At 46.4% G+C, this 230,686-nt stretch carries 208 protein-coding genes, 14 tRNA genes, 7 rRNA genes, 1 pseudogene and 1 other annotated feature (1 of these 231 running past the window's edge); of the genes and pseudogenes, 35 read left to right on the top strand and 195 right to left on the bottom strand.

Annotation, left to right across the window (positions count from 1 at the left end; genetic code table 11):
* Both xylB and xylA read right to left on the bottom strand, forming a co-directional pair.
* Positions 1-1,105, bottom strand: the 5' portion of a protein-coding gene (gene xylB, locus MHB84_RS17500) for a xylulokinase (RefSeq protein WP_076291241.1). It extends 389 nt beyond the left edge of the window; 1,105 of the gene's 1,494 nt are visible here — the first part of the coding sequence; its start codon is at positions 1,103-1,105; its stop codon lies beyond the left edge, outside the window.
* A 477-nt stretch (positions 1,106-1,582) separates the two neighbouring features.
* Positions 1,583-2,899 (bottom strand): xylose isomerase, encoded by a 1,317-nt coding sequence (gene xylA, locus MHB84_RS17495; RefSeq protein WP_063566575.1) that lies wholly within the window; start codon positions 2,897-2,899, stop codon positions 1,583-1,585.
* A gap of 200 nt (positions 2,900-3,099) precedes the next feature.
* Here xylA and MHB84_RS17490 point away from each other — a divergent pair, with 200 nt between their 5' ends.
* Positions 3,100-4,266: an ROK family transcriptional regulator gene (locus tag MHB84_RS17490; protein ID WP_076291294.1), complete on the top strand. Its 1,167-nt coding sequence runs from the start codon at positions 3,100-3,102 to the stop codon at positions 4,264-4,266.
* Positions 4,267-4,411: 145 nt separating this feature from the next.
* Entirely contained in the window at positions 4,412-4,609 is a 198-nt protein-coding gene (locus MHB84_RS17485; RefSeq protein ID WP_053779005.1) for a hypothetical protein, read from the top strand.
* A gap of 132 nt (positions 4,610-4,741) precedes the next feature.
* Here the strand turns inward: MHB84_RS17485 and MHB84_RS17480 are convergent, their stop codons facing one another.
* The 3 genes from MHB84_RS17480 to trxB form a co-directional block, all read right to left on the bottom strand.
* Positions 4,742-6,727, bottom strand: a complete 1,986-nt coding sequence (locus tag MHB84_RS17480) for an AraC family transcriptional regulator (RefSeq protein ID WP_076291240.1) — start codon at positions 6,725-6,727, stop codon at positions 4,742-4,744.
* 208 nt (positions 6,728-6,935) lie between these two features.
* Complete coding sequence (locus tag MHB84_RS17475; RefSeq protein ID WP_076291239.1) at positions 6,936-7,166, bottom strand: glutaredoxin family protein; 231 nt, start codon at positions 7,164-7,166, stop codon at positions 6,936-6,938.
* Between the two features lie 58 nt (positions 7,167-7,224).
* Complete coding sequence (gene trxB / locus MHB84_RS17470) at positions 7,225-8,166, bottom strand: thioredoxin-disulfide reductase (RefSeq protein WP_076291238.1); 942 nt, start codon at positions 8,164-8,166, stop codon at positions 7,225-7,227.
* Positions 8,167-8,419: 253 nt separating this feature from the next.
* Between trxB and MHB84_RS17465 the strand changes: the two genes are divergently transcribed.
* Positions 8,420-9,151, top strand: a complete 732-nt coding sequence (locus MHB84_RS17465; RefSeq protein ID WP_053779008.1) for a ZIP family metal transporter — start codon at positions 8,420-8,422, stop codon at positions 9,149-9,151.
* 155 nt (positions 9,152-9,306) lie between these two features.
* Here MHB84_RS17465 and MHB84_RS17460 read toward each other — a convergent pair whose 3' ends face one another.
* The 34 genes from MHB84_RS17460 to MHB84_RS17295 form a co-directional block, all read right to left on the bottom strand.
* A complete protein-coding gene (locus MHB84_RS17460) occupies positions 9,307-10,122 on the bottom strand; it encodes an alpha/beta fold hydrolase (protein ID WP_076291237.1) in 816 nt (271 codons plus the stop codon).
* Between the two features lie 180 nt (positions 10,123-10,302).
* On the bottom strand, positions 10,303-12,315 hold the full coding sequence (locus tag MHB84_RS17455; protein ID WP_076291236.1) for a heavy metal translocating P-type ATPase: 2,013 nt from the start codon (positions 12,313-12,315) through the stop codon (positions 10,303-10,305).
* A gap of 360 nt (positions 12,316-12,675) precedes the next feature.
* Positions 12,676-13,983, bottom strand: coding sequence for a homocysteine synthase (locus tag MHB84_RS17450; protein ID WP_076291235.1), 1,308 nt, complete (start codon positions 13,981-13,983; stop codon positions 12,676-12,678).
* A gap of 246 nt (positions 13,984-14,229) precedes the next feature.
* On the bottom strand, positions 14,230-15,075 hold the full coding sequence (locus MHB84_RS17445; RefSeq protein WP_076291234.1) for a sugar phosphate isomerase/epimerase family protein: 846 nt from the start codon (positions 15,073-15,075) through the stop codon (positions 14,230-14,232).
* A 34-nt stretch (positions 15,076-15,109) separates the two neighbouring features.
* Positions 15,110-15,862 carry a 2-dehydro-3-deoxy-D-gluconate 5-dehydrogenase KduD gene (kduD, locus tag MHB84_RS17440; RefSeq protein ID WP_053779016.1) on the bottom strand — a complete coding sequence of 251 codons (753 nt, stop codon included), beginning with the start codon at positions 15,860-15,862 and terminating at the stop codon, positions 15,110-15,112.
* Between the two features lie 82 nt (positions 15,863-15,944).
* Positions 15,945-16,703, bottom strand: a complete 759-nt coding sequence (locus MHB84_RS17435) for a DeoR/GlpR family DNA-binding transcription regulator (RefSeq protein ID WP_076291233.1) — start codon at positions 16,701-16,703, stop codon at positions 15,945-15,947.
* A 37-nt stretch (positions 16,704-16,740) separates the two neighbouring features.
* The gene (gene kduI / locus MHB84_RS17430) at positions 16,741-17,580 is read right to left on the bottom strand and encodes a 5-dehydro-4-deoxy-D-glucuronate isomerase (RefSeq protein ID WP_076291293.1); all 840 of its coding nucleotides are present in this window, start codon (positions 17,578-17,580) and stop codon (positions 16,741-16,743) included.
* A gap of 141 nt (positions 17,581-17,721) precedes the next feature.
* Positions 17,722-19,365: a glycoside hydrolase family 13 protein gene (locus MHB84_RS17425; RefSeq protein WP_076291232.1), complete on the bottom strand. Its 1,644-nt coding sequence runs from the start codon at positions 19,363-19,365 to the stop codon at positions 17,722-17,724.
* A 21-nt stretch (positions 19,366-19,386) separates the two neighbouring features.
* Positions 19,387-20,076, bottom strand: a complete 690-nt coding sequence (gene pgmB, locus MHB84_RS17420; protein WP_076291231.1) for a beta-phosphoglucomutase — start codon at positions 20,074-20,076, stop codon at positions 19,387-19,389.
* 18 nt (positions 20,077-20,094) lie between these two features.
* Positions 20,095-22,296, bottom strand: coding sequence for an alpha-L-rhamnosidase-related protein (locus MHB84_RS17415; protein ID WP_076291230.1), 2,202 nt, complete (start codon positions 22,294-22,296; stop codon positions 20,095-20,097).
* 56 nt (positions 22,297-22,352) lie between these two features.
* The gene (locus tag MHB84_RS17410; RefSeq protein ID WP_076291229.1) at positions 22,353-23,195 is read right to left on the bottom strand and encodes a carbohydrate ABC transporter permease; all 843 of its coding nucleotides are present in this window, start codon (positions 23,193-23,195) and stop codon (positions 22,353-22,355) included.
* Positions 23,196-23,209: 14 nt separating this feature from the next.
* Positions 23,210-24,106, bottom strand: coding sequence for a carbohydrate ABC transporter permease (locus MHB84_RS17405; RefSeq protein ID WP_053780124.1), 897 nt, complete (start codon positions 24,104-24,106; stop codon positions 23,210-23,212).
* Between the two features lie 59 nt (positions 24,107-24,165).
* A complete protein-coding gene (locus tag MHB84_RS17400; protein ID WP_076291228.1) occupies positions 24,166-25,452 on the bottom strand; it encodes an ABC transporter substrate-binding protein in 1,287 nt (428 codons plus the stop codon).
* A gap of 27 nt (positions 25,453-25,479) precedes the next feature.
* The gene (locus MHB84_RS17395) at positions 25,480-27,810 is read right to left on the bottom strand and encodes a glycoside hydrolase family 65 protein (protein WP_076291227.1); all 2,331 of its coding nucleotides are present in this window, start codon (positions 27,808-27,810) and stop codon (positions 25,480-25,482) included.
* Between the two features lie 157 nt (positions 27,811-27,967).
* Positions 27,968-28,984, bottom strand: coding sequence for a LacI family DNA-binding transcriptional regulator (locus MHB84_RS17390; RefSeq protein WP_076291226.1), 1,017 nt, complete (start codon positions 28,982-28,984; stop codon positions 27,968-27,970).
* A 216-nt stretch (positions 28,985-29,200) separates the two neighbouring features.
* Positions 29,201-29,530, bottom strand: a complete 330-nt coding sequence (gene cyoD / locus MHB84_RS17385) for a cytochrome o ubiquinol oxidase subunit IV (RefSeq protein ID WP_076291225.1) — start codon at positions 29,528-29,530, stop codon at positions 29,201-29,203.
* A complete protein-coding gene (gene cyoC, locus MHB84_RS17380; protein ID WP_064640614.1) occupies positions 29,531-30,151 on the bottom strand; it encodes a cytochrome o ubiquinol oxidase subunit III in 621 nt (206 codons plus the stop codon).
* Positions 30,152-32,122, bottom strand: a complete 1,971-nt coding sequence (locus MHB84_RS17375; RefSeq protein ID WP_076291224.1) for a cbb3-type cytochrome c oxidase subunit I — start codon at positions 32,120-32,122, stop codon at positions 30,152-30,154.
* Between the two features lie 21 nt (positions 32,123-32,143).
* Entirely contained in the window at positions 32,144-33,097 is a 954-nt protein-coding gene (cyoA, locus tag MHB84_RS17370) for a ubiquinol oxidase subunit II (protein WP_076291223.1), read from the bottom strand.
* A gap of 317 nt (positions 33,098-33,414) precedes the next feature.
* Positions 33,415-33,678, bottom strand: coding sequence for a hypothetical protein (locus MHB84_RS17365; RefSeq protein WP_076291222.1), 264 nt, complete (start codon positions 33,676-33,678; stop codon positions 33,415-33,417).
* 400 nt (positions 33,679-34,078) lie between these two features.
* Complete coding sequence (locus tag MHB84_RS17360; RefSeq protein WP_076291221.1) at positions 34,079-35,425, bottom strand: GH1 family beta-glucosidase; 1,347 nt, start codon at positions 35,423-35,425, stop codon at positions 34,079-34,081.
* 3 nt (positions 35,426-35,428) lie between these two features.
* Positions 35,429-37,822 carry a glycoside hydrolase family 95 protein gene (locus MHB84_RS17355; protein ID WP_076291220.1) on the bottom strand — a complete coding sequence of 798 codons (2,394 nt, stop codon included), beginning with the start codon at positions 37,820-37,822 and terminating at the stop codon, positions 35,429-35,431.
* 265 nt (positions 37,823-38,087) lie between these two features.
* Positions 38,088-39,785 carry an ABC transporter substrate-binding protein gene (locus MHB84_RS17350; protein WP_445322110.1) on the bottom strand — a complete coding sequence of 566 codons (1,698 nt, stop codon included), beginning with the start codon at positions 39,783-39,785 and terminating at the stop codon, positions 38,088-38,090.
* Positions 39,786-40,104: 319 nt separating this feature from the next.
* Positions 40,105-41,808, bottom strand: a complete 1,704-nt coding sequence (locus MHB84_RS17345; RefSeq protein ID WP_076291219.1) for an ABC transporter substrate-binding protein — start codon at positions 41,806-41,808, stop codon at positions 40,105-40,107.
* Positions 41,809-42,189: 381 nt separating this feature from the next.
* Positions 42,190-43,878: an ABC transporter substrate-binding protein gene (locus tag MHB84_RS17340; protein ID WP_076291218.1), complete on the bottom strand. Its 1,689-nt coding sequence runs from the start codon at positions 43,876-43,878 to the stop codon at positions 42,190-42,192.
* 186 nt (positions 43,879-44,064) lie between these two features.
* Positions 44,065-44,967, bottom strand: a complete 903-nt coding sequence (locus MHB84_RS17335) for a carbohydrate ABC transporter permease (RefSeq protein ID WP_076291217.1) — start codon at positions 44,965-44,967, stop codon at positions 44,065-44,067.
* A 15-nt stretch (positions 44,968-44,982) separates the two neighbouring features.
* The gene (locus MHB84_RS17330; RefSeq protein ID WP_076291216.1) at positions 44,983-45,966 is read right to left on the bottom strand and encodes an ABC transporter permease; all 984 of its coding nucleotides are present in this window, start codon (positions 45,964-45,966) and stop codon (positions 44,983-44,985) included.
* Between the two features lie 358 nt (positions 45,967-46,324).
* On the bottom strand, positions 46,325-47,929 hold the full coding sequence (locus tag MHB84_RS17325; protein ID WP_076291215.1) for a response regulator transcription factor: 1,605 nt from the start codon (positions 47,927-47,929) through the stop codon (positions 46,325-46,327).
* The gene (locus MHB84_RS17320; RefSeq protein ID WP_076291214.1) at positions 47,922-49,712 is read right to left on the bottom strand and encodes a sensor histidine kinase; all 1,791 of its coding nucleotides are present in this window, start codon (positions 49,710-49,712) and stop codon (positions 47,922-47,924) included. Before MHB84_RS17320 ends, MHB84_RS17325 begins: the two co-directional genes overlap by 8 nt.
* Before the next feature lie 193 nt (positions 49,713-49,905).
* Positions 49,906-50,328 (bottom strand): OsmC family protein, encoded by a 423-nt coding sequence (locus MHB84_RS17315; protein ID WP_053780142.1) that lies wholly within the window; start codon positions 50,326-50,328, stop codon positions 49,906-49,908.
* A gap of 17 nt (positions 50,329-50,345) precedes the next feature.
* Positions 50,346-51,092 (bottom strand): amino acid ABC transporter ATP-binding protein, encoded by a 747-nt coding sequence (locus tag MHB84_RS17310; protein WP_076291213.1) that lies wholly within the window; start codon positions 51,090-51,092, stop codon positions 50,346-50,348.
* Between the two features lie 16 nt (positions 51,093-51,108).
* Entirely contained in the window at positions 51,109-51,753 is a 645-nt protein-coding gene (locus MHB84_RS17305; protein ID WP_076291212.1) for an amino acid ABC transporter permease, read from the bottom strand.
* A gap of 31 nt (positions 51,754-51,784) precedes the next feature.
* Positions 51,785-52,618, bottom strand: coding sequence for a substrate-binding periplasmic protein (locus MHB84_RS17300; protein WP_076291291.1), 834 nt, complete (start codon positions 52,616-52,618; stop codon positions 51,785-51,787).
* Between the two features lie 176 nt (positions 52,619-52,794).
* Entirely contained in the window at positions 52,795-53,427 is a 633-nt protein-coding gene (locus tag MHB84_RS17295) for a TetR/AcrR family transcriptional regulator (protein WP_083679068.1), read from the bottom strand.
* Positions 53,428-53,666: 239 nt separating this feature from the next.
* On the opposite strand from MHB84_RS17295, the gene MHB84_RS17290 reads away from it, so the two are divergent.
* Complete coding sequence (locus MHB84_RS17290; RefSeq protein ID WP_064641143.1) at positions 53,667-54,455, top strand: undecaprenyl-diphosphate phosphatase; 789 nt, start codon at positions 53,667-53,669, stop codon at positions 54,453-54,455.
* A gap of 207 nt (positions 54,456-54,662) precedes the next feature.
* On the opposite strand, the gene MHB84_RS17285 is transcribed toward MHB84_RS17290, so the two are convergent.
* The 5 genes from MHB84_RS17285 to MHB84_RS17265 form a co-directional block, all read right to left on the bottom strand.
* Positions 54,663-54,989 carry a thioredoxin family protein gene (locus MHB84_RS17285; protein WP_024631432.1) on the bottom strand — a complete coding sequence of 109 codons (327 nt, stop codon included), beginning with the start codon at positions 54,987-54,989 and terminating at the stop codon, positions 54,663-54,665.
* Positions 54,990-55,073: 84 nt separating this feature from the next.
* Positions 55,074-55,982: an aldo/keto reductase gene (locus tag MHB84_RS17280; protein WP_076291209.1), complete on the bottom strand. Its 909-nt coding sequence runs from the start codon at positions 55,980-55,982 to the stop codon at positions 55,074-55,076.
* A 154-nt stretch (positions 55,983-56,136) separates the two neighbouring features.
* Positions 56,137-56,310 carry a hypothetical protein gene (locus MHB84_RS17275; RefSeq protein WP_175381661.1) on the bottom strand — a complete coding sequence of 58 codons (174 nt, stop codon included), beginning with the start codon at positions 56,308-56,310 and terminating at the stop codon, positions 56,137-56,139.
* A 226-nt stretch (positions 56,311-56,536) separates the two neighbouring features.
* On the bottom strand, positions 56,537-57,280 hold the full coding sequence (gpmA, locus tag MHB84_RS17270; RefSeq protein ID WP_076291208.1) for a 2,3-diphosphoglycerate-dependent phosphoglycerate mutase: 744 nt from the start codon (positions 57,278-57,280) through the stop codon (positions 56,537-56,539).
* A gap of 72 nt (positions 57,281-57,352) precedes the next feature.
* Positions 57,353-57,937, bottom strand: a complete 585-nt coding sequence (locus tag MHB84_RS17265; protein WP_170867957.1) for a DUF420 domain-containing protein — start codon at positions 57,935-57,937, stop codon at positions 57,353-57,355.
* Between the two features lie 375 nt (positions 57,938-58,312).
* On the opposite strand from MHB84_RS17265, the gene MHB84_RS17260 reads away from it, so the two are divergent.
* On the top strand, positions 58,313-59,503 hold the full coding sequence (locus MHB84_RS17260) for a cation:proton antiporter (protein WP_076291207.1): 1,191 nt from the start codon (positions 58,313-58,315) through the stop codon (positions 59,501-59,503).
* Positions 59,504-59,891: 388 nt separating this feature from the next.
* On the top strand, positions 59,892-60,545 hold the full coding sequence (locus MHB84_RS17255; RefSeq protein WP_076291206.1) for a transcriptional regulator: 654 nt from the start codon (positions 59,892-59,894) through the stop codon (positions 60,543-60,545).
* A gap of 423 nt (positions 60,546-60,968) precedes the next feature.
* Here the strand turns inward: MHB84_RS17255 and MHB84_RS17250 are convergent, their stop codons facing one another.
* The 10 genes from MHB84_RS17250 to MHB84_RS17205 form a co-directional block, all read right to left on the bottom strand.
* Positions 60,969-61,454 carry a DedA family protein gene (locus MHB84_RS17250; RefSeq protein ID WP_053780148.1) on the bottom strand — a complete coding sequence of 162 codons (486 nt, stop codon included), beginning with the start codon at positions 61,452-61,454 and terminating at the stop codon, positions 60,969-60,971.
* A gap of 13 nt (positions 61,455-61,467) precedes the next feature.
* On the bottom strand, positions 61,468-62,013 hold the full coding sequence (gene pssA, locus MHB84_RS17245; protein WP_063566539.1) for a CDP-diacylglycerol--serine O-phosphatidyltransferase: 546 nt from the start codon (positions 62,011-62,013) through the stop codon (positions 61,468-61,470).
* Positions 62,014-62,033: 20 nt separating this feature from the next.
* Positions 62,034-63,839, bottom strand: coding sequence for a sensor histidine kinase (locus MHB84_RS17240; protein ID WP_125477328.1), 1,806 nt, complete (start codon positions 63,837-63,839; stop codon positions 62,034-62,036).
* A complete protein-coding gene (locus MHB84_RS17235) occupies positions 63,788-64,468 on the bottom strand; it encodes a response regulator transcription factor (RefSeq protein WP_076291204.1) in 681 nt (226 codons plus the stop codon). Before MHB84_RS17235 ends, MHB84_RS17240 begins: the two co-directional genes overlap by 52 nt.
* 242 nt (positions 64,469-64,710) lie before the next feature.
* Entirely contained in the window at positions 64,711-65,523 is an 813-nt protein-coding gene (gene thiD, locus MHB84_RS17230) for a bifunctional hydroxymethylpyrimidine kinase/phosphomethylpyrimidine kinase (RefSeq protein ID WP_063567104.1), read from the bottom strand.
* Between the two features lie 104 nt (positions 65,524-65,627).
* A complete protein-coding gene (locus MHB84_RS17225; protein WP_076291203.1) occupies positions 65,628-66,326 on the bottom strand; it encodes an ABC transporter permease in 699 nt (232 codons plus the stop codon).
* The gene (locus MHB84_RS17220) at positions 66,319-67,242 is read right to left on the bottom strand and encodes an ABC transporter ATP-binding protein (RefSeq protein WP_076291202.1); all 924 of its coding nucleotides are present in this window, start codon (positions 67,240-67,242) and stop codon (positions 66,319-66,321) included. The genes MHB84_RS17225 and MHB84_RS17220 overlap by 8 nt, the downstream gene beginning before the upstream one ends.
* 128 nt (positions 67,243-67,370) lie before the next feature.
* Positions 67,371-68,303 (bottom strand): sensor histidine kinase, encoded by a 933-nt coding sequence (locus MHB84_RS17215; protein ID WP_375165358.1) that lies wholly within the window; start codon positions 68,301-68,303, stop codon positions 67,371-67,373.
* A complete protein-coding gene (locus tag MHB84_RS17210; RefSeq protein ID WP_076291289.1) occupies positions 68,300-69,019 on the bottom strand; it encodes a response regulator transcription factor in 720 nt (239 codons plus the stop codon). The genes MHB84_RS17215 and MHB84_RS17210 overlap by 4 nt, the downstream gene beginning before the upstream one ends.
* A 135-nt stretch (positions 69,020-69,154) precedes the next feature.
* On the bottom strand, positions 69,155-69,997 hold the full coding sequence (locus MHB84_RS17205) for a DegV family protein (protein WP_076291201.1): 843 nt from the start codon (positions 69,995-69,997) through the stop codon (positions 69,155-69,157).
* A 305-nt stretch (positions 69,998-70,302) separates the two neighbouring features.
* On the opposite strand from MHB84_RS17205, the gene MHB84_RS17200 reads away from it, so the two are divergent.
* From MHB84_RS17200 to MHB84_RS17185, 4 genes are all read left to right on the top strand, one after another.
* Entirely contained in the window at positions 70,303-71,079 is a 777-nt protein-coding gene (locus MHB84_RS17200; protein WP_024631448.1) for an ABC transporter permease, read from the top strand.
* Positions 71,076-71,876, top strand: a complete 801-nt coding sequence (locus MHB84_RS17195; protein ID WP_076291200.1) for an ABC transporter permease — start codon at positions 71,076-71,078, stop codon at positions 71,874-71,876. The genes MHB84_RS17200 and MHB84_RS17195 overlap by 4 nt, the downstream gene beginning before the upstream one ends.
* Before the next feature lie 22 nt (positions 71,877-71,898).
* Positions 71,899-72,867: an ABC transporter ATP-binding protein gene (locus MHB84_RS17190; RefSeq protein WP_076291288.1), complete on the top strand. Its 969-nt coding sequence runs from the start codon at positions 71,899-71,901 to the stop codon at positions 72,865-72,867.
* A 99-nt stretch (positions 72,868-72,966) separates the two neighbouring features.
* Positions 72,967-73,644, top strand: coding sequence for a succinylglutamate desuccinylase/aspartoacylase domain-containing protein (locus MHB84_RS17185; protein ID WP_076291199.1), 678 nt, complete (start codon positions 72,967-72,969; stop codon positions 73,642-73,644).
* A 113-nt stretch (positions 73,645-73,757) separates the two neighbouring features.
* Here MHB84_RS17185 and MHB84_RS17180 read toward each other — a convergent pair whose 3' ends face one another.
* The 5 genes from MHB84_RS17180 to MHB84_RS17160 form a co-directional block, all read right to left on the bottom strand.
* Positions 73,758-74,165: a MerR family transcriptional regulator gene (locus MHB84_RS17180; protein ID WP_076291198.1), complete on the bottom strand. Its 408-nt coding sequence runs from the start codon at positions 74,163-74,165 to the stop codon at positions 73,758-73,760.
* Positions 74,166-74,189: 24 nt separating this feature from the next.
* Positions 74,190-75,671 (bottom strand): alpha/beta hydrolase family protein, encoded by a 1,482-nt coding sequence (locus MHB84_RS17175; protein ID WP_076291197.1) that lies wholly within the window; start codon positions 75,669-75,671, stop codon positions 74,190-74,192.
* 172 nt (positions 75,672-75,843) lie between these two features.
* Positions 75,844-76,290, bottom strand: a complete 447-nt coding sequence (locus tag MHB84_RS17170; protein ID WP_076291196.1) for a FixH family protein — start codon at positions 76,288-76,290, stop codon at positions 75,844-75,846.
* A 17-nt stretch (positions 76,291-76,307) separates the two neighbouring features.
* Positions 76,308-76,760, bottom strand: a complete 453-nt coding sequence (locus MHB84_RS17165; protein ID WP_076291195.1) for a disulfide oxidoreductase — start codon at positions 76,758-76,760, stop codon at positions 76,308-76,310.
* A 308-nt stretch (positions 76,761-77,068) separates the two neighbouring features.
* Positions 77,069-78,697: a copper amine oxidase N-terminal domain-containing protein gene (locus MHB84_RS17160; protein ID WP_076291287.1), complete on the bottom strand. Its 1,629-nt coding sequence runs from the start codon at positions 78,695-78,697 to the stop codon at positions 77,069-77,071.
* A gap of 335 nt (positions 78,698-79,032) precedes the next feature.
* Here MHB84_RS17160 and MHB84_RS17155 point away from each other — a divergent pair, with 335 nt between their 5' ends.
* Positions 79,033-79,239: a hypothetical protein gene (locus MHB84_RS17155; RefSeq protein ID WP_076291194.1), complete on the top strand. Its 207-nt coding sequence runs from the start codon at positions 79,033-79,035 to the stop codon at positions 79,237-79,239.
* Between the two features lie 415 nt (positions 79,240-79,654).
* On the top strand, positions 79,655-80,758 hold the full coding sequence (locus MHB84_RS17150; RefSeq protein ID WP_076291193.1) for a stalk domain-containing protein: 1,104 nt from the start codon (positions 79,655-79,657) through the stop codon (positions 80,756-80,758).
* A gap of 107 nt (positions 80,759-80,865) precedes the next feature.
* Here the strand turns inward: MHB84_RS17150 and MHB84_RS17145 are convergent, their stop codons facing one another.
* The 6 genes and pseudogenes from MHB84_RS17145 to MHB84_RS17120 form a co-directional block, all read right to left on the bottom strand.
* Positions 80,866-81,567, bottom strand: coding sequence for a hypothetical protein (locus tag MHB84_RS17145; protein WP_076291192.1), 702 nt, complete (start codon positions 81,565-81,567; stop codon positions 80,866-80,868).
* Between the two features lie 105 nt (positions 81,568-81,672).
* The gene (locus tag MHB84_RS17140) at positions 81,673-82,710 is read right to left on the bottom strand and encodes a hypothetical protein (protein ID WP_076291191.1); all 1,038 of its coding nucleotides are present in this window, start codon (positions 82,708-82,710) and stop codon (positions 81,673-81,675) included.
* Between the two features lie 68 nt (positions 82,711-82,778).
* Positions 82,779-84,467, bottom strand: a pseudogene (locus MHB84_RS17135) (DUF6138 family protein).
* Between the two features lie 303 nt (positions 84,468-84,770).
* Positions 84,771-86,423 carry an extracellular solute-binding protein gene (locus tag MHB84_RS17130; protein WP_076291190.1) on the bottom strand — a complete coding sequence of 551 codons (1,653 nt, stop codon included), beginning with the start codon at positions 86,421-86,423 and terminating at the stop codon, positions 84,771-84,773.
* Between the two features lie 99 nt (positions 86,424-86,522).
* Positions 86,523-88,115: a response regulator transcription factor gene (locus MHB84_RS17125; RefSeq protein ID WP_076291189.1), complete on the bottom strand. Its 1,593-nt coding sequence runs from the start codon at positions 88,113-88,115 to the stop codon at positions 86,523-86,525.
* Positions 88,090-89,850, bottom strand: a complete 1,761-nt coding sequence (locus MHB84_RS17120; protein ID WP_076291188.1) for a sensor histidine kinase — start codon at positions 89,848-89,850, stop codon at positions 88,090-88,092. Before MHB84_RS17120 ends, MHB84_RS17125 begins: the two co-directional genes overlap by 26 nt.
* A gap of 265 nt (positions 89,851-90,115) precedes the next feature.
* On the opposite strand from MHB84_RS17120, the gene MHB84_RS17115 reads away from it, so the two are divergent.
* A complete protein-coding gene (locus MHB84_RS17115; RefSeq protein WP_024631474.1) occupies positions 90,116-91,075 on the top strand; it encodes an ABC transporter permease in 960 nt (319 codons plus the stop codon).
* Between the two features lie 12 nt (positions 91,076-91,087).
* Positions 91,088-91,966, top strand: coding sequence for a carbohydrate ABC transporter permease (locus tag MHB84_RS17110; protein WP_076291187.1), 879 nt, complete (start codon positions 91,088-91,090; stop codon positions 91,964-91,966).
* A 61-nt stretch (positions 91,967-92,027) separates the two neighbouring features.
* On the opposite strand, the gene MHB84_RS17105 is transcribed toward MHB84_RS17110, so the two are convergent.
* The 6 genes from MHB84_RS17105 to MHB84_RS17080 all read right to left on the bottom strand — a co-directional run bounded on the left by MHB84_RS17105 (position 92,028) and on the right by MHB84_RS17080 (position 96,158).
* Positions 92,028-92,210 carry an aspartyl-phosphate phosphatase Spo0E family protein gene (locus MHB84_RS17105; RefSeq protein WP_076291186.1) on the bottom strand — a complete coding sequence of 61 codons (183 nt, stop codon included), beginning with the start codon at positions 92,208-92,210 and terminating at the stop codon, positions 92,028-92,030.
* 230 nt (positions 92,211-92,440) lie between these two features.
* Positions 92,441-93,457, bottom strand: coding sequence for a hypothetical protein (locus tag MHB84_RS17100; protein WP_076291185.1), 1,017 nt, complete (start codon positions 93,455-93,457; stop codon positions 92,441-92,443).
* Positions 93,458-93,476: 19 nt separating this feature from the next.
* Positions 93,477-94,475, bottom strand: a complete 999-nt coding sequence (locus tag MHB84_RS17095; protein ID WP_256716901.1) for a C39 family peptidase — start codon at positions 94,473-94,475, stop codon at positions 93,477-93,479.
* 30 nt (positions 94,476-94,505) lie between these two features.
* Positions 94,506-95,420, bottom strand: coding sequence for a helix-turn-helix transcriptional regulator (locus MHB84_RS17090; RefSeq protein WP_076291184.1), 915 nt, complete (start codon positions 95,418-95,420; stop codon positions 94,506-94,508).
* An 84-nt stretch (positions 95,421-95,504) separates the two neighbouring features.
* Positions 95,505-95,693 carry a hypothetical protein gene (locus MHB84_RS17085; protein ID WP_076291183.1) on the bottom strand — a complete coding sequence of 63 codons (189 nt, stop codon included), beginning with the start codon at positions 95,691-95,693 and terminating at the stop codon, positions 95,505-95,507.
* Positions 95,694-95,834: 141 nt separating this feature from the next.
* Complete coding sequence (locus MHB84_RS17080; RefSeq protein WP_053780179.1) at positions 95,835-96,158, bottom strand: ArsR/SmtB family transcription factor; 324 nt, start codon at positions 96,156-96,158, stop codon at positions 95,835-95,837.
* 211 nt (positions 96,159-96,369) lie between these two features.
* Here MHB84_RS17080 and MHB84_RS17075 point away from each other — a divergent pair, with 211 nt between their 5' ends.
* Positions 96,370-97,746 (top strand): MFS transporter, encoded by a 1,377-nt coding sequence (locus tag MHB84_RS17075; protein ID WP_076291182.1) that lies wholly within the window; start codon positions 96,370-96,372, stop codon positions 97,744-97,746.
* 268 nt (positions 97,747-98,014) lie between these two features.
* Positions 98,015-99,166 carry a sugar efflux transporter gene (locus MHB84_RS17070; RefSeq protein ID WP_341143055.1) on the top strand — a complete coding sequence of 384 codons (1,152 nt, stop codon included), beginning with the start codon at positions 98,015-98,017 and terminating at the stop codon, positions 99,164-99,166.
* Between the two features lie 128 nt (positions 99,167-99,294).
* On the opposite strand, the gene MHB84_RS17065 is transcribed toward MHB84_RS17070, so the two are convergent.
* From MHB84_RS17065 to MHB84_RS17055, 3 genes are all read right to left on the bottom strand, one after another.
* Positions 99,295-99,744 carry a nuclear transport factor 2 family protein gene (locus tag MHB84_RS17065; RefSeq protein ID WP_076291180.1) on the bottom strand — a complete coding sequence of 150 codons (450 nt, stop codon included), beginning with the start codon at positions 99,742-99,744 and terminating at the stop codon, positions 99,295-99,297.
* 327 nt (positions 99,745-100,071) lie between these two features.
* Positions 100,072-100,479 carry an Rrf2 family transcriptional regulator gene (locus tag MHB84_RS17060; RefSeq protein ID WP_076291179.1) on the bottom strand — a complete coding sequence of 136 codons (408 nt, stop codon included), beginning with the start codon at positions 100,477-100,479 and terminating at the stop codon, positions 100,072-100,074.
* A 107-nt stretch (positions 100,480-100,586) separates the two neighbouring features.
* Complete coding sequence (locus tag MHB84_RS17055) at positions 100,587-101,423, bottom strand: AraC family transcriptional regulator (RefSeq protein ID WP_072735596.1); 837 nt, start codon at positions 101,421-101,423, stop codon at positions 100,587-100,589.
* A 118-nt stretch (positions 101,424-101,541) separates the two neighbouring features.
* Between MHB84_RS17055 and MHB84_RS17050 the strand changes: the two genes are divergently transcribed.
* Positions 101,542-102,546, top strand: coding sequence for a Gfo/Idh/MocA family protein (locus MHB84_RS17050; protein ID WP_076291178.1), 1,005 nt, complete (start codon positions 101,542-101,544; stop codon positions 102,544-102,546).
* Between the two features lie 21 nt (positions 102,547-102,567).
* Positions 102,568-103,515, top strand: a complete 948-nt coding sequence (locus tag MHB84_RS17045) for an aldo/keto reductase (RefSeq protein ID WP_076291177.1) — start codon at positions 102,568-102,570, stop codon at positions 103,513-103,515.
* Positions 103,516-103,833: 318 nt separating this feature from the next.
* Here the strand turns inward: MHB84_RS17045 and MHB84_RS17040 are convergent, their stop codons facing one another.
* Both MHB84_RS17040 and MHB84_RS17035 read right to left on the bottom strand, forming a co-directional pair.
* On the bottom strand, positions 103,834-104,853 hold the full coding sequence (locus MHB84_RS17040; RefSeq protein WP_063567071.1) for a Gfo/Idh/MocA family protein: 1,020 nt from the start codon (positions 104,851-104,853) through the stop codon (positions 103,834-103,836).
* A 27-nt stretch (positions 104,854-104,880) separates the two neighbouring features.
* On the bottom strand, positions 104,881-105,657 hold the full coding sequence (locus tag MHB84_RS17035) for a sugar phosphate isomerase/epimerase family protein (protein WP_063567070.1): 777 nt from the start codon (positions 105,655-105,657) through the stop codon (positions 104,881-104,883).
* 144 nt (positions 105,658-105,801) lie between these two features.
* Between MHB84_RS17035 and MHB84_RS17030 the strand changes: the two genes are divergently transcribed.
* From MHB84_RS17030 to MHB84_RS17010, 5 genes are all read left to right on the top strand, one after another.
* Positions 105,802-106,620, top strand: a complete 819-nt coding sequence (locus tag MHB84_RS17030; RefSeq protein ID WP_076291176.1) for a helix-turn-helix domain-containing protein — start codon at positions 105,802-105,804, stop codon at positions 106,618-106,620.
* A 198-nt stretch (positions 106,621-106,818) separates the two neighbouring features.
* Positions 106,819-107,523, top strand: coding sequence for a response regulator transcription factor (locus MHB84_RS17025; protein WP_076291175.1), 705 nt, complete (start codon positions 106,819-106,821; stop codon positions 107,521-107,523).
* A 21-nt stretch (positions 107,524-107,544) separates the two neighbouring features.
* Positions 107,545-108,987 carry a sensor histidine kinase gene (locus MHB84_RS17020; protein ID WP_076291174.1) on the top strand — a complete coding sequence of 481 codons (1,443 nt, stop codon included), beginning with the start codon at positions 107,545-107,547 and terminating at the stop codon, positions 108,985-108,987.
* Between the two features lie 121 nt (positions 108,988-109,108).
* A complete protein-coding gene (locus MHB84_RS17015; RefSeq protein ID WP_076291173.1) occupies positions 109,109-109,867 on the top strand; it encodes an ABC transporter ATP-binding protein in 759 nt (252 codons plus the stop codon).
* Positions 109,868-109,870: 3 nt separating this feature from the next.
* Positions 109,871-112,273, top strand: a complete 2,403-nt coding sequence (locus MHB84_RS17010; protein ID WP_076291172.1) for an ABC transporter permease — start codon at positions 109,871-109,873, stop codon at positions 112,271-112,273.
* Between the two features lie 56 nt (positions 112,274-112,329).
* On the opposite strand, the gene MHB84_RS17005 is transcribed toward MHB84_RS17010, so the two are convergent.
* From MHB84_RS17005 to MHB84_RS16985, 5 genes are all read right to left on the bottom strand, one after another.
* Positions 112,330-113,532 (bottom strand): Ger(x)C family spore germination protein, encoded by a 1,203-nt coding sequence (locus tag MHB84_RS17005; protein WP_076291171.1) that lies wholly within the window; start codon positions 113,530-113,532, stop codon positions 112,330-112,332.
* The gene (locus tag MHB84_RS17000) at positions 113,529-114,626 is read right to left on the bottom strand and encodes a spore germination protein (protein ID WP_076291170.1); all 1,098 of its coding nucleotides are present in this window, start codon (positions 114,624-114,626) and stop codon (positions 113,529-113,531) included. The genes MHB84_RS17005 and MHB84_RS17000 overlap by 4 nt, the downstream gene beginning before the upstream one ends.
* A 27-nt stretch (positions 114,627-114,653) precedes the next feature.
* Complete coding sequence (locus MHB84_RS16995) at positions 114,654-116,348, bottom strand: spore germination protein (protein WP_076291169.1); 1,695 nt, start codon at positions 116,346-116,348, stop codon at positions 114,654-114,656.
* Between the two features lie 146 nt (positions 116,349-116,494).
* Complete coding sequence (locus MHB84_RS16990; RefSeq protein WP_246318030.1) at positions 116,495-117,415, bottom strand: methyl-accepting chemotaxis protein; 921 nt, start codon at positions 117,413-117,415, stop codon at positions 116,495-116,497.
* Between the two features lie 334 nt (positions 117,416-117,749).
* On the bottom strand, positions 117,750-118,583 hold the full coding sequence (locus MHB84_RS16985) for a MurR/RpiR family transcriptional regulator (RefSeq protein ID WP_076291168.1): 834 nt from the start codon (positions 118,581-118,583) through the stop codon (positions 117,750-117,752).
* A 204-nt stretch (positions 118,584-118,787) separates the two neighbouring features.
* On the opposite strand from MHB84_RS16985, the gene MHB84_RS16980 reads away from it, so the two are divergent.
* The 4 genes from MHB84_RS16980 (at position 118,788) to MHB84_RS16965 (ending at position 123,200) form a co-directional block, all read left to right on the top strand.
* On the top strand, positions 118,788-119,675 hold the full coding sequence (locus MHB84_RS16980) for a cell division protein FtsQ (protein WP_076291167.1): 888 nt from the start codon (positions 118,788-118,790) through the stop codon (positions 119,673-119,675).
* Positions 119,668-121,554, top strand: a complete 1,887-nt coding sequence (locus MHB84_RS16975) for an ABC transporter ATP-binding protein (RefSeq protein ID WP_083679064.1) — start codon at positions 119,668-119,670, stop codon at positions 121,552-121,554. The genes MHB84_RS16980 and MHB84_RS16975 overlap by 8 nt, the downstream gene beginning before the upstream one ends.
* The gene (locus MHB84_RS16970) at positions 121,529-122,356 is read left to right on the top strand and encodes an energy-coupling factor transporter transmembrane component T family protein (protein ID WP_076291166.1); all 828 of its coding nucleotides are present in this window, start codon (positions 121,529-121,531) and stop codon (positions 122,354-122,356) included. The genes MHB84_RS16975 and MHB84_RS16970 overlap by 26 nt, the downstream gene beginning before the upstream one ends.
* 64 nt (positions 122,357-122,420) lie before the next feature.
* Entirely contained in the window at positions 122,421-123,200 is a 780-nt protein-coding gene (locus tag MHB84_RS16965; protein ID WP_076291283.1) for a PHP domain-containing protein, read from the top strand.
* An 89-nt stretch (positions 123,201-123,289) separates the two neighbouring features.
* Here the strand turns inward: MHB84_RS16965 and MHB84_RS16960 are convergent, their stop codons facing one another.
* Positions 123,290-123,733, bottom strand: coding sequence for a VOC family protein (locus MHB84_RS16960; RefSeq protein ID WP_076291165.1), 444 nt, complete (start codon positions 123,731-123,733; stop codon positions 123,290-123,292).
* 88 nt (positions 123,734-123,821) lie between these two features.
* On the opposite strand from MHB84_RS16960, the gene MHB84_RS16955 reads away from it, so the two are divergent.
* Complete coding sequence (locus MHB84_RS16955; protein ID WP_076291164.1) at positions 123,822-124,826, top strand: helix-turn-helix transcriptional regulator; 1,005 nt, start codon at positions 123,822-123,824, stop codon at positions 124,824-124,826.
* Between the two features lie 105 nt (positions 124,827-124,931).
* Here the strand turns inward: MHB84_RS16955 and MHB84_RS16950 are convergent, their stop codons facing one another.
* Positions 124,932-126,125: an MFS transporter gene (locus MHB84_RS16950; RefSeq protein WP_076291163.1), complete on the bottom strand. Its 1,194-nt coding sequence runs from the start codon at positions 126,123-126,125 to the stop codon at positions 124,932-124,934.
* 161 nt (positions 126,126-126,286) lie between these two features.
* Between MHB84_RS16950 and MHB84_RS16945 the strand changes: the two genes are divergently transcribed.
* Both MHB84_RS16945 and MHB84_RS16940 read left to right on the top strand, forming a co-directional pair.
* The gene (locus MHB84_RS16945; protein ID WP_076291162.1) at positions 126,287-127,168 is read left to right on the top strand and encodes a LysR family transcriptional regulator; all 882 of its coding nucleotides are present in this window, start codon (positions 126,287-126,289) and stop codon (positions 127,166-127,168) included.
* Positions 127,169-127,188: 20 nt separating this feature from the next.
* Positions 127,189-127,863: a VOC family protein gene (locus tag MHB84_RS16940; RefSeq protein ID WP_076291161.1), complete on the top strand. Its 675-nt coding sequence runs from the start codon at positions 127,189-127,191 to the stop codon at positions 127,861-127,863.
* 43 nt (positions 127,864-127,906) lie between these two features.
* Here the strand turns inward: MHB84_RS16940 and MHB84_RS16935 are convergent, their stop codons facing one another.
* The gene (locus MHB84_RS16935) at positions 127,907-128,272 is read right to left on the bottom strand and encodes a MerR family transcriptional regulator (RefSeq protein ID WP_076291160.1); all 366 of its coding nucleotides are present in this window, start codon (positions 128,270-128,272) and stop codon (positions 127,907-127,909) included.
* 129 nt (positions 128,273-128,401) lie between these two features.
* On the opposite strand from MHB84_RS16935, the gene MHB84_RS16930 reads away from it, so the two are divergent.
* Positions 128,402-129,052 (top strand): nitroreductase family protein, encoded by a 651-nt coding sequence (locus tag MHB84_RS16930; protein ID WP_076291159.1) that lies wholly within the window; start codon positions 128,402-128,404, stop codon positions 129,050-129,052.
* Positions 129,053-129,479: 427 nt separating this feature from the next.
* On the opposite strand, the gene glmS is transcribed toward MHB84_RS16930, so the two are convergent.
* The 26 genes from glmS to MHB84_RS16800 form a co-directional block, all read right to left on the bottom strand.
* A complete protein-coding gene (gene glmS / locus MHB84_RS16925) occupies positions 129,480-131,312 on the bottom strand; it encodes a glutamine--fructose-6-phosphate transaminase (isomerizing) (protein ID WP_076291158.1) in 1,833 nt (610 codons plus the stop codon).
* A 742-nt stretch (positions 131,313-132,054) separates the two neighbouring features.
* A complete protein-coding gene (glmM, locus tag MHB84_RS16920; RefSeq protein ID WP_076291156.1) occupies positions 132,055-133,395 on the bottom strand; it encodes a phosphoglucosamine mutase in 1,341 nt (446 codons plus the stop codon).
* Between the two features lie 73 nt (positions 133,396-133,468).
* Positions 133,469-134,950 carry a CdaR family protein gene (locus tag MHB84_RS16915; protein ID WP_076291155.1) on the bottom strand — a complete coding sequence of 494 codons (1,482 nt, stop codon included), beginning with the start codon at positions 134,948-134,950 and terminating at the stop codon, positions 133,469-133,471.
* Entirely contained in the window at positions 134,943-135,782 is an 840-nt protein-coding gene (cdaA, locus tag MHB84_RS16910) for a diadenylate cyclase CdaA (protein ID WP_063567044.1), read from the bottom strand. Before cdaA ends, MHB84_RS16915 begins: the two co-directional genes overlap by 8 nt.
* 424 nt (positions 135,783-136,206) lie before the next feature.
* The gene (locus MHB84_RS16905) at positions 136,207-136,821 is read right to left on the bottom strand and encodes a zf-HC2 domain-containing protein (RefSeq protein ID WP_062329949.1); all 615 of its coding nucleotides are present in this window, start codon (positions 136,819-136,821) and stop codon (positions 136,207-136,209) included.
* A gap of 135 nt (positions 136,822-136,956) precedes the next feature.
* Positions 136,957-137,523 (bottom strand): RNA polymerase sigma factor SigW, encoded by a 567-nt coding sequence (gene sigW / locus MHB84_RS16900; protein ID WP_017692117.1) that lies wholly within the window; start codon positions 137,521-137,523, stop codon positions 136,957-136,959.
* A 255-nt stretch (positions 137,524-137,778) separates the two neighbouring features.
* The gene (gene ppc, locus MHB84_RS16895; protein ID WP_076291154.1) at positions 137,779-140,571 is read right to left on the bottom strand and encodes a phosphoenolpyruvate carboxylase; all 2,793 of its coding nucleotides are present in this window, start codon (positions 140,569-140,571) and stop codon (positions 137,779-137,781) included.
* Positions 140,572-141,146: 575 nt separating this feature from the next.
* Positions 141,147-141,217, bottom strand: a tRNA-Gly gene (locus tag MHB84_RS16890).
* A gap of 9 nt (positions 141,218-141,226) precedes the next feature.
* Positions 141,227-141,300, bottom strand: a tRNA-Pro gene (locus tag MHB84_RS16885).
* A gap of 16 nt (positions 141,301-141,316) precedes the next feature.
* A tRNA-Arg gene (locus MHB84_RS16880) sits at positions 141,317-141,393 on the bottom strand.
* 6 nt (positions 141,394-141,399) lie between these two features.
* A tRNA-Gly gene (locus tag MHB84_RS16875) sits at positions 141,400-141,474 on the bottom strand.
* 8 nt (positions 141,475-141,482) lie between these two features.
* Positions 141,483-141,564, bottom strand: a tRNA-Leu gene (locus MHB84_RS16870).
* A gap of 6 nt (positions 141,565-141,570) precedes the next feature.
* Positions 141,571-141,646: transfer RNA gene (locus MHB84_RS16865), tRNA-Lys, on the bottom strand.
* Between the two features lie 16 nt (positions 141,647-141,662).
* Positions 141,663-141,737, bottom strand: a tRNA-Gln gene (locus tag MHB84_RS16860).
* Between the two features lie 10 nt (positions 141,738-141,747).
* Positions 141,748-141,823, bottom strand: a tRNA-Val gene (locus MHB84_RS16855).
* A 123-nt stretch (positions 141,824-141,946) separates the two neighbouring features.
* Positions 141,947-142,018 (bottom strand) — tRNA-Glu (locus tag MHB84_RS16850).
* 10 nt (positions 142,019-142,028) lie between these two features.
* Positions 142,029-142,101, bottom strand: a tRNA-Thr gene (locus MHB84_RS16845).
* A 3-nt stretch (positions 142,102-142,104) separates the two neighbouring features.
* Positions 142,105-142,180, bottom strand: a tRNA-Asn gene (locus MHB84_RS16840).
* Between the two features lie 84 nt (positions 142,181-142,264).
* Positions 142,265-142,381: ribosomal RNA gene (gene rrf / locus MHB84_RS16835) — 5S ribosomal RNA — on the bottom strand.
* Positions 142,382-142,461: 80 nt separating this feature from the next.
* Positions 142,462-145,387: ribosomal RNA gene (locus MHB84_RS16830) — 23S ribosomal RNA — on the bottom strand.
* A gap of 137 nt (positions 145,388-145,524) precedes the next feature.
* Positions 145,525-145,600: transfer RNA gene (locus MHB84_RS16825), tRNA-Ala, on the bottom strand.
* A gap of 22 nt (positions 145,601-145,622) precedes the next feature.
* Positions 145,623-145,699 (bottom strand) — tRNA-Ile (locus MHB84_RS16820).
* A 36-nt stretch (positions 145,700-145,735) separates the two neighbouring features.
* A 5S ribosomal RNA gene (gene rrf / locus MHB84_RS16815) occupies positions 145,736-145,852 on the bottom strand.
* A 106-nt stretch (positions 145,853-145,958) separates the two neighbouring features.
* Positions 145,959-147,510 (bottom strand): 16S ribosomal RNA (locus tag MHB84_RS16810).
* Together the 16S, 23S and 5S rRNA genes with 13 tRNA genes alongside form the textbook arrangement of a ribosomal RNA operon.
* Before the next feature lie 495 nt (positions 147,511-148,005).
* Positions 148,006-148,236 carry a hypothetical protein gene (locus MHB84_RS16805; RefSeq protein ID WP_017692114.1) on the bottom strand — a complete coding sequence of 77 codons (231 nt, stop codon included), beginning with the start codon at positions 148,234-148,236 and terminating at the stop codon, positions 148,006-148,008.
* Between the two features lie 209 nt (positions 148,237-148,445).
* Positions 148,446-149,063, bottom strand: coding sequence for a stage II sporulation protein M (locus tag MHB84_RS16800; RefSeq protein ID WP_076292180.1), 618 nt, complete (start codon positions 149,061-149,063; stop codon positions 148,446-148,448).
* 121 nt (positions 149,064-149,184) lie between these two features.
* Here MHB84_RS16800 and pdaB point away from each other — a divergent pair, with 121 nt between their 5' ends.
* A complete protein-coding gene (pdaB, locus tag MHB84_RS16795; RefSeq protein WP_076292179.1) occupies positions 149,185-149,961 on the top strand; it encodes a polysaccharide deacetylase family sporulation protein PdaB in 777 nt (258 codons plus the stop codon).
* Positions 149,962-150,103: 142 nt separating this feature from the next.
* Here the strand turns inward: pdaB and MHB84_RS16790 are convergent, their stop codons facing one another.
* A complete protein-coding gene (locus MHB84_RS16790) occupies positions 150,104-150,733 on the bottom strand; it encodes a KinB-signaling pathway activation protein (RefSeq protein WP_076292178.1) in 630 nt (209 codons plus the stop codon).
* A gap of 125 nt (positions 150,734-150,858) precedes the next feature.
* Here MHB84_RS16790 and gerD point away from each other — a divergent pair, with 125 nt between their 5' ends.
* A complete protein-coding gene (gene gerD, locus MHB84_RS16785) occupies positions 150,859-151,620 on the top strand; it encodes a spore germination lipoprotein GerD (protein ID WP_076292177.1) in 762 nt (253 codons plus the stop codon).
* A gap of 95 nt (positions 151,621-151,715) precedes the next feature.
* Here the strand turns inward: gerD and MHB84_RS16780 are convergent, their stop codons facing one another.
* The 63 genes from MHB84_RS16780 to MHB84_RS16470 all read right to left on the bottom strand — a co-directional run bounded on the left by MHB84_RS16780 (position 151,716) and on the right by MHB84_RS16470 (position 200,390).
* Positions 151,716-152,816: an Mrp/NBP35 family ATP-binding protein gene (locus MHB84_RS16780; RefSeq protein ID WP_076292176.1), complete on the bottom strand. Its 1,101-nt coding sequence runs from the start codon at positions 152,814-152,816 to the stop codon at positions 151,716-151,718.
* Between the two features lie 79 nt (positions 152,817-152,895).
* The gene (cwlD, locus tag MHB84_RS16775; RefSeq protein WP_076292175.1) at positions 152,896-153,651 is read right to left on the bottom strand and encodes an N-acetylmuramoyl-L-alanine amidase CwlD; all 756 of its coding nucleotides are present in this window, start codon (positions 153,649-153,651) and stop codon (positions 152,896-152,898) included.
* Between the two features lie 68 nt (positions 153,652-153,719).
* On the bottom strand, positions 153,720-154,889 hold the full coding sequence (sat, locus tag MHB84_RS16770) for a sulfate adenylyltransferase (protein ID WP_076292174.1): 1,170 nt from the start codon (positions 154,887-154,889) through the stop codon (positions 153,720-153,722).
* An 85-nt stretch (positions 154,890-154,974) separates the two neighbouring features.
* A complete protein-coding gene (locus MHB84_RS16765; RefSeq protein ID WP_076292173.1) occupies positions 154,975-155,667 on the bottom strand; it encodes a phosphoadenylyl-sulfate reductase in 693 nt (230 codons plus the stop codon).
* A gap of 671 nt (positions 155,668-156,338) precedes the next feature.
* Positions 156,339-156,731 carry a 30S ribosomal protein S9 gene (gene rpsI, locus MHB84_RS16760; RefSeq protein ID WP_024633563.1) on the bottom strand — a complete coding sequence of 131 codons (393 nt, stop codon included), beginning with the start codon at positions 156,729-156,731 and terminating at the stop codon, positions 156,339-156,341.
* Between the two features lie 19 nt (positions 156,732-156,750).
* Positions 156,751-157,188, bottom strand: a complete 438-nt coding sequence (gene rplM, locus MHB84_RS16755; RefSeq protein WP_024633564.1) for a 50S ribosomal protein L13 — start codon at positions 157,186-157,188, stop codon at positions 156,751-156,753.
* A gap of 205 nt (positions 157,189-157,393) precedes the next feature.
* Positions 157,394-158,167, bottom strand: coding sequence for a tRNA pseudouridine(38-40) synthase TruA (gene truA / locus MHB84_RS16750; RefSeq protein WP_076292172.1), 774 nt, complete (start codon positions 158,165-158,167; stop codon positions 157,394-157,396).
* A 159-nt stretch (positions 158,168-158,326) separates the two neighbouring features.
* A complete protein-coding gene (rplQ, locus tag MHB84_RS16745; protein ID WP_017692102.1) occupies positions 158,327-158,692 on the bottom strand; it encodes a 50S ribosomal protein L17 in 366 nt (121 codons plus the stop codon).
* Between the two features lie 34 nt (positions 158,693-158,726).
* Positions 158,727-159,671 (bottom strand): DNA-directed RNA polymerase subunit alpha, encoded by a 945-nt coding sequence (locus tag MHB84_RS16740; RefSeq protein WP_017692101.1) that lies wholly within the window; start codon positions 159,669-159,671, stop codon positions 158,727-158,729.
* A gap of 136 nt (positions 159,672-159,807) precedes the next feature.
* Positions 159,808-160,203, bottom strand: coding sequence for a 30S ribosomal protein S11 (gene rpsK, locus MHB84_RS16735; protein WP_017692100.1), 396 nt, complete (start codon positions 160,201-160,203; stop codon positions 159,808-159,810).
* 19 nt (positions 160,204-160,222) lie between these two features.
* Positions 160,223-160,591 carry a 30S ribosomal protein S13 gene (gene rpsM / locus MHB84_RS16730; protein WP_062329455.1) on the bottom strand — a complete coding sequence of 123 codons (369 nt, stop codon included), beginning with the start codon at positions 160,589-160,591 and terminating at the stop codon, positions 160,223-160,225.
* A 20-nt stretch (positions 160,592-160,611) separates the two neighbouring features.
* Complete coding sequence (gene rpmJ / locus MHB84_RS16725; RefSeq protein ID WP_003333770.1) at positions 160,612-160,725, bottom strand: 50S ribosomal protein L36; 114 nt, start codon at positions 160,723-160,725, stop codon at positions 160,612-160,614.
* A 152-nt stretch (positions 160,726-160,877) separates the two neighbouring features.
* The gene (infA, locus tag MHB84_RS16720; protein WP_017692098.1) at positions 160,878-161,093 is read right to left on the bottom strand and encodes a translation initiation factor IF-1; all 216 of its coding nucleotides are present in this window, start codon (positions 161,091-161,093) and stop codon (positions 160,878-160,880) included.
* A 3-nt stretch (positions 161,094-161,096) separates the two neighbouring features.
* Positions 161,097-161,405 (bottom strand): KOW domain-containing RNA-binding protein, encoded by a 309-nt coding sequence (locus MHB84_RS16715; protein WP_076292171.1) that lies wholly within the window; start codon positions 161,403-161,405, stop codon positions 161,097-161,099.
* A gap of 10 nt (positions 161,406-161,415) precedes the next feature.
* Positions 161,416-162,168: a type I methionyl aminopeptidase gene (map, locus tag MHB84_RS16710; RefSeq protein ID WP_024633569.1), complete on the bottom strand. Its 753-nt coding sequence runs from the start codon at positions 162,166-162,168 to the stop codon at positions 161,416-161,418.
* 4 nt (positions 162,169-162,172) lie between these two features.
* A complete protein-coding gene (locus MHB84_RS16705; RefSeq protein WP_024633570.1) occupies positions 162,173-162,817 on the bottom strand; it encodes an adenylate kinase in 645 nt (214 codons plus the stop codon).
* 90 nt (positions 162,818-162,907) lie between these two features.
* On the bottom strand, positions 162,908-164,206 hold the full coding sequence (gene secY / locus MHB84_RS16700; RefSeq protein WP_062329461.1) for a preprotein translocase subunit SecY: 1,299 nt from the start codon (positions 164,204-164,206) through the stop codon (positions 162,908-162,910).
* Positions 164,206-164,646: a 50S ribosomal protein L15 gene (gene rplO, locus MHB84_RS16695; RefSeq protein WP_062836188.1), complete on the bottom strand. Its 441-nt coding sequence runs from the start codon at positions 164,644-164,646 to the stop codon at positions 164,206-164,208. Before rplO ends, secY begins: the two co-directional genes overlap by 1 nt.
* A 43-nt stretch (positions 164,647-164,689) precedes the next feature.
* Positions 164,690-164,875, bottom strand: coding sequence for a 50S ribosomal protein L30 (gene rpmD, locus MHB84_RS16690; RefSeq protein WP_017692092.1), 186 nt, complete (start codon positions 164,873-164,875; stop codon positions 164,690-164,692).
* A 12-nt stretch (positions 164,876-164,887) separates the two neighbouring features.
* Positions 164,888-165,385, bottom strand: a complete 498-nt coding sequence (gene rpsE / locus MHB84_RS16685; protein ID WP_017692091.1) for a 30S ribosomal protein S5 — start codon at positions 165,383-165,385, stop codon at positions 164,888-164,890.
* Positions 165,386-165,412: 27 nt separating this feature from the next.
* Positions 165,413-165,781 (bottom strand): 50S ribosomal protein L18, encoded by a 369-nt coding sequence (gene rplR, locus MHB84_RS16680; RefSeq protein ID WP_062329465.1) that lies wholly within the window; start codon positions 165,779-165,781, stop codon positions 165,413-165,415.
* Positions 165,782-165,898: 117 nt separating this feature from the next.
* Positions 165,899-166,441 carry a 50S ribosomal protein L6 gene (gene rplF, locus MHB84_RS16675; RefSeq protein ID WP_024633576.1) on the bottom strand — a complete coding sequence of 181 codons (543 nt, stop codon included), beginning with the start codon at positions 166,439-166,441 and terminating at the stop codon, positions 165,899-165,901.
* 30 nt (positions 166,442-166,471) lie between these two features.
* Complete coding sequence (gene rpsH, locus MHB84_RS16670) at positions 166,472-166,870, bottom strand: 30S ribosomal protein S8 (RefSeq protein ID WP_017692088.1); 399 nt, start codon at positions 166,868-166,870, stop codon at positions 166,472-166,474.
* Positions 166,871-166,902: 32 nt separating this feature from the next.
* Positions 166,903-167,088, bottom strand: a complete 186-nt coding sequence (locus MHB84_RS16665; protein WP_013312154.1) for a type Z 30S ribosomal protein S14 — start codon at positions 167,086-167,088, stop codon at positions 166,903-166,905.
* 73 nt (positions 167,089-167,161) lie between these two features.
* Positions 167,162-167,704: a 50S ribosomal protein L5 gene (gene rplE / locus MHB84_RS16660; RefSeq protein WP_062329467.1), complete on the bottom strand. Its 543-nt coding sequence runs from the start codon at positions 167,702-167,704 to the stop codon at positions 167,162-167,164.
* 32 nt (positions 167,705-167,736) lie between these two features.
* Entirely contained in the window at positions 167,737-168,090 is a 354-nt protein-coding gene (gene rplX / locus MHB84_RS16655) for a 50S ribosomal protein L24 (protein ID WP_024633578.1), read from the bottom strand.
* Between the two features lie 39 nt (positions 168,091-168,129).
* Positions 168,130-168,498, bottom strand: coding sequence for a 50S ribosomal protein L14 (gene rplN, locus MHB84_RS16650; protein ID WP_024633579.1), 369 nt, complete (start codon positions 168,496-168,498; stop codon positions 168,130-168,132).
* 35 nt (positions 168,499-168,533) lie between these two features.
* Positions 168,534-168,800: a 30S ribosomal protein S17 gene (rpsQ, locus tag MHB84_RS16645; protein ID WP_024633580.1), complete on the bottom strand. Its 267-nt coding sequence runs from the start codon at positions 168,798-168,800 to the stop codon at positions 168,534-168,536.
* A gap of 48 nt (positions 168,801-168,848) precedes the next feature.
* Positions 168,849-169,046 (bottom strand): 50S ribosomal protein L29, encoded by a 198-nt coding sequence (gene rpmC, locus MHB84_RS16640; protein WP_017692083.1) that lies wholly within the window; start codon positions 169,044-169,046, stop codon positions 168,849-168,851.
* A complete protein-coding gene (rplP, locus tag MHB84_RS16635) occupies positions 169,036-169,470 on the bottom strand; it encodes a 50S ribosomal protein L16 (protein ID WP_076292170.1) in 435 nt (144 codons plus the stop codon). Before rplP ends, rpmC begins: the two co-directional genes overlap by 11 nt.
* A gap of 2 nt (positions 169,471-169,472) precedes the next feature.
* Positions 169,473-170,138 carry a 30S ribosomal protein S3 gene (rpsC, locus tag MHB84_RS16630; protein WP_024633582.1) on the bottom strand — a complete coding sequence of 222 codons (666 nt, stop codon included), beginning with the start codon at positions 170,136-170,138 and terminating at the stop codon, positions 169,473-169,475.
* A 15-nt stretch (positions 170,139-170,153) separates the two neighbouring features.
* The gene (rplV, locus tag MHB84_RS16625) at positions 170,154-170,486 is read right to left on the bottom strand and encodes a 50S ribosomal protein L22 (protein ID WP_024633583.1); all 333 of its coding nucleotides are present in this window, start codon (positions 170,484-170,486) and stop codon (positions 170,154-170,156) included.
* Between the two features lie 35 nt (positions 170,487-170,521).
* Positions 170,522-170,800: a 30S ribosomal protein S19 gene (gene rpsS, locus MHB84_RS16620; RefSeq protein WP_024633584.1), complete on the bottom strand. Its 279-nt coding sequence runs from the start codon at positions 170,798-170,800 to the stop codon at positions 170,522-170,524.
* Between the two features lie 71 nt (positions 170,801-170,871).
* On the bottom strand, positions 170,872-171,702 hold the full coding sequence (gene rplB, locus MHB84_RS16615) for a 50S ribosomal protein L2 (RefSeq protein WP_076292169.1): 831 nt from the start codon (positions 171,700-171,702) through the stop codon (positions 170,872-170,874).
* Between the two features lie 31 nt (positions 171,703-171,733).
* Complete coding sequence (rplW, locus tag MHB84_RS16610) at positions 171,734-172,024, bottom strand: 50S ribosomal protein L23 (protein WP_024633586.1); 291 nt, start codon at positions 172,022-172,024, stop codon at positions 171,734-171,736.
* Positions 172,024-172,647 (bottom strand): 50S ribosomal protein L4, encoded by a 624-nt coding sequence (rplD, locus tag MHB84_RS16605; RefSeq protein ID WP_062329471.1) that lies wholly within the window; start codon positions 172,645-172,647, stop codon positions 172,024-172,026. Before rplD ends, rplW begins: the two co-directional genes overlap by 1 nt.
* A gap of 25 nt (positions 172,648-172,672) precedes the next feature.
* The gene (gene rplC, locus MHB84_RS16600; protein ID WP_053779208.1) at positions 172,673-173,296 is read right to left on the bottom strand and encodes a 50S ribosomal protein L3; all 624 of its coding nucleotides are present in this window, start codon (positions 173,294-173,296) and stop codon (positions 172,673-172,675) included.
* Positions 173,297-173,342: 46 nt separating this feature from the next.
* Positions 173,343-173,651: a 30S ribosomal protein S10 gene (rpsJ, locus tag MHB84_RS16595; protein WP_017692074.1), complete on the bottom strand. Its 309-nt coding sequence runs from the start codon at positions 173,649-173,651 to the stop codon at positions 173,343-173,345.
* Between the two features lie 434 nt (positions 173,652-174,085).
* A complete protein-coding gene (gene tuf / locus MHB84_RS16590) occupies positions 174,086-175,276 on the bottom strand; it encodes an elongation factor Tu (RefSeq protein ID WP_076292167.1) in 1,191 nt (396 codons plus the stop codon).
* Positions 175,277-175,374: 98 nt separating this feature from the next.
* On the bottom strand, positions 175,375-177,453 hold the full coding sequence (fusA, locus tag MHB84_RS16585; protein ID WP_076292166.1) for an elongation factor G: 2,079 nt from the start codon (positions 177,451-177,453) through the stop codon (positions 175,375-175,377).
* A 47-nt stretch (positions 177,454-177,500) separates the two neighbouring features.
* Complete coding sequence (gene rpsG / locus MHB84_RS16580) at positions 177,501-177,971, bottom strand: 30S ribosomal protein S7 (RefSeq protein WP_007432586.1); 471 nt, start codon at positions 177,969-177,971, stop codon at positions 177,501-177,503.
* Between the two features lie 87 nt (positions 177,972-178,058).
* Complete coding sequence (rpsL, locus tag MHB84_RS16575) at positions 178,059-178,481, bottom strand: 30S ribosomal protein S12 (protein ID WP_056697677.1); 423 nt, start codon at positions 178,479-178,481, stop codon at positions 178,059-178,061.
* A gap of 153 nt (positions 178,482-178,634) precedes the next feature.
* Positions 178,635-178,883 carry a ribosomal L7Ae/L30e/S12e/Gadd45 family protein gene (locus MHB84_RS16570; RefSeq protein ID WP_076292165.1) on the bottom strand — a complete coding sequence of 83 codons (249 nt, stop codon included), beginning with the start codon at positions 178,881-178,883 and terminating at the stop codon, positions 178,635-178,637.
* Positions 178,884-179,099: 216 nt separating this feature from the next.
* On the bottom strand, positions 179,100-182,714 hold the full coding sequence (gene rpoC, locus MHB84_RS16565; RefSeq protein WP_076292164.1) for a DNA-directed RNA polymerase subunit beta': 3,615 nt from the start codon (positions 182,712-182,714) through the stop codon (positions 179,100-179,102).
* Between the two features lie 112 nt (positions 182,715-182,826).
* Positions 182,827-186,372, bottom strand: coding sequence for a DNA-directed RNA polymerase subunit beta (gene rpoB, locus MHB84_RS16560; RefSeq protein WP_076292163.1), 3,546 nt, complete (start codon positions 186,370-186,372; stop codon positions 182,827-182,829).
* A gap of 392 nt (positions 186,373-186,764) precedes the next feature.
* Complete coding sequence (locus MHB84_RS16555; RefSeq protein ID WP_076292162.1) at positions 186,765-187,382, bottom strand: class I SAM-dependent methyltransferase; 618 nt, start codon at positions 187,380-187,382, stop codon at positions 186,765-186,767.
* Between the two features lie 96 nt (positions 187,383-187,478).
* A complete protein-coding gene (gene rplL, locus MHB84_RS16550) occupies positions 187,479-187,841 on the bottom strand; it encodes a 50S ribosomal protein L7/L12 (protein WP_076292161.1) in 363 nt (120 codons plus the stop codon).
* A 72-nt stretch (positions 187,842-187,913) separates the two neighbouring features.
* Complete coding sequence (rplJ, locus tag MHB84_RS16545) at positions 187,914-188,417, bottom strand: 50S ribosomal protein L10 (protein ID WP_076292160.1); 504 nt, start codon at positions 188,415-188,417, stop codon at positions 187,914-187,916.
* Between the two features lie 23 nt (positions 188,418-188,440).
* Positions 188,441-188,589, bottom strand: a sequence feature (ribosomal protein L10 leader region).
* A gap of 67 nt (positions 188,590-188,656) precedes the next feature.
* Entirely contained in the window at positions 188,657-189,349 is a 693-nt protein-coding gene (rplA, locus tag MHB84_RS16540) for a 50S ribosomal protein L1 (RefSeq protein WP_024633597.1), read from the bottom strand.
* A 95-nt stretch (positions 189,350-189,444) separates the two neighbouring features.
* Positions 189,445-189,870, bottom strand: a complete 426-nt coding sequence (gene rplK / locus MHB84_RS16535; RefSeq protein WP_076292159.1) for a 50S ribosomal protein L11 — start codon at positions 189,868-189,870, stop codon at positions 189,445-189,447.
* Between the two features lie 68 nt (positions 189,871-189,938).
* Positions 189,939-190,472, bottom strand: a complete 534-nt coding sequence (gene nusG / locus MHB84_RS16530) for a transcription termination/antitermination protein NusG (protein WP_024633599.1) — start codon at positions 190,470-190,472, stop codon at positions 189,939-189,941.
* 22 nt (positions 190,473-190,494) lie between these two features.
* On the bottom strand, positions 190,495-190,686 hold the full coding sequence (secE, locus tag MHB84_RS16525) for a preprotein translocase subunit SecE (protein ID WP_024633600.1): 192 nt from the start codon (positions 190,684-190,686) through the stop codon (positions 190,495-190,497).
* Between the two features lie 21 nt (positions 190,687-190,707).
* Positions 190,708-190,857, bottom strand: a complete 150-nt coding sequence (rpmG, locus tag MHB84_RS16520) for a 50S ribosomal protein L33 (RefSeq protein WP_072735843.1) — start codon at positions 190,855-190,857, stop codon at positions 190,708-190,710.
* A 304-nt stretch (positions 190,858-191,161) separates the two neighbouring features.
* Positions 191,162-191,806 carry an RNA polymerase sporulation sigma factor SigH gene (gene sigH, locus MHB84_RS16515; RefSeq protein ID WP_024633601.1) on the bottom strand — a complete coding sequence of 215 codons (645 nt, stop codon included), beginning with the start codon at positions 191,804-191,806 and terminating at the stop codon, positions 191,162-191,164.
* A 171-nt stretch (positions 191,807-191,977) separates the two neighbouring features.
* Complete coding sequence (locus MHB84_RS16510) at positions 191,978-192,499, bottom strand: NYN domain-containing protein (protein WP_076292158.1); 522 nt, start codon at positions 192,497-192,499, stop codon at positions 191,978-191,980.
* 5 nt (positions 192,500-192,504) lie between these two features.
* Positions 192,505-193,251, bottom strand: a complete 747-nt coding sequence (gene rlmB / locus MHB84_RS16505) for a 23S rRNA (guanosine(2251)-2'-O)-methyltransferase RlmB (protein WP_062329492.1) — start codon at positions 193,249-193,251, stop codon at positions 192,505-192,507.
* A gap of 86 nt (positions 193,252-193,337) precedes the next feature.
* A complete protein-coding gene (locus tag MHB84_RS16500) occupies positions 193,338-193,874 on the bottom strand; it encodes a Mini-ribonuclease 3 (RefSeq protein ID WP_433956410.1) in 537 nt (178 codons plus the stop codon).
* Positions 193,859-195,259 (bottom strand): cysteine--tRNA ligase, encoded by a 1,401-nt coding sequence (gene cysS / locus MHB84_RS16495; RefSeq protein ID WP_076292157.1) that lies wholly within the window; start codon positions 195,257-195,259, stop codon positions 193,859-193,861. The genes MHB84_RS16500 and cysS overlap by 16 nt, the downstream gene beginning before the upstream one ends.
* 29 nt (positions 195,260-195,288) lie before the next feature.
* The gene (gene cysE, locus MHB84_RS16490; protein ID WP_076292156.1) at positions 195,289-195,954 is read right to left on the bottom strand and encodes a serine O-acetyltransferase; all 666 of its coding nucleotides are present in this window, start codon (positions 195,952-195,954) and stop codon (positions 195,289-195,291) included.
* Positions 195,955-196,548: 594 nt separating this feature from the next.
* On the bottom strand, positions 196,549-198,012 hold the full coding sequence (gltX, locus tag MHB84_RS16485; protein WP_076292154.1) for a glutamate--tRNA ligase: 1,464 nt from the start codon (positions 198,010-198,012) through the stop codon (positions 196,549-196,551).
* Positions 198,013-198,045: 33 nt separating this feature from the next.
* Positions 198,046-198,522: a 2-C-methyl-D-erythritol 2,4-cyclodiphosphate synthase gene (gene ispF, locus MHB84_RS16480; protein ID WP_053779226.1), complete on the bottom strand. Its 477-nt coding sequence runs from the start codon at positions 198,520-198,522 to the stop codon at positions 198,046-198,048.
* Positions 198,519-199,211: a 2-C-methyl-D-erythritol 4-phosphate cytidylyltransferase gene (gene ispD, locus MHB84_RS16475; protein ID WP_076292153.1), complete on the bottom strand. Its 693-nt coding sequence runs from the start codon at positions 199,209-199,211 to the stop codon at positions 198,519-198,521. Before ispD ends, ispF begins: the two co-directional genes overlap by 4 nt.
* Positions 199,212-199,304: 93 nt before the next feature.
* Positions 199,305-200,390, bottom strand: a complete 1,086-nt coding sequence (locus MHB84_RS16470; protein WP_076292152.1) for a PIN/TRAM domain-containing protein — start codon at positions 200,388-200,390, stop codon at positions 199,305-199,307.
* Positions 200,391-200,564: 174 nt separating this feature from the next.
* Between MHB84_RS16470 and MHB84_RS16465 the strand changes: the two genes are divergently transcribed.
* Positions 200,565-200,960, top strand: a complete 396-nt coding sequence (locus MHB84_RS16465; RefSeq protein WP_024633611.1) for a hypothetical protein — start codon at positions 200,565-200,567, stop codon at positions 200,958-200,960.
* A 122-nt stretch (positions 200,961-201,082) separates the two neighbouring features.
* Here MHB84_RS16465 and pssA (MHB84_RS16460) read toward each other — a convergent pair whose 3' ends face one another.
* The 12 genes from pssA (MHB84_RS16460) to MHB84_RS16405 all read right to left on the bottom strand — a co-directional run bounded on the left by pssA (MHB84_RS16460) (position 201,083) and on the right by MHB84_RS16405 (position 216,294).
* Positions 201,083-201,814: a CDP-diacylglycerol--serine O-phosphatidyltransferase gene (pssA, locus tag MHB84_RS16460; protein WP_076292151.1), complete on the bottom strand. Its 732-nt coding sequence runs from the start codon at positions 201,812-201,814 to the stop codon at positions 201,083-201,085.
* Between the two features lie 43 nt (positions 201,815-201,857).
* Positions 201,858-202,934: a DNA integrity scanning diadenylate cyclase DisA gene (gene disA / locus MHB84_RS16455; protein WP_076292150.1), complete on the bottom strand. Its 1,077-nt coding sequence runs from the start codon at positions 202,932-202,934 to the stop codon at positions 201,858-201,860.
* Between the two features lie 13 nt (positions 202,935-202,947).
* Positions 202,948-204,315: a DNA repair protein RadA gene (gene radA / locus MHB84_RS16450; RefSeq protein ID WP_063567409.1), complete on the bottom strand. Its 1,368-nt coding sequence runs from the start codon at positions 204,313-204,315 to the stop codon at positions 202,948-202,950.
* 293 nt (positions 204,316-204,608) lie between these two features.
* Positions 204,609-207,071, bottom strand: a complete 2,463-nt coding sequence (locus MHB84_RS16445) for an ATP-dependent Clp protease ATP-binding subunit (RefSeq protein WP_076292149.1) — start codon at positions 207,069-207,071, stop codon at positions 204,609-204,611.
* Between the two features lie 187 nt (positions 207,072-207,258).
* Positions 207,259-208,329, bottom strand: a complete 1,071-nt coding sequence (locus tag MHB84_RS16440) for a protein arginine kinase (RefSeq protein WP_053779232.1) — start codon at positions 208,327-208,329, stop codon at positions 207,259-207,261.
* Positions 208,330-208,357: 28 nt separating this feature from the next.
* On the bottom strand, positions 208,358-208,882 hold the full coding sequence (locus tag MHB84_RS16435) for a UvrB/UvrC motif-containing protein (RefSeq protein ID WP_076292148.1): 525 nt from the start codon (positions 208,880-208,882) through the stop codon (positions 208,358-208,360).
* A gap of 30 nt (positions 208,883-208,912) precedes the next feature.
* Positions 208,913-209,374: a CtsR family transcriptional regulator gene (locus MHB84_RS16430; protein WP_024633618.1), complete on the bottom strand. Its 462-nt coding sequence runs from the start codon at positions 209,372-209,374 to the stop codon at positions 208,913-208,915.
* 472 nt (positions 209,375-209,846) lie between these two features.
* Positions 209,847-211,022: a GNAT family N-acetyltransferase gene (locus MHB84_RS16425; RefSeq protein WP_076292147.1), complete on the bottom strand. Its 1,176-nt coding sequence runs from the start codon at positions 211,020-211,022 to the stop codon at positions 209,847-209,849.
* 229 nt (positions 211,023-211,251) lie between these two features.
* A 5S ribosomal RNA gene (gene rrf, locus MHB84_RS16420) occupies positions 211,252-211,368 on the bottom strand.
* Positions 211,369-211,448: 80 nt separating this feature from the next.
* Positions 211,449-214,374, bottom strand: a 23S ribosomal RNA gene (locus tag MHB84_RS16415).
* Positions 214,375-214,563: 189 nt separating this feature from the next.
* A tRNA-Ala gene (locus MHB84_RS16410) sits at positions 214,564-214,639 on the bottom strand.
* Positions 214,640-214,742: 103 nt separating this feature from the next.
* A 16S ribosomal RNA gene (locus MHB84_RS16405) occupies positions 214,743-216,294 on the bottom strand.
* Positions 216,295-216,992: 698 nt separating this feature from the next.
* Between MHB84_RS16405 and MHB84_RS16400 the strand changes: the two genes are divergently transcribed.
* A complete protein-coding gene (locus MHB84_RS16400) occupies positions 216,993-218,345 on the top strand; it encodes a molybdopterin-dependent oxidoreductase (protein WP_076287676.1) in 1,353 nt (450 codons plus the stop codon).
* Positions 218,346-218,494: 149 nt separating this feature from the next.
* Here the strand turns inward: MHB84_RS16400 and ligA are convergent, their stop codons facing one another.
* The 9 genes from ligA to rfbB all read right to left on the bottom strand — a co-directional run bounded on the left by ligA (position 218,495) and on the right by rfbB (position 230,681).
* Complete coding sequence (gene ligA, locus MHB84_RS16395) at positions 218,495-220,513, bottom strand: NAD-dependent DNA ligase LigA (protein WP_076287675.1); 2,019 nt, start codon at positions 220,511-220,513, stop codon at positions 218,495-218,497.
* A gap of 81 nt (positions 220,514-220,594) precedes the next feature.
* Complete coding sequence (pcrA, locus tag MHB84_RS16390) at positions 220,595-222,955, bottom strand: DNA helicase PcrA (RefSeq protein ID WP_076287674.1); 2,361 nt, start codon at positions 222,953-222,955, stop codon at positions 220,595-220,597.
* Positions 222,956-223,249: 294 nt separating this feature from the next.
* Positions 223,250-223,936 carry a heptaprenylglyceryl phosphate synthase gene (locus MHB84_RS16385; RefSeq protein ID WP_445322130.1) on the bottom strand — a complete coding sequence of 229 codons (687 nt, stop codon included), beginning with the start codon at positions 223,934-223,936 and terminating at the stop codon, positions 223,250-223,252.
* A 289-nt stretch (positions 223,937-224,225) separates the two neighbouring features.
* The gene (locus tag MHB84_RS16380) at positions 224,226-225,101 is read right to left on the bottom strand and encodes a phosphatidylinositol-specific phospholipase C/glycerophosphodiester phosphodiesterase family protein (RefSeq protein ID WP_076287672.1); all 876 of its coding nucleotides are present in this window, start codon (positions 225,099-225,101) and stop codon (positions 224,226-224,228) included.
* A gap of 180 nt (positions 225,102-225,281) precedes the next feature.
* Entirely contained in the window at positions 225,282-226,682 is a 1,401-nt protein-coding gene (locus MHB84_RS16375; protein WP_076287671.1) for an undecaprenyl-phosphate glucose phosphotransferase, read from the bottom strand.
* Positions 226,679-227,668: a glycosyltransferase gene (locus MHB84_RS16370; RefSeq protein ID WP_083678754.1), complete on the bottom strand. Its 990-nt coding sequence runs from the start codon at positions 227,666-227,668 to the stop codon at positions 226,679-226,681. The genes MHB84_RS16375 and MHB84_RS16370 overlap by 4 nt, the downstream gene beginning before the upstream one ends.
* A gap of 94 nt (positions 227,669-227,762) precedes the next feature.
* Positions 227,763-228,701, bottom strand: coding sequence for a glycosyltransferase family 2 protein (locus MHB84_RS16365; RefSeq protein ID WP_341143054.1), 939 nt, complete (start codon positions 228,699-228,701; stop codon positions 227,763-227,765).
* A 93-nt stretch (positions 228,702-228,794) separates the two neighbouring features.
* Positions 228,795-229,658 carry a dTDP-4-dehydrorhamnose reductase gene (gene rfbD / locus MHB84_RS16360; RefSeq protein WP_076287670.1) on the bottom strand — a complete coding sequence of 288 codons (864 nt, stop codon included), beginning with the start codon at positions 229,656-229,658 and terminating at the stop codon, positions 228,795-228,797.
* A complete protein-coding gene (rfbB, locus tag MHB84_RS16355) occupies positions 229,659-230,681 on the bottom strand; it encodes a dTDP-glucose 4,6-dehydratase (RefSeq protein ID WP_076287669.1) in 1,023 nt (340 codons plus the stop codon).
* Between the last annotated feature and the right edge of the window lie 5 nt (positions 230,682-230,686).

Below are 230,686 nucleotides of genomic sequence, written 5' to 3'. Positions count from 1 at the left end.
CAAAATGCTCCAGCTTATGACTCGCATCCATGCCGATAAAGCTGCCACGAATGTTCGCATCCGGGTGCGGTGTACGCTCGCCAACGATATAAGGCGTGAACAACAACCCGTTGCTTCCCGCTGGAATCGCATCAATGCCCTGCAAGAGCACATCAAATGATTTGTCAGCTGCAAAAGTATCCTTAAACCAGGACAGGCTGTATCCTGCCGCAAGCGTTACCCCCATAATATAGAAGGCATCTTTCTCGCCATGGTTAAAAAAGTGAACTTTGCCTTCGAAATCGAGATCTTTACGCTCTTCATAAGAAAGCACTACCCCGGACGTTCCGATGCTGCACATCGTCTGTCCTTCACTCAGAATGCCTGCGCCAATGGCTCCGCAAGCATTGTCCGCACCGCCTGCATAGACTTTCGTTGCGGCTGCAAGTCCGGTTTGATCCGCAATCTCAGGCAGCAATGTGCCTACTTCTTCAAATGACTCCACAAGACGTGGGCACAAGGATACTGGCAGTTCAAAAGCTTCCGCGATTTCCTTGCTCCACTGCTTGCCTGCAACGTCCAGCAGCAATGTGCCCGCTGCATCCGAATAATCCATGGCATAATCACCTGTCAGGCGATACCGCACATAGTCCTTCGGCAACAGGAACAGCGCTGCCTGTTGCAGCAATTGCGGCTCGTTCTCCTGTACCCACAGGATTTTGGGCAGGGTAAAACCTTCGAGCGCACGGTTGCGGGCAATACTTAACAATTTCCCGTCCAGTACTTTCTCAATGCGGCGGCACTGAGCCGTTGTCCGTGTATCGTTCCATAGAATGGCATTGCGCAGCGGTTTACCTTCGGCATTCACCAGCACCAAGCCATGCATCTGTCCGGAGAAGCTCAGTCCTTCGATCTCCGAAGGATGTACGCCGGACACCTCCAGCAATTTGCGCAGCGAAACAATTGTCTGCTCTACCCAATCTTCCGGATTCTGCTCACTGTATCCAGCTTTGGGTTGGTACAGCGGATAAGCCTCGGAAGCTTCAAACGCCACTTTCCCTTCACGGTTAACCAGCACAGTTTTAACTGCACTTGTTCCCAGATCGACACCAATTACGTAACTCATGGGTTAACTCCTCTCATTTATCTCTGGTTATATCCACGAAGAGTCCAAGTTTACATGAGAGTCACTCCGTGATCAGAAAACCCTTGGATCGCCGTTACCCCCGGATTTCCTTCATCCCTTTAACAAGGGAGAAATCCGGGGATAAATGCGACCGCTTCGCTTCCTCCGGGTCCTTTCTGCTCACTCCGTTCTGCATGCTTAATCATGAACACACATGGATATGAAACGAGTAAAACGTACTCGTCTCTGTAGCTGAAAATCGTGCCAACGACATATATCTGTCATTAGTAATGGACATGCAAACCTTGATACTCATGAAATTCAATCCATTTCGGTATCAAAAAACCGTCCCCGCCTTCCCAGGGGAAAGTCGGGAACGGTCCGAATGTCATGCTTGTTCAGGCGTTCCGTGGTACAAGCTTGTACAGGGCAGGCATGGTCGTCACATGCCATGCCTTGCACAGATGAGACCCGGTATTAGTCAGCCAGGATGTATTGGTTGAGTTTTGCTCTCAGCAATTCCTGACGTCCGGATTGGTTTTTGCGTGGGCTTTCGTTGTTCAGCGCGTACTCTGCAAGGGAAGCCAGTGTTGCTTTACCTGCAACCACATCTGCACCGATACCTTCGCTGAAGCTGCTGTAACGTTTTTCGATGAAGTCATCGAATACACGATCTTCAATCAATTTCGCTGCTACTTTCAGACCTTTAGCATACGTATCCATACCCGCGATGTGTGCCAGGAACAGATCGTCTGCTTCGAAGGAACCACGACGTACTTTGGCGTCAAAGTTCACACCACCACGGCCAATACCGCCGTTTTTCAATACTTCGTACATTGTCAATGTAGCATCGTACATATCAACCGGGAACTCATCCGTATCCCAACCGATCAGCATGTCGCCTTGGTTTGCATCGAGGGAACCAAGCATGCCGTTTGTGCGGGCAACGCGGATCTCGTGATCGAATGTGTGACCAGCCAGTGTAGCATGGTTAGCTTCCAGGTTCAGTTTGAAGTGTTTGTCCAAACCGTATTTTTGCAGGAAGGCAATGGAAGTTGCTGCATCATAGTCGTATTGGTGTTTGGTTGGCTCTTTCGGTTTAGGCTCGATCAGGAATTGTGCATCAAAGCCAATTTCCTTCGCGTAGTCTACTGCCATGTGGAACATACGGGCAATGTTGTCTTGCTCCAGTTGCATGTCTGTGTTGAGCAATGTGTCATACCCTTCACGACCGCCCCAGAACACATAGTTTTCTGCGCCCAGACGTTTACCCACTTCCAGACCTTTCTTGATTTGCGCTGCAGCATGAGCGTACACATCTGCGTTGCAAGTGGAAGCTGCACCAAACATAAAGCGTGGGTTGGAGAACATGTTCGCTGTATTCCAAAGCAATTTTTTGCCGCTGGATTTCATGTGGCCTTCAATCAGGTCAACGATCGTATCGATGTTGCTGTAGAACTCACGCAGGCTGTTGCCTTCTGGTGCGATGTCCACATCGTGGAAACAGAAGAACGGAAGATTCATTTTTTCCAAAAATTCAAATGCTGCTTCCACGCGTACTTTCGCGAGGTCCAGACCGGAGTATTTATCCCAAGAACGAACAGCAGTCTCCGCACCAAACGGGTCACTACCACCCGCTGTTAATGTATGCCAGTAAGCCATGCCGAAACGGAAGTGCTCTTCCATCGATTTGCCGGCTACAACTTCTTCCGGATTATAATGTTTAAAAGCAAATGGATTCGTGGAATCTTTACCTTCGAACGAAATTTTATTAACGGATTCAAAATAGGCCATGTAAAATGCCTCCTCAATAGTTTTGAAAGTAATCGTTTACAACGTTATCCTAACACATCGGTTATACTTTGTCTATTGGTTAAACAAAGTAAAAATAAAAATGTTTTTTGCACGTTTGTTTACGCTATAATAGTCGAATAGCTTGTTTACGGATTGCGGGTCTGAACCCTTTTATAGAAGAATAGGAGTGCCTTATGGATATGAAAATTACCGGAGACCAGATGCTGGTCAAAAAAATAAACAAGTCGATCGTCCTGGATACGATTCGGCGTCATGCCCCCCTCTCTCGTGCGCGGGTATCCGAGATTACAGGGCTGAACAAAGCAACGGTATCCAATCTAGTTGCCGATCTGATCAATGATGAACTCTTGCAGGAAATTGGCCCTGGGGAATCCAGCGGTGGACGTAAACCTCTGATGTTGCTGTTTCGCGGTACATCGGGATATGCCGTAGGTTTGGAACTCAGCGTGACCCACTTAAAAGGTGTGCTCACCGATCTGGAAGGTCATATTATCACAGAGTACGCTGTGAAACTGGAACATCATGATGTGTCCTCTGTATTTGAACAGTTGAAACTTGCGGCAGAAGATCTGATTCATGCAGCCCCTCCCTCCCCTCACGGGGTAATTGGAATCGGAATCGGGGTTCCGGGCATGGTGGACGAGGAAGGAACGGTGCTTTTTGCACCCAACTTGGGGTGGGAGAAGGTTCCCCTGCGTGCCATGCTGGAAGAAGTATTCGAGTTACCTGTCACGATCGACAATGAAGCGAATGCAGGTGCGCATGGAGAATTGAATTTTGGTGCAGGTATCGGTGTACGTCATCTGATTTACATTAGTGCAGGCATCGGGATCGGTTCAGGTATTATGGTGGATGGCGAGCTGTACAAAGGAGCCTGGGGATATGCCGGAGAAACCGGCCATATGTCCATTGAAGCAGAAGGCAGACCATGCTCCTGTGGTAATCGTGGATGCTGGGAGTTATATGCTTCAGAGAAAGCTTATGAGCACCCGGATCATCAGTTGCTTTTGCCGGCACATACGACACGGGAATTGATTGATTATGCACAGCAAGGCCATGAAGATGTATTGAAGTTATACCAAGAAATCGGCCGCAAACTGGGGGTTGGCATCACTAATATCGTCAACAGTTTCAATCCTGAACGCATCATTATCGGCGGCCCTCTCTCTGAAGCAGGACCATGGATTGAAACGGCGCTGAAACAAGTGGTGGAGGAGCGTACATTGCCCTATCACCGTCGCAGTTTGCAGATTGAATGGGCTGCTCTAGGCAGTCGGTCCACACGTGTTGGTGCCGCTTATTCAGCAATCTCCCAATTTCTAGGTAAAATAAGAGTGTCCGTCTAATAACTGATGAAAATTGACATCATTTTGCCCCATTTCCTCCCTTTTTGTTAAAGAAATCCAGAGGTATAATAGGGTTATGTGATTTTTGTCATGGCGGCATGAATGTCGCCATGTTAATTCCGATGACGAAACGGAGTGAAAATTCGTGACCTACGTGGATACTTCAGATATCTCGGCGCAAATGTTTGTCACCGTACTCCTGTTCCTGATCGTGCTTGCGCCGCTGTTCAGCCTTGGCATACTTCGATTGTTTCAGAGCAAAAAGAAGGCTGGTTTCATGTACATGCTGTCAGGCGTACTGGTGTATGTAGTATTTCAGACCTTTATGAGTATCTTTTTTTAGATAAGATAAAATATGTTTAATTTTAACGTCAAATCCCCTTTTACATCCACAAAAGAGTTCATGAAAACATGTGCTCTGTTGTAGCTGTGAAAGGGGATTTTTCATATTACCTATTTAAATGGATCATACTCACTAGCTTTTGGAGTTCTCTTGATTGCGCTCTTCCATCATTTCCACAATGTCTTGAATTTGTCCCATGACAGAAATCGGATCCGAGAAATAGAATTTGTAACCGTCAATTTCGTATAACTCATTGTTTTTGACCGCATCTAACGTTCCCCACACCGGATCGCTCGCATAGTCGTATGATTCCGCTTTGGCATTCACGGCCATAAATACGTAATCACCAGCATATGAATCGGCGAGCTCATTGGAGATCGTAGCCCAGCCCACTTTCGGATCAATGCTGCGTTCCACGTTCTCGTTCATAGGCAAGTCCAATTCACCATGGATCGTTCTGCCCGTATGCGCATTACCATAAAGCGTGATGTCTTTGCTCAAGCCTCCGTCAAACACAGTAACGGTTTCCCCCTCTTTGATTATACTGCTTAAACGCTCCTTGGCCGAAGTCACCTTTTGTTCAAAATCGGTAAGCCATGCCGATGCTTCAGCCTCTTTTCCCAATATAACGCCAAGCTCTTTAACCTGATCACGAACCGGAGCTGAGTTGTCCAGAAAGACGGTTGGGGCGATTTTGGAATAAGCATCGTAACTTTTGGCATCGCCTGTAACGATCAGGTCAGGGCTCAGTGCAGTTATTGCTTCAAGATTGTCCGAAATATCCTCGATACCGGAAACCTTGCCCTCCAGATAAGGGTTTTGCATGAATACGCCATTACTTCCTACAGGTTTTACATCCAAGGCCAGAATATGACCCAAGAAGAAATCTGTTACGACACGCTGCGGATTAGCAGGCACTTCAACCTCGCCCATGGAACTATTCACTTTACGTGTCGTCGCTTGTGTATTTTCATTTGTATTATTTTCGCTTGTACTGTTCACTTGGGAAGATGGTGCATCCGATTGAGCTGTACTTCCATCTCCAGTTGCAGCCCCTGTATTCCCCGAAGAACCGCCACTACATGCACTTAACAGCAACCCAAAAGCCATTAGCAAAGCTATCGGAACTCTCTTTATATTTCTTAACATATCGTCAGACCCTCCATCTAGGTGTTGATAATAATTATCATTATCACATAAAGGAATATAACATGGGGGTAAAGAGCCAACAATATGATTTCTTCCTGCTAAGGATGTAACATCTTCCTCTACAATCTGCTTACGGTACTTCTGTGGGGAAACTCCCATATACTTTTTAAAGGCGTTGCTGAAGTAATATGCATCTTGATACCCAATAGAAGAGGCAATAATCCGTAAGGGAAGCTTTGTTTCGACTAAGAGCTTGCACGCTTTTTGCATACGCAAACGGATTAGGCAGTCAATCGGTCCACGATTCAGCACTTGTTTGAAACAATTAGAGAGATGACCCGGACTACGTTGCATTACTATAGCCAAAGAATCCAACGTATGAGGCTTCGCATAGTTCTTCAACATGTATTCCAGAGTAAGTGTGACCAATTCAACAGGACTAGCTATTTTTACAATCGGAGACTGCAGATAAAAATCATGCACCATGTGATAAACCCATTGGTAGAATGATGCTTTGAGTTGAAGTGGCACCGAAGGCCCATGCTCCTGCTGCTCCTGAATTTCCAGCATACGATCTGTAATTTCATATATCATCATCGGCTGAGTTGGTGTCACACGGTATGTAACATAGGTTGGATTTCTGTGTTTGTCTAATAACAGCGGTTCATCGCCGTACGTTGGCACCCATTCTGCTTTATACGAAATCACGATATACTCCGCTCCCTCTGAACCTGCGTTAACTTCAAACCTGCTTTTGGGAGGAGCATGAATAATCTCAAAATGATTGATGGAATAGAGCTTTTGATTGAGCAGTACCAGCAAATTACCTCTTCTAATACAGAAAAAACTGCTAGACTGAATCGTGAATAATTTTCTTTGCCCTTTTGCGAGAAGAGCATGTTCAACATGAATATCTCGTATATTCGCCTGTTCCCAGAAGCGAAAATGCTCCTGTTGTTCTATAATCATGCTGACTGTTCACCTCAATGCTTACGACTTAAGAAAAGAATATCGCACTTCTGTTCATTGGACAATTCGAAGATTAATGAAGTAGATCTGAATCAAATAAAGAAGCCTCAGTCCTGATTCGGACTAAGGCTTCTCCAATATATATTCAAACGGCTCGCGCGAACCGGAATAGCTGCATGTGACTTGAACTTACCCTACACAGGGTAAATTAAGCGTCCAGCGCTTTGGCGAATTGAGTTTTGTTCATACCCAGAATACGGTGTTCACCAATGACAGTCAGAGGTACGGCACGTACGCCCATATCCCATACTTGTTGTGCGAACTCATCGCTTGTCTCGATGTTGCGCTCTTCATAAGAGATGCCTTTGTCAGACAAGAAGCTTTTTACTGATTTGCAGTTTGGGCAGTTGGTTGATGTGTATACAATTACGTTTTCCATGTTTATTCACCTCATATTGTTTTTTTATAGCTAATCTATTGATCAAAACAGCTCTTCCTTACAGGACTACAGCGCTGTGCTCCAAGCTCTCAATATATTTCTCTGTATCCATTGCAGCCATACATCCACTACCTGCAGCTGTGATCGCTTGTTTGTAACGAGTATCCTGTACATCACCACAAGCGAATACGCCTGGGATATTGGTTTCGGATGTGCCCGGTGTAGTCAGAATATAACCGTGTTCGTCGGTTGTGATCTGTCCGCCCAGGAATCCAGTGTTTGGTGTGTGACCAATTGCAACGAATACACCGCTAGCAGGGATGATTTCTTCTTCACCTGTTTCGTTGTTCAGTACTTTCAATCCAGTTACGCCGTTGTCGCCAGCCAGCACTTCAAGAGGGGTACGGTTCAATGCCATCTCCACTTTCTCGTTGCTGCGTGCACGATCCTGCATGATTTTGGAACCACGCAGTTCTTCACGACGGTGTACCAAGGTTACTTTGGAACCGAAACGGGACAGGAAGCTCGCCTCCTCCAGCGCGGAGTCTCCACCGCCAATAACGATGATTTCTTTGTTGCGGAAGAAGAATCCGTCACATGTCGCACATGTGCTGACACCACGGCCCACATTCGTTTCTTCTCCAGGAATACCGAGGTATTTAGCAGATGCGCCTGTAGACAGGATCAAGGTTTCGGAAACGAGTTCACCCATGCCTTCAACCTGAATTTTGAATGGACGCTCGCTCATATCGATGTTGTTTACCCAGCCTGTACGGAATTCTGCACCGAAGCGTTCTGCTTGTTTGCGCATATTGTCCATCAGTTCAGGACCCATAATGCCGTCAGGGAAACCTGGGAAGTTCTCCACTTCTGTTGTTGTTGTCAGTTGACCACCAGGTTGCGGTCCTTCAATAACGAGTGGATTCAAGTTGGCACGTGCCAGATAGATTGCTGCTGTCAGCCCTGCAGGGCCTGTTCCAATAATAATTGATTTATACATGTATAGTTCCTCCCCCGGGTTCTACAAAAAGGTCAGGCTCTCCGGCATCAAAAGCAAAGGCTTTTGCATACACTAGAACGAAAGCCTACATCATGTCCACATGAACTGCCCGTTATGACAATTAACCTATGCAGAAACGGAATTCTAATTTATAATCATTCTAATCTGTTGTTCATTATGATCTCTTTTATGTACGGTGTCAATGCTCGGCAGCGATTATGAAGAAGTCTTCATCAGGAGGGAAAATGGAAGCATGAACGATGCACTCATTGGCAGCTTTATCTCAGCCATGTCTACCGGCCTTGGGGCCATACCTATTCTATTTATGCGCAAAGTAACACACCGCCTGCGTGATATTTTGCTTGCTTACGCAGCAGGCATCATGACCTCTGCCTCGGTGTACAATCTCATACCGGAAGCACTCGGGCAATCCAATTTGTTCGTACTTGCCCTTGGTATCATGCTGGGCAGCATGGTTCTGCTTGTGCTAGAGATGAAGATTCCCCATGTGGATCTGGAAAATCCCGAGAAGATGCCTTTCAAAATTGAAGCCAAAGCCTTCATGATCATTGCAGCTATCACCATGCATAACCTGCCCGAAGGGCTATCAGTAGGTGTCAGCTACGCAAGCAGTGACGCAGGACTTGGCAATCTGATTGCCTTTTCCATTGGATTGCAGAATGCGCCGGAAGGATTCCTGGTGGCCCTCTTCCTGGTCAATCAGAACATCGGTCGCTTCAAGGCGCTCGGTATCGCCACGCTGACGGGTGCAGTTGAAATTGTTACAGCTATGATTGGTTACACTCTCAGTAGTCTGGTCTCAGGTCTCGTCCCTTATGGTCTTGCCTTTGCAGCAGGTGCGATGATGTTCATCGTGTACAAGGAATTGATTCCCGAAAGCCACGGCGACGGCAATGCACGGGCGGCAACGGTTTCCTTTCTGCTTGGACTGATCACGATGATTGGTCTAACTGAACTCTTTTAATGGAAAAGAACAAAGAACAGCCCTCACATGAACACAAGAATGGACGGCAAAAAACCTGAAAGGACAGCGGATCGCTGAACTTCCAGGTTCTTTTTTTGTTCACAAATGAAGATTAAATGAAATAATTGGAACGATCTGTAAAGGTCGTTCTACGATCACAATTCGGATTTGATAAATCGAATCAGTTCGGCATTGAATTTTTCCAATTCATCATAAAATGCCCCATGACCACTCTCCTCAAAAGCAATCAATTGAGAACCGGCAATGCCTTTATGCATCTCCTCGGCAAACTCAAACGGACAGATCTCATCCTTCTTCCCGTGTAAAATCGCTGTAGGTACCTGAATTGAACTCAGGTCACCTCGCAGATCCTCATCGCGCAAGGCAATCGCACTGTTAATCGTACTGTAAGACGAAGCTTCCATGCCGAGTGCATGGAACCAATCCATAAACGACTGGCTGTGCTGCTTCGCGAAAAACATGCCGCCAAATGTCTCCAGCAGCTTCGGACGATCTGCGAAGATCGGCTCAATAATCTGCTCGGTGAGCTGCGCTGGAGTCAATCCATACGGATAACCGTCGCGCTGTGTGAACACAGGTGCCGCCGCAGACAATAGCGCCAGCTTGGATACACCATGTCCCGCATGGCGGGCCATATAATGCACGGCAATCGCTCCACCCATGGAGAAGCCTGCAAGCACCACGTCGGTCAACTCCAGATCATCAATCACGGCACGAACATCGTCCGCCATCCGGTCGTAGTCATAACCTGTGGACGGAGCATCCGACTTACCATAACCTCTGAAATCTATTGCAATGGCACGAATGCCATGATTCGGCAGTACATTTAATTGATATTCAAACATTTTATAATTAACTGGCCAGCCGTGCAAAAAGACAACCGGTGTGCCCTGGCCAATATCTTCAACAAATACACTCACATTCGGTTCCACTTGTACGTAACGTCCCATTTTTCACAGCTCCCTTATTGTCATCTCGTTGCAGCGGCAGTTTGCCGCACTGCATGGTAATGTTCCAATAACAACGTTCCCTTAGTCATATTTCATGTAGAATGTTCCTCTGGAATCGTCTCTTCGATTCATTACCCGCTGACCCAAGGTTCAAACGCCGGCTTTTTCAAATGAATTTAGTTATCGCAGCAGTCTTAGTCCATTCAGAATAACCAGGATCGTGCTGCCTTCATGGCCTACCACGCCCAATGGTAACGCAACATCTTGAAGGAAGTTGCCCGCGATTAGAGCCAGAATTACCGTGATGGCAAAAAACATATTCTGCTTCACCGTCCGCTGGGCCCGGCGAGCCTGCCTGATCACCCAGGCGATTTCTTCAATATTGTCATTCATCAGTACAACATCCGCTACTTCCAGTGCCGTGCCGCTGCCCGATACGCCCATGCCCATGCCAACCGTTGCCGCTGCAAGTGCAGGCGCATCATTCACACCATCCCCAACCATCAACACTTGCCCGTACTGTTCGCGAAGCAGATGCACCCGCTTCACTTTATCTTCGGGTAACAAACCTGCGTATACCAGGCTCACACCTGTCTCCCGGGCGATCACTGCGGCCGATTCGGGACGATCACCTGTCAGCATAGCCACTTTCAGACCCATCGCTTCCAGCCTTTTCACCGCTGAGGCCGCTTGTGGGCGCACAGTGTCCCTCATCGCGATCAGTCCGGCCATCTCCCCGTTCGCTGTGATGGCAGACACGGTTTTGCCTTCTCCCTCAAGTTGGGCACGTATGCCAAGCCATACAGCAAGATCATTCATATCAGAAACACCCAATTGCTTCTCTATATCATTTGCATTATTTACCTCACTGATATGATACGTATCCAACTCATCCGTTTTGCCAATTTTCCAGAGAACGCCGTCTACTTTCCCCTCAATCCCCCAGCCTGTCAGAGCTTGAACCTGTTCAGCAATCGGGAGGTTGATGTCCTCCTTGCTTGCCTGCTCCACAATGGCCCGAGCCAGCGGGTGCACCGAAAGGTTCTCAATCGCAGCTACCGCGCCCAACAACTGTGTCCGGTCATATCCGTCTGCCGTTATAACATCGGTCACCTGTGGTGTACCCATCGTCAATGTCCCTGTTTTATCAAAAGCAACCACCCGAGTCTGGGCCATATTCTCCACATGAGCGCCACCCTTGAAGAGAATACCGCGGCGAGCACTGCTGGACATTGCTGATAACATGACCGGCATAATGGAAGAAACCAGGGCACAAGGTGAAGCTACAACCAGAAAGACCATTGCTTTGTAAAACGCCTCGTTCCACGTCCAACCAAGCAATAGCGGTGTTCCGGCAATAACCAGCACCGTTACGGCGACAATAATACGGGCATATATCCCCTCGAATCGCTCAATAAAGCGTTGGGAATCCGGCACTTCCGTCTGAGCTTCTTCCACCAGTTTAATGATTTTGCCAAACAACGATCCTTCAGCGGATTTGGTCACCTCCACATATAGGGCACCTTCGCCGTTCACAGTACCTGCAAATACGTCGTCACCAGCAATTTTGTCTACAGGTAAGGATTCACCTGTAATCGAGGCCTGATTGATAAAAGAGCTGCCTCGGTACACGACACCATCCGCCGGAACCAGTTCGCCCGGTTTCACCAGCAACAGATCCCCAGGCTGCAAATCATCGATGGATACACGATTCATCTTCCCGTCCTCAATACGCAGCGCCGTTTCCGGTTTGAGCGCCAGCAGTGATGAAATATCCTTGTGACTGCGCTCCGTTGCATAGCTTTCCAGTGCACCACTTAACGCAAAAATAAAGATCAGCATGGCGCCTTCATTCCAGTAGCCGATGGCTGCTGCTCCGAGCGATGCTGCAATCATGAGCAGATTCACATCGAGATCACGATCCTTGACCAGTGTCTCAATGCCTTCTTTAGCCTTGGTCCATCCACCTATGGCATAAGCAACAATATATAGTAGTACGGATAACGGGTTAGACCATGAGGCCGTCGCCCAGGCAATAAGCATCAAAAGTCCACTGCCCAGAGCAGCTTGCATTTCTTTGTTGCGCAGCATAGCCCGAAAGTCTGGCTTGCGCCCCCGGCCTGGGCCAGGTGTATTAGCTGAACGCTGTTCAGCTTTGGCCTGGGTTTGAATGGGTTGGTGTATCGCTTGCATATGAATCACAATCCTTTCTGATTGTCGGGTTGTGGATTGCACTTTGCTGCATCCATGTCCCCTGTATTGAAGTCGTATTGAGAATGAGAGCCATTGTTAATACCCTAAAAATGACACATGCTGCTGCGGGAATCCCGCAGCAGCATGGTTATCGAATGATTTTCAAATCATTTTGAATGAGAATGATAATCATTTTTGTACTTATGCAATTATTTTTACCCAATACAACTTTTGCTTTATTATATGTCTGTGCTCTGTATTTGTAAATGGGTTTTTCACCTTAGCCGATGTAAAATAAAAAAAGCCACTCGTCCATAAGGACAAGCGGCTCGTGTGAATTAAATTTATTAACGTTATGAATTAAACACTAACGCTTGATTGCTGGCTAGCTTTAATGGCTTGCTCCAAATCGTAGAGGATATCCTGAATATTCTCTGTACCTACAGATAAACGAATCAGCTCAGGGTTAACGCCTGCTGCGGTTTGCTCATCTTCTGTCAGCTGTTGGTGCGTCGTACTTGCCGGATGAATGATCAGTGACTTGGAGTCACCTACGTTGGCAAGGTGAGAGAACAGCTTCACATTTTCAATCAGTTTGCGTCCTGCATCCACGCCGCCCTTGATACCAAAGGTCAGAATAGCTCCCTGGCCTTTCGGCAAATACTTCTGTGCCAGTTCATAGGAAGGGTGACTCGGCAAACCTGCGTAGCTTACCCATTCCACATCCTCATGTTTCTCCAGATATTGCGCCACAGCCAGTGCGTTGCTGCTATGACGTTCAACACGCAGATGCAGTGTCTCCAGTCCTTGAATGAGCAACCATGAATTGAAAGGTGAGATCGTAGCACCCAAATCGCGCAGCAATTGTACACGAGCTTTGATAATATAAGCAATCGGCCCAACCGCTTCCGTATATACAACACCATGATAGCTGGAATCCGGCTCTGTCAGTCCCGGGAACTTGCCACTTGCTTTCCAGTCGAATTTACCGCTGTCCACAATAACTCCACCAATGGAAGTACCGTGACCGCCAATAAATTTGGTAGCCGAATGAACGACAATATCAGCTCCATGTTCGATTGGACGAAGCAGATATGGACTTGGGAATGTATTGTCTACAATCAAAGGAATGCCATGTTCATGGGCGATCGCTGCCACAGCTTCAATATCCAGTACGTTGCCTTGCGGATTACCAATCGTTTCAGCGTACAATGCTTTTGTTTTGTCCGTAATCGCCGCCCGGAAATTTTCAGGATCACTGGAATCTACAAACTTTACATCTAAGCCAAGTTTCGGTAGTGTGGTTGAGAACAGATTGTACGTTCCTCCATACAGACTCGCTGCGGAAACAATCTCATCTCCCGCACCTGCGATGTTTAAGAGGGAGAACGTAATCGCTGCCTGACCGGAAGCAGTAGCCAGAGCACCAGCGCCTCCCTCAAGTGCAGCAATACGTTGTTCGAACACATCCGTGGTCGGATTCATCAGACGTGTATAGATATTGCCAAACTCTTTCAATCCAAACAGATTGGCTGCATGCTCCGTATCACGGAATCCGTAGGATGTTGTTTGGTACAACGGTACTGCACGTGCATGGGTGGTCGGATCAATCTCCTGGCCGGCATGAATTGCCAATGTTTCAAATGAAAGCTCACGTTCGTTTGACATAAATCTGTTTCCTCCCTTAACTTATACGTTTGGCAAATCCCTAGATGTCATGACATGGTGGCGTATGTTTTCCATATTCTCTCACAAGATGTCGCTTTTGAAAAGAAATATTTCCGATTTTTCCGATGAGAAATATTAAATATGTATGATGAAGACTGCTACACCAAAAAAACCTTTGCGGGAGCAAAGGTTTTAAGGATTTTTTCCAACCATTACCTGCTGAACTTCTGCGCGAATTTGTACCGTTTATACCCGAACGCCACTCCAAATCTCACGTAAATGCTTGGCCGCCGGGACAGCTTCCTCCGCCGTTACCCCTTCTAGTGAAATATCAATATGTGGTTTATAGGTCTTCAATAGTTCAAAGAATAACGGATAATCCAGAATGCCCTCACCCGGCACCGGATTGAATTTCTCACCCTGCGCATTGAAAGCCACATCTTTGGCATGAATGACAATGATCCGCTGATACAGCGTTTCCATCACTTCACGCAGGAATGCAGACTGGTCAGCCACATGCGGCTGTTTGATCAGATTACAAGGATCGAACAGCATGCCCAGATTGGTTGAAGGAATTTCTTCAAACAGGCGGATCATATGTTCACGTGTATGAAGCGTATGAGTAGATACAGGCTCAATCGCCGCATGAACGCCCCACTTTTCCGCCTCTTCCGCCAGTTCCTCTACCGTCTCTCGCAGCACCGTCCATGCCTTTTCTTCATATCCGTCCGGATGAGAGTCTCGATACGTATCCAGGCCCCCGGTCTCCGTTGCCACCATGCTGCAACCGAAATCCCGGGCATAACGCAGATGCTCCTTGAATCGATCAATGTCTGCACGACGGGCCACAGGATCAGGATCAATCGGGTTAATGTAGCAGCCCAGAACCGCAATCTTGACTCCGCGCTGTGCAAATTGATCTCCGATCTCGTTCGCCAGTCCAGGGCTCAGCTTGCCGTTGGCCGAGTCCACATCCGACAAGGCCTTGGCTAATGCCAGCTGGACAGAATTAAATCCGTTATCTGCGATGGTCTGTGCAAGCTGTGCTGTAGGCTGTTTACCAAACGTATGCGCAAGAATACCAAGTTTCATGTCATTGCCTCCTTTGCATCGATCGCTGACAGCGTTAACGAGCCATCCAGCCGCCATCCACATTCAGTACGTGACCATTCAAATAATCCGAAGCCGCCGACGCCAGAAAAACAACCGGACCTTTCAGATCCTCAGGTGTTCCCCAGCGTCCAGCCGGAATCCGTGCCGTGATGTCACGGTACCGATTTTCATCGGCGCGAATCTGAGTCGTATTGTCTGTTTCCATATAGCCTGGTGCAATCCCGTTGATTTGAACACCTTTGCCTGCCCATTCATTTGCGAGTGCTTTCGTTAAACCGGCAACCCCATGTTTACTGGCCGTGTATCCCGGTACGTTAATTCCGCCCTGATAAGACAGCATGGAGGCAATGTTTATGATCTTGCCACTTCCCCGTTCAATCATATGTCTGCCGGCCAACTGGCTCAGGAAAAATACCGTGTTCAGGTTAAGACCTATGACATCATGCCAGTCCTGCTGACCGTGATCGGCTGCAGGTGTACGACGGATAATTCCCGCATTGTTAACAAGAATATCAATTCTCCCTTGAAAAGCTAATGCCTTTTCAAAAACCCCGGTCAATTCGTCCTCACGACTCAAATCAGCTTCAATCACATACGCTTTGCGTCCTAGAGCCTCAATGGCACGCGCTGTTTCCGATGGATTGGAGTAAGACACCAGCACAACATCTGCCCCGGCTTCAGCGAGGCCAATCGCCATTCCTTGCCCCAGACCTCCTGATGTACCAGTGACAAGTGCAACTTGTCCGCTTAAATCAAATGGGTTCATGAATGATTCCTCCGCATGGTTATTGGGTTGCAAGCCGTGTTCTTCAGCCTCGGCAGTCACGTAACCACTGTGGAACTGAAGGTCAGCTCTGATAATCCACTTCGATACCATTTTGCCTGTAAAGGGACGCTGTCTCCTCATCCAGCCGACTGTCGCTGATGATGCAGTCCAACTCCGAACAGTGTGCAAAAGTCCGAAGGGCAAATTGTCCGAATTTATAATGATCCACGACGCCATAAACCTGCTGAGAAGCAGAGATCATCGCTTTTTTTAGTGGCACCAGATCTCCTGTATATATGGAAAGTCCAAATTCCGGATGAAGTGCCGTCGTTGAGATAAACGCTTTGTGAATGTTGAGACCGGAAATAAAGGCAGCCGTATCGTCTCCCACCAGCATATTGCGGACTCTTGCTCCGCCGGGCACAACCAGTCGTACCTGCTCCTTTTTGGTCAACTCAGCAATAATGAACAAATCATTGGTAACCACAGTAATGGACTGATTGTCCATTCGCTTCGCCATCTCCAATGTAGTGCTTCCGCCGTCCAGCGCAACAATATCTCCTGGCCGGATATAAGCAAGGGCTCGCTCGGCAATCTCCGTTTTCTCCGAATGATGCTTTTCCGTAGCCCCGCGACTTGTGAGGATGCCGTACTGATCGTTCTGAGCCAGCATCGCACCCCCGTGGACACGTACGAGCAATCCCATGCCTTCCAGCTTATCGAGATCCTCCCGTACGGTCTTGCCCGTCACTTGCAGCAGTTCACTCAGATCACTCACGGTGACTTCCTGCCGTTCCAGCAGAGCCTCCATAATTTTTTCATGTCTTTTCAATGGATTCATCACAGATCAACTTCCTGTTTCTTTGAAATTTACGCGCCTATTTCAGGTCCTTCATCGCCACGCCGTCCATATCCTCGAACGTCTGGTTTTCACCAGCCATTGCCCAGCAGAACGTGTAGCTGCTCGTACCGACACCACTGTGGATGGACCAGCTAGGAGAGATGATGGCCTGACGGTCACGTACAACCAAATGCCGTGTTTCGTTTGGCTCGCCCATCATATGGAATACGACACCATCTTCCGGCAGGTTGAAATATAAGTATACTTCGGAACGGCGGTTGTGGGTATGTGCAGGCATGGTATTCCACATGTTGCCCTTGTCAAGTTCCGTAATGCCCATCACCAGCTGACAGCTCTGGATTCCGCCTTCTCCCTGGTGGATATAGCGGTAGATTGTCCGTTCGTTCGAGCTTTCGATACTGCCGAGGTGGTTCGGCTGAGCTTGTTCTTGCGTTGCTTTTACTGTTGGATACGTGTGGTGAGCTGGTGTAGATACAAAATAAAACTGAGCCGGCTGATCGTTGCCGTTGCTCTTGAACACAACTTCTTTTACACCTCTGCCGATGTACAGGCATTCCTTCGCACCAATCTCGTATCCTTGGCCGTCAGCTGTCACAGTTCCATGACCTCCAACATTAATGATACCGATTTCACGACGCTCCAGGAAAAAGTTCGTTCCGATATCCTTCAGATTCACTTCAAGTGCAATATCCTTGCTTTGAGGTACAGCCGTTCCTACAATATAACGATCTACATGAGAGTAAACGGTTACCAATTCATCTGTGGCAAACAATTGCTCCATCAGGAATTCCTCGCGCAGACGGGATGTATCGTAGTTTTTCACTTCATTCGGGTGTGCAGCATAACGGTTTTGCATCATTAATCCATTCCTTTCGTTAGTCAGATAATGTTCATATAAGTTCATTTTAGTTCATTTTGTATCTTTTGTGTACCTTTTTTTATAAAAAAAGAACCCGACGGGAAAATCCCCGCCAGGCTCTTGTGATCTCGCTATATATTATAAGGAGTAAATGAGCGCCTCATAAGGACGTAAACGAAGGTGGCCTTCTCTAACCTCATCCGAGGTTGAGCGATCCAGATTGCCAATGATCAAGTGGGCATTCGTGGCTCGATCAGCAATTGAAGCAGGCAGACGATAGGACTGCTCCCAGTCCGAGTGATTGAGAATGACAAGCCATGTCTCTCCATCCAGACTGCGGCTATAGGCATATACATGCTCTTCCCCTGCCGATTGGTCACGATAATCTCCATAGACCATAACCGCGTGTGTTTTACGCAGGGCAATCAGCTGCTGGTAATATGCAAATATGGAGTCCTGCGCAGCCAAATCCCGCTCCACATTAATCTCTTCATAGTTGGGATTGACCTGCATCCACGGCCGCCCTTCGGTAAACCCGGCATGCTTGCTGCTGTCCCACTGCATGGGTGTGCGGGAATTATCCCGGCTCAGCGGCTGAAGACTGTGGAGCACTTCATCTGGCGCACGGCCTTTACCGATTTCTTCCTTATATTTGTTCTTCATTGCAATATCGTGATATTCATCAATGGAAGAGAACCGGACACCCGTCATGCCGATCTCCTCTCCCTGGAATACATACGGTGTTCCCGGAAGGGTATGAATCATGGTCGCCAGTTGTTTGGCGGATTGCACACGGTATTGTCCATCATTCCCGTACCTTGAAACCTGCCTTGTGTGATCGTGATTGTTCAGGAACTGGGAGTTCCAACCTTCATGTCGGAAAGCTTCATACCAGCTCTCCTGAATTTCCTTGTACCGTTTCAGATCCCAAGTAGGCATGTCATCCGCCACCTGGAAATGGAATAACGTATGCAACTCTTTCCGGTTATCCCCCACATACAGAAGGCCATCCTCTGGTGTGACAAACGGAATTTCTCCTACAGTCATGATGTCGTAATGCTGGAGAACCTCCCGGTTCATTTCCTGCAAATATTCATGAATGCCTGGATTATTGCCCAGATAATCAATGTTGTCCGGGTGCTCCGCATCCGGGAAACCTTCCAGCTTGGCGAGCAGATTAATTACATCCATGCGGAAGCCGTCAATGCCCTGATCCAGCCAGAAACGCATCATCCGGTAAATCTCCTCACGCAGCTCGGGGTTTTCCCAATTCAGATCAGGCTGCTCCTTGGCAAAGGAGTGGAAATAATACTGTCCCGTCCGCTCGTCGTAAGTCCACGTTGAAGGTTCAAAATAGGAGCGCCAGTTGTTCGGTGGGCCATCCGGTTTCCCTGGCTTCCATATATACCAGTCGCGTTTCGGATTATCGACAGATGAACGTGATTCTTCAAACCATGCATGCTGCTCTGATGTATGATTGACCACCAGATCCATAATGAGCTTCATGCCCAGTTCATGTACCTTGTCCAGCAATTGCTTGAACTGCTCCATCGTTCCGGCTTTCGCCATGATGCGGTAATAATCCGCTATGTCATATCCGTTATCTTTATCCGGCGATTCATAAATGGGATTAAGCCAGATGACATCAATACCCAAACTTTTAATATAGTCGAGCTTGAGCATCAAGCCCTCCAAATCCCCGATGCCGTCCCCATTCGCATCCAGGAAGCTCCGCCAGTACACCTGATATACCACGGCTTCTTTCCACCATGCCCGGTTCATGCTGCATCTCCCCTTTTCCGCTTAATGGCTGTGCTCCTGCAACGTACGCTCCAGGAAGGACAGCGTGAGCTGTGTAGTATCTTTCAGCACTACGTCCGTTCCAGAACCTTTAAGTACAACTTCTTCACCAATACCCACGGCGATCATGCCTGCGGATTTGATGGCCTCAATACCTGCCTGCGCATCCTCGATGCCGATGCAGGCTTTAACGTCAGCACCCACTTCTTCTGCTCCACGCAGGAACAGATCAGGTGCAGGTTTGCCGTGAGGTACGGAATCCGGATGTACCACATAGCGGAACAGCGAGTCCAACTCCAGCGCCTTCAGAATTTGAGGGGCATTTTTGCTGGCCGATGCGATCACCGCAGGAATGCCGGAGGCTTGCAGCTCAAGCAGCAATTCCCGAATTCCAGGGTAGGTGTGCTCCGGTGTCAGCGAGTCCAGCAACGAGACGTAATGTTTATTTTTACGGCTTGCGAATTCTTCCTTTTCCTCTGCCGAATACGCATCTTCTTTGCTACCCAGACGTAAAATGCGCGCCAGCGACTCTCCGCGGCTAATGCCCTTTAACTGCTCGTTGAACTCCCGATCAAACGGAATATCCAGCGATTCCCCTAGCTTTTTCCATGCTACATAATGGTACTCCGCCGTGTCGGTAATGACACCATCCAAATCAAAAATAACGGCTTGAAGTGCTCCGTTCCCTTTCATTACCCGTTCCTCCCCATGTTATTGCTCTAGTTGCCATTCAATTCGTTTCTCGTTGCTTTCACGTCTCTCGCCTTTCCAGTCCAGAACAACCGTCCAGCCTGATGCATTGGAAATGCTCGCATAACGTTTGCCCTCACTGGATTCAAAATGAATATCAAACTCCGCATCGCCTACCATCAGATGCTCCAGAGTACATGTTTTGTTGCCCCATGCCTGCGGCATATCAGGTGATAAAGTTACACGACGGTGCTGTGCTTCCGGTTGAACGCCGAAGAAGTGTCGTACTACTGGTACAGCCAGTGCATAGATGGTCCACGCCTGCACGACACAGCCGTAGTCCGGGGACATCTCCGAGAATGAACCCGGCACTACACGTGAGAAGCTTTTCCCCATTCGGCGCAGTAAATCCAGTGCATGATCCGGATGCCCGTACGCCGCTTCTGCAACTGCATGTGCTCCGGTAGAGATTGTCATCGTGCCCTGTTGATACATGGCAGCAAGATACGTACCGTATTCACCGATGAAGTCGCGGTTTCGCATCGCTTCCAGCGCACGCTGTCCTTTGTCCTGATCGGCAATTCCTGCTTCCATTGGAGTGACAATGACCCAGTTTTTGTTCAGCAGCCAACCGCGGTCTTTCTGATTCTCACCTGCATCGGCAAGCAATCCTTCCACGTACTCCCGGTAGTCTGTGATCCCTTGCTTTTCAGCGAGAGAAACCATGTAATCCACCTTGGGCAAAATATCGGAAATAGGTGCAACGGCATCCGCATAGAGGCTGTCTTTTTCAGACCAATACACATCATTCACTGCGCGTATCGCTTTTTCGGCCAGTTTTTGATATGTTTCGTGCCGCTTCGTTTCACCCAAATAGAGACTCATATGCTCCAGCGCCTGAAGTGCCTTGGCTGTATATACGGCACTATCAATTAGTTCCATATTCAATCCGGCAATCTCGATGATGCCGTAACCGGAAGGGAAGAGGTCTCCGTCCGGGTCCATCTCACCCAGCAGCCAGTCGATTCCCTGAACACAGTAGTCATAATGCTCGCGCAGAAGTGCATCGTCTCCGGTCCACAAGAACATTTCCCACACAAAGGCGATATAGTGTGCCGTCTCCTGCGTGTTGCCGGGATTAGACACCGCACCTATCGTGGTCACTTCATGCACAAAACGCCCATTGCCGTTCGCTTCCTTGGATTTCTCCAGCAACAGATTCAACGTATCCCGCACCAGTTGATGATCTCCCGTAGCAAGAACACCCTGAAGCGCATACGTACTGTCACAGCCGAACCACCACGGATACGTGGGTCCACCTGCCGTCAAACCACGACCAATTCCGTCCACTTGCTGCACCAGCCACTGATTATTGCGCTTCACCCAGGCAAATTGCTCGTTCAGCTCATCTTCGCCTTCAATGGTCAGCACTGCGCGCTGATCCAACTTGTCGTAGAGCTGCTGCTTCTGCTCTTTCAAGCTGACATGGTTACGTTCGATAACTGCATAAGTCTGCTCACAGGCTTCACGGGATGACTCCGAACCGGCAACAAATAACCGGAAGCGGAACACATCCTTCTCCTCCAGTGCGCATTCGGTTACAAAAGAAATGCCTATTCCCTTGCCTGCCGTCAGTTCTGGTCCGTAAATTTCAGGACCAACTGTCATTTCCACTCCAGGCAGGTCACTTCCAATCATGGCATACCAGTCTTGGGCATGATCTTTGACGATAACCTTGCGCGAAGAAATGGATTCTGCCGTTTCACCCGCTCCTGGAAAAATTCCGATCTCATCGGAATACCACACTGGACGGAGATCGGTACGTGACAGCAGCTCCAGCTTGAGCCGGGTTGTTCCTTTGCCGTATGCACTGATCTCATATTCTGCGACCATGCCTTTTTCATAATCGGGGGCAAACTGACTGCGTTCAATGGATACCGGAATGTGGCTTAATCCGTGATCATAATCGAACCGGCTTCCGCCCCAGGATTCACTTGTGAATCCGTCTGCCCTTGCCCATACCGCAATGTTGCGATCCAGATCGGTTACCTTCAGCCAGAAGCCGTCCAGCAGCTTGATCGGATGCAGCCATATACCGCCCATTTCGTTAGCCATATGATGCCCAAAATCAGGAAAGTATCCGTCCTGGGTACCGCAAATCTTTACATATTCACCTGCGTTATAATACAAATTAAATGGATGTCTGCTTGTTAATGTGGCCATGGTAGTCCTCCTCTGTGGTTTGGCTCACCGCTTATCTCTTCTATTAATACAGACGATTAGCCCTTGATTGCAGAAGAGATAGAAATGCCTTCAATAAAGTATTTTTGTGCAACAAAGAACACAAGGAGTGGCGGAAGCATAATTAGCATCGTTGCAGCCATGAGCATGTTCCATTCCACGTTATACAGCCCTTTGAACATCGACAAACCAAGTGCCAGCGTATACTTCTCACTGGAGTTCAAATAAATGAGTGGTCCCTGGAAGTCATTCCATACGCCCATAAAGGTAAAGATCGATACGGCAATCAGTGGCGGCATGGAAAGTGGCAGCATGATTTTAGTGAAAATCTGCATTTTGTTTGCTCCGTCCACAAAAGCGGACTCATCGAGATCACGTGGAATACCGCGCATGAACTGGCGGATCAGGAAGATGTTAAATGCTCCGCCCCCGAAGAATGCAGGGATAATGAGTGGTAAAAATGTATCAACCCAGCCGATTTCCTTGAACATGATGAACATCGGGATCATCGTTACCTGTGAAGGCAGCATCATCGTCGCCAATAGCACCAGGAAAAGCGTGCGTTTGCCGCGGAAGTTAAACCGGGCGAAACCATACGCACATAGGGCAGACGAGAATACGGTACCGACTAATACCGGAATCAGAATAATCAGCGTATTTTTCAAAAATGTAAAAAACGGGATGGCCAGAACGGCATTTTTATAGTTAGACCACATCCATACAGCCGGGAAAAAATCATCTTTGAACACCTCCGCAGGTGTTTTAAGAGATGTTGCAAACGTCCATAACAGCGGGATCAGCACGACGGCCGCACCAGCAAGAAGCATGAGCATAGAGAATAGTTTCGAGTAGACCGGTTTCCGTGTCGTTGCTTGATTCATCATTTGTCCTCCTCTCAATCCTTTTCGTTATCGCCCTGGTAATAGACCCACATCGAAGAACTGCGGATGACCAGCAGCGTAAACGCCAGAATGATGATGAACAATACCCAGGACAATGCCGAAGCATAACCCATTTCAAAATCGGTAAAAGCTTTATTGTACAGATACAAGTTATAGAACAAGGTCGAGTTCAGCGGTCCCCCGTTGGTCATAACAAATGCTTGTGTGAAATACTGGAATCCGCCGATAATCCCCATAATTACGTTGAAGAACACCGTTGGAGAAATCATAGGCAATGTAATGTTGAAAAACCGTTGAAACGGTCCAGCGCCATCCAGATTGGCAGCTTCATACAGCTCTTCGGGAACTCCCTGCAAGCCCGACAAATAAATGATGATCGTATTGCCGACGCCCCACAAACCCATGACAATCAGTGCGCCCAGCGCATAGCTCGGATCTTGGAGCCAAGCTGGCCCCTGTACGCCGAAAAAGGCAAGCGCCCGGTTCAGAATGCCGTATTCCGGATTAAAAATCATAATCCACATCATTGATGCCGCAACAGCCGGAATAACGGAAGGCATGAAATAGATCAATCGGAAAAATTTCATCCCTCTGTTCCGCATATTCAGCAGTAAAGCGATAAGCAGTGATGCCACCTGATACAGCGGTACGGATACCAGAGCGAAAATAAAGGTAACTTTCAACGATTGATAGAACAGCTCGTCATGAAACATCGTTTTGAAGTTATCCAGACCGACCCATTCGATCGATTGTACGCCGGTAATAATATCCCATTTGCTAAAAGCCAACAGCAGGGAAAACAACATTGGACCAATGGTGAAGAGTAACAAGCCTATAAGCCAGGGTAATATGAACCAATACCCGGCACGCTCGGATTTAGAATTACGCATAGCAGCCTCCTTGATGAAGAGGGTGAATCAGCATGGCAGCCGACTCACCCGCATGGTTTTTACTTGATTTTGCTGTCAACGTTCTTCGCAGCTTCATCCAGAGCGCCTTTGACATCCTGTTTGCCAAGCAGCACTTTTTCCAGCGCCTTGGTGAATTCTTCAACAAACACAGGTCCGTTTGTAGAACGCATAGTTACCGGTTTTTTCGCATAATCCATCATTTCGATGACCGGTTTGTCTGCTACTTCTTTGGCTTTGACTTCGTCCAATTCCTTCACAGTCGCTGGCAGTACTTTACCATTCGCAGAGCGAAGCTTCTGTGCATCTGTACCCGAGAGCCATTTCACCAGTTCGTAAGCCGCTTCTTTATTTTTACCGGCTGCGTTGATCGCCCAACCCGCACTTGCGATGATGCTTGAACGAGTACCATCCGTATTTTGCGGAATAAGTGCAGAACCATATTGAACATCGGATTTGTCGAGGTCACCTTTGATCCAACGACCTGTAATCATCATAGCGAGCTTGTCTGTCATGAACATCGATGAATCTCCGCCAAGCGTCTCGGAATCCAGTGGCGTCGGGGATACACGGCTATCTCCTTGGGACCAAGAGACGTATTTATCCATTGCCGCTATCGTTTTTTCACTATTCATGTAGCCTTCTGCAGCTGTTCCATCGTCATTCGCAATGTCTGTACCGTAATCCCACAGGTACGTATAGATCGGATATTCCCATTTGCCTGCGTTGAATCCGAATTGAGTATATTTATTGCCGTCTTTTTTAGTCAGTTTTTGTGCAGTTGCAATCATGTCATCCCAAGTCCATTCATCTGTTGGATAAGGGATTCCCGCTTCGTCAAACATACGTTTGTTGTACCACAGAGCAAGTGGGTTGAAATCTTTAGGCAAGTAGTATTGTTTGCCTTCGATTTTCATATTTTCAATGAGATCCTTTTGGAAAATATCCAGATTAAACGCGGTGTCTTTGCTCAAATAATCGTCAAGCGGCTCAATTACACCTTTATCCACGTATTTATAGTAGTCACCTTCACCAACCAGGAATACATCTGGTGCCTGACCTGCTGCCAGGGATGTAGTGAGTTTTGTTCCATAACCTTCACTTGGAATAGGCTCAAATTTCACTTCGATATCCGGGTGTGCAGCATTGAACTCTTCCGCAAGCTTCACTTCATCCGCACCGGAGTTGACATCTCCCCATACAGAGAAGGTGAGTTTTACTTTTTCTCCTTTTCCACCTTCTGCACTGTTGCTTCCACCTGAAGAACACGCGGATAACACTAATACCAAAATCAGCATCATGACCAAACTTGCGGACCCTTTTTTCATTTAAATGACCTCCCACATGGATTTATATTAAACCAAGGTTTGAAACCGTTTGCTGAAAGTAACTTTCTGACCGGACAGAAGCAGAGAAATTTCTTCCTCTGCATCACTCTCGATTAGAATACCCTCGGACGTGATTGTGATATGCAACAGCTGGTTTTGCCAGTAGAGCGGGAATTTCAGACTGTTCCAGGACTCAGGCAGCTTTGGATCGAGATGAAGCTGGCCATCCAACATGCGAACTCCGGCAAATCCCATCACCACACATTCCCATATTCCGCCCAGCGAAGCTGAGTGGATACCTGCATCCGAAGAGTGCATATGCGGCCCCAGATCAATCTCTGAAGCCCGGCGGAACAGATCATATGCGAGCGGACGATCACCGAAATCACTGGCAAGGATACTGTGCGTCGATAGGGACAGTGAGGAATCATGCAATGTTTTTTCCTCGTAGTAGTCATAGTTCGCACGTTTGATAGCGGGTTCAAATTTATTTTCAAGCAGGAAGAAAAGCATCATAATGTCAGCCTGCTTCGAAATTTGCATTTCACCAACCTGATCCAGGTTGTAGTCATTGAAGATACTGGCGACTTTCGTCTGATTTTTATAAGGGGTAAGATCAATGACTTTCTTCTGCAAGTACGTATCATCTTGTGGAATAAGTCCTTGTTCATTTGGCCCTGGCAGATACATTTGATCCAGCTTGTTCCACGCTTCCCGAGCGGATGTCAGGTCAAGCTTCATAGACAATGCCTTGAGCAACTCAGGTTTTTCCTGCTCAAGCTTTTCATAATATTGAATGGCAAGTTCCATATTGAAGTGAGCCATATGATTGGTGAATGCATTGTTGTCCACATGTTCCTTATACTCATCCGGTCCAACAACCTCATTGATATGATAACGGCCCTTGGCCTCATCCCACTCCAAACGACTGGCCCAGAACGTTGCTGTATCAAAAATGATTTCGTAGCCACATTGATCCATGAACGCCTCATCACCTGTAGACTGGACGTAATGCCAAACGGCATAAGCGATGTCAGAGGTAATATGCTGTTCAATGAAGCCGGACCAGATCTTCGTCTGTTCTCCGGTTACGATATCTACATCTCCCCATACCGGTGTAACTTCGCCATCTTCGATCCAGGCTGCTTCCCACGGATACATGGCTCCTTCGAATCCGTTCTCCTTGGCTTTACTTCTAGCTCCATCCAACCCCTGATATCGATATTCCAGCAAGGATCTTGCGATCTTGGGGTTGCTGTAGATGAAGAATGGAAGGATGAAGATTTCCGTATCCCAAAAGGAATGTCCCTTGTACCCTTCACCACTTAATCCTTTCGCACCGATGCCCATGCGATTATCATGCGCTGGTGTCATAATGACGAGGTGATAGATGGCAAAACGGATGGCAAGCTGGTCATAACCACTTGTGCTGTCCACTTCAATGTTGTACGTGGACCAAGTATCCGCCCAGGAGTTAGCGCTTTCACGAAATAGCTGATCATACCCTTTTTGCGACTCTTGCTTCAGCTCTGTCAGCGCCGATTCACGCATTTGATCCAGTGAATATCCACCGTTGCTGTACACCAGATCGCGGCTAGTATGCACATTCGAGATTTTTTCCAGTGTTACCGATTGTCCAGCTTCCACGGTCATTGTGCCTTCGATGCCAACCTTGCGACGTCCCATCGTTTGACGCAGTTCCGGCTCAACCTTTTCACCATTCAGCTGCCAGTGGTGCACCGTATTAGTTACAAAATCAATAGCAGATTGTGTCGTCGTTGACGTCATTTGAATATATGTCTTTTCAAATATCCGTTTTTCGCCTTCTGTGAAATGCTGCGCACCCGAGTTCGTCCATTGTCCATTAATACCGGATGCAATGTGAACACGCGCCTGACCATCCAGTGGCTTGATGCTTACGGATGAACCAACCAAATGACGGTTACTCAAGGAAACAAAACGACGGAATTGAAGTTCAAAGCTTTCTCCTGTTGGGCTCTGCCATACCACGTTACGAGTCAGCTCACCATTTTTGAGATTCAGTTGACGACTGTAGCTGATCGTTCTTCCTTTTTCCAAGCTGAAGGTTTCCCCATTCAGGGTGATTGAAAGCTCCGTCACATCTGCTGCATTAGGGAGTTCAGTTACTTCATGTTCGTCAAACTTATTGAAGGTTCCAGCTACGAACCAGTTCCGCACTTGTCCAACATAATTCTCGTCCGTTGCGGAGCGAAGTCCCATGTAGCCGTTTCCAAGTGAGAGTACAGCTTCGCCTTTCCCTTGATGAGCCGGATCAAACCCGGTTTCAGTTACCAGCCAGTTACTCCATTCTCCTTGTCCTGCATCGTATTTCAGCAATGTGTATTCCCCCTATGTCTATCTTATGATGTATCCGAAACGTTTTGGATTTGAGTGAAAATAATACCGAAACGTTTCGGATTTTATAAAACATTTCGGTGCTCTCTTCATTTCGGTAATTTTGCAATCCCTCGCGAACCGTATTTCTCAGCTAAACTCAGCGACCTGGTTTGGCTGTCGAGGATCTCAAAACCAATTCATTTTGCAAAATATTAAATTTGGGGCTGTTTTCCGATCTCAGCATGCCCATCAGCAGGTTTGCAGCTTCATGTCCCAACTGATACATGTTCTGTCCGATGGTGGTGAGTGGTGGTTGAAAATAAGCGGCTGTCGGAATGTCATCAAATCCCACTACAGACAATTCATCCGGTATAGTGATACCTAGTTCATTCGCAGCCTTCATTACACCCAGAGCCATCATGTCGCTTGCACAAAAGATTGCTGTAATTTCCGGATAAGCCTTCAACAACTCTGCTGCTTGCTGCTGTGCTTCCTCTTCCGTGAAATTCCCGTTTACGATCCATTCAGGCTTCAAGCTGAATCCTGCGCTGCTCATTGCATCGGAATATCCTTCATAGCGCTCCTTGGAAACAAAAGCCTCTGGGTAACCATTCACCATGGCAATCTGCCGATGACCCAAACTGATAAGGTGCTCTACAGCAGTCTGTGCACTTTGTTTGTGATTCGTTGATACAAAACCAACATACTCACTGTGAATGGGGATATCAATTAATACACAAGGAATGTCACTATCCAATACTTCCTGCAAATACGGATCATCCGTCTTCACACCCTGAAGAATGACGCCATCCACCTTTCGTTCCCTGCACAGCTGTGTGTACGTTTTCATCTTTTGCTTCGCTGTATTCGTGCTGAACAAAATCAGATCATAATCTGAATTGGCAGCGCTATCATTAATTCCGCAAAGCACTTCGAAAACAAAGTTGTTATCGATGTTTTTGTACGTCATGCCTGATACGAGCAACCCCAGCGTTTTGGTTTCCTTCATGACCAGGCCTCTCGCTAGACCATTCGGACTATAATTCAGGTTTTCGGCGGCTTCTTTAATCCGTTTGCGCGTACTATCGCTGACGTCCGAGTACCCATTCAGAGCTCTGGATACGGTCGTAATCGAAAATCCCGTCATTTGTGATATGTCTTTGATTGTAGCCAATTGCTTTCCTCCAAAACGTTTCGGATTACTTATATTTCTGAGTATACGGATTCGAGAAGAAAAATCAAGAACTTTTTTCGACATTATTTTCGACTTTTTGGAACTCGTCTATCCCTTACCTTATTCTACCTGCATTGCGTGCAATCAGATAGGGTAAAAAAAAATCTCCCGACTTTTAAATAAAGTCGGGAGATCCCTTAAGCTATTGCCTAAAACTTAATGTGCAACTGTATTGTTCAACATGATCCAGATGGAACCAATAACGATGGTCAACATGATCAACAGACCAAAGATCAAAGCCATTACATTCCAGCGTGGCTTCTCCGATTCACGGATATGCATGAAGAAGAAGAGTTGAACCACAAACTGAAGTCCTGCTGTTACCAGAACGACACTCAGCGCTGCTGTTCTGCCCATCATGTCATTCAGAACCACTACCAAAGGGATAATGGTCAGGACAACGGACAGAATGAAGCCGATGACATAGGACTTGAGTGAACCATGCTGTTCGTGGCCATGGGACTCATGTGAGTTATGCTCTGCCATCTACATCACCCCCATCAGATAGACGATCGACAGGAGGAAAATCCAGACGACGTCCAAGAAGTGCCAGTACAAGCTGATTACGTTGATTTTACCGCGAGTTACATCGGTAATTCCACGTTTTTTCAGTTGCAGCATCAATCCGATCATCCAGATCAGACCGAGAGATACGTGAAGTCCGTGAGTACCCACAAGGGTGAAGAATGCACCAGAAGCTGCACTCGTTGTATAACTGAACCCTTCGTGAATCAGCTCAATAAACTCCGTTACTTCCAGGGCGATAAAGCTCGCACCCAGAACAGCTGTAACTGCCAGCCAGCTGATCAATTGCTTCACCTTGCCCTGATTCATGGCAAGAACTGCAAGTCCACTTGTGAATGAACTTGTGAGCAAGATAAATGTTTCGGCAATAACGCCAGGCATTTTGATCAATTCAGACAACACTGGTCCGCCCGCCGTATTGTCACGCAACACAATAAAGGTTGCGAACAATACGGAGAACAGGATAACGTCGGAAATCAGGAAGAACCAGAATCCGAGTATTTTCAATTCTTGCGGGTCATGGTGACCATGGTCATGATCATGTGCATGGTCATGACCGTGCTTCGCGGCTGCTTGAGCCATTTATACCGACCCCCTTAACGACGCTTCGGTACGCTTAATTTCGTCAACCGGAATATAATAATCCGTATCGTATGAGAATGAACGAGCGATCATGCAAATTCCTACGCCAGCGAGTCCAAGAATTGCCATCCACAGCCATCCGAATACAAAGCCGAAACCGGCGATGAACCAGAATATAGACATGATGAACGGAATCGCGGAGTTCTTAGGCATATGAATCGGCTCAAGCGGCTGTTCAGGTGGATAAATTCCTTTGGCACGACGTTCTTTCTCTTCCCACCACTCATCAATATCATCTCCGCGCGGTGTAATGGCGAAGTTATATTCAGGAGCAGGTGAAGGAATCGACCACTCGAGCGTACGACCACCCCAAGGGTCGCCAGAAGCTTTGAGTGTTTTGTATTTCCGAATGCCGTCTGCGATTTGTGCAACCTGGAACAAGAAACCGACACCCATCAGGAATGCCCCGATTGTGGATACAAAGTTCAGTTCCCACCAGCCAGTATCCCAGCCATAGGTGCTCAGACGACGTGTCATACCCATCAAACCGACAGCGTACTGCGGCATGAAGCAGACATAGAAACCGATATTCCAAGTCCAGAAAGCCCATTTACCCAGTTTTTCAGGTAGTTGGAATCCAAACATTTTAGGCCACCAGTAGTACAGACCTGCAAAGTATCCGAATACTACACCACCGATCAATACTTGGTGGAAGTGGGCAATCAGGAAGTAACTGTTGTGGAACTGGAAGTCAGCAGGTGCAACGGACAACATAACCCCCGTCATCCCCCCGACGATAAAGCATGGTATAAATGCTATTGTCCATAGCATCGGGGTATCCATGCGTATCCTTCCTCGGAACATGGTAAACAGCCAGTTAAATATCTTAACCCCTGTTGGTATGGCAATCAACATCGTGGTAACGGCGAAGAATGCATTGACGTCTGCTCCCGAGCCCATCGTGAAGAAGTGATGCGCCCATGTAAAGAAGGACAGGAAGCTAATGATCAGCATCGCAAATACCATTGATTTGTAACCAAACAATTTTTTCTTCGAGAATGTACTTACAACCTCGGAGAACACGCCGAATGCCGGTAAGACAACGATATATACCTCAGGGTGACCCCACATCCAGATCAAGTTGATATACATCATCGGATTACCGCCCAGATCAAGTGTGAAGAAATGCGCCCCCGCAAACCTGTCGAGGAAGAGCAATGCAAGTGTCACAGTCAAGATTGGGAATGCAAACAGAATGATAATACAAGTGGAGAATACCGACCATGTAAACATCGGCATTTTCATCCATTTCATGCCTGGCGCACGCATTTTAATGATGGTAACCAGGAAGTTGATACCGGTAGCCAGGGAACCGATACCCGAAATCTGAATACCCCATATATAGAAGTTTTGTCCCACCCCCGGGCTATGCGATAGCTCCGATAAAGGTGGATAACTGAGCCAGCCTGCGTCCGGTGAACCACCGATAACGAAGGACAGGTTGAACAGCATTGCTCCCAGGAAGAATAACCAGAAGCTTAGTGCATTAAGGAATGGGAACGCAACGTCCCTTGCCCCGATTTGAAGCGGTACAATAACATTAAATAAACCGAACATAAACGGCATCGCCATGAATAGGATCATGATGGTACCGTGAGTCGTAAAGACCTGATTATAATGCTCGGGATGTAAGAAATCCATGTTAGGCATAGCTAGCTGAAGACGCATCATCAGTGCATCCACACCACCACGGAAAAGCATGATTATGGAAGCAATAATATACATAATACCGATCTTTTTGTGATCGACGGTAGTTAACCAGTTACGCCAGAGCCAGCCCCATTTTTTGAAATAAGTCAGCACCGCTACGATGGTAATCATCGTAATTCCGATCGCCACGTCCGCACCATAAATCAGCGGATCACCGGTAACGAAAAACTCCGATGCAAACTCCTTAAGTCTCTCTAACATTGGGGGCCTCCTTTCGAATCTTTAGTTAGCACTCTTGTCCACGTCTTGCGTAGTAATCTCTTTGACACCTGAAGCTTCACCGTGCTTGCTGTGAGCACTTTGACCGTCAATAACATACTTGGTCACGATGTCTTGGAACAGTCCTTCAGGGAAGGAAGAATAATAAGCTACATTGCTTGTTCCCGGTTCCGCCAGTGTTTTATACGTTTCTTGCGTCAGCGGTTGGGATTGTTGTTTCACTTCAGTCACCCATTTATCGAAGTCTTCCTCCGATGTGGCATTGACGTCAAAACGCATTTGGGCGAAGTGTTCTCCGGTAAAGTTGGCACCTGAACCCCAATATTGACCTTCATGATCAGCTTGCAAGTACAAGGTCATCGCCATACCCGACATTGTATAAATCTGTCCACCAAGCTGCGGAATCCAGAACGAGTTCATCGGTGAATCCGCGGTGAGCTCAAATTTTACGGGCCGGTCTGCCGGGATATTCAACGTGTTGACCGTTGCAATACCTTGCTCCGGATACATAAACAGCCATTTCCAGTCCAGTGAAGATACTTGAATGGTCACCGGTGCTTTCTCGGAAGCCAATGGCTTCGAAGGTTCCAGATCATAGGTGTAGCGAATGGTTACAACCGCCAACAACCCAATAATAATGATCGGAATGGTCCACCAGATAGCCTCCGCTTTAGTGCTATGAGACCAGTTAGGCTCATAAGCAGATTTATTGTCCGGTTTGTCGCGGTAACGCCATACAATTACAGCAGACAAAATCAATACAGGCACAATAACGACTGCACACAGAATTGTCGAAATGACAATCAAATCTCTCTGCGAAGCGCCAATAGGCCCTTTCGGATCCAGAACAACGTACTGCCCGCCTGCCAGCATTGGCCAGACAATCAATGCAATTGTAACCAACGTCAGGACAACCGGAATGATTATCCGAATTAGCGACCTAGGTTTCTTGTTCATCTTGATCCCCTCTCCTTAAATTCGCTCATACTGAAAAAACAGTATACTACTCTCTTCCTTCTAAAGATATCAGAAATGAGCAACTTTTTTGTTCATGTTAACAAATTTGTCGATTTTGCACCTTAAATGTGTGAATTTTTTCTCACAAATCGCTTGCACACTTGATATTTCCTCATTGTAATCTTTACACTTCAAGTCACAAAATAAAACCCTTTGCAGTCCCGTTGAACAGTATCAACGAATCCGCAAAGGGCTTTATTGACTGGGATTCCGGGAGCTTATCCAGTCTTATTATGAACGAAATAACGCTAGATTATTTAATCGGCGCCTTCGTCTTCCCGGCGTGTATGAACAAGTCCAATCGATTTGGCAATTACGTAAATAAATACACTACCCACCAAGAAACCGATACCCACCATTAATCCGAGGTTACGATCATTAAAATCATTCAGGTTAATCAGGCACATGATTACTCCCGTAATGAGGGCAACCCAAGCCAGAACTGTCATCGTTAACACTGCACGCCGCATATTTTTATCTTTGCGCTCCAATTGGCTTACCATTGCTGTCTTCGATGCCATAGTAAACACTTCCTTTTCCCTTTTTGTAAGTGCTTTCCTTATACCAATATACCACATCAGTATGATTTTTAGTCAACAAATGTTCAAATTTCTTTCGCAATTTGGACACTTTATTTGTATTTTAACTGTTGACAAGGACCAGATCACTTCTTCTTACTTCTTATAACCCAAAAACGCTCTTCTCATAACATGAAACAGCCCAGACCTTATGAAACCTTCATGAACATGTGCTCTCTTCGCTGAAATTAAATAACAAAAAAAGACGGTGCATCGGATTTCCGATGTACCGCCTTCTATCTAATTAAACACGTTTGTCCCTGCATTTAACAATTGAACTAACGTTAAATTACTTATTTAAAGATAAGTTCACAACGTTACTTCCTCAACATTGAAGAGCAGCCTAAATTCGTGTTTCCACCCAATTATTTTTGATCACATTCTGATACCAATAGAAACTTTCTTTAGGTGTTCTAACCAGCGAACGGTAATCCACATGCACAAGACCAAAACGCATACGGTATCCTTCCGCCCACTCAAAGTTATCCATCAAAGACCAAGCCATGTACCCTTTCAGATTAATGCCGTCATTGATAATCCGATGAATTTGGGCCAAATGCTGCTCATAGTATGCAATCCGGCGATCATCATTGATTTTACCGTTTTCCAAATCATCATTGATGCAAGCTCCATTTTCTGTGATGTAGACATCCACATTTCCGTACTTTTGCAAATAGTGCATGAACTCATACAGTCCGCGTGATTCCACAGGCCAGCCAATATCGGTCTTGGTAAGTCCCATATCCACCTCTTCGGATTGCAATGCACCCGCCTCTGGATTGAAACGATTGATTCCCATGGTGTAATAGTTAATGCCCAACAGATCAATGGGTTGCGAGATGATTTCCATATCGCCTTCTTGAATTGGGACGGTAGCTCCAGCTTCTGCGAACCAGTCCACCATAAATTGTGGATACGATCCTTTGTAAATCGGGTCTAGGAACCAATCGGTATTCAGTGCAATGGAACGGTCGCAGGCTGCCTGATCTTCTGGAGATTTGCTGTAAGGCTCAGCCCAGCATACATTGGGTGCAATACCAATCTGTCCTGTTGTGCCTAAGCGACGGAACGATTGAACGGCTTTACCGTGAGCAACGAGCAATCCATGAGCAACATTAATGGATGTTTGCAGGTCCTTATTTCCTGGCGCATGAATGCCAAGCAGGTTGGACAAAAACGCAATACACCATGGTTCATTGAAAGTCAGCCAGAAATTAATTTTTCCAGAAAACTCCTTGAAGATAACTTCAGCATATTTTACAAATGCATCCACCGTCCTGCGATTGCCCCAACCTCCGATATCCTCAAGTGTCTGAGGCAGGTCCCAATGATACAGTGTACAGAAAGGTTCGATTCCTGCTTCAAGCAGCTTATCCACGAATCGATGATAGAAATCCAATCCTTCCCGATTGATCTCGCCATCTCCATCAGGAATAATACGCGGCCAGGCGATGGAGAATCGGTAGGTGTTGATCCCAAGCTTTTTCATCAGCTCGATGTCTTCCTCGTAACGGTGGTAACTGTCACAAGCCACATCACCATTGTCTCCATTAAAAACTTTGCCGGGCGTACGGGCAAACGTATCCCAGATCGATACCCCGCGTCCACCTTCCTGCGCTGCCCCTTCTATTTGATAAGAAGCTGTTGCTGTTCCCCAGCGGAAATCTTGTGGGAATTGAAAAATTGTCATCGTTTACTCCTCCGTCTCATATGACACGCGGATCATCTGTCCTGCGGTCATGGTTAAAATAACTACATAATCACCCTGAGGTGTAAGCTGCGCCTTGACCTGATCGTTTCCTTCCACACGCAGTGGGCATGCACTCCGAATGGTTATCGAACCAGTGTGATCAGCCTTAATTTCGGCACTTGAGAGTCTGCCCTCTGTCCACTCGATTGCCACCGTGTATCCACCACGTGCCCGAAGTCCCTTCACACTGCCATTGGCCCAGTGCACAGGCAGCGCTGGCAGCAGATGTAATTCACCCAAGTGGCTTTGCAACAGCATCTCGGCAATACCGGCAGTGCCACCAAAGTTGCCATCGATCTGGAACGGCGGATGATCATCGAACAGATTAGGATGCGTGGATCGAGCCAGCAGCGTACGGACAAACTGATGTGCAAGCTTGCTATCCAGCAGCCTCGCATACAGATTGATCAACCAGGCACAGCTCCAACCTGTATGCCCGCCACCTTGTGAGATACGACGTTCAAGTGACACTCGTGCTGCTTCCACCAGTTCCGGCGTATCCAGTCGATTGATCTGCTCCCCCGGATATAGACCATACAGATGGGAGACGTGACGATGCCCCGGTTCGGATTCGGCAAAATCCTTAAACCATTCCTGCAGTTGCCCCTCGCTTCCGATCTGGAATGGATAGAGCTTACTACGTGCCTCGCTCCACTCGTTCGCCAGTTGCTGATCCACATCCAGTTGTTTGGTTGCCTCAATGCATCGATCGAACAACTCACGAATCAATGTCATGTCCATCGTCGAAGCCATGGAGATGCTGCGAGCCTCTCCTTCCTCAGTAAGGAACTTGTTCTCCGGAGAGGTTGATGGAGCGGTAACCAGATATCCGTCTGGCCCCTCTACCAGCCAGTCCAGACAGAAGAGTGCCGCTTCCTTCATGATTGGATACGCGCGTTCCGCGAGAAACTGCTGATCACGAGTAAACAGATAATGCTCCCATAGATGTGAAGTCAACCACACGCCACCCACTGGCCAGAACGCCCAACTTGCGTCTCCGCCTGTAGGCGTGGATGTTCTCCAAATATCCACATTATGATGGGCTGTCCAGCCGCGTGCTCCGTACAAAATGCGCGCCGTCCTTCTTCCGGTATCGCTTAAATCCTCCAACAGACCAAACAGTGGCTCATGGCATTCGCTCAGATTGCATACTTCTGCCGGCCAGTAATTCATCTCCGTATTGATATTAATCGTGTAATCACTGTGCCAAGGCGGCTCCACCTGATGGTTCCAGATTCCCTGCAGATTCGCTGGCTGGCTTCCTTCACGTGAACTACCCATTAACAGATATCTGCCATACTGAAAATAGAGTGCCTCCAGGCCGGGATCATCGGCTCCAGCCTGGTAAGCTTGCAGTCGCTCATCTGTAGGTAATTCTTCTTTGGCTGATGCGCCAAGATCAATTGATACTCTTGAAAATAAAGTTCCATGATCCATCACATGTCGCTCCCGAAGAGCCTTCATGCCATGAGCCATCGCTTTAGTGATTACCTCACTGCACTCCTGATCTAGAAGCATACTATCCTTAACAGGTGTCACATCATAGCCCTCAAAAGCAGTCGCCGCTGCCAGATAAAAAACAACCTGGTCCGCTCCCTCAATATGAAGTTTCCCATCCATAACCGATATTTCGAAATTTTTTCCCGTCGCAGTTGCGGCCAATCGCACAGCATAAGCCGTTCCCCGATCTTCTTCGTAGATGACAGACTCCGGATGATCCCTGAAATAATTCGATTCAACATGACTCGGACAGCGACTGAACAAAGTAAGTGCATCGCCAGAAGCCTGAACATGATAAGGATGTGGACTGTCCAACGTAACACTTACGTTTACAGATCCCTTACGATCAGCAGTGATGGTACAGATCATGAGATCATCTGGCGCACTGGCATATACTTCACGTACATAATGAATGCCTTTATATGAATACTTCGTTGTTGTAATGCCGGTGTGGAGATTCAGCTCCCGCTCAAACTCATCGTACGTATTCCCATCCAGTTCATCGTGCTGCAACTTAAAGTGGCCCATCGGCTGATAAGCTTCCACATCACGTCCCAGCATTTCGCGGTTCAGCAATTGTTCAGCTTCGCTATATTGCCCGGACATAATTAGTTCACGGGTCTGCTTCAGATACCGCTGACTGCTGTACTGAATGGTGTCGCGCGGAAATCCGGACCACAATGTATCTTCATTCAGCTGGATTTGTTCATCCGCTGCTCCGCCATATACCATACCGCCAAGGCGACCATTACCGATAGGCAACGCCTCTTCCCAGCGAGTAGCGGGCTGACGGTACCACAGACGATTTTCTTTTGTTCTCTCATTAAATGGGGACATAGATAACTCCTGTTCATGAATCAGCTATTTTTCAATCAATACTAAAACGTTTTCGATATAACTAAATAATCACTATAAATGCTGTTTTACTTGTACTTAACCCGCTTACCTATAAGGCTAAATCTTCGTTTATCTGAAAGTGCTTACAGTATGAAAATTATATTTGATTTCGAAATTTGCGTCAATGTTAAACATCACATGGCAGCAAAAAAGACCCTATCTCAGGGCCTTTTTTTTATCTCAGCCTATTCAATTAAAACATAAGTTATTTTACGTCTTTACCTGTCCACAGGGAAACACGATCTTTAACCCAAACGGTATACTGTTTCTCCATTTCAACTGCGCCGGCTTTGTCCAACTCAGCGAGGAAATCATCGTATACTTTATCAAAGTTCGCAGTTGTTGTCAGAACAGCTTCAGGAATACGTTTGCGCACGATATCCTGTGTTTTCTGGAACGTTACGCTATAATCTGTACCTGAAGGTACAGGCATGTTGTATGCAGCGCCCCAATCTTTCAGTTGCAACTCATCTTCAGAAGGATAAAATTCTTTCCATGTTGTAATACCATAGGCTTTCAACGTTTCTTTCTCTGCCGCCGTATAACCAGCCTGGATCTGCTCAGGGAAGTTCGTTGTGTAATAGTTATCCGTGGAATCTTTCACACCATCACCGTATCTAGCACTAAACACGCTGTACATCCCAATTCCTGTTTCTTTGGTGAAGTTGGAGTTGTCATTGGTTTTACGATCCTGGATATCTTGAGGAATCACCCGTTGACCATCTTCTACATTGTAGTGTTGGCCTTCAATACCCCAGTTTCTTAACACTTGACCTTCGTCCGAAGCGAGCCAGTCCATGAATTTGATAATGCGAACCGGATCTTTGGCAGAAGTTGTGATTCCGATACCATATCCGTCAAATCCAGTTGGTTGGAATGTATGGTCCACAATGTCCTTGTTCAAAGATACAGAGAAGTGAGCATATGTGCTGTCATCTTTGCCTGCTGATTTGAGTGCATTTTCAGCTTCTTGGTAGTTCCACTCTTGGTCAATCAGACCGAGTACACGGCCACTTGCAATTTTGGATTTATATTGGTCATCCTTCTGCACAAATGTATCTTTGTCCAGCAATCCTTCATTGTACATATGATTCAACCAGCGGAAATACTCTTTCTCCTCTGGACGTTTGTAATGGAGCGTAGCTTCATAAGTCTCAGGATCGATGTAATATTCTCCATCATCCGGTGCTCCTGTTGCCTGGAATGCCGGGTTCGTTACCGTAATCATAATCTTCCAATCATCTGCATTCAGCGTCAATGGAATAGTCGGCTGTCCGTCAATTGTTGGGTGTTTTTTCACATATTCTTTCAATACATTCTCGTAATCCTCAAGTGTTTTCACTTCAGGGTATCCGAGCTCTTTCAGTACTTTTTGTTGAATTTCAAATCCGCCAGTTGCGTCAAACGCAACATTATCAACACCCATATTCGTTGGGATTGTATAAATGGCCTGATCCTCCGAACTGTATTTCAGCCGGTTCATCTGGTCCCCATATATTTTTTTCAGGTTTGGAGCATGCTCCTCAATCAGATCGGTCAGGTCAAGCATCGCGCCTGCATCCACAAGTTTAGACAAGTTACCTTTTGGAAAAACAATATCAGGGTACTCACCACTAGCAGCCATAAGCGCAATTTTTTGATCGCCACCATTGTTCACGTCATACTCAGCCTCAATTGTAACGCCTGTTTGCTTGGTAATCTCTTTACCGACTGCATCCTGCATTTTGTTCCAGGTTGGACTGGCGTCCGCACCAAAGAATGTAATGGTAACCGGTTCGGTTCCACTGGACTCGGAGGTTTCTTTGCTTCCCGAATTTCCGCAGCCAGCTGTAACCAGCATTGCACTTGCGAGCATCAACATTGCAAACGTCTTGGGTGTATTGCCTTTCATTTTGCCTCTCATTGTCTAGTCCCCCTATTATTTATGAAGGTTTTATCTGTATAACAGGCTTTAAGCCTGAGGATACCGCTCGTAAGACACATTTCTGTATGCGCTTACTAAAAATTTAATTTTGTACTCTTTTTTTCTCAAAACCTAAACTCTTAAAACTCTCTTCAAAATACGTAAAACGTTTTCGTAAAATAATTTAAAACGCTTACTGAAAGTGCTTACATTAACGATTATATGCTATCCTATCCCTTTCGTCAACAATAAAAAAGGCCCCTTTCGAGGGACCTTTTTTGCTATGAAAATGATCATATATTATGTCTTGTTTTCACTATTATTTCACGTCTTTACCTGTCCACAGAGCTACGCGTTCTTTGATCCAAACGGTATATTGTTTCTCCATCTCTACCGCACCAGCTTTATCTAGCTCAGCAAGGAGATCATCATACACTTTATCGAAGTTCTCAGGTTTGGCAAGGATCGCTTCAGGAATACGTTTGCGGACAATATCCTGTGTTTTCTGGAACGCTACGTTATAATCCGTATCCGAAGGTACTGGCATATTATATGCTGCGCCCCAATCTTTCAACTTCAAATCATCTTCAGAAGGATAGAAATCTTTCCACGTTGTAATGCCATAGGCTTTCAATGTTTCCTTCTCTGCGGCAGTATAACCTGCTTGAATCTGTTCAGGGAAGTTCGTTGTGTAGTAGTTACCTGTGGAATCTTTGACACCATCGCCGTATCTAGCACTGAAGATGTTGTACATTCCGATACCTGTTTCTTTGGTGAACGCCGAGTTGTCATTGACTTTGCGATCCTGCACATCAGCAGGGATGACACGGTTGCCATTTTCAACATTGTAGTGTTGGCCTTCAATACCCCAGTTTCTCAGCACCTGACCTTCATCCGAGGCGAGCCAATCCATGAATTTGATAATACGTACAGGGTCTTTCGCAGTTGTGGAAATACCGATGCCGTATCCATCAAATCCAGTTGGTTGGAATGTATGGTCCACAATATCCTTGTTGAGGGATACAGAGAAGTGAGCGTACGTATTCTCACCATTGTTCACTGATTTCAACGCATTCTCAGCTTCGCCATAGTTCCATTCCTGGTCAATCAGCCCCAGTACCCGACCGCTTGCGATTTTGGATTTATATTGGTCATCCTTCTGCACAAATGTATCTTTGTCCAGGATGCCTTCATTGTACATTTTGTTCAACCAGCGGAAGTATTCTTTTTCCTCTGGACGTTTATAGTGCAGCACCGCTTCATACGTTTCAGGGTTAATGTAATATTCACCGTCATCCGGTCCACCGGTTGCCTGGAAGGCTGGATTCGTTACAGTGATCATAATTTTCCAGTCATCTGCATTCAGGGTCAGCGGAATGGTTGGCTGTCCGTCAATAGTTGGATGTTTAGCATAGTATTCTTTCAGTACTTTCTCATAATCCTCAAGCGTTTTCACTTCTGGGTAGCCAAGTTCTTTCAACACCTTTTGCTGAATCTCAAATCCGCCTGTAGCGTCAAACGCAACATTATCTACACCCATGTTCGTTGGGATCGTGTAAATGGACTGGTCTTCCAAACTGTATTTCAGACGGTTCATCTGGTCCCCATAGATTTTCTTCAGGTTTGGTGCATATTGATCAATCAGATCGGTCAGGTCAAGCATCGCACCTGCATCCACAAGCTTAGACAAGTTACCTTTAGGATAGATAATATCAGGGTAATCACCGCTGGCAGCCATCAAAGGTATCTTCTGGTCGCCACCATTATTCACATCATACTCCGCTTCAATTGTAACACCTGTTTGTTTCGTAATTTCTTGGCCGACTGCGTCCTTCATATTGTTCCAGTTTGGACTTGCGTCAGCACCAAAGAACGTAAAGGTGATTGGACTGGTTGTATCCCCAGTGTCCGTTGGTGTCTCTGAAGCCGTAGTTCCTCCTCCGCTACCACTGCATCCTGCTGTAATGGCAAGAGCGCTGGCTAACAGAAGCATTGCGAATGTTTTTGGTGTTTTGCCCTTCATGTGTAATCCCCCTTATGGATAAAATGAAGCTATCTATTGTAGAACAGGCTGACCTGCACATACCGTAATCGGGTGATTCTAATTGTAAAACGTTTGATTTTATAACATAAAAAGCGTTTTCTAAATGAAGTGAAAAACACTCACTCTATCCAGTAATTTGAGAAACCAATCCTTACTCCTTTTGACTGAAAAGATTTGTGTACATGCCTTGATAAATCAGCAATGAAAGTGCTTTCATATTTGAATAATAATCCCTCTAAAAGTCCTTGTCAATAGCCAATTCACAAAATTGAAAACGTTTTTTGGAAAACGTTTTAGGTATAAAAAAGAACCCAGTTTCCTGGGCCCTTTTTTTCGAAAAAACTATTCTGCTAAAACGTATTACTTGCTCTCTTCACCGCTCCACAATTGAACACGGCTTTGCACCAGCTCGGTGTATTGTTTTTCCATGTCCTCTGCTCCTGCTTTGTTAAGTTCAGCAATCATACCGTCATAGATGGCATCAAATTGCTCTGGTGAACTGAGGATTGCTTCTGGGATCCGTTTACGGATAATATCCTGTGTTTTTTGGAAAATAACGTTGTAATTCGAGTCTCCTGGAGTCGGCATATTGTACGCTGCTCCCCATGGTTTAACCGGGAACTCATCTTCACTTGGGAACAGATCTTTCCACGTTGTTGCGCCGTATGCTTTGAGTGTCTCTTTCTCTGCATCGGAATAGGCCGCTACAATCTGCTCAGGGAAATTCGTTGTGTAATAGTTATCGGTGGAATCTTTAACGCCATCTCCATAGTGACCAGACATATTGGTATAGAGGCCAATACCTGTTTCTTTCTGGAATACGGCAGCATTATTCGTTTTTTGGTCCTGAATATCCGCCGGAATCACACGTTTACCATCTTTCACTTCGTACTGCTTACCTTCAATCCCCCAGTTCATCAGCACTTGGCCTTCATCAGAAGCTAGGTAATCAAAGAATTTAATTGTACGAACCGGGTCCGGATTCGATGTTGTAATCCCTACACCCCATCCAGATACAAAACCAGGGTCCTGGAAGGAATGATCCTTGATATCTTTAGACAGAGTTACCGGGAAGTGTGAATATGTCGCTTCATCTTTACCCGCTGCTTTCAATGCGTTCTCCGCATCGGAATAACCCCAATCTTGGTCAATGACACCTAGTACACGTCCACTTGCAATTTTGGATTTGTATTGATCCGTTTTCTGTACGAAGCTGTCCTGATCGAGCAGTCCTTCTGCGTACATATGGTTCAACCAACGGAAATACTCTTTCTCTTCCGGACGTTTGTAATGCAGACTTGCCTCATATGTCTCAGGATCAATATAGTACTCGCCGTCATCCGGAGCCCCTGTTGCCTGGAAGGCCGGATTCGTTACCGTAATCATGATTCTCCAGTCATCTGCGTCCAGGGATAACGGAATCGTTGGTTGACCGTCAATTGTTGGATGTTTCTCTTTGTATGCTTTCAGTACATTCTCATAATCCTGGAGTGTACGCACTTCAGGGTATCCCAGCTCTTTCAATACACGCTGCTGAATCCCAAATCCGCCACCTGCATCAAAATACTTCTGGTCTACCGCATAATACGTAGGCAGTACATAAATCCCTTGATCTTCATTGCTATATTTCAGCCGGTCCATGTAATTACCATACAGCTTCTTCAAATTGGGAGCATATTGCTCGATCAGATCAGTCAGATCAACCATTGCCCCAGCATCCACGAGCTTGCTTAGCTCTCCTTTGGGTGACACGATATCCGGATAGTCTCCGCTTGCTGCCATTAAGGATACTTTATCCTGACCACCACTGACGGCAAACTCACCGTTAAGGGTTACTCCTGTTTTCTCTGTAAGGACCTTCCCCACTTCATCCTTCATACCGTTCCAGTTCGGACTAGGATCGACGCTAAAAAAGTCAAAAGTAATCGGAGACGTATCACCGCTAGTGTCCTTAAACGACGTTTCGCCGCTGTTTCCTCCACCGCAACCTGCGAGCAAAGACATCGCAAGCACTGGAGCCAGTGCAATCTTCATTTTGTTTCTTGCCATAATGGTAATCCTCCCGTTTCATATGTCTGTCTATCCGGGACTTTTTTGTCCCTGTCTATAGCTTCATGAGTGCCACTCCGCAGCCCTATACGGTGAAGCGCAGGCCAAATGGCTGCGCTTCGGGCATTCTGATGCTTCTTTTATTATACGGCCACTCTATCTATGTGGCGGCCTGTATACACTTGCTTAAGCTTTTACTGCACCCAGTGTCATACCACCTACAAAATACTTTTGCAGGAATGGATACACAATCAGGATTGGAACCGTAACAACGATCGTGATCGCCATTTTGATGGATTCCGGTGAAATCTGTGTCATCTGCTGAGCCATATCATTGGCGTTACGTCCGGCACCTGAGCCTTGCTGTGTACTTTGCAGTACTTTCATCAGCTCGTACTGGAGCGTGGTCAGATGCGCCTTCGAACCATTATACAGGTACGTATCGAACCAAGCATTCCACTGGCCTACAGCCAAGAACAACGCGATGGTTGCAAGAACCGGTTTACAGAGCGGCAAAATGATTTTGTAGTAGATCTTAAAGTCATTCGCTCCATCCAGCTTCGCAGATTCCTGCAAGGCATACGGCAAGCCGTCAATGAAGGAACGGATAATGAACACGTTAAACGCACTGATCATACCTGGCAATACATATACCCAGAACGTACCGATCAGGTTCAGGTCACGCATCAGGATGTACACCGGAATCAGACCACCGGAGAAATACATCGTGAGTGCAAGTGCAGTGGAAACAAACTTTCTCAACTTAAAGTCAGGACGACTCAGTGTAAATGCGATCATTGAGGAACTGATCAAGCCGAGCAACGTACCTACAATGGTACGTAGAATGGATACCTGCAAACCTTGCAGCAATCCATCGTATTGGAAAATCGTTTTGTAGTTTTGCAATGTGAAATCACGTGGCCACAAGTAAATTCCACCACGTACGGTATCTGTCGAGTTATTAAGTGAGATAGCCAGTACGTTCAGGAATGGATACAGTGTTACAATCAGCACCAGGGTCATCGCGAGGATGTTGAATATATCGAACAGCTTATCGCCCCGAGTAGCATTGAATGCTTTGTTCGCCATAATGTCGTCCCCTCCCTACATGATGCTTTCTTTGGTGAATTTTTTGAACAATCCGTTCGCTGTAAACAGAAGGATGATACTGACAACGGAGTTGAATATGCCTATGGCTGTACCATACGAGAATCGTCCCATATTCAAACCATAATTGAGCGCGTATAGATCAAGCACTTCCGAGTAGTCTAGCACCAGACTGTTTTGCAGCAAAAATTGCTTCTCAAAACCGATACTGATCAAATGCCCGATAGACATGATGAACAGTACAGAGATTGTAGTCCGAATGCCTGGCAGCGTGATATGCCACATTTGTCTCCAACGGTTCGCCCCGTCTACACGGGAAGCTTCGTAAAGTTCTTGGTCAATGCCGGTAATGGCCGCCAGATAGATGATGGCATTCCAGCCGGTTTCCTTCCACATATCTGAAGCGGTTACAATGTACCAGAACAAGTTCCCCTTCGCCATGAACTGGATCGGCTGATCGATAATGTTTAGGTTTACCAAAATGTCATTGATAATCCCGCCATCGGTGGAGAGCATCTTGGTAATAATCCCTGCCACTACGACCCAGGATACAAAGTGAGGCAGATATGATACCGTTTGCACGGCGCGCTTGAAGAACATGCCTCTCATCTCATTCAAGAGAATCGCAAAGAAAATCGGCACGATAAAACCGACAACCAGTCCCATCAAGCTCATTGCAAGCGTATTTCGAAGTACCAGATAGAAGCGATCATCACTGAACAGCTCTACAAAGTGTTTAAAACCAACCCACTCTTGATCACCGAATGATCTAGCTGGTTTATAGTTTTGGAAAGCCATCGTCCATCCCCATAGTGGCAGATAGTTAAATACAAAAACCCAAGCTACGAATGGCAATGACATAAGATAGAGATACTTTTGCTGTTTCATGCTGTCCCAAATTCTGTTCCGCCGTTTTTGTGTTGACGGATTGGGGTCACTGCTTTTTTTCGCGGAAGCGGATTTTTCTGTTAGCGTTTCCATCTCCGTTCCCCCTCCTCTGATTTATAAAATAATCATACCTGATAGAGCGTTTTCAAAATACCAGCTGGATTTTAGAGAAAATCATATAAAAATTAGATATACCCCTATAAAATCCGATATTATATCTATAAAATTAGTGATAATGACGCTGTCTATTATTTATTAATGAAATTAAAAGGGAAATTAATTTGAAAATGGTAATTATCGAAAACGTTTTATAGAAATCGTTTACTTTATGTAAAATCAAAAAAAAAAGGACCTCAAGGGTCCTTTCAATAGACTATAAGTTCGAAAACGTTTTTTACCTAATCAGGAGAAATCCCAACGATAAGAGGCACTACTCCCCTCCGAACATGGGCTACTCCCGTTCCGGCTCTCCTGAAGAATCCTTCGACTGTGATCTCGCAAGCTCTCTTGCATGTTTGTAAGCGGAGGGTGATTCCCCTACATACTTCTTGAATTTGCCGTGGAAGTAATCCACGTTGGCATACCCCACTCTCGCGGCAACCTGATGCACCTTTAAGCCTTCATCGAGCAGTTCCTTTGCCTTCTCCATTCGAACCTTATCGAGAAATGCATTGAAATATTCCCCGGTATGATTTTTGAATAACTTGCCCAGATAACTGCTATTGTAGTTAAATACCTCTGCTAGAACCTCAAGCTTGAGATTTTCGCCCGGATTACGTCGGATAAATTCAATCATCTGTTTCAGTACTGTATCTTTGCTGCCTCCACCCATGCGTTGAATAAGCCGATTGAGGTGTTCAGCAGCCATCACTTTGAGATCCAGTAACGTTAATTGATGATAAACCTCCGTAATGAGAACGGAATGCTCTTGCATAAGGGATTGCATATGCTGATTGGTTGCTGCAAGTTTGTTAATCGCCAATGAAAAGACTTGGGAGAACGCCGTCTTAATCGCCTGTTCTGTCTGGTGATGTGGAATCAGTCGTTCCTCCATCTCCGTCAGCACACGCATCACGGACTCGCTACTTCGAATGTCGAGCGCATAATACAGCTTGTCCGCCAGCTCCGCTTCATCCGGTTCACCGCTTTCTTCCTCATTGACAACAATGGATGCAGAAGAAATCTTGCTCTTTTCGTCTTCGTTCCATAACATAATACGTTGTTCCGCGAACAGGAAACGTCCGCCCAATATGCTGTTGGCCTGATTATAGGAATGAGCGATGTCTGCTGTGGAGTCTACTGGTTCACCTGCTGCCGCGTACATGAGAATATTCCACTCTCCCAGCAGCCCTTCCAACTCATCATATAAACGCTGGGCAGATTGTACAGTCAAAATAGGCTCTTTACATAACAGTCCCAGTCCGGAATGGAACGAAAACACAATGCCCCGATCTTTCTGGTCAAAAGTTTCCGCCAGTCTGCGTTTCACCACACTACCACGCTGTAAATCAGGTTCGGCATGCATCTCCAGCAGCACGACCTGATACTGCGACCAGTTCAACCCTAGAGCATTTGCTTCCATCGTTTCTGTACCTTCCAGACTATCAAAAAGCAATGCTTCAATCTGATGCTCCCGGTAGACCGTATCCTCACCAGCATGGCGGGCCAGTGTCTCACGTTCCCGTGTCAGCATCACAGAGATCCGCTCCAGCTCACTGATAATCTCCTCTTCATCCACCGGCTTGAGCAGATATCCATCCACGCCAAAACTAATGGCTTTCTTGGCATAATCAAAATCGGCGTACCCACTCAGGATTAGAAAGTGCGAACCCGGATGGTGCTGCCGCACTTCCTCAATGACATCCAGTCCGGTCATGCCGGGCATACGTATATCAATGATCGTCAGGTCCGGTTCCAACTCTTCGAAACGGGTAATAGCCTCACGCCCGCTCGCAGCTGTAGCAATTACCTGAAAGCCGTATTTTTCCCAATCAATGATCGTTGTCAGTCCTTCACGTATGCTCGGTTCATCATCTACTAATAACACTTTATACATGCTGGTCTCCTCCTGCTGGCAAGGTGAAAGAAACCTCTGTTCCTTTCCCGTATACACTTTTAATCTGCAACCCGTATGGCTCTCCATAGGTCAACGTTAAACGTTGATGTACGTTACGCATGCCAATCCGGCTCTTCTCCTGTTCTTCCGGTCCACAGATGAACTGCATCACTTCAGCCAGACGCTCCGGCGTAATGCCTGCTCCATCATCATCGACACACACCTGAACAACATCCTCCACCAAACGAATATTTATATTCACACGGACCGTACCCTCTTTATTTTCCAAACCATGCACAATCGCATTCTCAACCAGAGGCTGAATAATCAAAGGAGGGATGTATATCTTCTCTACCTCCGGATCGATATGGATCTGGAAAGCAAGACGGTCACCGTAACGGAATTTTTGAATTTCCAGATAAGAACGTACCATCTCCAGCTCGGCTCTGAACGTCGTTTTGCCGCTTCCAATCTCAAGGCTCTTGCGCATCAGTTTGCCTAGCAGCCTAACAATATTGGCAATCTCCGCCTCACCTTTGATATGGGCTTTCATGCGGATCGACTCCAGTGCATTAAACAAAAAATGAGGATTGATCTGGCTGGCCATCATTTTCAGTTTAATCTCTTTCTGCGCGATTTCCAATTGATTGTTCTGTTCCGTTGCCTCTACCACTTGAGTCATCAGTTCATTAATGCTCTTCACCATGTAATTGAACTGCCTGGACAGTTGCCCGATCTCATCATTTCCATCAATGCGGGAAGTAACGTTAAGATCGCCCAGCGCGAGCTTATTCAGGTGTTTGCTAAGGCGTAACAATCGGTTCGATGTGAGAAATGAAATGATATATACAAGCAACAATGCAATGACCAACACTAACGTAATAAAGAGCATACCGATCATGCTAATGGTATTCGCATCTTTGACAATATTTTTGGTGGCAAAAACGGAAATGATCTTCAGGCTATTCATGCTCGATCCAGGACTGATCTCATCAATGATAATGTTGGACGGCTCGCCCTGAAAATCAGCTTCAATTGTACCTTTGGCCTGGTTTTGCAGATCTACACCAAAATCTAGCTCGTCCAGCGTCTTGCCTACAAGCTCGGTATTCTTGGCAGCAACCACATAACCCTGTTCGTCCGTAATCAACGTCTCGAACGGTTCCTGACGTAACAATCCATTCAGCTCATCCTGATTGATTACAATCATCAGTACACCCTCGGTCCGATATTCGGCAAAAGGCACTTTACGTACCAGACTAAGCTTGTGCACCGGATTATCTCCCTTGTCAGGAATGTAGAACCAACCAATGCTCGTCGTTTGCAGTGCTTTCTGGTACCAGTAGCTCTCCTCGGTCTGCTTGTCCACCGGAATGAACTCCAGATTGTTGATCAGCGTCGGATTGGTCGAGTAAAACCGAATGCCTGCAACCTCACGGTACAGACGCTTGTATTCCTGAAAATCTTTGTATGCGAGGTACGCCGATGTCAGCTCCACAACGCTTTCGTACCTTTTGTTCACAATTTCCTTCAATTCATTGTTGAACATCAGAATGTTGGAAATATCTGTGGGTACACGCAGCAGTGTTGCGGTCTGACTCTTGACCTTCTCCACGTTGTTGATCGTCTGTCCTATTGCATTGTCCAGCGCTTGCTTACGAAAGTATCCGGTTACAGCAAGTCCAATAATCAGTACTGGAATCATGACGACAAGTACATAGGATATGAGCAATTTATGCTTTAATTTAAGATTGTTGGATGTTTGAATGAGCCTTCTAAACATATCTGCACCTTCCGTCGCTTATAAGCGCTTACATATAAAGGTCAGTACATATTGCGCCTGCCCTTCCAATTCATCATACCACATAACAGCAAAAGCCCTGCAAGAGGGCTTCAAAAAAAGGCACTCCCATACCTGGAAGCGCCTCTTCAGTATATACTTTTATATAAATTAACTAGGAGTTATCCATATGCCGTTATGGACGTGGTGTGTCTACCCCATTCAGAATTAGCTTGGGATGAATATCTGCGCTAAGTGAAGCGGAAACTGCACAATACTTTTCTTCAGCCATTTGGATGGCTTTCCAGATCCGGTAATCCGGGATATCACCGTCTACCTTGAAGATCAGGTCAATGGCCGTAAAACCTTTCGGCATACCTTCACTGCGTGTACCCTGTGCTTCAATCTCAATGCCTGTAATTTTGTCCAGGAAAGCATCCAGAATCATCGTGATATCGATCCCCATACAACCTCCGAGACCTGCCAGTAACAATTCCATGGGTGTAGCACCCTTGCTGTCACCACCATAAGCTGCTGTGGCATCCATGCCAACTGCGTAGCCAGAGGGTCCTTCGGAAGTAAACGCGCGTTTGCCTTTCCATACCGTTGTTACATTCATGATGTTATCCTTCTTTCTTAGAATTCAGTAATTTGCTGCAAGAAACGGCGTGTCCGCTCTTGGGTCGGGTGTTCAAAAAAGGCCTGTGGACTTGCTTCTTCCACAATCGATCCATCCGCCATAAAGACAATTTTGTTAGCCACATTCCGGGCAAACTTCAACTCATGTGTAACGACCAGCATCGTCATGCCTTCCTGTGCCAACTCCTTCATAACGGAGAGCACTTCGCCCACCAGTTCAGGATCAAGGGCTGAGGTAGGCTCGTCAAACAGCATCACTTCAGGCTCCATGGCCAGTGCGCGGGCAATTGCTACGCGCTGTTGCTGTCCACCAGACAAACGGGATGGATATGCATCCTGCTTGTCCGATAGGCCTACTCGATCCAGCAGAATCCGGCCACGTTCGGCCGCTTCATCCCGCTTGATTTTTTTCACAGTCACGAGCCCTTCCATCACATTGCCAAGCACCGTCTTGTGCGGATACAGATTGAACTGCTGGAATACCATGCCAGTCTGCCGACGGATTTCAAGTACCCGTGCCCGCTGGATTCGCTGCGAGTCGGTACTGTCTACTACAACACCATTTACTTCAATCTTGCCGCCAGAGAGTTCCTCCAAGCCGTTCAGACAGCGCAGCAGCGTACTTTTGCCTGATCCACTGGGTCCCAGCAGAACAACAATATCTTTCGCATCGACATGCAGATCTATATTTGTGAGAACTTCATTTTCCCCAAAACGTTTGGTCAATCCTGTAGTTGTAATCACCGGTTCTCCCCTCCTATCAGTAAGCCCGGGCCAGCCGGCGCTCCACTTGTTCCAGAATGGCCGAGAATCCGATACTCATGATCCAATAGATCACGCCAATCGCCAGATAAAACGGCATATTAACGTAATATTGCGCGACCAGTAGCTGTGCCGAGCGAAGCAACTCCGTAACCCCTAGGGCTGCCACAAGTGATGTTTCTTTCAGCATGCCGATAAACGTATTGCCCATTGGAGGGATCGCGATACGCACCGCTTGGGGGAATATAATCCTTCTCATCGTTTGAGCCGGTGTCATGCCTGTAGCATATGCGGCCTCCGTCTGCCCTTTTGGTACAGCTTGAATTGCTCCGCGGAACGTTTCGGACAGAAATGCACCCGCATTAAGACTAAGCCCTAGACAAGCTGCCGTTAGGGAGCCTAAAGTTACGCCATAATCAACCAACCCAAAATAAATAACGAATAATTGCACCAGCAGCGGGGTTCCCCGCATGATGGATACATAAAACCTTGCGATCAACCTAAGCCACATAGGCCCCTTCAGACGAGCGATAGCGACTAGTACTCCGATAATAAAGGCAAAAAACATGGAGATCACAGTTACATACAGCGTATAGTAAGCCCCCTTCAGAAAGAAGGGGATATTCTCAAATACCAGTTCCATAGATCAAACTTCCCTTCGCCTTGCAGGTTCATTATTGCGCAGGCTCTTCACCAAACCATTTTTTGAAGATGGTATTATACGTACCATCATCTTTCATGCTTTTGAGAGCGTCATTGAGTGCTGCTACGAGTTCTGGATTGTCTTTGCGCACAGCAATACCTGCCTGATCACTCTTGATAGGTTCACCTACGGCTTTGATGTTGAAGCCGTTAGCATCTACAATCGGTTTCAGCGCGTACAGGTTGTTGATCGTTGCATCGATCCGTCCAGCGTCCAGATCTTTCAATGATGTGATAACATCGTCATAGGTCTTGATAGTGAAATTGCCGACTTTAGGTAGCACTTCGTTACGCAGATAAGTTTCATCATTGGTACCGAGGCCTACACCAATCGTTTTACCTTTGAAATCTTCCAGCTTGGTAATGTCATTTTTATCACTTTTGACAATGATTTTCACATCGTTCGTAATATACGGATCACTGAAATCAAGTACTTTCTTGCGATCATCGGTAATCGTCATCTGGCTGATAATGGCATCCAGCTTTTTGGCTTGCAGACTTGGTGTCAGGCCGGAGAACTCCTGGGATACAAATTCAACCTTAACCCCAAGACGCTTCGCAACCTCACGTGCGATATCTGCATCGTAGCCGTCCATTTCTTTCTTATCGTTCAGGAAGTTGTATGGAGCGTACGTGCCCATCATACCCACTTTGATGACGCCAGCAGACTTGATCTGCTCGAGTTCATTGTTCGCCTGTGCTCCATTGCTGCTTCCATTGTCCGTAGCTTTACTGCCACAAGCGCTGAGCACCAGCACCGTCATTAGCAGCAGGGCTGTTAAAGTCCAGCCTTTGCGAGATTTCATTCCATATGTTTTATTCATGTCATTAACTTCCTCTCATCCATGTAGTCATGTCTTGTTGAAACTTCTTTTTCCTGTCTTCCTAAACCGCAGTTGTACCCATTATTCCCTGCTGCTGGCTTAATCATGTGAATAATTAATCCAGTTGTTGAAAATAAAGCTCCAGGGCCAGCACACCTTTATGTGCCGAGCAGTCCGTAAAATTCAAAGCTTGCCGCCTCCGCAGCTAATGTCGTTGCTGACATTGATGAGAACTCGCTGTGAAGCTGCTCCGAACCAAACAGCCAGCGCGTAATCATGCCTTCAATCATGCTAACCAGGAGCGCAGCACGGAGCGGTACATTCATGGAATCCGGCAGCATGCCCAGCTCAATGGCCCGTTGCATGTTGTGGCGAAACGCCTGTTCTACTGCCCCCCGTGTCTCCTCGACCAGACGGCGTACCGAATCCTCCGACACGATACCTTTAAGCAACAACTCCATAAAATAACGATTGTCCTCTGCAAAGGAGAATAAGTCGGTAAACAGTCGTTCCGAAGCTCTTACCATATCCTCAACCGATCCGGCATCCTTGCGGTAGCCTTGTCCAATCGCTTCAAGCAACTTCTCCCTGCCGGTTAACACAATCTCCGAGGCAATGGCCTCCTTACTTTTAAAGTGCCAGTAAAAAGTGCCTTGCGCGACGCCCGCTTCCCGGACGATATCGGAAATTTTCGTCTGATGGTAGCCCTGGGTCGCAAAACGTTCCATCGCTATGCGTATAATTTGGTCCCGGCGTTCTTCTCCGGGTTCCAAATGATTGTTTTTGGACATTTGCCTATCCTCCCGATTGATCAGTCAGTCAGTTAATGTATATCCTATTGGATAACTAGGTTTTTGTCAATATGGTTTTAAACAATTCATTACGAGCATAAGTTGAAGTTGAGCGCATTTGTGATCATAATAGATGATAGCCTTGTTCTAATGAGCGGGCATTGTCACGCAGGACAGCCTATATGCTGTCATCTGCATTTCAAGGAGGAAGAGAATTGGACTTTATATCATCGATTATTATGGGCATCATCGAAGGTTTGACTGAGTTTTTGCCCGTGTCCTCGACCGGACACATGATTCTGACTGCCCACTTGCTGGGATTATCGGAGGACAACGAGTCAGTCAAAACGTTTGAGGTGGTTGTGCAACTCGGAGCTGTACTAGCTGTCGTTGTGCTGTACTGGAACAAATTCATTGATATGTTCCGCTTCACCGGAGGCAAAAGGAGTTACACCTCCCGCCTGAACCTCATACATATCTTTTTGGCGATGGTTCCAGCCGTGGTCATTGGACTTGTATTCCGGGATTGGATCAAGGCGCATCTGTTTGGAGCACAAACGGTGCTGTACAGTCTTGTTATTGGTGGTATTCTGATGATTGTCGCTGAACGTTGGAGCCACCGCAGCGAACGCATTACAACCCATGATGTAGACGATATTACGTATAAACAGGCATTTGTAGTGGGTCTTTTTCAGATTCTCGCATTATGGCCAGGCTTCTCCCGTTCCGGTTCGACGATCTCGGGCGGTCTGTTCGCAGGGGTAAGCCGGGTTGCTGCAGCAGAATTTACATTCCTGGTCTCTGTGCCGATTATGATTGGAGCCACAGGATATGATCTATACAAAAGTATCGATCATCTAAATACCAGCGATTTCCCGATCTTCGCGATTGGATTCATTGCCGCATTTATCGTAGCCATGCTTGCCATTAAGACGTTCCTATCCATTTTGAAAAAACTGAGTCTGACCGTCTTTGCAGTCTATCGCTTCGTGCTGGCAGCCGTATTCTTTATCATTTTAATGATGTAACCCTATCTTCAAGTCCTGTAACAATAAAGCCAATGGCAACCTGTTCCCTTCGGAACTAGGCTGCCATTTTTAATTTGCACAACCTCATCAACAAACGATTTCATTTGTGAACCACACCTACCCCCTCGTCCAGATAACATAAACACCCCCTATCAGCGATAGGAGGCGTTCCATATAACTACTGCGATCTAAACGAACTGATTATGGTTATACCTTGGACTCCAAAGTCTGCAGGTACTCCGAGATTTGAGCAGGCGTTTTTGCCCATTTGCTGTGCAGATGCGCAATTTTCTTGCCGTTCTGGAATACGAGCAGGCTTGGAATACCGCGTACACCGTTCTCTTCCGCAAACGGCAGGAACTCTTCTGCATCGAGAGCATAGAAGGTTTTATCCGCATGCTGGTCGATCACGTCCCCGATAAAGCGATCCAGGTTTTTGCAATCCGGACACCAGGTTGTATCAAATTTAATGACGGTCAGCCCGTCAGAATTGATTGTATCGCGATATTGTTGTTCACTTTGAATTCTTTCCATATGTCTTCTCTCCCTTAATTGATTCTTTATGGTTGACCTTCATTGTACCTCGTATAGTTACAATTGAAAATAGGCTACCAACGTTTAACGGTGCTGCTTGTAGAGATTGGCGGGACTTAGCTCCCGTATTTCGTTAATCTCCGCAGCCGTAAGTGGTACAGATTCCGAAGCAGCAATATTATGCAACAACTGCTCTCTCGAACTGGCACCTGGCACGACAGCCGCAACAGCGGGATGTGCCAAAGCATAACGAATGGCCGTTTGAGCCATGCTGCGATTGTCTGTAACCAACCGGCTCAGGCCTTCTCGTATGATGTGCAACTCCTCAGGAGTATAATCCAAATAACCCTTATCTGCCTTGGCAGCACCAGAATCGGCGAGAACACCACTTGCCACGGGTCCACGAGCGATAACGCTAATCCCCTTTTGCTCTAATAAAGGTAATACTTCCTCTTCGGCTCGGCGATCCGCAACGCTGTATTGATTCATCACGCTGACAATGGAAGCTCTCTGCACATATTCACGAATCACGTTAGGCCGGATGGAGGATATGCCGTAATACCGAATAAGACCTTCCTGCTTCAGTTCCTCAAAGGCTTCGATCGTCTCTTCGATTGGATCATCCAGAGTGCCACCATGCAGCTGATATAGATCAATATAATCCGTCTGCAGCCGTTTCAGGCTGTCTCGTACAGCTTGTTTGATATAGGCTTTGGACGGGTCCCATGACCAGCCTTCTTTTCCTGGTATGCGACGATTACCAACCTTGGTCGCCACAATGACCTGATCCCGGCGTCCCTGGATAGCCTGGCCCACGATTTCTTCGTTTAATCCTGCATCATACAGGTCAGCGGTATCCAGAAGATTAACGCCACGATCCAATGCTTCATGAATCAAGGCTACGGCAGGTTTCACTTCGGTTCCAAGCGACATGCAGCCTAGGCCAACTTCACCTACCATGAGTTCGGATGAACCCAGACGATTTTTCTTCATATGTTGTACATCCCCTTCCATACGTTCTGCAAGTTTCCATTGTATCATTCTTGCTGGCAAAAATCGCATGTAACATATGAGCGCATACAAAAACCCGGGACCATACCAGCTCCGGGCTTCCTCATGCTAATTGACTCCTATATCAAAATCTATTTTAAATCACACGTGAACCTTTTTTGCTTCCATAAGACGGTTTTGAAGATGAACCTGAATTTTTCATCAGTCCTGACACCGTACTGAACAGCTTATCCCTTGCTTGTTTGTTCCTCATCAAGTAAGTCACGCCTGCTCCAATGGCTGTTACAATAATTCCACTTTTTTTAGACATATGTTGTTCCTCCTTCAGGATTAATGTACATCGTGTCTTGCTTGAGATTACCCTCTAGGAGAAAAACGAAACGTCAGATGCAATCGCTAAAATTAGAGAATGGCTATTATAACTTAAAAAGATGGCCACCTGAGAATTCAGGAGCCATCTTCTAACGTGCAGTATAAGTATAAGTCGAAATCATCGTTACTACTGTATAACCTATTTGGTCATAACAATCGTCCGGTCAATCGGACGGCGGTGCGACATGAGTCATTTCCTCATGTTTGTACGTGGATCCATCCGCAGTCAGGTAGAAATGCCCGATCGGATGCAGATCTTCATCCAGTTCATAGACCAGTGGAATGCCTGTCGGGATATTAAGCGCCATTACGTCTGCTTCGGACATTTGGTCCAGATGCATGACGAGTGAACGGAGCGTATTGCCGTGCGCGGAGATAAGTACCCTTTTGCCCGCTGACACAACCGGTTTGATCTCTGCATTCCAATACTCCAGCACCCGCTTCGATGTTTCCATCAAATTCTCGGTACGCGGGATGGTGCAGCCCAGTCGCTCATACTTGTCCTGATCCTGAACATAACGCTCGTCAGTTTCGTCCAGTGCAGGAGGAGATACGCTAACGGAGCGTCTCCACTCCTTCACCTGCTCCTCACCGTACTTCAGCGCAGTCTGCTGTTTGTTCAGTCCTTGCAGTGCACCATAATGACGTTCGTTCAGCTTCCACGTCTTCGTGATCGGAATCCACATCCGGTCCATCTCATCAAGTGCAATATCCAGTGTTCGAATGGAGCGTTTAAGTACCGAAGCATAAGCGTAGTCAAAATCAAAACCCTGTTCCTTCAGGATCTTTCCCGCTTTACGCGCTTCTCCGTAACCATCGGTCGTCAGATCCACATCCGTCCAACCGGTAAAACGGTTCTCCACGTTCCACATACTCTGTCCATGGCGAATCAATACGACTCTGTACATAAGCGTGAATCCTCCTTCCATGAAACCATTACCCGCAAGGCGAGCCGGATATGCCCATGATATGTGAAATTATTAATAGTACGGTGCCATCATCAGATATACAACTACACCCGTGGAACTCACGTAGAGCCAGATTGGCATCGTCCAGCGAGCAATTTTACGGTGTTTCTTCAATTGATTCGTCCAGCCCCATACCAGAGTGAACAAAGCAAGCGGCACAATAATCGCTGCCAGAATGCTGTGTGTGATCAGAATGAAGAAATATATGGAACGAATAATGCCTTCTCCACCGTATTTGGACGTTTCCGGAGACAAATAGTGGAACGACAAATACGTAACGAGAAATAAAAGGGTCGTTGAAAATGCAGCAAGGATGAAACGTTTGTGCAATTTCACATTCCGCTTGATAATGGCAATCAAGGCCGCAAGCAGGAAGATAAAGGTGAAGCTGTTGAACACGGCGTTAAACCGCGGCAACACTGTAATGTCAAAGGCTACATCGCCTTTGTATCCGATGGACGGTGCAAAGAACAACAATAAAATAATGACATTGGCGATAATGGAAATGGTAATAATGAGACCTGCAAAATTTTTATTACTGGTCGGGGCAATCTGATTGGATTGAATGTTCGGGTCCCCTTTGTCCTGTTTGCCCAATGAAAAATCCTCCTCATATCCTAACTTCTATGTTCTATCTCATTATATCTTGCCATTTCTCGACTGTTAAGTGACAACACTCTGAACAAAAAGCCTCGTCAGGTACCTTTAAAGTGCCCCTTTCAGGCCATTTTCATTAAAAGCCCACCATCACTGGTTTACCCCATCCTGTATTCATGGTATAATTAATGCAATTAATCACATACGCGTTGAACTGGAGGAGCCTGTCACCAAGGGCCCTCCTTGTCTTTTTTTAAGGCATAAAGCGGCACGCTGACATACGCCGTTTTATGCCTTTTTCTGTTTCTAGGCCTGGAATGATCCCCCCTTGGACTGGTAATCCTATAAACGCTACTGCTGGAGAGGAGTACACCTATGGAATTTATTTTGGTTCTTGCACTTATTTTGATTTTTACCAAGTTGGCTGGGGATTTATCGGTAAGACTCGGTCAGCCATCCGTATTGGGTAAATTGATCGTCGGTGTTATTCTTGGACCTGCCCTGCTCGGCTGGGTTCAACCGGATGATTTCATCCACTATATGGCCGAAATTGGGGTATTACTACTCATGTTCATTGCTGGGCTCGAAACGGACCTGGAGCAATTGAAGAAAAATTGGAAGGCAGCCTTTGCGGTTGCCGTGGGTGGTATCATTCTGCCATTCATCGGAGGTTATGGCGCTGCCGCTGCGTTCGGCATGTCGCAGACACACGCTTTGTTCTTTGGACTATTGTTCTGTGCCACTTCGGTCAGCATCTCGGTTCAAACGCTCAAAGATATGAATCAGCTCAGCTCTCGTGAGGGTACAACGATTCTTGGAGCCGCTGTCGTCGATGATGTACTGGTTGTGGTCATCCTCGCAGTCATGATGAGTTTGCTCGGAACAGGGGCAACTGATACTTCAATCCCTCTGCTCATTGGCAAGAAGCTGCTATTCTTTGTTGTTATTATCGCTGCCAGCTGGTTCCTTGTTCCTCGCATTATGAAGTGGATGGCACCACTGAAGGTCACGGAGACCGTTATTACAGCCGGTTTAATCATCTGTTTTGGCTTTTCGTACTTTGCGGAATGGATGGGTGTTGCAGGCATTATCGGGGCTTTTGCAGCAGGTATCGCCATCTCACAAACGAACTTCAAACATGAGGTCGAAACGAAACTTGAACCGATCGCGTACGGGATTTTTGTTCCAGTATTCTTTGTAAGCATCGGTTTGAACGTGACTTTTGACGGCGTGGGTTCACAAATCTGGTTCATTATCGTTATCAGTCTGATTGCTATTGTAACCAAGCTTCTGGGCGGAGGAGCAGGTGCGCGTCTGACCGGATTTGATCGCTCATCTTCTCTCGCCATTGGAGCAGGCATGATTTCCCGGGGTGAAGTTGCTCTTATTATTGCTTCCACCGGACTTGCTTCCGGATTGCTCGACGCTGAGTATTTCACCAGTGTGGTTATCATGGTTATCGTTACAACGCTGGTAACGCCACCGTTACTCAAAATCACCTTTGCACGCAAAAAAGGGGAAACTCGTGTTGAAAAAGGCATTGAGGAATCCCATCTAAGCGGGTAAATAAAAATCGGGGTACGAGTTATTAATGCAGATGTAAGTATTAGATGTAGGTACTGATGCTGTACAATATAGTTCACAGTACCCCATATTGTTCCTCAGTAAGATGTTGGAATTATACCTTATAACCAGAACTGAAGTACCACATGAAATAGGGATATTAATGTGCATTAAAAGATATTCATGAGCTGTATCGATGAGTCAATTTTTAGAGTGTTGAATTTATTCGGTCATTAACGTTATACTTGTTCTTAAATATTAAACCTAGGTCGTGAAGCACACGCCGCTTTGATACATTTTTCACCTTCGATTAAGAAGGTCGGAAATGTTCAGAGCGGCTTTTTGCTTTTTATAATATTCGTTCGACGAACATAAGGAGGAAATAATTACGATGAGCAATGGATTTGAACAGGCATATGAAGAATGGATACACTCACTTCTGGAGAAGGAAACGAACCTTAGAGTGCGTTCAAGAATAGAAAATGGACTCGAGCATGGTACTTTGGAATTTCTACGTTCGGTTTGGTTTCCCGTTGTCAGGAACTTCAACCATTTGCAACCAGAATGGGAGGTTCGGGATTTTCATAACGGCTATCGATATCTTGATCTGGCTTATTTGCCAGGTAACGGAGTTAAGGGAGGTATAGAGATACAAGGATATGGGCCCCACGCCCGTGATCTCGATGTGCGGCGCTTTAAGGATCTCTGTTGGCGGCATTGTTTGCTAACACTTGATGATTGGACATTTTTGCCTATAGCCTATCTGTCAATAAAGGAAGAACCCAAACGCTGCCAACAGCTGGTACTTTCCTTTATGGGGAAATTCGTTACCACGGATACCCCCGCATCTTTAAATTGGCTTGAAGCGGAGTGTATCCGTTATGCCAGACGTCTCTTGCGTCCCTTTACCCCTTCCGAACTAGCAGTCCATTTGCGAATAACCGATCAACATTCTCGCAGAATTCTGCATAGGCTGGTTGAGCAGCATATGCTGCACGTTGTGGGTGGTAGACAACGATATCGATCGTATGCCTTACGAACCTGAGACACTCTATTCCACCAGAATTCATCATCTCCATCATTTAACGAATCCAAGCCACCTTATTTCTGCGAAATTGATTCAATTACAGCCATATATCAAACTTTTTATGGAAATAAGGATGATAGGATTCGTTAGAATTTAAAAAGTATCCTAATCGCATAAATAAGCGCATTCCAGTTCGTTAGTATTGATGCAATCTAAAAGGTTACTTTTGAAAGGCACTTAGGCTTATGCATATACTCTCGTTACACACTCTTGCAAAGTTCTTTCAGTCAGAACCGTACTCGTGTATTCAAGCTCGCTGAGGCAGGCTAGACTATCGTTCGTTGCAGTTCAGGATTATTTAAAATTAATACACAAACAAAAAAGACCCCTTCACATGCAAAAGGTCTTTATCCTCGCCTGTTCATAACAGGCTGTCCCATTTTAAGTTAACACACCTACGTAAAAACCGATCGATATAAAGACAACACACCATATAAACGCGCCAATGCTGGAGACAAGGACGTATCGTCCTATTGCCATGCGGCTGATTCCGGAGAAGCAGCACATCAGATGACGAATACCTGGAATAAAGTAGCCTAGTATAATGGACCAGTACCCGTATTTCAAAAACCAGGACTCCACCCTGCCCAGCCGCTTGGCGTTGACCCCCACCCATTTACCGTACTTCTCAACCAGTGGTCGGCCGGCCTTCTTGCCAATGGTGTAACTCAGAAGACCTCCAGTAAACGCTCCACCAAAACTGACAACGATGGACACCGAATAATTCAGCACCGAGATGGAGGCGAGATAACCGACAAAGGTCATCATCACCTCATCCGGAATAGGCATGCCAATCACGCCAAGAGCCAGCAGTCCGTAAATTGCGAAATAACCATATTGACCAATAAATTCTCTTGCAAATTCCATACTGACTCGCTCCTTATTTCGGTTCCACAATATCCTTCTCATGGGGGGCTAGCACTTGTTTTAGAGACGGGAATCGGATTTGGCTAACCATTAGACCGGATAATACGATAATGACAAGATAGGCTACACCATGAGTAAAATAAGGACTCCAGAGCGCGAAAAAGGACATAAGACCGCCTGCAAACGTAATCGGCATACCCACAAAACCATGGCTTGCTGTCTTCTGGCAATTGTAACGGGCGAGACGCAATGCACCACAAACCGGGAATAATGCTGTCAGCGCCATACCCAGTGCACTTACCTCATTCATGGAGTTCAAATATAAGATCAACACGGGTGCGGTGCCGAACGAAACAACATCAGCCAGTGAATCCAGCGCTTTGCCGAATTCCCCCTCACAATGCAGCTTGCGTGCTGCAAACCCGTCAAACAGATCAAAGAACATGGCTACCCAGATCATCGTCACGGCTAGCGCAAACTCGCCATGAATAGCCATAATGACAGCCAACATGCCTGAAGTTAAGTTGCCCAACGTTAGAATGGACGGTAAAGATTTCATAGACTTGACTCCCCTTCGTACTAAGCATTAGGAAAAATAATATAAAAACGGACTCCGTCCGGCGTGTTCTCCACACCATAACTGCATCCATGCAAATCGAGAATCTGCTTCGCGATGGCCAGGCCAAGCCCGGTCCCCCCCATTTTGCGATTACGCGAGCGTTCCACGCGGTAGAATCTTTCCCAGATGTACTGCCGCTCCGCTTCCGAGATCTGCTCACCCTGATTCTCGATGGAGATTCGAACCTGCCCTTCCGGCCTGCTGATCTCAATCATAATATCAGTCTTAGGGACAGCATGTCGTATAGCATTCATCATCATATTATAGATGACTTGCTCCAACTTGCTGCGGTCTCCCTCAACGGTCTGTTCGGTGGTGGAGACCAAAACGACTTCCAGTTCCTTTTCCTTCAGTTGTGGACCCAGACGTCCGGCAATATCTTCAATCATATCTCCAAGAGCCACTGCATCGGTGTTCAGCTTAATCGCTTGGGATTCCAACCGTACCAGATCCAGCATCTCTTCAACCATCGTTTCCATCTTGACCGCTTCATCGGCAATGATCTCGATGTAACGCTCACGTTTGCTCTCACTGACTCCATCTTTTAACCCTTCGGAATACCCTTTGATGATGCTGATAGGTGTTTTGAGTTCATGGGATGCATCGGCAAAAAACTCTCGCTGACGCTGTTCAATTCGCTGCTTCATCTCCATATCAGTGCGCATCTGACTGTTCGCCTGCCTTAGTTCTTCCAAAGTCTGACCCAATGTCGTGGACAGCGCGTTGAGACTATTGGACAGACTGCCAATCTCGTCATTGCGGCGGATGGGCGATTTCACAGTGAAATCAAGGGTCGACATCTTTTTGGCAACATGGTTCAGGGCAAGCAACGGCTTGGTGACAATTCGGGACAGAAGCAGTGAAAGGAACACAATCAGCACAAATGCAGCAATACCAAAATACGCATAAAATAGTTGTGTAGCTTCACTCGCCTCCCTCATCTCCTGCAGGGACGTCAGGGAAAAAATGAGTTGCTGCTGAGGTCCCGAGCTGTGCACCGGAGCAATGGTAAGCACATTTCGTACACCACTCCAGCTATCGGTCCATTCCTCATTAATCATTTTCCCATTGGCGAGACTAAGCTGGTCTTCCGTAGATAGTGGGAAGCGGCTATCCAGCGCCTGCACGAGCAGACCCTGTCTCTGACTCCATGTCCCCAGGTTGGGAAGAACAACATCCTTCAATGTTCCTGACCATTCTTCTACCGGCTCCGTTAACTCCTGAAAATCTTCCGTTCCGCTGACTACGGAGCTCTGATCCTTTATCTTCAGCGGATAAACCATAGGATCATTCATTCCACTTGCCGAACCTGTAACGGTCAATTGCTGACCATACTTCAAGTGTGAAGCAAGCCATCCTGCGTTCTCACTGTTGATAAACAACGACAGCGATATATTTACCTGCTTGCCATCCTCTTGCAAAAGCACGATGTGGAATGGGTCATTAACCAGCTTACCTGTATTCGTCAGGATGACCAGATGCGACTGATTCTGCCGCATGAACTTCCCGGTTTCCTTGGCCAGCTGCACATCGTTCCAATGTCCAGTGGAATATTGTTGTTCGAATTTCGTCAATTTTTTCTTAATGCTGCTGATCTTCTGATGTTGGTAAAAGTCCGGGAACCAGACCAGTTGGGCAATCACGGTTGTTCCATATAGAAGAAGCAGAAATCCAGCCATGACCAGAAACAGTTTCATCGTTACACCGTTACGTCTCATGCCTCGGCCTCGAATCGATATCCGGTACCGATAACCGTTCGGATACACTTGGCTTCATCCCCAAGTTTGCTGCGAAGCTTTTTGATATGGGTATCCACCACACGCGAATCACCCTCAAAATCATACCCCCATACCCGATTAAGGATGGCATCACGGGACAGTACAATTCCCTGATTGCGAGTTAAATACAGCAGCAGGTCATATTCTTTGGGAGCAAGCTCCACTTCGATTCCATCCTTCTCAAGCCGCCGCGCCCAGGGATCAAGTGTGGCACACCCAAACCGAATTACACTCTGCTCCTTGCTAACGGCACCCTCTACTCGCTTCATTAATGTCTCTGCACGTGCCACCAGTACACGAGGACTGAATGGCTTCGTAACATAATCATCCACGCCGAGCTGGAAGCCATGAATCTTGTCATCATCTTCCGATCGGGCAGTCAGCATTATAATAGGTACGGTCGACTGGGAACGAATATGCCCACAGAGGGTCCATCCATCCATTTCCGGCATCAGCACATCCAGGATGACCAGATCCACTTCATGCAGTGCCAGCAATTCCAGCGCCTCTACCCCATGTTCTGCTTCAATAACGTTCCATTGTTCTTTTATGAAATAATCGGCCACAATCTCACGAATGCGGCTTTCATCTTCCACCAGAAGCACTGTTCTGACCATGGCCGACTCTCCTTTTAGCATTCTGTTGTTAACATAACGATTCCGTGTGTCGTCCGTGTGTCCAGCCATGTTCTGGAATGAACTCCATCTTATATACGATTAATATATACCAAAAGTTACTAAATTCCATACGTTTTCGCACAAAAAAGAAGCCGTCAACGAGCAATCATCTGCTCATTGACAGCTACTTCCGGCTGAGACCACGTTTTTCTCCGCGATTACACACTACATGTGCGCACCGCTTAGCGTTGATTCTCCAGTCGGTGTGCTACATGTAACGTTGGGCCAACAAAGCGGTTCAGCGGGAATCCGCCAGCAATCGCTTTGGTCACGAAGGCTTTACCTTCACGAACAGCCTCTTTCACAGTAAGACCGCGCGCCAAACCTGCGGTAATTGCCGCAGATGTGGTGCAGCCTGCACCATGTGTATATCCGGAGCCAACAACATCGGCTTCAAACCATTCGTAGTTCGTTCCGTCATAGAGAAGATCCATTGCTTTGCCCGGGTTAATAACGCCTCTGTCCTTGATCAGGACATGTTTCGCCCCATGATCATGAATGACAGCTGCTGCAGCTTCCATCTGCTCCTTGGAGCGGATCAGTCCACTTTTCGCGAGCTGCGATGCTTCAAACAGATTCGGGGTAACCAGATCAGCACCCGGCAAAAGGAATTCGATCATTGCTTCTGTATTCTCAGGTTGCAGCACTTCGTCCGTACCTTTGCAGACCATTACCGGATCGATAACGATCTGTGGCAGTCCGCTCCGGCGGATGTGCTTCGCAACCAATTCAATGATGTCTACAGAACCCAGCATACCCGTCTTCATTGCATCAAAGCCGATACCATCCAGAACGGTGCGCAGTTGAGCCTCGACTACATTTAATTCCACAGGGAAGACCTGGTGATCCCACGTATCAGGCTCCATAGCCACAACAGTAGTCAGCACAGTCATGCCATACACACCAAGCTCCTGAAAAGTTTTCAAATCTGCTTGAATCCCAGCACCGCCGCTCGTATCCGAACCAGCGATTGTTAATGTTTTTGGAATCGTCATGGTAGTTGCATTCTCCTTCGTCCTTCAGTTGACATTATCCTATCCCTTGTACGAGCAGATGTCAATGGCATGTGAAGCCATACGGAGTATGGTTTCCAAAGGAATCAGTTCACATCTTTTGTCTCCAGACGAATCATGGACAGCGAAGCAATCCACAGTCCGATTGCCCCCAGTGTTAATGGAATCACGATAAGTGTGTTGATGGAGAACGTAGGCCCGTTGAATCCTGAACACACCACAAGTACAAGCAGAATGGATGATACCAGTGTGGTCGTGACCGAATGTTTGCGCATTCCGAAGAATAGAGGGATCAGAGCCATGGCCGCAGCGGACAAGGAACTAATCGTGTACTTCAGCAGCAGTACCAGTGCATCACTCATCGTCAAGGTGTCGGGAATGAAGGAGTAGAATTGGTTTGTGATAACCAGCAAGGCTCCCATCAGTAGATCGGTAAACAAAATCATTACAAAGGTAAACACAAAGACAATGATGAGTTTGGCAGCAATAATTTTCTGGCGCTTGATTGGATAGGTAAACATGACGTTCATCGTTTTATTTCGATACTCACTAATAATCAGTTTCGCTATCAGCGCACCGCCAAAGATAATAAACACGGCTCTGGCAAACGTATCTATTAACATGAAGGAGACGTGGTAATCGGCAAAAGCGTAATCTTCAGCCCCCTGATCGGTGAATCCAATCATGATGAGAAACAGGATTAGGGCGAGATTGGCGATACCTGCCGTTCTGAAATTTCGGGCAAACCGATGTTTGCGCAGTTCCAGCTGGATCAGTTTAAGCAACGTCCCCATCCCCTTTCATTAAGCTCATGAAGTGTTCTTCCAATGAATGAGCTCGTTTGAAAATGGATTCAATCTCAACGCCATGCCCGATCAGCTTGCTTGTCAATTCCGATGGAGCAATGCCCGGATCATAGATACGTACGGTATGGTCATCGATCATTTTATAATTTTTCAACCCCAGCTGATGTTCCATTACATAGGTCGCTTTACGCGGGTCCAACGTTTGCAGCTCAATATACTCGCTGTGGCTCCCACGAATGCTGTCCATCGATACTTCTTCAACCAGACGCCCATTTCGTATGACCCCGACGGTGTCTGCAACCTGTTCGATTTCCCCGAGGATATGGCTGGAGATCAACAAGGTAATGCGATACTGGGAGCTGAGACGTTTGAACAAATCGCGCATCTCCTTGATGCCTACGGGATCGAGCCCGTTGATCGGTTCATCCAGAATGAGCAGTTCCGGTGTTGTGATCAGCGCACGAGCGATGCCCAGACGCTGTTTCATTCCCAGAGAGAAGTCACGAACAGGCTTCTTGCCTGTGTCCTTGAGACCTACACTTTCCATCATGTCGTTAATGACCTTCTTGTTATGAAACCCCATGTATTCACAATGGAGATCCAGATTTTCCTTGGCGGACAAATTATCGTAAAAAAAAGGATATTCAATGATGCTGCCCATTCGTTTCAGCAATTCATAGGAAGTAGGCGTGAGCTTTTCTCCGAACAATTCAATCTCACCTATAGTCGGCTTCACGAGATTGGTGAGCATCTTCATCATTGTTGTTTTCCCCGCTCCATTCGGACCAAGAAACCCGTAGATCTCCCCTTGCTTGATACTCATATTGACGTTTGATACAACCTCTGCCCCTGCATACGTCTTGGTCACACCTATCGTCCGCGCAATATAGGTCATGTTCATATTCTCCTTTACGTTCGTCCCTGACGGGTTCTTATATCTGTATTGTAAAGAGAAAAGTCTTCTTTTTTATTAATCAAATCTTACAAAAACCTTAAGCTTATCGTGAAAACTACAAAATGCACCTAACAAGGTTTCAGAGAAACCGAAAATACAGTTCGTACAAAAGGTACGCTATGCAACTCAATACTTCCGCCCATCCGCTCCACCAGCCGCTTCGTAATGGTCAGACCCAGACCACTGCCTTGATAGAGACGATTACGAGAATCCTCCAGCGTATACATACGTTCAAATACACGGCTGTGCTCCTGTTCAGGAATGCCCTTGCCCCGATCCCAGATGTTAAGTGTCACCTGTTCCCCTATTGAATACTCCAGTGAAAGGCCAAGTACCTTGCCATCTGCTCCATATTTCATAGCATTTGTGATTAGATTATCCAGCACACGGTCCAGCGCTTCCTCATTGCCTTTCACGAAGACATCACTTTCCGGAATGGATAGCTCCACTTGCAGCCCCAGATTCGTTAACATGTCATAAAAAGAGATCATCTTCAATCGACACAATTCGCTTACATTAACTCTGGTCAGAGCAAGCTCGCTATCCCCCGACTCCAGCTTCGCCAGATCAAAAAAGGAATGAATCAGACGCAGCACTTCCTGCGCCTTATCCTGGATTTTGCCGGTCATGATCACACGTTCCTGATCGGTTAGTGAATTGCTATGCAGCAGCGTTTCACTATAACCAAGCACAACCGTAAGTGGCGTCTTCAGATCATGTGAGATATTGGAGAGCATGTTGCGCATCTCCTTCTCCTGATTGGCATAACCCGCCTCAGCCCGATGAGCATGATCCAGTAACTGATTCATGTCCTTAAGGAGCTGGCTTATCTGGGGGTCACTGTTGAAGACGAGCAGGCGTTCAAATGTGTTCTTATCTATAATAGAGGTCAATTTCTCATGTATGTAAGTTAGATGTGTACTACGTTTATGCAGCCTTATGCTTAATAGAATGACGATAAGGGCCAATATCCCGGTAGAAAAGGTAAAGATCAACGTCACGCAGGGTCCACCTCCAGCTTATAACCGATACCCCACAATGTTTTAATATACCGGGGGTTGGAGGGATCAACTTCCAGCTTCTCGCGCAGACGACGCATATGAACATTAATGATATTTTCGTCGCCATAATAATGATCATTCCAGACAGAAGCGTAGATTTGAGCCTTGGTAAATACTTTGCCAGGGTGGGTGACAAACATTTTGAGAATACCAAATTCCTTGGAAGTAAGCTTTACAGGTATGCCATCACGCTCGACCTCATACGTTTCCGTATCAACCACAAGTCCGCCAATGTGAATGCGCTGTGGCTTTGGAGTAGTTTCCGTTGCAGGCTGTGCGGTATAGTTGGCACGACGAATAGCCGCCTTGATCCGAGCGGTCAGCTCGATCAGCGAGAATGGTTTGCTCAAGTAATCATCAGCGCCAAATCCCAGGCCGAGGGCCTTGTCCACCTCTCCGTCCTTAGCAGACAGGATGAGCACTGGCACCAGACTGGTAGCACGGATGGTCTGGAGCACTTCCATCCCATTTTTGTGTGGCAGCATCAGGTCGAGAATGACCAAGTCATATTCTAACGGTGATTGGCTGAATTGATGTTCCGCCTCCAGTCCGTCATATGCATAAGAGACGTCATAGCCCTCTTTTTCCAAATAAGGACCGACCATTTCACTAATTGAGCGATCATCTTCAACAAGCAGCAAGCGATAACTTGACACGCTATTCCCTCCAACATGAACGTTTTCCTTTATTACCTCACAGTTTGCATCAATTGGCAATGAAATACGAAAAACCCGACAGGATCGCCACTTCATGTTTCAAAGTGAACCTCCTGCCAGGTCTCATTTACAACCTTATACCGTCTCGCTTCGTATCCAGCACAGCCCAATCGTTCCCGCACCTGCATGAATTCCTACCACAGGTATAAAAGGCATAATTTCCGTCTTCAGGCGGGGAAGCAGATCAGCAATCTGCTGTTTGATTGTAACGGCTTCTTCCTGATTGTTTGCATGCATGATGCATACATGCTTCACTTTCCCCATATCCACCTTGAGCACATCCAGCATACGCTGTTTGGCCCGTTTGAACGTACGAATTTTCTCATTCACAACCACTTTGCCCTCTTCGAATCGAAGCAGCAGATGAATTTTCAACAATTGGCTAAGAATAAGCTGGGTTCCCGACACACGTCCACTGCGGTGAAGATGCTGAAGACTGGCCGGAATGAGGTAAAAGGACATGTTATCTATCATCTGTTCGATGTGAAGTTTGATCTCGGCAGCTGTATGGCCTTGCTTCTGCCATTCCAGTCCTTGCAAAATCATCTCCCGCAGCGGATAAGCGCCTGCTCTGGAATCGATGGCGGTAACCGTCACACCTGCGATCTCGGCAGCCTGCATTGATGTGTGTAGCGTACCGCTAAGCGCAGTGGAGCAATGAATGGTAATGATCTCATCGTACTGGTCCTTCAACGACTCATACAGTTCAATAAATTCACCAATCGGCGGCTGTGAACTGCTTGCGCGTGAAGCCCCATCCAGTTTCTCATAGAACAATTCCGACGAGATGTCTTCTGTCTCCCGATAACATTCCTCTCCAAAAACGATGCGCAGCGGTACGATGTACACATGATTCTGCTCAGCAAATAGCGGATCGAGTGTGCTCGTACTGTCCGTGACCCATGCAATTTTCCTCATTCCAACCTTCTCTCTTGCCGGATTGTTGAAGCTGTATCCTCAATCGTCAGGCACATGCCCGGCGGATTATTTAAAATTTGAATAGTTCATATTGTAAACGTTTGCGTCTTTGCTCCCCAATTATAAAGGAACGGACAAACCACTGTCTTGTGGCGCATTGTTGAACAGCCTCTTTTCTTCCGGTATATGCCAAAAAAATGTCTTGCCTGTGAAGGAATATATTGGTATGCTGTTGTCCTTCTCTCTTTTTCGCCTTGACTGAAGTGAACGGAACCGCCGTTCAACCAACTTATCGGAGGTGTCACATGCTTTATTTCACTCTGGCTTCCAAAGCCTACTCCCGGAACCTGCAATACCGCGGGGCCCACATGGTACATAACCTGGCAAGCGCCATGTTCGGCTACATGTATGCCTGTCTCTGGATTGGCATCGGGGCCGATCATTCTCTCGGAGAATACGGGACACAGGGGATGATCAGTTACATTGCATTTACGCAATCCTCTCTCTGGATCTCGGGTTTTCTCACCAATGGACTTGGTATTCCACTCACGGTCAGGACAGGGCAGATCGCGCTTGATCTCATGAGGCCGGTTCATCTGTTCACCCACCTGATGGCACGTGAATGGGGGCAGATTGCCTACCAGTTCGTGTACAAAAGCATTCCAATTTACCTACTTTTCTCCATCGTATTTTCTCTGCAATGGCCCTCAGAAGCTTCAACCCTGTTATTTGCCGCAATTGGTCTTGCCGGCGCATCCTATTTATCCATCTGTATGAATTACATTATTGGCGCCACCGCGATGTGGACTACGGAGTCCTCCTGGCTGCATTGGGGCAATCACGCCATGATGAATCTGCTCGCTGGTTTCTTCATTCCGCTGGAATGGCTGCCAGACTGGTTGGAACGAATTGCTTGGTTATCTCCCTATCCTTTCCTGCTCTATGTCCCGACCCGAATCTATCTGGGTTATGAAAATGGCTCCTTACTATGGGGAACCTTGATTTGGTGCGTCCTCATGACATTCGTCTGTCTGGCGATCACCCAGGTACTGCGCCGTAAAGTGGAGGTGCAGGGCGGATGAAAACAATTTCCTGGTTCACTTTATATAAAATGCTCATTCGAACAAGCATCCGCAGTCGGATGCAATACAAGTTCAATTTCGTCATGGCCTCCGTTCTGGCCGCATTGATTCAAATCTCCGAGTTTCTGATGGTTGCTCTGGTGCTGCACAAATTCGGAGCCATTAAAGGCTGGTCCCTTCATGAGATTGGTTACCTCTTCGCGATCATGACCCTGTCCAAGACGTTATATCGAACGTTTGGCAACGAAGTACATCATTTGGAAAAATATCTGGTCGGCGGCGAACTCGATCAACTGTTAACCCGTCCTATGCCCGTATTGCATGCCTTACTGCCACAAAACTTCCGCATCATGGCTGGTGAAGTGTTACAAGGCGGGTTTATTCTCTGTTGGTCTCTGGCAGGCATGATGCATAGCGGACAGATCAGCTGGACTGTCATCCCCTTCTCACTGCTCGTCATCTTGACCGGTGCCATCATTCTTTTTTCGATTGGGCTTGCCACGGCAACGCTTGGATTTTGGACCACACGCATTGAGGAATTGCAAACCATCACCGAGGATGCGGCGCGTACGGCTGCCCAATATCCGCTGACGTTGTATCCCAAATGGATGTCTGGCATTCTACTGACCGTAATCCCGGTGGGTTTCGTCAACTATGTTCCGTCACTCTATTTGCTTCGCGGCGAACTAGGTGCATGGGTTCTTGGTGCCATTGTCATTGTGGCCGTCCTGAGTCTGGCCGCAAGTCTGCGTTTCTGGAAATTTGGTTTAACCAAATATCAAAGTACAGGTAGCTAAGGAGGAGAATATCGTCATGACTATGATTACAGCGCGGCATCTGCAAAAGGAGTTCAAAACCCCTGTGGTACGCGAGGGCCGGTTTTCCGGGCTTCGCACCTTGTTTTCACGTGAGTATCTGTCCAAGGAAGCGGTTCGAGACATTAGCTTTGATATTGGCAAAGGAGAATTTGTTGGATATATCGGCCCCAATGGGGCTGGCAAATCCACCACGATCAAAATGCTGACGGGTATCCTTCATCCGACCTCGGGTGAGGTGCTGCTCGGTGGTATGAATCCACACCAGGAAAGACGTCGCACGGTTGGACGCCTCGGTGTCGTGTTCGGACAGCGCAGCCAACTCTGGTGGGATCTGCCCGTGAAGGATTCGTATGATATTTTGGCCGAGATGTACGGAGTCCGTGCCGAGGACAAAACGAAACGATTAGCCCAGTTCGCCGAGCTGCTGGATCTGGAATCGTTCTGGGCTACGCCTGTCCGTAAGCTCTCGCTTGGACAGCGGATGCGTGCTGATTTGGCAGCTTCCATGCTGCATGACCCGGAATTGCTTTTTCTCGACGAACCGACGATTGGACTGGATGTGAACGCAAAGCGGAACATTCGTCAATTTCTTCGTACGTTAAATGAAGAGTTTGGCAAAACGATTCTGCTGACCACCCATGACATGGACGACATTGAGCAACTATGCAATCGGGTGATGGTGATCAATCACGGTCAACTTACGTATGACGGCTCCATCCCCTCTCTGCGCGACACCATCGGTCTGCCAACACTTATTCGAGTTACGTATCGAGGTTCGTATCACATCCCGGACGCTATATCATCCGCCATTCAGATCACAGGGGCAGAGAACCAGATCGTCACTGTGGAGGTAAATCGAAAAGAGTGGAGCACGATGGACATTCTGAAGCAGCTCGAACAATGGGGCGAGATTGAGGATGTCGAGATGAAGGAACCGGATTTCGAGGATATTATTCATCGAGTGTACTGACTGACTGGCCTATTTTATTCAGAACTGGATGAGGGCCTGTTCAAATGCCGTTACATGCGGGAAGGACATGACGTACTGTAATAGCGGAGGTGAAGTGTCATGCTTGTTACCAAACACACACTTGCTGCATCCAGTGCACACGCCACTCCCTATTACCTCGTTCGAGGCACGAATCCCGGACCCGTCATCATGATTACATCGGGAGTTCATGGAAATGAAACCGCGAGCATGGCCGCTGCGCAGAAGCTGGCTAATGACTGCATGGCCGGGCGTCGACACGTGGTTCGCGGACTCCTCATTATTATTCCACGAGTGAATCAGAAGGCTTATCGTAACAAAAGCCGAGGAAAACCTGATTTAAATCGCACCTTCCCGCGGCATATTTCTGGCAAAGCCAAACATCCGCTTGCTTCGGCTGTCTTTCAACTTGCCAGTCAATATGGGCCTGCCTGGTGGCTGGACCTGCATGAAGCCAATGGATTATCCCAACGCAGCTCACGGGTACTGGGACAAACCTTGATTACCAATCCAGGCAGCAAGGCTGTTCCGGTATGCAAACGAATTATAGGACGAATGAATCGGTCGATTCCCATTCGTGACAGGCACTTCAATCTGAAGCAGCATGAGTTGCCCGGTTCAGCACGAACAGCCGCAGCTCGCCTGCTTCAAGCCCGCTCCGTTACCGTGGAGACCTGCTGGAGTCTGAACCGATCAGACCGGATCAAGTATCAGACGGAAATTGTGCACCATTTCCTGCGCGAAGTAGGCCTGTTTTGAATTGCTTGAATCTTTATAAATAGCCGGAAGCATAAAGACACCTTCAAAGATATTTCTCACGCCAAACGCGTCAGAGATGATCTTCGAAGGTGTTTATTGGCTTAAGGGTTATCTTATGAATTTCCATCTTCCTTGTTGATTCGGAAAGATTCAATGTAATTGTGAATATCATGCTCTGGCGTCAGAAGCAACCCGGCAAGAAGTGTCTGCATCCGCTGCAGGTTATCGATATGCAGCTGAATCTCTTCAATTCGATCACGTACAAGTGTTTTTAGTGCTTCACTCTCCATGTCCTCCTGGCTGAGCAGTTGCAACGTATCCTGTATTTCCTTTAAGGAATAACCCAGTGATTGAGCATCCTTAATGAATTTGACCTTAACCAGATAATCCTCGGTATACACACGATATCCGTTGGACGAACGACGGGGAGCAGGCAGAATTCCACTGTCCTCGTAATACCGGAGCGTTGCCATGCTCACACCCGTACGTTTGGCTAACTCTCCTCTTGTCATGGTTTTCATGCTACTCCTCCATCCATCTCCACGTTATTCGGCCTGATAGTTCCGCAGCTTGGTATACTTGGTATCATAAGTCGCCTCGGGAAAACGTTCTGACGGCCCTTCCAGCAAAGGCTGCTGCCCTTCTCCCTTCAAATAACGGTCAAAGAAGGCCAATGTATATGATCTTGTAATGTCCACATTATGCTCTGGTGTTATGCCTTTGGCAAACAGTTTAGGTGAAATTAACGGAATATCCGTGAAACTCTGATGGAAGAAATGATCCACGGTCAAGTAATACGTGTCATTGAGACTGCTTGTCATCACCTGATCCAAATCCGTTTCAAACTCGGGATAAAACACTTTATCCTTGGCAGTGGCGTTCGGGTCAAAACTTTTGGCTGTTCCACCTGACATGATATACATAAACGGCTGTTGCAAGGCTGTCGTGGATACAGTTCCCCAGAATCCGCCTTCCAAACTGAGTCCTGCTTTGAAACGGCTATCCTGGGCCAGTGCTTCCGCTGTTGTCGCACCACCATAGGAGTGTCCAAAGATACCCACATGATCCAGATCAAGCTTGCCTTCGAGCAGTTGATTCGGATCATGTTTATTCCACTGGGTGAGCGTATCCAGTACAAAGCTTGCGTCAGCTGCACGAATGCCAACACCTTCTATATTATGTTGATACACTTCCTCTGACGTTAGATCGTCAGGATCCGGCTCATAAGAAGCAACATGTCCATCCGGGAATGTCACTTGAGCAGAGGTATACGGATGGTCAATCCCAACAACAATGTAGCCGTGGCTGACCAGCTCTTCAATCGCGGTCATACTTTGAAAGCGTGCAGAGCGTATTCCAGGTGAAAACAGCAATACTGGATACTTGCTCTGTGCGGCAGACACCTCAGCGCCTTTAACCACATGCGTGGGAATTGTATCGAGATAATTGAACACCATCGGTGGAATTCCAAATACGAGACTGATCGCCTCTCCCAACTCGGCAGGATAATGTTCTAGTGGTAATTCTTTGGCTGTTTCCTGATCTACAGGATACCAGACATTAATCATAAGTTCTCGCTTATCACCCGCTTCAGCCGTCTTGGTCTCTTCCCGAGATTCATCCGTTAACTGCTGCGAATAGGTACCTATGGCGAATGAACCTGTCGGTTCAGGCATCGTGAATGCAGGGAAAAGCGACGTCAGCACAATTGAACCTGCACTGAGAGCCAGCACTAGAATCGATGCCAAGATGGTTTTGAACCACAAACGACGTTTCGATTTTTGTGTGTTCTGCATACGGCGTCCCGACTTCCGTAGTTGAATCGCCAATACAATCAGTAAAACAAGGGCTACGATATAGGTGGGCAGCAGCTGCACACGAAAATGATCGACTACCCCATGCAATAGAATAACCAGTGCCAGTGCTGACAACGTACCCACTTTCACTGCCTGACGTTTGGGAGCCATCAACATGACAACTGCGCTAATAACCGTCACAATGACCAATATCCATTCCAAATTTCTCATCGACTTACCTCCAACATGTTGTAATACATCAAGGATAAACCTTGAAGTATACTTCAAGGTCAAGGTATAAAAATGAGAAATTTATAATTACGAATTACACATGCAAAAACCCGATAAACGACGCAGCCGGAAGTGGCTTGTACGTAAACATTATCGGGCTGTATTTATCGATTTATTCTTCCACAGTTACCTTCGTTCGGGGCATGGTGTGCATTGCACCAGCAGTGACATGGACCTGAACGATATAGACTCCGGATTGCTCAAACGCGTAGCTTGCTTCGTACAAACCTTCACCTGCTGATTTCGCGGTGATGGCTCCCTTGGCTTCAAGCTCTTCTGCACTCATCATGCCTTGTTCCAGAGATGGTGCCTCGGGTTCATCCTGTTCATTCCAGATCTGAAACTGCACATGGTCCGCATCATTCACAGGCTGCCCCCCTTGTGTAAGCTGGATCTGCAAGGAGACATTTTCCTTAATGGACACCTTGTCCGGTACCATGAGCTTCACCTTGATCATCTCCGGCATCTCACCTGACTGGGACTGCTTCTGTTCCGAACAACCCACAGTCAGGAGGATCAGAAAGATGAAGGGCATGAACCAACGGACTTGTCCGCTCATCAATCATCTGTCCTTTCTTATGAAGAAGATTTTGGTGTTTTGCCAATTCCCCACAGCATAACAATAATGATGATAAATGCGATCAGTGCAAGTAACGGAATTGTGATAAAACCAAACCAGTTCAAGTAATCGGTATAACACGGAATTTGGCCGCATGCCACTGAACTCCCCGTAGCCGAGTAAATACGCTGAATCGTTACATGGTATAACGAGATTCCGCCTCCAATAAAACTCAGCGGAAGAACATACTTGGTGATTCCCACATCATCCTTAAAGTAGGCTATACCAAGTAAAATCGTTAACGGATACATGAAGATCCGTTGGAACCAGCATAGATCGCAGGGTATGTATCCCTTAATCTCACTAAAATAAAGGCTGCCTCCAGTCGCAATGACTGATACGGCCCAGGCAATAAACAGACGGGTATCAATATGTTTTGCCCGTCGCTCAGGCTTTGAAGCTGTGTCCATCCGCTTGAACCCCCTTTTCTTGTTTGATCATACCGAATAATAATACAACATACATGACTCCAACGGGCTAGTCATTACGATTATGTACAGTCCACCACCGTACCGTGATCAATAACACGTTGCGGCGAGGTTGCTGACTGTCTTGATTATACCAAATATTTGAATATTTTGATGTGGCCTTTTTGCGTCCATGTGATACAGATTGGATTGCAGGGTCACCAAGTATGATGAGGTATAGACACTGAATTGAAAACGAAAAAAGCTGCCGTATGGGGCAGCTTTTTTCGTTCTTCTTTTATAAATAGTAATTACATGGATTTAGTCAGTGTGATCGAGCCATCTTTTTGCGCCCATTTTACATCCCAGCCAAGAAGCTCAGCTATGAAACGCAGTGGCACTTGTGTACGTCCGTCTTTGTTAACAAAGACCGTTGCACCCACATTTTTCTTCATACCGTTCATTTCCATAACGTTGTTGTTCACCCAGAACTTCAATGTATCATTACCAGCCATAACGGTTACTTGTTGTGCTTTTTTATCCCATTTCACGGTTGCACCAATTCCTTCACTCAAGAAGCGCAGTGGAATGTAGGTTGTGTTTTTCCAGAGCATTGGCGTGGTGTCCATGTTGGTTGTCTTGTTATTGATTTTCAGCGTTTTGCTGTTCAGCTGCATCCATACGGTAGTTGTATCTGTTTCAGGCATTGTTGGTGTAGTGGGTTGCTCTTGGAATTTATCATTGAATTGCGTCACAATTGCATTACCAAGGGCTTGACCTACACCAAACATTACTTTGAACCCTTCACGGTTAGTCGTGTACGAACCCTCGTAGTTAGCCGCAGCGTACTGATCCAATACTTGTTGTACTTGCTTCTCATGTGTAGTCAATGCTTGTTGTCCGGCAGCTTTTGGCAGGTTGCCCGCTGTTGCCGAATCCAGGAATGTCGCGAACTCTGTTGTGAATCCGTCAATACGTTTCTCGACAGCTGCACGAGCCGTTGCATCATTGTTTTTAACGGCTGTTACATAGTCGCTTTGTGCATTCACGTGGTTGGTTACCCAAATTTTCTCGAACGCATTGGCACCGTCATTACCGTATATGGAAGCGATCGCTGCTTTGAAATCCGCTGTGTTTCCAGCTTCAGCTGTAACCAGTGCATTGGATGCTGCTGTGCGGCCATCATATTGCTCTTGCATTTGCAGAGCCGACAATGCGAAGTGCTCGGAAGCCAAGTGGTTCAGTGCAGATCTCAGATCAGCTGCTGGTGTATCTGCTTTGCTGTTCTCGAATTTCTCAGGCATTTGTGTTGTGATTGCCGTGGAAAGTGCTTTACTCACATCGAACATTTCTTTGAAACCTTCACGGTAAGCTTTGTATGCATCGGTGTAGTCACCAGCGACATATTCATCAAATACTTTTTGCACGAGATCTTCATGTACTTTCAAAGCATTTTTAGCTGCCGCTTTTGGCAATTTGCCTTCCGTTGCTGTGCTCAGGAATGTAGAGAATTCTTCTACAAAACCGTTGATATTATTCTGTGCCTGTTTGATTCCAGCCTGGTTACTCATCTTAGTTGCTTTCACAAGATCATCTGTATATTTGTTATGAGCGCGGAAGATCCGTTCGAATTCTTTGGCTCCTGCATCACCGTAAAGGGAAGCGATTGCCGGCTGCATATCCAATGCATTTTGGTCGAGTGCTTTATAAGCTGCGTCTGCATCTTTTGCTCCGTCATATGCCTTCGCCATTGCGGTTACTGCGAGTGCAAAGTGTTCGGATAATAGGTGATCCAGGCTCGCTCTCAGGTCAGCAGCAGGTGTATTCACACTTGCCTTCATTGTAGTCATTGGTGTCTGTGGTGCTGCTGCAGCCCCTGCGATTCCCGGCATCAATAACGTCAAGCTCAGCATGGGTGCGATAAATTTCTTCATTTTCATTTTCATTACGTGGTCACTCCTCGGTTAGTTTTGTTTATCCTTTGTTTCCTCGTCGTCGTCTTCATAGGGTGTAACGCAAGGTTCTTCAATCTGGATCACCTCTCTGGGCAAAAAAAATTGCAGCCTCCGTCCAGGAAAGCCGCAAATACGCGCCACAACAAGGTTTATCTCAAATTTAAAATTTTAAAATTATAGTGAACCACTCCTTTCAGCACTGCATACATACTGTAAGTGAAGGACTTTATTTTCCTTAATTTATCAATAAAAGCTTACATCCAAGGTAAACTTGAAGTACAATGAAAAGAACGATTGATTTCAATGAAGGAGGTCATCGCATGACATTGCTGCCCTATATTTTAATTGTTGGAATTGCCCTGTTCGGTGGAATTGCTACCATGATCATCGGGAATTCAAAAGCGAATCAGACCAGCAATCCCGAGTATGATCGCAGGACCAAGCAAAATCTGAGCAAACTTACCTATGTATACGTTGGTGCCATCGTTCTCGGCATAGGCGGTTTCATCCTTTATTTAGTGAACTGAATAGTGCATACTCTCAGCAAAGTACATTTTTGAACTTTTTGATTAATTCAAGGTTACGTTGTACATATGGGATGGTTTGGCGAACCATTCCCCTCACTCATATGATGGCCAAGAGTCCACGTACCACCCACGTATGTAATTGTTCGTAAAGACTTTTCCTGCTGAAAGAATTATCTTCGTGTGTATATCCCTGCTCAGAGTCATCTACTATCTCTCCCACTTCTCTCTCCTTGCTTCTACAACATCTATAATGTGAATGCTCTCCTAAATAACAAATTCCAAATGCCTAGATCCTTACACATGTTTACAAGTTGGAGATAATTCAGAATTATTCTGGATATGTTCAGCGGGTAATATAAAGCCATAAGGACAGCAAACCATTATAAATAACACAATTTAAAGGAGAGTTATACACATGAAGAAAAACTTGAAGAAATCCGCAGCAACGATGATGGTACTGGGCATGACATTAACAGGAGCAACGGGCGTATTCGCAGGTACTCAACTGGAGAAAATCTCGGCATATCTCAATCATGGGATCAGTTTCAATGTAGACGGTGCGGCGTACTCACCAACGGATGGCAATGGCAAGAAACTCGCTCCAATCACTTACAACAATTCAACTTATCTGCCTGTACGTGCCATTGCTGATGCGCTGCATGTACCTGTATCGTATGACGGTAAAAAAGGACAGGTGATCATCGGCGAAGCTCCAAGCAATCCTTCTACATTGAGCAATGTAACCTATAGCGCAGCGCAAAAAGAAGCCATTCAAAAGGCATTTGCACAGTTCGACGGCTTCGAGACAGCATACGCTCCTCAACAGATGATTGCAGGTGATACGTTTAAAAATGTAGGCGCTGGCGGAGATGGAGTAAGCTTTACTTTTAATCATATGAAAGTGGATGTGTCTCCAAGAGACTATTCGGACGGTTACAATGGCAAAGACGTAAAACTGTCCAATGGTGTCACAGCCAAATGGTACACACCCGATCAAACGGGTATGCTCACGTTCAAACTGGATGATCGGTATGTCACAATAAGCTCACCTGACCATAAGCTATCTCAGGCTCAGCTGCAGCAAGTGGCTGTATCTGTGCAAAAGGTTCAAGGCAATGATCAGGGTGTTACAGGCTTTGCCGATGTGAAATATACCCAAGAGCAGTCAGCTGCCATCCGCAAAGCCTTTGCCAAATTCCAAGGATTCGAGACTGCATACGCACCACAACACATGATTGCCGGAGATTCATTCAAAAGCGTGGCTGCTGGCGGCGATGGTGTAAACTTTGTTTTCAATCACATGAATGTCACTGTGTCGCCTAAAGACTATTCCTTCAGCTATGACGGTAAAAATGTTAAATTGCCAAACGGCGTTACCGCCAAATGGTACACACCGGATCAAACCGACATGCTGACATTCAAACTGGATGATCGCTATGTGACTCTCAGCTCGGCAAATAATGCATTGACTCACACACAGCTGGAGCAAATGGCTGTATCTGTGCAAAAAGTGAAATAATTTCGCAGCTAAAATCAAAAATTCACACTAAAAATCATACAACATAACAAACACACATCATTCTGATCCTCCAGTGATAAGGGGACAAATTCGATGTGTGTTTTGTCCTATTTAAGACGATGGTGCAGCAGCCAGTAATAGCGATGCAAATCCATAATAAAATGAAAAACAACAAACGCCAACATACTATACACACATATAAGTACAACAACAACCGTCTGTTGCGTGACAAAAGCAAGAGAAATATTAGCCAGTATATATCCTGCTCCGGTCAGCAGGGCTAACGTAGTGAGGGGCATTTGGGCGCTTACACGCGCTTTTTCCTCATGGGTAGACTGTTGCAGTTTGCGCAAATGAAACTTGGAATACTGAAATAAGGTCAAACCATATAAAGTAAACGAAGCAATCGCATACCACGGTGTTGTCAATCCCAACATGCCATAGGCGAACTTTTGAACCATAATGATAAAGCCTAATGAACAGACGACCCCAAACACTCCGCGAAACAGGACATAATTCAGTTGCAGCCTACGGGGCGCGATAATTAGAGCTATGGCCCATACATTCATAACTGCTAGAATTGGCAGTAGAATAGAAGCATATAAGAATTGGAACGGAACACTGAATATTGGAATAAGGAGAAATACGTTAAGAAAGAAGAACACCAGCGTACCTACACTGAAACGAATGCCCTCCGCAGCATAACAAACCAGATACTTATTAAACGCATCCTGCCGATAGGATGTTCCTTTGTATCTAGCAGACGTATCTGTGTTTAGGGATTGTGGGGAATGATTTTTGCGTACCATCTATTCGGGCCAATTGAAACCCAAATGTTTTATCCAGCTGAATCCCGGTCCTTTTATCATTCTGGTTCCCCTTCCCTACTTATTTTCTTGCTGTAAACACAGCCGTCAATCCGCTAAACGAATCACTCTCCGATAGTTCATATAATCGATCATATCTTCCCAGTCCAATTCCCCTGCATTACCATCACGATAGTATACAGCTGCAGCGGGTAGAAACCCAACCAATGGCCCATTGCCGCCACAGATCATCGCGCCACCGTCGCCACCTTTGGGCATCAAGTTTCCAGACGCATCAAGCGTGAGCTCATAGTTATAGGGATCTCCAGCAAACTGGACGCCAAAAAAGTTGGGCAGCTCCAGATCATACGGACGGTCATTCTCAACTACTAGAGAAGGGTCCGGCTCTGCCGATTCATCCACAATTCCCTCCACCTCTTCGAGGCTTCCAAAATGCTTCAATTTCATCGTGTAGTCGAAGCTGTCTCCCCATGGAAATAACGTGCGACAGCCCCCTCCGTACAGATACTCCCACTCATCTTCAGTAAGCAAACCAAAACCCGCTTTTGCTTCTTCATCGATTAAATAATCCAACGTCAAATCTTCATTGAACCAAAATATCTGTACTGTATCGCCTTGACGAACCAGACGGAACTCTTGATGCAGCTCATACTGGTTCAGATCGGACAACTTAAACTTCTCCAACTCTTCTGCAAAAAAGGCACTCTCTTGCGCCATCGCTTCAGCTTCCGTCACTTCAATCCAACCAAGTGAATGGTTGCTGCACTCCACCAGCATAGGAGCAATGTGCACTTCCCTGACCGGAGACATCTGGCTACTTAAAAAAGAATCCACGTCATCCACACCATACTCACTAACCGTCTCCAGCAAATCCGCAGAAGTCTCTTCATTCATTCCACCCTGCCAGCGATTCCAGCCAAGTGTCACCTGATCACCAGGCACAAACACAAATTTCTGCGCATCATACGAAAATACACCTGTCTCGATTCGCTGACCGAATCGTTCAAATATCTCCAATCCTTCATATTTCATACCTGTGGGAAAATGACTGACCAAATTACGCAGCCGCTCCTCCTTTTCCTGAGCGGACAGTTCTTCCCATACATCCCGATTCAATGGTCCCATATACTCATCCACCTTAATTGTATCGTTATACATCACATCAACCTTGAAAAGCCGTCATGGGCCTTTCCTTATTTCCCTGCGCCCTTTAACAGTTCTAACAGCAATTCTTTCCGTCTTCCCTCAGCCTTGCGTGCCAGCGTGGCAAGCTTCTCTACCTTGCCCCAGATCGGATACAGCACATGCTCCACTTCATAAGTTTCCAATCCTTGCAGCGATCGGACCAGAAGTTCAAGCTTCTCCTCATTCTCCAGTTCAGGCTGGATCTTCAGCTTCAAGGAATCCGTAGAACGACGCAGGCAGGTAACTAATGCAGGTATGGAACCGGCCGTTACACCATGTGTCTCAGCAAAGGCAACGGTGAATTTATCCTGCACCAACTGGTGCTCATCATCCACTTCACCCATGTAATATTCAACCAACGGGAAATACCGCTCATCTGCCAATCCAAGTCCGAAGGTTGCATAACTGCCTGGCATACAGTTCTTTTCACCCTCTGTATCTGCATAAAATTCGAACTCTTCGATCGCTACACGTGCATAGTCTTCAAGCAGCGGACGCAGCTCCGGGTACTCCAGCGCGTTTGCGAAAAATCGATGCGTATCCGACTTCGCAAGCCCTTTAATCGGCAGATACTGCTTCACGCTGGACTTGAGCTTGATCTTGTAACTTTTGGGGAAGCCCTGCTTCAGCAAACGGGTGATAAAAGCAATAGCCTATTCATACGCAGACACTTCTTCCTTTCGAATGATGATAGTAATGATCGAGAACACATCGTTCGCGGTGCACTCCACCTGCTCATTTTTCAAATGGATATCTTCCTTGGCATAGGCTCCGCTACCTTCCACCATCATTCGCGCTGCACGGTTACTACCCAATTGTTTGGCCAGTTCCAAGAAAGTAAGGCCTTTCGGTTTACTGTAACTAGGCTCATAACGAAGAATCATCATGGCTGCATATAACAGCAGATCGATAGGTTGTGCCAGCTGCTGCCCATGCTCACTCTGAGGCTCGTCCTCCTCCAAAGAAGCACCTGGCTTATGTGTATATACATTGGCACTGTACGCAGAAGGCTGTACATCAAAGTAGCCTGGCAAAAAATGATTCTCCGCCCAAGACGTTATCGCACGAATAATGTCACCACGATGTTCCGCCAGAGCTTCCTGACGCCCTTTATTTAACTCCTGTATGCGATCATATTGCGCTATAGTCCACGCTACGTCCAGTTCAGGGAACAATTTCGGATCAAGCAGGTGACGCGTCAAAAAAAAGGATTCCAACGGCTTTGTTGGATATGAACCTTTCAGCAGCTTCTGGTCTACATATGTATGAATGCGCTCAAGCAACTGCTGCCTTTTCTCTTCGTTGATATATTCGAGTATGGTCACTTGCAGCTTTCCTTCTGTGGTTGGGAATTTCCCGCGAAAGGTAAACCGATAGTCGATCAACGGTGTATCCGCCAGCTTGTCCAATTTCTCTTGAATCACTTCTACAAGCCTGGGCTGGATCTCATTCCGCACTTGTTCTTCCGTAAAGGGACCGGGATTCTTCGATTTCAATCCCTCATCCAATCCAAGATCCACACTGTCTACCGTGGTCCTTCCAGGTCTGTAATCCAGCAAAATATCATTAAAGATCCCCATTTGCAGCGTTGTTCGCTTCACAGCCTTTTCCAGGTCATCCCGCTTCATCTGTTCACTAAACCATTCTTCAATGACCTCAATCATCTCTTCCATTGCCTGATCATAGAGTGTACTCATGCTTCGACCGCCTTTCCATTTATCAAATCATTCTTCAAACCATCTATGCTAAAAATACGTATTGATGTTCGTATATTACCTATTATCTTACTCTCTCACGCATCTGCGAAACAATAAGTCTTACGCACGGTTGTACGCAGAGAAATTAATAGATAAATTTCTTATTTACATGTCTAAGCATCCGTACACAAAACAAAAACACCGGATTCAGGCGACTTTCCGCCCAAATCCGGTGTATTCACGAAATACTTCTTCCTTCTTGTATTACTTTAGTATGATTCATTTTGTGAATTATTCACGGTATTAATTAACTGTTTTGAACCATTCATTGACTTCCGTTGTGATTTGATCGCCGCCCATAGATTTCCATTTAGCCACGAATGCGTCAAATTCATCGATGCCGACTTGACCATAAATGATTTTGCTGAACGTATCTTTCTCCAGCTTGTCGAGCGCATCTTTCTTCATCTTCATCGTATCCGTAGGTGCACCCGTGAACTTGTTCTTGATTGCATCATCCTTATGAGCTACCACGACTTGAGCCGCAGCAAACACTTCAGGTTTGTTGGCAATTTTCGTATTTTTCTCGAAAGGTGTTTCCGCTTCCTTACCTGTAGCGAGTTCTGCCAACGTATCCATCATCAGGTTTGGAATCCGTGCACCGTCATACGTAATTGTGTACTTGAGCGGGGATACCCCATCTTTCACTTCAGCTTCACCAAGCACTTTACCATCTACGATATCAAAGTCATATCCTTGGGCAAAGCCATGTTCGAACTCCCCACCCACTTCTGGATTAGCGAATTTATCAAACAAATAATTTTGATATGTGAAGAAAATTTCTGGGTTTTCCATATCCTTGTTGATCAACACGACCCCGTTGCTAGCACCTGAACCGTGGTGATGGCTCTCGCCAGTCGGTCCGGTTGGCAGGGCAATAGCTTTGTAGGTAGCACCGTCCACATTTTTCTTCACATCATCGATCGGCCAGTTTGGCATCCAGTGTGGTCCCACAATGATTCCCGCTTTGCCTGCTGTAAACAGTTCAGCTGCCTTAATCTCATCATATACGCCGGCTTCCTTCGGCAGATAGCCTTTGGACAACCAGTCTTTCATCGTTGCAAGTCCTTCTTTCACACCCGGTTGAACCGAGCCGTATTCCAGTGTTCCTTCTGCATTCAGATTCCACTGTCCTGGCATCGTGTTATACATTCCGAAGATCCAGCCGGATTCGGTCATCCAGGTATTGAGGGCATTTTTCATACCGACCGTCAGACCGTACGTATCTTTTTTACCGTTTCCATCCGGATCCTGATTCGTAAATGCATCCATCACCGTAACGAGCTCATCAATCGTTTTTGGTTCTTCCAGTCCAAGCTTCTTCAGCCAGTCTTCACGGATAAACATTACCGGGTCTCCGTTGTAAGCATAGTCAAAGATCGGGACGCCATACCGTTTACCTTCATACATATACGGGTACCACTCTTCCGGTGCGGATTCAGCAGCCCCTTTCCATGTGTCGGATGCATACTTATCGAACAGTTCACCTGCATCGGCGAATTTACCGGACTCAATCAACTCACGCACCAGATTGTAGTCACCACGGATGGAGACGATATCTGGCAGCTCTTCGTTAGCCGACAGGGAAAGACGAAGCTTCGTGTAAAAAGCATCATTCGTCACGGACACAGCCCAAGGTGTAGTCAGGTCGATGCCCAGACGCTCTTTGGCCCATTTGGTGTGCACGTTGTTCTGTGCAGTCTCTCCGTTCTTGAACTTTGTATCATCATTCCAGGCTCGCAAATAGCTCATCTGAACCGCAGGTTCATACTTACCGTCTTGCAGCGCAAGTGGCGTAGCCGCTTCCTTGGATGGTTCTTCCTTTGCCCCCGAACTGCATGCCGTTACGGCAACCATCGTCAGTGCAAGCAATGCAGTCATCATTTTTCTATACATGAAACCCCTCCTCAATCACTTTGAATGCCCTTACATGAAAAGGATAGTGCAGCCGGGGAAGCAAACATATATCACAATTTCAATGTTCATATTGATTTGTTAACCGTTCCGAAAATCCTGCGGGGTCAAGCCATAATGTTTGCGGAATACTTGAATGAAATAAGGAGTATTGTTATATCCCACTTCTTGACCGACTTCATAAATCTTCATAGCCGTGTGTTTCAACAAGTGAACAGCACGTTCCATTCGGGAACGGATAATGTAGTCACTGATGCCTTCACCCGTTGATTGTTTATACATTTTGGACAAATACACCGGATGCAGATGAACCTCCCCTGCAATAACCTGCAAGGAAAGATCTTCGCCCAGATGGTTGTCAATCCATTGTTGGACCTGTCTGATCATGTTCGATCCACTTTCCTGGCCTGTATCGGTTGTGCTTAGAGCCCATTGTTCCATCACACTCCGGGTCCATGCTTCCAGACTCCGAAGTGACACGCCGTAGCCGTCCTTCAGCAGTTGCTGATACTGCTCACCAAGAACATCGGACAACTGTCTGCCCTCCCGATGAGCCATGTACGAGAAAGCTGCTGCGAGATAGTGAAAAGCAACATAGACATGCTCCGGGAACACACTATCCGATAACTCGGCGAAAATCGAATCAATCTTGCGATTAGCGTCCTCCATCCGTCCTGCTTCCAGTAGTGCGGTCAGTCCAGGTGGCTCATACAGCGCCGCAAGTGATTTTAATGTTGCTCCATGGGAGCCGGCAGCCGCATTGAGATGCAGACCTTTGCCTGCTTCCGCCTGCTTGCGCAATGCACTTACAGCTTGATGGTAAAGCTGGGGAACCTGTTCCGGAAAACGGCCTATCCGGCTGACTGACAGTGAAATCGTCGCGTTTAAATACTGCTTCACACTGTGAAGCAGCCGTTCTCCGAGCCGCCCCATCAGCAGTTCGGGTTCAGACTGTGCTTGTTTTGGACTTGCCATGAAGACGAGATCATCATACGCATCGTCTGTATGGCAGAGATGATAGCTGCTGCCAAAGATTTCTTCCACGACGTTGGAGATGGCGTATTTCATCAAACGGAATGCTTTGTGCGTTGGCTGTGGGTCATCATAACGGATAAGCAGCAGCTGCATTTTATCCTGGGGACGGAACCCAATCTCCAATTGCTCCAACTTTTCCACAAGTTCGCTCTCTGCAAATTTATGTCCGAGCAGTACATCCTTCATTAAGCCCGCCCGCTTCTCCGGTAAATGTTCCCTCACCGAATACATGGCGCGCTGGTGCATCAACTGTTTCTCTCCCTCCAGCCGAATCTGGACGGAGGCCTGCTGCACGGCTTCAATCAGCTCCTCATCCCGCACTGGCTTCAGCAGATAACTCACTGTTCCATGACGGAGTGCCTGCTTCGCATAATCAAAGGATGCATGTCCAGATAAAATGATACATTTAGTCCGCTCCCACTTTTGACGAATATGACTCACCAAATCCAGACCGGATAAGCCCGGCATACGAATATCAGTGATGATAATATGGACCTGATGTGCCGCCATTTGCTGCAATGCCTCTTTCACCGAGTACGCCTTATATACGTGCCCAATCCCATGCTCTCTCCACGGTATGGAGGCTGCAATCGATTCCACCGCTGAATGTTCATCATCCACGACCATTAGATTCATCATTAGGATATTCCTCCTCAAACCATCGTATTTCCACACTGAGACCCCCATAAGGGATCGCTCCAAAATGAAGCCCTGAAGAATGACCATATCGTGTAACGAGCCGCTGGTGTACGTTCCAGGTACCCGTGCCTATTTCTTCACCCATCGGTTCATTGATTTCCCGCTCAAGACTAGCAATCTCTTCGGGCGTCAAAGTAACACCGTCGTTATCGACAAACAAACTGTATCGTGTGTATTCCCTTCCATCGATTTGCTCTTGTGCTGCCATGCCTGTAACTACGATGTGACCGCTACCCTCCATCGGTTCAATGCCGTGAATGACTGCATTCTCCACGATAGGCTGGATCAGCAGCCTTGGAATGTGCTGCTGCATCAGTTCTTGCGGTACGGCGATCTCATACGACAAACGGTTGGTACGCATCTGTTGGATGGACAAATAATTGTCCAACAACCGGATTTCCTCTTCCACGGTCGTCATATCGTTCTCATCACGTGTGATGTAGCGATAGTAATCTCCCAGGCTGAGCGACATGGCAATAACCGCTTCGCGGTTGCCGAGCTGCGTCATATTTTTAATATAAAACAGACAATTATACAGGAAATGAGGATTGATCTGTGATTGCAGATGCTTCAGCGTCGCTTCCCGCGAACGGATACGTTCCTCGTAAACTTTTTCGATCAGCTCCTGAATCTGCTCAGCCATGTGATTGAAGCTCTGCGTCAAATAAGCGAATTCATCACGGGAGTGATCGACCGGAATTCGTGTGGACAGCTGTCCTTTGCGAATCTGCTGCAAACCTCTCATCAGCCGTTGTATCGGCACCTGTACCTTTCGGTATAACAATAGGGCAGCGCCAATACTGAGCACGAGCAGCAGCAAAATTGAGGTTATAAACATATTTCGGCTCTTGTCCATCGGCGTAAGCAAATCATCCAGCACCACCGGGTTAACATAGATTCCGTTCAGCTGTTTGGAGAGCACATAACTGACCAAGTACTTCTTGCCCCCCACCTCAAGCTGATGGTTGCCTTCACTATCCAATTCGGTTAATGGCATGTCCCGCATCACGGCTTCCACGAGCTCAGGGTCCGCACTACGATTTAATAGAGGCTCGTTGCCCGGGACGAGTAGAAATGGATCTCCTCCCTGTGCCTCCTTGAAATCATCCAGCATGGCAACAATATTCATCGGGTCAAAATCAATCTCCATCACCGTTCGTACATCCGTGGTCACAGGTTTTTCATTCCACTCGTAGTTATCCGTAAAGAAATAAGTGAAGCTGCCTTCGTTCAACTGCCATCGGCCTGGCTGTGGAAACTTCAACATCTTCTCATTAAAGACCGTCCGGTTCGACATGGTGGACAATACCAGCTCTGCCTGAGGCAGCACAATGGTAATATCGTTCTTCCAGCGGCTCGTGGACTGGTATAGTGACAATTTGTCGAGAATATCGAGATAGATGCTGTTTTTCTCATATTGGCTTGTCGATTCTGTCATGTAACGATAGTGTAGAATGCTTGGATCACGCAGTAAAGTCAGCCCGTAAAGTGAGAGCTGTTCAATATTTTTATCCACCTGAGAGCTAAAATAATTGAACTGATTCAAACTGGACTGCTGCTTCTCCTCGACGATCATGTCCACGTTCGCCTGATTCGCGTAGGTATAGAGCAGCAAGATAGGTACCAGCAAGCAGACCAGCAGCATAACTGTTTTTGAGAATACTGTAAATTTCATTGCTTCACCCTGTCCCGAATTAAAGTAAAGATACACATCGAAGTCCTATTTTATATTGAAACCCCTTACATATCTATACTGAATTTCAAATGAGTCACTATTTGGTACACGTTTTTAACAAGTTAATAAATCAACATCCGCCTTGAAATGTTGTTCTATAGCCCGCCCGTTTCCATTGTTATAATTCAGTTGCTCCACTATTTGCAGAGGCTGACTGGCCTCATTATGCAGAGGCTGGACGATATAAAGGAGGGACCTGATGGCTATGGAACAACCACTAACGACCAATACGCCGGTGCGGCAGGCAACACACAATCCACGCAAACGTACCCGCTGGAATTTCAAACGCAATTGGCCGCTGCATCTGATGCTGCTGCCTTCGGTACTGCTCACATTGCTGTTCGCCTATGTGCCTATGGGCGGCATTATTATTGCGTTTCAGGATTTCAAACCATGGCTGGGATTCACCGGCTCCAAATGGGTAGGATGGGATAACTTCCGATTCATGTTCGAATATCCGGATAGTGTTCAAGTCATCTGGAACACAGTACTGATTGCCGCGATGAAGATTGTGGCCGGACTCGTGGCCCCGGTTGTGTTTGCCATTTTGCTGAATGAAGTACGCAATTCCACGTTCAAAAGGTTCTCACAGACGCTGGTATACCTGCCCCACTTCTTGTCTTGGGTTGTACTGGGCGGCATCCTGCTGGACATGCTTTCCCCCGAAGGCGGACTGATTAACCAGGTTCTGGCGGCCGTTGGCATTGAACCGATCTTCTTTTTGGGAGATGGCGACTGGTTCCGTGTAACCGTGGTCATCAGTGATGTATGGAAGGAATTCGGATTTGGTACCATTGTCTTTCTTGCAGCCCTTGCGGGCATTAACCCTGCTCTATACGAAGCTTCCGAAGTTGACGGGGCAACACGGCTTAAGCAGACCCTACACATTACGCTGCCTGCACTCGTGCCGATGATCATTGTGGTGGGAACGCTATCACTGGGGAATATTCTTAATGCTGGATTTGACCAGATTTTCAACCTGTACAATCCACTTGTATATGATAAAGGCGATATTATTGACACGTTTGTTTACCGGATGGGTATTTTGAATGGCAAAATGAGCTTTGCAACTGCGGTTGGTTTGTTTAAATCCTTTGTTGCCATGTTCCTCGTTATTACTGCCTACCGGATGGCTTACAAAATCGCTAATTACCGCATTTTCTAAGGAGGAATTAAGGTGTATCACAAAACGACCGGATACCGTATATTTAACGGCTTCAACCTCTTCTTCATCGCGGCCGTCTCGCTGCTGTGTGTGCTGCCGCTTGTCCACATTCTGGCGGTTTCCTTCAGCGGTAAAGCGGCAGCTTCCGCCAATCTGGTAACGCTCTGGCCGATTGATTTTACAGTCGATGCCTATACCAAAACGTTTGGTAACAGTAACTTTCTTAGCGCGCTCTGGATCTCAGTGCAACGTACCGTGTTCGGAACGCTGCTTAGTATGGTGCTGGTCATCCTGACGGCATATCCTTTGTCCAAAGAAAGTCTGAATTTCAAGGGACGTTCGCTGTATGCGTGGTTTTTCATCTTCACGATGCTGTTCAGTGGCGGTCTGATCCCTTCCTATATCCTGATTCAGAAGCTGGGACTGATCAACACCCTATGGGCTCTGATTTTGCCGGGCGCTGTGGCGGTCTGGAACCTGATTCTCATGATGAACTTCTTCCGTAACGTGCCCAAAGAGCTCGAAGAAGCGGCGTTCATCGATGGTGCCAACCATATCACCACATTGTTCCGCATCTATCTGCCTGTATCCATGCCGGCCATTGCTACGATCTCCCTATTCACCATGGTGGGGCAGTGGAATTCCTGGTTTGACGGGTTGATCTATATGAATGACGCAGCCAAATATCCGCTCGCTACGTTAATGCAGACCATTATCGTGCAACAGGATTTCTCCAATATGAATGTTGATGCGACGCAGCTTCAGAACATGTCGCAGCGTACCGTTAACGCAGCCCAGATCTTTATTGGGGCACTGCCAATCCTGCTCGTGTATCCATTCTTGCAGCGTTTCTTTGTCAAAGGAATTGTGCTTGGGGCTGTTAAAGAATAGGGTTCGTATACTGAACCTGAATACATTCGTATCATTTCATCCCGAGGTTTATAACGCGCTGTTATTTACTTCGGGATGATTTTCCGCGAATGGCATTGTTATATTGATTAATGAGTTCATCCAGAACCATCGATTGACGAATGACCTCCGGATGCCACAGTTCTTTATGAGCGTTTGCAATCTGGTAGAGCCTCTGTCGTGCCTTTTCGATACATTCCTGAATGGTTTCCGGATTATGCACCATACTCCCGCCCCCTGTTGTCCTTCAATATCCTCCATCCAAAAAAGACCATCTATTATAATATTCGGAACAAAGGGAGCTGCACATTACCCCAAAATCGAAATTATGGTTATTTTTTCTTGTCCAGGTTGAAATAAGGACGAGCAATGGACTAAGATGTGGCAAAACACAAATAAATACCGGATAGGCCTATCAGCCTTATCCGGTATTTTTTGTACCCATGCGCTGCCCATTCATCTTAATCCAATATCCTCAAAACGGTTACCAATCGTCTCTGGGAAAGCCAGTTTAATGGAATCAATGGCACGCTGTTCCGTTTCCCCTGCTTGCTCAATCAGATGGATTACCCTTAACAGATGCCCTGGTTCCTTCGCATCCCAAGCTGTTGAATCCTCAACCTTCTCCATCATCTGAGCATATAGGTCTGCGAGTAACGCGTACGCCTGCACCACATGATTCATCTGACTGGACAAATGCTTAAGCTCTGCAACATAGGAAGCCATATCCTTTCTCGATTGGGCATAATAGCGCAAAACAATGGCAGCTTGATCCGTTTCATATGCACCAGATTGTAGGACATCAGCAATGGCTGCATATGCAGCAGCTCCGCAGGCGTAATCCTGAGGTGGCAGCATGTAATCATGGGTCTCCCATTTGTACACAGCCTGAATTAATGATTCCTTGCACACTTCCCATATGTCTACGGTTGTATGGGATTCAAGCACCTGATAGTACCAGTATGGTGTTCTGTTCCGACCAAAAGAATCATAGGGCAGACAAATGACTTCATTTTCTTGACTCTCACAAATGAACAGCATCTGCTCACCATCATCATATCCAGCACAAATAACAAACTGATCATGCCACAGAATAGCGCCCACACCCCGGTCAATAGAAGCCTTGATATCCAGCAGGGCCTGCTTCTGATAGAGCGGAAAGATCGGCTCGAACGAAAATCCCCCGTGTTGTCCGGTCGTGACGCCAATGAAATCAGAAGCTACAAAGTTCTCGGCCATCCAGTTGTATGCTGAGATCGATTCTGTCGTTAGACGCCGATCCACTACTAATCGAAATACACTTGCGGTCATACCCGCAATCATGTGACGCGGTAAATCCGTCCACTGCTTGTGCATCAGAATGCGATACATCGCATCGATGTATGAGCCTGCACCGCTCCAGGATCGTTGTTCATCTGCCAAATTCTGAGTCTGTGGAAAACGAATCAAATCCGGCAGTATTTTACTCCTCATCACCTTATCCTCCCTCCCCCTACCTTGCTGAATGTGCTCCCCACCGTGGTACAGTGTTGCGTTTACGATCAGGATACTTCGAGGAGATCAAACGAAAATAATCAACAGCCTGCTCTTCCAATGCTTTCGCTTCCAATAAAACCTGTGCCAGCTTCTCTGTGGCGTCTGCCTGCATAATCCTTCTGTTATGTTCCTGAATCATGCATGCCTTCATCTGTATAATCAATGCTCCAAGCTGTTCATAACATGCATAGGCTTGGTCCAGTTCGGGCCATATCCCCCGCACATCCTGCAAATACATCTGAATTTCAGTTCGGGACTGGCAATAGGATTCCAAAATATACGCAGCACCCGATGCATCGTAATCTCCACCCCGAAGGGCTTGCACCCACACATCATAAGCCATTCTGCCCGAAACGATATTCCGATCAGGCAGTAGACGATAAGGGATATCCCAATCCTCAATTGCCAATCTCAATGATTCCAACAGCATCTCTTGTTCAGGGATATGTACCTGGTCACCAAAGACCTGACAATACCAAAACCCGGTGAAGTTTAATCCGAAATTGTCATACAGCATAATCTGTGGTTCCTTGCCCCAGCCATCTTGCACGTAAAAGATGCGATCACTGTCATCATACCCATGAATGACACCAAATTCCGGAATCCAGTAGATCACCCCGATGCCTTCATCCAGACTGCGCTTCACCCAATTTACCGCATCCCGCTGGTAATACCCAAATGTGGGATGACGTGTCCGTCCCCCATCCCAGATCGTGAATATCCCCAAGTTATCGATCCCAGGGCGATGAGATTCTCCCCATTGACCATAGGCTGTAACCGACATGGGCAGTAGTCTGCGATGCACTGAAAGTTTGAATGCCATACCCGTATATCCAGCGAGCACATACTTGGAACCCTGAAACAGACCCGCATGGGTCAATACAGCGTGTAGGCTATCCACATACGATTTGGACTCCCGCTTCATGATCAGATTGTCTAACACAACTTCAGTCAAAAAAAATCTCCTCTCTATGGTTGTACTAACTCAGGTTTGCTTTGAGATCATGGCAAGCCTATCGATTATGCTTTCAGCACTTTGCTGAAACTTTCGTCTAAGCCACGTTGGAGACAACAGTTCCTCCCACTCGCTAATGAACAAATGCTGAAGGAAAGCATCCGTATCATAAAATTCAATCCAGTGAACCTGATCTTGCTTCTCCCGAATCCGATATCCTTGCCACAGCTCTGTTTGCTGCACTTCTCTCAGTCTTATCTCAGCGACAAACGGTTTACGGACAGGCAGCGCCTCTTCCCATGCACCCAGCAACCCGTCTGTCTGGCACTGAAACGTCTCGTTCGTCATCTGCACATGAATCATACCCTCCAGCCGGATGGCCGTTTGCTGTAAAGGGTCCATTTCATAACCAACCACGTAATCGGCGTTGAACTGGGACAGCATCTTCAATGGACACCAGGTAAATTGCCGTTCTCCGGTATGATCTCTGTAATGGATATGTACTTTGCGGGATTCGGCAATCGCATGGGACAAAATCTCAAAGAACTGAAGCTGCTGCGGATCTGCTTTAAACACAGGAAGCTGACTACTTCCTGTTTGCTGTTCCTCGAGCGTAAAACGCTCCAGTAAATGCGCCACACGCTTTACCGCATCCGACTGATCATAACTGTAATGCCGATAACGATGCGCCAGATACTTAAGCACCCGCTGTTCTTCTTCCGTCATATATAAATGGGGCAACCGGTAGGTCTGATCCTCGTAACAATACCCCCGATATTTTGCTATATACACCAGAGGGGCACGCAGAGAAATCGCCATATATTCAATATCACGCTGGGCCTGGCGCCGGGATATTTCAAATTCACGTGCAAGCCAGCTGCTGTTCGGAAAACGTCCACTCCGAATCTGCTCGTCAAACCAGTGAATACGATGCATATTACTCATTTCCCCGCCCCCTGGCTCATTCCGTATTTCGTAATTATATTATACCAAAAGACATGGCCCGTTCCGAAGAACAGGCCTGTTATGTTATACGGTTGCCTTATCCACTCTGGACTGCACAGCTTTGGAACATTTTTTGCATACTTTCAAACTCGTACCATCTGTTTTCGTTTGCGAATACAACAATTTAATCCGGGTGCTGCTGCACACCGGGCAAGTTCCTCTTCCTCGGGATGGTAGATTCCACAGGACGCGTCCTCTTTTTGTTTTTGCCAACGTTTGTGATCCTCTTTTCGATATGGTTTGTGTGTTCACCGTTATTATAGAGGACGTGGTACGACATAGAATGTCGCAGCAGTATGGAATATACCAAACATAAAAAAATGTCCCCTCTTCAACTTGAAGAAAGGACATTATCTAGGAATCATGTATTTCGGACTGAGCTGCCGCTTGTAACAAAGGCTGCAACAGACCAGGAAAACGCACTTCCAGATCTTCGGATCTTAGCGTCAGGAAATGCTGTGTACCTTGTACTCTCACTCGAATGACTCCGGCTTCCCGCAGGGTCCGAATATGGTGTGACATCGTGGATTTCACAACAGGTGCACGAAAATGACTGCATGGCTGTTCACCATTTCTGGCTGCTTCTGTTACGATCCCAAGACGGATGGGATCACTTAAAGCGTACAATACGGAAGAAAGTTCAATATCCTCCACTTGAGGATGGTGCAAAATTTTCATCGTTGTAGTCTCCTTTTTTTCAGACTATCCATTGTATTTTAGCATAGTTCCATGATATATTTCTAATGTTCGATACCAATCGAACTTACAAACATATTTCGTTTATGTATCCCCTGCTGCCAAGCATGGGATTCACTCTATACCACATTTTGCAAATGTTCCACACCGTTTCTGAAATGTTGCGAAATACACATCAATCTAGGAGGTTTTTATGAACAACACCGCAACTGCATCATCTGGGGAACGGACAGCAGGAATACAGGAAGGGTTAATCGTAAGTCTGCTGGGATTCACGGTTGTGCTTGTCGTTATGAATACGATGATGTTCAATCTGGCCCTGCCCAAAATTGCAGCTGAATTTATGCTCTCATCCGTCTCTTCTTCCTGGATTGTCACCGGTTATTCCATCGTTTTTGCTATTTCCTCGATCACGTTCTCACGTCTATCGGATTTTGTGCCAATTCGCACCCTGTTTACGACCGGTCTTACACTGCTTGGTGCGGCATCCGTTCTTGGTTTCTTCAGTAACCATTTTATCCTTCTGCTCATTGCGCGCCTGATTCAGGCTGCGGGTGCAGCTTCTGTACCAGGGCTAGCTATCGTTCTTATTACTCGTTACATTCCAAGTGACCGCCGGGGGAAATCCATGGCTGTTGTCATGTCGGCCAGTTCACTGGGTCTTGGACTCGGGCCTGTGATCGGTGGCAGTATTACACAGTTCCTCGGATGGCATGATCTGTTTATCGTTACCGGACTAACCTTGTTTCTGATCCCTGTATTTTTCAAACTGCTTCCAAGTGAGATGCCGCAAAAGGGTTCATTCGACTTGCTCGGCGCGCTGTTACTGGCGATCGGAACAACCGGCGTCCTGCTATTCCTGACTTCACGTGAATGGGTAACCCTCGTTGTTGGTGCGGCTGCACTCGTCCTGTTCTGGCTACGAATTCGCCGTGCGGCTGATCCCTTTGTGCAACCAGCTCTGTTCAAAAACAAAAAATATATGATGCTCAGCTCACTGGGGATTGTATCGTATATTAACAACTTCTCGACGCTGTTCCTATTGCCGCAAATTTTGGCACATCTGTATGGCCTGACTCCGGCCCAGTCCGGGCTTGTCATCTTCCCGGGTGCAATCGTATCTATGCTGTTATCCAATCGGATTGGCCGCATGATTGACCGACACGGCAATACACAACTGCTCAAGTTCGCACCATGGTTGCTGCTCGCTGCTGCCGGATTGTTTGCTCTTTTTGCAGACGACAGCATCTATGCCATTATGGCCGTATACATTCTGCTTAGCGTAGGCTTCTCTGCACTGACAACGAGTGTATCCAATGAGTTGTCGGGCAATCTGACGATGGATCAGGTAGGCGCAGGCATGGGACTGTTCCAGCTTAGCCAGTTCTTCAGTGGAGCATTTAGTGTTGCCGTAACTGGCGTGGCATTGACAGCCATGCAGCAATTGCCATTATCATCAGCTTATACAAATATTTTCTGGGGCATGACTGTGGTTGCTCTGGCATCCATTGTTTTCTCCCAGGTGTATCTGAGAATGCAGTCACGGAAGAAAAACGTTGCTGCACACTAAACAGGTTATACAGGTTCTTACTTATAATAGATTCTTCATATAAGAAAGCCAGGATTGGACCGATAGAGTCTGATCTCTGGCTTTTTTGTTTGTTATTAGACTATAAGATATCAATACGTATTACTTTATCTCTGTTATTCTTATATTATAAACAGATCGTATAGATATTTTGAAAATGATAAAATCAAGGGGATGTCTTTTGCACATGAAGCTTCAACAGTTTAATTCACTATTTCGTATCCCTACATACCGGCTGTTTCTCGTTTGTATGTTGTTGCAAGGAATGGCTATTTCAATCAGCGCGCCCTTTCTTGCGGTCTACTTTACAACCCGCCTCGAAGTATCCATCGCAACATTCGGATTATTCACTGCAGTAACACTTATGGCGGGTGTGCTGTTCAGTTCCTGGATCGCCAGACGATCGGATCAACCAGGGGCTCGCAAAAAAATTCTGGTGTCTGCCATGATTTGCAATGCTCTTGCATTTGCCGGGTATCTGTGGATTCACGACTTCATTTTATTATTCATCTATATGACGGTATTGACTGCGCTCGGATCTCCCGCTATGCCACAATTGTTCGCAGCTGCAAGAGAAGCGGTTAATTCCGCAACAGACGTCGATCATGCTGTGGCCAATTCAACCCTGCGCTCCGCGTTTTCATTGGGGTTTATTACGGGACCTTTACTCGGAACTTTACTGATTGCCTATATTGGGTACATCGGCATTTTCAGCTCAACGTGTTTTATTTTTTTGATCAATGCGTTATTATTTTTCTTTCTGCTAAAAAAAGCTCCCGAGCCTCCTTCTATCGGTGCATCTTCGGGTGGCTTACACATAAAATTGCATCAGGATGCAAGAATCTACATGCCGTTTCTCATTACCACACTTCTGTATATGGCACACTGGATGAATAACCTGAATGCTTCTCTGTTCATTATTCACCATCTGGGCGGGGGAACCCGGGAAGTTGGCTGGATCTCCAGTTTATGCGCGGGGCTTGAAATTCCCATTATGCTAGGTTTGGGTCTGCTCGCCTCAAAATATCCCAACCGCTCACTCATGTTATGGGGCTCCCTGATGGGTGCCGCTTATTATGTAATAGTTTTGTTCTCCACGGAACTGTGGCACTTGCTGGCCGGACAACTATTGCTCGCATTCTTTGTCGCCGTTATCTCTGCTATCGGGATCAGTTACATGCAGGATCTGCTTCCGTCCATGCCAGGTTATGCATCAACTCTCTATTCCAATGCTTCCACGTTGGGAAGATTATTTGGTAGTCTGGTCGGGGGATGGACAGCCGGAGTGTGGGGGTATCGAAATTCCTATTGGGTATGTCTACTCCTTGTTCTGATTTCATTAGGTATGCTTGTTGTCACACAACAATTATCAAAAGAAAAACGTCAGACACTTTCACTCTAAGCAATCCGCATGCAATCCTGAGTGAAGGTAACAGCTTGAACAAAACAAAACCCCATGAGGACGCAGCTATAGCGCTCTTGGGGTTTTGTTTATCATCGTTTCAATATTCATTTATATGAATACAAACACTATTCAAAAAGATCCAGACGTAGACGCTTCAGGCTGGTATACTGGATGAGCCATTGACCATCGATTTTGATAAACGTTTCATGGTAATGTCCAAATCCGTGAAAGGATTTATTGTCATTGCCTTCAGGGAACGTCACCCAATCTTCCATTGGAGAGATGACTTTGGCTTCATTCTCGGATACAAATTCAACTTCGGCGCTATGTACATGATGCACAGTTACGGCAACATCCACCAAATCCCGGAATACTTGAACGATGGTGTCCCGACCTGTTAATACCGGGATTGGATTGCCTTCTGTACTGAAATCAGCTACGGCATCCGGAGCGAACACTTCACCTAATGTATCCCACTGCTTCGTATCAATATAACGGCAATAGCGCGCTTTGGTGTTCCGAATGTTTTCCAGTGCAAGCAGTTGTTCCAGTTCTGTAATGGGTAATTGGCTCATGTGTTGTCCCTCCAGAAATCTAAGATGTAAGCAAATATGTATTAATAAATTTCTTCCTTATTGTACCATTCCACTTATATTAGGTACAATGGCATATTATACGTTTGTATATTAACTATCTTCTCCTATCGTTGAAGCACTCTGATGTCGAGGGTATACATTGCATTGCTCTCTCTTTTAGAGTCCTCTGCAGACTTATAACTTCAACTTCAATCCTCATCCGAGTACAGCAAAAAAACCTTCCATCCCCCTTAAGCGGGGAGGAAGGTTTTTAAATTCGCTGTTCAACGGGCGCAGCGATAGGATCAACTGGACCTCCGATTCAGGTTATACGGAATGTGCAGCTTTCATCTGGGCAGCCAGCTCAGACATTTTTTTATTGTGCAAATAACTCTCCATCTCTTCTTCCGCACGGACCATCACCTGCTGAATCAGGCAGCCTTCGTTATGATCCTGCGAGCATTCGAACAGGGAAGCCTGTCCCTCAATGGCATGGATAATCTCCAAAAATGAAGGGTCCGGATTCTTCCGGCTAAGCCGATAACCACCATTGGCACCCGAGGTCGATTCGATCATGCCGGCTTTGACCAGCTTGGTCAATATTTTAGACAAATAGGTTGGAGATACTTTTTGCATCTCAGCTAATTGATGTACACTGACCAGTTGTTCCGGTTCGGTTGCAACCAGGAAAAGCATGGTGTGCAGGGCATAGTTTGTAGCTTTCGAATATTTCATGAGGGCACCTCATTATATACGGATTTAATTTATCTATAATAGACTTGATTGAACGCTCTGTCAAACGTCGAAGATTTCCACAGAATCAACAAACGGACAACATACCTTTAACTGTGGTAAAGCCCGCGATAATCGGTCGGAGTCATGCCTTCATGGGCTAAAAACTGGCGGTTAAAATAACTGGCATTTGGGTACCCCGCCTCCTCTGCGATCTGTCCAATGTTGGCCGTTGGCCGCTCCAGCAGCCACTGCTTCGCCATCTGTAACCGCGAACGGGTTATAAATTCCATCGGGGTCATTTCAACGGCACTCTTGAACATTTTGCAAAAGTAATACGAACTCACACCCGCCATATCCGCCCAATCCTGTAACAAAAACGGTTGGCATGCCTCCTGCTGCATCTGTGGAAGCAGTCCAAGGATACGACTCTCAGCCTTGCTTGTGCGTGTGCTTTTCAGTGGAACCGCATGCTGTACGAACTCAGCCAGCACAGCGTAGGTCAGGGTAGATAGCTGGGCAGGACGCAGCATCCGGTTCTGCTCGGCTTCATTTAGTAGGGCCATATGTGCTTCTTCCCATGGAGCCTGCTGCCGCAGCGTCCACAACAGATTGCGGTGCAGCCCCCGCTCTATCATATAATCATGCAGCCGTTCACCGTAAAAATGAACCCATCGTACATCCCAAGGATCGTCTTCGCTGCTGTAGTAATGCTGCCGCTGCAGCGGGAAATACAGTACAGCCTGACCCGCACGAAGCTCATGCACTACTCCCTCCACTTCCACGTACCCCTTGCCCGCAGCAACGTAGTGAATATTGAAGTTGTTAAGTGCGCCAGCCTCACGTAATACGGTGTGCTCAGGGTGGTCAACATAAAGTCCAACAGATTCTGGATAACAAAAGTATGGAATATCCTGCAAGGTTAGCAGTACAGTCTGTCTCATCATGGCCCATTCTCTTTTCTAAACAATATTGTGTTAACTCATTTCAATATATTATCATTTTCATTCATCCCTCTATTACTTATAATCACAATATACATTCATTCATAGGAGGAAACAACAAATGAATTCAGATCGAAAACTGCGCTGGGGAATTCTTGGTAGCGCTAGCATTGCCGTAGGATCCGTTATTCCAGGTTTGCAGCAATCCGAGTTGAATGAAGTGACTGCCATTGCTAGTCGAGATGAAGAAAAAGCAAAACAAACCGCTGACAAACTCGGCATTCCTCAAGCTTATGGCAGCTATGAAGCTTTGCTTGCTGACGATTCCATTGATGCGGTCTACATCCCGCTTCCGAACCATCTGCACCGGGAGTGGACACTCCGTGCCGCAGAAGCTGGTAAACATATTTTGTGTGAGAAACCACTGGCACTGACGGAGCAGGAAGCTCAGGAAATGGTGCAAGCCTGCGAAGACGCTGGTGTGCATCTCGCTGAAGCTCTTATGTACCGACATCATCCACGTTATGATCAGATTAAGGATATTATCGCCAGCGGAGAAATTGGTGAGATCCGCGGCATTCATAGTACATTTTCGTTCAACAGTTCAGGCTCAACAGGTAATGTTCGCTTTCGGCGTGATTGGGGCGGCGGCGCGCTATATGATATCGGCTGTTATTCCATCAGTGCAGCACGCTTGATACTTGGCCAAGAGCCTTCGGCGGCAACTGTCATTGGCATGTTCTCCCCTGAACATGATCATGTGGATATGATGGCTTCCGGCTTGCTTGAGTTCGACAATCATATTGGCGTCACCTTTGACAGCAGCATGTGGGCAGCCTTCCGCAACACACTGGAGGTACTTGGAACGGATGGCATCATTGAGGTTCCTTCTGCTTTTATCAGCAATCGGGATCGCAGCTCCAACTTTTTCGTAACTGTTGATGGTGAGCGTAAGGAGATTGAAGTCCCACAGGTCAATCACTACTCCCTCCAGGGCGACGATATGGCACGGGCTGTGCTTCAAGGTAAAGCTCTGCGCTTCGATCCATCCGATGCTATAGCCAATATGAAAGTACTCGAAGCTTGCCTTCGTTCAGCAGAAGAACGTACACGTATTACACTATAAGAAGAGAGGATGAACTGAATTATGGAATACATTGAAATTGCTGGTGCAGGTAAACCTATCTCCCGATTGATTAAAGGAACCGATTATTTTTACCATGATTCCTATGAAAAAGCAGCTACGAACATGGATGCATTCCTGGCGATTGGCGGTAATACCGTTGACTCCGCGCATATTTATTGTGGCGGGCAAAGTGAAGAAGTGCTCGGACGTTATATGCAGGAACGGGGTAACCGTAACGAGATCGTTATTTTGACCAAAGGTGCGCATCATGACCAGAACGGCCCACGTGTTAATGCTGATGCTATCCGCAGTGACCTTCTTACCAGTCTGGAGCGGCTTCAAACGGAACATGTGGAGCTCTATGCCCTGCATCGGGATGATCCAAACATCCCTGTTGGCGCGATTCTCGAAGCGTTGAATGAACATATTGAATCCGGCAAAATCGGCGCAATCGGCGCCTCCAACTGGACCTGGCAGCGGCTGGAGGAAGCTAACGCATATGCTGCTGCTAACGGTCTGAAAGGTTTTACATTTAGCAGTCCAAATCTCAGTCTCGCCAAAGCGAACGAACCGTTCTGGGCCGGCTGTGTATCGGCAGACGAAGAAACACTGGCATGGCATGAACGCACTAAGCTTCCTTTGCTGTCCTGGTCATCCCAGGCTCGTGGCTTCTTTACCGGACGATTCACACCTGAAGTTCGGGACAATGAAGATCTGGTTCGTGTGTTTTACAGTGACGGTAACTGGGAACGTTTGCACCGTGCTGAACAATTGGCCGAGTCGAAAAAGACTTCTCCCATCCAGATTGCTCTCGCTTATGTATTGAATCAGCCGTTTCCAACCTGTGCGTTGATAGGTGCCCAGAATCAGGCAGAATTGCTCTCCTGTGACGAAGGATCACGTATCACCCTATCTCCTGAAGAATTAGCATGGCTGGATCTCGGCAGTGATGTGAAGCCTAGTATCTAATACAGATATATACGCTTTGAATTAAGTGTAAAGATTAAGGGACTGACTCTTCCGCGATGTAGCGGAGTGGTCAGTCCTTTTTGAAATGCCAGTTAACGGTTCAAACATAGTAACTATCTGTAAAACAACGAATCGTTGCTCGTTATGCCCCGCATATCGCCAAACACCGGGTTCCGCTGTCCTCTATACGTATAGCTGATTGTCATGAAAAAAGTAATAAAAAGAGACTACCCGCCAGAAATATTTCTCTGGAGGTAAGCCCCTTTTTAATATGAGATAGTCACACTAATTAAAGTAATGATAATGATATCCTTACGATTACAGCTTCACGATCTGACCAGTCTTCTCAGATTCAAATGCTGCCAGAATCACTTGCAGAGAACGCAAACCTTCTTCACCGGAAATGCTTGGAGGTGTTTGCGTTACAATCGATTCTACAAAAGCATCAATAACGCCGCTTGGTACTTGTTTCTCGTTGGTAGACATTGCGCCAACTTTGTATGTTTCAACCGTGCCGTTAGTCAGCTCAACGATAACCTCGTCACCATCTACCGTTCCGATCTTCATCACACCATTTTCACACCACAGAACCGTACTGTTATCTCCTGCTCTGTATTGTGTCCAGCTCGCTACCAGCGTACCGATTGCACCGCTCTTCATGCGAAGAAGGCATGTTGCGTTATCGTCCACTTTGGTGTTTTCCTTGTGCAGTGTGCTGATGAAACCAGCAACTTCGGATACTTCATCATCCAGCAAATAACGGATAAAGTCCGATTTGTGCACGCCCAGGTCACCCATGGCACCCATAATCGCTTCTTCTTTACGGAAGAACCAGCTTTCTGCACCGTCTACGCTCCAGCCTTCCGGACCCGGATGACCAAAGGAAGTACGGAAATTCAGGACTTTACCCAGTTTGCCGGAGTCCAGAATTTCTTTGGCTTTCACGTGTGGAGGCATCAAGCGCTGGTTGTGTCCAACCATCAGATACACACCGTTTTTCTTGGCAGCTTCAATCATTTGCTCGCCTTCTTCGGTAGTAACCGCCATCGGTTTTTCCACCAGTACATGTTTACCGGCATTCGCAGCAGCAATGGCCATCGAGGCATGCAGGTAGTTCGGCGTACAAACGCTGACTGCATCCACTTCTTCGCTTGCAAGCAATTCTTCGTAGCTAGAGTAAGCTTTACCGCCGTAAGTTTCGGCCATCTTCTCCGCACGCTCCACGATCGGATCGGCAAAAGCGACAAGTTCTACGTTCTCATTGGCAGCGTACTCTGGAATATGTCTGCGCTCGGCAATGGCTCCACAGCCGAATACAGCAACTTTAATTTTACTCATGTACAAATGTCTCCTTTGACAAATAAATTAGAATTGGTTCAAGTAATTCTGCTTCAGCCAGTTATGGCTGTTGGCTACGCTTTCAAGCGGTGGATTCTGGCAAACGTCCTGTTCCACGATCAGCCATTCTACACCTGCACTCGTAGCTGCTTCAATAACAGCTGGCAGATTAACGGAACCTTGTCCCAGTTCCAATGTCTTCATTTGGCCCTGTTCGTCTTTACTGAAGTCTTTCAAGTGAAGCAACGGCAGACGACCTGCATATTTGTTGATATACTCAATCGGATTTTGTCCAGCAAATTGTACCCAACATACGTCCATTTCCACTTGAACTGCTTCAGGTGTCGTTTGTACAAACATTGCATCAAAGGCATTTTCGTCGCCAACCTGACCGTGGAATTCGAAATCATGGTTATGATAACCGAAGATCAGACCTTGTTTAGTCGCTTCTGCACCATATTGTTGCAATTCGTTGAACAGTTTGGTCCAGCCTTCTGCATTCTCTGGACGATCTTCAGGCATCAGGTAAGGGCAGATCATATATTGAGCCCCAATAGTTTTGAGGTAGTCGATTTGTTGTTGCAGATCTTCACGCATAGCATGTAATGAAACGTGGCTGCTGAAACCTTTCAGTCCAAGTTCATCCAATAGCGCTTTCATTTCTTCGGCAGGAATGTCACCATATCCGGCGAATTCGACACCTTCATAACCAAGCTCTGCTACCTTGCGCAAAGTTCCACGGAAATCTGCTGCAGTTTCATCACGGAGTGTAAACAATTGCAAACCAATATTAAGTTTTTTCATAATAGATGCACCTCTGCTCTCAAATTTGCTTTCATTGCTCTATCTGGTATCATCCTAACGCAAAACAGGCTAGAATGAACATATACAATATCGTCAGAACATGAACTATCTGATCAAATTTTTAAATTTGGAGGATTACATCTTTTGGAAACCTCAGTACTGATCTGTGACTATTCCTATCACTATAAGGCGTTTAACCATAATATGAAGGGCGAGTTGCAGACTTATCTGTTCCGTCTGCAAACCGAAGGCTCTTGCAAGGTATATGTGCAGGATGAAGAATTTAAGATGACTGGCGGCGATTTACTACTGCTTAAACCCGGAGACGATTATCACCTCGTGGTAGAAGAACCTCATAAGGAGGGCAGGTTATCCAGCGGAGACTATTATTTGTTCTGTGAAGGGGAATGGATTGATAGTTGGTGGAAGCGTCACCATCGATCCACGGTGAGCCACATTGGGCTGGATGATAAATTGGTCAGTCTCTGGCGCAGTATGCTCCTGGAGAAACGCCGTGGACCGCTGGAGGAAAATATAGAACTGAGTGATGCACTGCTGCGCGGTTTGTGTCTGTATATCGATCGGGCCATCAAGGAGAATATCCAGACGGATCGTTCTGTTTCCTCAACACTGAAGCTGAAACGATTCATTGAAGAGCATGCTACTGTCACATTCAAACTCGAAGAAGCCGCCCGATACGCAGGACTAAGCCTGTCTCGTGCGGTGCGATTGTTCAAGGAGCACTATGGCCAAACGATGATCCAGTATGCGATTGAAATTCGACTGAACGCTGCCTTGGAGCGTATGAAGTACAGTGATATGACCTTAGAGCATATTGCCGAAACATGTGGTTTTGCAAGCTATTCTTATTTCCACAGGGTATTCCGATCCCATTTTGGAATGTCCCCGGCCGAATATCTCAAATCCCAGGCTCATCAATCCATCGATTTAGAGCATTTATAAGTGTAGTTGTGCTCGATCCTCTTCTTTCTTCATGATGAAAGCAGCTGATTTTCAATCGGCTGCTTTCTTTCAAAAAAACCTCTACTAGTTCCCATGACTTCACGAAAACAAACCTGTATAGTTAAAATATAGTATTCTTACAGATTCATACATAAGTTAGTCTTATACTCTACCACTCTACTATTTGGAGAGATTTCAATGGAAACTAAACGTAAAATCTTAATTATTGAAGACGAACATGATATTTCGCGCATTTTGCGAGACTATTTGACCAAAAATCAGTATGAAGCCGCAGTGGCCAGCAATGGACAAGACGGGTTGCAGATGATGGACATGTTGCAGCCGGATTATATTATTCTGGACATCATGCTTCCGGATCTGGACGGGATCGATGTATGCCGGGAAATTCGGCGGAGAAACAACATTCCCATTCTCATATTGAGTGCACGAGGCAGTGATACCGACAAGGTACTCGGCCTGGGATTTGGGGCGGATGACTATATGACCAAACCCTTCTCCCTGAGCGAATTACTCGCACGAATTAATGCGCACTTTAGACGATATGACAGTTTAACTTTAGCGAGCGAGCGGGACAGAACAGATCTGCTACGTTTGGCTAACCTGGAAATTGACAAGAAAGCCTATAAAGTTAGCCTAGACGGTAACGAGGTTTCTCTTTCCGCCAAGGAATTTGAGCTGCTGCATTATCTGGCGAGCAATAAAAACCAGGTCTTCTCCAAGTCTCAATTGCTGGATGCGATCTGGGGATATGCTGCATACGGAGATGAAAATACGGTGACCGTGTATATTCGCAGACTAAGAGAAAAAATTGAGGCAGACCCTTCCCATCCTGCTGTTCTAAAGACCGTCTGGGGCGTCGGATACAAATTCAATCATGAATAGGCAAAGATTGGAGGAGGCAACTTGTCACTAAACACATGGTCCGCACGATGGCTCAAAACAACATTCATCCTCCTGATTATTCTGGTCGGATGCAGTCTGGTTTTATTTCTTAATATGCTTGAAACCAGAAATTCGACTGAGTCTACATTGTCGATCCAGCAAGTTCGTCTCCGGGTTAACCCCATCCTGCTCAACCTGGAGCAGAACATTCATCTCCTGCAGGAAACAAGAGTACGAGAATATCTTCTTTCCATCGTCAAGGAAATTGGGGTTGAGCTTTCCTATGTTGGATTGGATGGGACGATATTGCTGTCCTCTTCTCCCATCTCCGAAGGAAAACAAGTCAATCTGCGATCAGCCCTGCATTATGATCTAAATCATGCCGTACAGGCCACGAACGGAAACGATTCGCTTAACATCGCTTTTCCTGTTATGAATGGTCCCGAAGGAAGCCAGATTGGCAATGCTCTCTTCACGATTCCTAAGGCCATGGTTACGGTGAAAGAAACGGTGATATTCCCTTTCTTTATTTTGGGTACGCTTTTGATCACCTCTATGGTTCTTGGCATTTATCTGGTGTTGATGAAGAGAAAATTTAAGACACAGCTGCTCTCCCCCATTCATCAGTTGAAGCAACATGCTGAATCCATTCTCAAAGGGAAATATAGTGAACCGATACAGTATAACCGCATGGATGAGATGAGCGAACTATACGCCATGTTTGATCTGATGCGTACAGAAATTATGCATTTAAGCGAACTTCGTATCCGGCAGGAAACTGCACAAAAAGAACTTATTACCAATATTTCTCATGATATCAAAACACCGATTACAACAGTAAAAGCCTACATAGAAGCTATTCTGGAAGGAATATGCTCCGATAAAGAAACTCTGATGGAGTATATGAAAGTCATGCAGACCAATACGGACAAAACAGCTCGTCTTGTCGAGGACCTGCTTGTTCATGCATTGCAGGAACTGGGGCAGATTTCTGTGGAGCCTTATGAAGTATATAGCAGCCCCGCCTTTGAGCGTATGTTAAAACCGATTGGACATGTTGTTCTAACCAGTGGAATGATCTATGAAGCACCCAAAAACATTCCAAATGTATTAATCCAAATGGACCCTGTTCGAATTGAACAAGTCATATCCAATCTCGTCTCAAACGCTCTTAAGCATACTGCTCCGGGAGACGCCATTCGTATAAACGTAGAGCTAAAAGGTGACCAACTCAATGTTACAATCGCTGATTCAGGTCAGGGAATACGTGCGCAGGACATGCCTTTTGTTTTTGAACGTTATTTTAAAGGCCAGACTTCCTGGTCAAACAGAAACGCTCACGAAGGGACAGGCCTAGGTTTGTCTATCTGCAAAAGCATTATTGAGGCGCACGGAGGACATATCTCCTTTTCAAGCAAAGAAGGACAGGGGACAATCTTTCAGTTTAATCTCCCGATCTGCTGAGCGAATAAGAGACTCTGTCTGGCCATATGGTGCCTGTAATACTTTATTCATAATTTGATAAGGCTTCATCAATATCCCTCCTTTAGAATGAATCCTATATTACAATCGGGAGTGATCATACGTGGCGAAAAAAAACATCATTCGTGCACAGAATCTATGCAAAACGTACAATACAGGCAGTGAACAATATCATGCCATTCGTAACGTCGATCTTGATATTTATGAAGGGGACTTCACGGTCATCATGGGCAATTCTGGCTCTGGCAAATCAACGCTACTCTATCTGATGAGCGGGCTTGACCATGTGACCGCCGGCGAGGTTTATTTTCGGGATCAACGTATTGACGCCTATAGTGAACGGGAAATGTCCGACTTCCGTATTCGCAGGATCGGATATATCTATCAGAGCATCAACCTGGTCCCCGACCTTTCCATCAAAGAAAATATCGCTTTGCCGGGGTACATTGCCGGAACTAAGAAAAACGAAGTACAAACAAGAACCGCTCAACTCATGAATGCCATGGATATTGACGGTCAGCGCAATCGACTTCCTTCTCAAACTTCGGGAGGACAGCAGCAAAGGGCCGCCATTGCACGTGCTCTAATTAATTCTCCGGATATTCTCTTTGCCGATGAACCAACTGGAAGCTTGAATTATGAGCATGGCAAAGCCGTGTTGGATATCCTGACGGATATCAACCGAAAAGGACAATCCGTTGTCATGGTTACACATGATATCAAGGCAGCCTGTCGGGCAGACCGGCTTATTTTCATCCGGGATGGTAAGGTTGGCGGCATTATGGAGTTTGAGAAATATGACGAACATCAGATCCATGATCGGGAATCGATGGTCTTTGCTTTTGTGTCGGGGAAGGAGTAATTTATGGCTGCCATGTTGAAACTGAGCCTCTCCTACCTGAGCAGAAGTAAAATCCAAAACCTATTTATCGCTCTGCTGATTCTTCTTTCTACACTCCTTGTATCTACGGCAGTCATCATCCTGACCAACACAGGCAATCAATTTAAAGATATGCATGATCAAACCAATGGATCTCATCAGATTCTGACGTTTGAGAAAGGGTTGAATGATCCCAACGAAACACATCAATGGTGGGCTGCTCAGGGAGGAATCGAAGTATCTCCATTGCTGACCTATCGCACATTATCAGGCATCGCCTTTAAGGATACGGATATTCCCAACGTATATCTTTACATGCTTAACACCCCTCCACCCCCATGGGGTGTGGATGAACTCATTTTTTCAAACGGAACTTCAAAAGCTATTCCTGAGCGAGGTACGGTCTGGATTCCCACTTCATTGGCTAATGCCTACAATATCTCGGCAGGAGATACAATAGGCTTCAAGACAGGTTCCAGCACACTCGATCTGAAGGTATCTGGCATTGTGGTCGATGTGCCATATGGAGCCCCCTTCACCAACACAGCACGCGTATGGATGAATCCCACAGATTATCAAACGGATTTCGATTCAATCGCGGGTAAAGACAATTATATGATGGGTATCCATTTCAACGATTACAGCACCAATTCAAGCTATTGGGAACGTTATGCGAGCGAGATGGGAACTCCTTTCCTGGAAACCAAGATGGAATTCGAGAGCATCTCCTCTTTCTATCTAATCATCAATCAGATTATTGGATTCATCATGATATTCCTAGGTACTGTTATGCTTGTAATCGCCCTTATTACTATCGGATTCACGATTTCGGATGCCATTCTGGCCAACTATAAAACGATCGGGATTCTGAAATCACTGGGCCTCACTTCAAGCAGAACCATAGGTACATATGTTATCCAGTACTCCTTTCTATCCGTTGTTGCCATTCTCCCAGGCCTCCCACTGAGCGTGGTGGTATCGAAATTTATCATTAATATCTCCGTGTCTTCCCTTCAGGTAGGCAATCGTCATATTGCGATTAACGGAATTAGTGAAACCATGTTAGTAGGTGTGTGCCTGTTTGCACTGGTAATATTATTCGTCATTCTGTATGCCAAAAAAACACGCAGCATTCAGCCGGTGCTGGCCATCCGCTATGGAATGTCAGAGACGGATCATGCTCGCTTGGCAAACCGAATAAATTCGCCACTAGGTAACTGGATTGGTTTTGCCCAATTGCCTGTAGCCGTGGTCATCGGAATCCGCAATTTGATCAAGAACACCAAAAGTTCTGTATTGATGCTGCTGCTGACTACGATGGCTTCATCCGTACTGGTGCTGGGGTATGTTCTATTGACCAGCATCACTGGAATTTATCAGACTGCCGCTCAATGGGGTTATGACAATGCCAATATCGCAGCTGTAGTTGTTAACAAAAATACATTTCCCCAGGCTGAGTTGAAGCAAGTATTAGGAAAAGACTCGAGGATTAGAACTGTGGGTTGGCAAGGAAACATTACCGGAGTAGTTAGTCCAGAGTCTACATCAGAAATGCAGGGCCAATCCACCAGCCTATATCTGAGTGTACTCGACGGAAGTTATCAGGAGCTTGGGTTTGAGACGCTAAAAGGAGATAATCCTCGTCAAGCGAATGAAGTTGCCATTGGTGTAAGTGTCGCTAAGACATTAAATAAAGTACTCGGTGACCTCATAGACCTTTACATTGAGGGAGAAAAACGCACTTTCATCATCACCGGAATCTATCAAGCGATCTCCAACATGTCAGTATCAGGTCGGATTACCATTGATGCCATGAGAACGGTGAACCCGTCTTACGGTGATTTCGATACCATTTTCATCAATTTAATACATCCAGCTCAAGCAGATGTGGTTGCAGGGGAATTAAATGAGCAATTCAAAGCTTCCGCTTCAGTCGTAACCCAAAAAACACTGCTCGATTCGGTCTATGCAGAAGCCGCTGACATCCTCGTCTATCCCATGAGCTTAATTGGGTTATTGTTTATCCTTGCTACATTCATCATTATTTTCAGTACCTGCCGGATCAGTATCCGCAAAGAAAGCAGAACGTACGGAATCTACAAATCCATTGGCGTGACATCTCGTCGTATTCGATTGTCGGTTGCTTTGGGAATTACGATTTTGTCCGCTATTGGAGCGGTACTGGGTACCGTAGTAGGTGTGTATGTACTACCTATGCTACTTGAGACGGTTCTCTCTAGATATGGCATTGTACATCTTCCACTTATTTTAAATTGGGGAGGCATTATTCTGTTCGCTTTCCTAAGCATTGGCGCAGCAGCTCTTGGCTCCTGGTTATCATCCAGAGATATTCGTGAAGCATCCCCTCGTATGTTGGTTATTGAGTAACGTAGGCAAAAGAATAGCATTCCAAGAGGGGGAATTCGGACTTCCCCCTCATTTTTTTAATCCGTCGATGAACCGGAATCTTTAATATTCAACTTCACATCATATGTCACAGGAATTTGACTAAACGTTTCATCCCAATTTTCTTTGACTTTTTTCCACACCTTCGGATGTTTGATCCGTAACTGCTCTCCGAATCCGGCCACTTCCACCCGATAGGTGTTCTGCATTTTGCTCATAACTTGATGTATTTGTTCTTTTATTGTATCAGCAAACTTTACCTCCAATTCCTGAATGTACTTGTCTGTTGAAGGGATTTCTGGAGCGCTCCAATCTTCCATGAGTTGGCCCTCTGATTCAATCTTTACATGAAAAGAAATGTTATTACCTTGGATTATTGGAGTAATCTTACTCTTGGTAGACTTGATTTCATAAGTCACCGTATGCCCATTAGGTGAAGCGTACGATTTCACAGCTCCTTCTTGAGCCTCCCCTGTGATCCAGGACAATCCTTCAACCTCAATCTGGTTAAAGGAGCCGATCCACTTTTTCGTTTCTCCTTTATAGATCTCTGCCCCTGAAAATTTATGTTCCCCCTCAGCTGTAATGACATTCTGCAGAACAAAGCTTGCTCCTGATTGCATTTTCCCGTCAAGTTTCGCGAGAGATACAGGAGGGAGGATCTTATTGGAACGGTACGAGTTAGCAACCACTCCCTTTAAATAAAAGGCTGGGATTTCCCCAGGTTCTATGGAGCTAAGAGCTTCGAAGGCTGTTCCATGACTCACCAGAACAAGGGAACTGGGACGGATATCATTATCTCGCAAAATAAAATCAAGTAACTGCTCCAAGCTATATTTTTTGGTCAACTCATGGGAAACAACAATAACTTTTAAATGATGACCAATGAGCGGACGGTCTCTTCTTAGAGCAAATTGACGAAAGATCTGAAACAGAGAATCTCCAGTTAACCTTTCATTCAAAAAAGATTGTCCCTCGGAAGCACCGGTACTTTTTTGAGTTGCCTGTTTGGGTCCAATCCGCGGAACGATCTGTACGGTAGTTGTAAAATTGTTATTTTTGGGATAATGGCCTCCTTGTGCATTAATACTCTTTTCAAATTTCGACTCTTCAGCCACGTCTAGCCCCAGACCCACATAAACACTTAGATCTTCGATCTCTTTACTGCTCCAACACCCTGAAGTAAACACTAGCAGCAACAACGTTAACAAAATGGTTAATTGCCTTCTGAAACTGTTCAATTGTACTTTCCTCCTTTTTTTCGGATCATACTCAACAGCAGAAGCAAAAGTGGTACAACACCAAACAAATATATGGAAACATATCCGACAGCATCGCCTAGCTTAAACGTGTCGTTCGCATTCTCTGGTAGCATAGCAATGATATAAATAATGGGAAGCAAAATGAGCATCCATGACAGCTGCTTATTCTTAAACAATTGCGAACATCCGAGAGAAGCAGCATAATGGGTAATGGTAAAAGTAGAGAAAATCTGCATAATCCAGATTACAAGCAATAAGGACTCAAATCGTTCAAAGACCAAACCTTCGATTTCAAAGCTGCGCATCAAGTCCAGGGTTGGCCACGTTCTTGTTTTCATACCTTCAATGGATAAGCTGCCAATGACCATCACCAAGGTGATAAAGTAGATGCCCATAGGAATAAGGATTCCCCAGACCATGGCCTTCTTTCCCTTTTCCGGATTTCTCATAAAAGCCATTACTACAAACATGATCTCATAACCTGTATACGCTAAAGTTGTAGGCTTAAGTCCCTTAATAACAGGCATAATCCCCTCTCCCAGCACAGGTCTCAAATTATTAATTTCAAACAGATCGCTGCTCAGAAAAATGGCCAGCACAAAAAGAATTAGCGTAATGGGCAAAATGATTTCATACAAGCGAGCCATGGAGTTGACACCTCCCGAGATCAGATAAAAACCGATCCACATAAACACCATGACAATGGCCCATACTGGGGTTCCCTCCAATAAATATAAACCGGTGACATCAGCCATCACCCTGATTTCAAAGGCAGAGATAGTAATGAAATATGCGATGATTATTACTCCCAAGATATAAGCAAACCACTTTCCCGTAATTTCTTCAGTGAATTGGAAAACGGTCTTTCCTGGAAATCGTCGGCACAGGGTTACGAGGATTATACCCATCAACATAACTAACAGACCGGACAATATTATTGAAATCCATACGTCAGGCGTACCTGCAGCCGTCACCGTGGTGCGAGGAAGTGTGAGGATCCCTGCACCCAACATGTAATTGATGATAAAGGCTGCAGCTTGAACTGTCGTCAGTTGGTCTTGTTTACGATTCATGGTTCACCTCCTGAATATCCGATATGCCTACTTTTTGCGATCAGGGTCTTTTGGATGCATCATACTTGGACGCTTCTTCATCATTCCTAAAGGTGCTCGAATAAAGAAATCTTTCCAATCCGACAGGCTGTAAGGCACAGCCGGAGTGACATAAGGTACTCCAAAGCTCTTTAACCGAACGAGATGACTGCAGAGCAACAAGAAAAACATGACTACCCCAAACAATCCATATATTGCCGCACTGAACATTCCTACAAAGCGCAATATACGAAGTGTTATCCCGGCACTATATGTAGGGATGGAGAACGAAGAAATTGCAGTGACTGCCACAACAATAACCAGAAACGGGCTGACAATTCCGGCCTGCACTGCGGCATCCCCAATAATTAGACCACCTACGATACCCATAGCTGGTCCAATTGGCTTTGGTAGACGAATGCCTGCTTCCCGCAAAATTTCAATCGAGGTTTCCATAATCAGTGCCTCAATAACAGATGGGAAAGGCACACCTTGTCTAGTTTGAATAATGGTTAAAGCTAGCTTGGTCGGAATAAGACCCGGATGGAATGAGATAAAGGAGATATACAAAGCAGGTCCTAGCAGTGCAATCGTAGCCGCCAAGAAACGAAGCATACGCAGAAACGTCCCCGGAATCCAGCGCTCGTAATAATCTTCGGGAGATTGAAGCAGCATGCTAAAGGTCGATGGCACTATTAATGCAAATGGTGTCCCATCCAGTAAAATAGCTACACGTCCCTCTAACAACCCACTGACTACACGATCGGGCCTCTCTGTATTCTGAATCTGTTGAAAAGGACTCAATTCATCATCTTCAATCAGTTGTTCCACATAACCGGATTCAAGCATGATATCCATGTCCAGGTTCTGGACTCGTTTTTCCACCTCAGTGACCAGATCGGCATTGGCAATATCTGCGATATACGCAATAACCAGATCCCTCTTAACCCTGGCTCCCACCTGATGTTTGATCATAAACAACTCATTGTTACCTCCGAATTGCCGCAATATTCCGGTATTATCACTTAACCGCTCGGTAAAACCGATTCTTGGCCCGCGAAGCAGTGCCTCAGATACCGGCTCTTCAAGGCTACGACTTTTCCCCTTGGCTGAGCCAACAAGAAGAGCACTGGCCACTCCTTCAACAAATAGAGCATTTTTGCCGTTAAGAACCGCTTGCGCCGCTTGTTGCAGAGTCTTCGCTTCCTGAAGTTCACCAACAGGCAAAAGACTACTTTTTACGTAAGCTTTGAGCTCATATTCATCTTTCGGTTCTTCAAATATAGTCCGCTCTGTATCGGGAACCCCCCTAATCATAAGGGGCGTGAAGATGTGAGTATCTAAACGATCATGATCAACTAACCCTTCCACGAAGATGACAGCTGCCGGTGTATTCGTTCCTCTTATCATAAACTCTCGTATACGTACATCTGAGTTCTGGCCAAACGTTGCTTTTACACTAATCAGATCCTTAGCATAGTCCCCGGTCAGCCTTATATTTGCGTAATTTCCAGTCTCTTCGTCCGAAGAAGAATTGGTTGATGCATCCTGATTTTGTTGATCTTTATTTGAAAAGGTCCCTTTTTTTAAGGATGATCGCAACCACTGATACCCTTTCATGTACAATATCGGTATCAAAAATAATAAAAAGGCCTGTCCCCACATCGGCCACTCCGGCAAATAAGCAAGTATTTTCGACCACATCCGGTTCACCCCATTATCTAGACTTTCTTGGTAACATTGAGTATTGTTTCCCTGATTGCTCACAATAATTCCCGTTTTTTAAACAACAAAAAAGCAGATGCCACTACTGGCACCCGCTTCCCTAATGGGGTATGGATTTAACTTGTCTAAACGATTTTGGTTACGTGCTGCGCCTTTTCATCCAGTAGGTGTGCAGACGCCGCAATGGTTGTAAAATCATTCAGCGCTACCTCGATCTGCTGCTGACTTCGCTCCACGTATCCCTCAACCTTCTGTGTTCCGCCAGAGATGTTCGTAATCTCATTGGTTATCCCATTCACACTATCCCGAATTTCATTAATGGAATTTTCGACCATAGCCGATAGTTTGCGTACTTCCTTTGCTACAACATCGAACCCGCGCCCATATTCGCCCGCATGTGCCGCTTCAATCGCAGCATTCAGGGCCAACAGCTGAGTCTGCGATGCAATTTCGCGGATCGTTTTAACAACTCCCTGAATAGAACGAGCCTGTTCTTGCAAATGACTCAGTGTCGCTCGGTTGTGGGCAGAAACTTCAGATATATATGTGATACTGGACATCAGCTCACGGCTTCGCTCAATACCAATATCAGCATGTTCGTTCAGATCATGTGACATCGTCTTCAGTTCGTTAACTACAGCTGAAATATTATTTTGACGGTTTGTGATGTTGGTAGCTATTTTGGATACACCCAGAATATTCTGATTCAACTCATCATAGACAGGCATATACGTCGCCTCAAGCCATACGGGATTTCCCTTTGCATCCTTGCGTTCAACCTTGTCCTGGAAGCTGGTACCGTTAAATATACTGCTCCAAAATGCGCTATAGTCGGGGCTCTTCGCGAATTCGTCAAAGCAAAATTGCTCATGCTGCATGCCGTACATCTCTGCTACGGTATAGCCCATCGTCTGGGCAAAGACTTCATTTACATACGTAACCCGGCGATCCATATCGAATCGAATGATAGCCAGACTTTTCTCCATCGCCTTAATGACCAATGCATCGGTGACAACATCTTTATTTTCTACATCTACTATAGGCAAAGCGATCCCCACTCCCTGACTCTTCCCATGATTAAACCGTTCTCATTTTGGCAGTTCCTGTTGTATCGCAATTATGTATTCAACTGAATAGAGACGACTCTATTATTGTATACTCCAATTGCAGTCAATTGGATCACTCCCAAATCAATTTATAACAATTCGGTTACGGTTTGCCTTTTTATACCCAATAAACTAACTGTCTAAACATTATATTTCATAAACAAATGCTAACACAAAAAGGGACGGTTTAACCGCCCCTAATTATGGTATAACCTTCCATACCTTTGATGTTATCTGTAGTCATCACTGTGTATTACGCTACTATTTTCATCCATCAGCCTCGCGGCAATTTGTCTGCGTACCGACTCCGCAGATCAGCCAGCCGTTCCAGCTTGGACAGCGCCTGCTCCTTCTGCCTCAATCCCACCGCCAGCACCAGCTGCTCCATTAACAGGAGTGGAGTAACCATGGAATGAAATTCGCCAAGTTCCCCTCTGCTGACATAAAAAGATAACTCCGTCGCCAATCCATATAACAGGTCTTCCCGATCTGTTACAAGTACGGCTTTGCTGCCTGTATCTCTGGCATAATCCAGAATGACTTCTGCTTCAGGCAAGAGTCTTGTAAAACACATCAGCAGCACAACATCCTCCCGCTGCATGTGCATCAGTGATTCCAATAATTCATGACCACCTCCGGCGAGATGGATGACCGTCAATCCGAATCGGGATAGCCGAAAGGACAATAATTCCGCTAAACCAGCGGAGGGCCCTGGAGCATATACGTATACTCTTCGTGCTTCAGCAAGGTTGGATGCTGCGTGCTCCAGATCCCCCTGCTTCATATGGGACAACGTCTCCTGCAAATGGCTAACAGAGGCCTCCAGTAACTGAACAGGAAGGCTATCCGTATCCATGCGGGATATGGTTTTATTTAATTTGAGGGCAGGTGTAGTGTCTTCGGATGTACGAAGCCGGATTTTGAATGCTTTGGCATTATCATATCCAACCGCACGCCAGAAACGGGATACGGTCGCAATACTGACCCCCAGCTTGTCGGCAATCTCCTGTTCCGTCATGAACAGAATCTCTTCCGGATTTCGTTCAACAAAATCAGCAATTTTCAGATGGCCTGGTGATAGCTGTTCTTTATGAGTAAACAAATTCATTCCGTATGCACTCCTTTTCTCGCTCTGCACTCAGTATATCAGTTGAGAGAATAAGAAGTGGGTTATGTATGTAATATTTTTTTCATTAATTTCAGATTGTGTAATAAAAATTACATTTGATTTACAAATGTCTTCTCTCCCGTTAATACTCTGCCCCTAGACTGTGGCTATGATGATCACCAACTTTCAGGGAGGTATGTAACGATGAAGAAGATGACTGAGCGTTATACGCTGACGTCTTCACAGAAAATGATGGTGTTTGTGCTTTCCATGTCACTGTACGGCTTGTCCAACATGTTCACAGAGCTTATTCCCAAGCTCCAGCTTGGACCGATTGAATTGTCTGTTGAGTACTTTGCCTTCATTCCGCTGACACTTTGCATTTTGTTCCACCCCATGATAGCTGCACTTGGTGCGGCTCTTGGCGAAGTGATCTTCGGTGAGCTGATGCTGGGGCAATTTGGCGGACTGGGCGAGCTGGAGAAATTCATTACCTTTGCCTTTGCCATGTATGTCGCAGGACGTATGGTCAGTGATCCTCGCAATCGCAGACAGGTCGGAATTGCAGCCATGACAGGTGTCATCATTCATCAGTTCCTCAGTTCACTGGTGGATATCGGTAAAGTGTGGATTGGTGTAGAGCAGCTGGATGCCGTCCCTGGACTTGCGGAAAGTGTTGTGCTGATCGAAGGGGTTGGCTTTCTGAATGACGTACTGTTCTCAGGCATCCTGTTCGCTTTGCTGCCTACGCTGTATCTCGTCCCACTGCTCTATGGCAAAATTGAACCACTGCTCGGCATCAAACCTCGTAATCCAGGGATGAAATATGAAGGTATCGGCTTCTTCCGTCCGAAACTGATCCTGATTGGTGTGCTGCTGCTTGCACTTGCCTTTGGTGCGGAATCTCTATCCGAAATGGATATCAACTTCGCTGTTTGGGAGACGGACTATGCAGATCAATATGGTTCGGCTTCAATATGGATTAGTATCGGAGCTGCTGCATTGGTTGCCGTGGTGACATTACTGATCATGCGCGCTAAACGGAGCAAAAATAAAACGGTACCCGGTTCGGAGAATCGCCCTTATGCATAATGAAATGTCCACATCAGCTTCTGTTCCCGCATCGGATTCTGCCATTTCCATTCAAAATGTCATCTTTACGTATCCTGGCTCGGAAGAGCCTGTACTGAATGGAGCTTCGCTCGAACTCCCACGAGGTAGTTTTACAGCCATTATCGGGAGCAACGGTTGCGGCAAATCCACCCTCTGCAAGTTGTTTAATGGCCTTATTCCTCAATTCTACACAGGGGACTTCTCCGGTGAAGTTCATGTACTCGGCATGCCTGCCGAAGGCCGAAGTGTTGCAGACCTGTCCAGAAAGATTGGTTACGTCTATCAGGATTTCGACAACCAGCTCGTACGACCCACCGTCTTGGACGAGGCTTGCTTTGCACCACTCAATTACGGACTGCCCAACTATCGGGAGCTCGGTGAACGCGCACTTGCCATGTGTGGTCTGGATGCCATTCATAACCGATACATCTGGGAATTGAGTGGTGGGCAGAAACATCTGCTCGCTCTGGCCGGAGCTCTGTCGCTCGACCCGGATATCCTGATCGTGGATGAACCTGTCTCACAGCTTGACCCGCAGCATGCAAGACTTATCTATGAGTGCCTTTCGAAATTGAATACGGAATATGGCAAGACGATTATCGTCATCGAACACCATACTGAATTTATCGCCAACTTTTGCGCGGATGTGGTACTGATGGACAAAGGCAGAGTCTTGTGGAATCTTCCCGTCAAGGAAGGTTTGAATCGCATTACCGATCTGGAGCGGCTTGGCATTCAGCCTCCTGAGGTGACACGGGCAGCTGTTCAGGCTGCGGAATTATCGCAGGGAGAAAGAACAAATGCGGCCCCCTCAAGTTCAGGACAACGCTTCCCAATTACTGTGGAAGAAGCAAAAGTTTATTTTGCCGAGCACTACCCATCCATGCCATTCGGTTCTTTGCAAAATGAACCTTCATCCTATTCAAACTTGGCACACGACGTTCCCAATCAGATGGTGAATTCCGAGCGCCTAACGATTGCTTCTACTGCTGAACCGTTGATTCCTATCGTTCAGTTTCATCAAACCCGACTACGTTACAGAGGACTGGGCAAAAAAGAACATGAAGTCATTCGTGGTGTTAATATTTCACTCCATGAAGGAGAACGGATTGCCTTGATTGGCAATAATGGTGCCGGCAAATCCTCCTTACTGAAGATGATGGCTGGCATTAGCCTACCTCAGGAAGGCAGTGTCAGTGTTCTGGGCGAAGTTACGCACCGTTCCTCTTTGGAGCAGCTGGCGGGGAAAGTCGCCTATATTTTTCAGAACTCTTCCGAAATGTTTATCGAGGACAGTGTCCGCAAAGAAGTCGCGTATTTCCTGAAGAACCGTCGCATCCCGGATGCTGACCAGCAAATTGCACATGTATTGGAGCGTTTCCGGCTTACTCCGCTGAAAGAGCGGGATGCCCGGCTTCTCAGTGGTGGACAACAGCGGCGTGTCACACTTGCGATCGGTGCAGCCATGAAGCCTTCACTTATGCTGCTGGATGAGCCTACCGCTAATCTGGACCTTGCCACTCGCGAGGAACTGATAGGTGTGCTGGATGAGCTGGATCAGCATGTGCGAACAACCGTCATTGCCACACATGACATGCAGTTGGTTACCCAGTGGGCAAGTCGCGTTATCGTGCTTCACAATGGTCAGGTGGAAGCAGACGGCACACCTGCCGACGTGTTTGCAGATGAATCCCTTCTGCGCCGCTCCGGACTTGCGCTTACACAGATCATGGAGCTCTCCCACCGTATGGGACTGCCTACACTTTCATCAACAACCGAGGCTTTTGTTGATAGCCTGTTGAATCAATCACTCACCAAGGAGGATATGCATCATGCAGCTTGTCCGCAACTGGTTTGACAAAATATCCATTGAACGCATTCAGCTTGAGCTGATGAATACTGTATATGGCAGCGGACATGCCAGCCTGTCGCGGATTGATCCCCGTGCCATGCTGATCTGGTATCTCTTTTTTGCCATCGTTCCCTGGTTTGTTCATAACGGGACTGTGCTGCTCGGCATGTTTCTATTGATGGTGACGACCACCATACTGTCCAGAGCCGCTCCTTTTATCATTATCATTCTTTGCCTAGGATTAATCGGCCAGGTCGGGTGGATGTTTATCATCTCACTGTTCTTCGGCGGCAATCTGGAATCTGCATTCCCCCTGCTGCTGCTCACCTTGAAGCTGTCCATCGTCTCGCTAGCGAGTATCACCGTCTTTTCCGGCATGGACCCAGAACGGATTGGTGATGGGTTGCTTGCGCTAGGCATGCCTGCTACGTTCTCTTTCAGCCTCTCTTATGCTTATCGCATATTGCCGGTGCTGTTCGGTGAATTCCGCAACATCATGCTGTCCTACAGACTGCGGGGTCAGGTTCCTTCCCGGCACGGATGGCTCTACTGGCGACTCGTTGTCTACTATATGAAGCTGTTCATTGTGTCTTTCTTCCCGCTAATGCTGGCTACCGCCAAACGTTCCCGCACAACGGTGGAAGCACTGGAGACACGCGGTTTTTCGTACGGCATGAAGCATCCCGAATCCAAACGCCTGAAGCTCGCCCATCTGAAAATCACCTCACGTGACCTCGGATTTCTCGCCGGATCGGCAATCTATGTTGCACTGCTGTTTTGGGTCGGCGGGTATTACGAGATTCTGTAATTCAAAATAAAATGCTGTAACTATTCATACCATTAACCATTCATGGAATAAAGGAGTGTCTTCTATTCGCATTGATCTTCATACTCACGGAAAATTATCCAAAAACTCTGATTTCTCGGTTGATTACTTCACCGAAATGGTCAACGAAGCCAAGGCCAGCGGGCTCGAAGCCCTCGCACTCACTGAACATTTTAACACCCGTAACTTCTACGAAGTCTATGAGACGCTGGATCGTCTCTATCCATACAACGGAGAGTACTACGAGGCAGAAGGACTGCGCATTTTTCCCGGCATGGAAGTGGATATTCAGGAGACAGGACATATTTTGCTAGTGGGCCAAAAAGAACATATCCTTGCCGTCCGCAGCGGCCTGGAACCATATACAGCCAAAGGTTCATTCATTCCTTTTGCCGAGTTGCTGAATATGGCCGAAGCCTGGCCTTTGCTCAAAATTGGCGCACACCCTTTCCGCGAGTCTACCCCGCTGTATCAGTTGGACCGTGATTTGTTGGGACGTTTGGATGCTTTTGATCTGAACGCCAAGGATATGTATCAATACGGCATCGAGACGTGCCGTGGGCAGGTTGAACCATTCGCCCAGTCCCTCGGTAAACCCGTCACTGCCGGAAGCGATACCCACCAGTGTCTGCAATACGGTAGTGTATTCAATGTGCTGGATCGTCCATGTGCATCGGTTGCCGAGCTCAAAGAGCAGGTTCTCGCTGGTACGTACAGTATCGAAATATCCAACGATCTTCCTCTCCGTGTCAAAGCCTCCGTGATGCTGAAGAAAGTGATGAAACGTCTTGCCAAACTGGACGCTACCCGTTTACAGAAAGTTTAGGGAGTAGGAAACCACAACTTCTAAAGAATCCGTAATGAGCCTAAAGGATATACATCCTTCAGGCTCATTACGGATTCATTTTTACCTAATTAAAAATCATGCACCGTCACACAAAGCTGAATCACGATTCCGAACGGATCACGGACAATTCCATACCCCGGACTAAACTCGTTTTGTTCATAAGGCACCAGCACCTTAACCTGCTCATGTTGTACCAGCGAATTATACAGCTCTGTCATCGTACTTTTATCTTTCGATTGAATGCATAATGATGTACTGTTTCCCAGCTGCCAAGGGCGACTCGTATCCATTTCTTCCTCAGCAATCATCAATTTGTTTACCCCGATCTGGAGTACCGAATGTGTAATATATTCATCCTGCCCTTCAGGATACTCAAACCCCGGATTCATTTCCTTCATCTCTTTATAATTTTTCTTGAATAATACGTTAGCCCCCAGGTACTTCTCATAAAAAGCAATGGCTGCCGCAGCATCACCATTCATCGACAGAAACGGGATCACTTCAAAATTCATCTGTATTGCCTCCTTCGTTTGATTGGATTACACTATTTACTATAACGAAAAAAGGTGCCAATCTATGGCACCATTGAGAGGTTCTATTATGAAAAAATCGGAACGAATGAACCAGATGCTGCGCTTTATCAATCAAAAACAGCACTTCACCCTGCAAGATCTCATGCAGGAGTTTCAGATATCCAAAAGAACTGCATTACGAGACATCGCGTCATTGGAGGAAATCGGTGCTCCCATTTATGTCGAATATGGACGTTATGGCGGGTATCGTTTGCTTCAGCAGATGCAGCTGCCCCCCATTTCGTTTAATACGAGTGAGCTTCATGCTCTCTACTTTGCGATGCAGGCATTACGCAGCTTTACCAACCTGCCCTTTCAGATCTCTTTTCGTTCCATTCACGAGAAGTTTCTAAGTGCCCTATCCGAAAACCAGAGACAGGATATTGAACAAATCCAGCATCGGGTCTCTTTTCGACACACCGAGCAAATCCGGGATAGTGAGCATTTGGAATTTCTATTAATGGCCGCTGTTCAGAATATAGTGATACAGATTACGTATCAACATATTCGCAGCAGTAGTATTAACCCAGATAACAGCTCAAATCCCGATAAAACTAAGCCCAGCATACGCACCATTCAGCCCATCGCCCTCTATGCCATGAAAGGCTACTGGTATTGCCAGGCGTATGATCTTGATAAACAGGCCTACCGTGTGTTCAGATGTGACCGAATCACCTCGTCTGAGGTGACAGACATCGAACCTATACCACATATTAATGAACTCAATCTACAGGATACCCACTCGTTATGGAAACCATCAGAGAGCGCTATCCCATTTAAATGTCTGATCAATGAAGCCGGGATTGAGCTGTTCCAGCAAGAACAGTTTCCATCCATGCGGATTATTAACGAATCTGGAACTGATACTGGACAAACTGGATACGCCTATTTAGTCGGGTCGTATGAAGACCATGAGATTGAGTTCATCATTCGCTATCTCGCAAGCTTCGGCAAGTCCATTAAGATCTTGGAGCCAGATCACCTAAAGGAATCCTTACGACAGCACTATCTGGATTTGCTGGACCACATTTAACTACCGCCAACAACTAACCATTTGCAATGTGTGCCCGCAACAGGAACCAGCATGTAGATGATACCTCCAGAGACCTCATTGCACATCGATATCCATCTTTTTTCGTCAAACTCTGGACTCTGATTTATCATGAACTGCTGGAGAGCTTTTTTTATTGCCTATCGCCAACTGAACTATGATTTGCAGCACGATGATTGTAGCCAGACCATAGAACGCTTGAACAAAGCTGCCCGTGGTATCATGGAGCCAACCGAGCGCCAGTGGACCGAGCGCGCCCAGAATGTAACCGCCCGATTGAGTCATGGCTGACCAGGCGCTGGCTTCCTGAGCGTTATTCGTCTCATCAATGGGCAGCATCAGAGCGATCGGAAACAGTCCCCCGGCACCAATGCCGAGTGGGATCGCAGCCAACCAAGGACTGACGGACAGGTTCAGCATTAAGACTCCTATCAACTCCATTGACGCACATCCAACAAGCCAGAATACACGTCTTTGGTAACGGTGAACGAGCATTGGAATGAATAACGTAGACGGCAATGAAATTAACGTAAATAACGTTTGGATGCTTCCGGCAGTCTCTTTCGTATATCCCTGGCTCTGGATCGCAGGCGCAAGCCATGCAGTCAATGAATAGAAGATCGCTGCCATCAGTCCAAAGAACAACGTCAGCACCCATGCTCGACTATTTTTCACTGGAAGAGCTTCAACGTTCACAGTAGAAATCTGCCCCGATTGTCGATCTTTTCGTGCTACCAAGGCTAATCTCATCCAGACGGGCAAAGCAATGACGGCGATCAATGCCCAAATCGCTAACGATCCCCTCCACGACCCTCCCAGGATATTTTGAAGGGGAACCGATAATCCAACACTAAAGCTGGCCCCCACGACCATTGCTGTAGAGTAAAGCCCCACCATGGCAGCAACTCGCGTAGGGAAGTACTGCTTGATAAAGCTGGACAACAACGGACCAGCCAATGCAATCCCTACACCGGATAGAAATGAAGTAAACATCATCAGAGGCGTTGCACCCACGAACAACCGCAATGCCGTACCCATTCCAATAAGGATTAATGCCAAAACAATTGCGCCCTCATTCCCCCACCTCCTGCTCAGTTTTACGGAAAATGGAGCGAATATACCCATACATAATACGGGAAGCGTAGTTAACAGACTTGCAGTAATTCCGCTAATACCTAGATCACTTTGTAAGGTACTCATTAGTGGTGAAATGGATGTAATGGGTGGTCGCAAATTCAATGAAGCCAGAATAAGCGCCAGAACGATATAAAATAGTTTCACTATGGATCACCTCATGTATTGTTATATAGCTGCATTCACTAATGATCCAGGCTGTAGATCTTTTTGTGGTGCAAGACTAGTATAGAAGTATTAAGATGATTGAACAATACAATAGTTTCTATTAAAATGATTATAAAAACCAATGATATGAGGAGAAGCATATGGAAATTCGCCAAATGGAGAACTTTATCGTCGTTTGTGAGGAACTCCATTTTACACGTGCAGCAGATAAAATCGGCATTTCTCAACCTACCTTGAGTCAACAGATTCGAGCGTTGGAGGATGAGTTGGGCGTTCCCTTGTTCGACCGGGTAGGCAAAAAGATTGTGATGACGCAGGCGGGAACACTATTTCTAGAGCACTGTGTACAAATGGTTCGGCATTTACAGAATACCCAAGATGCATTAGCTGAATTCCGCAATGATCAACGAGGCAAGCTGGTGATTGGTGTCCTACCCTCCGATTTGGACTACCGTCTTACTCCATTACTCGTTAATTTTCATGCCCATTTTCCCAAGGTAAAATTAAAGGTTGTTTCTTCGATTTATGTACTGAATCAAGTGTTGGATAACGAAGTCGACATCGGCATCGAGCTCACTTCCAACTCTGATGACCGTCTTGTCCGCATTCCTTTGTGCAGCGAAGAATATGTACTCGTCGTTTCGGAGAACCACGCTTGGGCTGAACGAAATGAGATTGGAATTAAGGAATTGCGCGATATTCAGACCGTAATGTTTCCGGAAGGATTCACGGGCAGAGAACTGGTTGATGGCTATTGCCGCAAATATGGCTTTACCTTGAATACAATAATGGAGACAAGTTCGGCAACCTCCATTATTAGTCTGGTCAAAGCTAACGTTGGCGGAACAGTGCTGCCATATCCACTGATCAAGGCAATGAATGAACCAACACTACGCAGCATCCGAATTACGGACGATGCCCCTTACCGTCATTTTGAGATCATTCATCGGTCCGACCGTTACCTGACCCAATCTGCCAAAGCATTTATTGAGAAAACCATTGATTATTTTAATCAAGGATAAGTTCAGAGGGAGTGACTTGAATGCAAATAAAAGAGGTTAATTTGTTCACCCATCAAATGGAGGCCATGAAGCAGTTTTACGGTACGTTACTGGAGTTGGAGCTACTGGATGAGAGTGCATCATCCGTATCGTTCCGCACAGGAAATTCGGTCCTTTCATTTCAGCACGCTCCTGATCAGGAAAAGCCCTTCTATCATGTGGCATTTACGATTCCGACAAACCAACTTGCTGAAGCCAAGAAATGGGTTCAAGATCGAAACATTCCTTTGCTTTCTAAAGATGATAAAGATGAGTTCTATTTCCCCTACTGGGACGCAACAGCTATCTATTTCTATGACCCGAGTGGTAATTTGATGGAGTTCATCGCACACCATTCGTTGGATAATGCAGTCGAAGAAACCTTTGATTCTAGGCAGCTACTATGCATTAGCGAGATTGGTCTGCCTGTCGATGATGTACCCGATACCATAAGCAAAATGAATGGGCAGTATCACCTTGAACCCTTTGCCGGAGACGGAAAACAATTTGCCCCCATCGGGGACGCGGAAGGCATGTTTATTGTAATTGACAAAGAGACGCCATGGTTCCCAGACGGACGCAATCCCGGGGTATTCGCCACGGAGGTAAAAGTTGAAACGGGGCAACCCGGTAGTCTACGTATACAGAACGGTCTGTATTCCATTGTTTCGATTTGATGTTAGAGTGTACTGAATAATAAGCTCAATAGGGACGTGAGGCTCAATACTTGCCAAAACCATCCTCACAAGTGATATCCGCCTTAAGAATATCGTACAGATTTTGTTTGGAATTCTCTAATTTTTTCTGTGCCTCTTCAATTTCTGTTATTTTCGCTTGGATAACGCTTGCTTGTTCATTACTTGAAAATCCCTGTTTAGAGATCATAGATTGGATCTCATGGATCGTAAAACCAACAGCTAAACATTGTTTAACTACTTCCAGATGCTGAATAATGCTCTGGGCATATACCCGATAGTTATTTTTATCTCTCAGTATATGTTCATCCGTGATAATACCTATCTTCTCATAATAACGAATAGTGGATATCGGAAGGTTTACACTCTTGGCTACTTCACTAATTTTCATATGGATCGCCCTCGTTTCTTTTTCTTGCTATAAAGTATACTTCATAGTTTACAATCCTCATAGTGAGACGGATTGAGGTAACCCCATAACCCACTCTCACCAATATTAGATATGAGGAGAGATATCCATATGAATACAATTACCGGCCAATTCAACAAAACAAATGATTTTGATACCATCGTCTTGGAGCGCCATTCCGTTAAGGTCTACGACCCTGAAGTCAAAATCAGCCGCCAGGAGATGACAGAGATACTGGCGAAAGCTTCACGTGCCCCTTCGGCGATTAACATGCAACCGTGGCGTTTTCTTGTCATCGACAGTGCTGAAGGCAAAGAGAAGCTTGCACCACTAGCCTCTTTTAACCAGACACAGGCACTAACGTCCTCGGCTGTCATTGCCGTGTTTTACGATGCCAATAACGTTGAATACATGGAAGAGATTTTCAATAAATCAGTGGAACTTGGATACATGCCACAAGACATCATGGATATGCAAATGCAGCAGGTAAAACCTTATTATGCGAACATAAACGCTTCCCAACTACGTGATATTAATCTCATTGACTCAGGTCTCATATCCATGCAACTCATGCTCGTTGCCCGTGCCCATGGCTATGATACGAACCCTATGGCCGGCTATGATAAAGACCAGATCTCTGAAGCCTTCGGACTAGATAAAGAGCGTTTCCAGCCCGTGATGTTGATCTCCATAGGTAAAGCAGCCAAAGATGGCTACCCTTCCTATCGTCTCCCAGTTGAAACGATTACGACTTGGGCGTAACCAATAGTAAATTCTAAAACAAACATGACAATGGAAAACTCTATTTATGAGCATCATTTTTAAACTCATTTCAAATTATCCTGTTGCTCGTGGGTATTACCGTTAGAAACTAAAACTAATCGTGCAGAGAGTCTTTAAGATGTATTATCTCTGGATTAAAGATTTATGTTCATATAACAATGAAAATTAATTAATTCCATTCGAAAAATAGATAAAATTTCTGTTTGGCCCCTATAACCAGAGTGCTTACCCTATAAACTTTGCTTCAGTCAAAGGATTTCATAAATGTGCCCTCTACTGATTTCGACATAAGAATTTTAACGTTAGATTCATAATGGAAAGGTTCATAACAAAAAGGGTCCTAATGACAACTGTCATCAGGACCCTTTTAATATAAACTTAAATAATATAAGAATTTAACAATCCCTTACTCTACCGTTACACTTTTCGCCAGGTTACGTGGTTTATCCACATCGTGACCTAGTGCCAGGGAAGCGTAGTATGCCAGTAATTGCAATGCTACAACGGACAGAGCCGGGCTGAGCAGTGGCAACGTCTTAGGAATCGCAAACGCTTGGTCAACGGATTTCAGCAATGGTGCTACGTGCTCTTCGTACGTAATTGCCAGTACGTCTGCGCCACGTGCTTTCACTTCTTTGATGTTGCTCACAGTTTTCTCCAGCACGTTCTCCTGCGTTGCCAAAGCAATGACAGGGATACCGTCCTCGATCAATGCGAGCGTACCATGTTTCAACTCACCCGCAGCATACGCTTCGGAGTGAATATAAGAGATCTCTTTCAGTTTCAACGATCCTTCTTGTGCTACTGCATAGTCCAGACCGCGGCCGATGAAGAAGAGATGTTCATGTTTGGAGATTTGTTCTGCATATCCTTTAATAGCTTCCGCTTGCTCCAGCATGGATTCAACTTGCTCAGGCAATGCTTGCATTGCTGCCAGCGTGTGAGCAATCTCTTCTGCTGTTTGTGTGCCGCGAACTTGTGCAAGGTACAGACCCAGCAGGTTGAACGCGATCAATTGCGAAGTGTACGCTTTGGTGGAAGCTACTGCAATTTCCGGTCCTGCCAGTGTTGCAATCACATCGTCCGCATCACGTGCAATGGAGCTACCTACAACGTTAGTGATGGCGAGTACATGTGCACCATTTGACTGTGCTTCACGCAGTGCAGCAAGTGTATCAGCCGTTTCACCGGATTGGCTCACCACGATCACAAGTGTATCTTTGCTTACGATCGGGGAACGATAGCGGTATTCGGAAGCAACATCTGTTTCAACCGGAATACGTACCAATTGCTCAATCACTGTACGTCCAACCAGACCTGCATGGTACGCTGTACCACAAGCGATGATTTGAACGTTACGGATATTTTTAATTTGTTCTTCAGTCATTTTCAACTCAGGAAGTTGAACCTTTTTGCTTTCATTATCGATGCGACCCAGCATTGTATCACGATATGCTTTTGGTTGCTCATGAATTTCTTTCAGCATGAAGTGCTCGAATCCGCCTTTTTCTGCGGTTACAGCATCCCAATCGACACGAATCATTTCCCGAGAAATAAAGTTACCTTCAATCGTCATCAATTCGACAGCATCATGTGTCAATACAGCCATCTCACCATCATTCAGAATGTACACGTTACGTGTATGTTCCAGAATTGCCGGGATGTCGGAACCAATGAAGTTCTCGCCTTCACCAATACCAATAATCAATGGGCTTGCTTGACGCACAGCTACGAGTTTCTCAGGCTCATGCTCTGTCAATACACCCAGTGCGAATGCGCCACGCAACAACGTGATCACTTTTTGCACTGTTTTAACGATATCACCATTGTATTCACGTGCGATCAGGTGAGAAATAACTTCAGTATCTGTCTCGGAAGTGAACGTGTGACCTTGAGCCATCAATTCGTCCTTCAGATCCAGGTAGTTCTCAATAATACCGTTATGCACAACAGAGAACTTCTGGCTTCCATCCGTGTGTGGATGAGAGTTCTCATCAGATGGTTTACCATGAGTTGCCCAACGTGTGTGTCCGATTCCGGCATTACCTACCAGTGGTGCACCATCCAGCTTAGCTTCAAGGTTCGCAAGACGACCAAGAGCTTTCGTGATTTGCAGACCTTCCGGTGTGAATACCGCGATACCTGCAGAATCATAACCACGATACTCGAGTTTCTTCAAGCCTTCGACCAATACCGATTGAGTGTTCTTATTACCAATATATCCAACAATACCGCACATAGTTTATTTCCTCCGTTTGTATATGAATACTGTGTCACGAAGAGAAACAGGCTGGCACGGCATATCGAAAAAATGAAAATGATTGCCTAACGTATCATGAAAACTTTCAATTATTCAATTATCAATGATCAGAGCAGCCTCTTGCCGCTCCGCAGTCATAAGCTGTTATTAGATGCAATCATGAATGTACATCATTTTCCCGTCCGCGCACTGTTCACGCTCTTCGCGCACATTCATTTGAATTTTAGTTGAATCTTGCACCTACCGGCGCGTTGTGTGGACAGTCACCCATCCATTTTCCGCAATCCGGTTTACGGCTCTGGTGCATCACCGGGAGGTCCCCGCCGAACAATCCGAACACCTCCACCTCGTCAGCTTGATTGCCGTCGGTCTTGCTCAGTAACATCTTTATTGTTTCAAGATTAGTACTGATCAAAATCCTTCCCGCGCAACTTCAAGCTCTGGCGCTTGTGTAACTAGTACCTTACGATCCTCACTTTCTGTGTCTGAATGACGACTCCACTCATTATATGCACGTCAGGTTCATTTTGCAATGGAGCAAAGTACCTGTGACAATTTCGGCATATTTACCCACAATCCCGACCGGATAAACAGACCCATGGTCTCACTAGGCCGGGACGTAGGAATATGGGTTTGTATGGCATAAACCCTGTTAGATTAAACCTTATGAGACAGTGATTCCCTTGAAACAACCGTGTTTGGAAGGCCTATGGATCAGGTCCTATACCAGTTCTTTTTGCACAACATCTGCAATTTGAGATACGAATTGTTCAAGTTCATCTTTATCTGGTCCTTCCGCCATAACGCGGATCAGGGATTCGGTCCCGGACGCACGAACAAGTACACGTCCATTATCGCCCAGATGCTGCTCTACTGTAGCAATGGCTTGCTCAATCGCGGAATTGCCCTCGTATTTACTCTTATCTTCAACACGCACGTTCACCAATACTTGTGGATACTGGGTCATCAGCGCCTTAAGTTCACTCAGTTTTTTACCGGAAGCCTTCATCGTGTCCACAAGCTGAATCGCTGTCAGCATGCCGTCGCCTGTTGTGTTGTAATCCAAGAAAATAACATGACCGGATTGCTCTCCACCCAGGTTATAACCCCCACGGCGCATTTCTTCCATCACATAACGGTCACCCACAGCAGTCTTAGCTGTTTTCAGTGCCAGTTTCTCCGTTGCTTTGTAGAATCCGATGTTACTCATTACGGTAGATACCACGGTACTGTCTTTCAGCTTGCCTGCACGATTCATCGCATCACCACAGATGCACAGAATGAAGTCACCATCAACCTCAGCTCCTGTCTCATCAATAGCAATCAGACGATCCGCATCCCCGTCAAAAGCAAGGCCCAGATCCGCATTATGTTTCAGCACCTCTTGTTTTAAATGCTCTGGATGAGTTGATCCGCATTGCTCATTGATATTCAGGCCGTTAGGCTCAGCGCCAATGGCAATGACTTCTGCACCAAGTTCTCTGAACAACTTGGGTGCCAGTTCATAAGCTGCTCCGTTAGCACAGTCCAGAACAATTTTGAGTCCTGAGAACGATTCATTTACCGTTGTTTTCAGGTAGTCCAAATAGCGATAACGGGATTCTTCATCCACAGTAACGGTCCCCAAACCACCACCTACTGGGCGTGGCAATTGATCCGTTTCTGCATCCATCAGTTCTTCAATCCGGTTCTCCGTCTCATCGGACAGCTTGAAGCCATCTCCCCCGAAAAATTTAATTCCATTATCCTCAACCGGATTGTGAGAAGCCGAGATCATTACCCCTGCATCGGCTTTCAGCAGACGAGCAATATACGCCACTCCAGGAGTGGATACAACACCCAGACGAATTACATCGGCGCCAATGGACAGCAAACCTGCAACCAGTGCGGATTCCAGCATAAGCCCCGAGATTCGGGTATCCATACCAATAACCACTTTCGGTCTTTCCACACCGCCTGCAAGCACATAACCACCACAACGTCCGATGCTGTAAGCCAGCTCCGCCGTTAATTCTTTATTGGCAACACCTCTTACGCCGTCTGTACCAAAATATTTCCCCATGATCTAACTCCTTCTATTCGCATCATATAAGAGCATAAACGTTATTTTTAAAATTCTGATCTGAACATTTTCTTTACGGATTGGAGCCACTATTACTGCTACCGCTGTTATTGGAGTTACCTCGACTGGTATTCCCCTGCTGGCTCTGCTCCTGATTGTCCGTATTCGATTCTGTTTCTTCTTCTCCAGGAGCAGTTTCGGTATCTCCATTCTCGACTTCGGCTGGTGAAGGATCAGGCCCCAGCGTTCCTTCATCATTCGGATCCTCGCCGGGAGCAACCGTCGTATCATCAGCCTTTTCGCTAATTTTGACGGTAGCGCTCAGATCAACTGATGATTCATCCAGTTTGGCAAAACGAGGCAAGTCAGCCTCAAGCTTTATTTCATGTGTGCCTACCGCAAGTCCAGCAAGATCCGCAGTCAGCTTGATATCATCACTACTTAGACCTTCAAGCATCGTGGAAGAACCTCTAAGCGTAATATTCAAGCCGCCACTTTTGGGAGTCACCAGTGTCCCTTCCAGCCCGTTCCCCGCATCAGTAAGCGTAATGGGTACGTTCGGAAAGACTTTGGTCGTCTCCTGAAGCTCATCGTAAGGCGATACCGTCACCTTAAGCTGAATCGAACTAGGCTCGATTTTCTCAAAACCGGGAGGCGGCGTCAAGTCCACGTTAACTGTAGACGTTCCTGCCTCATTGAACTGTGTAAGATCAAGGGTTACTTGGTCGTAGGACTGTATACCCGCAAGCGCATCCTCTGTTCCGTAAACCGAGACTTCTTTCACGCTTGGTTCAACCGTGGAGAGCACCATCCCCTCCGGCAGCTGTCCCGAATATTTGATTCTTAAGGGCACAGTTGTATAGGGCTGACTGACCGGAATACGGACTTCAACGGTTTCTGGTGTAACAATCGCATTTTCAATGACCTTGCCTTCGGCATCGTATGCCTGAAGCTTCACTTTTTTCTGCGTTACGTCATCCTTCGCATCCTTCACGCTCACACTGCCCTGAACCTTCGCTACGGCGTCAAGCTGCCCTTCCGGCAGAGTTACCTTAACTGGCTCTGAAGGTTCAACAACGGGCGTTCCAGCGTTATATCCGGCGGATGGTTCTCCTTCGGGTACAATATTCACATTGAAGGATTTGGTGCCCAATTTCTCCACGTTGACCGTAACCATGGAAGGCTCCATGCTAACTACCTCAACCCCGGAAGGCAGATCGGGTACTAGCGGTAACGTATTGGACCCATCTTTCACCTGACTAAGATCCACTAGCACCTTATAATCATCATTCGTAAAAATCGAAGTTAACATCGAACGTTGCCCTTTAATCTCCAGACGTACCTCATCCGTACTTAATGAAGTAAGTACATAGGAGTTACTGTCGAGTCCATAAGGCTGAACAGGCACAGTACGCTCCACAACCTTATTAGTTGTCCCTGTCGTGATCGTTGGCGTAGTTGGTACTTCATCTAGATGTATCATGAACCAGAGCAACAAACTCACCGCTAAAGCGAGAATCTTGGCAAAATTGTTGTTATTGAACCATTTATCCATTTTTACGTCCCCCCTTCCGTTTCCAGAAGGTAGTCCAACCATTCTTTTTAGTCAGATTGGATGTTGGACGCAGTTCTTCGTACAGTTTGGCAATCAACGATTCTTCCTTAATATCACGAACAACCTGTCCATTCATCGCAAGTGACACTTGTCCTGTCTCCTCCGAAACAACCAAACAGATCGCATCCGCAACCTCGGTAATCCCAATGGCTGCTCGGTGACGCGTTCCTAGCTCTTTGCTAATAAACGGATTCTCGGACAAAGGCAAATAACAGGCTGCCGCCGAAATCTGTTTGCCCTGTATAATGACGGCTCCATCATGGAGCGGTGTATTCGGAATAAAAATGTTAATCATCAGTTCTGAGCTGACCAGAGATTGCATCTGGATCCCGGACTCTGTGTAATCGTTCAGACCCGTTTCCCGTTCGAATACAACCAGTGCACCAATTTTACGTCGTGACAAATAATTTACGGACTTAATAATCTCACCAATTAACACCGTTAATTCTTCATCACTTGCTGCTGCCGAGCGTCCAAACAGTTTGCCTCGACCCAATTGCTCCAGACCGCGGCGAAGTTCCGGTTGAAAGATAATAAAGACCGCAACGACACCAAACGTAAACATCTGGTTCATCAGCCATTTGAGCGTATAGAGATTTAGCCACGTACTTAGTGCCCAGATCACTACAAGGAACAGAATACCTTTAAGCAGCTGAACCGCACGGGTACCCCGCACAAGCAAAATCAATTTGTACATAATATAGGTAACGATCAATATATCGATAACGTCCTTAATGGACTCTTTCCACGTTAAGTCAGCAAAATAGTTCATAAGCCTGCCCCCGCTATCCCCATTGATGAGTAAACCCTGCTCTCATATTAACCCATTAGGATTTAATTAATCCTTTATCGCATTTGCATAATCCATTCAGACTCACTCTCAGGTACAAAAGTTGGCCAGAAACGAACACTCTGATCTAATCAGCGTAAAGACGAACAGAATCATTTCGATCTATAATTTGCTGATTGAAAGACGCTCTTTGGATTTATGCAAAAAGCTTATCTATATGTAGTAGTATGTTCTCTTTAGTATCTAGGTTATAACGTTAACGTTCATGTTGCAAGTTACGGGAGTCACAAACTGCGCATAAACAACACAAATCCCATAAATTACAAAGTTATCAGATAAAAAAAGAGTACCCCAGCAATCTGGAGGTACCCTGCTTGGTATATACCATTGAAGAATTTACTCTGTTTTAGCGATAAGCCACTTCATTTACCATATTGGTTATTTTGTACCAGAACCAGTCCAGCGCCTGATCAATACTTTTCACCTGACCGGAAATATGTGCCGTTGAAGCCTGATACAACTGTCCGTCGATGACCGTAAGATTGCCATTCACATCACCGTATACCTGAGCAGTTCCATTCTCTATCGTAAGATCGCCAGCAATGGACTTGCCCTCCGGAACAATAACCGTGTTTCCTTCAATCACGATCTGGTCCAGATTATTTCCCTTAACGACCATTTCGTTATTCTGATTCCAGAAATTCCAGGCGCTAAAGAGCATCACGACCAAAAAGAAGGCTGCCGCCGTCAGCGCGGGATGTCCTTTGACCCATTTGAGCCATACTTGCTGTCTCTTGGGCTGGGGCAGAGCATTCATAATTCGATTGGTCAGCTCATCCGAGGCAGACGGTGAATAGTGTTTCATGGCAAAGAGTAGCATTTCCGTCTGTTCCAACTCTTTAAAGCGCATGCGACAATCCGGACAGGTCACAAGGTGACTTTTCAGTTCAACCTTCTGGGCCGGGGACAACGACTCATCCAAACATTCATGCATTAAAGAGACGGCCGAGTTGCAATCCATATGAGAGCCAATCCTTTCTTAGATCACTTAGTCCTTGCATTGCCAAAAAGCACGCATAAGACTTGCATACATTACATACGCATCCGTTTCGGATATGTTTCAAATAATTTCGCCCAAAATACAGACGTTTTACATTTATAACTTATACTCCAGTTTTTTACGCAAAAAATCACGGCCCCGATGAACACGAGTCTTAATCGTTGTTACGGGCATACCTGTCACATCACTGATTTCCTGTAGCGACAAGTCCTGTAAATATCTCAAAATCATGACTGATTTATACTTGGCCGGCAAACTGTCAATCGCTTCACGGATTAGTGTCTGTGTTTCAGACAAAAGTGCTTCACTCTCTGGTGTACGATCATCGCTTGGAAGCATTGCATAACCATCAGATCCTTCCTGATCATTCAGCTCTGCATCCAATGAATAAGAAGGTTTCTTCCGCCGTAAGCGGTCAATACACAGATTGGTTGCAATCCGGTATATCCAGGTTGAGAACTTCTGGTTCGGATCATACTTCTCCATATTGCGAAACACACGTAAAAACGTCTCCTGTACAACGTCCTCAGCTTCATGACGATTGTTCAGCATCCGGTATGCCAGATGAAACAGCTTGTCCTTGTATAATTCAACGATTTCTGCAAAGGCTCGCTGGTCACCCTTCAGTACCAGCTTAACAAGCCTGTTCTCCAAATTGTCCACCCTTATTCCCCCAGACATGCTGATGGGTCTTCCGCCTTCTGATACCCGTCCACACTTGTAATTCACCAATCAAATCGTAAATCAACTTTGGTCAAAAATCAAGACTGTGCCGGAAAATAACCGCCAAAAACAGTAAAAACGGGAACTCCCGAAGGAGTCCCGTTTCATCTCTCACTCAAGCTGAGGAAAGAATTAAGCTTTTACTATCTATATGGCTGGAAAATTCACTTCATATATTGTTAAGCAGGTTAATGATCAGCCCGTATTCCGAAGTCCTGCAGCAATGCCGTTAATTGTAAGCAGCACTTCACGCAGCAACTCTGTGTCATCCTCGCCACGCTCACGCATGTCTCTGAGCTCACTCAGAAGTTGGACCTGCATGTAGGACAAAGGATCGACATATGGATTACGAAGTCGGATCGACTCTTGAATCACCGGTACATCATCCAAAATTTCAGCTTCTCCCGTAATTTTCAGAATCAGCTCTTTGGTAAGTTTGAATTCAGATTCAATCTGACCATAGATGCGATCACGTGCTTCCACATTGGAAGTCATGGCCGAGTATTCCTTCGCAATAACCAGATCTGCTTTGGCAACAGCCATCTGTACCGTATCAATTAGTGTACGGAAGAATGGGAAGTTTTCATACATTTCTTTCAGGACAACCAGATTTTCTTCTTTATCCTGATAGTAACTTTGAAGTCCCGTTCCTGCCGCATACCATGCGGGAAGCAGATAACGACTTTGGGTCCAGGCAAATACCCAAGGGATCGCTCTCAGGTCCTCGAACTTGTCGCTGTTTTTCCGTTTGGATGGACGTGAACCAATATTCAGTTCCCCAACCTCAGGCAGCGGTGTCGATTCCTTGAAGAAAGTAAAGAAGTCTGGATCACGGAAGATGAGATCCTGGTATTTTGTCAGGGATACTTCAGAAATATCTTTGATGATGCTGTCCCACTGACGCTCTGAGTCCGACTCCTGCGGCTCCAGACCGTTTAGTGCAGCTGTAATCAAAGCCGATGTAGCCTGCTCAAGACTGCGGTATGCAATTCCCTGAAGGGAATAACGGGAAGAGATAACCTCACCCTGCTCTGTAATCTTGATGCCCCCACCAATGGTGTGTGGTGGTTGAGCAAGAATACTACGGTTGAGAGGCATACCCCCACGTCCAAGCGCTCCACCTCTACCATGGAAGAACTTCAGTTTAACGCCGTGTTTATTCCCAACAGCGGTGATAGCATTCATCGCCACGCGCAGCTCCCAGTTGGCTGTAACAACCCCGCCATCCTTGTTGCTGTCCGAGTAACCCAACATGATTTCATGCAGTTCATTCCGTCCACTCACACTTGCGCGATATACCGGAAGATTGAACAGCTTCTCCATAATTTCCGAAGCGGCATGAAGATCATCAATCGTTTCAAACAATGGAACCGCTTGAAGCGTAGATACCACTTCACCGTTATGCTCTTTGCGGAACAAACCTACTTCTTTGGCAAATACCATAACCTCAAGCAGATCACTTGCTCCTTGGGTCATACTAATCAGGTAGCTTGTGATACAGCCGGCCCCAAACTCGCTCTGAGCACGTTTGATCGTACGGAATACATCCAGAGTTTCTTTGGTCCCCTCAGTGTATTGATGATAAGGGGAAGTCAGCGGACGAGGATCATCCAGCAAACGAGCCAGCAAATCGATTTTGCCATCTTCCGTCAAACGAGCATAATCTTCTACGATGTTCATCTTGGCCAAAATCTCCGACATCGCATTTTCATGCTCTTTGCTGTGCTGACGCACATCCAATGCAGCTGTATGGAATCCGAACAGCTCCACTTGACGAATCATTTTACGAATGGTCGTATCTGCTACATAGTCTGCAAAGTGATGACGCAGGCTGCGATCGATAATCATCAGATCATCCATCAGTCCTTGAGCGCTGTCATAGCGGTCAGGCTGTCCTACTTTGTTCTCGTCCAGAACATTGTTCAGCTTGGCAATCATATAAGCCAATTTAATGCGATATGGCTCTTTTTCATTCCGCCACATGTCCACTTTTTTCAACGTTACACAACTACGATCTTGCTCAATCGACTGAACCAGCTCATCCGATACGTGAATGATGTTCGTGCTGAAGCTGAGATGTCCCATAAGTTCAATCATAATCCGTTGATACTCACGTAAAGCGAGCTTACGCTGCATCAACAGTGTCTGCCATGTTACATCTGAAGTTACCGAAGGATTTCCATCCCGGTCTCCACCGATCCAGGAACCGAACCGCAAATACGTCGGCACATGCCAGTCATGGTCAGGATAAAATTTATTCAGGCAGCGTTCAAGCTCCTGGTATACATCCGGAAGTACATGGAACAACGTTTCATGAAAGTAATACATTCCGTTCCGTACTTCATCAAGCACAGTCGGTTTACGGTCACGAAGCTCATCAGTCTGCCATAGTGTAATGACTTCATTCAGCAACTTCTCCCGCAACTGTTCACGTTCACGCAACGTCAGCGTAGGATTATCAAGTGACATGACATCTTCGGATATCCGTTTGTGGATGTCCAGTATAACCCGACGCATGGCTTCGGTTGGATGAGCTGTCATCACCAATTCCAGCGATAAATCTTCTAGAATATCCTCTACTTCCGTGTGAGACAGTCCACGTTCCTTCAGATCTTGTACTGCTTTTTCAATCGATCCAGGCTGCACAGCGTCCCCTGCAGAACGTTCATAATCCCGTTTACGCCGGATCCGATGGTTTTGTTCAGCAATATTAACTAATTGAAAATAAATCGCAAAAGCTCGAATCACCTGATGGCGATTTTCTGAGTCTAATTCCTGGATCATCGTTTTGAACTCTGCATAAAGTTCTGGCAAGAACTCTGCACGCAACGATTTGCTCGTTTCCCGAATCTTCTCAACGATATCTAGAAGTTCCGTGCCTCCTTGATGGACAAGAACTTCTCCGAGTATATTGCCCAGGAACCGCACGTCTCGCCGAAGCAGGTTGTTGGATTGGCTTTTGCTGGCGGTTACCATAGTTTCAGTCATGCTTATCCTCCCATCTGATCGTTCCATTCGTACACGTAAATTTGACACCTTCATAACATCATACAATAAAATGGTACGAAAATCTTTATTTTTCTACTAGTAAAAATGGGGATTTACCCTGATTTACAGCACAAAAACACGCTTTATTATTCATTTTCTTGTTCTGCTTCGATTAATGGTCAAATGCTGTCGCATGATACCTTTTTCACGTACTTTTCATTACTCGAATAACTCATACCTATTCTTAATTTTTCATAAATATACAGTTAGACTTGGAATGTTCGTTGCACCTGAATGGATTCGTATCTGCATGATTTCCATTATTACAAACCAGACGAAACATAAAGAAACATGACCGGCAAAGCAAGCTTTTGTATACTTTATCACAGTGACGCAATAAATTAAAGAGTGTTTTTATAATTTTTTGATTCTTATAGCAGAATTTAATGAAGAGGTTTGAGTTATTCTTTCACTTATCAAACGAATATAGGGGAGATTGGTATTATAATGAGGTGTTGTTTCTATAAATAAAAGAAAAGTCCCTGTATATACAGAGACTTTTCAATGAATCATGAAGCGGGTGATGGGAATCGAACCCACGCTATTAGCTTGGAAGGCTAAAGTTCTACCATTGAACTACACCCGCAAATAAAAATCGGGATGACACGATTTGAACATGCGACCCCCTGGTCCCAAACCAGGTGCTCTACCAAGCTGAGCTACATCCCGATATTTATGAAAATAATGGCGCGCCCTGAGAGATTCGAACTCCCGGCCTTTTGATTCGTAGTCAAACGCTCTATCCAGCTGAGCTAAGGGCGCAAATATTGGAGCGGAAGACGGGAATCGAACCCGCGACCCTCGCCTTGGCAAGGCGATGCTCTACCGCTGAGCCACTTCCGCAAAACCTATGCGCGTGGAGGGACTTGAACCCCCACGTCGTGAAACGCTAGATCCTAAGTCTAGTGCGTCTGCCAATTCCGCCACACGCGCATATAATGGTGAGTCATGAAGGGCTCGAACCTTCGACACCCTGATTAAAAGTCAGGTGCTCTACCAACTGAGCTAATGACTCAAACTGAAAAATAAGATGGCTGGGGATATAGGATTTGAACCTATGCATGACGGAGTCAAAGTCCGTTGCCTTACCGCTTGGCTAATCCCCATTAAGTTAAGTGGTGGAGGCTGAGGGGATCGAACCCCCGACCCTCTGCTTGTAAGGCAGATGCTCTCCCAGCTGAGCTAAGCCTCCATCCTATGACCCGTAGGGGATACTCTCACTTCGTTCGAGACTGCGAAGCCATTGCTAACGAAGTTTATCCTCCGACGAACCTTTGGGATTCTGATCCCTTTTTTAAGCTAATAAATATAGCTATGACCCGTAGGGGATTCGAACCCCTGTTACCTCCGTGAAAGGGAGGTGTCTTAACCCCTTGACCAACGGGCCCCATTTCCAAAGCTCTCAACCGGGATCGAACCGGTGACCTCATCCTTACCATGGATGCACTCTACCTACTGAGCTATGAGAGCAAATGGCTCCCCGAACAGGGCTCGAACCTGTGACAACTCGATTAACAGTCGAGTGCTCTACCAACTGAGCTATCAGGGAATAATATGCATTTGCAGGGCAAATGCAATTCATCATACAACGTTAACATGCAGAGCCTGTTTTCTATGTAGGATGAAAGAGTTCGCTTGGCGGCGTCCTACTCTCCCAGGACCCTGCGGTCCAAGTACCATCGGCGCTAGAGGGCTTAACGGTCGTGTTCGGGATGGGTACGTGTGGAACCCCTCCGCCATCGCCACCAAACGCATAGCTTAGCTTACATCTCAGAGTTTATTCTCTGAAAACTAGATCCGAAACGAAATGTGCGATTTACAACGTGCATATTGGATAAGCCCTCGACCGATTAGTACTGGTCAGCTCCATGCATTGCTGCACTTCCACCCCCAGCCTATCTACCTCGTCGTCTTCAAGGGGTCTTACATACTGGGAAATCTCATCTTGAGGGGGGCTTCACGCTTAGATGCTTTCAGCGCTTATCCCTTCCGTACATAGCTACCCAGCGGTGCTCCTGGCGGAACAACTGGTACACCAGCGGTACGTCCATCCCGGTCCTCTCGTACTAAGGACAGCTCCTCTCAAATTTCCTACGCCCACGACAGATAGGGACCGAACTGTCTCACGACGTTCTGAACCCAGCTCGCGTACCGCTTTAATGGGCGAACAGCCCAACCCTTGGGACCTACTTCAGCCCCAGGATGCGATGAGCCGACATCGAGGTGCCAAACCTCCCCGTCGATGTGGACTCTTGGGGGAGATAAGCCTGTTATCCCCAGGGTAGCTTTTATCCGTTGAGCGATGGCCCTTCCATGCGGTACCACCGGATCACTAAGCCCGACTTTCGTCCCTGCTCGACTTGTAGGTCTCGCAGTCAAGCTCCCTTATGCCTTTGCACTCTTCGAATGATTTCCAACCATTCTGAGGGAACCTTTGGGCGCCTCCGTTACTCTTTAGGAGGCGACCGCCCCAGTCAAACTGCCCACCTGACACTGTCCCCGCACCGGATTACGGTACCAGGTTAGAACCTAGATACGATCAGGGTGGTATCCCAACGGTGCCTCCACAGAAGCTTGCGCTCCTGCTTCAAAGGCTCCCACCTATCCTGTACAGATCGTACCCAAATTCAATATCAAGCTGCAGTAAAGCTCCATGGGGTCTTTCCGTCTTGTCGCGGGTAACCTGCATCTTCACAGGTATTAAAATTTCACCGGATCTCTCGTTGAGACAGCGCCCAAGTCGTTACGCCATTCGTGCGGGTCAGAATTTACCTGACAAGGAATTTCGCTACCTTAGGACCGTTATAGTTACGGCCGCCGTTTACTGGGGCTTCGGTTCACAGCTTCGGATTGCTCCTAACCGCTCCCCTTAACCTTCCAGCACCGGGCAGGCGTCAGCCCGTATACTTCGCCTTACGGCTTCGCACAGACCTGTGTTTTTGCTAAACAGTCGCTTGGGCCTTTTCACTGCGGCCCCCTCGTGCTATTCACACTACCGGGGCACCCCTTCTCCCGAAGTTACGGGGTCATTTTGCCGAGTTCCTTAACGAGAGTTCTTCCGCGCGCCTTAGAATTCTCTTCTCGCCTACCTGTGTCGGTTTGCGGTACGGGCACCATCACCTGGCTAGAGGCTTTTCTTGGCAGTGTGAGATCATGACCTTCGCTACTATAATTTTCGCTCCCCATCACAGCCCAGCCTTACGATGTGCGGATTTGCCTACACATCAGCCTCACTGCTTAGACGGACATCCATCAGTCCGCGTCACTACCCTGCTGCGTCCCCCCATTGCTCATAACGGCTTACGGTGGTACAGGAATTTCGACCTGTTGTCCTTCGACTACGCCTTTCGGCCTCGCCTTAGGTCCCGACTTACCCTGAGCGGACGAGCCTTCCTCAGGAACCCTTAGGCTTTCGGCGGATCAGATTCTCACTGATCTTTTCGTTACTCATACCGGCATTCTCACTTGTATAATGTCCAGCGCTCCTTACGGTACACCTTCAACCCTTATACAACGCTCCCCTACCCCTGATGCAAAGCATCAAGCCATAGCTTCGGTGGTGTGTTTAGCCCCGTTACATTTTCGGCGCAGAGTCACTCGACCAGTGAGCTATTACGCACTCTTTCAATGGTGGCTGCTTCTAAGCCAACATCCTGGTTGTCTGTGCAACTCCACATCCTTTCCCACTTAACACACACTTGGGGACCTTAGCTGATGGTCTGGGCTGTTTCCCTTTTGACAATGGATCTTAGCACTCACTGTCTGACTCCCGGAAGTAAGTCTATGGCATTCGGAGTTTGACTGAGCTTGGTAACCCTTGCGGGCCCCGCACCCAATCAGTGCTCTACCTCCACGACTCTGTTTTCCGAGGCTAGCCCTAAAGCTATTTCGGGGAGAACCAGCTATCTCCGAGTTCGATTGGAATTTCTCCGCTACCCCCACCTCATCCCCGCACTTTTCAACGTGCGTGGGTTCGGGCCTCCAGTGCGTGTTACCGCACCTTCACCCTGGACAGGGGTAGATCACCCGGTTTCGGGTCTACGTCCACGTACTATGTCGCCCTATTCAGACTCGCTTTCGCTGCGGCTCCGGCTCTTCACCTTAACCTTGCACGGGAACGTAACTCGCCGGTTCATTCTACAAAAGGCACGCCATCACCCCTAAAACGGGCTCTGACTTTTTGTAAGCACACGGTTTCAGGTTCTATTTCACTCCCCTTCCGGGGTGCTTTTCACCTTTCCCTCACGGTACTGCTTCACTATCGGTCGCTAGGAAGTATTTAGCCTTGGCAGATGGTCCTGCCGGATTCATACGGGGTTTCACGTGCCCCGCACTACTCGGGATACATCTCGGAGAGAACCAACTTTCAAGTACAGGGCTTTTACCTTCTTTGGCGGGCCTTTCCAGACCTCTTCGTTTAACCGGTTCCTTTGTAACTCCATGTGAGATGTCCCACAACCCCAAAGAGCAAGCTCTCTGGTTTGGGCTTCTCCGCGTTCGCTCGCCGCTACTGACGGAATCACTATTGTTTTCTCTTCCTCAAGGTACTTAGATGTTTCAGTTCCCCTGGTATGCCTCTACATAACCTATGTATTCAGTTATGAGTAACTGGAAATTACCCCAGCTGGGTTTCCCCATTCGGACACCCCCGGATCAAAGCTTGCTTACAGCTCCCCGAGGCAGTTTCGTTGTTCGCCACGTCCTTCATCGGCTCCTAGCGCCTAGGCATCCTCCGTGTGCTCTTAGTAGCTTAACCAATTGCTCCAAGGAGCAAATGCAATCTACCGTTTTATTGAAACTTGTTTACACAAGTCCAGCTTAAAAAGGAATGTTCTAATTCGCAATTTTCGTTTCGATATCTAGTTTTCAAAGAACAAGCTTGTAAAATCTTGTTGGTGGAGCCAAGCGGGATCGAACCGCTGACCTCCTGCTTGCAAGGCAGGCGCTCTCCCAGCTGAGCTATGGCCCCATATTAGATTTTAAGGTATACATGGTGGGCCCTGGTGGACTCGAACCACCGGCCTCACCCTTATCAGAGGTGCGCTCTAACCAACTGAGCTAAGGGCCCACATTATATATCATATTGAAACCCGTAATGGGTTACGCTTGGCGGCGTTCTACTCTCCCAGGACCCTGCGGTCCAAGTACCATCGACGCTGAAGGGCTTAACGGTCGTGTTCGGGATGGGAACGTGTGGAACCCCTTCGCTATCGCCACCAAACGTTTGAGAGTTCGAGCTCTCAAAACTGAGCAACGAGTGAGTAACTAGCCGACCTCGCTAGATTTTGTATTTGAATGTTTCCGCTACGGGAAACGATTCTCCATAGAAAGGAGGTGATCCAGCCGCACCTTCCGATACGGCTACCTTGTTACGACTTCACCCCAATCATCTATCCCACCTTCGGCGGCTGGCTCCTTGCGGTTACCCCACCGACTTCGGGTGTTATAAACTCTCGTGGTGTGACGGGCGGTGTGTACAAGACCCGGGAACGTATTCACCGCGGCATGCTGATCCGCGATTACTAGCAATTCCGACTTCATGCAGGCGAGTTGCAGCCTGCAATCCGAACTGAGACCGGCTTTTTAGGATTCGTTCCACCTCGCGGCTTCACAGCCCGTTGTACCGGCCATTGTAGTACGTGTGTAGCCCAGGTCATAAGGGGCATGATGATTTGACGTCATCCCCACCTTCCTCCGGTTTGTCACCGGCAGTCACCTTAGAGTGCCCACCCGAAGTGCTGGCAACTAAGATCAAGGGTTGCGCTCGTTGCGGGACTTAACCCAACATCTCACGACACGAGCTGACGACAACCATGCACCACCTGTCTTGAATGTTCCGAAGAAAAGGTACATCTCTGCACCGGTCATTCAGATGTCAAGACCTGGTAAGGTTCTTCGCGTTGCTTCGAATTAAACCACATACTCCACTGCTTGTGCGGGTCCCCGTCAATTCCTTTGAGTTTCAGTCTTGCGACCGTACTCCCCAGGCGGAGTGCTTAATGTGTTAACTTCGGCACCAAGGGTATCGAAACCCCTAACACCTAGCACTCATCGTTTACGGCGTGGACTACCAGGGTATCTAATCCTGTTTGCTCCCCACGCTTTCGCGCCTCAGCGTCAGTTACAGCCCAGAGAGTCGCCTTCGCCACTGGTGTTCCTCCACATATCTACGCATTTCACCGCTACACGTGGAATTCCACTCTCCTCTTCTGCACTCAAGTCACCCAGTTTCCAGTGCGATCCGGGGTTGAGCCCCGGGATTAAACACCAGACTTAAATGACCGCCTGCGCGCGCTTTACGCCCAATAATTCCGGACAACGCTTGCCCCCTACGTATTACCGCGGCTGCTGGCACGTAGTTAGCCGGGGCTTTCTTCTCAGGTACCGTCACCTTGAGAGCAGTTACTCTCCCAAGCGTTCTTCCCTGGCAACAGAGCTTTACGATCCGAAAACCTTCATCACTCACGCGGCATTGCTCCGTCAGGCTTTCGCCCATTGCGGAAGATTCCCTACTGCTGCCTCCCGTAGGAGTCTGGGCCGTGTCTCAGTCCCAGTGTGGCCGATCACCCTCTCAGGTCGGCTACGCATCGTCGCCTTGGTGAGCCGTTACCCCACCAACTAGCTAATGCGCCGCAGGCCCATCCCCAAGTGACAGATTGCTCCGTCTTTCCAGTTCTCTTCAGGAGAAGAAAACAACTATTCGGTATTAGCTACCGTTTCCGGTAGTTGTCCCAAGCTTGAGGGCAGGTTGCCTACGTGTTACTCACCCGTCCGCCGCTAACTATCAGAGAAGCAAGCTTCTCTTCAAGTCCGCTCGACTTGCATGTATTAGGCATGCCGCCAGCGTTCGTCCTGAGCCAGGATCAAACTCTCCAATAAAGTATTGAAAAGAGCGATAAGCTCATTTTGAAACTGACGAGATTAAAAATCTCATTGTTGCTCCAGTCGATCCAAGCCAAGGCTTGTCTCTAACTTTCGCGTTCATTCTGCAAGCAGAATGTTTACTCACTCGTTGTTCAGTTTTCAAAGATCAAACATTCAATTTGTTTCGGTTTTCCTCGTCACCGTATTTTCAGCGGCGACTTTTATAATATATCATGTTTAAGTTTACTTTGCAAGCACTTTTTTTCGATTTATTTTCAATCGCTTTATTTCAGCGCTTGTTTCAGTTAACTTTTCCTTAAAAAAGGAACGAAAATTAATTTATCATATTGAACAAAAAAGGTCAACCCTTTTTCGACAAATTGTTTCATATCCTTTTTCAAAGCCGTCTATTCTACCTATTCCTGATTCATGGTGTCTGAGGTACAGCGCTGGCTTTACGGGCCGCACCTCTCTTATATTGGTGAACTTTAGCATCCCACTACCACATCATTACGGCTTGGATTTTTTTAGTTTGCCACCTCTAGCATATTTGGATAGCTCTTTGGGTGGGGCAAAGCGTGCATACATACGGAACACAGTCTTGTAGCGACTCGCTATGGCGTATTTAATTTCTTGATCGAGACGGTTGTCACTTAAGTCGAACAACATTTCGTCGAGCTCTTTGCGCAGCACATAATCCAGTTCCTTGCATTCCTTCTCGTTAAACAGCATACCCAGCATTAGAGTTCTCCTTTTTCTGCATATGGATAATGGCGTGTCCCATTGTATGTCATATTCGAGCCCCTTAATTCAGGCCATATATTGGACAGCGCCGGTTTTAGTAGCAAACCTAGGATCATCTTTGTTTGTCCTTTTGTGGTTGCTACTGAAACCCGTTTTATTGTTATGGTCAACTTTCTGAAAATTTATGAATGTCATCCCATACAAATTTATCCTCGCACCAGGCTGTAGGTAAGTGTACTTTCGATAATCGCTGCAACAAAAAGCAAAATAACAATCCAGAAGGATGCAGTTACCGTTGTACGCATAAACGCACTCCACTGGCTGCCAATCGTATTTCGTTTCTCCCCGCTAAATTGACCAAGACTTTTGAGAACCAATCCACCAAACCTTAGACCAAATGCGCATGCGATAATAATTACCGGAATTTCAATAATGCCATGTGGAAGAAGTCCTTTCACAACAATATCAAAGAAGCTAGCCCCATAGTTCATTGTGGTGTGTACCAGAAATCCGATAACCATGCCATTGATCAACAGGAAAACGACAGGCAGAATGCCAAAGAAGATACCAGCATAGATCACAAGTACACTTTTGATGGCATTATTAAAGAAGATAAAGAGGAAGAAGTTCCATTGCACATTGTCCCCCTGCTCCAGCCGCTCACTAACCTCCCTTAGCCCCCCGATTTGATTCAACAATATATCCTCAAGTGTTCCTGTACTCACCCATCCCGTGCCTATTCCGACAACAAACAATACAATCGACCATATTAATGCACCACGAATGGAACCTAAAGCTCTAAGAAATGTACTGAATTTTAACATAATATCCTCCTGTAAAACCAAGATGTTGGACAAACAAACGTCTGATACGAATAACTGCGAGGTACGAGCATACATTGGAGAGTAAACAAGCATTTCTTATGGGAGAGGGGCGCTTATTGAAATGAACTCGTTCTATGTATTTAGCGGCAAAAAGATCAAACGTTTCCTGATTGTGCTGGTTGCTGCCGTCTTTGCTATCGGGATTATTTATCTGGAGAGCGGCAATATTTCTGTATTCTCGGAGGATGCACCATCCGCCGTATACAGCGTTCCAACCGAGAAGAAGGTTATCGCACTCACCTTTGACATTAGCTGGGGAGATAAAAGGACAGAGCCTATTCTGAAGGTCCTCCAAGATAATAAAGTACAGAAGGCAACGTTCTTCTTGTCCTCCCCCTGGAGTAAGACACACCCCGAGATTGTTACAGCCATCAAAGACGCAGGATACGAAATCGGCAGTCATGGTCACAAGCATGATAATTACAGCAGTCTGACTGAAGAAGAAATCCGCAAGGAAATTTCGACAGCTCATAGCATTTTAACCGATTTAACGGGAAAAGAACCGAAATTGCTACGCCTGCCTAATGGCGACTTTGACAAACGCGTTCTCCAAGTTGCCAGCAGTTTGAATTATCAAGTAGTCCAATGGGACACCGATTCGCAGGATTGGAAGAACCCTGGTGTACAGACCATTGTTGATCGTGTTGTTAGTAAGGCGCACCCGGGTGACATTGTTCTGTTGCACGCCAGTGATTCCTCGAAACAAACGCATGAAGCATTACCTGTGATAATCGACAAGTTAAAAAATCAAGGGTATGAGTTCGTGACGGTTTCTGAGCTGCTTAACCATTCAAGTGTCAAAGGTACGGAAGTTCGCGACCAAGCCAGTGCACAGTAAGCGTTAATTAAAACAGTATTGGTGATGCAAACTGTATACTTGCCTTCCGAAGATCTCCACGTCCTGTAAATGGCGCTGAAGCGCATAAATGAAAAGAGCTAACCAGGTTAGCTCTTTTTGGCGTTTTTTTGTAAGATAATCGCTACGCATGACTTTCTTGTACTTCGGTCTTTCCACTCACCCGCTGCTCCATGGACCCATCTACCAGCCTGTGCAATATCAGCATTTGGTATGCATTACAGATTAACAGTGGAACCACAATAAAGATGGTAGCCGCATTTACATCAATTCGTAAAACACCGATCGTCTCCACCACGGTAACAGCCACCATGAAAAAGAGTGTAGGTACCAACGCCGAAATATGTGTCTGTTTCACTTTTACGTAAACGGTAACAATTCCAGCTGCCAAAATAATGACTCCAAGCACAATATCGGATAGCCGTTCTCGTTCCCCACCAACAAACAAACGTAAAAACATGACATCAAGTAATGCCAACACGGTTAGAACAATCTGTACAATTTGCCAACTGCGTTTCGAAAATACACCTTTGCCCATATAGTTCAATATCAAGTATGCGAAAAAACCCATTTGCGAATACACGCTAATCATAATACCGGAACCAAACAAGATCAGGAGATAAAATAAAAAATCGGTCATTCCATTCGTTTTTTCTCCATTAACCAACATCATAATTAGACCCGTCACTAATGATCCCGCAGCCCCAATAAGCAAAGCTGACCAAAATAGGAAAAACCATTTACGTAAATTCAAATGTTTTCCACCCCCGAGAGTTTATTTTACCAACCTTCACAGCAAAAAACCATCATCATTCAACATATTTAGCGGTTTCCCATCACATACTACATCCAGTATCTAATCAAGGAGGGGTTGTGCACATGAAACGGCCTTTGTGGCAGTTATGCTGTGTCGTACTTGGACTATCCGTCATGCTCGCCGGCTGTGGCTCAGATCAGAATTATTCGCCTCCTCAGGGCGGTTATAAAGAGATGAAAACGATGGTCGTGGATATTCTCAAAAGTGACGAAGGCAAAAAGGCGGTCGAGGAAGCACTCACTGGACAAAGTTCTTCTGGTGGTGGGGAAGGCGGCGCTTCTGGCCAAAGTGGAGCTTCTGGCGGTGGATCTGGGACAGTGGGTATGAAAATGTTAATGCCTATGCAATCTTCAGAACAAATACGTATAGCTGTAAAAGATACCATCACGGCTCCTGAATACCAGAAGGAATTCGAGAAAATTATGACGGATCCACAATTTGCAGGTGAATTCGCCAAAGTAATTAACTCTCAAAGCAAGCAACTGCATATGCAGTTAATCAAAGATCCAACGTATCAAAAATCCATTGGGGATGTCATGAAATCTCCTGAAGTATCCAAGATGTTCATGGATATGACCAAAACGCCAGAATATCGTAAACAAACGATGACCGTTATGCAGGAAGTCATGCAAAATCCTTTATTTCGGATGGAAGTACTGACTTTGCTTAAAAAGGTAGTCCAAGATGAGTTGCAACCCAAAACAGAACAAGGCGGCAAACAGGACGGCCAAAGCAAAGATGACAATGGGGATGGCGGAAGTGGCAGCGGAGACGGCAGTAGTGATGGTAACAGTGGTGGAGACGGAAGTAATGGAGGATCGTAAGTCGATAATACTTTAAAGTTAAAAGATATCGAGTGTTGAAAAAAGCCCGCATCCATGGATGTGGGCCTTTTTATATATTTTACATCATAAGAAAACTAAAACTTGGCATCAACAGACTGGGCAACCTCGTCGTAAATCGCCCCGATGCTTGTATCTGCTTTATACACGGATGGGGAAAAATCCGGCTCCGAAATATGATTATCCGGCGCTCCCAGTGGAATCTGCGCAAGCAGTTCTGTATGAAGACTCTCGGCAAGAGTCCCCCCACCACCTCGGCCAAATACATAATCTTTCTCTCCGCATTTGCTGCATTCATAATAAGCCATGTTCTCTACGACACCAAGCAGCTCATGTTCCGTCTGAATGGCCATGGCACCTGCACGTGCAGCTACAAAGGCAGCGGTTGCATGCGGTGTTGTAACGATGATTTCTTTGCTGTGAGGCAGCATCTGATGTACGTCTAGTGCGACGTCCCCCGTACCCGGAGGCAGATCAAGCAGCATATAATCCAACTCTCCCCAGTTTACATCGGTAAAAAATTGGCGCAACATCCGGCCCAACATAGGTCCACGCCAGATCACCGGGTTATTCTCCCGAATAAAGAATCCCATCGACATCACTTTTACGCCGAAACGCTCAACCGGTTGGATAACCCCGTCCTCAACGACTGGATATTCCTCAATGCCCATCATATCAGGTACACTGAAGCCATATATATCTGCATCAATCAAGCCAACCTTCTTGCCTTGACGTGCCAGAGCCGCAGCCAAATTAACGGTTACCGTCGATTTGCCGACGCCGCCTTTACCACTAGCAACAGCAATAAAACGCACGCCGGATTCAGGACTTAACAACTCATGTCCGTCCAGCCCTGCTGCATGGCCTTTGACAAGCACTTCGTCCTGGTCTTCCTCATGATCCGCTTGTCCTATGTTCAGGCTCTCACGCTCATGCTCTGACGCTGCACGCAGACGAATATGTACATCATTCACTCCGTGTTGGGACAACAGGTTGCGAGCGGCATCGCTTAGAGCAGTTGTATCCTCTGTGCGGTTCTCCAGCGTCACCATAGTAAGAGCAACATGATTTTCTTTAACCATGACATCACGGACCCACTGCAGTTCAGTCAAACTTACGCCCAATTGCGGTTCCTGCAACGGCTGCAATAGTTCAAGTATCTGTTCTTTTGATAACATCAGACAGCACCTCAGCTTTATCTATTGGCATGTAATTAGGTATGCTGGTCCAATTATATCATTACCTTTCTCATTGTGACTAACTTTTAGGACGTTCTCCTGACGAATAACGGAGAATCCCGTTATAGATGGATGCAGCAACTTTGCGCTGATAGGTCTCATCAGCAAGCAGACGAGCCTCTTCCGGGTGAGAAAGGAAACCGACCTCCACCAATGCCGAGGGAATTTTTAACGCCTGGAGCAAATAAACGGTATTTACCGTTTTCGCGATTCGATCTGTATTTTCCAGATTACGAATCATTTCTTGCTGAAGCAGATTGGCTAATCCTTCATTATCGGGATGATTGGGTGTATAAAAAACTTGAGCGCCACTCCAGCGGTTCGAAGGTACACTGTTCATATGAATGCTGATAAAGAGGTCTGCCTGTTTATCCTCGATTCTTCTTACTCTTTGTTTCAGGTCTTCCGTCTTGCGTTTGGAGTAACCCTTAGTATCTGTAGTAGCCAGATCGGTGTCGATTTCACGGGTCATCACAACCAAGGCTCCTGCTTGCTGCAGATAATCTCGTACGTACAACGCAATGGATAAATTGATATCTTTCTCAATGACTCCCTGCTTACTCACTGCTCCCCCATCTGGCCCACCATGTCCTGCATCAATGGCTATGACTTTTCCCGCTAATGGCAGCCCCCAGTAACCGGACATTTTGGAGGAGGGCAACTCATACGTCACCACCGCCACAAACATCGCAAGCAAACAAAGGCTTAACATGACCCTCTTCATGGTGCGTAACCTAATCCAGATCACAAAGTGCTTCCCCATATTTTTACGCATAAAAAAACCACCTCGTCCCTATAAATGACTCTAATCATCTATATGGGACAAGATGGACAAATATACCGTTAGGAGCGGACTTGCTCTGCCATTCCTTCTATCAGCACCTCAGCTACCTCTGGGCGCGTAAATTCAGGTGGAGGGCATTGGCCATCTCTTAACAAGCCACGTACTTTCGTGCCAGACAGAGCCATGTGGTGTTCTTTATCATGCGGGCAAGTTTTGCTGGATGCCATGTTGCCACATTTGGTACAGAAAAAACTATGTTCAAAGAACAAAGGAGTGATACCGAGTTCTTCCGGTGTGAAGTTATTAAAGATCTCCTGCGCTTCATACGTTCCGTAGTAGTCACCCACACCTGCATGGTCGCGGCCTACAATAAAGTGAGTACAACCATAATTTTTACGTACCATCGCGTGGAAAATGGCCTCTCTTGGACCAGCATACCGCATTGCCGCCGGAAATACGCCTAGAAACGCACGATCAGCCGGATAATAGTTCTCCAGCAAAACGAGATAACTCTTCATTCTTACATCTGCAGGCACGTCATCAGACTTCGTTTCGCCTACAAGCGGGTTTAAGAACAAGGCGTCCACAATCTCCATTGCACTCTTCTGAATGTACTCATGGGCACGATGGACCGGATTACGCGTCTGGAAACCAACAACCGTCTTCCAGCCCTTATCCTGGAACGTTTTCCGTGTCTCAGCAGGATCATAATAGAACTGTTCGAACTTGGCCGGTTTGGGGCGATTCAGCACTTGAATCGGACCTCCTACATACGTTGCAGGTCGTTCCAGCAGTTTTTTCACACCCGGGTGCTCTGGATCATCCGTCTTGAAGACACGACGTGCTTCTTCACCCTGATCTACTTTGTATAAGCTCTTCACTTCAAGCAATCCATAAGTTACTCCGTCATTATCGCCAATAAGTGCCACAGTCTCACCGATCTGGAGCGATGCAGCCTGCTGTTCATCTACAGCTAAGGTAATGGGGATACTCCAGACTGTTCCGTCAGCAAGACGCATACGAGATATAACCGAAAGATAGTCTTCTTCATTCATAAAACCTTGAAGCGGTGAGAATGCACCCACACCAATGAGATCCAAATCCGAAATTGTCCAGCTGTTTATACGTAAAGAGGGCAGTTTCTCACTCTCTCGTAATAATTGTTCCCGTTCTTCTCCTTGTACGACACGCTGTATCAGCGTACCTCCATGAGGCAGAATCGAAGTCATCTTGTCAGCTCCCTGTTTCACCATTTTTTATATCATCAAGAATGAATCCAGTGCATTATAAAATCCATCACTTATTCTGAATAAATTATTTATGAAGACCACATTCCGTTTTATCGTTCCCAGACCAGCGTCCCGCACGTGGATCTTCTCCAGGCATAACTTGACGTGTGCAATACTCACAACCGATACTCGGATAATTTTGATCATGCAGCGGATTGTACACGACATTATTGGCACGAATATAATCCCATACATCCTCTGTAGTCCAGTGGGCAATCGGGTTAAACTTCATAAGCCCAAACTTAGCATCATATTCGACCTTCTTGGAATTTGCACGCGTCGGTGCTTGATCTCTCCGAATACCGGTAATCCAGGCATCATACTGAGATAGAATACGTGTCAGCGGCTCAACCTTCCGAATATTACAGCATGCATTAGGATCCGACTTCCACAATTGTTCCCCATGTTGAGCTGCCTGTTCCTCAGGTGTAATTTTCGGAGCAACACGTACAAAATCTAGATTGTATTTCTCCTTCATTTTGTCGCGAGTTTCGTAAGTCTCCTTAAAATGAAAATCAGTATCTAAATAAAATATATCCGTGGATGGGCTGATCTTCTGAAGCATATCTACAAGTACAACATCCTCTGCACCGAAGCTGCATGCAAAAGTGATATTTGGAAAAGTCTCAATAGCATAACGAATAATATCCTCTGGACTTGCGTTTTCCAATTCTTCAGCCTTCGTCCGTGCAAGTTCTTCTTTCTCCAACAAGTTCATGTCTGCATTTCCCCCATTCTGCATTTCAACAATCACTAAAGCCGACTAATCTAATATGAATTATGTATAGTATAAATCTTTCATGAGGGATGTCAATGCCTGCCATATGGTAAAATACATCCGTTTTGGCCCATTTTTTTGTTGTTCATTTCGAATATAATTTGGTATTCATTATGCATTTAATAGGATTGTGGATAAAATAATCCAAGTGTAGCAACATCCATTTCCACCTTATCCTTATCTCCTCATCATTGAAATCCTTTGCCCCAACTGGGTTTATGGTGTTCATTTCATAAAACGAAGTATAGAAAAACTCTATAGATTCAAACGAATATAGAAGAACGAGAAGGATTTAATAATGAGATAAATGCGGGATTTCTATTCTTCAATAGTAAGTGACCTTTATCAAAACCATAAGAAAAACTGATGAAAATTGAGAATGAAAAATGAATGATTACAACCATTATAAAGTTCTAAAACTGCAAATTTGATTAATGGTTATAGGTAGGTCGCATTTACTGGAGTATTCGATGGAGGAAAAAACTTTAACCGTTACAGAGGAACCTGAAGCTACTTTGGTGCATCTTCTGAGGTAAAGAACATTTAATATATCTATTGGTCTGTAGAATACAAAAAAGCCTTTGACCGAGGCCAAAGGCTTGTAATGCATATTAACGTTTGGAGAACTGAGGTGCGCGACGTGCGGCTTTGAGACCGTATTTTTTACGCTCTTTCATCCGTGGGTCACGAGTCAGGAATCCTGCTTTTTTCAGGGAAGCACGGTATTCCGGATCTGCTTTCAACAGAGCGCGGGAGATACCATGACGGATTGCGCCGGCTTGACCGGAGATTCCGCCACCATGAGCGATAACAAGAACATCATAGTTGCTGAGTGTTTCTGTCAGGTTCAGTGGTTGTTTTACGATCAGTTTGAGTGTTTCCAAACCGAAGTATTCATTAATATCACGTTTATTGATGACAATGCGTCCTTCACCCGGTACAAGGCGAACACGAGCTACCGAATGTTTACGACGACCTGTCCCATAGTATTGTACTTGTGCCATGAAACTGTCCTCCTTTTAATTAACCGCGAAGTTCATAAACTTCTGGTTTTTGTGCTGCATGTGGATGCTCAGTGCCTCTGTACGCTTTAAGTCTCAACTTCATTTTCTCGCCCATGCGAGTTTTTGGAAGCATACCGCGAACAGCCAATTCCAACATACGTTCCGGTTTGTTTTTAACCATCTCTTCAGCAGTAGTTACTTTCAAACCACCTGGGTGCATCGAGTGACGGTAGTATTTTTTACCTTGCATTTTTTTACCAGTCAATACAATTTTCTCTGCATTGATGATAACAACGAAATCGCCAGTGTCCACATGTGGAGTGAATTGTGGCTTATGTTTGCCGCGGATCAAAGCAGCTGCTTCGCTCGCCAAACGTCCGAGCGTTTTGCCTTCGGCATCAATGATGTGCCATTGGCGCTCAACTTCGTTAGGCTTCGCCATGTACGTGGTACGCATGAAAAGTTCCTCCTTAAAATGTTCAACATCATTATATTCATTTATCTTCATTCATTAAGTGATAACTTTAGGTGTTGATGGATAGTTCTTTCGTTGTGACCCTCTTAATTGGGGCTGTGGGAAAGCCATTAAGAAAACACAACTTTTATATTACATGATAGGAGCTTAAATCGCAAGTGTTAATTAAGCATTTCACTTTGCAAATTTAATCTTTTTTGTATTCAAGGTCCCAGAGCATTAAACCGCAGCTAACCGCAGTAGGTCCTGCAGCAGAACGATTACAAGCAGCAATCATATTCGGTACATCAGAGGCTTTCCGTTTGCCCTCTCCGACCTCCAGCAGTGTACCTACAATAATACGAACCATATGCTGCAAAAAGCCGTTACCACTCACATAGATGTGAATGACACCCTGATCGCGCGGATGGTCCCTACACATTGAACGGTCCACTTCTATCCATGCTTCGTATACCGAACGTACATGATTTTCTTTCTGAGACTTGCGTGAAGCAAAGGAGGTGAAATCATACGTACCAATAAAATGACGCAACCCCTCCTGCATTGCCGCAATGTCCAGCTTGGCATGGTGATGATACTGCAGCCTCCGGTTAAATACATCCGGGAATTGATTCGCATTGACGGTATACCGGTACGTTTTCTTTTTCGCAGCATAGCGAGAATGAAAATCGTTTGGTACTTCAACCGCATCAATAACGATAATATCGGATGGTAATCTGGAGTTGAGCGCCATACACCATCGTTCAATCGGGATCTGGGATTCCGTAGGGAAATTGAAGATCTGTCTGCGTGCGTGAACGCCTGCATCCGTTCTGCCTGAACCCGTGATTTTAACCTTCTCACCAGTTAAAGCACGAATGGCATCTTCAAGATGATCCTGAATGGTATTCCCTCCTGGCTGAACCTGAAAGCCGTAATAGGCAGTGCCATCATAAGTTAACGTCATACACAAGTTGCGCATCAATACCACACCTTTGTTCCATACTATACATGTGCCTATCCCGAACAGCAAAAGAAGCCCCTTTCGGAGCTTCTATTACAGCACGAAATCCGAAATGAAGAGAAAAAAAGGGTTAAACCAGAATCAACGATTCTGTCCCCTTTCCTCATCTCATCTGTTCTACGCGCGGTCAACCAGTTCCAAGTAAACCATAGGCGCAGCGTCACCACGACGAGGTCCCAGTTTCAGGATACGAGTGTATCCACCTGGACGCTCAGCGTAACGACCGGACAATTCGCTAAACAGTTTTTGGATTGCATCTTGCTCACCATCGATTGTTTCGCGGCGAACATAAGCTGCCACTTGGCGACGGGCATGAAGATCTCCCTTTTTCGCTTTAGTGATCAGTTTTTCAGCAATAGAGCGAACCTCTTTTGCTTTCGCTTCAGTTGTCTGAATGCGTTCGTATAAGAACAGGTCGGTTACCAGGTCACGGAACAAAGCTTTACGTGCGCTGGAATTACGGCCCAACTTTTGGTATGCCATTGTTTTCCCTCCTTCACTTCAAGCACTCGGCTGTCTATTCTTCTGTACGGAGTCCCAAACCAAGTTCCTCAAGCTTCTCTTGAACTTCTTCCAAAGACTTACGTCCGAGGTTACGGACTTTCATCATGTCTTCTTCTGTTTTCGTAGTCAGCTCTTGTACGGTATTAATACCAGCACGTTTGAGGCAGTTATAGGAACGAACAGAGAGATCCAGCTCTTCGATCGTCATTTCGAGTACTTTTTCTTTTTTGTCTTCTTCTTTTTCGACCATAATCTCTGCATCTTTCGCTTCGTCTGTAAGACCCACGAAGAGCATCAGATGCTCGGTCAAAATTTTAGCGCCAAGGCTTACAGCCTCTTCAGGACGAATACTTCCGTCAGTCCAAACTTCCAACGTGAGCTTGTCATAGTTGGTTACTTGGCCAACACGCGTATTTTCCACAGCGTAGTTAACGCGGCTGATCGGGGTGAAGATGGAATCGACTGGGATGACGCCGATCGGCTGGTCATCGCGTTTATTCCGATCTGCCTGGACGTAGCCGCGACCGCGATTGGCAAAAATACGCATGTGAAGTCTCGAACCTGGTCCGAGCGTAGCAATGTGCAAATCCGGGTTAAGGATTTCCACATCAGAGTCAGCACGGATATCTCCAGCCGTAATTGCTCCTTCGCCTTCAGCATCAATCTCGAGCACTTTCTCCTCATCAGAATGAATTTTAAGCGACAAAGCTTTCAGGTTAAGAATGACCTCCGTAACATCTTCCATTACGCCAGGAACTGTAGCAAATTCATGCAGAACGCCATCGATTTGAACCGAAGACACTGCCGCACCCGGCAGTGACGAGAGCAAGATTCGGCGAAGCGAGTTTCCAAGCGTCGTACCGTATCCGCGCTCAAGCGGTTCTACTACGAATTTCCCATAGGTGCCATCATCGTTGACGTCTACCGTCTCAATTTTCGGCTTTTCGATTTCAATCACTGCAATACCCCTCCTTCAAAACGTCGGTCCTCTATGAAACATTTACCTTCTCTTGCGAAAACATGTAGTAGTATGCCTAAACAACCATTATTAGCAGATTGTGCCGGAAATATACCACACGCAGGGGCAAATCTCATTAGACACGACGACGTTTTGGAGGACGGCATCCGTTATGCGGGACTGGAGTTACGTCTTTGATCAGGTTAACTTCAAGACCTGCAGCTTGCAAAGAGCGGATCGCTGCTTCACGGCCTGCGCCTGGTCCTTTAACCATAACCTCAACGGCTTTCATCCCATGTTCCATTGCAGCTTTGGCAGCAGTCTCAGCAGCCATTTGTGCAGCAAACGGAGTCGATTTACGGGAACCTCTGAATCCGAGGCCGCCGGAGCTTGCCCACGAAATTGCATTTCCGTGAGGATCCGTAATAGTAACGATAGTGTTATTGAAAGTGGAACGGATATGCGCCACGCCAGATTCAATATTCTTACGGTCACGACGTTTAGTACGTACGACTTTTTTCGGTTTAGCCATTTTCTCTTATCCCCCCTTATTATTTCTTCTTGTTCGCTACAGTACGACGAGGACCTTTACGAGTACGAGCATTCGTTTTCGTACGTTGTCCACGAACAGGCAGACCACGACGATGACGAACTCCACGGTAACAACCGATCTCTGTCAAACGCTTAATATTCAAAGAGATTTCACGACGCAGGTCACCTTCTACTTTGACCTCTTTGTCGATACTTTCACGCAATTTGCTGACTTCATCTTCCGTCAAATCACGAACACGAGTGTCCGGATTGATGCCTGTTGTGCTCAGAATTTTCTGGGAAGTCGTTTTACCGATTCCGAAAATATAAGTCAAGGCGATCTCAACGCGCTTATCACGTGGCAAATCCACACCAGCTATACGTGCCATTTTACGCTACACCCCCTTCTTTAACCTTGTTTTTGTTTGTGTTTCGGATTTTCACAGATAACCATAACATTCCCTTTGCGGCGAATGACTTTGCATTTTTCGCAAATCGGCTTGACCGAAGGTCTTACCTTCATGTGAATTACCTCCTCAAAGTTTTGCTTAGCAAAACTCTCTTCGTAAGCATTGACCTTGTTCTACTATTGTAAAACCGGCTTCGAAGCTTTCGCAAGTTTTGCCGGGCAAAACCCGCTTCATAAGCTTCACAGTTCATTGCAACTGTCTACTACTATTTACGGTAAGTTATACGACCTTTTGTCAAATCATAAGGCGATAACTGAACAACCACTTTGTCTCCAGTCAGGATACGGATAAAGTGCATCCGCAACTTGCCGGAAACGTGAGCGAGAATTTGATGACCGTTCTCAAGCTCAACCTTGAACGTTGCATTCGGTAGCGGTTCGAGAACCGTACCTTCCACTTCAATGACATCTTCCTTGGCCATTAGTCAGTCTCCTTTCTCTTCAGCTTGAATGTTGGTGGATTCCAGAAACGAATGAACCGCGAAGCGGAGCTTTCCGTTTGTCACCCGACCACTCTCGTTTAAACTGTTTACGACCTCGCTGCTAATCATCGGCTGGAGTTCAAGATGAAGAATATTCTTCTTCTTGGGTTGATCAAACTTACGTTTGTCTCCATCCGCAATATATACGAACCTGCTGTCCGCTATAGCAACAATTACTGCGGCTTGGTCCGCATTGCGGCCTTTACGGATCTTCACAAGTTGACCGAGCTGCGGATTAGACTGATTGTTCATGCCTTATCACCTACGCATTCAGTTTTGTGAAAATTTCCATGCCTTCTGGTGTAACTGCTACGGTGTGTTCAAAGTGGGCGCATAACGATCCATCAACAGTGACGACAGTCCAGTTATCTTCCAACGTTTTCACATACCGTCTGCCTGCGTTAACCATCGGCTCTATGGCCAGCACCATGCCCGCTTTAAGCCGTGGTCCCCGATCAGGAAGACCATAGTTCGGAATCTGTGGTTCCTCGTGCAGATCCGCTCCTATGCCGTGACCGACATATTCACGTACTACTGAGAACCCTTCATCTTCAATATATTTCTGAATCGCATGAGATATTGTAAACAAGCGAACGTCCGGTTTAACCAGCGCCAGACCTGCGTATAACGAAGCCTCGGTAACGTCCAGAAGACGACGGGCTTCTTCGGAAATACGGCCGACTGGATAAGTCCAGGCGGAGTCTCCGTGATAACCCTGGTACTGCGCGCCAATGTCAAACGTAACGATATCGCCCTCGTTCAACTTTCGTTTGCCGGGAAATCCATGCACCAACTCTTCATTCACTGAAGCGCACACACTGGCAGGGAAACCGTTATAACCTTTGAAAGACGGCACAGCTCCTTGACTGCGGATGTATTGATCGGCCATATGGTCAAGTTCTCCAGTCGTAATACCGGGAGCGATATGCTCTGCCAAGAGACGATGCGTTTCCGCAACAATTCTCCCCGCTTCCCTCATCAAGCCCAGTTCCGTTTCGGACTTACCAATGATCATTCAATTAACCTCGCAGCAGGGACACAATTTCATGAGAAACTTGATCGATATCCTGCTCTCCGTCCATTTGACGAAGAAGGCCTTTGTTCTCATAAAATGTGAGGAGTGGTGCTGTTTTGTTGATATATTCGTCGAGACGTGTGCCTACGCTCTCTTCATTATCATCAGAGCGCTGGTACAAGTCACCGCCGCATTTATCACAAATACCTTCCTGCTTGGGCGGATTGAACACGACATGATAGGTGGCGCCACAGTTCTTACAAATACGACGACCCGTCAAACGGGCGAGCAATTTGTTGCGGTCCACTTTCAGGTTGATTACATGATCGAGACCTGAGTTCAGTCGATCCAGAATACCATCGAGCGCTTCTGCTTGAGACAGGGTTCTTGGAAAACCATCCAAGAGGAAACCTTCTCTGCAATCAGGCTGCTGCAAACGTTCTTCAACGATGCCGATAGTTACATCATCTGGTACGAGCAATCCTTGATCCATATATTCCTTGGCTTTCAGGCCAATGGGAGTTCCCTGCTTAATCGCAAGACGAAATGCATCGCCTGTTGAAATGTGGGGAATACCGAACTCTTTCACAATGACGTCTGCTTGCGTTCCTTTTCCTGCCCCCGGAGGGCCCATGAATAGGATGTTCACGTTATGTCACTCCCTCCAAGACTACCCTACATCAACAAACAGCACAATAGGTGCCGGCAAGTAAATCTTAGCTTGACCGGTACCTATTGCCTATTTATTGATAAAACCTTTGTAGTGGCGTTTGATCAATTGGCTTTCGATTTGCTTCATCGTATCCAGCGCAACACCGATAACGATCAGGAGAGATGTTCCTCCAATTTGCGCAGATTGAGGCAAACCAGAAAGTGCCCCCAAGATTACAGGCAGAACGGAAATTACTGCCAAGAAGATGGCACCTGCCGTTGTCAAACGAGTCATGACACGGGTCAGATATTTCTCGGTTGCTTTACCCGGACGAATGCCTGGGATGTAACCGCCGTTCTTTTTCATATTGTCAGCCATCTGCTGTGGATTCATCTGTACAAAAGTATAGAAGAATGTGAATCCGAAAATCATCACTACATACAGTAACATACCCAAAGGTTTATGTGTAGTGAGGTTGGCTCCGATCCACTGTGCCCATGCACGATCAGCCCAGAAGTTTGCGATGATCGATGGGAACATCAACAGAGATGAAGCAAAGATGACAGGGATAACACCTGCTGCATTAATCTTCAGCGGGATATGTGTGTTCTGTCCACCGTACATTTTGTTACCTACGACGCGTTTAGCGTACTGTACCGGAATTTTCCGAATCGCCTGCTGGATGTAAATGACACCTATGATAATCAGTACAATAACAATTGCAACGATTACCCCTTTAAGAATGTTCATGAACAATTGGTCAGCTTGGATGAAGTCGGACTCGATCGTTTGTTTGATAATGTTAGGCACCGTTGATAAGATACCCGCAAAGATCAAAATCGAAATCCCGTTTCCTATGCCCTTCTCGGTGATCTGCTCACCAAGCCACATTAGGAATGAAGTACCGGCCGTAAGTACAATGGCGATCAAGATATAATCTGCAAATGTTGCATTAGGCACCATTTCTGTATTGTACAAGCGGTTGAATCCGATCGACGTACCAAACGCTTGAATCAATGCCAGACCTACCGTTAAATAACGGGTCAGTTGTGCAGATTTTTTCTTACCTTGTTCACCCTGCTTAGCCCACTCCGCTAATTTAGGAATAACGTCCATGGAAAGCAACTGTACTATGATAGACGCAGTGATGTAAGGCACGATCCCGAGCGCAAATATCGAGAACTGAAAGAGCGCTCCGCCCGAGAACGTATTGAGAAGTCCAAAAACTTCTTTACCCGCAGAATTTGTCGCTTCGAACACATCTTTGTTAACTCCCGGTACGGGGACAAAGGAGCCGATGCGGTAAATGATCAGTACAAAAAGGGTAAATAATACCCTTTTGCGCAGATCTTCAACCCGCCAGATATTCTTTAGGGTCTTGAACATTAAATCACCTCAGTTGTACCGCCGGCAGCTTCAATTTTCTCAATAGCAGATTGAGAAAACTTGTTAGCTTTAACAGTCAGCTTCACAGTGACATCACCGTTACCCAGGATTTTGATTCCGGATTTAGCGTTTTTAACTACGCCGTTCGTCATCAAGAATTCTGGAGTTACTTCAGTACCCGCAGCAAAACTGTTCAGGTCTTCAGTATTCACAACTGCATATTCTTTGCGAGTTGGGTTTACAAAACCACGTTTTGGCAAGCGACGATACAATGGATTTTGTCCACCTTCGAAGCCTGGACGTACTCCACCGCCAGAACGAGCGTTTTGTCCTTTGTGACCGCGACCTGATGTTTTACCTGTACCACTACTTGGACCGCGACCAAGACGTTTACGTTCTTTGCGGGATCCAGGAGATGGTGAAAGCTCATGTAACTTCATCGTTCGTTGCACCTCCTTAAAGATTTGTGGGATTAACCCTTTTTTAAGCTTCTACTTCTTTAACAGCGACCAAGTGGCTTACTTTGTTAATCATACCACGAATGGCAGGATTGTCGTTTTGAACCACTTTACTGTTGATTTTGCGCAAGCCCAATGTTTTCACAGTTGTTCTTTGCGTCTCCGGACGTCCGATCAAGCTGCGGACGAGGGTAATTTCTAATTTAGCCATGAGATTCCCTCCTTAACCCAGAAGCTCTTCGACGGATTTGCCGCGCAGTTTTGCCACGTCTTCAGCACGCTTCAAACGGGACAAACCTTCCAAAGTCGCATTGACCATGTTCATGGAATTCGAAGAACCCAGAGATTTTGTCAAAATGTCACCCACACCAGCAAGTTCGAGAACCGCACGTACAGGACCACCAGCGATAACACCAGTACCTTCAGATGCTGGTTTCAACAGCACGCGTCCTGCGCCGAACTTACCTGTTACCAAGTGAGGAATCGAAGTTCCTACGAGTGGAACGTGTACAAGGTTTTTCTTAGCGTCTTCAATACCTTTGCGAATTGCATCAGGTACTTCGCCCGCTTTACCGATACCAGCTCCAACCCAGCCGTTGCCGTCGCCGACTACAACCAGTGCGCTAAAGCTGAAACGGCGTCCGCCTTTTACTACTTTAGCTACGCGATTAATATTTACAACTCTTTCAGTCAGTTCCAAAGTATTCGGATCTACACGCAAGTCGTTAACCTCCTTTTGAAAAATATCTTAAAACTCAAGTCCTGCTTCACGAGCCGCTGCAGCCAATGCTGCGATACGACCATGGTACAGATAACCGCTACGGTCAAATACGATGTTAGAAACGCCTTTGTCTTTTGCACGTTTAGCAACGAGTTCGCCAACTTTACGAGCAGATTCAACAGATGCGCCGTTTTTGATGTCGCCGCTCAATTCTTTGTCTACAGTAGACGCGGAAGCGATCGTAACACCAGCTACGTCATCGATGATTTGAGCATACATATGTTTACCAGAACGGAATACGTTCAAACGAGGACGTGCTGCCGTTCCTTGGATTTTCTTACGAACACGCAGGTGTCTTTTCAGACGAGCCTTGTTTTTATCTTGTTTCGTAATCATCTCAGGGATTCACTCCTTTCAGGTTACCTCGCTGGCTTCAAACCGGAAGCCACGGGGTATATTAGAAACACAAGAAGCAAGCAAGCCGAAAACCGCGCAAAGGCGGTAAGAAAAATCTTATTTCTTCTTACCGGCTTTACCTTCCTTACGGATGATACGCTCGCCTTCATATTTAATACCTTTACCTTTGTACGGCTCAGGTTCACGAACGGAACGGATTTTAGCAGCGTAAGCACCTACACGCTCTTTATCGATTCCGCGAACGATGATTTTCGTATTCGAAGGAACTTCGAATTCGATTCCCGCTTCCGGTGTAATTTCAACCGGGTGAGAGTAGCCAACGTTCAGAACGATTTTATCTCCGGATTTGCTTGCACGATATCCGACCCCAACCAGCTCCAGAGATTTTGCGAATCCTTCAGTAACACCACTCACCATGTTGTTTACAACGCTACGCGTTGTGCCGTGCAAAGAACGGTGAGTTTTGTTATCGGAAGGACGCACAACTGTAATTTCGTTGTTTTCAACTGTAACCTTCATGTCTTTATGAAGTTCACGAGTCAAAGATCCTTTTGGTCCTTTTACCGTAATAACGGTGTTGTCCAGTGTGATGTCCACACCACTTGGTACTGTAATTGGTTTGCGACCAATACGAGACATATGTTGCACCTCCTATCTTGTGACGTTATATTACCAAACGTAGCAGACGACTTCTCCGCCGGATTTTGATTGACGAGCTTCTTTGTCCGTCATGATACCTTTGGATGTCGAGATAATAGCGATACCCAGACCACCAAGTACACGAGGTACTTCGTTGCTTTTCGTGTAAACACGAAGACCAGGTTTACTGATTCTTTTCAGACCAGTAATAACACGCTCGTTATTTTGACCGTATTTCAGGAAAACACGGATAATCCCTTGTTTGTTATCATCGATAACTTCAGCGTCACGGATAAAACCTTCACGCTTCAAGATGTCGGCGATTTGTTTTTTCATTGTCGAAGCAGGCATTTCTACCGTTTCGTGACGAACTGTGTTCGCGTTACGAATACGAGTAAGCATATCTGCAATTGGATCAGACATAGTCATTGTGAGTTAACCTCCTTCCCGTTCAGGACTTTTTACCAGCTTGCTTTTTTCACGCCAGGGATCTGGCCTTTATAAGCTAATTCACGGAAGCAAATTCTGCAAATTTTGAACTTCTGCAGTACCGAATGTGGACGTCCGCAACGCTCACAGCGTGTATAAGCACGTACTTTAAACTTTGGTGTACGTTGTTGTTTAACTTTCATCGAAGTTTTTGCCACTTAGCCTGACACCTCCTAAATAATTTCGGAGAAAAGGGAGTCTTTCCAGACACCCGGAAACGTTATAGCAACATTATTTTACGAAAGGCATTCCGAGTTGCGTGAGCAATTCACGGGATTCTTCGTCTGTTTTCGCCGTTGTTACGATGACAATATCCATACCGCGGACTTTGTCTACTTTATCATACTCGATCTCTGGGAAGATCAATTGTTCTTTCAGACCCAGTGTGTAGTTACCACGTCCGTCGAAAGCTTTGCTCGATACACCGCGGAAGTCGCGGACACGAGGAAGCGTAACGTTGAACAGTTTATCGAGGAAGAAGTACATACGCTCGCCGCGCAATGTTACTTTCACACCGATAGGCATGTTCTCACGCAGTTTGAAACCTGCGATAGATTTTTTAGCACGAGTAATTACAGGTTTTTGACCTGCGATCAGTTGCAAATCGTTTACTGCGGAATCCAACACTTTGGAGTTTTGAACTGCGTCGCCCACACCCATGTTGATAACGATTTTCTCGATTTTCGGCACTTGCATTACCGTTGTATAGTTAAACTTCTGCATCAAAGCAGGAGCAATTTCGTTCAGGTAACGTTCTTTCATTCTTGCTGCCATGAATCATAGACCTCCTTTCTCATTCGGTTCAATTAGTCGATAATTTCTCCGGAACGTTTTGCAACGCGCACTTTCTTTCCGTTATCCAACACTTTGTAACCTACACGGGTTACTTTTCCGCTCTTCGGATCGATGTGCATTACGTTGGAAACGTGAATCGGAGCTTCCTTCTCGATAATGCCGCCTTGCGGATTTTGCTGGTTAGGCTTCTGGTGTTTTTTAATCATGTTAACACCTTCCACAAGGACGCGGTTCTCACGAGGATAAGCAGCGATGACACGGCCTTTTTTACCTTTGTCTTTACCGCTGATCACCATAACTGTATCTTCTTTTTTAACATGAAGTTTATTGTTATGGGATTCCAGAACTTTTTTCACTCTTGGCATTTCGTACACCTCCTGTTTCTAACATCACGAGATTAAGCTTTAGATAACTTCTGGGGCCAAGGAAACGATTTTCATGAAGTCTTTCTCGCGGAGTTCACGAGCAACAGGTCCGAAAATACGTGTTCCACGTGGGCTTCTGTCGTCTTTTACAACAACCGCTGCATTTTCATCAAAACCGATGTAGGAACCGTCTTTACGACGTACAGAACGTTTAGTACGAACGACAACCGCTCTAACTACATCACCTTTTTTGACAACGCCGCCTGGTGTTGCTTGTTTTACCGAACAAACGATCAGATCACCGATTTGAGCTGTACGACGTCCCGTACCGCCGAGTACGCGGATACACATCAGTTCCTTCGCACCGGAGTTGTCGGCCACAGTCAAACGTGTAAATGGTTGAATCATTTAGTATTCCTCCTTTCAGCTATGCTGCTGATGCATTAGATGATAATCGCTTTTTCTACGACTTCAGTAAGTCTCCAGCGTTTATCTTTCGAAAGCGGACGAGTCTCCATGATTTTCACCGTGTCACCGATTTTCGCAGTGTTTTCTTCGTCATGCGCTTTGAATTTTTTAGTAACCTTGATACGTTTATGGTACAAGTCGTGTTTTTTGTAAGTTTCTACAGCAACAACGATCGTTTTATCCATTTTATCACTGACTACTTTACCTGTTTGCACTTTACGTGCGTTACGTTCTTCGCTCATTGTTGGCCTCCTTCCTGATTACGGACGGATTAGACATCCGATCCCTAATTAACCGATTCCCAATTCTCTTTCACGGATAATGGTTTTAGCACGAGCTATTTCTTTCCGCACATCACGGATTCGAGTCGGGTTATCCAGCTGACCGGTAGCGAGTTGAAAGCGGAGGTTAAAGAGTTCTTCTTTAAATCCGGCAATCTTTTGCTCGATTTCAGCAGAGGTTAGGTTGCGAAATTCACTAGCTTTCATTTGCTTCACCACCCAATTCTTCACGTTTCACAAACTTCGTTTTGATTGGCAGTTTGTGAGCGGCAAGACGCATTGCTTCGCGTGCAATATCCTCCGGTACACCAGCAAGTTCAAACATGATCTTACCTGGTTTCACAACTGCAACCCATTTTTCTACGTTACCTTTACCGCTACCCATCCGAACCTCGAGAGGCTTTTGAGTGATTGGTTTGTCTGGGAAGATTTTGATCCAAACTTTACCACCACGTTTGATGTAACGAGTCATCGCAATACGAGCCGCTTCGATTTGACGGTTCGTAATCCAAGCCGGTTCCGTAGCTTGCAGACCGTATTCGCCGAAGTTCAGCGTAGTTCCGCCTTTAGCTTGGCCCTTCATATGTCCACGTTGTTGCTTACGGTGTTTTACACGTTTTGGTACCAACATGATTAGTTGCCTCCTTCCTTAGCAGCTTGTTTCTTAGCCGTAGGAAGAACCTCTCCACGATAGATCCATACTTTTACGCCGATACGGCCGTAAGTTGTATGAGCCTCTGCTGTACCGTAGTCGATGTCGGCACGAAGCGTGTGCAGTGGAACAGTTCCTTCGCTGTAGCCTTCCGAACGAGCAATCTCAGCACCGCCAAGACGTCCGCCCACTTGAGTTTTAATACCTTTTGCACCAGAGCGCATAGTTCTTTGAATAGCTTGTTTCAGAGCACGACGGAAAGAAACGCGACGTTCCAATTGTTGTGCAATGCTTTCAGCTACCAGGATTGCGTCCAGGTCTTGGTTCTTAATTTCAGAGATGTTGATGTGTACTTTTTTACCGCCTGCGATTTTCGTAATTTGATTACGCAGATTTTCAACTTCAGAACCACCCTTACCGATAACCATACCTGGTTTCGCAGTGTGAATCGTTACGTTTACGCGGTTAGCCGCTCTCTCGATTTCAACACGAGACATAGCGGAGTCTTTCAATTTATTTTTCAGGAATTCACGAATTTTCACGTCTTCCATCAAAAGATCGCCGAAGTCTTTACCTGCATACCACTTAGATTCCCAGTCACGGATAATTCCGACACGGAGTCCGACTGGATTTACCTTTTGGCCCACACATTTCCCCTCCTTCTACTTTTCAGATACCACCAAAGTGATGTGGCTAGTACGTTTGTTAATACGACTTGCACGTCCCATTGCACGAGGGCGGAAACGTTTCATTGTCGGTCCTTGGTTCACGTAAGCTTGCGAAATGACCAAGTTATTAACATCCAAAGAATAGTTATGTTCCGCATTTGCAATCGCGGAGTTAAGCAACTTCTCAACAATCGGAGAAGCGGATTTCGGAGTGTGACGGAGAATGGCAACCGCCTCACCAACTTGCTTGCCGCGAATCAAGTCAACAACGAGTTGAACTTTACGAGGAGCAATCCGGATAAACTTAGCATGTGCTTTTGCTTCCATTGTGTAACCTCCTCTCAAACATTAAAGATGTTCATTTATCTTCTTGTTTTCTTATCATCATCAGTATGGCCTTTGTACGTACGGGTTGGAGCGAACTCACCCAGTTTGTGTCCGACCATGTCCTCAGTTACGTATACTGGTACGTGTTTACGACCGTCATATACGCCAAATGTGTGTCCGATGAATTGCGGGAAAATTGTAGAACGACGGGACCAGGTTTTAATAACAAGCTTTTTACCGGATGCTTCCATCTCTTCTACCTTTTTCAGCATGTAGCCATCAATGAATGGCCCTTTTTTCAAACTGCGACCCATGTGGAGATCCTCCCTTCAAACGTAGCTATTATGCATCCGCAGATGCCTCACGAAGTTATGCACAGTGTGTATTACTTCGTGCGGCGGCGAATGATGTATTTATCAGAAGCTTTATTTTTCTTACGCGTTTTGTAACCAAGAGTAGGTTTACCCCATGGTGACATTGGCGATTTACGTCCGATTGGAGCACGACCTTCACCACCACCGTGTGGGTGATCGTTAGGGTTCATTACTACACCACGAACTTCAGGACGTTGTCCCAACCAACGGCTACGACCGGCTTTACCGATTTTGATGAGCTCGTGGTCTTGGTTACCAACAGATCCGATTGTTGCGCGGCAAACTTTCAGAATACGACGAACTTCTCCGGAAGAGAGACGAACGGATACGTATTTTTCTTCTTTACCAAGCAATTGAGCTTCTGTACCAGCAGCACGAACCAATTGTCCGCCTTTACCTGGTTTCAACTCGATGTTGTGGATAACGGTACCTACTGGAATGTTTTCAAGTGGCAGTGCGTTACCGATTTTGATGTCTGCGTCAGGACCGGAGAATACTTGATCGCCAACTTTCAGACCTTTAGGAGCGATGATGTAACGTTTCTCACCATCAGCGTAGTGAATCAAAGCGATGTTGGATGTACGGTTCGGGTCATACTCAATCGTAGCAACGCGGCCCGGTATTCCATCTTTAGTACGTTTGAAGTCAATGATACGGTATTTACGTTTGTGTCCACCACCGTGGTGACGAACTGTAATTTTACCTTGGTTGTTGCGGCCTGCTTGTTTGCTCAACGGGGCCAACAACGATTTCTCCGGCTTATCTGTGGTGATTTCCTCAAATGTAGAAACGGACATGTTCCGTCTTGCCGGGGATGTTGGTTTATACTTTTTGATTGGCACTAGGTTTCCCTCCTTACTTCAAAAATTTCAATTATACAGTTTCAAAGAACTCAAGCGTTTTGCTGTCTTGTGTCAGCGTTACAAACGCTTTTTTCCATTCGCTTGTATATCCGGAATAACGTCCGTACCGTTTAGGCTTAGCTGGAACACGCAGAGTGTTCACGTTTTTCACTTTTACGTTGAAAATAGCTTCTACGGCTTTTTTGATCTCGGTTTTGTTTGCACGGATATCGACTTCAAATACATATTTCAAGTCATTCATCATGTCAGCAGTACGTTCCGTAATAATCGGACGTTTTACAATATCACGAGGATCCTTCATTACGCGAGCACCTCCTCTACCTTCTGAACTGCTTCTTTCGTAATGATCAATTTGTCGTGCGAAAGCACGTCAAGAACATTAATGCCGTCAGCAGCTACGAATTTCACGCCAGGAATATTCCGTGCGGAAAGAGCCACATTATCATCATAGCTAGGAGCTACGATCAAAGCTTTGCGTCCAACTTTCAAGTTGTTCAAGATGGCAGCAAATTCTTTTGTTTTAGGTGTGCTCAGCGTGAGAGCATCCAGAACGATAATGTCATTGTCGATCACTTTGGATGAAAGAGCTGATTTAATCGCCAAACGGCGAACTTTCTTAGGCAGTTTGTATGCATAGCTCCGTGGTGTCGGACCAAATACGATACCGCCGCCTTTCCATTGTGGAGAACGAATCGAACCTTGACGAGCGCGACCTGTACCTTTTTGTTTCCAAGGTTTACGTCCACCGCCACGTACTTCAGAACGTCCTTTTACTTTGTGGGTACCTTGACGAAGGGAAGCGCGTTGCATAAGAACTGCATCGTATAGAACGTGTTGGTTCGGCTCAATTCCGAAAACCGCATCGTTCAATTCAACTTCGCCTACTTGGCTACCATCTACATTGTAAACTGATACTTTTGGCATTTTGTGTTCCTCCTTTCTTCAGTGGTTATTTTTTCACCGTTTCTTTAACTTTAATGAGACTGTTTTTCGGTCCAGGAATGGAACCTTTCACGAGCAACACGTTACGCTCAGCGTCTACTTTAACTACTTCAAGACGTTGGATTGTAACAGTATCATGTCCCATGTGTCCTGGCAGGCGTTTGCCTTTAGGAACGCGGTTAGCTTGGATCGAACCCATTGAACCAGGGCCACGGTGGTAACGCGAACCGTGAGACATAGGTCCAGTGCTTTGTCCCCAACGTTTGATAACGCCGGCAAAACCTTTACCTTTAGAAACACCCGTTACGTCAACGAATTCGCCTTCAGCGAAAATGTCAGCTTTCAGTTCTTGGCCAACTTCATATTCTGCGATGTTGATACCGCGAACTTCACGAACGTAGCGCTTAGGGGCAGTGTTCGCTTTTTTAGCGTGACCTGCTTCTGGCTTGTTAGCATTTTTCTCTTTCTTATCGGAGTAACCGATTTGAATTGCTTCGTAGCCATCATTCTCAATGTCTTTCTTTTGCAAAACAACACAAGGGCCTGCTTCGATAACCGTTACTGGTACAACGTTACCCTCAGGTGTAAATACTTGAGTCATTCCGAGTTTTTTTCCTAAGATTGCTTTCATGTTGACACCTCTTTTCCTTTATACATGGTCTTTGTTGCAGCTTGTATTACAATTTAATTTCGATATCTACACCGGACGGCAGATCCAAGCGCATCAAGGCATCCACAGTTTGTGGAGTCGGGTTAACGATGTCGATCAAACGCTTATGTGTGCGTTGTTCGAATTGTTCCCGAGAATCCTTGTACTTGTGCACCGCACGAAGAATAGTAATGATTTGTTTTTCAGTAGGAAGCGGAATCGGACCGGATACACCTGCACCCGAACGTTTTGCTGTTTCAACAATTTTCTCCGCGGATTGATCAAGAATTCTGTGGTCGTAAGCTTTCAAACGAATACGAATTTTTTGCTTTGCCATTTTAGTCCCTCCTTCTATCGCCCAATTTTTTATCGGACATACTCCGTGAAAATTTTCTGGCCACTGTCCCATGGCAAAGGGGCCGGGTGTGCCAGTAACCTCTCACATCATCGCAACGTCACAGAACAACATTCATTATTATATAGAAAAGATGGGCATATTGCAAGCATATTTAAGAAAAACATTTAAACTAATCTTTTCTCATGAAATGACTTCGTTTAGTGCAGTGTTATCTCCAATATACATGTTGCCTTACCAATCCTTCTACATTCGTAAATGATGTTCATTTCGTATGACGCAGGTTCCGAAACTATTACATAATAAAAGAGTTCTTTATCCGATGTCGGATAAAGAACTCTTCCGAAGCTTCGTTACAGTACAATGTTACTCGTTCCAGCACACTGTTGCATATACTTACTCAGCAATAAGCTGAATTATTTTTGGATAGTTGCTACGGAACCTGCTCCTACTGTACGGCCACCTTCACGAATGGAGAACTTAGTTCCTTCTTCAATCGCGATTGGGGAGATCAGTTGAACAGTAACCGTGATGTTGTCACCAGGCATTACCATTTCAGTACCTTCTGGCAAGTTGATGATACCAGTTACGTCAGTTGTACGGAAGTAGAACTGTGGACGGTATCCAGTGAAGAAAGGCTTATGACGGCCACCCTCTTCTTTAGTCAAAACGTAGATTTGTGCAGAGAATTCTGTGTGTGGCTTAACAGAACCCGGTTTTGCCAAAACTTGTCCACGCTCGATTTGAGTACGATCAACACCACGCAGCAATGCGCCGATGTTGTCACCCGCTTGAGCGGAATCCAGCAATTTACGGAACATTTCAACGCCCGTAACTACGGATTTTTTAGTTTCTTCAGTAATACCAACGATTTCGATCTCTTCGCCGACTTTAACAGTACCACGCTCTACACGACCTGTAGCAACAGTACCACGACCAGTGATGGAGAATACGTCCTCGACAGGCATCAAGAAAGGTTTGTCAGTTTGACGCTCAGGCAGTGGGATGTAAGTATCGATTTCTTTGAACATCTCAACGATTTTTTGAGCCCACTCACCATCAGGGTTTTGCAGAGCTTCACGAGCGGATCCACGAGTGATTGGAGTATCATCACCTGGGAACTCATATTCGTTAAGAAGGTCGCGAACTTCCATCTCAACCAATTCCAACAACTCTTCGTCTTCAACCATGTCACATTTGTTCAAGAATACAACAATGTAAGGTACGCCTACTTGACGGGAGAGCAAGATGTGCTCACGAGTTTGTGGCATTGGGCCGTCAGCTGCGGATACTACCAAGATAGCTCCGTCCATTTGTGCCGCGCCAGTGATCATGTTTTTAACATAGTCGGCGTGACCTGGGCAGTCTACGTGAGCGTAGTGACGAGTGTCAGTTTCGTACTCAACGTGAGCTGTGGAGATTGTGATACCGCGCTCGCGCTCTTCTGGAGCTTTGTCGATTTGGTCGAATGCTACAGCAGCACCACCGTAAGTTTTAGACAATACAGTTGTGATTGCAGCAGTCAGAGTTGTTTTACCATGGTCGACGTGACCGATAGTACCAATGTTAACGTGGGGTTTATTACGTTCGTATTTAGCCTTTGCCATTTGAACGTGGCCTCCTTAAAATTATAATTTTATGTTTTTCACTAAATGAAGTGCAAAGAATTCATGACTCTTATGCACATTCATTCAATGAGAGAAAACTACTCGGTTCCTTTTGTTTTGGCAACAATCTCTTCAGCGATGCTCTTAGGAACTTCTTCATAGTGAGAAAGCTCCATGGAGAATACGCCGCGTCCTTGAGTACCGGAACGAAGAGTTGTAGAGTATCCGAACATTTCAGACAAAGGTACTTTAGCACGGATGATTTGAGCTCCACTACGGGAATCCATACCTTCGATGCGGCCACGACGGGAGTTAAGCATACCCATAACGTCACCCATGTACTCTTCTGGAACGGTTACTTCTACTTTCATGATTGGCTCAAGCAGAACTGGACTACATTTGTCTTTCGCAGCTTTCAGCGCCATTGATCCGGCAATTTTAAATGCCATCTCGTTGGAATCGACATCATGGTAAGATCCGTCTACGATTGTAGCCTTAACGTCAACAAGCGGGAAGCCTGCGATAACGCCGTTTTTCATTTGCTCTTCGATACCTGCAAGAGCTGGTTGAATGTATTCTCTTGGAACGGAACCACCGACAACCTTACTTTCGAACTGGCTGCCTGTACCCGGCTCGAGAGGTTCGAACTCAACCCATACGTGACCGTATTGACCACGACCACCGGATTGACGAACGAATTTACCTTCAACGCGCGCTGGTGCACGGAATGTTTCACGGTAAGCTACTTGTGGTTTACCCACAGTAGTTTCAACCTTGAACTCACGACGCATACGGTCAATGATGATATCAAGGTGAAGCTCACCCATACCTGCCAAGATTGTTTGGCCTGTTTCTTCGTCAGTATGAGCACGAAGAGTAGGATCCTCTTCAGTCAACTTACCGAGAGCAACACCCATTTTATCTTGGTCAGCTTTGGTTTTAGGTTCAACGGCGATTTCGATAACCGGATCAGGGAAGTTCATTGACTCCAGGATAACCGGATTTTTCTCATCACACAGTGTATCACCTGTACCAGTATCTTTCAAACCTACGGCAGCTGCAATGTCACCGGAGTAAACTTCAGTGATCTCTTGACGGCTGTTCGCATGCATTTGAAGGATACGACCGATACGCTCACGTTTGCCTTTAGTGGCATTCAATACATAAGAACCGGATTGAAGAACACCGGAGTATACGCGGAAGAATGTCAATTTACCAACGTAAGGGTCAGTCATAATTTTGAAGGCCAATGCAGAGAATGGCTCTTCATCGGAAGACTTGCGAATAGCTTCAGTTCCATCTTCGAGGTGACCAGTGATAGCTGGTACATCGATTGGAGCTGGCAAGTAGTCGATAACAGCATCCAACATCAGTTGAACACCTTTGTTACGATATGAGGAACCACAGATAACAGGGAAGATCTTAACATCTACAACACCTTTACGGAGAGCGCCTTTGATCTCTTCAATAGAGATTTCTTCGCCTTCCAGGTATTTCATTGTCAAATCTTCGTCCAGTTCTGCAACACGCTCGATCAATTCGTTACGGAGTTCCTCAACTTGCTCTTTGAATTCCGCAGGAATTTCTGTTTCTTCGATATTTTGACCAAGGTCATCTTTGTACATATGAGCCTTTTGTTCAACGATATCGATAATACCGATGAAATCATTTTCAGCGCCGATTGGAAGTTGAATCGCAACAGCGTTCGCTTGAAGGCGATCACGCATGTCAGATACAACGTTCAAGAAGTCAGCACCGATGATATCCATTTTGTTTACGTAAGCGATACGAGGTACGCCGTACTTGTCAGCCTGTCTCCATACGGTTTCGGACTGAGGCTCAACGCCTTCTTTCGCACTGAATACACCAACTGCTCCGTCCAATACACGAAGGGAACGTTCAACTTCAACAGTGAAGTCAACGTGTCCCGGGGTATCAATGATATTAACGCGGTGGCCCTTCCAAGCAGCGGTAGTCGCAGCGGAAGTAATCGTAATTCCGCGCTCCTGTTCCTGTTCCATCCAGTCCATTGTCGCAGCGCCTTCGTGAACTTCACCGATTTTGTGCGTACGGCCTGTGTAGAACAAGATCCGCTCAGTTGTAGTGGTTTTACCCGCGTCAATATGAGCCATGATCCCGATATTACGTGTATTTTTCAAGGAGAACTCTCTTGCCATGAATTGGGTCTCCCTTCAAAATTGAAGTTATTATTGTGAACTGAATCCTACCAACGGTAGTGAGCAAACGCTTTGTTCGCTTCAGCCATTTTGTGAGTGTCTTCACGTTTTTTAACGGAAGCGCCTGTGTTGTTGGAAGCGTCGATGATCTCAGCCGCCAAACGTTCTTCCATTGTTTTCTCACCGCGGTTGCGGGAGTAGTTCACGAGCCAACGTAATCCCAAAGAAGTACGTCTCTCTGGTTTTACCTCGATTGGTACTTGGTAGTTGGCACCGCCGACACGGCGAGCTTTAACTTCCAGGACTGGCATGATATTCTTGATTGCTGCTTCAAATACTTCCATCGGGTCATTACCCGTACGTTCTTGAATCAACTTGAACGCATTATACAGAATGCTTTGAGCAACACCGCGTTTTCCGTCGAGCATGATGCGGTTGATCAAACGAGTAACCAACTTGGAGTTGTATACCGGATCTGGCAACACGTCTCTTTTCGTAACTGGACCTTTGCGTGGCATGGATATCCCCCTTTCTTTCTTGTTGAGCCGATCCAACACTTTCAGATATTAATCCAAAAGGTATATAGGATCGCTACTTATAATGTTTTAGGCTTTTTTAGCTTTTGGACGTTTAGCACCGTATTTCGAACGAGCTTGCATACGGTTGTTTACGCCTGCAGTATCAAGAGCTCCACGAACGATGTGATAACGAACCCCTGCAAGGTCTTTAACTTTACCTCCGCGGATCAACACAACGCTGTGCTCTTGAAGGTTATGTCCGATTCCCGGGATATAAGCAGTTACCTCGAGACGGTTCGTCAAACGAACACGGGCATACTTACGAAGTGCAGAGTTTGGTTTACGTGGAGTCATTGTACCTACACGAGTGCAGACACCACGTTTTTGTGGGGCACTGATGTTAGTAGATTCACGTTTCAAAGCGTTGAACCCTTTTTGCAAAGCTGGCGATTTGGACTTATCAACTTTAGCTTGACGTCCTTTACGAACCAGTTGGTTAATAGTTGGCATGTGATTGCCACCCCCTTCCTCAATTGTTCATGTTTCTTTATAAACCTCATTACGCTAAGTCCACAGACCCAGGCGGTTCATAAAAAGACAAATGAAAAGTTTTTGCCTTGGAGAATCCCTAAAAGTTCTCGGACAAAAACGTTCCTTACTCTATCATTTTGCGACAGCAGCCATTGCTGCTCCCACTCCAATCCCGCAAGCTTTGCCGAGATTTTTCATTGTGTCCACTTTCGTGTACTTCACATTATGTTGTTCACACAAGGCAATGATTTTGGAAGTGAGCTGCGGATCACTATCTTCAGCCACATAGACTTCAGCAGCCATTCCTGACTGGACCATCCGCATGGTCTGTTTGGTACCAATTTTGACATGAGCATCTTGCAGACCTTTTTCATTAGACATTGTTCATTCCTCCGAATAGGACCATATACAATCAGCTGCCCACGCACCTTTGATATATTAGCATCTAGCGCAAGCAATGTCAATGCTAATCCTAAAACATTTATTTGCAAGTTTTGCTATACCGGGAAACGTCCGTCTGCATAAAACAGTCGTCCGCCCCCTGGCATACAAAACCTTAACTTATCCTATTCATCAGAATAAAGTTAGCAAATCCATTTAATCAACCGAAACTGGCTCAAGTTCTTCTACTGAAGATTGGCCATCTTCTGGCTCAGCAAATTTGATGCTGCGGTAACGGTTCATGCCCGTACCTGCAGGAATCAATTTACCAATGATTACATTTTCTTTCAGACCGAGCAACTGATCGACTTTACCTTTGATCGCTGCATCTGTCAGGACACGTGTAGTTTCTTGGAACGATGCCGCTGAGAGGAAGGAGTCAGTTTCCAGGGATGCTTTCGTAATACCGAGCAGGATTGGTTTCGCAACCGCTGGCTCTTTATCACTCAGAATCGCTGTTTTGTTAGCTCTTTCGTACTCATGCGTATCCACGAACGATCCTGGCAACAACGTAGTGTCCCCTGCATCGACGATACGGATTTTACGCAACATTTGACGGATCATAACTTCAACGTGTTTGTCATTGATTTCTACGCCTTGGTTACGATATACGCGCTGTACTTCCTGCAAAATGTAGTTCTGTACGCCACGTACGCCTTTAATGCGCAGCATTTCTTTTGGATCGATAGAACCGTCTGTCAACTCGTCACCAGCTTCAATTTCCATGCCTTCGCTTACGCGTACACGGGAACCATAGGTAACAGAGTAAACTTTGGATTCTGCTTCACCTTGAATTTCGATTTCACGACGATCTTTCGCCTCGCGAATCTCTTTGACAACACCATCAATCTCACTGATTGTTGCTTGACCCTTAGGATTACGAGCCTCAAACAACTCCTGGATACGCGGCAAACCTTGCGTAATATCGTCTCCGGCTACACCACCGGTGTGGAACGTACGCATTGTCAACTGTGTTCCTGGCTCACCAATGGATTGTGCTGCGATAATACCAACTGCTTCACCGATTTCCACGTGTTTACCAGTCGCCAAGTTACGACCATAACACTTCTTGCAGACACCGTGACGAGCACGGCAGCTGAGGACGGAACGGATTTGCAATTTGGTTACGCCAGCTTTGATGATCGCCTCTGCTTTATCAGAATCAATCAGCTCATTGCGATGTGCAATAACTTCTTTTGTTTCCGGATGACGAACAGTTTCGAAGCAGTATCTGCCTTCAATACGGTCGTAGAGATCCTCGATAACCTCTTTACCATCCTGGATACGACTTACCGTAAAGCCTTTATCTGTACCACAATCATCTTCACGCACAATCACGTCTTGTGCCACGTCTACGAGACGACGAGTCAGGTAACCTGAATCCGCTGTACGCAAGGCCGTATCGGCCAAACCTTTACGGGCACCGTGAGTCGAGATGAAGTACTCGAGTACCGTCAGACCTTCACGGAAGTTCGATTTGATTGGGAGTTCAATGATTCGACCGGATGGGTTGGCCATCAGACCACGCATACCGCCCAATTGGGTGATTTGTGATTTGTTACCCCGTGCTTTGGAGTCAACCATCATCATGATGGAGTTATAACGATCCATCGATTTCATCAGAATCTCGGTGATATCATCTTTCGATTTCGACCAGATATCAATGATGCGGTCATAGCGCTCTTCGTTCGTAATCAGACCACGACGGTACTGGTTCGTAACGATTTGTGCTTTTTCTTCCGACTGTCTAAGAATTTCGGTTTTCTCTTCCGGAACGATAACATCCGATACCGCAACCGTAATACCAGCGCGAGTGGAGTATGTGAATCCGAGTTGTTTGATTTTATCCAAAATAACGGCTGTTTCCGTTGTATGATAAATTTCAAAACAACGTGCGATGATCGAACCGAGATATTCTTTACCGACACCACCAGCCAAAGGAGCGTTCATAATCGCTTCTCTAAGGTCAGCACCCTTCTCATAAACAAATGAATGCTCAGCTGTACCCTGGTAAAGGTTCGCACGAGTTGCATCATTGATGTAAGGGAAGCTTGCCGGGAAGATTTCATTGAAGATGATTTTACCAACAGTAGTCAGCAACATTGCATCTTGTTGTTCATCGGTAAAGCTTGTTTTGCCAAGCGCTCTAACCGGAATCGCTACACGCGCATGCAAACCAGCAGTTCCACGTTGGTACGCGGATACAGCTTCGTTTACCGTGCGCAAAATCATACCTGTTCCTTTTTCTTCCTTGTTGTCCATGGTCAGGTAGTAAGAACCAAGCACCATATCCTGGGAAGGGGTAACAACCGGTTTACCGTCTTTCGGGTTCAAAATGTTACCTGATGCAAGCATCAGGATACGTGCTTCTGCTTGAGCTTCAGCAGACAATGGAACGTGCACGGCCATTTGGTCACCGTCAAAGTCGGCATTGTATGCCGTACATACGAGCGGGTGAAGACGGATGGCTTTACCTTCAACGAGAATCGGTTCAAATGCTTGAATACCGAGTCTGTGAAGCGTAGGGGCACGGTTCAACAGAACCGGGTGCTCCTTAATTACTTCTTCAAGAACATCCCATACTTCAGGACTTACACGCTCAACTTTACGTTTAGCGCTCTTGATGTTGTGGGCAAGCCCTTTATTTACAAGCTCTTTCATAACGAAAGGCTTGAACAGTTCAAGTGCCATATCTTTAGGCAGACCACACTGATACATTTTCAGGTAAGGTCCAACTACGATAACGGAACGACCCGAATAGTCAACCCGTTTACCGAGCAAGTTCTGACGGAAACGTCCTTGTTTACCTTTCAGCATGTGGCTGAGGGATTTCAATGGACGGTTACCAGGACCCGTTACAGGGCGTCCACGACGGCCATTGTCGATCAATGCGTCAACAGCTTCCTGCAGCATCCGTTTTTCATTTTGTACGATAATGTCTGGCGCGCCCAGGTCAAGCAAACGTTTCAGACGATTGTTCCGGTTGATTACACGGCGATACAGGTCATTCAGGTCAGACGTTGCAAAACGTCCACCGTCCAGCTGTACCATCGGACGAAGTTCCGGTGGGATAACAGGAAGTACATCCATGATCATCCACTCAGGTTTATTACCCGAGTTGCGGAATGCTTCGATAACTTCCAAACGTTTAATCGCACGGTTACGACGTTGTCCTTGTGCAGTGCGGAGCTCTTCCTTCAGGAATTCAAGCTCTTTATCCACATCAAGGTCTTGAAGCAGTTTTTTAACCGCTTCTGCACCCATGCCAGCTTGGAATCCATATCCGTATTTCTCACGGTAGCTGCGGTATTCTTTCTCGGACAACAGCTGTTTTTTCTCCAGTGGAGTTTCTCCTGGATCAGTTACTACATATGATGCAAAATAAATAATCTCCTCGAGAGATCTTGGAGACATATCCAAAGCGAGACCCATGCGGCTCGGAATACCTTTGAAGTACCAGATATGCGATACCGGAGCAGCGAGCTCAATATGGCCCATCCGTTCGCGGCGTACTTTCGCACGTGTCACTTCAACGCCACAACGATCACAGACAACGCCTTTATAACGGACGCGTTTGTATTTACCGCAATGACATTCCCAGTCTTTTGTAGGGCCAAAAATCTTTTCGCAGAACAGCCCTTCTTTTTCCGGTTTCAACGTACGATAGTTGATCGTTTCCGGTTTTTTCACTTCTCCGCGGGACCAAGAACGAATTTTTTCTGGGGAAGCAAGCCCGATCTTCATGTATTCGAAATTGTTGACGTCCAACAAGGAGCAACCCTCCTTAACCAAGTCCTGTATTCTAGGTTACGCCCCCTCCGGCCGAAGCCGGAGCAAGACGCGAGCCTGATGAAAAACGCCGGTCATCATGCGCCCGAAGCGGTTATTCCGCTCCGACCTCTGTACCCTCAAGGTTGAGGCTGAGCTTATCGCTCGCAGCGTCATCTTCATCGTCCATTTCTTTCATTTCAATCTCTTGCTCATCTTCGCTCAAAATCTTAACGTCCATACCCAAGCTTTGCAGCTCTTTGATCAATACTTTGAATGATTCAGGAACACCTGGTTCAGGAACATTCTCACCTTTGACGATGGACTCATACGTTTTCACCCGACCTACAACATCATCGGACTTAACAGTCAAGATTTCTTGCAGTGTATAGGCCGCACCATAAGCCTCAAGCGCCCATACTTCCATCTCCCCGAAACGTTGTCCACCGAACTGGGCTTTACCACCCAGAGGCTGTTGCGTAACGAGTGAGTAAGGACCTGTGGAACGAGCATGGATTTTATCATCAACCATGTGCGCCAGTTTGATCATATGCATGACGCCGACAGTAACTTCACGTTCGAACTCTTCTCCCGTACGACCGTCGTACAGAACGGTTTTACCATTTCGCTGCATACCTGCTTCTTCCATCGTATCGAAGACGTCATACTCCTTCGCTCCGTCGAATACAGGAGTAGCTACGTGAATACCGAGCTGCATGGCTGCCATACCCAAGTGAACTTCAAGTACTTGACCAATGTTCATCCGGGAAGGTACGCCCAGCGGGTTAAGAACGATTTGAACTGGTGTACCGTCCGGCAGGAAAGGCATATCTTCTTCCGGCAGGATACGGGCCACGACCCCTTTGTTACCGTGACGTCCGGCCATTTTATCACCCTCGGAAATTTTCCGTTTTTGAGCGATATAGACACGAACGAGTTGGTTAACACCTGGAGGCAGTTCATCACCGTTTTCACGGGTAAAGACTTTTACATCAACTACGATACCGTCAGTACCGTGAGGTACACGCAGGGAAGTATCACGTACTTCACGTGCTTTCTCACCGAAGATCGCATGCAGGAGACGTTCTTCTGCAGTCAGTTCCGTTACACCTTTTGGTGTTACTTTACCAACCAGAATGTCGCCAGCACTGATTTCAGCACCGATACGGATAATACCGCGCTCATCCAGATTACGAAGCGCTTCTTCCCCTACGTTCGGGATATCACGCGTGATCTCTTCAGGTCCGAGCTTAGTATCACGTGCTTCTGACTCATATTCCTCGATATGAATGGATGTATACACATCTTCTTTAACGAGTTTTTCGCTGAGCAAGATCGCATCCTCGTAGTTGTAACCTTCCCAAGTCATGAAAGCAACAACTACGTTACGTCCAAGTGCCAATTCACCCATTTCCGTCGAAGGACCGTCTGCAAGGATGTCGCCAGCTTTGACAACAGCACCTCTTTTGACAATCGGACGTTGGTTAATGCATGTTCCTTGGTTCGAACGCATAAATTTGTGTAATTTATATTTAACGATATCGCCTTTGACTTCTTGACCGTCAACTTCTTCAACACGACGCAACCAAATCTCATTCGCAGAAGAACGTTCAATAATCCCGTCATATTTGGAGACAATACATACACCGGAATCTTTCGCGGCTTTATGTTCCATACCTGTTCCGACCAGCGGAGCTTTAGGAATCAAGAGTGGAACGGCTTGCCGCTGCATGTTCGATCCCATGAGCGCACGGTTGGAGTCATCGTTCTCAAGGAACGGAATGAGCGCTGTAGCGACAGATACAACTTGCTTAGGAGATACGTCCATGTAGTCAACACGTTCACTCGGCATCGTAAGGATGTTATCCGACTGCTTGTTGTAACGTACGATGATCGCTTCTTCAGCAAAAGTACTGTCTTCATTCAGCTTCGCATTCGCTTGAGCAATTACATAGTTGTCCTCTTCGTCTGCTGTCAGATAATCGATTTGCTCGGTTACGACACCAGTCTTCGGATCGACCCAGCGATAAGGAGCTTCGATGAATCCATATTCGTTCACACGGGCAAATGTCGACAAGGAGTTGATCAAACCAATGTTTGGTCCCTCTGGTGTCTCGATTGGACACATCCGGCCATAGTGGGATGGATGCACGTCACGGACTTCCATGCCGGCACGCTCACGTGTCAAACCACCCGGTCCGAGTGCGGACAGACGGCGTTTATGCGTCAACTCACCCAGTGGGTTCGTTTGATCCATAAACTGTGACAATTGCGAGCTACCGAAGAACTCTTTAATGGATGCGATAACAGGACGTATGTTAATCAAAGCCTGAGGCGTGATTACGTTAGCATCCTGGATGGACATTCTCTCACGAACTACACGTTCCATACGGGATAAACCGATACGGAATTGGTTTTGCAAGAGTTCACCAACCGAGCGGAGACGACGGTTACCCAGGTGATCGATATCATCTGTGCTTCCGATGCCATGCAGAAGGTTAATGAAGTAACTGATTGAGGAAATGATATCAGCCGGTGTAACGTTCTTCACTGATTTATCAATGTTAGCATTGGCAATCAGTTTAACGACCTTACCATCCTCAATTGGTGAAAACACATCAATTGTTTGCATCGGGATATCATTGGCATCCAAAACGCCGTTAGCAACGTGATATGTGCGGAAACCAACACTCTTCTCTAGTTGCGGCATGATTTCATCCAACAGACGACGGTCTATCATTTGACCTGCTTCAGCGATAATTTCGCCAGTTTCGGTATCTACAAGAGACTCAGCCAAACGTTGGTTGAACAAACGGTTCTTGATGTGCAGCTTTTTGTTGATTTTGTAACGACCTACATTAGCCAGGTCATAACGTTTTGGATCAAAGAAACGAGCTACAAGCAAGCTTTTCGCATTATCAAGCGTTGGTGGCTCGCCCGGACGAAGACGCTCATAAATCTCAATCAGCGCTTTCTCCGTTGAATCCGTATTGTCTTTGTCCAGTGTATTGCGGATATATTCGTCATTACCGAGCAGATCCAGAATCTCAGCGTCTGTGCCAAAACCAAGTGCACGCAGGAGAACCGTCACCGGTATTTTACGTGTACGGTCGATCCGGACGTAAACAACATCCTTCGCGTCCATCTCCAGTTCGAGCCAAGCGCCGCGGTTAGGAATAACTGTAGCGGTATACGTTTTTTTGGCGTTTTTATCTACTTTAGTACTGAAGTAAACGCTAGGAGAGCGAACCAACTGGCTGACAATAACCCGTTCCGCACCATTAATAATAAATGTGCCGGTGTCGGTCATCAGCGGGAAATCTCCCATGAATACTTCCTGCTCTTTGACTTCGCCGGTTTCCTTATTAATGAGCCGGACTTTGACCCGAAGCGGTGCTGCATAAGTAACGTCACGCTCTTTCGCGTCGTCTACTGTATACTTCGGTTCACCGAGACTGTAATCGATAAATTCCAAAATCAAGTTACCTGTAAAATCCTGGATCGGCGAGATATCCTGGAACATTTCGCGCAACCCTTCCTCCAAAAACCAATCGTAAGATTTTTGTTGGATCTCAATCAGGTTCGGAACTTCGAGTATCTCGTTAATTCGTGCATAACTGCGCCGAGTGCGTCGACCATATTGAACAAGATGTCCTGCCAACTTAAACTCACCCCTCAATGTCTACTCACTTTAAAAATTTCGTTGCGAACCTCTGTTTGTAACCTTATAATGGTACACATACAGAGCAAAGCAATGCATCCACAAATAAAGAAAAGCCCTTACTCGAATGTCGTTCGAAAAAAGAGCAACTTTGATCGGCGGATGTCTTTCCAAATCATACTTATCCCCAGTTTGCCCAAAATGTACATATTATACGCCAAACGTAGGCATAATAAGCCCGTTCGGCGTAAAAAAGGTTGACATTTTTAGTTAGCTAAAGCCAAATAGGGCATCTTAATACTGACATTTTACAATAATACCACGACCTGAATTTCAAGTCAATAGTCCTATTGCAAAAAAAATGCTGCCCTGCTTACTTTACAAATTAGGATTTAGCCTAAAGGCGCCTCTTCCAATTTTACCGCTTTGAAAATTCGGTAGCCTTTATCCTTCGTTACTTCCTCCACTCGTCCAAAGAGAGATTCCAGCTTCGCTTTTGCCGAAGGTGCCCCCTGCTTTTTCTGAATGACAATCCATAACGCTCCGCCCATCTTCAAATGACCATAAGCCTGTTCAAAGATCGTGTGTACGGTATCCTTACCCGCACGGATCGGAGGATTGGTTAGAATCGCGTCAAAGTCTTCCTTTTTAACTTCAGCCAGAAGATTGCTTTGCATAACTGTTACATTCGTTATGCCGTTCGCTTTTGCATTTTCCTTGGAAAGCTCAACCGCTCTCTCATTGATATCGATCATGGTGACATGTCCATCCGGTACAAGTTTAGCTGCCGTAAGACCAATGGGTCCATATCCGCAGCCCACATCCAGTACATGAGCTCCAGCAGGCAACTCTATAGCATCAATCAACACTCTGCTGCCGTAATCGATTCCGTTTTTGGAAAATACCCCTGCATCCGTAACGAGTCGTAATTTCCATCCGCGTAGCTCCGCTTCTGTAGCCCGTCTGTCATGTGCCACTTGCGGTTTGTCCGAATAATAATGATTGGACATGTCCTCACTCACTTTCCTTATACAATTACAGCAACAAACCCCTTGATATAAGTCAAGGGGTTTGTTGTTTTGTTCATCTAGCTAATGAAAGCTAAATTATTTAACTTCGATTGAAGCGCCTGCTTCTTCAAGCTTAGCTTTAACCGCTTCTGCTTCTTCTTTGCTTACTTTTTCTTTCAGTGGTTTTGGAGCGTTGTCAACCACTTCTTTTGCTTCTTTCAGGCCAAGACCTGTGATTTCACGAACTGCTTTGATAACGTTGATTTTGGAAGCACCAGCGCTAGTCAAGATTACGTCGAACTCGGATTGCTCAGCTTCAGCTGCAGCAGCTCCGCCACCTGCAACAGCTACTGGAGCTGCAGCAGTTACGCCGAATTCTTCTTCGATTGCTTTAACGAGATCATTCAATTCCAGTACAGTCATGCCTTTGATTGCTTCCAAGATTTGCTCTTTACTCATGATTGAACCTCCATATATAATATTATTTTTTTGTATTTCATCACTGCCTAAGCAGCATTCAGATCAAGTTGCTTACGCGCCTTGTTCTTCTTTTTCAGCAACAGCTTTAACCGCAAGCGCGAAGTTGCGCACTGGCGCTTGAAGCACGCTGAGGAGCATAGAAAGGAGACCTTCGCGGGATGGCAATTCTGCCAACGCTTTGACTTCTTGTACTCCAATTACGCGACCTTCTACAACTGCACCTTTCAATTCCAGTGCATCGTTCTTTTTCGCGAAGTCGTTCAGAATTTTGGCTGGAGCCACTACGTCGTCTACGCTGAATGCAATTGCACTAGGACCTGTCAGTACTTCGTTAAGTTCTGTCAGTTCTGCTGCAGCTGCTGCGCGGCGAAGCAACGAGTTTTTCAGCACTTGGAATTCGATTCCGGCTTCACGAAGCTGCTTACGCAGCTCAGTTACTTGGGCAACGTTCAAACCGCGATAGTCAACAACAACGCTAGTAGCGCTCTCGCGCAATTTTGCTGTTACTGCATCAACGGACTCTTGTTTTGCTTGAATCACTTTTGCGTTTGCCAAACTGTACACCTCCTGATCAAATTTATCCCATTAAGAAAAGCCTCCGTAGAATCACGAAGGCTTGATATATACTCATAACCGATTTTCATCGTTCTAAGTTCTATAATCACACCTCGGCAGGAAATTAAGCCATAAAGGCACCTACTGTCTACGGTAAGCATATTCAAATGTCAACGGTCAGTCACTCGGACTCACAACTTTTATAGATTATCAGAACAGGACAAGCCTGTCAAGTGATATTATCTAAAAGATGCTGCGTTCACGCGTGCGCCAGGGCCCATCGTTGAAGAAAGACTTACATTCTTCAGATAAACACCTTTTGCTGCCGCCGGTTTAGCACGAGTCAAAGCATCCATGAGAGCTTTAAGGTTCTCATTCAATTGCTCTGCTGAGAAAGAAGCTTTACCGATCGGTGCATGAATTTGACCTGCACGATCCAGACGATATTCGATTTTACCGGCTTTAATTTCTTGAACAGCCTTGGATACATCGAAAGTTACCGTTCCGGCTTTAGGGTTAGGCATCAGACCTTTACCGCCGAGCAGTCGGCCCAATTTACCTACTTCACTCATCATGTCCGGTGTCGCTACGCAGACGTCGAATTCGAACCAGCCTTGTTGGATTTTGTTGATCATGTCTGCATCACCAACATAGTCCGCGCCAGCCGCTTCCGCTTCTTTCGCTTTGTCACCTTTTGCAAATACCAATACGCGTTGTGTTTTACCTGTGCCGTGTGGCAAGACAACAACACCACGTACTGCCTGGTCTTGTTTACGTGGGTCAACGCCCAAGCGTACTGCTGCTTCGATAGTTTCATCGAATTTTGCAGTGGCTGCCTTTTTCACAAGCTCTACAGCTTCTGAAGGCTCGTAAGTTGCTTCGCTGTCAATCAGCTTAGCAGCTTCCAGGTATTTTTTACCGTGTTTAGCCATGTTATATTCCTCCTTTGTGGTGTTAGCGGATATACCTCCCACATCAACCGGCCGCGAATCGGCCGGCTTTACGAAGCCATGTTTCAGATGAAAAATTAGTCTTCGATGGTGATACCCATGCTGCGGGCAGTACCTTCGACCATACGCATTGCAGACTCAACGTCAGCAGCATTCAGGTCAGGCATTTTTGTTTCCGCGATTTGACGTACCGCATCACGTTTAACGGTAGCGACTTTTTTCTTGTTCGGTTCGCCGGATCCTTTTTCTACTTTAGCTGCCACTTTCAACAGAACTGCTGCTGGTGGAGTTTTAGTAATGAAAGTAAAGGAACGGTCTTCGAATACTGTGATTTCAACAGGAATAATCAATCCCGCTTGATCGGCTGTACGAGCGTTGAACTCTTTACAGAATGCCATGATGTTGACACCTGCTTGACCCAAAGCTGGACCTACCGGAGGCGCTGGATTCGCTTTACCTGCTGGAATTTGCAGTTTTACCATTTTAATTACCTTTTTTGCCATGATTGACACCTCCTTGCAAAATAGTGGTTAACGGGCCTCACAGCCCTCCCACAAGAAACTTGAAGAGACTATATCTTCTCCACTTGCGTGTATTCCAACTCAAGCGGTGTTTCCCGTCCAAACATGTTCACGTGCACTTTCAACTTGCTTTTGTCTACCAAGATTTCTTCCACGGAGCCCACAAAATTCGCAAAAGGACCAACTTTAATACGTACGGATTCCTTAATATCGAATTCAATTTTAGGCTTCGGCTCAACCATGCCCATGTGCTTCAGAATTTGTTCCACTTCTTCAGGCAGCAAGGCTGTTGGTTTGGACCCGGAACCTGTCGAACCGACAAATCCCGTAACACCTGGCGTGTTGCGAACAACATACCAAGAGTCATCCGTCTGGACCATTTCCACCAAGACATATCCGGGGTAAACTTTACGCATAACGGTTTTTTTCTTACCGTCTTTGTTTACCACTTCTTCTTCCATAGGAACAAGAACGCGGAAAATCTTGTCTTCCATGCCCATGGACTCTACGCGTTTTTCCAAATTGGCTTTGACCTTATTCTCATACCCTGAATAGGTATGAACGACGTACCATCTTTTTTCCATATCAAGCCACCTGGGACCCTTCTTAAATAATCGCTTCGATCACAGCGGAGATGCCGATATCAACGACCCAAAAAAACAGCGTCATAACCACAACAGTACCAAGAACGATCAATGTGTAGTTGGTCAGCTCTTTACGATTAGGCCAGCGAACTTTTTTAAGTTCAGCCCAGCTTTCAGAGAAAAAGGAAATCAGAGATTTGAAACTACGTTTCACGCCGACTACACCTCCAAAAAACTATCTGGTTTCGCGATGAGAAGTCTGCTCGTTACAAAACTTGCAAAATTTCTTCATCTCCATGCGGTCGGGGTGATTACGCTTGTTTTTTGTCGTAGTGTAATTTCTTTGTTTGCAGTTTGTACAAGCCAAAGTAATAATTACCCGCATGATGTACACCTCCCGAAGACTTCCACATTCAAGCGGAGTCTCTAAATTGATCCTAAAAAAAAGCCGCGAATTTAGGCCTACCTAAAACACTTTATCATAAGGGTATAACCATGTCAATGAAAGAATAGCCTTTCATCAATGGGTAAAAAGTTCCTATCAAACACATTCAGTTTCTCATCTCTGTTTTTCTCTTCTCCTGCATGGACCAAGCGATTACTAGTATAATCATTCTTTAACTTTATAAACTTGAGGCAGCAAAAAAAGACTCAAACCCCGAGCCTTTTCCGTCAACGACAACATGTGTTCAATTATCTCGAACTTCCAGGTACTTTTCAAGTTTACGCTTAACGCGCTGAAGTGCATTATCAATGGACTTTACATGCCTGTCCAAATCTACTGCAATCTCTTGATAAGATCTCCCGTCCAGATACAACATCAATACTTTACGTTCCAGATCACTCAGAATCTCAGACATCTTATCTTCCAGGCCCACAAACTCTTCCTGATTGATGATAAGTTCTTCCGGATCGCTGACCTGTGTTCCACAAATCACATCGAGTAACGTACGATCGGACTCTTCGTCATAAATAGGTTTGTCCAGTGATACATAAGAATTAAGCGGAATATGCTTCTGACGTGTTGCTGTCTTGATTGCCGTAATAATCTGTCGTGTAATACACAACTCGGCGAAGGCTTTGAAAGAAGCGAGCTTGTCCCCTTTAAAATCTCTAATAGATTTATAGAGTCCAATCATTCCTTCTTGAATGATATCTTCCCGGTCAGCCCCAATCAGAAAATAAGATCTTGCCTTGGCGCGTACAAAGTTACGATATTTGTTAATCAAAAACTCCAGCGCTTCGCTTTCACCTTCACGGACCGCTTCGACAATGTCTTCGTCACTTTGGTAATCATACTTGGATAACATGATATCTTTGAGGTCGACACTCACAGACAATCCCTCCGGCTGCAACGCAAGGTACCCCGTTACTCTACTCTATGAAATATAGGATCAGTATATATGATGGTACCTCACACCGTCAACCACGCTCTGCCTAAAAAAGAACATCAATAACATAATTGTCAAGAGTTTCAAAATTCTAATTTTTGTAAAAGCGTGCTGTTATTCCCGGCGCCATCGCTCAAATTGCTTCAAAACATCCGGACTTAACTTGCCGCCGAGTGTATTTCGCGTTGCTTTAGCTTGATCTTCTTCCAGACGTTTCTGTAACTCTTTTTCGTTCTGCTCTACTTCGATCAGCAATTCCCTTGCGGATACACGCAGAGCTCCTTGTCCAAAAATGACATGCTGCTCTACCATATCGCTTGTAGCCACATAGATTTGGCGTCTTCGCGTGCTTAGTTCCCGAACGAGTCTCTCAATGCATTCGTCTGCCGTCTCTTTTTCCTTTGTAAAAAAGATCTGCACTTTGCTCTGTGTAAAGGATTTACCGAGTCCAGGCACGAGGTAGGCGTCAAAAACAACAATGACTCTCCGGCCAGAGAATGCCTGATAGTCGGCTAGTCGAGAGAGAAGCCTGTTGCGGGCCTCCTCCAATCCACTCTCCGCCAATCTAGATAGCTCCGGCCAGTCACCAATCATGTTGTACCCGTCTACAAGAAGCACATCACGGGAATCAGCCATATCTTCTAGTCCTGCGCTTGGCGCGAGCGGAGCACTTCATACATGACAACACCCGCTGCCACGGAAGCATTCAGGGAATTAATCTGACCTTGCATCGGCAATTTGATCAGCACATCACATTTCTCACGAATGAGTCGTCCCATTCCCTTGTTTTCGTTTCCGATCACGAGGGCTACTGGGCCTGTAAAGACTCCGTTACCAAACACGCTCTCCTGAGCAGCCACATCGGTACCTACGACCCACACACCCTCTTCCTTGAGACGGTCAATGGTTTGACCCAGATTGCTTACACGAGCCACTGGCACATACTCCACCGCACCTGCTGATGTTTTGGATACGGTCACTGTAACTGCAGCTGAACGCCGTTTAGGTACAATGACACCATGTGCACCTGTGCAGTCAGCCGTCCGCAAAATGGATCCAAGATTATGTGGATCTTCAATCTCATCCAACAAAATCAAAAATGGATGTTCATTTTTTGCAGCCGCTGCAGCAAGAATGTCCTCAACCTCCACATAAGCGTAAGGAGCCGCTTGTGCTACCACGCCCTGGTGTTGAATGCCCGGAACCGTTTGATCCAGTTTACGCTTGTCCACGTGTTGAATGACAATCCCTAGTTTTTTTGCTTCCGCAATAATGGGCTGCGTCAAATGTTTTTGCGCTGTATCTGCAATCCATATTTTATTAATGGTCCGGCCTGAACGCAGCGCCTCCGTCACGGAGTGTTTACCGGCGATCCATTCTTCTTCCATCTTTGCTCGATCCTCTCTATAACGCCCTGTCATACACTGCACCCTATTCGGCACATCTTACAGAAGCGGCTTTGTTGTAATTTATATTATTTTGTCGGTGATTGCGAATGTTCTTCCGCATGCTGGATGCCCTTGCGAATTAATTCAATCATGCGATCATGCCGACCACTGCTATACAGGTAACCGATCAGACACTCCAAAGCTGTGGCATGTCTATATTCCAAAACATCTGCGTTTTTGGGAATACTGCCAGACTTGGCATTACGACCTTGTCTGACAATGTCACGTTCTTCCTCGGTCAGCTCAGCCTCAATACCTGTGAGAATACGGCTCTGTGCCTTCGCCGATACCAAACCCGTCGCACTACGATGTAGATGGTTGGGACGCATATTGGCTTTGGACAACAGATACTGGCGTACGGCTACCTCATATACCGCATCACCAATGTAAGCGAGAGCGATGGGAGGAATTAACCGTGCAGGCCGAGAGGGTGGATAAGGAAACCACCCTCCCTGGTCAACGCTCAGAGATTGTTCATCTGTCTGTTGTTCCTCCCGTTGCTCGGCATGTTCGACGGTTTCAGACAACTTTTTCAGTTGTTCTTCGCTCATTTGCGGCGCCATCTCATTCCTTGAGCTGTATCCTCAAGCAAGATGCCCTGCGCAGACAGTTCATCCCGAATTTCATCAGCCCGCGCCCAGTTTTTGGACTTGCGCGCTTCGTTACGTTCTTCAATTAGACGTTCGATTTCTTCGTCCAAAAGCTCCGGTTCAGCCTCGGTATAGATGCGAAGCACCGCATTCAGCTCACTGAATAATTCCAGCAGGGCGCGAATGTCCGCAGCGTTTACCACATCTTGCTGCAACAGTTGGTTAGCTTCCCCAGCCCATTCAAAAAGTGCCGTAATCGCATCAGGCGTATTGAAGTCGTCCTGCATTTTCTCATGATACTGCTGACGAATCTGCTTCAGTCTCGTTGCAAACTCTGCTGACACAGCCTGATCCACGCTCACAGCTTGCAAGCGATGATTAAGGTTACCTACAGCATTGGCAATCCGGTCCACACTATTCTGTGCCTGTTCCATCGTATCTTCAGTGAAGTTCAACGGATTGCGATAGTGAGTAGACAACATGAAATAACGAATGGCTTCGCGTTTATATTGATTGCGAAGGTCTTTAACAAGCACTCCGTTACCGAGTGATTTCGACATTTTTTCGTTATCAATACGAATAAATCCGTTATGCATCCAGTAGTTTGCCAGTGGTTTACCAGTCAACACCTCGGATTGAGCGCATTCGCACTCATGGTGAGGGAACTGCAAATCCTGTCCTCCGCCGTGAATATCCAACGTATCCCCCAAGTATTCCCGTGCCATGGCAGAGCACTCGATATGCCAGCCCGGACGACCATCCCCCCATGGACTGGACCAGAATATCTCACCTGGCTTCGCAGCTTTCCAGAGTACGAAGTCTTCCGGATGCTCTTTGCGCTCATCTACACCAATGCGGATTCCAAACTGTAATTCCTGAAGGTTTTGCTTAGATAATTTCCCGTACTCCGCGAATTTGCCTGTACGATAATATACGTCACCGCCATTTTCATAGGCGAAGTCCTTTTCAACCAATTCACGGATAAAATCAATAATGAGCGGCATGTTTTCCGTCACTCTTGGATTACTGCTTGCCTTCGGAATACCCAGCCCTTCGAGATCCTCGTAGTAAGCTGCAATAAACTTTTCTGCGACATGAGGAACATCCGTACCAAGCTGCTCGGCCTTGCGAATGAGTTTGTCATCCACATCCGTGAAGTTCACGACATAGTTCACTTCATGACCTGTCTGTTCCAGGTATCCGCGAACCGTGTCGAAAAAGATAACTGGACGTGCATTCCCGATATGAATGTAATCATATACTGTCGGCCCGCACACATACATTTTCACTTTCCCCGGCTCTTGAGGAACAAAATTCTCTTTGGTACGACTCATCGTATTGTAAATTTGAAGCGTCATAGTCACTTTCCTTTCATCCGTTTCCATCATTATTCTATTGTACCACGGGAATACTCACTTTCACGTGTACTCTGCAGAGTACGCACTTCTTCACGCAATCGTTCGATTTCTTGCTGCATCGTGCGCAGGGAATCGATGACCGGATCGGGAAGCTGCTGATTCAGACGGTCCACCCGGCGGCCATCCTGCTTCACAATTCTGCCCGGTATGCCTACAACGGTGCTGTTCGAAGGAACTTCCTTCAGTACAACAGAGTTCGCACCAATATTACATTGATCCCCCACGCTGAAGGAACCTAGCACCTTCGCCCCGGATGAGATAACCACATTATTGCCAATTGTCGGATGTCTCTTCCCTTTTTCTTTACCCGTTCCACCAAGTGTGACCCCCTGATAGATGACAACATCATCGCCAATTTCACATGTTTCCCCAATCACGACGCCCATGCCATGGTCAATAAACAACCGATTGCCAATTGTAGCCCCGGGATGGATTTCGATGCCTGTCATAAAACGGCTGACCTGTGAAATGAACCGGGCGAAAGAAAACCATTTCCGCTTGTATAAAAAGTGTGCCACACGGTGCGCCCATATCGCATGCAGCCCCGAGTAGGTAAATACAACTTCAAACCATCCCCGGGCCGCCGGATCGTTTTCAAACACCGCCTGGATATCTGATCTGATCTTCTTAAACATGCTCGTTCCCCTCTTGTTCAGGTCTTCGTCCTCCGGCTTACCGGACGGCGCGGCCCTCATGGTAGTGTACTTCCGACTCGACCTAAATAGAAAACGCCCCTGCAGCTATTAAGCTGCAGAGGCGTTTATCGCGGTCCCACTCTGCTCGGTTCATGCCTTAACATACAAGAACTGGGAAGTTTGTTATAGCCTCCTCATATCCTTGCACAAGAATGAACCCTCAACAGTTCCGTAACGGGAACCAACCGTCACAACCTATCCTGACGTTTTCCTCTCTCCTACATAACGAGAGGCGGGGCCGGATTCGGCTATGCAGCTCACGGGTGCATTTCGACTGACGGACAGCGGATGGCTCACAGCCACCGCAGCAAAGAATCCTGTTCTTTACTGCGGGGCCATCCTCTCTGAATCTGTCCGGTTCAGCCTACTTCTCCCGGTCTTTGCTGTTTTTATGATGAATGATAAAATCATACCATTTAACCTTTGTGTTGCTATTATAGCGAAAAGGTTATGGACTGACAACAATCTTCCTTCATATCGGTATAAACGAAGTTCTATCCATAAGTCCAAAGTAGACTCTAAAAGGGGCGTTTCTTATGCACCTTTTACCTGAGCATGCAATCGATCAATCACCGTATCACGACCAAGCAGTACAATCGTTTGGTTCAGATCACGGCCATGAGTCTGTCCTGTCAGAGCTACACGAATCGGCATAAACAACTGTTTACCCTTAAATCCGGTCTCTTTCTGAACTTCTTTGATCAGCGCAGCCATTTTGCTTGGTGTAAATTCGTCGCTAGCCTGTACTTTATCAGCAAATGCCTTCAGAACGGTTGGTACCTGCTCCTCAGCCAGTACAGCAGCTCCTTCACTTTCCAGCTCCAGGTGGGAACGGAAGAACACTTCCGACAATTCCACGATATCGGAGGCAGAATTCATTTGCTCCTGGTAGAGATGAACAAGCGTATATGCCCATTCTTTCTGTTCAGGTGAGAGCTCAGCAGCAATACGTCCCGCCTTTTGCAGATGTGGAATTGCCATTTCGGCAATGCGATCCGGGTCCGCATTTTTGATGTAATGGTTGTTCAAGTGAGCCAGCTTGTGGGTATCAAATACCGCCGGACTCTTGGACAGACGCTTCGTATCAAAAATGGAGATTAACTGCTCCTGCGAGAAGATCTCTTCTTCGCCTTCAGGGGACCAGCCAAGCAGGGAGATGAAGTTAAACATCGCTTCAGGCAGATAGCCAAGCTGATCATATTGTTCAATAAACTGAATAACGGACTCGTCACGTTTGCTCAGCTTTTTGTGGTTTTCATTCACGATCAACGTCATATGACCGAATTGCGGCGGCTCCCAGCCAAGCGCTTCATAAATCATCAGTTGACGCGGTGTGTTAGAGATGTGATCTTCGCCACGCAGGACGTGAGAGATCTTCATCAGGTAATCATCCACAGCAACTGCATAGTTGTACGTGGGAATGCCGTCTTTTTTCACTATAACGAAGTCGCCGGATTCCTTGCTGTTGAATGAAATTGTTCCTTTGACCATGTCATCAAACGTATAGATGCGTTCTTCCGGTACACGGAAACGAATACTCGCCACACGACCTTCCGCTTCAAATGCGCTCTGTTGCTCCGGTGTCAGATCACGGTGTTTACCCGAATAACGCGGAGTTTCTCCACGTGCTGTCTGTTCCTCACGTTCCTGTTCCAGCTCTTCTTCCGTGCAGTAACAGCGGTAAGCCAGACCTTTATCCAACAGCTCCTGGGTATACTTACGATAGATATCCAAACGTTCCGTCTGACGGTATGGTCCGTACTCGCCGCCGACATCAATACTTTCGTCCCACTCGATTCCGAGCCATTTCAAGTATTTCAGCTGACTTTCCTCACCACCGGCAATGTTGCGTTTCACGTCCGTATCCTCAATACGAATAATGAATTTGCCGTTATTATGTTTGGCATACAAATAGTTAAACAGCGCCGTACGGGCGTTCCCGATATGCAGGTGTCCCGTTGGACTCGGCGCGTAGCGCACGCGAACTTCGGTGCTCATAATATCCCCTCCGTCTCTAATTGGTTGATGATATCACACGCGAACAAGGCAAACAACCGATTGGGCAGCTATTCCCTCTCCCCGTCCGGGGAATCCGAGTTGCTCTGTTGTTGTCGCTTTGACATTCACCTGAGTTACATCCGCTTCAAGTGCCTTGGCAATAACCTCGGCCATCTGCGGAACGTAAGGTGCCATCTTCGGTTTCTGTGCAATAATGGTTGAATCGATGTTCCCCAGACGGTATCCACGATCCTTCACCAACTGCCACACATGCTCCAGCAGTTTCAGGCTATCCGCATCCTTGAACTCCGGATCGGTATCCGGGAAGTGTTTGCCAATATCCCCAAGTGCAAGCGCACCAAGAATGGCATCACTGATGGCATGCAGCAGCACGTCTGCGTCCGAGTGACCCAGCAGTCCTTTTTCATAAGGGATCGTGACCCCGCCAATAATGCATGGACGTCCCTCTACCAGTTGATGTACATCGAATCCCTGTCCTACACGTATCATCGCTTCTTCTCTCCCTTGAGCAAAAACGCGGCGTATTCCAAATCTTCCGGCGTCGTTAATTTGATATTCGTATAACTGCCTTCCACAACCTTGACCGACATTCCCTGGCGTTCAGCCAGCATTGCGTCATCTGTTCCTAGAAATCCGTCCCGGTCCGCCGATTCGTAAGCAAGTATCAGGGAAGAAAGACGAAAAGCCTGCGGGGTTTGAATGCTCCACAGACTGCTGCGGTCCGGCGTCGCCGTAACGATTCCATCCGCATTTACTTGTTTGATCGTATCCTTCACTGGAACGGCCAGTACAGCTGCTCCACCCGACATGGCGGCCTTCATACATCCCATAATCTGCTCACGGTTTATAAAAGGACGTACCCCGTCGTGAACGAGGACCCAGTCTGTCCCTAGTGCCTTAAGGCCTTCGTGGACCGAATGCTGTCTCTCTTTCCCTCCGGGGATGATACGGACATGTGATTCCAGTCGGTATTCTTTTACCCATTCCTGGCAGCGTTCAACATCGGTAGCTCCCGTGACCAGCACCATTTCGCTGACCTCGTCCATAGCCGCAAACACTTCAAGCGTATGTATGAAAACGGGCTTGTCCTGCAGCAGCAGAAACTGCTTACTCTCGGTTGTTCCCATCCGGGTCCCCCGACCTGCCGCCACAATGACAACACCCCACCCTTTATCCATGCCGCAATCCCTGCCTTGTCTGTCAGTTTACCGTTCGGAGATATAATACAGTTATATTATAAACTCTAACGATACACTACCCATCATACCGCTTTATTGGGCTTTTTCCAACAGTTTCGGCTTGGCAAAAATCATTCGTCCTGCTGACGTCTGCAGCACACTGGTCACCAGCACTTCCATCATCATGCCGATATACTCGCGTCCGCCTTCCACAACAATCATCGTGCCATCATCCAGATAGGCTACACCTTGACCGTGTTCCTTACCATCTTTGATAATCTGCACCATAATCTCCTCACCTGGCAATACCACGGGCTTAACCGCATTGGCGAGATCATTGATATTTAGCACGGATACACCTTGCAATTCACAGACCTTGTTCAAGTTGAAGTCGTTGGTGACAACTTTGCCCTGAAGAACCTTGGCGAGCTTGACCAGCTTGCTGTCCACTTCGGAAATTTCCTCGAAATCACCTTCGTAAATGAGAACTTTGACGTCCAATTCCTTCTGAATTTTATTCAGGATATCAAGCCCTCTCCGTCCTCTGTTCCGCTTGAGCAAGTCCGATGAATCGGCAATGTGCTGCAATTCCTCCAGAACAAATTCCGGGATTACAATCGTGCCCTCGATAAATCCGGTTTTGCATATATCTGCGATGCGACCATCGATAATTACACTGGTATCCAAAATTTTGTGCTCTTCCAGTCGTCTGTCTTCATCCACCTCGGGATGACCCCAACGTCCTGACATCCAGAAGGCCGCCAGATCGTCTTTCTTCGCCATGGCAAGCATATAGCCTGTATAGCTACTTACGACCGTCAGCGCCACCTGAAGCACCTCTCCGGCCGTCCCGAGCCATGCCACACAAGGATATAACAGCAAGGCCACCAACAGTCCTGCAACTGTACCCGCTGCACCTGCAGCCAATTCATTCATCGGTACTTTGGCCAAAGAATCAATACTATTATGCAGTCTGGTTGCCATTAATGTCCCACCGATGTTACACACGGACATAAACAATACAGCACCTAGTAGGGTTGATACCCCAGCCCCCAACAATCCTGCTGATTGAATCCATTCTGCCATCCAAGGGACGGATTTTCCTGCCAGATGATATGCCGTGTAGCCGAACCATGCACCGCACAATCCTGTAAAAGTTAAAATGCCTTTTTTCCACATAAGTCCCTGCACCTCCTTCAATATATCTTCATCTTTATATCCAGTATGATCCAATTCCCTGATTGCTAATCCCGCTTTTGAAGAACTTTTTGGAAATGTTGCAATCGTCAGTTGAAAGAAGGTAAATTATTGGCATATAATGAATTCAATTCATATCCCGAGGTGAGTAGCAAAATGAGTACGCTAAGTTTACAGGCTTTTCAGGATCAAGTTTCCGAGCTGTTGCTGCGTCATCGCAGCCTGATTGATGTACTGTCCAAAACAGGACAAGCCGGCGCCTCTGTCAACCGTGCCGTGTCAAAGGCCATTACCGAATGCGGCTGCATTGAGCTGCACGCCACCAAGCAGAAATATGCCCCAGAGAGCGATATTGCTCAATCAAAAGGCCTGCTGGAAACGCATGTGGAAGGTGAATTGTGCGAGAATTGCAAAGAGGTTATCAGCTCTGAACTGGGGCGGAACCTGTTTTATATGTCGGCTCTCTGCAATCTGCTGGACATCAACATGGAAGAGGTCGTAAATCACGAGTCACAGAAATGTTCGACGTTAGGGATGTTCAATTTGTCGTAAACAATACGTATTTCGTTGCAAATGGTTAAGTTACCTTATAGATTTGAAAAACAAAAATAAGCACGCATTCTCCTGTCAGGAGCGTACGTGCTTTCTTTGTATTTTCCAAAATGATGGAATGCCTAGCGATCGGAAGGACGGGAAGACTTCTCTTCTTTACGCTTTTTGGCCCGGTTGCGTGAGGCTACTGTCCGCATATTATGCTTCATCCCATATAGAGCGTATAACACCAGTGGAATAAAGATCAATTTGGACAATTGTTCTGGAAACATGACCGCCACCACGATTGCGAAGACGATAACCCAAGGTGCAATCCAGATCGCTTTGCGCGGCAGACCAACCTTTTTGAAATTGGGGTATTTCAGCGAACTTACCATCAGATAAGATAACAGCAAAGTCGCAATCATCATACTCACAGGACCGATATCCTTATTAAACAGGGACAGTGTTGCCAGAACTCCTCCGGCCGCTGGAATCGGCAAACCTGTGAAGTACCCGGGGATGCCGGGGCGAACGTTAAACCGGGCAAGCCGGATGGCTCCACAAATGGGAAAGCTTGCGGTTGCGATCCAGGCGAAAACCGGAGTTGCGTCCTGGAACGAGACCATAAATATAATTAGGGCTGGAGCTGCACCAAATGAAACCATGTCAGATAAAGAATCCAGTTCTTTACCAAACTCACTCTGGGCATTAAGTGCACGTGCCACACGGCCATCCAGACCATCCAACAACATCGCAATAATGACCAAAATGGCAGCCAAACTATAATTCCCATCAATTGCAAGCAGGATTGCCATCATTCCAAGAAACAGATTACCTAAGGTAAAGAGATTCGGAATGAATCTGGTTAACATCGTTGTTTCACCTCATTATTTTCAAGCCGTTATAGGCAAACCCTTACATTTGTCTGTCAATAAACATCTGCTCCTGCAAACGCTTGAGACCTTCCTTAATGGTACGGGCACGCACCTCTCCAATCCCGTCCACTTCGTCCAGCTCTTCAATTGTAGCCATAATGACATGAGGCAATTGTTCGAATTGATCGACCAGGTTATGGATGATGACATTCGGCAGGCGGGGTATCTTGTTTAATACCCGATATCCGCGAGGTGCAACCGAATCTTCGGACGTAGCAGCTGACGAAGGGTATCCCAGAAGACGTACAATATGATGTGCATCCAGCAATTCATCGTCCGACAATCTTTTCAGACCAACGATAATCTCACGGATTTTGTCATCACTGTCATCACGGGCATAGTCCTTATACAGTAGCCATGCTTCCTCTTCTGTTGTACCGACGAGTTCCTCCATCTGCATGGAGATGAGACGTCCCTCGTTGCCGAGTTCATGAATGTAACGCTTAATTTCCGTTTTGATGCGCATAACCATTTCCGTACGCTGAATGACATTGACCACCTCTGGAATCGTCACCAGTTCCTCGAACTCGGAGGCGCTCAGATTCGTAAGGGACTGTGTCAATACAGCTTTGTATTTCTCCAAGGTTTGAATCGCTTGATTCGCCTTGGTCAAAATAACCCCGATTTCCTTGAGGGAATACCGTAGTGTTCCTTGGTATAAGGTGATAATATTCCGGCGCTGCGATATAGATACAACTAATTTGCCTGTTTGTTTCGCGACTCGCTCAGCCGTCCGGTGACGGATCCCCGTCTCAGATGAAGAGATAGATGAGTCAGGAATGAGCTGAGTGTTGGCGTATAGGATACGCTTTAAATCCTCACTAAGGATAATGGCACCGTCCATCTTCGCGAGTTCATACAGATAGTTCGGGGAGAAATCACAGTTTATCGAAAATCCTCCATCCACTACTTCCATCACTTCAGGGCTGTATCCTACAACCAGCAGTGCACCCGTCTTGGCGCGCAGCACGTTCTCCAGACCTTCGCGGAAAGGTGTACCTGGTGCGATCAGCCTTAACAATTCGTTCATATTATCCAGTTGGCTCGAATCTTTCATCTTGTTATGCCCCCTAATCTAAAGCAACCGCTAGTGCATCTGCCACGGTATTCACACCGATCAGTTGTATCCCGCGAGGATGTTTCCAGCCCTTTAAGCTTTTTTCTGGTAAAATGACACGCTTGAAGCCCAATTTTTGAGCTTCTTTCACACGTTGTTCAGCCCGTGAAACGGCCCGAACTTCACCCGTCAAACCGATTTCCCCAAAGATGACGTCATCTGGCTTGGTCGGCACATCTCTCAAGCTAGATGCGATACTTACAGCAACCGCCAAATCCACTGCCGGCTCATCTAATCTCACGCCACCAGCTACGTTCAGATAAGCATCCTGTGTTTGCAGGAACATGCCCATCCGTTTCTCCAGTACCGCAATAATCAAATTTAATCGATGGAGATCTACCCCTGTCGCCATACGTCGAGGAGAAGGGAAATGTGTGGTTGAAATCAATGCCTGCAATTCCACAAGTAGAGGACGTGTGCCCTCCATGCTGGCAACTACGGTAGAACCCGCCACACCCAGTGGACGTTCTGACAAAAAGAGCTCAGAAGGGTTACCTACTTCACGAAGTCCATCTTCACCCATTTCAAAAATACCGATTTCATTGGTCGAACCAAAACGGTTCTTCACCGCACGTAAAAGGCGATACGTATGATGCCGCTCTCCTTCAAAATAAAGAACACAGTCCACCATATGCTCCAACATACGTGGACCGGCAATAGCACCTTCTTTCGTAACATGCCCCACAAGTACAGTTGCAATGCCTCGCCCTTTGGCGATCCGCATGAACCGTGATGTACATTCCCTTACCTGAGCTACACTGCCGGGAGCACTGGTGACTTCTGGCAGATATACGGTCTGAATGGAGTCGATGACTAGAAAATGCGGCTGGATCTGCTCCACCGCTTCCTCAACCCGCTCCATATTGGTCTCACATAGTACATATAACTCAGGAGACAGCGCACCTAGACGGTCAGCCCGCAATTTCGTTTGCTTAACTGATTCCTCACCTGAGACATATAACACGCGCAAACCTGAATGAGTCAATGCATGAGATGTCTGCAACATCAACGTTGATTTTCCGATTCCGGGGTCTCCGCCCACCAGAACGAGAGATCCTGGAACAATTCCGCCGCCCAAAACCCGGTTCAGCTCTTCAATTCCAGTCTGTACACGCGGTTCCTGACCGCTATCTATATCTATGATGGGAAGTGGTTTATCTTTACTCTCAAAAAGAGGGGAATTTCTTCCTTGTGTTTTGACCACCGTTTCGGTTTCTTCCACCATTGAATTCCAAGACTGACAACCCGGACATTTGCCGTACCATTTGGGGGCTTCATAGCCGCATTCCGTACACTGAAACTTGGTTTTAACTTTGGCCACTTCAGCACTCCTAGGATTTATTTTATAACAGCATTTTGCATTTTTCGACGAATTTTGCCTAAACTCCCTGACGTGCAGGGTTAATAAAAGTTTACCATTGTTTGAGATTTTTCGTAAAGGATTATCGCAAACTTTACACATGTTCGTAGCCAGTTCAATGTTTGTTTTCTGATAAACAACAGCTTTGGGGCTCTGACTGGCACAAAAAAACAAAAATCCTTCCCGACTAAAGTCAGAAAGGATTTTTGTTTTATATATCAGACTCATTAGTTATCTCACAAGTTAAGTGTCACTTATTTCGTTTCAATTTCCTCAGTGGAAGGAACAACAACGTCTTTTTTCGTTACAGACAATGCTCCGTTCTCTTCATCGATGAGCAACGAATCACCTTTGGTCACATTACCCGTGAGCAACTCTTCAGACAATTTGTCTTCGATATGCTTCTGGATCGCCCGACGAAGCGGACGAGCACCATAAGCTGGATCGAAGCCGGCTTTAGCAAGGAAATCCTTGGCATTGTCGGTGAGTTCGAAGTCAACCTCGTATTCACGTAGCCGTTTCCGAAGCTCCTCACTCATGAGGGTAACAATCTCTGCAATGTGTTTCTGTTCCAGAGAGTGGAACACGATAATTTCATCAATCCGGTTAAGGAACTCTGGACGGAAGCTTTTCTTCAGCTCATCCATGACTTTACCCTTCATGTTATCATAATCCGCCCCTGCATCCACAACTGCTGTGAAGCCGAGTGTAGAGTTACGTTTGATCGCTTCAGCACCCACGTTGGATGTCAGAATAATCAAAGTATTTCGGAAGTCAACAACGCGACCTTTGGAATCCGTCAGACGACCATCCTCAAGCACTTGCAGCAAGATATTAAATACTTCCGGATGTGCTTTCTCGATCTCATCGAGCAGGACGACGGAGTAAGGTTTGCGACGAACTTTCTCTGTCAGTTGTCCACCTTCTTCATATCCCACATATCCCGGAGGCGCTCCGACGAGTCGGGAAGTCGAATGCTTTTCACCATACTCTGACATATCGATCCGGATCACTGCATTTTCATCGCCAAACATGGCTTCTGCAAGTGCACGAGCGAGCTCGGTTTTACCTACCCCGGTAGGACCTAGGAAGATAAATGAACCCATCGGACGTTTCGGATCTTTCAATCCGGCCCGAGCACGACGAACTGCACGACTGACAGACTTCACAGCCTCATCTTGGCCAATGACACGTTCATGAAGAATAGACTCCAGGTTCATCAAGCGTTGTGTTTCTTCTTCTTTCAGCTTGTTCACCGGAATTCCAGTCCAGTTGGCTACCACTTGCGCGATATCCTCAGGCGTTACTTCAGAATCCGTGCGACCTTGTTTTTCTTTCCATTGGTTCTTCGTTACATCCAGCTCTTCACGGATTTTTTGTTCCGTGTCACGCAGAGCTGCTGCTTTCTCGAATTCTTGGCTTTGAACCGCTGCGTCTTTTTCCTTACGGATATCTTCGAGACGGCTTTCCAATTGTTTGAGGTTTGGTGGGATCGTGTAAGAGTTCAATCTTACTTTGGAGCCCGCCTCATCAATCAGGTCGATCGCTTTATCCGGTAGGAAACGGTCTGTAATGTACCGATCAGACAGTTTAACCGCCTGCACAATCGCTTCATCCGTAATTTTCACCCTGTGATGCGCTTCGTAACGATCACGCAAGCCGTGTAAAATCTGAATTGCTTCTTCTGGAGAAGGCTGATCCACCGTGATCGGTTGGAAACGGCGCTCCAGGGCAGCATCTTTCTCGATATATTTGCGGTATTCATCAAGTGTTGTTGCACCGATGCACTGCAATTCTCCACGGGCCAAAGCCGGTTTCAAAATGTTCGAAGCATCAATTGCACCTTCCGCTCCGCCTGCACCAATCAGGGTATGCAATTCGTCGATGAACAGGACAATGTTACCCGCTTGACGAATTTCATCCATAATTTTTTTCAAACGATCTTCGAATTCACCACGATATTTTGTACCTGCAACAACCGAACCCATATCTAATGTCATGACACGTTTGTCACGCAAAGTCTCCGGAATTTCGTTGGCGATAATTTTTTGTGCAAGTCCTTCAGCGATGGCTGTTTTACCTACACCTGGCTCACCAATCAGTACCGGGTTATTCTTGGTACGACGGCTCAGTACCTGAATAACACGTTCGATTTCTTTACTACGTCCAATCACTGGGTCCAGGTTGTTCTCTCTGGCATACGCCGTAAGGTCACGTGCCAGACTGTCCAGTGTTGGTGTGCTGACATTGGCAGGTGTACCGTTATGACTGGATACAGCTTCGCTGCTGCCAAGCAATTGCAGTACTTGTTGACGTGCCTTATTCAAGCTAATACCCAGGTTGTTCAGCACACGTGCCGCAACCCCTTCGCCTTCACGGATCAATCCGAGCAGGATATGCTCTGTGCCTACATAGGTATGGCCCAATTTGCGAGCTTCATCCATAGACAGTTCAATTACTTTTTTCGCACGAGGCGTATATGCAATGTTCGTAGGTTGCTCTTGGCCACGGCCAATCAGCGTTTCTACTTCATCTTGAATTTTTTCCAATCCGAGTCCCAGGCCGATCAGCGCTTTGGCTGCGATGCCTTCGCCTTCACGAATGAGGCCGAGCAAAATGTGCTCTGTACCGATGTTATTATGACCAAGACGGACAGCTTCTTCCTGCGCCAATGCGAGCACCTTTTGGGCCCGTTCCGTAAATCTTCCAAACATCATATCTCCTGCACCTCCATGGTTTTGGATAAAACGGGGGCTGTTAAAAGGATCCCACCGTATTCTTCATATCATTTTTGTTTGCAGCCATGCTGCGAATAAAATCATTCAGCATTCATTTATAGAAATGCTCTATTATATAAAAGCCGCAGATGCGGCGTGAAACCTTTATAAACAACTCTTGATCAACCTAAGATTGATTGGCTGCACTGATCGTATCACGGATCAACTGAGCCCGATATATGTCACGCTCATCTGTCCGCATGTCTTCCCCAAATGTTTTTTGCAAAAAGCCCGGCTGTGTCATCACATTCAACTCGTTCATCACGGTTATGGACAAGCCATCTAACAAGCCGAGATCTACGCCAAGTCGAACATCAGACAGACGCTGTGCAGCTTCCTTAGAATCGACGATGGCTGCATGGGACAGTATGCCGTATGAACGCATAACCCTGTCGGTAATTCGCAGCCTAGAGTCGGTAATTAACCGTTCTCTAGCAGTACGCTCATGCCCAATCATCTGTAAAACAACACTATGCAGGTTATCAATGACTTCTTGTTCCGTCTGCCCCAGTGTGATCTGGTTCGAGATCTGGAACAGGTTACCCATCGCCTCACTGCCTTCACCGTAAATTCCCCGTACAGTCAGTCCGACTTGGGAGACTGCCGTTAAAATGCGGCCAATCTGCTGTGTCATCACCAGAGCGGGCAAATGCATCATGACAGATGCTCTTACACCTGTACCTACATTCGTAGGACAGCTGGTTAAATATCCTCTGCGGTCATCAAAAGCATAATCCACATGCGCTTCAAAAGCATCATCTATGGCGGAAGCTTTCTCCCAGGCTTCTTTCACCTGGAACCCCGGATAGAGGCACTGGATACGAAGATGATCCTCTTCATTAATCATAATACTGACAGATTCATCCTCACTGAGAATAACCGCACCATTTCTGGATTCGTTCGCAAGACTAGGACTGATCAGATGTTTCTCTACCAGCACCCGTTTGTCAAGGTCATCGATATCAATCAGATCCAAGGTATGAAAATCTCCAAAGGCATGAACGTCATCGTATTGAAGTACTTCGCTCAGCTTATTCAGCACTTCTTCCGATTGCTCATTGGAAGCCAGCATCGGAAACGGATAATGCTGCAGGTTGCGTGCGATCCGGACCCGGCTGCTAATGACGATTTCGGAATCAGCCGCATCACTGCGCATCCAGTCGCTGAGCGCCTTCTCTGTAAAACGAAGATTAGGCATTACGCATCCCTCCTACTCATCACAAACTTTACTCCTGAGCTATTTCTTTTTCAAGTTCCCTGATCTGATCACGAATTTGAGCAGCTTCTTCAAACTCCTCTTGCGTTATGCTCTCCTGAAGATCCCGTTTCAGATCAGCAATCTGTCGTTTCACCTTGATGCGACCACCAGCTCGTGCAGGCACTTTACCCACGTGGGAAGTGCTACCATGAACCCGTTTGAATAGCGGATCCAAACGACTGTCAAAATATTTATAACATGAGCTACAGCCAAAGCGGCCAATTTTGCTAAACTGTGAATAGGTCATCCCACATTCTTCACAACGAAGGGATTGCGCAGGTGTTGCTCCTGCACTGCCATTTTTGCCTGTAGGCTCAAAATCAAGCAACCCGGACAATAAGTTATGAATGGAAAATCCGTTGGATGTTCCCGGAATCATTTCCCCTTTTTCACGAGCGCATGACTCACAAATATGGAATTCCGTTTTCTCTCCGTTCACGATTTTCGTGAAATGGAGTGTTGCCGGACGTTTGTTGCATTCTTGGCACAGCATAATGATGTACCCCCTTGATCCCGATAGTTTTCATTTACCGAGCAAAGATATTAACATCGCCTTTAACATTCTGGCACGAATTTGATCCCGGTAAGGAAGTTTGACCAATATAATCTCTCTCGATACAGCTGCCCGCATCAACCCGGCTTCCCTTTTGCTTAAGAAACGTGCTTCTTCCAGTTGGTAGATCAGACCTTCGGCAGCTGTCTGCCCGATCTCATCTCCAATACTATGGTGCAAATGGTTATGCAGAGCCGAGTGAGCCGGCAATTCAATCCGCTGTATGCGAACATAACCGCCGCCGCCACGTTTACTCTCTACAAGGTAACCTTTTTCGAGTGTAAATCGGGTGCTGATGACATAATTGATCTGGGAAGGCACACATGAAAATTGGTCAGCCAGATCATTACGTTGAATTTCGACCATTCCTTCGGGACTTTCATGCAAAATACTCTTCAGATATTGTTCGATAATATCAGAGATATTACGCATCCACTCATCCTCCACTGTCTGAAACGTTAAGTCAATAAGGACCCACACGCCCCTACAGAGTACACCTTCTCAACCCATTTAACCAATCAAGGAAACAGCGAAACTGATCTTCAACGGTCTTTAACGGGAGAGCGAAGGACGCTCGAAGGTCCTTTAATATTGCTTTTATCCGCTGATGTGCACTACCTTTAAAATGGCTCCCACCACCGGATTGCAGAAAGAAAGCTACGTAAGTATTTAACCTTTAGTTGACTTTGACTTTCTTTGACTTTATATACATTATAGCATATTTTGTGGTTTTGCCAAGAGGGAGCACTATTCATTTTTTACGATTTTACACGAAATATTCGGCTGACACAAAAAAACCTCTCCAAAATAGCTGGAGAAGTCCATTTGTCTCACACTAGCAACGTATTGCTATACAAGTTAAATCTACAAAATTGATCCTAGAATATTCGTTACTCTATGAGGATCAGAAAAAATCAAGTAAATACGTTTCCCGTTTAGGAATCGCTTGTTCCAGAGCCTTAATCGCTCCATTTGGTCCTTCAATTCTACCTATTTGAGCCATCTCTGCGGGCCTGCGATACCCCATCAGTATTGCGGTGAGCGCCTGAATGTCTACTTTAACAGTTTGATCTTTAGCAGCCGGCTCAGATGTTTTCCAAATCGAAGCTGTACCGTTCATCGCCACATTCAACTGCCATACCCCTTCATTCCATGGTGCGTGTGCATCCTCTACCTGGAGATTAATCTGTACTGGTGAGTCTGGGCTCGCAAAAGGATACTGTGAAATAAATTGTTCTACACTCACAATACGTGCCATAAAGAATGGTATAACTTCCTGCTGAATCCGCGGATTGTCTAATTGAAAAGCAAGCATATCACTGGCTGGTGCCTGTAAAGTTACTTCCTCAATCATGGAATCATGGTTCGCAATAAAGGTCCATAAACCTTGTCTTGCCTCTTCATTCAAGTAAATGATCTCTCTAATGGTAAACTTTCTTTCCTTAACCTCATATAAAACATAGCCTTGTGCTTTACCAGCTTCATCATAATATACAGCCTTCTGGCTGGCTCCATTAGTGAGAACTGAGTTCTCCCATCTCGCATCATCCCGGATCAAAGTTCCGTTATAGCGCTCAGCATACGAACTGTATACTTCCTTTAATATGCTGAGTCCCGGATCGCCACGACGAATTGTTCCAGGGGTTGCCTTTTTCGCAGGCAGATGAGCTGTAGGCACTTTATATCGTTTAAACTCAACATACGTCTCCCAACCATATCTCCGATAAAACGCAAAAGAGAACGGATGCAAAAACGATATACTTTGTTTCTTACGGTTCATTTCCTCAAGCGCATGCTTCAACAGTCCAGCTACCCAGCCTTTACGTCTATATTCTGGCCATGTCGCTACTCCCGCAATACCGCCCATCTCGAACGATCTCCCATGAATATAGGTTTGAAAAGGAATAATGTGAAGTTTGGCACCCAATTGTCCTTCCTCAAATACACCCCATATATCCTGAGAATCAAATTGACTCCGTCGCTTCTCCGTCTGTTCTTCACTCATTACCACTTGAAAAGCATACTCGGAGAGTGCCATCGCTGGCTCAAAATCATCAACGGTTAATTTCTGAATTTCCATATCGTCCTGCACCCCGTTCTCTAAGTTATGATATCTTTCAAATCATGGCCTGATACGTGATGTATGTATCCATTTATGAGTGTGTCAGAGGAACGGGACAAAGTCAAACAAGAGATGCGCTGGCATCTCTCGGGAATATTTTTTTCGTGTATTATAATTGTTCCACCTGATCTATAGTAAAAAAACGCAAATAAAAACCACCACCGAATAACATCGGCAGTGGTTCTTTGCTTGGCGGCGTCCTACTCTCCCAGGACCCTGCGGTCCAAGTACCATCGGCGCTAGAGGGCTTAACGGTCGTGTTCGGGATGGGTACGTGTGGAACCCCTCCGCCATCGCCACCAAACGCATAGCTTAGCTTACATCTCAGAGATCATTCTCTGAAAACTAGATCCGAAACGAAATGTGCGATTTACAACGTGCATATTGGATAAGCCCTCGACCGATTAGTACTGGTCAGCTCCATGCATTGCTGCACTTCCACCCCCAGCCTATCTACCTCGTCGTCTTCAAGGGGTCTTACATACTGGGAAATCTCATCTTGAGGGGGGCTTCACGCTTAGATGCTTTCAGCGCTTATCCCTTCCGTACATAGCTACCCAGCGGTGCTCCTGGCGGAACAACTGGTACACCAGCGGTACGTCCATCCCGGTCCTCTCGTACTAAGGACAGCTCCTCTCAAATTTCCTACGCCCACGACAGATAGGGACCGAACTGTCTCACGACGTTCTGAACCCAGCTCGCGTACCGCTTTAATGGGCGAACAGCCCAACCCTTGGGACCTACTTCAGCCCCAGGATGCGATGAGCCGACATCGAGGTGCCAAACCTCCCCGTCGATGTGGACTCTTGGGGGAGATAAGCCTGTTATCCCCAGGGTAGCTTTTATCCGTTGAGCGATGGCCCTTCCATGCGGTACCACCGGATCACTAAGCCCGACTTTCGTCCCTGCTCGACTTGTAGGTCTCGCAGTCAAGCTCCCTTATGCCTTTGCACTCTTCGAATGATTTCCAACCATTCTGAGGGAACCTTTGGGCGCCTCCGTTACTCTTTAGGAGGCGACCGCCCCAGTCAAACTGCCCACCTGACACTGTCCCCGCACCGGATTACGGTACCAGGTTAGAACCTAGATACGATCAGGGTGGTATCCCAACGGTGCCTCCACAGAAGCTTGCGCTCCTGCTTCAAAGGCTCCCACCTATCCTGTACAGATCGTACCCAAATTCAATATCAAGCTGCAGTAAAGCTCCATGGGGTCTTTCCGTCTTGTCGCGGGTAACCTGCATCTTCACAGGTATTAAAATTTCACCGGATCTCTCGTTGAGACAGCGCCCAAGTCGTTACGCCATTCGTGCGGGTCAGAATTTACCTGACAAGGAATTTCGCTACCTTAGGACCGTTATAGTTACGGCCGCCGTTTACTGGGGCTTCGGTTCACAGCTTCGGATTGCTCCTAACCGCTCCCCTTAACCTTCCAGCACCGGGCAGGCGTCAGCCCGTATACTTCGCCTTACGGCTTCGCACAGACCTGTGTTTTTGCTAAACAGTCGCTTGGGCCTTTTCACTGCGGCCCCCTCGTGCTATTCACACTACCGGGGCACCCCTTCTCCCGAAGTTACGGGGTCATTTTGCCGAGTTCCTTAACGAGAGTTCTTCCGCGCGCCTTAGAATTCTCTTCTCGCCTACCTGTGTCGGTTTGCGGTACGGGCACCATCACCTGGCTAGAGGCTTTTCTTGGCAGTGTGAGATCATGACCTTCGCTACTATAATTTTCGCTCCCCATTACAGCCCAGCCTTACGATGTGCGGATTTGCCTACACATCAGCCTCACTGCTTAGACGGACATCCATCAGTCCGCGTCACTACCCTGCTGCGTCCCCCCATTGCTCATAACGGCTTACGGTGGTACAGGAATTTCGACCTGTTGTCCTTCGACTACGCCTTTCGGCCTCGCCTTAGGTCCCGACTTACCCTGAGCGGACGAGCCTTCCTCAGGAACCCTTAGGCTTTCGGCGGATCAGATTCTCACTGATCTTTTCGTTACTCATACCGGCATTCTCACTTGTATAATGTCCAGCGCTCCTTACGGTACACCTTCAACCCTTATACAACGCTCCCCTACCCCTGATGCAAAGCATCAAGCCATAGCTTCGGTGGTGTGTTTAGCCCCGTTACATTTTCGGCGCAGAGTCACTCGACCAGTGAGCTATTACGCACTCTTTCAATGGTGGCTGCTTCTAAGCCAACATCCTGGTTGTCTGTGCAACTCCACATCCTTTCCCACTTAACACACACTTGGGGACCTTAGCTGATGGTCTGGGCTGTTTCCCTTTTGACAATGGATCTTAGCACTCACTGTCTGACTCCCGGAAGTAAGTCTATGGCATTCGGAGTTTGACTGAGCTTGGTAACCCTTGCGGGCCCCGCACCCAATCAGTGCTCTACCTCCACGACTCTGTTTTCCGAGGCTAGCCCTAAAGCTATTTCGGGGAGAACCAGCTATCTCCGAGTTCGATTGGAATTTCTCCGCTACCCCCACCTCATCCCCGCACTTTTCAACGTGCGTGGGTTCGGGCCTCCAGTGCGTGTTACCGCACCTTCACCCTGGACAGGGGTAGATCACCCGGTTTCGGGTCTACGTCCACGTACTAATTCGCCCTATTCAGACTCGCTTTCGCTGCGGCTCCGGCTCTTCACCTTAACCTTGCACGGGAACGTAACTCGCCGGTTCATTCTACAAAAGGCACGCCATCACCCCTAAAACGGGCTCTGACTTTTTGTAAGCACACGGTTTCAGGTTCTATTTCACTCCCCTTCCGGGGTGCTTTTCACCTTTCCCTCACGGTACTGCTTCACTATCGGTCGCTAGGAAGTATTTAGCCTTGGCAGATGGTCCTGCCGGATTCATACGGGGTTTCACGTGCCCCGCACTACTCGGGATACATCTCGGAGAGAACAGACTTTCAAGTACAGGGCTTTTACCTTCTTTGGCGGGCCTTTCCAGACCTCTTCGTTTAACCGGTTCCTTTGTAACTCCATGTGAGATGTCCCACAACCCCAAAGAGCAAGCTCTCTGGTTTGGGCTTCTCCGCGTTCGCTCGCCGCTACTGACGGAATCACTATTGTTTTCTCTTCCTCAAGGTACTTAGATGTTTCAGTTCCCCTGGTATGCCTCTACATAACCTATGTATTCAGTTATGAGTAACTGGAAATTACCCCAGCTGGGTTTCCCCATTCGGACACCCCCGGATCAAAGCTTGCTTACAGCTCCCCGAGGCAGTTTCGTTGTTCGCCACGTCCTTCATCGGCTCCTAGCGCCTAGGCATCCTCCGTGTGCTCTTAGTAGCTTAACCAATTGCTCCAAGGAGCAAATGCAATCTACCTTATAAACACTTCACTTGCTTACACAAGTTCAGCTAGGATGATTGTTGTTTCGGTTACTTGAACCAAACAAGCATTCATCCCTAAAAGGAATGTTCTAATTCGCAATTTTCGTTTCGATATCTAGTTTTCAAAGAACAAGCTAAATAGACGAAATTCTTTGGTGGAGCCAAGCGGGATCGAACCGCTGACCTCCTGCTTGCAAGGCAGGCGCTCTCCCAGCTGAGCTATGGCCCCTCAAATTCCATCAAAACTGAACAAATGGATAAGTAACTGTGTTGCTGTTGCAGATCTAGTCTGCGATTTGAATGTTTCCGTTACAGGAAACGATTCTCCATAGAAAGGAGGTGATCCAGCCGCACCTTCCGATACGGCTACCTTGTTACGACTTCACCCCAATCATCTATCCCACCTTCGGCGGCTGGCTCCTTGCGGTTACCCCACCGACTTCGGGTGTTATAAACTCTCGTGGTGTGACGGGCGGTGTGTACAAGACCCGGGAACGTATTCACCGCGGCATGCTGATCCGCGATTACTAGCAATTCCGACTTCATGCAGGCGAGTTGCAGCCTGCAATCCGAACTGAGACCGGCTTTTTAGGATTCGTTCCACCTCGCGGCTTCACAGCCCGTTGTACCGGCCATTGTAGTACGTGTGTAGCCCAGGTCATAAGGGGCATGATGATTTGACGTCATCCCCACCTTCCTCCGGTTTGTCACCGGCAGTCACCTTAGAGTGCCCATCCGAAATGCTGGCAACTAAGATCAAGGGTTGCGCTCGTTGCGGGACTTAACCCAACATCTCACGACACGAGCTGACGACAACCATGCACCACCTGTCTTGAATGTTCCGAAGAAAAGGTACATCTCTGCACCGGTCATTCAGATGTCAAGACCTGGTAAGGTTCTTCGCGTTGCTTCGAATTAAACCACATACTCCACTGCTTGTGCGGGTCCCCGTCAATTCCTTTGAGTTTCAGTCTTGCGACCGTACTCCCCAGGCGGAGTGCTTAATGTGTTAACTTCGGCACCAAGGGTATCGAAACCCCTAACACCTAGCACTCATCGTTTACGGCGTGGACTACCAGGGTATCTAATCCTGTTTGCTCCCCACGCTTTCGCGCCTCAGCGTCAGTTACAGCCCAGAGAGTCGCCTTCGCCACTGGTGTTCCTCCACATATCTACGCATTTCACCGCTACACGTGGAATTCCACTCTCCTCTTCTGCACTCAAGTCACCCAGTTTCCAGTGCGATCCGGGGTTGAGCCCCGGGATTAAACACCAGACTTAAATGACCGCCTGCGCGCGCTTTACGCCCAATAATTCCGGACAACGCTTGCCCCCTACGTATTACCGCGGCTGCTGGCACGTAGTTAGCCGGGGCTTTCTTCTCAGGTACCGTCACCTTGAGAGCAGTTACTCTCCCAAGCGTTCTTCCCTGGCAACAGAGCTTTACGATCCGAAAACCTTCATCACTCACGCGGCATTGCTCCGTCAGGCTTTCGCCCATTGCGGAAGATTCCCTACTGCTGCCTCCCGTAGGAGTCTGGGCCGTGTCTCAGTCCCAGTGTGGCCGATCACCCTCTCAGGTCGGCTACGCATCGTCGCCTTGGTGAGCCGTTACCCCACCAACTAGCTAATGCGCCGCAGGCCCATCCCCAAGTGACAGATTGCTCCGTCTTTCCAGTTCTCTTCAGGAGAAGAAAACAACTATTCGGTATTAGCTACCGTTTCCGGTAGTTGTCCCAAGCTTGAGGGCAGGTTGCCTACGTGTTACTCACCCGTCCGCCGCTAACCATCAGAGAAGCAAGCTTCTCATCAAGTCCGCTCGACTTGCATGTATTAGGCATGCCGCCAGCGTTCGTCCTGAGCCAGGATCAAACTCTCCAATAAAGTATTGAAAAGAGCGATAAGCTCATTTTGAAACTGACGATTCATTATGAATCAAAAGTTACTATCCATTTGTTCAGTTTTCAAGGAACTTGTTGTCCGTTTGTGTTAATGCTTGTCAACCGGACAGGAATCTTATCTTATCATGTTGACTAACTAACTGTCAACTCTTTTTTTCGTCAGCGTTCAAAGCGTTTCGACAATCATTCGCTTGAGGCGACAAGAAATAATATATCATGATCTAATTTATTTAGCAAGCACTTTTTAATAAGCTTTATATAAATACTTTATAATCCACAATCCCTCTAACTAAGGAGCTCTCAACTACATCAATCGACAGATTATATGAATGCAGCAGGATCACTCTATTTACATACAGATACTTAGGGTTACTGGATAAATGAATTCTATTTACTAAAACAGATGGGCGCATCTACTTGTGAACAAATAGTAATAGATAACCATATAGAGGATACTTTTATATAAGAAGTGTCATCCCCTACACTTTTGATGCAAGTGATCCAAACGCTCTATAATAAGGTATATATAATATAGAATAAGGAATGAATAGGATACTCCCGTACAAGGAGGCGCTGACACAATACTCAATAATACTAAATTCAGAACCCGCTCTCTAATCACAATCGGCTTCATTTATATCGAAGATGCTCTGATGAATAACCTATATGGGGTGAACGCATATGAAGCAATGGCTGAAGAACATTCGAAAGGGTTATGGTAAAAAGCTCGTTTCCATTCATGCCTGGAATGCCTGGATTGTTGTCATCCTCGCGGTATCAGGCCTTATGTTGGTCGGTGGTTTCTGGCGTGAGTTACTCGGGATCGGACGTGTATGGTTAAAGTGGCTACATATTGTCGTAGGGATAGCTATGCTGGCGCCTGTGGTATATTACTTACTTTTGGCCGGAAAGCACTGGAAACAAATTCGTAATCGGCCTTGGCAGAGAGCAAATACAATCGTTGTTCTTGCACTGCTGGTAGGGTGGCTGTTGTCAGGAGTTGTGTTATGGCAGTTCAAGCTCGCTGGGCCGAGATGGTCGAATGCCGCGCTTCTTGTTCATGATTTGCTGACTTGGGTTGGCCTGCCTTATATTATCTACCACTCCATCACGCGAACGAGATGGTTAAAAGACCCTGCACGCCGTGCAGTAAAAGCAACGACAGTTGTAGCAGAGGGTAGAAATATAGTGAATCCAACTGATGCTCCTAATGAAAATACGACGCCAGCAGCGGTCGTTTCTACCGAATCTATACGTACCATTAAGGAGAGTCCTCTCCATCAAACAGAGAAACCTCAACCCGTATATACACGGCGGGCATTTATTCGGTCTGCTGTAGGAGTGGGGCTAGCTGTGACTTTGGGGCCTACTTTTATATCATGGGTTGGACGAAACCTCAAACTAGACAACAGTATTGATAGCATGCTGGAGAACGATCCCAATCACATGGTGCCCTTACCCCAAGCACTACCAGCTTCCTCACCTCCCATCGGAGGCGGGGCCGAAGGTCATTTTCGCGTATACACAGTAACACCGATACCTTCCTTTTCCAATGCAAACTGGTCATTCCGGATTGATGGGCTTGTTGAACGCGCACAGGTATGGAACTGGGAGCAATTTGTGAAGCTTGCTCGTACCGTTCAGGTCAGTGACTTCCACTGCGTAACAGGCTGGTCTGTTTATAAGAACACCTGGGAAGGCATATCTCTTAAGCAACTATTGACCCAAGCCGGAGTAAAACCCGAAGCACACAGCGTCAAGTTCTACTCAGGAGACGGTGTATATACAGATGCGATAACGATGGATCAGGCACAGATGGAGGATATAATGGTAGCTGTCATGCATGATGGGAAACCGATTCCAGCAGATCTGGGCGGTCCGGTACGATTGGTCATTCCCCAGATGTATGCCTATAAGTCCGTCAAGTGGCTGAATCGGATTGAACTGATCGACAGCGAACATATCGGCTACTGGGAAGAACGAGGATACGACAAGGATGCATGGCTTACTGGTGCTTCTCAGGCGCGTTCCTGATTGGAGTTACTGCCGATATAGTTGAATTTAAATAAATGTGCAAACCAAAGACCCCCGTTCCACTTATGCGTGGTACAGGGGTCTTTAAGTTATCTATTACTTATTCGATATACGCTGCGATTTAATCAAAGCCTACTCACATTCAGAATCTATCCCTCTTGATTCAAAAGACGTACAAGTTCATCCTCATCCTCAATAGTAGGAATGCCGAGATCATGAGCTTTGGTCAGTTTAGAACCTGCCTTCTCTCCGGCAATAACGAGGTCTGTCTTTTTGGAGACACTGCCCGTTACCTTCGCTCCAAGTGCTTCCAGTCGTTGTGTTGCCTCTTCCCGCGTGAGTTGATGCAGTGTTCCAGTCAGCACGACCGTTTTGCCACTGAAGAAGGAATCTTCCACAATCGCTGCTGGTGCCTCAGGCGCCTGGGCTTTCACGCCCAAATTCAGCATCTTCTCTATAGCTGCCTGTGTGAACGGGTCTGCAAAGAAAGTCACAATGCTCTCAGCTACAATGCCGCCAACATCGGGTAGTTCAACGAGTTCCTCTGTCGTTGCATTCATAATGGCATGCAGGTCGCGGTAATGTTCAGCCAGCATACGTGTAGTCGATTTACCTGTATTCGGAATACCCAGTGAATATAGGAACGAAGCGAGGTCACGATCCTTACTCTGCTCCAGGGCAGCAATAAGGTTGTTCGCTTTCTTTTCACCAAACCGCTCCAGCTTCACCAAATCATCGAATTGCAATGTATACAGGTCAGCGGGCTCACGCACGTTCAATTCATCGTACAGCTGAATCGCCGTTTTTTCGCTGAATGTCTCGATGTCCATTGCATCACGGGAAGCAAAATGAGAAATCCGGGCCACCGTCTGCGGTTTGCACGCCAGCTTGTTGTTACAGAACAAATGCGCTCCACGCTGTTCCAGCGGGAATCCACATGCCGGACATTGCTCAGGGAACACGATTTCCTCGCCATCACTCTCTTCAGTCACTTTACCCAGGATCTCAGGAATGACATCATTGGAACGACGGATAAAGACACGTGTACCCAAGGCAAACTTCAAATTTTTCCGCTCAATGTCACCCACGTTATTCAATGTACAGTTCTGTACCGTTACCCCAGCTAGCTCAACCGGTTCAACTCGAGCAAGTGGAGTCACTTTGCCGGTACGGCCCACATTCCAGACAACAGAGTTCAGAACGGTCGTGGTCTCTTCCGCCTCGAACTTGTACGCTACCGCCCAACGAGGAAATTTATCCGTATAACCCAATGCCTCACGGGTGCGCATGTCTGTAATTTTGATAACAGCTCCATCGATCAGGTAGTCCAGTTGACCACGACTTTCTTGTATCGCAGCCAATTGCTCCATCACATCATCAAACTCATGGAAATATGTAATGGATGGATTAACTTTGAATCGATTCTCACGGAGAAAATCCATCATCTCTTGATGGTTGGCAAACTGAATATCATCCGAATAACCTACATTATAGAAATACGCGTTCAACCGCCGCTCTGCGGTAGTCTTCGGGTTCAGGTTGCGCAGCGCTCCTGCTGCGGCATTCCGGGCATTTTTGAGCGGCTCTGCTGCTGTTTCATTATAACGATTCAATACAGACAGGTTCATGATGCCTTCACCCTGGACTTCAATCGTGCCGCCTGTATAAGGGATTTTGAGGGGAACCGACTTAATCGTTCTAACCTGAGCCAAAATGCCCTCGCCTACGGTTCCGTTTCCACGCGTAGAGGCTTGAACCAACTCACCGTTTGTGTACGTTAGATTCAGGGTCAAACCGTCAAACTTCAGTTCAATCACATAGCCAGGTTCGGGCAACGGATTGTCAGGATTTTTGGTGTTGAAGTCATTGACCAGCTTGAGCACACGAGTATTCCAGTTTCGCAGCTGCTCTATATTCTGGGCTTTGTCCAAGCTCCACAATGAGGATAAATGGCGATGAGGTGTAAAGCCTTTGAGCAGTTCACCACCTACTCGCTGTGTCGGAGAATCAGGCAAAACCATGCCACTCTCCTGTTCCAGCGTAACCAGTTCATCGTACAGAAGATCATACTCCTTATCACTGATCTGCGGCTGATCCATCGTGTAATACTGATAATTATGCTGGTTCAGCTCGGTAACGAGTTGCTCCATCCGGTGCATCGGGTCCATAAAGGGCCATCCCTCCGTTATTATAATTTGGATCTATGTAGAACGAACGTTAGAGCAAGCTCTACATTCGTTCATGAATATCTATTCCACTTTGGTAATGGGAGCAAAGCCTGCAAGCAGACGTTTTAGGCCAACCGGGGCCGGGAATGCGATCTGAAGCTCTGTGTCATTACCTGTGCCTTTCACCCCAACAATGGTACCTGTTCCCCATTTGCCGTGTTGTACTTTATCTCCGGCTTTGAAACCATCAGAACCAGCTCCGGCAGCGACCGGTTTAGATGCTGACGACGGGGCAGACGTGCTGGATGTGCTGGACGACGTACTCATGGTAACCCGTGAGGAAGTAACTGACGAAGCGGAAGAACCACTTTGGCTCTGACGATCAAACAACTTGCTTGCTCCACCAAAGTTACTCCCTCCACTGGCACCAAGTCCACGGCCACCATATGATCCACCTGCGCTGCTACCACGACGGTAGCGGTCACGAGCGATGGAGGTATCTTCTTTTAGCTCATCCGGAATTTCATCCAGGAAGCGTGATGGCGGGTTCGCCGTTGTGCGTCCGAACAAGGTCCGCATTTGCGCGCAAGACAGGAAGAGTTGTTCTTCCGCACGCGTAATGCCCACATAAGCCAGTCTGCGTTCTTCCTCCAGCTCCTCGTTATCCATAAAGGCCCGGCTGTGAGGGAAAACTCCTTCCTCCATACCAACGATAAAGACGACAGGGAATTCCAGACCTTTGGCACTGTGCATCGTCATCAGGGTAACTGCGTCACTCTGATCCTCTTCATCATCGTTCATGCTGTCGATATCCGCAATCAGTGCGAGATCGGTGAGGAACGAGACGAGTGTTTTGTCTTCATTATTTTTCTCAAATTCCATGGTAACGGACAGGAACTCATCAATGTTCTCGAGCCGTGCACGGGATTCGAGTGTGTTTTCATTTTGCATCTCAAGCCGGTACTGGCTCATTTCGAGAATCTTCTCGGTCAATTCGGTCACAGACAGATACTCTACCATCTGATGCAGCGCGGCGATCATGTCATAGAACTCCACCAGCGCATTCCGCGTTCGACCGGCAAAACCAAGATCATCCACGACCTGAAGCACACGGTATATTGAAATCCCCCGTTCTCCTGCCGCAGCTGCCAGCTTCGCGACCGTTGTATCACCAATGCTGCGTTTCGGTACATTAATAATCCGGGTAAGGCTGATGTCATCATCAGGGTTGGAAAGCAGGCGCAGATACGCCAGAATGTCCTTAATCTCTTTACGATCATAGAACTTGATGCCGCCAACGATCTGATATGGAATATCAGACTTGATCAAAATTTCCTCTATAACCCGGGACTGGGCATTGGTACGGTACAAAATAGCATGGTTTTGATAGGATTTGCCATTCTTCACATTTTTACTAATCTCGGAAGTTACAAAATACCCCTCATCATGTTCGGAATCCGCACGGTACACCTTGATCTTTGAGCCACCCTCTTTGTCCGTCCACAGTTTCTTCGGTTTGCGCCCAGTGTTCAGGCCGATTACCTCATTCGCTGCATTCAGGATATTCGAAGTGGAACGATAGTTCTGCTCGAGCAAAATCGTATTGGCTTCAGGGTAGTCTTTCTCAAAATTCAGGATGTTGCTAATATCCGCTCCACGCCAGCGATAGATTGATTGGTCACTATCCCCTACGACGCAAATGCGGTGATGACTATCAGCGAGCATACGGCACAGCATATACTGCGCACGGTTGGTATCCTGGTACTCATCCACGTGAATGTACTGGAATTTCTTTTGGTAAAAATCAAGAACTTCCGGTACCTCTTTGAATAGTTGAATGGTCGCCATGATGAGATCGTCAAAATCGAGCGAGTTGTTTGCACGGAGCCGTTTCTGGTACATCTTATATACCTTCGCCACAATGCCTTCAAAATAGTCAGCAGCCTGCTTCTCATATTGCTCCGGACTGATCAATTCATTCTTCGCGGTGCTCATCATCGATTGAACGGCTTTTGGTTCAAATTTCTTTGTGTCGATGTTCTGGTCTTTCATACAACTACGAATGACAGATAATTGATCAGATGAATCCAAAATGCTGAAATTGGAGGTGAAGCCGATGCGTTCAATATCACGGCGCAGAATACGCACGCACATGGAGTGGAACGTTGATACCCAGATGTCACGACCCTGAGAGCCGCCAACCAGTTGGGAGACCCGGTCTTGCATCTCGCGTGCTGCTTTGTTCGTAAACGTAATAGCCAAAATGCCCCACGGGGGTGCTTTTCGTGTTGCAATAAGATAGGCAATCCGGTGTGTGAGCACCCGGGTTTTACCACTGCCCGCTCCGGCCATTATCAGTAGCGGTCCATCCGTCGCCTCGACGGCTTGCCGTTGGGGGGTGTTAAGCCGTGCAACGGCATCATGTATATTTACAGGTTGCATGCATGCATGCTCCTTTCGTTGGTTGGTCGGTATAACTGATCTATCGGTTACACTTGGACTACGATTGCAGCAACATCTTCCGATCGTCGTTATCCCCAGATTTTTTGATTCCCTTTATCAAAGGGAAAATCCGGTGATAAAGGCGAACACTTCGTTTCTCCAGATCGATTCCGCCTTCTCCGTTTTAGTGTAAAAGATAATTAATTCTTATAAAAACTGTTCTATAATAGCAAAGCCAAAGTTCTATTTTAACAGATCAAGAGGGGAAATTGGGGGAATGGTAAACTAAACCGATTAAACGGATTGTTTCACAGCTTGGACCGTTTCCAACGCCTTGTTCAAATCACTGTAAACAATGTTGCCAACCACTACGGTATCTGCTACCTGTGCAGCTTGTCCAGCTTTCTCCGGACTATCAATCCCGCCGCCGTAGATAAGATGCGCCTTGGTGAGTTGTCTGTGTGTCTCTCCAACCAGCTCCATATCTCCAAACGTTCCGCTGTACTCCATATATACGATAGGCAGGTTTAGCAGACGTTCCGCAGCCTGGGCGTAAGCAACCGCAGCATCCGTCGTTAATTCCGTATCCGCTCCCGTCATTCGGGCAACAGTGGAGTCGGCATTGAGGACAATATAACCTTCTGCAATAAGCAGATCCCATGGGATCAAGTAACCGTAACGCTCGATGGCTTGCTGGTGCTGTCCGATCATCCATTTGCTATCCGTTGCATTCAGCACCATCGGAATCAGATATCTGTCAAAACCGGGCACAACTGCCTCCAGCTCGGATACTTCAAGTACACAGGGCAGCTCGTAGCGACGTACTCTCGACATCAGGTCCACCGTGTTGTCATAGGTAATTCCCGATGACCCACCAACAATAATGGCATCGGTTCCCGACATGCAGATCAGATCGAGTGCTTCATCCGATATTTCCCGGTCCGGGTCTAGCTTAAATACATGTCTCCACTGCTTAATCATGTCTATCAACGAACATTCCTCCAGAGGTTCTTCTGCATCCTAAAAAGCTTGTAAACTAAGTCTAAGTCAGCAGGGAGTGAGTGTCAATGTTCGTATAAAAAGGGGAACAAAAAATCACAGACTTTTCCCTGGAATTGCAGGAGAAGCCTGTAATTTTAGATGGTAGGGATGTGATGCTACAGAATTAAAGTCAGCGCCTGTTGCCAGTTCGAACAACAATATCTTGAGTAGAGTTGGATCCAAAGTCTCAAAGTAGAGACACTCTATCCTTTGAATCAACATTTAATACTCAAGGTTTCCAGGCAAAACGTGTGTTCATCTCATCCAGTTCCTGCTCGGTTAATACGTCCGAATACACACCGTACACGCCCCATTTCTCATAGTTCGCTACCTGATCGGTGTCATTAATGGTATGCACGTAGGTGACGGCTCCAGCCTGCTTCAGCTTGGCAACGAAATTCTGGTTTACTTTATATTCCGGCATGGTTACGGCATCGATGTCATTCTTTTGTACAAAATCAACCACCTGGGCTTCAGTATCCTGCGTAGCGTAAAGAGTATAGATAATAGAAGGAAACGCGTAGATTTCTTTCACGGTTTCGAGCATTGGCTCGTTATAGATCTGAACTACAACCCGATTAAGAATTGAAGGGTCATGTTTCTTGGCTGCGTCCACGAGTGATTTTAGCACCTGCTGAATATCCTCGTCCTTCTGTTCTTTGGTATCGGTCACGATATACATATCCGGGTACTTGGCCAATACATCCATAATGCCGTCGGCATCCATCGGTTGGTACATGCCCAGAATGGGCGTATTCATGAATTCATCATGTGTCAGCGCCCCAGCCTGTTTGTCCTGGGGTAACTCCTCGTCCTGTCCCAGCATTTTGCTCATGTTAGCGGTCCATTCATGTCTGGCTACTGCTTTGCGGTCCGAGGTCAGCATAAAGTCAATCTCAAACACACGTGTGCCCTTCTCATAATTGGCAATCATCGCCTCATAGGCGTTCGTGTAAGGCTGCTCACGGATACTGCCCATGGCATGAGCAATCAGTCGATAGGCCGTAAACCCATCGTGCTGCTCCTCGCTCTGACTGTCATAGGCAAAAAAGAGTGTGCCCACGGTTACGATGAGTAGTGTAATGACTGCGGCAATTCGTTTCATATGGCGTTCACATCCTTAATAGGGTGGTAGGAAAGAGAAAAAGAGTATGATTATCATGATATGACGAAGCATGTGCGGTTTTTCCTTTTTGATAGCTAACTACCCTGATTGGAGAGGTGTAAAACAAAAAGCCGCCCGAAGGCGACTGTTAAATGGTGGATCATTGGAATTGAGCGAAGATTAATAAGCATTCTTGAGACCATTCCGAATGGTCTCCCATATGATTTTGATATCAAATAATAAGGACCAGTTTTCAATATAAAAGATATCCTGCTCAATCCGATCCTCAATCGAGGTATCTCCTCTTAATCCTTTGCTCTGCGCCAATCCCGTAATTCCCGGGCGGACATGATGCTTAATCATGTACTTCGGAATTTCATCCCGGAACTGATTCACGTAGTACGGGCGTTCTGGCCTTGGGCCAACTACGCTCATGTGACCCAGTAGCACATTGAAGAATTGAGGCAATTCATCCAGGCTAGTGCGTCTTATAAATGTACCGAAGGCCGTACGGCGCGGATCATTCTTCGTTGACCAACCTGTATCTATTGTGCCTTCTGGAATGACTTTCATGGAGCGGAATTTATACATCATGAAGTTACGACGATTGAGCCCAACACGCTCCTGTTTGAAGATGATTGGACCGGATGATGTCACTCGGACACCCACCGCAACAACGAGCATCACTGGTGAGGTTAGCAGGATGGCGACGAGAGAGAACACAATGTCAAAGGTTCTTTTCATCAGACGATTAACAGCAATGTCCAGTGGAATATCACGAACGTTAATCATCGGCATCCCTGCGAAGTTATCGAAATATGGTCGAGCTGGCAGGTAATCAAAAAAATCAGGAATGATCAGTGTCCGTACACCGGCTTGCTCACACACATTGATAATATGCGAATACTTATCATGAGCATCCAGAGGTAATGCCAGAATGACTTCATCAACAAAATGAGTGGACAAAAACTCTTCCAGCTGGTCTATTCTGCCAAGGATTGGTTTGTATTTCCCCTGTTCCGTCCGATCCCAACGGTGAAAGTCATCAAAAAAACCGGTAACTTCATAACCCAGCTCAGGGTAATTCTGAAGTTTATCAAAAAATCTCTTGCCCAACGTACCTGCCCCGAGAATCACTACAAATTGGCGGTTAAAGCCTTTTTTGCGAAAACGCCTTAACTGCAATTTAATAACATAACGGTAAATCAGTATAAATGTAAAGTTCCCCATCATATAAAGGATCAAGTAAGTTCGGGAAACATTAACTTCTTTAAATATAAACATGAGACTCAATAACATAAAGAAGGCCACACCGTGAGATTGCACGAGCCTCCAAAGTTCGTCTGTGAAACGTTTCTTACGCTTGGGAGTGTATAAAGAGGACATTATGCCAACTGCAATCGCAAGCCCTCCATACACAAGACTCCATAACATATATTTTTCAATAGGTAATGGATGATGATGTGGCAATAAATCACTCTCGAACTTTAACCACCAGGCGAACAAGAACGAAAGCTGAATGACTCCAAAATCAGTAGCTATATACAATTGAGTCAGAAATCGCTGATTACGCCGAATCATGTGTTCACCTCGGAGGATGTCTTCCGATCTGCCGCACGACCTGATGAAAATTCTTTCTGTGGTTTCGATCTAACTAACTTATTGCGGATCAGAGACAATGAAAATTTTAGTGAAATGCCGAGCCATACTGCCGTGTTGGTAAAGATGCCATAGCGCTTGGCATAATGTTTACGGTGGAAAACCCACATTGCCCTATGAAACTCATAAATGATTTTCATAGGTTTGCGACGGGCACTCGCACCTTTGTAATGCACAATATATGTACGCGGATAATAATAAATGCCCCAACCCGCCTCTTTGATACGATAACACCAATCAACATCTTCGCCGTACATAAAGAAGGTTTCGTCCAATCCGCCCACTTGATCGATGGTTTCACGCCGCACGAGCATGAACGCACCGACAAGACAGTCTACCGGATACTCATCATCCGGGCTGAGATGCCCCAATTGGTACTGGTTAAACTGTGGACGATCCGGGAACATGCGTGAGATACCGAATGCATAACAAAATGATGCCAATGGCGTTGGAAATCCCCGCTTGCACGCTTTATCCAAGGAGCCATCAGGAAGGATCACCTTACAACCGGATGCCCCCATCTCTGGATGTCGATCCATGAATCCGATCATGATCTCCAGTGTATCCGGCTGCACGACTGTATCCGAATTAAGCAGTAGAATATAGCGTCCCTTAGCTATTTTCATGCCTTGGTTATTTGCAACGGCGAAACCCGTATTGTCACGATTTGAAATTAACCGTACATCTGGGTATTCGTCACGGATTGCTTCCACGGAGCCATCACGAGATGCATTGTCAACGACGATGAGCTCATAGTGAAAGGAAGTAAGGGAATCATACACTGATGCCAGACAGTCCAATGTCAGCTTACGTGTATTGTAGTTTACGATGATGATGCTGACATAAGGACTATAGTTCTTATTATTTTTCGATCCCCCTTGTAAGGGAACATCTGCTGTTTCGACCATTTTGTAAAACTCCTGACTTTGTAATGCTTTGTTTATCTATAGAAAGTATAGCATATTATGGGCGAAGGTGTGGAAGTCATAGCCAATCTACAACTTATACCTTTTTCAAGACATATATGAGTTTAAGAACAAGGTTATCAAGAGAAGCATGACGATAAAAGGGCATTTGGGACGCATATTTAATACGTTTTATCCAAGGGCTATCCAGTTGGTTTAAAAAGCTCTGTATATCCTTTAGTTGCTGAGCAGATAAACGATCTTTATGAAGATGTAGAAACATCTTTGCTTGTTTGCTTAATATAAAATGATTTTTACCATTCACGAATCGACTCCATCTATTTTTCCATTTCGCGATCCAGCCTTCGCTGCTCCCACCCAAAACATTATTTTGATGTTGTCGATACAAAATCATCGGCTCTTCATCAAAAATGACCTCGCCAAATGCACTAACATAAAGATAGATCCACCAATCATGCATAATAACCTGAGTTAGATCGGAAGGAATGCTAGCCCTAACTTGCTGAAAAGCGACAGGATTGATGACTATAGTACAGCCCACGCAGCAGTTTTCGACCATGGCATTATACATGCTTAGCGCCTTCGGAGGGAGTGTTGGCCACACATTTATATGGTTTAGATCCTGATCTACCATCTGTGTAGAAGAACAATACATAAGTGGTACGTTTGATTGTCTCGACTTTAGTTTAGTTACTGCCCTAATAAGTTTATCCTGCTTCCACACGTCATCCTGATCACAAAAAGCGTAAAAATCATATACAGGCTCCGTTTGGCACATCAGTTCAAAAAAACTCCCGATCACGCCCAAATTTTCACCTTTAATAAATCGGATTTGGTCCGGATGAGACTTGGCATATTCGTTTAATTTTTGTACAGTTCCATCAGATGAACCATCATCCCTAATACTAATCTGCACGTCAACTTCATGTTGTGCGAGAAGGCTTTCCATCTGCTCCTCAATGTACTTTACTCCGTTATATGTAGAAAGCATTATGCATACTTTAGATTTATTCACGTGCCACCTCAAAATCTGACTTTTCTTCATTATATACGAAAACTCCCGCTCAAGAGTAAGAGCGAGAGTTACATCGTGCTACTATGGACGTTCCTATTTAGACAATAAGCTGATAAATTCACGCAGGCCCTCCCGCCATGGGCGGAGATCCGTCAAACCATTGGTCCGAATGGATAGATGATCCATTACCGAATTACGCGGCCTTGGAGCAGGTCTGGGGAACTGCTCTGTCGTACAAGGCTCCAATTGTGCTTGGATGGAAAGTCCTCCAACATTTCGAGCTTCCGCAAAGATAGCTTCCGTGAATTCATACCATGTACAAGTACCACTGTTGGAAGCATGATATATCCCATACATTTCGGTCTGCATAAGCTTCAGCAGGAATCCAGCCAAATCTACGGTATACGTAGGTGACCCCTTTTGGTCATGCACCACCTGTAACTTTGGTTTTTCCTGACCCAGTTTCAGCATCGTTTTGACAAAGTTATTCCCATACAGACCATAAACCCAAGAAGTACGCACAACAAACCATTTGGAGGACAAAGACTGTACCAGTAATTCTCCTGCTCGTTTGGACTTGCCATACACACTTTGCGGGTTCGTATCATCGTACTCCTGATAGGGATTTAACGAGTTGCCATCAAAGACATAGTCCGTACTAATATAAATTAGTTTAGCTCCTGCTCTTTCTGCCGCTACAGCAACATTGCGTGTTCCTACCGCATTCACCTTATATGCACCATCGATATCTGTTTCCGCTGCATCTACGGCTGTATAAGCTGCACAATGAACGACCACTTCAGGATGATAAGAGGAGATGACTACATTACACTGTGCCTGATTCGTAATATCCATCTGATCCCGATCACAAGCAAGAACAGAATGCCCCTCCTTCTCCAAAAGAAGAACGACATCCCGACCCAGTTGTCCGTTTGCTCCTGTAACCAAAACCTTCAATTACTTCACGTCTCCCAATCGAGAGCCATATTGCTTGGCATAGTACTGTTGATAGACTCCCGACTGAATACGAGTCCACCATTCCTTGTTATCCAGATACCATTGAATAGTCTCCTTGATCCCAGTTTCAAACGTATGCTTTGGTTTCCAGCCTAGTTCAGACATCGTTTTGACCGGATCAATGCCATATCTGCGGTCATGCCCAGGCCGGTCTTGCACGTATTTGATTAAGGATTCCGGCTTGCCGAGTTGCTCCAAAATGGTTTTCACGATGTGCACGTTAGTTCGTTCATTATTGCCGCCGATGTTGTATACTTCACCGTTACGTCCTTGATGAATTACCAAGTCAATGGCGCTGCAGTGGTCTTCAACATAGAGCCAATCTCTAATGTTTAATCCATCTCCGTATACAGGCAGAGCCTCATCAGCCAGGGCACGTGAAATCATCAGAGGGATCAGTTTTTCAGGAAACTGGTAAGGGCCATAGTTGTTGGAGCAGCGAGTGATATTTACCGGAAGGCCAAAGGTCTCATGGTATGCACGCACAAGTAGGTCTCCGCCTGCTTTAGATGCCGAATAAGGGCTGTTAGGTTGTAATGGTGTCTCTTCCGTAAATAAGCCTGTTGGGCCAAGCGAGCCATACACCTCATCCGTTGATACTTGAACGAATTTGGAGATATTGTGTTTTTTGGCTGCCTCAAGCAGTGCTTGGGTACCATTCACATTTGTTCGCACAAATACATCTGGTTCCAATATGCTGCGATCCACATGAGATTCTGCGGCAAAGTTAACGACAACGTCCACACCTTGGCCGATGAGGCGATCCATCTCGGCAGCATCTGTAATATCTGCTTTGACAAAGGTATGACGTACGTTGCCTTCAAGTGATTTTAAGTTTTCCAAGTTACCTGCATACGTCAGCGCATCCACATTGATGATTTCGCAATCAGGATGCTGCTCCAGCATATACATCACAAAATTACTTCCAATAAAACCGGCCCCGCCGGTAATGAGCAGTTTCATAGTGT

Source organism: Paenibacillus sp. FSL F4-0087, from assembly GCF_038020215.1.
Lineage (GTDB): Bacteria > Bacillota > Bacilli > Paenibacillales > Paenibacillaceae > Paenibacillus > Paenibacillus taichungensis.
The sequence above is the reverse complement of the archived record's forward strand: the minus strand, read 5'-3'. Positions and strand labels throughout refer to the sequence as shown.

Excerpts from the sequence above, each read along its gene's own strand:
- rpsK (WP_017692100.1), bottom strand. The coding sequence starts at position 160,203 with ATGGCTAAACCGAAAAAAGTCGTACGTACTAAACGTCGTGACCGTAAG.
- MHB84_RS16435 (WP_076292148.1), bottom strand. The coding sequence starts at position 208,882 with ATGCTGTGCCAAGAATGCAACAAACGTCCGGCAACACTCCATTTCACG.
- MHB84_RS17065 (WP_076291180.1), bottom strand. The coding sequence starts at position 99,744 with ATGAGCCAATTACCCATTACAGAACTGGAACAACTGCTTGCACTGGAA.
- MHB84_RS17255 (WP_076291206.1), top strand. The coding sequence starts at position 59,892 with ATGAGCAATGGATTTGAACAGGCATATGAAGAATGGATACACTCACTT.
- trxB (WP_076291238.1), bottom strand. The coding sequence starts at position 8,166 with ATGTATAAATCAATTATTATTGGAACAGGCCCTGCAGGGCTGACAGCA.
- MHB84_RS16940 (WP_076291161.1), top strand. The coding sequence starts at position 127,189 with ATGCAAATAAAAGAGGTTAATTTGTTCACCCATCAAATGGAGGCCATG.
- MHB84_RS17450 (WP_076291235.1), bottom strand. The coding sequence starts at position 13,983 with ATGTCAAACGAACGTGAGCTTTCATTTGAAACATTGGCAATTCATGCC.
- MHB84_RS16980 (WP_076291167.1), top strand. The coding sequence starts at position 118,788 with ATGAAGAAGATGACTGAGCGTTATACGCTGACGTCTTCACAGAAAATG.
- MHB84_RS17280 (WP_076291209.1), bottom strand. The coding sequence starts at position 55,982 with ATGAAGAAAAATCGTCTGGGTTCATCCGAACTCATGGTAGGTGAAGTT.
- MHB84_RS17040 (WP_063567071.1), bottom strand. The coding sequence starts at position 104,853 with ATGAGTAAAATTAAAGTTGCTGTATTCGGCTGTGGAGCCATTGCCGAG.
- ligA (WP_076287675.1), bottom strand. The coding sequence starts at position 220,513 with ATGGACCCGATGCACCGGATGGAGCAACTCGTTACCGAGCTGAACCAG.
- rpsH (WP_017692088.1), bottom strand. The coding sequence starts at position 166,870 with ATGACTATGTCTGATCCAATTGCAGATATGCTTACTCGTATTCGTAAC.
- pdaB (WP_076292179.1), top strand. The coding sequence starts at position 149,185 with ATGAACTCGTTCTATGTATTTAGCGGCAAAAAGATCAAACGTTTCCTG.
- rpsM (WP_062329455.1), bottom strand. The coding sequence starts at position 160,591 with ATGGCACGTATAGCTGGTGTGGATTTGCCACGTGATAAGCGCGTTGAG.
- truA (WP_076292172.1), bottom strand. The coding sequence starts at position 158,167 with ATGCGCAACTTGTGTATGACGTTAACTTATGATGGCACTGCCTATTAC.
- rplC (WP_053779208.1), bottom strand. The coding sequence starts at position 173,296 with ATGAAAGCAATCTTAGGAAAAAAACTCGGAATGACTCAAGTATTTACA.
- rplO (WP_062836188.1), bottom strand. The coding sequence starts at position 164,646 with ATGAAGTTACATGAGCTTTCACCATCTCCTGGATCCCGCAAAGAACGT.
- MHB84_RS17480 (WP_076291240.1), bottom strand. The coding sequence starts at position 6,727 with ATGATTATAGAACAACAGGAGCATTTTCGCTTCTGGGAACAGGCGAAT.
- MHB84_RS17025 (WP_076291175.1), top strand. The coding sequence starts at position 106,819 with ATGGAAACTAAACGTAAAATCTTAATTATTGAAGACGAACATGATATT.
- MHB84_RS16715 (WP_076292171.1), bottom strand. The coding sequence starts at position 161,405 with ATGAACAATCAGTCTAATCCGCAGCTCGGTCAACTTGTGAAGATCCGT.
- infA (WP_017692098.1), bottom strand. The coding sequence starts at position 161,093 with ATGGCCAAGGAAGATGTCATTGAAGTGGAAGGTACGGTTCTCGAACCG.
- cyoA (WP_076291223.1), bottom strand. The coding sequence starts at position 33,097 with ATGAACAAGAAACCTAGGTCGCTAATTCGGATAATCATTCCGGTTGTC.
- rplN (WP_024633579.1), bottom strand. The coding sequence starts at position 168,498 with ATGATTCAACCATTTACACGTTTGACTGTGGCCGACAACTCCGGTGCG.
- rplW (WP_024633586.1), bottom strand. The coding sequence starts at position 172,024 with ATGAAGGATCCTCGTGATATTGTAAAACGTCCGATTATTACGGAACGT.
- cysE (WP_076292156.1), bottom strand. The coding sequence starts at position 195,954 with ATGTTTAAGAAGATCAGATCAGATATCCAGGCGGTGTTTGAAAACGAT.
- MHB84_RS17260 (WP_076291207.1), top strand. The coding sequence starts at position 58,313 with ATGGAATTTATTTTGGTTCTTGCACTTATTTTGATTTTTACCAAGTTG.
- MHB84_RS17320 (WP_076291214.1), bottom strand. The coding sequence starts at position 49,712 with ATGTTTAGAAGGCTCATTCAAACATCCAACAATCTTAAATTAAAGCAT.
- MHB84_RS17075 (WP_076291182.1), top strand. The coding sequence starts at position 96,370 with ATGAACAACACCGCAACTGCATCATCTGGGGAACGGACAGCAGGAATA.
- MHB84_RS16930 (WP_076291159.1), top strand. The coding sequence starts at position 128,402 with ATGAATACAATTACCGGCCAATTCAACAAAACAAATGATTTTGATACC.
- MHB84_RS16370 (WP_083678754.1), bottom strand. The coding sequence starts at position 227,668 with ATGGTCGAAACAGCAGATGTTCCCTTACAAGGGGGATCGAAAAATAAT.
- rfbB (WP_076287669.1), bottom strand. The coding sequence starts at position 230,681 with ATGAAACTGCTCATTACCGGCGGGGCCGGTTTTATTGGAAGTAATTTT.
- MHB84_RS17150 (WP_076291193.1), top strand. The coding sequence starts at position 79,655 with ATGAAGAAAAACTTGAAGAAATCCGCAGCAACGATGATGGTACTGGGC.
- MHB84_RS16905 (WP_062329949.1), bottom strand. The coding sequence starts at position 136,821 with ATGGATTGCAACTCGGCCGTCTCTTTAATGCATGAATGTTTGGATGAG.
- MHB84_RS17060 (WP_076291179.1), bottom strand. The coding sequence starts at position 100,479 with ATGAAATATTCGAAAGCTACAAACTATGCCCTGCACACCATGCTTTTC.
- MHB84_RS16955 (WP_076291164.1), top strand. The coding sequence starts at position 123,822 with ATGAAAAAATCGGAACGAATGAACCAGATGCTGCGCTTTATCAATCAA.
- gltX (WP_076292154.1), bottom strand. The coding sequence starts at position 198,012 with ATGAGCACCGAAGTTCGCGTGCGCTACGCGCCGAGTCCAACGGGACAC.
- MHB84_RS16765 (WP_076292173.1), bottom strand. The coding sequence starts at position 155,667 with ATGAACTTGTTGGAGAAAGAAGAACTTGCACGGACGAAGGCTGAAGAA.
- rplA (WP_024633597.1), bottom strand. The coding sequence starts at position 189,349 with ATGGCTAAACACGGTAAAAAATACCTGGAAGCTGCTAAGCTGATTGAC.
- cyoD (WP_076291225.1), bottom strand. The coding sequence starts at position 29,530 with ATGGCAGAGCATAACTCACATGAGTCCCATGGCCACGAACAGCATGGT.
- MHB84_RS17155 (WP_076291194.1), top strand. The coding sequence starts at position 79,033 with ATGACATTGCTGCCCTATATTTTAATTGTTGGAATTGCCCTGTTCGGT.
- MHB84_RS17335 (WP_076291217.1), bottom strand. The coding sequence starts at position 44,967 with ATGGCGAACAAAGCATTCAATGCTACTCGGGGCGATAAGCTGTTCGAT.
- MHB84_RS17330 (WP_076291216.1), bottom strand. The coding sequence starts at position 45,966 with ATGGAAACGCTAACAGAAAAATCCGCTTCCGCGAAAAAAAGCAGTGAC.
- tuf (WP_076292167.1), bottom strand. The coding sequence starts at position 175,276 with ATGGCAAAGGCTAAATACGAACGTAATAAACCCCACGTTAACATTGGT.
- ppc (WP_076291154.1), bottom strand. The coding sequence starts at position 140,571 with ATGACTGAAACTATGGTAACCGCCAGCAAAAGCCAATCCAACAACCTG.
- MHB84_RS17375 (WP_076291224.1), bottom strand. The coding sequence starts at position 32,122 with ATGTTAGAGAGACTTAAGGAGTTTGCATCGGAGTTTTTCGTTACCGGT.
- MHB84_RS17350 (WP_445322110.1), bottom strand. The coding sequence starts at position 39,785 with ATGAGAGGCAAAATGAAAGGCAATACACCCAAGACGTTTGCAATGTTG.
- MHB84_RS17010 (WP_076291172.1), top strand. The coding sequence starts at position 109,871 with ATGGCTGCCATGTTGAAACTGAGCCTCTCCTACCTGAGCAGAAGTAAA.
- cysS (WP_076292157.1), bottom strand. The coding sequence starts at position 195,259 with ATGACGCTTCAAATTTACAATACGATGAGTCGTACCAAAGAGAATTTT.
- cwlD (WP_076292175.1), bottom strand. The coding sequence starts at position 153,651 with ATGCGTAAAAATATGGGGAAGCACTTTGTGATCTGGATTAGGTTACGC.
- MHB84_RS17455 (WP_076291236.1), bottom strand. The coding sequence starts at position 12,315 with ATGCAAGCGATACACCAACCCATTCAAACCCAGGCCAAAGCTGAACAG.
- cdaA (WP_063567044.1), bottom strand. The coding sequence starts at position 135,782 with ATGAACTATTTTGCTGACTTAACGTGGAAAGAGTCCATTAAGGACGTT.
- MHB84_RS16985 (WP_076291168.1), bottom strand. The coding sequence starts at position 118,583 with ATGAATTTGTTTACTCATAAAGAACAGCTATCACCAGGCCATCTGAAA.
- pgmB (WP_076291231.1), bottom strand. The coding sequence starts at position 20,076 with ATGAAAGGGAACGGAGCACTTCAAGCCGTTATTTTTGATTTGGATGGT.
- MHB84_RS17405 (WP_053780124.1), bottom strand. The coding sequence starts at position 24,106 with ATGCGTAATTCTAAATCCGAGCGTGCCGGGTATTGGTTCATATTACCC.
- MHB84_RS16805 (WP_017692114.1), bottom strand. The coding sequence starts at position 148,236 with ATGCTGGGTATGCTGTTTAACGAGAAGGAATGCAAGGAACTGGATTAT.
- cyoC (WP_064640614.1), bottom strand. The coding sequence starts at position 30,151 with ATGGCTCAAGCAGCCGCGAAGCACGGTCATGACCATGCACATGATCAT.
- MHB84_RS16465 (WP_024633611.1), top strand. The coding sequence starts at position 200,565 with ATGAGTACGCTAAGTTTACAGGCTTTTCAGGATCAAGTTTCCGAGCTG.
- MHB84_RS17340 (WP_076291218.1), bottom strand. The coding sequence starts at position 43,878 with ATGGCAAGAAACAAAATGAAGATTGCACTGGCTCCAGTGCTTGCGATG.
- rplM (WP_024633564.1), bottom strand. The coding sequence starts at position 157,188 with ATGCGTACCACGTACATGGCGAAGCCTAACGAAGTTGAGCGCCAATGG.
- MHB84_RS17435 (WP_076291233.1), bottom strand. The coding sequence starts at position 16,703 with ATGAATCCATTGAAAAGACATGAAAAAATTATGGAGGCTCTGCTGGAA.
- MHB84_RS17490 (WP_076291294.1), top strand. The coding sequence starts at position 3,100 with ATGAAAATTACCGGAGACCAGATGCTGGTCAAAAAAATAAACAAGTCG.
- MHB84_RS17080 (WP_053780179.1), bottom strand. The coding sequence starts at position 96,158 with ATGAAAATTTTGCACCATCCTCAAGTGGAGGATATTGAACTTTCTTCC.
- MHB84_RS17355 (WP_076291220.1), bottom strand. The coding sequence starts at position 37,822 with ATGTCCCCATTTAATGAGAGAACAAAAGAAAATCGTCTGTGGTACCGT.
- MHB84_RS17170 (WP_076291196.1), bottom strand. The coding sequence starts at position 76,290 with ATGAGCGGACAAGTCCGTTGGTTCATGCCCTTCATCTTTCTGATCCTC.
- MHB84_RS17190 (WP_076291288.1), top strand. The coding sequence starts at position 71,899 with ATGATTACAGCGCGGCATCTGCAAAAGGAGTTCAAAACCCCTGTGGTA.
- MHB84_RS17200 (WP_024631448.1), top strand. The coding sequence starts at position 70,303 with ATGCTTTATTTCACTCTGGCTTCCAAAGCCTACTCCCGGAACCTGCAA.
- MHB84_RS17465 (WP_053779008.1), top strand. The coding sequence starts at position 8,420 with ATGAACGATGCACTCATTGGCAGCTTTATCTCAGCCATGTCTACCGGC.
- MHB84_RS17400 (WP_076291228.1), bottom strand. The coding sequence starts at position 25,452 with ATGAAAAAAGGGTCCGCAAGTTTGGTCATGATGCTGATTTTGGTATTA.
- glmS (WP_076291158.1), bottom strand. The coding sequence starts at position 131,312 with ATGTGCGGTATTGTTGGATATATTGGTAATAAGAACACTCAATCGGTA.
- MHB84_RS16375 (WP_076287671.1), bottom strand. The coding sequence starts at position 226,682 with ATGATTCGGCGTAATCAGCGATTTCTGACTCAATTGTATATAGCTACT.
- MHB84_RS16385 (WP_445322130.1), bottom strand. The coding sequence starts at position 223,936 with ATGATTAAGCAGTGGAGACATGTATTTAAGCTAGACCCGGACCGGGAA.
- MHB84_RS17165 (WP_076291195.1), bottom strand. The coding sequence starts at position 76,760 with ATGGACACAGCTTCAAAGCCTGAGCGACGGGCAAAACATATTGATACC.
- rplQ (WP_017692102.1), bottom strand. The coding sequence starts at position 158,692 with ATGGCATACCAAAAGTTGGGCCGTAATTCCAGCGCACGTAAAGCTTTG.
- rpmJ (WP_003333770.1), bottom strand. The coding sequence starts at position 160,725 with ATGAAGGTAAGACCTTCGGTCAAGCCGATTTGCGAAAAATGCAAAGTC.
- MHB84_RS17360 (WP_076291221.1), bottom strand. The coding sequence starts at position 35,425 with ATGACAATTTTTCAATTCCCACAAGATTTCCGCTGGGGAACAGCAACA.
- rpsG (WP_007432586.1), bottom strand. The coding sequence starts at position 177,971 with ATGCCACGCAAAGGTCCAGTTACGAAAAGAGACGTGTTGCCAGATCCG.
- MHB84_RS17130 (WP_076291190.1), bottom strand. The coding sequence starts at position 86,423 with ATGTATAGAAAAATGATGACTGCATTGCTTGCACTGACGATGGTTGCC.
- pssA (WP_063566539.1), bottom strand. The coding sequence starts at position 62,013 with ATGAAATCTTTACCGTCCATTCTAACGTTGGGCAACTTAACTTCAGGC.
- MHB84_RS17415 (WP_076291230.1), bottom strand. The coding sequence starts at position 22,296 with ATGGCCACATTAACAAGCAGACATCCATTTAATTTGTATTATAACGCA.
- gerD (WP_076292177.1), top strand. The coding sequence starts at position 150,859 with ATGAAACGGCCTTTGTGGCAGTTATGCTGTGTCGTACTTGGACTATCC.
- MHB84_RS17125 (WP_076291189.1), bottom strand. The coding sequence starts at position 88,115 with ATGATGAATCTAATGGTCGTGGATGATGAACATTCAGCGGTGGAATCG.
- rplK (WP_076292159.1), bottom strand. The coding sequence starts at position 189,870 with ATGGCAAAAAAGGTAATTAAAATGGTAAAACTGCAAATTCCAGCAGGT.
- MHB84_RS17325 (WP_076291215.1), bottom strand. The coding sequence starts at position 47,929 with ATGTATAAAGTGTTATTAGTAGATGATGAACCGAGCATACGTGAAGGA.
- MHB84_RS16425 (WP_076292147.1), bottom strand. The coding sequence starts at position 211,022 with ATGGAAATTCAGAAATTAACCGTTGATGATTTTGAGCCAGCGATGGCA.
- MHB84_RS17445 (WP_076291234.1), bottom strand. The coding sequence starts at position 15,075 with ATGAAACTTGGTATTCTTGCGCATACGTTTGGTAAACAGCCTACAGCA.
- MHB84_RS17175 (WP_076291197.1), bottom strand. The coding sequence starts at position 75,671 with ATGAGAAATTTGGAATGGATATTGGTCATTGTGACGGTTATTAGCGCA.
- MHB84_RS17460 (WP_076291237.1), bottom strand. The coding sequence starts at position 10,122 with ATGGGACGTTACGTACAAGTGGAACCGAATGTGAGTGTATTTGTTGAA.
- MHB84_RS17115 (WP_024631474.1), top strand. The coding sequence starts at position 90,116 with ATGGAACAACCACTAACGACCAATACGCCGGTGCGGCAGGCAACACAC.
- MHB84_RS16430 (WP_024633618.1), bottom strand. The coding sequence starts at position 209,374 with ATGCGTAATATCTCTGATATTATCGAACAATATCTGAAGAGTATTTTG.
- MHB84_RS17070 (WP_341143055.1), top strand. The coding sequence starts at position 98,015 with ATGTTGTTGCAAGGAATGGCTATTTCAATCAGCGCGCCCTTTCTTGCG.
- MHB84_RS17410 (WP_076291229.1), bottom strand. The coding sequence starts at position 23,195 with ATGAATCAAGCAACGACACGGAAACCGGTCTACTCGAAACTATTCTCT.
- map (WP_024633569.1), bottom strand. The coding sequence starts at position 162,168 with ATGATCATTGGTAAGTCCGAAACGGAACTGGGCTTGATGAGGGAAGCG.
- rplL (WP_076292161.1), bottom strand. The coding sequence starts at position 187,841 with ATGAGTAAAGAGCAAATCTTGGAAGCAATCAAAGGCATGACTGTACTG.
- thiD (WP_063567104.1), bottom strand. The coding sequence starts at position 65,523 with ATGACGATTCCAAAAACATTAACAATCGCTGGTTCGGATACGAGCGGC.
- rplV (WP_024633583.1), bottom strand. The coding sequence starts at position 170,486 with ATGGAAGCAAAAGCACATGCTAAGTTTATCCGGATTGCTCCTCGTAAA.
- rplE (WP_062329467.1), bottom strand. The coding sequence starts at position 167,704 with ATGGCAGCAAGAATGAAAGAACGTTACCTGAACGAAATTGCTCCTGCT.
- MHB84_RS16800 (WP_076292180.1), bottom strand. The coding sequence starts at position 149,063 with ATGTTAAAATTCAGTACATTTCTTAGAGCTTTAGGTTCCATTCGTGGT.
- MHB84_RS16470 (WP_076292152.1), bottom strand. The coding sequence starts at position 200,390 with ATGTGGAAAAAAGGCATTTTAACTTTTACAGGATTGTGCGGTGCATGG.
- secY (WP_062329461.1), bottom strand. The coding sequence starts at position 164,206 with ATGTTCAAGACCCTAAAGAATATCTGGCGGGTTGAAGATCTGCGCAAA.
- MHB84_RS17220 (WP_076291202.1), bottom strand. The coding sequence starts at position 67,242 with ATGACCTATATTGCGCGGACGATAGGTGTGACCAAGACGTATGCAGGG.
- MHB84_RS17140 (WP_076291191.1), bottom strand. The coding sequence starts at position 82,710 with ATGGGACCATTGAATCGGGATGTATGGGAAGAACTGTCCGCTCAGGAA.
- MHB84_RS17295 (WP_083679068.1), bottom strand. The coding sequence starts at position 53,427 with ATGTCCAAAAACAATCATTTGGAACCCGGAGAAGAACGCCGGGACCAA.
- MHB84_RS17185 (WP_076291199.1), top strand. The coding sequence starts at position 72,967 with ATGCTTGTTACCAAACACACACTTGCTGCATCCAGTGCACACGCCACT.
- MHB84_RS16510 (WP_076292158.1), bottom strand. The coding sequence starts at position 192,499 with ATGGCTGATTCCCGTGATGTGCTTCTTGTAGACGGGTACAACATGATT.
- pcrA (WP_076287674.1), bottom strand. The coding sequence starts at position 222,955 with ATGCAACCTGTAAATATACATGATGCCGTTGCACGGCTTAACACCCCC.
- MHB84_RS17285 (WP_024631432.1), bottom strand. The coding sequence starts at position 54,989 with ATGGAAAGAATTCAAAGTGAACAACAATATCGCGATACAATCAATTCT.
- MHB84_RS16780 (WP_076292176.1), bottom strand. The coding sequence starts at position 152,816 with ATGTTATCAAAAGAACAGATACTTGAACTATTGCAGCCGTTGCAGGAA.
- rpmG (WP_072735843.1), bottom strand. The coding sequence starts at position 190,857 with ATGCGGGTAATTATTACTTTGGCTTGTACAAACTGCAAACAAAGAAAT.
- rplD (WP_062329471.1), bottom strand. The coding sequence starts at position 172,647 with ATGCCAAAAGTATCAGTTTACAATGTAGATGGTAGCCAAGTAGGCGAA.
- MHB84_RS16555 (WP_076292162.1), bottom strand. The coding sequence starts at position 187,382 with ATGTCCAATCATTATTATTCGGACAAACCGCAAGTGGCACATGACAGA.
- rpmD (WP_017692092.1), bottom strand. The coding sequence starts at position 164,875 with ATGGCTAAATTAGAAATTACCCTCGTCCGCAGCTTGATCGGACGTCCG.
- gpmA (WP_076291208.1), bottom strand. The coding sequence starts at position 57,280 with ATGTACAGAGTCGTATTGATTCGCCATGGACAGAGTATGTGGAACGTG.
- MHB84_RS16970 (WP_076291166.1), top strand. The coding sequence starts at position 121,529 with ATGCAGCTTGTCCGCAACTGGTTTGACAAAATATCCATTGAACGCATT.
- sat (WP_076292174.1), bottom strand. The coding sequence starts at position 154,889 with ATGACTTCGATTCTGCCTCATGGAGGTACGCTGATACAGCGTGTCGTA.
- MHB84_RS17160 (WP_076291287.1), bottom strand. The coding sequence starts at position 78,697 with ATGAAAATGAAGAAATTTATCGCACCCATGCTGAGCTTGACGTTATTG.
- rpsQ (WP_024633580.1), bottom strand. The coding sequence starts at position 168,800 with ATGAGCGAAGAACGTAACGCACGTAAAGTGCAAACAGGTAAAGTAGTC.
- MHB84_RS16935 (WP_076291160.1), bottom strand. The coding sequence starts at position 128,272 with ATGAAAATTAGTGAAGTAGCCAAGAGTGTAAACCTTCCGATATCCACT.
- MHB84_RS17235 (WP_076291204.1), bottom strand. The coding sequence starts at position 64,468 with ATGGTCAGAACAGTGCTTCTGGTGGAAGATGAAAGCCGCATTCGTGAG.
- MHB84_RS17475 (WP_076291239.1), bottom strand. The coding sequence starts at position 7,166 with ATGGAAAACGTAATTGTATACACATCAACCAACTGCCCAAACTGCAAA.
- MHB84_RS16960 (WP_076291165.1), bottom strand. The coding sequence starts at position 123,733 with ATGAATTTTGAAGTGATCCCGTTTCTGTCGATGAATGGTGATGCTGCG.
- disA (WP_076292150.1), bottom strand. The coding sequence starts at position 202,934 with ATGAAAGATTCGAGCCAACTGGATAATATGAACGAATTGTTAAGGCTG.
- pssA (WP_076292151.1), bottom strand. The coding sequence starts at position 201,814 with ATGTTAACCAGATTCATTCCGAATCTCTTTACCTTAGGTAATCTGTTT.
- rpsI (WP_024633563.1), bottom strand. The coding sequence starts at position 156,731 with ATGGCACAAGTACAATACTATGGGACAGGTCGTCGTAAACATTCGGTA.
- glmM (WP_076291156.1), bottom strand. The coding sequence starts at position 133,395 with ATGGGGAAATATTTTGGTACAGACGGCGTAAGAGGTGTTGCCAATAAA.
- MHB84_RS16500 (WP_433956410.1), bottom strand. The coding sequence starts at position 193,874 with ATGGCGCCGCAAATGAGCGAAGAACAACTGAAAAAGTTGTCTGAAACC.
- MHB84_RS17045 (WP_076291177.1), top strand. The coding sequence starts at position 102,568 with ATGGAATACATTGAAATTGCTGGTGCAGGTAAACCTATCTCCCGATTG.
- rpsJ (WP_017692074.1), bottom strand. The coding sequence starts at position 173,651 with ATGGCAAAGCAAAAAATTCGTATTCGTTTGAAAGCTTACGACCACAGA.
- rpsL (WP_056697677.1), bottom strand. The coding sequence starts at position 178,481 with ATGCCAACTATTAACCAACTGGTTCGTAAAGGACGTCAAGCTAAAGTT.
- MHB84_RS16400 (WP_076287676.1), top strand. The coding sequence starts at position 216,993 with ATGAAGCAATGGCTGAAGAACATTCGAAAGGGTTATGGTAAAAAGCTC.
- MHB84_RS17365 (WP_076291222.1), bottom strand. The coding sequence starts at position 33,678 with ATGGCATCGAAGACAGCAATGGTAAGCCAATTGGAGCGCAAAGATAAA.
- MHB84_RS16975 (WP_083679064.1), top strand. The coding sequence starts at position 119,668 with ATGCATAATGAAATGTCCACATCAGCTTCTGTTCCCGCATCGGATTCT.
- MHB84_RS17090 (WP_076291184.1), bottom strand. The coding sequence starts at position 95,420 with ATGAGTAATATGCATCGTATTCACTGGTTTGACGAGCAGATTCGGAGT.
- xylA (WP_063566575.1), bottom strand. The coding sequence starts at position 2,899 with ATGGCCTATTTTGAATCCGTTAATAAAATTTCGTTCGAAGGTAAAGAT.
- rpmC (WP_017692083.1), bottom strand. The coding sequence starts at position 169,046 with ATGAAAGCTAGTGAATTTCGCAACCTAACCTCTGCTGAAATCGAGCAA.
- MHB84_RS17300 (WP_076291291.1), bottom strand. The coding sequence starts at position 52,618 with ATGAAATCTCGCAAAGGCTGGACTTTAACAGCCCTGCTGCTAATGACG.
- MHB84_RS17425 (WP_076291232.1), bottom strand. The coding sequence starts at position 19,365 with ATGAACCGGGCATGGTGGAAAGAAGCCGTGGTATATCAGGTGTACTGG.
- rlmB (WP_062329492.1), bottom strand. The coding sequence starts at position 193,251 with ATGGAAGAAGAATGGATCGCCGGTAAACACTCCGTGACGGAGGCGCTG.
- MHB84_RS16445 (WP_076292149.1), bottom strand. The coding sequence starts at position 207,071 with ATGATGTTTGGAAGATTTACGGAACGGGCCCAAAAGGTGCTCGCATTG.
- kduI (WP_076291293.1), bottom strand. The coding sequence starts at position 17,580 with ATGCAAAACCGTTATGCTGCACACCCGAATGAAGTGAAAAACTACGAT.
- MHB84_RS17100 (WP_076291185.1), bottom strand. The coding sequence starts at position 93,457 with ATGAGGAGTAAAATACTGCCGGATTTGATTCGTTTTCCACAGACTCAG.
- MHB84_RS17315 (WP_053780142.1), bottom strand. The coding sequence starts at position 50,328 with ATGAATGTAACAACGGTATGGAAAGGCAAACGCGCGTTTACTTCCGAA.
- rplR (WP_062329465.1), bottom strand. The coding sequence starts at position 165,781 with ATGATTACGAAACAAGATAAAAACAAGGCTCGTCTGAAAAGACACCTG.
- MHB84_RS17180 (WP_076291198.1), bottom strand. The coding sequence starts at position 74,165 with ATGAAAACCATGACAAGAGGAGAGTTAGCCAAACGTACGGGTGTGAGC.
- MHB84_RS17290 (WP_064641143.1), top strand. The coding sequence starts at position 53,667 with ATGGGCATCATCGAAGGTTTGACTGAGTTTTTGCCCGTGTCCTCGACC.
- MHB84_RS17195 (WP_076291200.1), top strand. The coding sequence starts at position 71,076 with ATGAAAACAATTTCCTGGTTCACTTTATATAAAATGCTCATTCGAACA.
- rplX (WP_024633578.1), bottom strand. The coding sequence starts at position 168,090 with ATGCCAAGAGTGAAAAAAGTTCTGGAATCCCATAACAATAAACTTCAT.
- MHB84_RS17145 (WP_076291192.1), bottom strand. The coding sequence starts at position 81,567 with ATGGTACGCAAAAATCATTCCCCACAATCCCTAAACACAGATACGTCT.
- MHB84_RS16915 (WP_076291155.1), bottom strand. The coding sequence starts at position 134,950 with ATGGATAAATGGTTCAATAACAACAATTTTGCCAAGATTCTCGCTTTA.
- MHB84_RS17305 (WP_076291212.1), bottom strand. The coding sequence starts at position 51,753 with ATGGAACTGGTATTTGAGAATATCCCCTTCTTTCTGAAGGGGGCTTAC.
- ispD (WP_076292153.1), bottom strand. The coding sequence starts at position 199,211 with ATGGATAAAGGGTGGGGTGTTGTCATTGTGGCGGCAGGTCGGGGGACC.
- MHB84_RS16380 (WP_076287672.1), bottom strand. The coding sequence starts at position 225,101 with ATGAAACGAATTGCCGCAGTCATTACACTACTCATCGTAACCGTGGGC.
- ispF (WP_053779226.1), bottom strand. The coding sequence starts at position 198,522 with ATGATACGTGTAGGACAGGGATTCGATGTACATCAACTGGTAGAGGGA.
- kduD (WP_053779016.1), bottom strand. The coding sequence starts at position 15,862 with ATGAACCCATTTGATTTAAGCGGACAAGTTGCACTTGTCACTGGTACA.
- MHB84_RS17055 (WP_072735596.1), bottom strand. The coding sequence starts at position 101,423 with ATGATGAGACAGACTGTACTGCTAACCTTGCAGGATATTCCATACTTT.
- MHB84_RS17275 (WP_175381661.1), bottom strand. The coding sequence starts at position 56,310 with ATGTCTAAAAAAAGTGGAATTATTGTAACAGCCATTGGAGCAGGCGTG.
- MHB84_RS17050 (WP_076291178.1), top strand. The coding sequence starts at position 101,542 with ATGAATTCAGATCGAAAACTGCGCTGGGGAATTCTTGGTAGCGCTAGC.
- MHB84_RS17000 (WP_076291170.1), bottom strand. The coding sequence starts at position 114,626 with ATGAATCGTAAACAAGACCAACTGACGACAGTTCAAGCTGCAGCCTTT.
- MHB84_RS17345 (WP_076291219.1), bottom strand. The coding sequence starts at position 41,808 with ATGAAGGGCAAAACACCAAAAACATTCGCAATGCTTCTGTTAGCCAGC.
- MHB84_RS17105 (WP_076291186.1), bottom strand. The coding sequence starts at position 92,210 with ATGGTGCATAATCCGGAAACCATTCAGGAATGTATCGAAAAGGCACGA.
- MHB84_RS17205 (WP_076291201.1), bottom strand. The coding sequence starts at position 69,997 with ATGAGGAAAATTGCATGGGTCACGGACAGTACGAGCACACTCGATCCG.
- rplF (WP_024633576.1), bottom strand. The coding sequence starts at position 166,441 with ATGTCTCGTATTGGTCGCAAACCAATTACAGTACCAAGTGGTGTGGAC.
- nusG (WP_024633599.1), bottom strand. The coding sequence starts at position 190,472 with ATGGAAAAAAGATGGTACGTCGTTCATACCTATTCAGGGTATGAGAAT.
- rplP (WP_076292170.1), bottom strand. The coding sequence starts at position 169,470 with ATGTTGGTACCAAAACGTGTAAAACACCGTAAGCAACAACGTGGACAT.
- MHB84_RS17035 (WP_063567070.1), bottom strand. The coding sequence starts at position 105,657 with ATGAAAAAACTTAATATTGGTTTGCAATTGTTTACACTCCGTGATGAA.
- fusA (WP_076292166.1), bottom strand. The coding sequence starts at position 177,453 with ATGGCAAGAGAGTTCTCCTTGAAAAATACACGTAATATCGGGATCATG.
- MHB84_RS16440 (WP_053779232.1), bottom strand. The coding sequence starts at position 208,329 with ATGCCTAATCTTCGTTTTACAGAGAAGGCGCTCAGCGACTGGATGCGC.
- MHB84_RS16945 (WP_076291162.1), top strand. The coding sequence starts at position 126,287 with ATGGAAATTCGCCAAATGGAGAACTTTATCGTCGTTTGTGAGGAACTC.
- MHB84_RS16995 (WP_076291169.1), bottom strand. The coding sequence starts at position 116,348 with ATGTGGTCGAAAATACTTGCTTATTTGCCGGAGTGGCCGATGTGGGGA.
- rpsS (WP_024633584.1), bottom strand. The coding sequence starts at position 170,800 with ATGGGTCGCAGTTTGAAAAAAGGGCCATTCATTGATGGCTACATGCTG.
- MHB84_RS17250 (WP_053780148.1), bottom strand. The coding sequence starts at position 61,454 with ATGGAATTTGCAAGAGAATTTATTGGTCAATATGGTTATTTCGCAATT.
- MHB84_RS17120 (WP_076291188.1), bottom strand. The coding sequence starts at position 89,850 with ATGAAATTTACAGTATTCTCAAAAACAGTTATGCTGCTGGTCTGCTTG.
- MHB84_RS16570 (WP_076292165.1), bottom strand. The coding sequence starts at position 178,883 with ATGTCTAATGAAAAAGGTCTGCAAGATGCTCATGTCAAAATTGGTACC.